Genomic DNA, 228,923 nt, shown 5'->3' with positions numbered 1-228,923 from the left:
ACCGACGGCCGTACGGGGCATCACAGGGAAGACCGGCAGGACCGCGAGTCGAGGACACGACCGTGGATCCATGGGGGCGCCGCACCGCTTCCGCCCAGGTCGCCACAGACCACGATCACGAGGAGCCGCCTGATGTCCGACTTCGTACCCGGGCTCGAAGGAGTCATCGCGTTCGAGACGGAGATCGCCGAACCCGACAAGGAGGGCGGCGCCCTCCGCTACCGCGGCGTCGACATCGAGGACCTGGTCGGGCACGTGTCCTTCGGGAACGTCTGGGGCCTGCTCGTCGACGGGGCCTTCAACCCGGGCCTGCCGCCCGCCGAGCCCTTCCCCATCCCCGTCCACTCCGGCGACGTCCGCGTCGACGTGCAGTCGGCCCTCGCCATGCTCGCGCCGGTCTGGGGACTCAAGCCCCTCCTGGACATCGACGCCGAGCAGGCCCGCGCCGACCTCGCCCGCGCCGCCGTCATGGCCCTGTCCTACGTCGCCCAGTCCGCCCGCGGCCAGGGGATGCCCATGGTGCCGCAGCGCGAGATCGACAAGGCCCAGTCGGTCGTCGAACGCTTCATGATCCGCTGGCGCGGCGAACCCGACCCCAAGCACGTCGCCGCCGTCGACGCCTACTGGACCTCCGCCGCCGAGCACGGCATGAACGCCTCCACCTTCACCGCCCGCGTCATCGCCTCCACCGGCGCCGACGTGTCGGCCGCGCTCTCCGGAGCCGTGGGCGCCATGTCCGGCCCGCTGCACGGCGGCGCCCCGTCCCGCGTCCTGCACATGATCGAGGAGATCGAGCGCACCGGCGACGCCGAGGCCTACGTCAGGAAGACCCTCGACGCGGGCGAACGCCTCATGGGATTCGGCCACCGCGTCTACCGCGCCGAGGACCCGCGCGCCCGCGTCCTGCGCCGCACCGCCCGCGAACTGGGCGCCCCGCGCTACGAGGTCGCCGAGGCCCTGGAGAAGGCCGCCCTCGCCGAACTCCACGCCCGCCGCCCCGACCGGATCCTGGCCACCAACGTCGAGTTCTGGGCGGCCATCATGCTGGACTTCGCCGAGGTCCCGGCCCCCATGTTCACCTCGATGTTCACCTGCGCCCGCACCGCCGGCTGGTCCGCGCACATCCTCGAGCAGAAGCGCACCGGCCGCCTGGTCCGCCCCTCCGCCCGCTACGTGGGCCCCGGCTCCCGCGACCCGCGCGAGATCGAGGGGTACACCGGCATCGCGGGCTGACCGCGAACCCCGCCCGGAGCGGGCAGGGCGAACGCAGACGACCCGCGAGTCTGGTTCCTCCAGTGGAGGAGCCGGCCGGACGTACCGGCGACTCGCGGGTCGGGTGACTGCTTGGGATTGGGCCGGCTGCACGCGTCTGTCACGCGATGGTCCGGCACCGCACTCCGTGTGGTGCCGGGCCGTCAGCCCGCAGCCACCTCACGCGTCCGGGTTTCATACATCTGCCGAACCACCTCCCTTCTCATGTACCGCACAGCCTAGGAACCGGTCCGCCACCGAGGCAATCGGTTTTTCGGTCCGATTCGCCGCCGATCACCCATGGACGCGTCTTCGCTGGTCACCTACGGTTTCGCTCATGACGAAACGACTGGGGGAGCCGTCGGTCAGGCGGACGATAGTCAGCGGTTCGACCTTCGAGGAGCGGATCGGGTACGCCCGGGCCGTCGTCGACGGCGACCAGGTGCACGTGTCGGGGACGACCGGGTTCGACTACACGGCGATGACCATCTCCGCCGACGTGGTGGAGCAGGCGGAGCAGTGCCTGCGCAACATCGGGGCGGCGCTCGCCGAGGCGGGGTGCACGTTCGCCGACGTGGTGCGGGTGCGGTACCTGCTGCCCGCGCGGGAGGACTTCGAGCCGTGCTGGCCCGTGCTGCGGGAGGCGTTCGGCCGGGTGCGGCCGGCCGCGACCATGATGGTGTGCGGGCTCGCGGACGAGCGGATGCGGATCGAGATCGAGGTGGACGCGCGCCGGGGCACGGTCACCGCCGGACCCGGCCGGGAGCTGCGGATCGAGCCGGTGGACGGGGACGCCATGGCGCGGGGGTGGCGGCACGTGCACAACGTGATCGTGCCGCCGGCCGCGCTGACGCTCGACGAGGTGCGCGAGCGCGTGGGCCGCAACCGGCTGGCGAACGCCTACCTCGGGGACGTGCTCGTCGGCTGCTCCACCGTGCGTCCGCCCCGCGGCGCGGACGGGGCGGCGACCGTGATCGCGCGGGTGCTGCCGGCCTACCGGGGCCGCGGGATCGGCACCGCGCTCTACGAGGCGGGGCTCGCGCACGCGCGCGTGCCGGGTGCCGGGGCGGTGGAGACCGTGGTGCTGGCGGCCAACGCCGACGGGTTGCGGTTCGCCGCGGCGCGTGGGTTCGTGGAGAAGGAGCGGTACGTGCTCGACGGCGAGCGCGACGAGTGGGTCGATCTGCGGCTCGCCGCCCCCGAGGCATGACTCCCGCCGTGCCCCGTCATGACGGGGGCGTATGCCGAGTTTCCGCAGTACAACGATTTCCGCGAACTTGCGGGAACCCGCTGTGTGCTGCATCACGTTCGAGTTGAATGAAGGCCAGTGAGCGAACCGACGTACCGTACGGCGGACGCAGCCTGCAGGGGGTCCAGGTGAGTGCTTCGCGGCGTAGTGGGACCACCGACGAGCTGGGTCCGGAGGAGCCGGAGCAGCCCGAGCGGGACGGCGCGGACCTGTTGGCCGCGCTCCTCGACGGGATGGACGCGGCCCTGTGCGCCTTCGACGCGGACGGGGTCGTCACGCACTGGAACCGCGAGGCGGAGCGGATCCTGGGCTGGAGCGCCGCCGAGGCCGTGGGCCGTCAGGGCTTCGCCGGATGGGCCGTGCGCAGCGCGGACGCCGGGGAGGTGGAGGACCGGCTGCTGTCCGCGATGCGGGCCCCGGGGCGCCAGGTGCACGAGTTCGCGCTGCTGACCAAGGACGGCGGCCGGGTGCTGGTGCGCACCCAGTCCGCCGCGGTCCGCGGTCCCGACGGGAAGCCCGCGGGCGTGTACTGCGCGTTCAGCGAGGTGCACGCCCAGATCGACCTGGAGCGGTCCATCGCGCTGAGCGAGGCCCTGCTGGAGGACGCGAGCTGGGGTGTCGTCCTGGTCGACGCGGACCTGCGGCCGGCCGTGGTCAACGCGCACGCGGCGCGCGCGCTGGGCGCCGGGCGCACGTCCGTCCTGGGGCGGCCGCTCGGCGACCTGCTCGCCCAGGGCGTCGAGGAGCTGGAGAACGCGCTCACCCACGTCCTCGCCGAGGGCGCCCCGCCCGCGCCCGCCGAGGTCTGGGTGAGCCTGCGCACCCCCGAGGGGGAGCGGCGCCGGTGCTGGCGCAGCGGGTTCGTACGGCTGGCGTCGCCGCTGGCGGAGGAGCCGGTGCCGCTGGGCGTCGGCTGGCTGTTCCAGGACGTCACCGAGTCGAAGCAGGGCGAGCAGGAGGCGGCGCTGCTGCGCTTCAGGGCCAACCAGCTGCACCGGGCGGCGCGTGCCGCGGCCGAGTGCGAGGACCCCGCGGAGGCGGCCACCGTCCATCTGGACTTCGCGCTGGCCGGGTTCGCCGACCACGCCCTGATCGACCGGGTCGTGGGCGGGGCCGAGGTGGACACCGACGTGGCCGAGCCGGTGCGGCTGGTCCGGGTCGCGGCCACGCCCTCCGGCGCCCCCGGGCCGAGCGTGCCCTCCGGGACGGCGGGGATGCCGGTGCGCTACGGCGAGACGCACCCCGCCGTGCAGTGCGTCGAGCGGGCGGGTTCCGTGCGGGCCAGCGCCGGTGTGCGCGCGGTGCCGGCCGAGCAGGTGCGGCAGTGGGCGGCGGACCGGCAGTGGCCGGCGGACACCGTGCACGGCCTGTGCGCGGTGCTGCGCAGCCGGGGCCGGACGCTGGGCGTCGTCACCTTCCTGCGGGGCGCGGGCCGCAGCGCGTTCGAGCGGTCCGACGCGGTGTACGCCGAGGACGTCGCGGTCCGGATCGCGACCGCCCTGGACCTGGCCGGCGCGGTGGGGAAGGGGTGACGGGAGCGCCCGGCGCCCCGGCCCGGCGCCGCGCTCAGCGCCGGTAGAAGATCCGGTCCCCGTACTGCTCCAGCACGCGCGCGTTCCACTCGTGGCCGCCGTCCACGTTGCCCGAGCGCAGCAGCGGGGGTTCGATGCCGCGTTCCGCGAGGGCGCCGGCCGCCGTGGCCGTCACGGCCTGCATGAGGCCGCTGGTGACGACGGTGGAGGCGGGCGCGAAGGGCGCCGGGACGGTGTCGAGGGTGAGTTCCGCGTCCCCGACGGCGATCTTGGAGTCGAGCACGATGTCGCAGTGGTCCTTGAGGAACGTGCCGGAGGCGTGCCGCGACGTCGTCTCCGAGGCGTACGCCACCGAGGTCACGCCGACGACCCGGACGCCGAGCGCGCGGGCGTTCATGGCCATCTCCACGGGCAGCGCGTTGCGCCCCGACAGGGAGATGATCACCAGGGCGTCGCCCTCGCGCAGCGGGGAGGAGTCCAGTACGGCGCTCGCGAGCCCGTCGACGCGTTCCAGCGCGGAGCCGAGCGTGGCGGGCATCACGTCGATCCCGACGACGCCGGGCACGACCAGCAGGTTCATCAGCGCGAGTCCGCCGGCGCGGTACACGACGTCCTGGGCGGCGAGGGAGGAGTGGCCGGCGCCGAAGGCGAAGAGCCGGCCGCCGTTCTGCACCGTGTCGGCGAGCAGCGTGCCGGCCGCCTCGATACTGTCCGCCTCCTCGTCGCGGACGCGCCGCAGGAGGTCGATCGCCGCGTCGAGGAACTGGCCGGCCGGCTTGCGGTCGCTCATGCGGAACCCCTTCGTGTGGCTGCGTCGCGGATCACGGTGCGGTCTGGACCAGCGCGGTGTCAATACGGCGTCGACGCGCCGGGGGCGGGCCGGGAGCGCGCCGGGGCCGGGCCGCGCGGGCGCGGCTTTTCGCGGCGAGGCACGGTTGTCGGTGGTATGCGTCAGAATTGGTGGCAGGGCCAGCGCACGCGCCGGTGGGCCGTAGCCTCCGGCAATCTCATCAAGGGGCACGTATGTCCGGACTGATCGACACCACGGAGATGTATCTCCGCACCATCCTCGAGCTGGAGGAGGAAGGTGTGGTCCCGATGCGCGCCCGGATCGCCGAGCGGCTCGACCAGAGCGGCCCGACGGTCAGCCAGACGGTGGCGCGGATGGAGCGCGACGGTCTGGTGTCCGTGGCCGCCGACCGGCATCTGGAGCTGACCGACGAGGGCAGGCGGCTGGCGACGCGCGTGATGCGCAAGCACCGGCTCGCGGAGTGCCTGCTCGTCGACGTGATCGGCCTGGAGTGGGAGCAGGTGCACGCCGAGGCGTGCCGCTGGGAGCACGTGATGAGCGAGGCCGTCGAGCGCCGTGTCCTGGAGCTGCTGCGGCACCCGACCGAGTCGCCGTACGGGAACCCGATCCCGGGCCTGGAGGAGCTGGGCGAGACCGACGGCGCCGACCCCTTCCTGGACGAGGGCATGGTGTCCCTCGCCGACCTGGACCCGGGGACGGAGGGCAAGACGGTCGTCGTGCGCCGTATCGGCGAGCCGATCCAGACGGACGCCCAGTTGATGTACACGCTCCGCCGGGCCGGCGTGCAGCCCGGGTCGGTGGTGAGCGTGACGGAGTCCGCGGGGGGCGTGCTGGTGGGCAGCGGCGGCGAGGCCGCCGAGCTGGAGGCCGACACCGCCTCCCACGTGTTCGTCGCCAAGCGCTGACGAGGGGGCGCCCGGAGCGTCGATCGCGCGCCGCGGGCAGCGGGTGCACGCCGGGCGCACGGATCCCGGCCATCGTGCGCCCCCGTGCGCCGAATCGCAGCGCCCGGAGGCTTCCCGTGCGAGGCTGTGGCGTGAGGCATATGACGTGAGGGGCTCTTGGCCGGGCTCCGACAGCGATGTCGGGCGGGCCGGAGAGGGGGAGGGGTATGCCGGAGACATGGAGAGGGCCCCGGCGCCGAGTGGCGCCGGGGCCTGTCCTCCCCTGTGCTGACCTGGAGCCCCGAGCTCTCAAGGTCAATCCCCTCGGACCGTTTTCCCCGAGCGGTCCGCCTCCCGTTGAAGATCTCCCCTGGGTGGCGGCGATCAATCCCTGAGTGATGTCACTCGAAGGAGGGGTGTTGTTCTCCGGGAGAGCAATTTCGAATGCCCTTTCGATATTCTGTGCAGGTCGAACGGCCGTGGGCACACGTCAGCCACGGCGGGGAACACGAACGGCAAGGAACGGCAGGCAGGACACGGTCCACAGGACCGGCCGACCCGGAGCGGGCGGGCTGGTCCGAGCGGAGCTTGGGGGTGCCAGGACCTATGGCGCGGCGCATCGACGTGACCGGCGCGGGCGGCGTACGCCTCGCCGCCTGGGAGTTCGGCGACCCTCCCAAGACCGACCGGCCGCACGGCACACCCCCGCCCCCGGCGGCGCCTCCCGTGCCCGGGGCGGGAGACCCGCCCGGCGTGCTGTTACTGCACGGCCTGATGGGCCGCGCCTCGCACTGGGCGCCCACGGCCCGCTGGCTCTCCGCCCGCCACCGGGCCGTCGCCCTCGACCAGCGCGGCCACGGCCGCAGCGACAAGCCTCCGCGGGCCTGCTACACCCGTGAGGCCTACGTCGAGGACGTCGAGGCCGCCCTGGAGCAGCTCGGCCTCGGCCCGGCCGTCCTGATCGGCCACGCCATGGGCGCGCTGACCGCCTGGCAGCTCGCCGCCAAACGCCCCGACCTGGTCCGCGGCCTGATCATCTGCGACATGCGGGCCTCCGCCCTCGGCGCCGCCTCCCAGCACACCTGGACCGAGTGGTTCCGCGCCTGGCCGGTCCCCTTCGCCACGCTCGCCGACGTCCGCAAGTGGTTCGGCGAGGACGACCCGTGGGTGGAGCGCCCGAACCCGGCCCGCGGCGAGTTCTACGCCGAGGTGATGGCCGAGTCCCCGGACGGCTGGCGGCCCGTCTTCGAACCCGAGCAGATGCTCAAGTCCCGCGAGACGTGGGTCTACGACGCCCACTGGGAGGAGCTGGCCCAGGTGCGCTGCCCCACCCTGGTCGTCCGCGGCCTCGACGGCGAGCTGGGCCGCGCCGAGGCCCAGGAGATGGTCCGCGTCCTGCCGGGCGGCCAGTACGCGGAGGTCGCCGACGCCGGCCACCTCGTCCACTACGACCAGCCGGAGGCCTGGCGGGCGGCCATCGAACCGTTCCTGAACGCCCTCGGCGACGCCTGACACCCGCGCCCCGTCGTCCTGCCCGCCCCGGCCCTTGGGGGGCCGCCTCGCCGTCCGGCCCCCCAAAGGGCCGGGCCGTCAGCCCTTGCTGACCGCCGTGAGGATCTCCGGCAGCCGGCCTGCCGTGCGCGGCGCGGCCAGCCGCAGGCCGGCCGACGTCAGGGCCGCGCCGTACACCGCCCCCACGGGCAGCAGCAGCCAGCCCAGGTCCCCGGCGCCGCCGACGTGCAGCCAGACCGTCAGCCCGATCACGGGGGCGCACAGCAGGGCCGCGACCACCATGCCGCCGAAGAGGGAGATCCAGGCCAGCCCGGCCTGCCCGGGGGCCACGTTCTTGTACCCGTCCTGCGGGACGGAGTACGGGAAGCGGGCCGACGTCCACGCGCCGCTCGCCAGCATCGCGCCGAGCAGTGCGAAGGACAGGCCGAGCGCCTCGGGCAGGGTCCGCCAGTCGTCGAGCATCGCGGTGGTCAGCACCGTCACGACGGTCGCGTACGGCAGCGTGATCAGCAGCAGCGCCAGCGCGCGGGCGCGCAGCTCGACGTAGGCGTCCCTGGTCGAGGAGATGGTCATGGCGACCATCCAGAACGCGGACGTGTCCTGCCCGAACTGGTTGTACATCTGGATGCCGAGCATCCCGGCGGCGAAGCACGCGAAGTAGACCGAACCGGTGCCCTGCCAGGCGTTGAACACCGGCACGATCAGGCCCACGGCCAGCGAGGTCACCCACGCCGCCTTCGTCTTCGGGTCGCGCCACACGTAGCGCAGGGAACGCTCCATGGTGGTGCCGGTACGGCCCGCGGGCAGCCACCGGGCGAGCCCCGCCGAGCCGCGCTCGCGCACCGGCCGGGTGTCGCTCTGGAGCGTGGAACCGTCGGGCGCGGTCATCAGCCGCGTCAGATGCCCCGCCCACACCCGCAGCAGCAGCACCAGCGCCGCCGCGGTCAGCGCCAGCTGGGCGAGCGCGACACCGTACGACCCGTCGCTCGCCGCGTCCATCGCACCGATCGCCGACGCGGGCGGCACCCAGCGCACCACGTCGGCCACCGGGTCCAGCTCGCCGAGCCCCGACGAGCCCAGCCGCTGCGCGCCGAAGTTGACGAGCTGCGCGCCGACCGCGACGACCAGCCCGCTGAGCACCGCCAGATCGCGCCCCTTGCGGCTGGTCAGCAGCCGTACGTTGGCGGCGGCGACGGCGCGCGCGAGGGTCACGCACACCAGCAGCGCGAGGACCGCCCCGACGACCCCGACGGCGTACGCCGCACCGCCGTGCGCGACCGCCACCACGGAACCGGCGAACATGCACAGCGTGAACAGCGGTCCGATGCCCACCAGCGAGGACGTGAGCAGGGCCCGCACCAGGGGGCCGGGCCGCAGCGGCAGCATCACCAGCCGGGTCGGGTCGAGCGTCTCGTCGCCGCCCGGGAAGAACAGCGGCATCACCGCCCAGCCCAGCGCGAGCACCGCGGCGAGCAGCACGACCAGGGAGTCGACGTGCGCGTACCCGCGCAGCGCGACCAGACCGGCCAGCTGGAGCGCGGCGAAGAGCAGCACGACGACGGCCGAGACGATGTAGGCGGCCCGCCGCCCGCCGGACTGCCGCAGCCCGTTGCGCAGGAGCGACAGTTTCAGCCGCACGAAGACCGACGTGAGGGACGGGACGGACCCCGCGCCGCTCCGCGGCGCCGCAACCGGGGCGGCCGGTGTGGTCCGCGCGCTCATCGGGACCCGCCGCCCAGCCAGTCCAGGTCGGACCCGGCGTCCCGGCCCCCGGCGCCGACGAGTTCGAGGAACGCCTCCTGCAACGAGGCCGCCCCGCCGCGCACCTCGGCGAGCGTGCCGGTGGCACGGATGCGCCCGGCGGCCATGACGGCCACCCAGTCGCACAGCGACTCCACCAGCTCCATCACGTGGGAGGAGAAGACGACCGTGGCGCCGGAGGCGGTGTAGCGCTCCAGCACACCGCGGACGGTCTGCGCGGAGACCGGGTCGACGCCCTCGAACGGCTCGTCCAGGAACAGCACTTCCGGGTTGTGCAGCAGCGCGGCGGCGAGCCCGATCTTCTTCCGCATGCCGGTCGAGTAGTCGACGACCAGCTTGTGCTGGGCGCCGGAGAGGTCGAGCACGTCCAGCAGCTGGGTGGCGCGCTGGTCGACCTCGTCGCCGGGCAGCCCGCGCAGCCGGCCCGTGTACCCGAGCAGCTCCCGCCCGGACAGCCGCTCGAACAGCCGCAGTCCCTCGGGCAGCACCCCGATCCTGGCCTTCACCTCGACCGGATCGCGCCACACGTCGTGCCCGACGACCTCGACCGTCCCCTGGTCCGGCCGTAGCAGCCCGGTGACCATGGAGAGGGTGGTGGTCTTCCCGGCCCCGTTCGGCCCGACGAGCCCGATGAACTTGCCCGCCGGCAACTCCAGATCGATCCCACCGACGGCAACCTGCTGCCCGAACCGCTTCCAGAGCCCCTGAACCCGCACGGCGCCACTACTCACCAACATCTCCCTCCGTCGGCTTCGCACCCTACGGGGGAGCAGCAGGCGTCCCTAACGGTCCCGCCCGCACGCGTACGTCAGCGGCGAGATCAACTCCTCCACGTCCGGCAGCCACCGGTTCGCGGCCGTCGGCCGGCAGGCCCACTGGACGGCGCCCCACGTCCCGAGCCGCGTGGGCGGCGCCGCCACGTACGCCCCCTCCCCGAGCACGCCCAGATCGAGGACGTGGGGCGACCACCCCAACCGCCGGACGAGATCGGGCACCTTGACCGCGGCACCCGGGAGGACGAAGAACCGCATGCGCCGGTCGGGCGTCAGGGTCACCGGCCCCAGCGCCAGCTCCATCCGCCGCATCCGGGCCAGCGCGAGGAACCCCGCGGTCTCGGGCACGTCGATCGCGTCGAACGTCCGGCCCGTGGGCAACAGGACCGACGCCGTCGGCTGCTTCTGCCACATCCGCCGGGCGACGGTCGCGCTGCCCGTCGCCTGTGCCGCCCAGTCCCCGCGCGCCGGGTGCGCGCCGGGGGCGGCGCACGCCGGGTCCTCGCAGGAGCAGCGCTGCCCCCCGTCGGCGGGCACCAGCCAGGTGCCGGGGAACACGTCCCAGTGGCGCTCCTCGGCGTAGCGTACGGCGGTCTCCAGCAGCGATGTGCCGCGCTGCTGCGGGATCTGAGCGGCTTCGGTGCCCCGGATGGTCTCTTCCACGTGGGACTCAACTCCCGTGTTCACGGCGGGTTACGGGGGTGGTGCGCGCGGGAGAGGTGCATCGATGCCGCATTCGGGGCGCATGGGTGCATACCCGGGGGCGCGCAGGAGGATTCAGCGCGGGAGCTGGGTAGCCACGTCTGGGGCCGGCCCCGGCCGTCCTCTCAGCAATCCTCGCAAGTCTCGCTCTTCACGCAAGCATCGCAAGTCTCGCATTGTCGGCACATCGACTGGGCATTGATCTTCACGGCCGGATCCGCTTCGTCCCGCGATCCGCCGGGACAGCATCGAGACCGCAAGAGACCGCATGGGGGTTACGCCATGGCCGCAAGGCCTCTCGTCGCGCGGCAGCCGAACGAACGACTGCAGGCGCTCATTCAGGAAGCGGGCTGCTCGAACGCGGGCCTCGCCCGCCGGGTCAACGTGTGCGGGGTCGAGCACGGTCTCGACCTCCGGTACGACAAGACCTCGGTGGCCCGCTGGCTGCGCGGACAGCAACCGCGGGGCCGGGCACCGGCGATCATCGCCGAGGCGCTCGGCCGCAAGCTCGGCCGCACGGTCACGATCGACGAGATCGGCATGGCCAACGGCAAGAACCTCGCGTCGGGCGTCGGCCTCCAGTTCTCGCCGACGGTACTGGGGGCCATCGAGCAGGTCTGCGAGCTGTGGCGCAGTGACGTGGGGCGCAGGGACTTCCTGTCCGGTTCGTCCGTCGCCGCCTCCGCGCTGGTCGAACCCAGCCGGGACTGGCTGATCTCCGCCCCGGACTCGCAGGTGTCGCGCTCGGCGGGGCCGCGGGTGGGCCAGTCCGACGTGGCGGCCGTGCGCGCGATGACCCAGGCGCTGGTGGACCTCGACCACCAGTACGGCAGCGGGCACGTGCGCCCGGTCCTCGTGCACTACCTGAACAGCGTCGTCTCGGGGCTGCTCGCGGGCTCCTACCGGGAGGCGGTCGGCCGGGAACTGTTCGCCGCGGTCGCCCGGTTGACCGAACTGGCCGGATACATGGCCGTCGACACCGGCCAACCGGGCCTCGCCCAGCGGTACTACATCCAGTCGCTGCGCCTCGCGCAGGCGGCCGGTGACCGCGGGTACGGCGGGTACGTGCTGGCCGCGTCCATGAGCCACCTCGCCGCACAGCTCGGGAACCCGCGTGAGATCGCCCAGTTGGCGCGGGCGGCGCAGGAGGGCGCACGCGGGCGGGTGACGCCGCGCGCGGAGGCGATGTTCCACGCGGCCGAGGCCCGCGGCCACGCGCTCCTCGGCGACGTACGGGCGGCCCACGAGGCGGCCGGGCGGGCGGTCGGCGCGATGGAGGCGGCCGATCCGGCCGCCGGGGACGACCCGGTGTGGATCGCGCACTTCGACGGGGCCTACCTCGCCGACGAGTTGGCGCACTGCCACCGGGACCTCGGGCAGGCCGACGCGGCCGCGCGGTACGCGCGACAGGCACTCGACGGGCACCCGGAGTCGCGGGCGCGCAGGCGGGCCATCGGCCATGTGCTCCTGGCCACGGCGCAGGTGCAGCAGCGCGAGATCGAGCAGGCCTGCTCCACGGCGACGCGGGCCGTGGAACTCCTGCGGACGCTGCGCTCGAACCGGGGCGCCGAGTACCTGGACGACTTCCAGGCCCGGCTCGAGCCGTACCGGGAGGAGGCGGTGGTCAGGGAGTTCGGTGCCCGGCTCGACCTCCAGGCCGCGGCGTGAGACGGACGGGTCGCGGACGCCGAACACGCGTGAACACGCCTGGTGCGACGGCGCGGTGAGCGGGAGGGAACATCAACAGCGTGCCGCGGCCCGGTTTTGTTACTGCCGTCACAGGGAAGGAGTCGACGCCCCATGCGGCGTGGCAGTCGGCTCCGGGGACCCGGTAGCGTGAGCCGACGATTCCGAAGGTCCCCCATTCGTAGGAGTCCCGGTGACGCAGAGTGGACAGGGCGAGGAGCCCTCGGCGCGGCAAGCGCGCGAAGGCATCGTGCTGCCCTCGGACGGTGGCGAGCCCTTGCTGCCCGGCCTGGCCGGCGGCCCGGTCGCCCCGCAGGCCGGTGGCCCCGCGCCCGCGTCGGCGCCGCCCGGCGCGCAGGCCTGGGACCGCCCCTGGGGCCCCGAGCAGCAGCAGAGCCCGCCCCCGGCCAGGGCTGGCCCGCGTCGCCCGACGCCCAGCCGTGGGGGCCGCGGAGACCGCCCGGCCGGCCGTCCCGCCGTCCGCGCCGCACGCCTGGCCGCCCGCGCAGGGTGACCCGGTCCAGACCCAGGTCCCCGGCGCCCTGCCGCCCCCAGCCGGCCCCGGCCCGCTGCCGCCGGAGGACGCGCGGCCACCGTCGTACGGGGCGCCCGCCGACGACCGGGCCTACGGTGCGCAGCCGCCGTACGGGCAGCACCAGAACCAGTACGAACAGCACCAGCAGCAGCCCCATCAGCAGTACCCGCAGCAGCACTCCAACCAGCAGCACCAGCAGTACCAGCAGCATCAGCACGGCGGGGCCGCCGTGCCGCTGCCGCCCACCGCCGACGGCGCCACCCAGTACCTGCCGCCGGTCGGGACCGCCGCGGACGAGGGCGCCACCCAGTACATACCGCACATACCGCCCGCGGGGCCGGGAGCGCTGCCCCCGGAGAGACCCGCGCAGCCGCACGCCGCCGAGTCGACGCAGTACCTCGGCCAGGCGCCGCAGCCGCAGTACCCCGCGCAGCACGCGCACCCGCCCGCGCCCCCGGCGCCCCACCCCGACGCCGAGGCCACGCAGTACATCGCGCCCGTGCCCGGCGGCCCCGCCCCGTTCGGTGCCGCGCCCGGCGGCGACGAGGGCCGTCAGCCGCCCGCCGAGTTCGACAACCTCTTCCGCGGCGCCCCCGGCGCCGACGGCCCGGCCTCGGCCACCCAGCAGATGCCCCGCTTCGAGGAGCCGCAGCCCCCGCACGCCGCCGACCAGCACATGTACGCACCGCAGGGACCCGGCGCAGGCGGCGGTGCCGGTGGCGGCAGGCGGCGCGGCGGCGACGGCGACGGACGGGGCGGCCGGGGCGGGCGTACCGGCTCGCGCCTGCCGGTCCTGGCGGCCGTGGGCGTCGGCATCGCCGTCGTCGGGGTGGGCGCCGGCGCGATGATGTCCGGCGGGGGAGGCGACGAGGACAAGGGCGGCAACCAGACGGTGTCCGCCACGGCCCCCGTCTCCGAGTCCGCCTCGGCCCCCGCCTCGCCCTCCGTGGACTCGGTCCGCCAGCAGGCCGTCGAGCTGGACAAGCTGCTCGCCGAGAGCGGCACCGGCAGGTCCACGGTGATCAACGCCGTGGGCGACGTGAAGAAGTGCGACAACCTGCCCCAGGCGGCCAAGGACCTGCGCGAGGCCGCCAAGCAGCGCAGCGGGCTGGTCTCGAGCCTCTCGAAGCTGTCGGTGGACAAGCTGCCCCAGCACGCCGAGCTGACCGCCGCCCTCACCAAGGCGTGGCAGGCCTCGGCGGCGGCCGACAACCACTACGCGGCCTGGGCCGACAAGACGGCCGGCAAGAAGGGCTGCAAGAAGGGCCAGGCCGCCACCCAGCCCAAGGCGGCCAACCGGGAGAGCGGCACGGCCAGCAAGGAGAAGGCCAAGGCCGCCGGGCTCTGGAACGCCATCGCCAAGCAGTACGGCCTGACCGAGCGCCAGCCCACCCAGCTGTGACGGCCTGACCGAGCGCCGGTCCACCCAGCTGTGACGGCCTGACCGAGCGCCGGTCCACCCAGCTGTGACGGCCTGACCGAGCGCCGGTCCACCCGGCCGTGGCGGCCGGTCCGAGCGCCGGTCCACCCGGCCGTGAGGGCCGGGCGTGGCCCGTTCAGGCCACGTCCGCGTCCTGCAGGGTGCGAGTGGTGTCCACGGCGCCCTCGCGGGCCGAGACCAGGCGCCCCTCCCGCACGACCTGGAGGGTGACGTCCGCGTTGACCAGGCGGGGGAAGCCGACCGAGGCCAGCTTGTCCGCGAACGTCCACCTCAGGGGCGGCGTGAGCCCGCCCGTGTCGATCTCCAGGCCGCCGTCGAGGGCGCGTCGGACGGTGCCGGCGCTCACCTCGCCGTCGCCGAGCGACCCGACGACGGCCTGGAGGACCGTGTACGCGATCCAGGTCGTCTGCACGCCGGCGTCCGCGGCGTCGACGTCGTTGTCGCCGAACGCCTGCTCCTTGACCACCTTCTTCATCCCGGCCCAGGCCGAGTCGCTCACCGCCGGGTACCAGCCGGTGACGTACGCCCCCTCGTAGGGGCCGGACGCCCCGCCGCTCGCGTTGACCGTGGTCTGGTCGACGCTGCCGAGCACGGTCGCGGTCCGCACGTCGGGGTGGTCCTCGCGGGCCCGCCGGAAGGAGTCCATGAAGGTGCCGGTGCGGTCCCCGAGGACGGGCACCACGCACCCCGGTTCCGCCGGGTCGGCGCTCGCCCGCCGCAGCGCCCGCCCGGCCTGGCCGTCGTACTCGGTGGCGTCCTCCGCCGCCCGCTGGTCGCGGGCCGGCTCGTGCCCGCCCGAGATCAGCCCCGAGTCCAGCAGTGCGGGCAGCTGGTCGCCCGCGATCGTGTCCGGCCGCACCAGGGCGACCGGCCCGCAGGAGTCGGCGAGCGCGCCGCCCAGGCCCGCCAGCAGCGCCGGCTGGCCCCCGTTGACCGGGTAGGACAGCGGACTGGTGAACTCCGCGTTGGTGATGCCGTAGCCGCCGATGTACGGGATGCCGGCCCCCTCCAGCACCGGCATGAAGGAGTCGGCGTACTGGCTGTAGGAGCCCACGACGGCGACCGCGCCCTCCTTGACGGCACGGCGGGCGCACTTCGCGGCGGTCACGGCGTCGTTGTGGTCGTTGCAGGTCAGGACGTTCAGCTCGCGCCCGCCGAGACCGCCCTGGGCGTTGATCCAGCGGGCGTAGGCCCGGGCGAGCGCGGGCATGCCGGGTTTGTTGGTCGCGCCGGTGTCCTGCGGCGCCCAGGTCATGACGGTGATCGGGCCGTCCCCGGAACCCCCCGCGGTACCGGGGACGACCCCGCAGCCGGCGGCGAGCGACGCGCACGCCACCAGCGCGCCCGCGGACAGGGCGCCGGAGCGGGTGGCCCGGGAACGGCCGCGGAGGCCGCCGGGGAGAGTGCTGCGGATGGGTCGCCTGCCGGTCATGTCCCCGCACGATTCCCTCACCCGGCCAACCCGGGCGTGACCCGCGGTCAACACGTGGTGACGCCGAGGTGAACAGCGGGCGCCGGCCGGGCCCGGGGGGAAGGAACGTAGGATCGACGACCGTGCAAGGTTCGGAGAACTCTTCCCGTCGCGGCCGTCGCTCCTCCACCATGGGCGGCATGCCACTCAACGACATGCCGTGGTGGCGCTGGCGCAGCCAGGTGCGCTCCGCGCTGCACATGCTCTCCTCCCCCGCCTTCCAGCGGGACGTCTGGCTGGCCGGCGTCGACGGCTACGGGGACGTCACCGACGCCGTGTACCGCCTGGTGGAGGACACCTGGCTGGACCACTGGTCGGCCGAGAAGTACGTGGGCACGGTCTTCCGCGACTCGCAGGAGGCGGCGCTCGTGGACACCGCCGTGCTGCGGGTCCTGCGGATCATGCACCAGGCGGGGCCGGACGCCCCGGTGACCGCGTACCTGGAGCACGCGGACTGGCCGGAGGCGGTGCGGGCGGCCCGCGACGCGCACGTACGGCTGGCCACCAGCGACGGCGAGGATCCGGAGGCGGAGCCGCGCACGCTGGAGGTGCTGCAGATCCTGACCCGGTCCGCCTGACGGGACGGCACTCGGGCCGGGGGGCCGGATATGGGAACCTGTGCTGCATGAACGAGCAGTCCTCCGCCGCCGTCCCGTCGGCCGGCGCCCCGGCCGACCAGTACGTCCTCACCCTGTCCTGCCCGGACAAGCAGGGCATCGTGCACGCCGTCTCCAGCTACCTGTTCATGACGGGCTGCAACATCGAGGACAGCCAGCAGTTCGGCGACCACGACACGGGACTGTTCTTCATGCGCGTCCACTTCTCGGCCGACGAGCCGGTGACGGTGGACAAGCTGCGCGCCAGCTTCACCGCGATCGGTGACGCCTTCCACATGGACTGGCGGATCAACCGGGCCGACGAGAAGACGCGCATCGTGCTGATGGTCAGCAAGTTCGGGCACTGCCTGAACGACCTCCTCTTCCGGGCCCGGACCGGCGCGCTGCCCGTGGAGATCGCGGCCGTGGTGTCCAACCACACGGACTTCGCGGAACTGGTGGGGTCGTACGACATCCCCTTCCACCACATCCCCGTGACGAGGGACACCAAGGCGGAGGCCGAGGCGCGGCTCCTGGAGATCGTGCGCGAGCAGGACGTGGAACTCGTCGTGCTGGCCCGCTACATGCAGGTCCTCTCCGACGACCTGTGCAAGCGGCTCAGCGGCCGGATCATCAACATCCACCACTCCTTCCTGCCGAGCTTCAAGGGCGCGAAGCCGTACCACCAGGCGCACGCGCGGGGCGTGAAGCTGATCGGCGCGACCGCGCACTACGTGACGGCCGACCTCGACGAGGGGCCGATCATCGAGCAGGAGGTCGAGCGGGTCGGCCACGACGTCACGCCGGACCAGTTGGTGGCGATCGGGCGGGACGTGGAGTGCCAGGCGCTGGCGCGGGCCGTGAAGTGGCACGCGGAGCGCAGGATTCTCCTGAACGGCCGCCGGACGGTGGTCTTCGCCTAGCGGGCTCGGAGGGCGCCGGTTCGCCGGCGGCTGCGGGTGGTGTGTGGTTGCCCGCGCGGTCACCGAGCACCCGCAGCCGCCGACGAAACCGCGACCCGCCCCTACATCCGGCTCAAGCCCGCCGCGGCGAACAGCACGTCCCGGATCGCCTCCCGGTCCCCGACCTGCCCCGCCGCCGCTTCCGCCGGAGGCACGTGGCCCGCGGCCAGGCGGCAGAACTCCACGCCGTCCAGGGCGACATGCGCCACCTCGTGATCGGCGGAGCCCACCGCACCCGGGGAGTCGAGCGGGATGAGCCACTCGCCGCCGCCGGAGCCCTCGATCTCCAGCCGCAGGCTGCGCCCCGGTTCACCCGCGGTGACCAGGTGCGGGCGTCCGCCGGGTGCGGCCAGACCGGCCCGGCGGCGGGCCGCCAGGGCGCCCGGCAGCAGCCGTGCCGCGAGGTCGATCATGCTGTTGAGATGCCGCGCGGAGGGCGGCGCGTACGGATAGTCCACCGCGTCGGCGATGTCCTCCGCGTGCACCCAGCACTCGAACGCCCGGTCCAGCATGGCGTCGCGCAGCGGCAGCTCGAAGTCGCCGTACGGGACCGGCATCCCGCCCGTCTCCCCGGTGAACGAGGCCGTGCGGACGATGCCGTGGCTCTGCGCCCGCCAGGGCGCCCGCACCGCCCGGGTCGGCGGGCGGTGCGAGGCCCGCCAGTACGCCTCCGTACGGGCGGCCGGTGCCCGGCTGGGCGTGGTGATGTCGCCCAGCGGGTCGGCGAGGCCCAGGGAGACCGCGACGGTCCCGTCGACCGTCAGCAGGTGCGCGATGACCCCGGCGACGGTGGTGCGGCGGCTCGCCTCGCTGTCCGCCTCGAACCAGCGCAGCCGGACCGGCGCGTGCCACTCGGCGTCCCCGAAGTCCTGGAGCAGCGCGTCCAGCCGCGCGGTCTCGGCGTCGTACGGGGCCGCCCACCGGGGCACCGGGATGCGGGGCGGGCGCCGCTCCAGGCATCCGTCCAGGACGCGGGTGCGCAGGGCGGGGTCCAGATCGAGGCTCTCCGGGCGCTGGAGCAGCGTGACGGCCTCGCGCAGGCGCAGCGCCTCCTCGGCGCAGGCGTCGCACTCCCCGAGGTGCTCCTCGACGGCCGCCGCCTCCTGCGCCGAGCAGGCGGCCAGCGCCCAGGCCCCGAGCAGCGACGTCAGCACCTGGTGCTCCAGCGCCACCGCGGCCACCTCGGGCAGGGTCCGTCCGCCGTCCTCGACGGAGGCACGGGGCAACGGTATGCGCGCCGCGCCGGGAGCCCCCGGCACACCGCCGCCGCCGCCGACGCCGGCGCCGGCGGATCCGGTGCCGGACCCGGCGGCGGCACCCGTGCCGTCGTCTTCCTCCCCGTTCTCCCCGTTCCCGTCGTTCTCGTCGTACGCCTTCATGCCGCACCCCCGTATCCGGGCGGTGCCCCGGGGGTGTGCGGGGAGGCGTCGCGGGCGGTGGCCAGGAGCTGGAGGCCCAGCCGGAGGCGGCGGCGGGCCTCGTCCTCGGTGACGCCGAGGTCGGCGGCGGTCTGGCGGTAGTCGCGGCGCTGGAAGTAGGCCAGCTCCAGGGCGGCGCGCAGCGGCGCCGGCATGGACTGGACGATGTAGTCGGCGCGGGCGGCGACCGAGGCGCGACGCACCTTGGTCTCCAGCTCCTCCGCGGTGCCCGGCCCGCCCCGGACGAGGGCCGCCGTCTCGGTGGCACGCAGTCGCTGCACGGCGAACCGGTGGGTGAGCGCGGCGACCCAGGTGCGCAGCGGGCCCTGCCGGGGGTCGTAGGTGTCGGGATGCTCCCAGACGTGCGCGAAGACATCCCGCGTGATGCGGTCGGCGGCCCGCTCGTCGTCGAGCACGCGGTGCGCCAGCCCGTGCACCAGCGAGGCGAACCGGTCGTACAGCTCGCCCAGGGCCGCGGCCTCGCCGCGTGCGAGCCGCTGCTGCATCTTGCGGTCCCAGCGCAGCGGCGCGTCCCTCTTCGCCATGCGGCCCCTCCACCCCCCGCTCCGTCCCTGCCCGTCCCGGCCGGTGTCCAGCCTGCGGCCGTCTCCTCCCCGAATGTAGTCGGCACGTCCGACAGCGCACGCCCCTTTGTGTCAATGCGCGCCCCCGACCGTCCGGAGGTGATATGTGCCTCCACTACCCTCTACCGTGCGACCGAATTCGATCGAGATGGATTCAGGTGGATCGAACAGGATTGAAACTGTCTGAATCAAGCCTCTTCTGATCGGTCTCCGTTTCCGCTCCGGAGTTTGCGGGAACGGCCGGTGGGCAGGCGCGCGCCCAAGAAGCGTAAGCACGGCTTCCGTATCGGGCGAACCAAGACGAATCAAGAGGAACCCCGAGCAGCAGAGACGTACCGACGGATGAAGGGCATGGTGGTGACGTTCAACGTGACCGGCGGCGAGCGGGGCCAGTGGGCCGTGCTCCAGGTGTCGGGCGAACTGGACCTGGTGTCGTCACCGGTGCTGCGGCAGCGCGTGCACGACGAGGTGGCCGAGGGGCGGCACAGCCTCGTCCTGGACCTCTCCGAGGTGCTGTTCTGCGATTCCAGCGGGGTCGGCGTACTCATCGCCTCCCGGCGGCTCATCCGCTCCTGCCAGGGCAGGCTGCGCCTGATACTGCCCGCGCAGGGCGCCGTCGACGGCTCCCACGTCAACCGCGTCCTCGGCGCGCTGGGAGTGCGCCGGCTCTTCGACTGCCACGCCGACCTCGCCTCGGCGACCGGCGACGAGCCGCGGCCCCTGTCCGCGTAGGCGGCGTCACGACGCGGCAACTCCGGCACGCGGCCGCGCGCGGCGACGTACGCTCCGGGCGGGACGTACCCGACACCGACGTGAGGCGGCCGGAGAGAGCCATGGTCAACAGCGAGTACGAGCGCAGGATCGCCGCGCGGTTCACCACCTTCGACCAGGACGGCAACGGTCACATCGACCGTTCCGACTTCAGCGGGGCGGCCAAGGCGCTGCTCGCCGAGTTCGGCGTCGCCGCCCGCTCCGACCGGGGGCAGGCCCTGTACGGCGGTGCGGAGGCGCTCTGGCAGGGCCTGGCGGGCATCGCCGACCGGGACGGCGACCAGCGCATCACCCGCGAGGAGTTCGTCACCGGCGCGGTCAAGCGGCTGCGGGACAAGCCGGAACGCTTCGCCGAGATCGCCCGGCCCTTCCTGCACGCCGCCCTGGACGTGGCCGCCACCGACGGTGACGGGACGGCCACGGTCGCGGACACCGTGCGGGCGCTGACCGCGTTCGGCGTGCCCGAGGAGCTGGCCCGTCCGGTCGCCGCCGCCCTCGACGCGGACGGCGACGGCAAGGTGGGGGAGGCGGAGATCGTCCCGGCCTTCGCCCGCTACTTCACCGTGCCCGAGTAGCGCCCCGACCGCCCGGCCCATGTCGCGGATCGTGGCGCAGTGGTGTCACGGAGCGTCGATACCGGGTCGTGTCCGCCGCGTGACCCGTCACGGCCCGGAGTCGGTGCCACACTCCGGTACCTTGTGGGGGATGCGAGTGGTCCTGAGCGCCAACCGTGCCGGAGTTGCCCCTGGGGCGGCTCCGGAACCGACGGTGGGCGCCTTGCCCCGCAGGGCACAACGCCCGTCGGCCGCCGCCTGTTCGACTGCTCGGAACGAGCGTCGCACAGTATGCCGCACGGGTACTCCTTCGCGCTGGAATATGCCCGAAGCGCTTGTTGACGTGACTGTCCGTCAACCATGCTGTCCCGTAAGGGATTCACGTTCCGTGATCCCTTCCCCGGTCGTTGCTCCGGCCCTGCTGGTAATGGCTACGATCGTGGCCCTCATGAGGCGCGAGCCTCGGTGTCCGCCGGTTCGGATGGTGTGAGCGGTGCAGGTGCTTCAAGTGCAGCTGGAGGTCCGTCCAGACCCCTCGGAAGTGGGGCGTGCCCGGCGCTGGGCGCGTTCGCGGCTCGCCGGGTCGGGGATACGGGCCGACGAACCACTCGCCGAGACGCTGGTCCTGCTCGTCTCCGAGCTGGTCACCAACGCCGTGGTGCACACCGGCCGTTCGGCCGTACTGCGGCTGGTGCTGCCGGGAGCGGCGAGCGCGGACGCGAAGGAGGCCACCGTCCGCCTCGAGGTCGACGACGCCAGCGACCGTGCCCCCGTGCCCCGTTGCCTGGACGGCGAGGCGACGGGCGGCCGGGGCCTCGCCCTCGTGGACGGCCTCGCCGACCGCTGGGGCTGGAGCCGGGAAGGCACCGGCAAGCGCATCTGGTGCGAACTGGACCGCTGTGCCGCGGGCGAGGACGCCGCCCCGGCCCGCGGGAGCGGCGGCGGCGCGGCGGCGTACGAGGGCTGGGCCTACGAAGCGGTGTGACCGCCGGTGCGCCGGGGCGTGCTTCCGTGCGCGTGGGCGGTGAAACGGGACGCAGGTGACGAAGCGCCCCTCGCCGGTTGACGGATCGTGACCGTTTCCTCACGCTTGTGGTCAACGATTCGCCGCGAGGGGACGACGAGGGCCCGGTGACGGGGCCCTCGGCGAGCGTGGGTCGTGTCGGCGGCGGTTCCCCCGGGGGCGACGGGAACCGGGCGGGAGCGCCGGAGTGGGCCGGTGGCGCGCGATGCCGTGCTCGGGGCGGACAGCGCCGCGCCGCCGGCCGACGAGTCCGGGGTCGGTCCCCGCTCATTCTCCACAGGCTGTGGACAACTCCGCGCGGAAGGTCCGCCGGTACCCGGTCGGCGTGACCCCGAGCGCCGCCTGCAGATGCTGCCGCATCGACTGGGCCGTGCCGAACCCCGCGTCGTGGGCCACCTGGTCCACGGACAGGGCGGTGGACTCCAGCAGGTGCCGGGCCCGCTCGACGCGCTGCCGGGTCAGCCACTGTCCCGGACTCACGCCGACCTCCTCGCGGAAGCGGCGGGTGAACGTCCGTACCGACATCGACTCCTGGGCGGCCATGTCCCGCAACTGGATCGGCTCGTGCAGGCGGCCGAGCGCCCAGGCGCGGGCGCCCGTCGTGGAGGACTGCTGCGGATCGGGCACCGGCCGCTCGATGTACTGCGCCTGCCCGCCGTCCCGGTGGGGCGGTACGACCGTGCGGCGGGCCACCTCGTTGGCCACGGCGGTGCCGTGGTCCCGGCGCACGATGTGCACGCACAGGTCGATCCCCGCCGCCACCCCGGCCGAGGTGAGCACGTCGCCGTCGTCGACGAACAGCACGTCGGCGTCCACCCGCACCTTCGGGAACAGCCGCTGGAAGTGCTCGGCGGAGGCCCAGTGCGTGGTCGCCGGCCGGCCGTCCAGGTATCCGGCGGCGGCCAGCACGAACCCGCCCGTGCAGATCGCGACGAGCCGGGTGCCCGGCCGCACACGGTCCAGCGCGGCGGCCAGCTCCCCGGTCAGCACGCCCTCCTCGTAGACCGGGCCCAGTTCGTAGGAGGCGGGGACCACGACCGTGTCGGCGGTGGCCAGCGCCTCGGGGCCGTTGCCGACCAGGATCGCGAAGTCGGCGTCGGTGTCGACCGGGCCAGGCGGCCGGACCGAGCAGGTGACCACCTCGTACAGCGGGCGCCTGTCCTCGTCGCGGGCGAGGCCGAAGATGCGCTGCGCGATGCCCAGTTCGAAGGGGAGCAGGCCGTCGAGGGCCAGGACGACGACGCGGTGCGGGCGGTCGGAGGTCATGGCCCGATCCTAGCGAACGATGTCCTACCGGCCACTCGATCGGCCGGGGTCCGCTGCCGAGACTCAATGACGTGACCCAGACAACCGACGCCGCCGCCTCCCCCGTGGGCCGGCCGGAGGACATCCGACCGAGCCGCCGCACCCGCGTCCACCGCGCCTGGTGGGTCGCCGCCGTCACCTTCGTGACGATCATCGGGGCCGCCGCCTTCCGCTCCCTGCCCGGCATCCTCATCGACCCGCTGCACCAGGAGTTCGGCTGGTCCCGCGGCACGATCGGCGCCGCCGTCTCCGTCAACCTCGCCCTCTACGGCCTGACCGCCCCCTTCGCCGCCGCGCTCATGGACCGCTTCGGCATCCGGCGGGTGGTCGCCGTGGCCCTGCTGGTGATCGCGGTCGGCTCCGGCCTGACCGTGTGGATGGACTCCGCCTGGCAGCTCATCCTCTGCTGGGGCCTGCTGGTCGGCCTCGGCTCCGGCTCGATGGCCCTGGCCTTCGCCGCCACCGTCACCAACCGCTGGTTCACCGAACGGCGCGGCCTGGTCACCGGCGTCCTCACCGCCGCCTCAGCCTCGGGCCAGCTGATCTTCCTGCCGCTGCTGTCCTGGATCGTCGAGACGTACGACTGGCGCCCGGCGGCCGTCACCGTCGCCCTCGCCGCCCTCGCCGTCGTCCCCTTCGTCTGGCTCCTCCTGCACGACCACCCGGCCGACGTCGGCCAGAAGCCGTACGGCGCCGAGGAGTTCGTGCCCAAGCCCGCCCCCGTGCCCGGCGCCGCCCGCCGCGCCCTGACGGTCCTTGCCTCCGCCGTCCGCACCGGCCCCTTCTGGCTGCTGGCCGGCACCTTCGCGATCTGCGGGGCCTCCACCAACGGCCTGATCCAGACCCACTTCGTGCCCGCCGCCCACGACCACGGCATGCCGATCACCGCCGCGGCCTCGCTGCTCGCCGTCATCGGGGTGTTCGACGTGGCCGGCACGATCGCCTCCGGCTGGTTCACCGACCGCTTCGAACCCCGCCGCCTGCTCGCCGTGTACTACGCGCTGCGCGGCGTCTCCCTCCTCTTCCTCCCCATGCTGCTCGCGCCGAGCGTCCATCCGCCGATGATCTTCTTCATCGTCTTCTACGGCCTCGACTGGGTCGCCACCGTCCCGCCCACCCTCGCCCTGTGCCGCGAGCACTACGGCGACGACAGCGCGATCGTCTTCGGCTGGGTCCTCGCCTCCCACCAGGTGGGCGCCGCCCTCGTCGCCTTCCTCGGCGGCCTCGCCCGCGACCGCTTCGGCTCGTACGACGTGGTCTGGGTCGCCTCCGGCGCCCTGTGCGCGGCGGCGGCGCTGATGGCACTGGTGATCCGGCGGCGGCCGGCTCCGGTGGCGGGGGCGGTTTGAGCGGGTCGTAGGGTGCGGGCATGGGGTGGGGGGAGACGGGGAATCCCGGTGGCCGGCGGCCCGTGCGGCCGAACGACGAATGGAACAGGGCGGCCGCGCTGTGCGCGGGACAGCTGCCGCTGGTGTGGCTGGCGTGGTGGCTCGCCCTGGAGGCGGGCGGGGACGACTACGGGTACCCGGGCGGCGCCTACCTGGGCATCTGCTGCGTGCCGGTGGTTCTGCCACTGCTCGGGCTCGTGCACGCGACCTTGCAGATCACACCCGCGGCGGCCCTGGCCGGCCTGCGGCCCGGCGCCCTCCGGGGCCCGGAGTGGGCCTGGCACCTGGGCGTCTCCGTACTGATCGGCGCCGGCTGGTCGGTGCTGGGACGCCTGCTGTGGGGGTGGCCGCTCGGCGACACCCTCCCGTGGTTCGCCGGGGTCGGTGTCCTGCCGGTGCTGGTCCTCGACCGCCTGCGCGGACGGCCGTGGAGAGGGCGGAGGGTCTGGCTCGGTTCGGCGGTCGCGAGCTTCGTCCTCTTCGTCGGGTGCGGCATACCGGCGGCGGCCCTGACCGACGACTACGAGCCCCCTCGGATGGCCGCCGGCCAGCTCGCCGGGGACTGGCACGGCGCGCACGGGAGCCTGCTGCGGCTGAACCCGGCCGGACGGGCCGAGCTGACCCGCCTGCCGGCCCGACGGGGTGCCGGCGAGGAGGGTGACTTCTCCGTGTGCGACGGGACCGGCACGTGGACGCTCGAACGGGACAACGAGTTCCTGAACACCGACCGCGACGCCGTCCTCCTGCGCCCCGACGGCGAGTGCGGCGGGGAAACGTACTGGACGGTCGGCGGCACCGAACAGGACCCGGAACTCTTCGTGCTGCTCGGCGACCCCGACTCCGGTGACCTGCGCGTCCTCACCCGGCGCTGAGGCTCAGCCCGGCAGGCGTGACACCCGCCCCGCCTCCCGTTTCGCCACCGCCCCGGCGATCCGGCCCGCGTCGATCGACAGCTCCCGCAGCATCCCGCTGATCGGATTGGTGAACCCGGTGAAGTACAGGCCGGGCGCACCGGCCGGGGCGCGGCCCCCGTGGGCGACCGGCCGGCCGGTGTCGTCGAGGACGCCGAGGTGGCCGACCAGGCCCTCCAGGCCCCGCCGGTACCCCGTGGCCGCGATCACCGCGTCGGGGGCGACGCGGGTGCCGTCGGCCAGGAGGACCTTGCCGTCCTCGAAGCCGTCCATCGCGGCGACGACCTCCACCCGGCCCGCGCGCACCGCGTCGATCAGGCCGACGTCCTGCACCGGGATGGCGCCCTGCGCGACCCGGCTGTAGAGCCCGGTGCCGGGACGCGGCAGCCCCTGGGCCGACAGGTCGGGCACGCTCATCCGGGCCACCGGCCGGGCCAGCCGGTCGACCAGCGCGACCGGCAGCCGCCGGCACAGGACGCCGGTGTACTGGGCGGGCCACCCGGCGGTCGAGCGGCGCACGATGTGCGGCGCCGTGCGCACCGAGAGCCGGACCCGGGCGGCCCCGCCCTCCACCAGGTCCACGGCGATCTCCGCACCCGTGTTGCCGACCCCGACCACCAGCACGTCCCGACCGGCGTACGGGGCCGGGACACGGTACTCGGCGGCGTGCCGGAACTCCCCGGTGTACGTGTCCCGGCCGGGCCACTCGGGCACCCGCGGGGTGTGGTTGTACCCGGTGGCGACCACCACCGCGGCGCCGGTCAGCTCCCGGCCCCCGGAGGCGTGCAGCAGCCAGCCCGCGCCGTCGGGAGCGCGCTCGACGCGGAAGACCTCGACCCCGGTGACGATCTCCAGCTGGTGGTGCTCGGCGTACTTCTCCAGGTAGCGCACCACGTCGTCGCGGGCCACCCACCGCCCGAAGCGGCGCGGCATCGGCAGGCCGGGCAGTGCCGACAGCCGGCGGGTGGTGTGCAGCCGCAGCCGGTCGTAGTGGCGCCGCCAGGAGGAACCGACGCCGTCGGCCCGCTCCAGGACCACGGCCCGCAGACCCCGGGCGCGCAGCGCGTGCGCGACGGCGAGACCGCCGGGACCGGCGCCTATGACGTACACGGGGCGGTCCGCGGGGTGTGCGGGCTGCTGCGGGTCAGCGGACGCTGTGGAGTCGGCCATGCGGCGAGCGTATGCGCGCACCCGCTTGATGGGTCTCGGTCAAGACCGGAATCGGTTGCGGATCGGTCACGGACCGCCGCCGTCGGATTGAATGGACGGATGGCCCACACACGTCTGCACACCCTCGACCCCGCCCTCTCCCGCACCGAACCGCGCGGCCACGGCCTGCGCCTGGCCGCCTGGGACGCCGGTTCGGACGCCGACGCGCAAGCGTGGCTGCGCGGCCACCTGGACCCCGACTTCCAGCGCTGGAACACGCCGCTCAAGCTCTGGACCGACCTCGCCGGGGCCCGCGAGTCGCTGCGCGCACGGGCGCGCGACGCGGCGGACGGCAGGTCGGCGTCGTTCCGGATCACGGACGACGAGAGCGGTACGACGCTGGGCGGAATCAGCGTCAACGAGATCAGCAGGCAGATGAGGGTGGCCCGGGTCGGCTACTGGGTGCTGGCCGAGGCCCGCGGCCGCGGCGTCGCCACCCGGGCCCTGCTCCTCGCCTCCCGCTGGGCCTACGCCGAACTCGGCCTGCACCGCCTGGAACTCGGCCACGCCGTCGGGCACGACGCCTCCTGCCGGGTCGCCGAGCGGAGCGGCTACGTGGCCGAGGGCACCCTGCGCGAGGCGATGTTCGAGGCGGGTCGGCACGACGCGTTCCGGGACGTGCACCTGCACGCGCGTCTGGCGACGGACGAGGAACCGACGGCGCCCGGCGCGAGCTGAGCGCCGGACGCCGGTGCGCGGTGGCTGCCCGCCGCGCGGTGAGCGCCGCTCACGGCCACAGCAGCCGCCGGTCCCAACCGCCGTCCTCCGCACGCCGGTAGGACAGCCGTACGTGGCGCCGGCGGGCGTCCCCCTGGAAGAACTCGACCTCGTCGGGGCGCAGCCGGTACAGCGTCCAGCTCGGTACCGGCGCGTCCGGTTCCCGCCCGGCCCGCTCCCAGGCCGCCTGGGAGACGCGGGCCAGCTCCTCGGCCGACGCCAGCTCCTCGCTCTGCCGCCCGGTGAGGGCCGCGGCCAGGGCGCCCGCCGACCGCGCGTGCAGATCGGCCCGCGCCTGCTCGGCCGGGGCAGTGGAGACCGGGCCGCGTACCCGCACCTGGCGGCCCAGCGCCGGCCAGTAGAAGACGAGCGCGGCGTACGGGCGGGTGGCGAGGTGGCGGCCCTTGCGGCTGCCGGCGTGTGTGGCGAACGCCCAGCCGTCCGTGTCCGCGCCGTGCAGCATCACGATCCGCGCGTCGGGCAGGCCCTCGGCGTCCGCCGTGGCCAGCGACACCGTGTGCGGCTCGCGCTCCCCGGCCGCGACCGCCTCGGCGAACCACCGGGTGAACAGCTCCAGCGGGTCGCCGGGCGCGGTGGACGGGTCGAAGGGCGGCAGCTCGGTGACCGCGGCGTCCCACACCCGCAGCGACCTGAGCAGCTCGGGCAGGTCGCTCACACGGAGCCCAGGTCGGAGGAGAGCCAGCGCTCGGGGCGCATCCGGACGACGACCTGATCGCCGTGGCTCGCCTGGGAGAAGGCGACGTAGTCGTCGACCTTCTCGGCGGGGAGGTAGCGCGCGGACATCTCCCGCAGGTGCGCCTCGGTCGCGGTGAGCGTCCCGACGACCGGGCCCTCCACCGACACGTAGCGGACGGTGGGCTCCAGCCGGTCGACCATCAGGGAGAACCGGCCCGCCTCGCGGATCAGCTTGTTCTTGCGGCTGTCGAGTCCGGTCATGATCCACACCTCGCCGCCGGGCTCGTACTGGTACCAGATCGGCACGGTCAGCGGGGCACGGCCCGCCTGCGCGTCGACCGCCAGTGCGGCGATGTGCGGCTCGGCCAGGAACGTCTCACGCTCTGCGCGGGTCAGGGCCATCGAGGTCTCCTCCAGCTGGTGCGGGCACGGTCGGTTGGCACAACAGCGGGCGGGCGGGCGGCTGTTCCCCGTCCGCGGCCACCGCGGGGCTGGACTTCGAGGCGCTGGACGCCGTGTCGGTGCGGCCGGAGGGGCCGGGGCACGGTCGCCGAGTCCGAGCGGGGGCGGCCGACGGGGCGGGCGAAAGGTCCAAGGGGCAGGCGTACGAGCCGGAGGCACGGCGGGCAGGAGACGCGGCAAAGATGACAGGCTGCCGCGCGGCGTACTACTTCGAGGGCTTCTTCCCGGTGATGCCGAGATACGTCAACAGGGCGAGAGTGGGCTTGAGTTCAGCCTGTTTCACACCCCACGAGGAGAAACCCTTCTGGTGCGAAGCGGCGGCCGCGAGCATGACGACCAGTGACCCGGCGACGGCCGCGGGGTTCACGTCCTTGTCGACCCGGCCCTTGGCCTGAAGATCGGCCACGGAATCCGCGAGGGAGGAATTCACCGAATTCAGGATCTTCATGCGGATCTTGGAGAACCGTTTGTCGCCCTCCGCCGCGCCGAGATCCACGACTCGGAGAATCGCGTCGTTCTTCCTCCAGAACTCCAGGAATCCGTCGACGAGTTCCTGAGCCGTCTGCCAGCCGGCCTTGCCGACCCAGGAGCGGTCCGCCGTCAGTTCGGCCAGCGAGGAACTCTCGGCGGCCATACGCTCGGCGATCTCCAGAACGGCGCCCTCGACGTCCGGGAAGTACTGGTAGAAGGTCGCGGGCGACGTGCCCGCCTTGCGGGCGACATCGATGACTTTGACATCGCGATAGGGGGAGGAGCTGAGCATTTCACTGAGGCAGTCGAGCAGTTTCTGCCTGGTCGCCTGCCCACGTCGACCGGCCACGCGGCCGTCGACGGTACGCACTTGTCCTGTCATGCCGGTCAGCTTACCGACGGGTGATCCGAGCGCGATTCGGCCGACTGCAAATGGGGTGCGGGAGCGGAGAGGGACTGGTGTGCCTGGTCTGCGCGGTGCGGGCGTCGCGGTTACTTTGACGGCATGGCCGAAAACGGGGCATCCGAGAAGAGGGCGTCAGCCCGTCCGTCCGACCACCGGGAGGGTGTTCCCTGCTGGGTGGACGCACAGCTCTCCGACGTGGAGGCGGGCAAGCGTTTCTACGGCGAGCTGTTCGGCTGGACCTTCGAGGAGGAGTCGCCCGCGGGGAACGCGCAGGGCGCGGGGGACGCGGGGCGGTCCGTGCGGGCGTGCCTGGACGGCGAGCCCGTCGCCGCGCTGGTCCGCAAGACGGACGGCCGGATGCCCACCGTGTGGTCCGTGTACTTCCACACCCCCGACGCCGCCGCCCTGGCCGGGCGGATCCGGGCGGGCGGCGGCCAGGTCGTCACCCCGCCCCACCCGGTCGGCGACCTGGGCACCGCGGCCCTCGCCGCGGACCCCCAGGGCGCGGTCTTCGGGCTCTGGCAGCCGGGCCGCCGCACCGGCTTCGGACGCCGCCACGAGCCCGGCGCCTTCGCCTGGGCCGAGCTGTACACCCGGGACACCGAGGCCGCCAACGCCTTCTACGGCGACCTGTTCCACGACGCGCTCTTCGGCCCGGATGCCTCTCCCGACTTCGGCCGCGCCCCGGTCTCCGACGTCTTCCCCGCCGAGATGCCGCCGCACTTCCTCGTCCACTTCCTCGTCGAGGACGCCGAGGCCGCGCTCGGGGCGGTGACCGCGCTCGGCGGCCGGGTGCGGGTGCCGCCCTTCGAGACGTCGTACGGGAGGGCGGCCGTCGTCTCGGACGGCCAGGGGGCGTCGTTCGCACTCCTGCAGCGCTGAGCGGGATGCGCAGGGCCGGGCGCGGGCGTAGGCTCTGAGCTTTGCCCGTAATCAGGCAGGACACCCCGATTGTCGCCAGGTTCGCCACCAGCGCTCCGGACAGGAAGAATCGGGGTGCGTGGCGCCACGGACGTGCGGTGGTGAGACGCTGCACTTCGGTCGCGTACATATGTGGGTGGCGCGGCTCGTACGGGGAGGTGGCAGGCAAGTGGTGGATCAGCTGACACAGCACGATCCGCGGCGCATCGGGCCGTTCGAGGTGCTGGGCCGGCTCGGCGCCGGCGGCATGGGGCTGGTCTATCTCGCGCGCTCGGCGTCCGGGCGGCGCGTGGCGATCAAGACGGTGCGCACCGAGCTGGCGGAGGACCAGCTGTTCCGCGTCCGCTTCACCCGAGAGGTGGAGGCCGCCCGCGCGGTCTCGGGCTTCTACACGGCCGCCGTGGTCGACGCCGACCCGCGCGCCGCCGTGCCGTGGCTGGCCACGGCCTACGTGCCCGCTCCCTCCCTCGAGGAGATAGTGAACGAGTGCGGCCCCATGCCGGCCCAGGCGGTGCGCTGGCTGGCCGCGGGCGTCGCCGAGGCGCTCCAGTCGATCCACGGCGCCGGACTGGTCCACCGCGACCTGAAGCCCTCCAACGTCCTCGTCGTCGAGGACGGCCCCCGGGTGATCGACTTCGGCATCGCGTCCGGCGTCTCGAACACCCGCCTGACCATGACGAACGTCGCCGTCGGCACCCCCGCCTACATGTCCCCGGAGCAGGCGAAGGACTCCCGCAGCGTCACCGGCGCCAGTGACGTGTTCTCGCTCGGCTCCATGCTGGTCTTCGCCGCCACCGGCCACCCGCCCTTCCACGGGGCCAACCCGGTCGAGACGGTCTTCATGCTGCTGCGCGAGGGCCCCGACCTGGAAGGCCTCCCCGACGAGCTGCGCCCGCTCATCGAGTCCTGCATGCAGATGGAGGCCACCGGCCGCCCCAACCCCGCCGACCTCCAGTCCCAGCTCGCCCCGCACCTCTTCGGCTCCGGCTCCGACGACAGCGGTACGGCCTCCGCGTGGCTGCCCGAACGGGCCGTGGGCCTGATCGAGGGACGCCGGGGCGGACGCCCCGCGATCAAGCCCGCCACGACGGCGGGCGGCCGCGGCCCGGGCCCGGCCGGCGGCCGCCCCGCCGTCCCCGCGCCCCCGCTGCCGCCCCCGCCCTCGCACGACCCCGTCGTCCCGGCGCCGCCCGCGCACGGACCGGCGGTACCCGTGCCCGACGGCGGTCCGGTCCGGCTGGCCGGCGCGGCCGTGCCCATCGGTCCCGGCCCGCGCGTCGCCGACATGCGCGCCGCCGCCGTCGCCGCGCCCCCGCCGGAGTCGGCCCTCGCCGCGTCCTGGTCCCGCCCGCGCCCCGGCGTCAACGGCGCCGACCCCGCCGTACCGGCCGCGCCGCCCGTGCCGCCCCCGTCCCCGGAGGCCTCGCCGGCCGGCTGGCGCCCCTGGCGGTTCCGGATGTCCAACGACGTCTGGGGCACCCCCCGCGTCGCCGGGGAACTCGTCTACGTCACCTCCTTCGAGGTGCACGCCCTGGACGTGGCCACCGGACGGCGCCGCTTCAAGACCCGGGACGTCGCCTGGTCGATGGCGGTCGCGGACGGCCGCGTCCACGCCTCCGACGGCCCCACCCTCTTCGCCCTGGACGCCCGCGAGGGCGCCGACCTCTGGCGCGTCCAGACGGACGCCTGGGTGTACTCCCTCCAGGCCGAGCGGGGCACGGTCCTCACCGCCACCCGCGGCGGCGGCGTCCAGGGCTGGGAGGCCTCGACCGGCCAGAAGCTGTGGGAGGTCACCGGCGCCCAGACCGACTTCGAGTCCCCCGAGGCCGGCGCCGCGCTCCACGACGGCACCGCGTACGTCTGGCAGGACGCCCGGCTGCGCGCCCTGGACGCCCGTACCGGCGACGAGAGGTGGTCGTACCCGATCGGCGACGCGGCCTCCTGCGGCGGCGTCCCGGTCCGCCTCGGCCAGGCCCCCGACGGCTACGTGTACGTCGCGGCCGGCACCCGGGTCCTCGCCCTGGAGGTCGCCTCCGGCCACGTCCGCTGGCACTTCGAGGCCCCGGCCGTCTTCCTCGCCCCGCCCACCTTCGTGCCGGGCCCGGCGGTGACCGGCGGCGGGGTCTACCTCGCCGACTACCTCGGCACCGTCTACGCCCTCGACGCCACCGACGGCCGCGACCGCTGGCGCATCGCGACCGAGGCCCGCTCCTCGACCGACCCGGTCCTGGTCGCCGCCGGCCACGTCCACGTGGGCAGCGGCAAGGGCCTCTACACCCTGGACGCGGTCACCGGCACCCCCAAGTGGCGCTTCCAGGCGGGCGGCGACATCGTGGGCGCCCCCGCGGTCGCCGAGGGCCGCATCCACTTCGGCTCGACGGACCACCTGCTCTACACCCTGAAGGCCGACGACGGCCGCCTGCGCTGGAAGCTCGCCACCGGCGGCGAGATCACCGGCTCCCCGGTCGTCCGCGACGGCATCGTGTACGCGTGCAGCAAGGACCGCTGCGTATACGCGCTGGACGCGGAGAAGGGCACGGGGACGGCACGTACGACGTGAGGGCGCTCACGGGGCGACGGCCCCGTACGGCGTGAGCGGCCGTGGCCGACCGGTGACGTGTCCGTGACATGCACCCCCTAGCGTGATCGCCATGACGACACGGGGGCGGGCACTCAGGTACACGGCGATCTCGGCACTGGTGGTCCTCAGCCTGACCGGCTTCTCGACCGGCCGCCACGGTCACGGGGGCGACGGTGGGGGCGGCTGCAGCAGTTCGGGCCAGGACCACGACGGCTCGTCGTCCTCGTCGGGCGGCGGCGCCTACAAGGACGACGACGACACGTACAGCGGCAGCGGCGGCGGCAGCAGCGGCGACGACTACGACGACGACACCTACGACGACGCGAGCGGCGGTGGCGGCGGTGACGAGGCCGAGGCAGCGGCCCTGACCCTGGTCGCCTGCGCCAAGGAGTCGGAGCCGTACGCCACGGTCGAGGTCACCAACCCGAACGCCGTCGAGTACACGTTCCCCGTCACGGTGCTCTTCAAGGACGCGGCCGGCACGACGCTCGGCGAGGGCAGCGAGGAGGTCACCGTCCCCGCGGAGGGGGTGGGCGCGGTCCGCGTCCCCTTCGACGGCTCCGACGCCCCCGACCACTGCGAACTGGACCACACGGTGACCGCGCCGCTGCCCGCCTCCTAGGGCGCGCGGCGGCACCGGCACCGACGGAGGGGGACAAGGGAATGGACCCGAACGACCCGGCAGCCCCTACCGCGGCCGCCCTGCGCCTGCGGCGGGCGGTCGCCCGGACCGGGGACGCCACGCGGGGACGCGCCCCCACCGGCCACCGCCCGGAGGACGCCGACGACCTCCGGGGCACCTTCGCCACCGACGGGGCACTGGGCTTCGACCCCTTCCCCCTCCTCCGGGCGCTCCACGACGCCCGCTCGCACGCCGTGGTCGTCGGCCAGGTCGCCGGCATCATGCACGGCTCCACGGAACTGACCGGAGACCTCGACCTGCTCTGGGACGGCACCCCCGGCGAGGCCCGCGCCCTGCGCGAGGCGCTCGCCCGGTCCGGCTGCGCCGAACCACCCGACCTCGACCGCTCCCAGGTCGCCTACCGGGTGCCCGGCGCCGACGGCGACCTGTGCACCCCGGCCCTCCCCTGGGGCGCCATGGACGTCGCGCCCTGCCTGACCCGGGCGGACACCACGCGCGACCCGGCCGGCTTCACCGTCCGCTACGTCGCGCTCGACGACCTGATCCGCATGCGCCGCGCCCTCGGCCGTCCGAAGGACCTCCGCCGCGCGGACGAGCTCGCGCGACTCGGTGGGCGGGTCTGAGACCGTCCCCCCTCACGCCGTACGACACACGGCGGCCGCGGCGGCTCCCCTCCGCGCCGCCGCGGCCGATCCCCGTGCGGGAAAGGGTCTACTTGCCGTCGCCGTCCAGGTCCAGGGCGGGCGGGGCCGGCATGGGGTTCTCCATGGTCCTGACGTCGGGCTTGGCCGGTCCGCTGGGCATCGGGTTCTCCAGCGTCCTGACGGCCCCGTCCTTCGGCGGCGCGGGCATGGGGTTCTCGAGCGTCGTGAAGGTCTCGTCGGAGGCCGCCTCGCCCGTGGCCGTCGCTTCCGTGTCCTGCTGGTTCTCGCTCATGGGCTTGGTCCCTCCGGTGTAACGACATGTGGCGAACGCCCGCCCGGTAGCTCCCCCGTAGGCCGCCGGGCGGGCGTCGGAGCCGCACCATAACCGGTCGGCTCCCGTCAGACCGTCTGCCCCCCGACGCGACGGTGTGACGGGTACGACCATGCCGGGGGGCGATAAACGAATGCTGAACGCCCGTCGTACGCGGCCGACTCACGCGGCCGAAGCGGGCCTGAGCAGGGCCCTCGCCTCGCTCGCCTCCTCGGCGCCCTCCTGCTCGTACAGCCGCAGGGCCTTGCTCCAGCAGGCCCTGGCCCGGTCCGTCTGCTCCAGCCCGGACAGGGCCCGGCCCAGCAGGGTCAGGACGTTGCCCTGCATGCGGTCACCCCCGATGCAGCCCAGCGCGAGGGCCTGTTCGGCGTGCTGCGCCGCCTGCGCGGGACGCTGGGCGGCGAGGTGGACCTCGGCGATGCGGTAGTTCGTCGTGCCCTCCCACAGCCGCTGCCGGTGCGCGGTGAAGATCGTCAATGCCTCGGAGAAGTGCCCGAGCGCCTCCGTGTGCCGGTCGGCCCGGTTGAGGGCGATGCCCAGCGCGTAGTGGCTGTTGGCCAGACGCACGGTCCTGCCGAACTCGGCGTGCGCGTCCAGCCCCCGCCGCGCGAAGTCCACGGCCTGGGCGACGTCGCCGGCTCCCAGGTGGGCCCGCGAGAGGTTGCACAGGGCCGTCGCCTCGGGCGGACGGTTGCACAGGGCGCGGAATCCCTCGATGGCCCGCTCGAAGAACGGCTTGCTGTCGGTGTGCCGTCCCTGGTGCAGGCAGATGAGCCCCAGGCTGTTGGCGACCCAGCTCACCGCGGCGCCGTCGTCGACGGACTCCGCGAGCCGCATGGCCAGCCGCGACTCCACCTCCGCCTGCGGGATGCGGCCGGTCACCAGCAGGACGTCGGTGAGCACCGTCCGTGCCCGTCCCTCGGCCAGGGTGTCGCCGGCCGTGCGCGTCGCCTCGCACATCCCCCTGGCCGTCGCCTCGTACTGGTGGGAGTCGGCCCCGGACTCCGTGAGGTCCTTGGCCGCCCACAGCAGGTCCACCGCACGCCGCAGCCTGCCCGTCCCCACGGACTGCCGCACGCACGCCAGCAGCGGCCCAGCCTCGGTGTACAGCCAGTCCAGGGCCGCCGACCCCTCGGTGAACGTCAGGCCCGGGTACTCCGTCGGCTCCAGGCCGTCCACCAGCCGGTCCCCGGGCCGCTCGATCGCGTACACCCCCGCGGCCGTCGCCAGGTAGAAGTCCAGCAGCCGCGACAGCGCCGCCGCCCGCTCGCCGGGCGGCTGCTCGTCCCGCTCCGCGCACGCACGCGCGTAGAGGCGGACCAGGTCGTGGAGGCGGTAGCGGCCCGGCGCCGCCGATTCGAGCAACGACGTGTCCACCAGGGACTCCAGGAGGTCCTCCGTGTCCTGCGCCGGGAGGTCCAGGACCGCCGCCGCGGCCGCGAGGGAGATGTCCGGGCCGTCCGCCAGACCCAGCAGCCGGAAGGCGCGGGCCTGGGCCGGTTCCAGCTGGCCGTAGCCCAGTTCGAAGGTGGCCTCGACCGCCAGGTCACCGGCCTGCAGCTCGTCCAGACGGCGTCGCTCGTCCGCCAGCTTCGCCGCCAGCACGGAGACGGTCCACGTACGGCGGGCCGCCAGCCGGGACGCGGCGACGCGGATCGCCAGCGGCAGGAAACCGCACGCGCCGACCACGTCGAGCGCCGCCTTCCGCTCCGATGCCACCCGCTCCTCGCCCACGATCCTCGTGAAGAGGACCAGCGCCTCCTCGGGCGACATCACGTCCAGGTCGACCAGGTGCGCCCCGGCCAGGTCCACCATCCGCACCCGGGCCGTCACCAGCGCGGCGCAGCCCTCCGTGCCGGGCAGCAGCGGCCGCACCTGGGCGGCGTCGCGGGCGTTGTCCAGCAGGACGAGGACACGGCGGCCGTCCAGGACGGAGCGGTACAGGGCGGCCCGCTCCTCCAGCGAGTCGGGGACGGCCGAGTCGGCGGTGCCCAGGGCCCGCAGGAAGGAGCCCAGCACCGTCTCCGGCTCCGCGGGCCGCGCGCCGGCACCCTGGAGGTCGACGTACAGCTGCCCGTCCGGGAAGGCGGCCCGCGCCCGGTGGGCGACGTGCACCGCGAGGGTCGTCTTGCCGACGCCGCCGATGCCGGCCAGCGCCGACACCGCCATCACCCGGCCCGTCGTCGCGCCCCCGGACGCCGCGGACAGGACACCGCTCAGCTCGCGGACGAAGGACGCGCGACCGGTGAAGTCGGGCACCGTCGCCGGGAGTTGCGCCGGACGTACCGGGAGCGGCGCCGTGTCCGCGGCCGGTGCGGGAGGCTCCGCCAGGTGCGGATCGGCCCGGAGGATGCCCTGCTGGAGCTCCTGGAGGCCGGGGCGCGGGTCGACGCCCAGCTCGTCGGCGAGCAGGCGCCGCGTGTCCGCGTAGACCGCGAGGGCCTCCGCCTGGCGCCCGCTGCGGTACAGGGCCAGCATCAGCAGCTCCCGCAGGCGTTCGCGCAGGGGGTGGGCCGCCGTGAGCGCGGTCAGTTCCGAGACGGACTCGGCGTGGCAGCCCTGCTCGAGGTCCATGTCGAGGCGGGTCTCCAGGAGTTGCAGCCGCCATTCGCCCAGGCGGACGCGCTGCGTCTGGGCGTACGGGCCCGGTACGCCGGCCAGGACCTCGCCGTCCCACAGGGCCAGTGCCCGGCGCAGCAGGTCGCGGGCGTGGCCCAGGTCTCCGGAGCTCCTGGCCTTCTCGGCCTCGGCGGCCAGGTCCTGCGCCCTCGCCAGGTCCAACGCCCCCTCGGCCAGGCCCCGCACGGCGTACCCGCCCGACTCGCTGGCCAGCACGCCGGGGTCCAGGACCTTGCGCAGCCGGGACGCGTACGTCCGCACCGCCGCCAGCGCCTGCGACGGCGGCTCCTCGCCCCACAGGGCGTCGATCAGCTCGGCCGCCGTCGCCGTACGGCCCTCGCGGAGCAGCAGGGCGGCCAGCAGCGCGCGCTGCTGGGGTGAGCCGGTGGCCAGCGTCTCCTCGCCGCGCCAGGCACGCACCGGTCCGAGCACACCGAAGCGGAGCGCGGCCGGCCCGTCCGGTTCCGCCGGGGATCCGGGGCGCCGCTGCTCCGGAACCCGCGGTACACCGTCCATGCCGTCCCCCTAGACATCCTGAGCAACCAGGCCAGTTTGCCTTGTTCATGCCGACCGCGTCAGCCGTGGGAGACGCCGATCACAGGTTCCTCACCTGCTCCCTTGCCCCCGCAGCTCCACCCGTACCGTCAGCAGTCCCGTCCGGACGCCCATCGCCCGCACCACGAGGCCGTTGTAGCGGGGGAGGCGGCGCAGGCGGGCGAGCGGGTCGTCGTCGGGCAGGAGGTGGGCCGTTCCCGGGTACCAGCGGCCCCGCAGGCGCACCCGTACGCGCGGATCGGCCCGGATGTTGCGGACGTACTGGGACCGTTCCCCGAACTCCGACACCAGCCAGAAGGAGTCCCCGGTCCGGCGTCCGCCCACCGGGGTGCGGCGGGGGAGGCCGGAGACGCGGCCGGTGGTCTCCAGCAGGGTCTGCCCCGGAAGCCGGCGCACGACCGCGTTGAGCCGGCGCTGGAAGGCCGTCACGGCCCGGTACTTGCTCTCGGCCTTCTCGGCGGAGGACGACATCGTTCGTTCACGCTCCCGTCTCGTGTGCCTCCATGTTCTCCGGAAATCCTCTGGGGGAAGGTGTGGACGGGGCCGAGAGACGGGCGGTGCGGGCGTGCGGGTCGTGACCTGGAACCTGTGGTGGCGGTTCGGCCCGTGGGCCGAGAGGCGCGAGGCGATCCTCGCCGTGCTGCGGGAGTTGCGGCCCGATGTCGTCGGCCTCCAGGAGGTGTGGGCCGTCGACGGAGGGGAGAACCTCGCCGAGTGGCTGGCCCGCGGCCTGGGTCTGCACGCGGCCTGGTGGCCCTCGCCCGCCCCCGGGCGGTGGCAGCGGCGGATCGGGGACGACACGGTGGGCGTCGGCACCGCGGTGCTCAGCCGCCGGCCCGTGGTGGAGCGGGCGGTGCTGCGGCTGCCCGCCCCCGCGGAACTGGACGACGGGCGGCTGGCGGCGTACGCCCGGCTGGACGTGCCCGGGCACCGGGTGCCCTTCTTCACCGTCCACCTGACCTCGGGCGGTCGCGCCCGTGCCGTGCGCCGCGAGCAGGCCGCCGCCCTCGCCGCCTTCGTCGCCCGGCACCGGCACGGCACCGCCCACCCGCCCGTCGTCACCGGTGACTTCAACGCCCGCCCCGGGGCGCCGGAGGTCCGCCTGCTGCGGGCGGCGGGGCTGCGCGACGCCTGGGAGCACGCCGAGCCGGGGGCGCCGTCCGGCACCTGGGACACCGCCAACCCGTACGTGGCCCACGCGGACGGCGAGCCGAGCGTACGGATCGACTACGTCCACGTGGGCCCGCCGGGACCCGGCGGACTCGGCCGGGTCCTGGCGGTCCGGCGGTCCGGCGACGGTCCCGTGGACGGGGTCTGGCCCTCCGACCACGCGGCGGTCGTCGTCGACCTCGCCGACGCCGGGACGCCCCCCGCCCCGGCTACCGGCCCAGGAACACCGGATTGGTGAACGCCGCGAGCGCCCCCGGCAGCGGGCCCGCCGCCGCCTCGTGCCGCACCTCCGCCCGCACGTACGCCGCGTACGAGGCCGTCGTGCGCCACTGCGCGGTGCCGGTGCCCGACTCCGGCAGCGGGTCGCCGGTGAACAGCACCCCCTGGTCCGTGACGAACCGGACCGTGCAGCGCGGGGCGCCCGACACCTCCAGGCGGACGGTGACCGGGGTGTCGCCGTCCACGCGCAGCCGCTCGCCGATACCGGCGTGTTCGCCCCGGCCGCCGGACGCGCCGAAGGACAGCGACACCTTCGACGACTCGGCGACGTACGACCGCCCGGCGCGAATGCCCTCCTGGATCGCCTCGCGGGTCAGGTCGTCGGCGAGGACGACGGTCTGCGGGCGGCCGATCACGTCGGGGGAGCGGTGGGAGTCGCTGCTGCCCATCGCCGGGAGCCAGCCCCGGCCGCCCGCCCCGCCCCCGTCGCGCACGGCGGCGACCAGCATGCCGTCCCAGTCGGCCAGTGCGACCTCGTCGTCGGGCGTGTAGGCGCCGTTCCACACCTCGACGGCGTCCGCCTCCCCGAACCCGAACTTCCAGTTGCAGCCGATGCAGGTGGCGTGCGGGTGGGCCGGCACGACCAGGCCGCCCGCGCGGCGGATCTGCCGGGCGAAACGGCCGAAGCGGTTGTCGCGGGCCCGGTAGCGCCAGTCCACGAACGTGCCGGGGTCGGTGCCGAGGGCGACGACGTGGCCGTTGCGGGTCGTCACCTCCTCGCCGAGCAGGATCAGCAGGTCGTCCCCGGCCAGTTCGGCCCAGTGCGGGTGCGCGGAGTGCGTGTTGTGCTCGGAGGAGTTGATGAAGTCCAGGCCCGCCGCCCGCGCCAGCCCGGCGATCTCGGCGAGGGTGTAGCGGCCGTCGGAGTACTCGGAGTGCAGGTGGCAGTCGCCCCGGTACCAGGCCCGGCCCCGCCCCCCGGCCCGCTCGGGCGGGTACACCGGCCGCGGCGTCCGACCCGGCTCGCCGTAGGTCAGCGTGATCGTGATCTCGTACGCCAGGCCCCGCGGGGCCACCGTGTACGGGCCGAGCGCGATGTGCCAGGTGCCCGCCCGCACCGGCCCCGGCACGTACCCGGGCGTGGCCTCGTCCGCGCGGACGAAGAACTCCGTGCGGGCCCCGCCCGACCAGCCGCGGAAGCCCCGGCCGCCCAGGCCGGTGCCGCGCTCGTCGAAGAGGCCGATGTCGAGGGCGTTGCCCTGGGTGCCGGCCGGGACGGCGGGGCGGTCGTAGGTGTAGGCGACGCGGATCTCGCGCACCCCCCGGGGGACTTCGACCGGGACGTACACGAAGTCGGGGGCGCCGGGCGGCAGGGTGCCGCGTACGGTTCTGGTCCGCTGTTCCCGGGGGGCCGCCGAGGCGAAGCTCACGCTCCCCAACGTAAGCGCGGCGGCGGCTCCCGTCACGAACACCGCGCGTCTGCCGATCCCGGCGTGGTCGTGCTCGTGGTCGTCCTCGCACATGCTGCTGCTCCCCAGGTGTCGTCGATGACAGGGCACGGGTGGTGCAGGGGTTGGTGCGTGCAACCCTCGTATTGAGCCGTGAACCGCGGGACAAGGGAAGGGGGGAGACGGATGGAGGACCGGAAACCGTGCGGTGGGTCACCGGGACGGGCCGCCCGTGCTGATCACGCCGCTCGTATCCTCGAAGGATGACGACTTCCGCGACCTCCGGAACCGGACCCGCCGACCCCACCGGCCCCACCGAGAACTCCATGCGTCGCGCCCTCAAACGCGCCCGGGACGGCGTCGCCCTGGACGTGTCCGAGGCGGCCGTGCTGCTCCAGGCGCGCGGCGAGCACCTCGACGCGCTCACCGCGTCCGCCGCCCGGGTCCGGGACGCGGGCCTGGAGGCGGCCGGGCGCCCCGGCGTCATCACGTACTCGAAGAGCGTCTTCGTGCCGCTGACCCGGCTGTGCCGGGACAAGTGCCACTACTGCACCTTCGTCACCGTCCCCGGCAAGCTGCGCCGGGCGGGCCACGGCATGTTCCTGTCGCCGGACGAGGTCCTCGACATCGCGCGCAAGGGCGCCGCCCTCGGCTGCAAGGAAGCCCTCATCACCCTCGGCGACAAGCCCGAGGACCGCTGGCCGGAGGCCAGGGAGTGGCTCGACGCGCACGGCTACGACGACACGATCGCCTACGTCCGCGCGATCTCGATCCGCATCCTGGAGGAGACGGGCCTCCTCCCGCACCTCAACCCGGGCGTCCTGTCCTGGACGGACTTCCAGCGGCTCAAGCCCGTCGCGCCGTCCATGGGCATGATGCTGGAGACCACCGCGACCCGCCTGTGGTCCGAGCCCGGCGGCCCCCACCACGGCTCCCCGGACAAGGAGCCGGCCGTCCGGCTGCGCGTCCTGGAGGACGCCGGCCGCTCCTCCGTCCCCTTCACCTCCGGCATCCTCCTCGGCATCGGCGAGACCTACGAGGAGCGCGCGGAGTCCCTCTTCGCCCTGCGGAAGGTCTCCCGCGCCTACCACGGCGTCCAGGAGCTGATCATCCAGAACTTCCGCGCCAAGCCCGACACGGCGATGCGCGGCATGCCGGACGCGGAGCTGGACGAACTGGTCGCCGCGGTCGCCGTCGCCCGGCACATCATGGGCCCGTCCGCCTGCCTCCAGGCCCCGCCGAACCTGGTGGACTCGGAGTACGAGCGGCTGATCGGCGCGGGCATCGACGACTGGGGCGGCGTCTCCCCGCTCACCATCGACCACGTCAACCCCGAGCGGCCCTGGCCGCAGATCGACGAACTCGCCGCGAAGTCCCGGGCGGCCGGCTTCGAGCTGCGTGAACGCCTCTGCGTGTACCCGGAGTTCGTCCAGCGCGGCGAGCCCTGGCTCGACCCCCGCCTGCGCCCGCACGTGGCGGCGCTCGCCGACCCGGCGACGGGCCTGGCGCGCGCGGACGCGACGGTCGAGGGCCACCCGTGGCAGGAACCCGACGAGGCGTTCACCGCCACCGGCCGCACCGACCTGCACGCCACCATCGACACCGAGGGCCGCACCTCGGACCGGCGCGACGACTTCGACGAGGTGTACGGCGACTGGGGCGCCCTGCGCGAGGCCGCCGCCCCCGGCATGGCCCCCGAGCGCATCGACACCGACGTGCGCGCCGCGCTGGCCACGGCGGCCGACGACCCGACGCGGCTCACGGACGACGAGGCCCTCGCCCTGCTGCACGCCGACGGCCCCGCGCTGGACGCCCTGTGCGAGATCGCCGACGACGTCCGCAGGTCGGTGGTCGGCGACGACGTCACGTACATCGTCACCCGCAACATCAACTTCACCAACGTCTGCTACACCGGCTGCCGTTTCTGCGCCTTCGCCCAGCGCCGCACGGACGCCGACGCCTACACGCTCTCCCTCGACCAGGTCGCCGACCGCGCCCAGCAGGCGTGGGAGGTGGGCGCCGTCGAGGTCTGCATGCAGGGCGGCATCCACCCCGACCTGCCCGGCACGGCGTACTTCGACATCGCGAAGGCGGTGAAGGCCCGCGTCCCCGGCATGCACGTGCACGCCTTCTCGCCGATGGAGGTCGTCAACGGCGCGACCCGCACCGGCATGTCGATCCGCGAGTGGCTGAGCGCCGCCAAGGAGGCGGGCCTGGATTCGATCCCGGGCACGGCGGCGGAGATCCTCGACGACGAGGTCCGCTGGATCCTCACCAAGGGCAAACTCCCGACGGCCACCTGGATCGAGGTGATCGAGACGGCCCACGAACTGGGCATCCGCTCCTCGTCCACCATGATGTACGGCCACGTCGACCAGCCCCGGCACTGGCTGGGCCACCTGCGTACCCTCGCCGGGATCCAGCAGCGCACGGGCGGCTTCACGGAGTTCGTGACGCTCCCGTTCATCCACACCAACGCCCCGGTGTACCTGGCGGGCATCGCCCGTCCGGGCCCCACCCTCCGGGACAACCGCGCGGTCACGGCGATGGCCCGCCTCCTCCTGCACCCGCACATCCCCAACATCCAGACGAGCTGGGTGAAGCTGGGCACGGAGGGTGCGGCCCAGATGCTCCGCTCCGGCGCCAACGACCTCGGCGGCACCCTCATGGAGGAGACGATCTCCCGCATGGCGGGCTCGTCCTACGGCTCCTACAAGTCCGTCGAGGACCTCGTCGCCGTCGCCGACGCGGCCGGCCGCCCGGCGAAGCCCCGGACGACGCTGTACGGCCCGGTGCCCGAGGAGCGACAGCGGGCGGCCGCCGCCTCCGACGGGCACCTGCCGGAGCTGCTGCCGGTGCTGGACTGAGTGACGGGTGGGGCGGCACCGATGCCGCCCCGCCGTCGCTCAGCCGCAGGCGGCGGGCCCGTCGGAGACCGAGGTCAGGTAGCGGGCCTGTTCGGCTTCGGTGAGACGGCGGTGCACCCGATGGCACAAGCTCTTGATCCAGGCGTCGGCCGAGGTGTCCCAGGAGAGCAGCGCGCCCTTCTCGGTGACGGACCACAGCGACGATCCGTCGGGGGAGAACGCCAGCGAACTGTGCGGACCGGCGCCCGAGATACCGGCGATCGTGTGCGGGGCCGGCAGCCGCGTGCTGCCCAGCCGCTCACCGGTCCGGGCGTCCCACAGCCAGACCGTTCCGTCCCCGGCCAGCGTCGCGACCCAGCGTCCGGTGGGGTCCGCGACCACGCCGAACCCGGCTGCCCCGTCCGAGCGCCACCGCAGCTTGCCCGTGGTGCTGTCCCATCGTTGCAGGGTGGTGCCGCCGACGACGGCGTAGAGCGCGCTGTTCCTCTCGGACAGGGCGAGGGCGTCCACGGACGAGGAGCCGGTCGTCAACCGGTGTCTCCGGTGGCCGGAGGGCAGCTCGTGGATGTCGATCCGGCCGTCCTGGGTCGAGACCGCCGCGAGCCGGCCCTGTTCGCCGAATGCCCGCTGGTACTCGACTTGCTCGTACCGCGCCCGCTCGGCCGCCGTCAGATTCGGCTTCCGTGCCGCTACCGCTGTGGACCGTTCCCCCGTGGCGGGGTCGAGGAGCAGCACGGAGCCGTCGGACGGCATCACGGCGACCTTGCCGTCTGCCGCCGCCACGAGACGGACCGCGCCCGTGGTGTCCCTCTGCGGGTCGGAGTCGTCTTCACGCACCCGGACCGAGTGCTTCCGTACCAGTGCCCCGGAGTCGGCCACCGACCACGTCTCCACGACCTTCTCCGTGGCCGTGTAGATCAGCTGTCCGCTTCGGCCGAACACGATGGCGTCGTAGAGTTCGTCGGCCCCCTGCCCGTACACGAGTGAGTCGGCCTTGCTGCCGGGTGTCCAGGACTCCAGAGTGGTGCTGTCGTCCTGCGGGTCGTGACTCCACACCAGCGTGCCGTCCGGGCCCACGGCCAGCGGCGGGTGCGAGGGGACGATCGTTGCGTCCGGAACGGCGATACCGGGAGAGTGAGCAGTGGGGCCCGGGTCGTTCAGCTCCCACAGGGCGACGGTGTCCCCGTTCGCCGAGGCGAGGCGGTCGCCGTCCCCCGGGGAGAAGGTGAGGACCGACGGAGCCTCGATGCCGGTGAGTGTCTCCAGCGCCTCCGGCCGGTCACCGGTGGCCGCGGTCGACACCAGCAGTCCGTCACTCGTCCCCACCGCGGCCCTGCCGCCGTCCGAGACCGCCAGGACGTCGGCTTCGTTGACGATCACGCCCGGAGGGGCCGGGCATTCGCCGTCCTCGTCCTCGGGCCCGCTCCCGCCCGTCTCGGCACGGAGCATGTTCCCGGGCGAGTCGAGGTACACGCCCCCGTACTTCACGAAGCCGAAACAGCTGCCGTTCGGCGAAGCCGCGTGCCGGTAGTTGTTGAAGGGGTAGATGGTGCGGTCGGAAGAGGCGAGTTCGACCGTCTTCCCGCCGTCACCGCCGTACAACTTCCAGCCGACGGGGTGGGAAACGAACAGTTTGGTCCCCTCGTCCAGAAAGGACAGGTTCATGACACTGCCGACGTCGGTCTGGACGCTGTCGACCGGCTTGTCGCTCGTGGTGTCGTAGAACCGGAGGGTCCCGGCGTCGTCGACGGTCGCCAGCACGTGGGACTGGAAGCTGAACATCATGGCCTGTACGGCGTCGCCGCCACCGGACAGGCGGCGCAGCCCGTCCTCCGCGTCCTTGGCGTCCAAGTCCTGGACGAGAGTCTCCCCCGACTCGCTGGACACGGCCAGCAGGCGGTCGTCGTCGCTGAACGTCAGACCCGTGACCTCGCCGGAGGCGTCGAGCGTGCGCACTTTGCGGGTCCCGTCGGCCGTCCACACGTCGACCGAGCCCCGCGCGGAGCCGACCGCCACGTACCGGGGCGAGTTGCTGAGGGCCAGCGCCGTCACGCGGTCGTCGGCACGGACGAAGCGGGTGAGCCGGGGGCTGGCCGCGCTCACCCGGTACAGCGCCGACACCGTCTCCGGCGTCTCCTGCACCCGGTACGCCTGCACCGCGAGCAGTGAGGCCAGTTCCAGGTCGTCGTCGCTCAGGTTGAGGGCCGTCGCCGCCAGTTGGCGGGCCGTGGCGATGCGGGCCTGTTCCTGGGCCGTGTTGCGCTGGACGAAGGCGAACACCGCGGTGGCGGTGGCCAGTACGGCCAGCGCGGTCATGCCCGCCAGCATGCCCCGCCGGAAGCGGCGGAGCCGGCCCCGCTGGGTCACGTCCTCCCCGAACAGTTCGTCCTTCGGCCGGCCGTGCAGCGGCGCCGCGAGGTCCGCGACGGCCTCGCGGAAGCGCGGGTCGCGGAGGTCTCCGGCGTGGTCGGCGTCCATCCACCGCAGGTCCACCCAGCGCGGTTCGGCGGTGAAGTGGCCGCGCAGGGCCGGATGGAGGCAGGTGGAGCGCGCGAAGTCGAAGTCCCCGGCCGCCTCGTCCCAGTGGATCTCCCCGCCCGTGACCACCAGCAGCAGCTTCTCCGGACGCGGGCCCCGCCGCCACCAGTCGATCTCCTTGCCCACCCACTTCGACGCCCCCGCCTGCGGCGACGCGAGGAGCAGCAGGTACTCGGAGTCGCCGAGCGCCTGCTCCACGGTGCTCCACAGGTTGTGCTCCATCGACATGGCGGCGTTGTCGAGGAACACCCGCAGCGCCCGCATCCGGTTCCAGGGCCTGGCGAACGTGTGCAGCGCCTGTCTCAGGAGCCGGGCCCGACGCGTGTCGGGTGTGTGACTGTACGAGATGAACGCGGCATAGCGCATGGATGGACCCCCGTCCCGGCGTGCGGCAGTGACTGGCTCATGCCCCTTGGCCAACGGCCTGACACGCTGTCAAAAGTGACGCAAGAATACTCACTTGAGTGGCCGGAGTCGCGAGAGTGGGGGCGCGGATGAGTGACGGGTCGCACGGCCTGGGGGACGACGACCTTCCGGTGGTGTTCCGGTCCTCGGACTCCGCTTCGCTGGGCGGGCAGCGGAACTACATCCGGGGTACGAAGATCCGGCTGGCGCTGGCCGTCGCCGCGGCGCTGTGCGGCGCCCTCGACCAGCGAGCGGCGGTCGTCGGGCTCGTGGCGGTCTTCGTGCTGACCATCTGCGTCGAGGTCTGGCTGCTGACGGAGCGCCCCGAGCAGTCCTGGTACGACGGCCGCGCGCTCGCCGAGTCCACGAAGACCCTGGCCTGGCGCTTCGCGGTGGGAGGGACGCCCTTCCCCGCGGACCTGCCCGAGGCCGGGGCGCACCGCAGGTTCCAGCTGCGCCTGGGGGAGCTGCTGCGGGAGGCGCCCGTCTCCAGTCTCTCGCCGCTGGGGTCGATCGCGGTCACCGACGCCATGACGGACCTGCGCGCCCGGCCCTTCGCCGAGCGCAAGGAGGCGTATCTGCGCCACCGGATCGAGGACCAGCAGGCGTGGTACTCGGCGAAGGCGGCGTCGAACGTCCGCAACGCCCGGCGCTGGCGCCTGGTGCTCATCGCCGTCGAGGGACTCGGCCTGACGGCGGCGGTCCTGCGCCTCCTCGACCTGTTCACCTTCGACCTGGCCGGCATCCTCGCCGCCGTGCTGGGCGCCGGCTCGGCGTGGCTCGCGGTGCGGCAGTACGAGACGCTCGGCCGGGCCTACACCTTCGCCGCCACCGAGCTGAGCGTGATCCACGAACGCCTGGTCCACGCCGACGAGGAGACCTGGGCGGACGAGGTGTCCGACGCCGAGGAGGCGATCAGCCGCGAGCACACGATGTGGCGGGCCTCCCGGGGAACGGGCTGACGGCGCGGCCGGCGGCCCGGGGCACGAGACCGGCCGCAGTAAGATGATCGGACCCCCGGTGTGTCGGGGTTCTCGTAGCTGAGGAGATGCGTGCCCGTGCCTGCCCGAGTTCCCTCCTGGGCCTGGGTCTCCGGTCTGACCGTGGGCGCGATCGCGGCGGTGACCGTCCTGGCCGCGCAGGCGGAGCAGGGCCCCCAGCCCACCGCCGCGGCGACGAAACCGAGGCCGTCGGCGTCGGCCCCCGCGGACGCGCGCCCCGAACCGAAGAAGACCGCGCCGGCCCCGGTGCCGGACGGATCGGGCACCGGGCGGCGCGTCGTCTACTCGGTCGGACAGGACCGGGTGTGGCTGGTCGACGCCAGCGACGCCACCCGGCGGTCCTTCGCGGTGTGGCCGGGGACGGTCGATCCCGACCCCGGCAAGTACAGCGTCGGCACCCGCCGTCAGGACCCGACGACGGGCTCCGACGGCGTACGGGTCGAGCAGATCATGTACTTCACCCAGGAGGACGGCGTCTGGGTCGCCTTCTCCAACGCCGTGGACGGCTCCTCGCCGCCCCCGGCCGCCGCCGGCGCCAGGACGGGCGGCATACGGCTGCCCAAGGCCGACGGCGACGCGCTCTGGGAGTTCGGCACGTCCGGCACCACGGTCACCGTGGTCGCGTAACCTCCGCCCGGTCGGACGGCAGGTGCGCCACGATCAGCACGACGCCGCTGAACAGGAGCACCCGCGTCGCCGCGTCCAGCCCGTTCCAGTCCTCCGACTGCCACATCGCGAACCACTCCCCGCCGATCGCGAGGAACCCGGCGCCGAAGAGCAGCATCAGCATGAGGGTGCCGTACGTGGTGAAGCGCCGTGCCAGGGTGTGGTCCCTGCGTATCCACAGCCAGGTCGCGCAGATCAGCACCAGCGCGGCGACGGTCTCCCAGACGATGATCGCCACGTAGGCGGTGTCCTGGAGCCCCTTGCTCGTGATCGCCCGCCACATCAGGTCGTCGTCCTTGAACGTCGTGTCCATCGCCAGGACGTGATGCACGTACTGCTGGTTGTTGTCGAAGTCGGTGATGTTCCCGAGGGCCACGAGGGCGATGTAGAGGGCGAGGACCGCGGTGAGCACGGTGGAGGCGAGTAACAGGGTGTTGCGTGGGAAATTGACCATGGCAGCACTATCCCCAAGCCGGGAACCGGGCGAGTGGGTAGGGTCCCGAACGTGATCTCTTCGAAGCGTTCCGCCGACCAACTTCCGGGCGATCCGCGCCGGTTGAACCTGGAGTACCGGACGTGGCACTTCGTCGGCTCGGAGGGGGACGAGAACGGCTTCGACGCATGGGACGTGTCCGTCCGGTCGAGCCGGTACCTGGACCGGCCGGAGGGGTCCGCGACGCAGACCGTCCGGCACGAGATCGGCTCGATGCGGCTCTTCCGCCTGCGGATGGACGAGAGGTTCAGCCCCTTCCCGTTCTCCGACGCGGAGGGCTACGACGTCGGCCTGTCCCACCTGGTCCTCGGCGTCTACGACCTGGGCCGGGGCGGCTACCGTCAGGAGTTCCGGGACGCCGTGACGGACTGCGACGGCGACCTGCTCGTCCTCTTCGACATGCGGCTGGACCCCGCCTGGCGGGGCTTCGGCCTCGGGCCGGTCCTCGCGGCCGAGGCCGTCTGGACCCTGGCCGACGGCTGTAGCGCCGTCATCACGGCCACCCACCCCACGGAGCTCCCGGACGCCCCCATGGGCGAGGCCGCGTTCGGGCGGGCCGGTGAGAAGATCGCGGCACTGTGGGAGAGCGTCGGATTCCGGCGCCGTGCGGGCTCGCTCGGGCACCTCCTGGACCCCAGGACCGACGAGGCGCGGGACCTGAGGAACGAGCGGCGCAGGGACCTCGACGCGCTCGCCGACGCGTGGCGCGGGTCGCTCCGCTGCTGAGCCGTTACGCCCGCCTGCCGGTGAACGCCAGGAACGAGGTCCAGGACGCGTCGGTGAAGGAGAGGCGGGCGGCCTCACGGACGCCCGGGGCGACCGGGTCCCGTGTCTCCCCGATCCGGCTGCCGAGGAGGAGGAAGGCGGACGCGGACTGCGCATCGTGGCCGCGTACGCGGACCGCTGGGGCGTCGACACGGGACCGGCCCCCCGCGAAGACCGTCTGGGCCGAACTGTCACCGGGGCGTGGCCGGATGTGACCACGCCGGGCAGCGGGGTATCTGCGTAAAAGCGTGAACACTCGACGGCAAAGTGTCCTCCACGGGCTCATTTGAGCGGTCCGAGGACAGAACAAGCCGAAGTGTTCACGCTTTTTCGTACCCCACCCCACCCCACCCCGCCGCCGGGGCACGGGGTGCGGGGTGCGGGGGCTACCGGCAGACGGCCGTGTCGACCAGGTCGAAGACGTGCTGGTGCGCCGCCATCATGCCCGCGGGTTCGGCGGCCACCGAACTGGACAGGGCCGTCGCCGCCACGGTGGCCGCGCGGCCGTCCCGGGTGGCGCCGCCGTAGGACTCGTAGCCGTGGATGGAGCCGCCGTGGCCCCACAGCTCGACGCCGCAGGACAGGGGGGTGCGGAAGAGGCCCAGGCCGTATCCGGTGCCGGGCGTGGGGGCGCCCTCGGTCACCGGGACCGTGGTCTTCATCTCCTTCAGTTCGGCGGCCGCCACCACCTTGCCGCCGAGCAGGGCGGAGAAGAACCGGTTCAGGTCGCGCGGGGTGGTGACGAGCTGTCCGGCCGCCCAGGCCTGGGACGGGTCGAGGCGGGTGATGTCCTCCAGCGGGGCGCCGGGGGTGGCGGCGGCGTAGCCCTTGGGGTGGGCGCCCCGGATGCCGCGCTCGCCGACGCTCGGCCAGTAGGTGTCCTTCAGACCGAGGGGGCGGATGATCCGGTCGGTGATCTCCTCGCCGAAGGGGCGGCCCGTGACCTTCTCGACGAGCAGGCCCGCCAGGACGTAGTTGGTGTTGCTGTACTGCCACTTCGCGCCGGGTTCGAACGCCGCCCTCTGGCTCAGGGCGAGGTCGATCAGGTCACGCGGGTTGTAGTAGGTGTCGCGGACCTCGAACGGGTCCAGGCCCAGCGTCTGGACGTAGTCCGGCAGGCCGCTGGTGTGCTGGAGCAGGTTCCGCACGGTGATCCGGCCGCCGTCGATGCCGTCGCCGCGCACCAGGCCCGGCAGGTACGTCTCGATCGGCTCGTCCAGCTTCACCTTGCCCTCGCCGACCAGCTGGAGCACGACCGCCGCGGTGAGTGCCTTGGTGTTGCTGCCCGCCCTGACCTGGCCGTTGACCGGCACGGACGCGCCGGTCGCCAGGTCGCCGGTGCCCGCCGTGTAGTCGCGTACGCGTCCGTCGCGCCCCTGGACGGCGGCCAGCGCGGCGGGGAAACCGTCCTCGCGCACCAGGTCCTTCGCGCCCTCGCGCACGGCGTCGCGGTGACCGGCGTGGTGCGGAGTGCCGTAGGCCGTGGAGCCGCTCACGGCGAGGCCGCCGCCCAGGACCGCCAGTGCGGCGACCACCGACAGCACACGCCCGCGCTGCTTCTTCGGCTTGTTCCGGACGGGGGAGGTGTGGAGACGAGCGGACACGCGCTTTCCTTCCAACGGGGCTGTTCTGGCGACTCCTTGATCCTGTCGCGGCCCGGACGTCCGCTCGATGGGGCCAGGCGGCGGAAACGGGGTGTACCTGTGACCACCCCCGACCGTGAGGGTTTCCACACAGTTCCGGCCCGTTCCAGCCCTGAACCGACCGCATTCGTTCGCATACAGTGCTGGACGTCGTACGTACGGACAGTGGTGTGGACAGTGCCGAGGGAGGTCCGGGTGGGCGTGACGACCGGTGCCGTCTGGGGGCGTGCCGAGCAGCAGGACTTCCGCAGCCGGGTGCGCGGGACGCTGCTCGGCGCGGCCGTCGGGGACGCGTTCGGGGCACCCGTCGACGGTCTCGGCCTGGACGGGATACGGGAGGCGCACGGCGCGGAGGGCCTGGCCGACCTGGCCCCCGCGTACGGCCGGCGCGGTGCCGTCACCCACCTGACGCAGCTCACCCTGTTCTCCGTGGACGGGCTGATCCGCGCCCAGGTCCGGCGGGACACCGGCGCCTGGCACCCGCCGACCGACCTGCACCGGGCGTACCTGCGCTGGGCCGCCACCCAGCGCGACTGGGGGCCCGACCTGCGACGCAAGGACGACGGCTGGCTGGCCCACGAGGAGTGGCTGTACGTCCGCCGGGACGCGCCGCGCGCGCTGCTGCTCGGCCTCGGCGACGAGACGATGGGCACCCCCGAGGCGCCCAAGAACCCCGCCGAGCGCGGTGCCGAGGCCGCCGCCCGCTCGGCGCCCTTCGGGCTCCTGGTCGGCTGGGAGCCGCAACTGGTCGCCCAACTCGCCGTGGAATGCGCGGCGCAGACCCACGGCCACCCCACGGGCTACCTGGCGGCGGGCGCGTACGCCGTGATCGTGCACGGGCTGGCGCGCGGGGAGAGCCTCGACGCGGCCGTGCAGCGGGGACTCGCCCTGTTCGCCGCACGGCCCGGACACCAGCCGGTCTCGGACGCCCTGCAGCACGCGCTCGGGGCCGTACGCCAAGGGCTGCCGACCCCGGCACGGGTGACCGAGCTGATCGGCGAGGGCACGGCGGAGGGTTTGGTGGCGGCCTCGGTGTACTGCGCCCTCGTCGGGGAGGACGTACGGCACGGGCTGCGGCTCGCCGTCAACCACGGCGGCCCCTCGGCCGCGACCGGCGCCCTGACGGGCGCACTGCTGGGCGCCCTGCACGGCGAGACGGCGCTGCCCCCCGCCTGGCTGGCCGAACTGGAGGGCCGTCCGACCGTGCTGGAGCTGGCCGACGACTTCGCGATGGAGATGACCCAGGGCCCCGCCCTGCACGGCCCGGCGGGCTCGTCCCCCGGGTGGCTGACGCGGTACCCGCGAGCGTAGGGGCCCCGTTTCGCCCCGTGCTCGTTTTCGGCAGGCGCCGACCCGCGGGACGCGGCTAGCGTGCACGCCATGGACATCAGCATCCACACCACGGTTCTCCCGCACGACGACCCGGACGCCTCCCTGGCCTTCTACCGCGACCTCCTCGGCTTCGAGGTCCGCAAGGACGTCGGGAACGGCAAGATGCGCTGGATCACGGTCGGGCCCGTCGGCCGGCCGGACCTCTCGCTGCTCCTCTCGCCGCCCGCCGTGGACCCCGGCATCACCGACGCCGAACGCCGCACCATCGCCGAGATGATGGCCAAGGGCACCTACGGGTGGATCCTCCTGGCGACCAAGGACCTCGACGGCACCTTCGAGCGGGTGCGCGCGGGGAACGCCGAGATCGTCCAGGAGCCGACCGAGCAGCCGTACGGCATCCGCGACTGCGCCTTCCGGGACCCGGCGGGCAACCAGATCCGCATCCAGGAACTGCGCTGAGCACGGTACGGGGACGGCACGGCGCGGTGCCCCCGCCGCACCGTGCCGTCCCCGTACCGCCGTGACACCACCCGGTCAGTCGCCCACCCGGCTGCGCCCCACCGCGTCGTCCACACCGCCCGCGGGCGTCGGGATCGCCGCCGCCGCGCCGGAGACGTCTCCGTCGCCGTCCGTGTTGACGCGCTCGATGATCGCCAGCCGCTCCGGGGTGTCCTCCGGCTTCAGGTAGCCGATCAGGATGTACAGGACCAGCGAGACCGCCAGCGGGACGGAGACCTGGTACTCCAGCGGCACCCCGCCCTCCACGCTCCAGTTGATCGGGTAGTTGACCAGCCAGAACGCGACCAGGCCCAGTCCCCAGCTGGTGAGCGCGGCCGTCGGTCCCGAGCGGCGGAAGGGCCGCAGCAGACCGAGCATCATCGGGATCGCGATCGGGCCCATCAGTCCGGCGACCCACTTGATCACGACGGTGATGATGTCCTTGAACGTCGGCGAGTCGACCTGCGTCGCCACCGCCATCGAGAGCCCGAGGAAGATCACCGTGGTCAGCCGGGCCGCCAGCAGCCCGGACCGCTGACCCCAGCCGCGCGCCCGCTTCGACAGCACCGGCGCCACGTCACGGGTGAAGACCGCGGCGATGGCGTTGGCGTCCGAGGAGCACATGGCCATGGTGTGCGAGAAGAAGCCGACGATCACCAGGCCCAGCAGCCCGTGCGGCAGCAGCTGCTCGGTCATCAGCGCGTAGGAGTCGGAGCCGTCCGCCTTCTGGGACTCCACCAGCAGCGGCGACATCCACATCGGGAAGAACAGCACCACCGGCCAGACCAGCCACAGCACCGCCGACAGCCGCGCCCCGCGGGCCGCCTCGCGGGCGTCGCGCGTGGCCATGTAGCGCTGGGCCTGGTTGAGCATGCCGCCGTTGTACTCGAAGAGCTTGATGAAGAGGAAGGCCAGCAGGAACACCGTTCCGTAGGGGCCGACCAGCGGTTTGCCGTGCCCCTGGAGGGCGGGTTCGTCCCAGACGCCGAAGAAGCCGCCGTGGTCGCCGAGTTTCATGACCACGGCCACGAACATCGAGACGCCGGCCAGCAGCTGGATGACGAACTGGCCCAGCTCCGTCAGCGCGTCCGCCCACAGGCCGCCGATCGTGCAGTAGATGCCCGTGATGACGCCGGTGATCAGGATGCCCTGGTTGAGGGACATGCCGGTGAAGACCGACAGGAGCGTGGCGATGGCCGCCCACTTCGCGGCCACGTCCACGATCTTCAACAGCATGCCGGACCAGGCCAGCGCCTGCTGCGTGGGCAGGTTGTACCGGCTCTTCAGGTACTCCAGCGGCGAGGCCACGTGCAGCCGTGAGCGCAGCCGGTTGATGCGCGGCGCGAACAGCCTGGAGCCGATGGCGACGCCGAGCGCGATGGGGAACGACCACGTCACGAAGGAGGTGACGCCGTAGGTGTAGGCGATGCCGGCGTAGCCGGTGAACATCACCGCGCTGTAGCCGGACATGTGGTGCGAGATGCCGGACAGCCACCAGGGCATCTTGCCGCCGGCCGTGAAGAAGTCGCTGACGTCGTCCACGCGTTTGTGCGACCAGACGCCGATCGCCACCATGACCGCGAAGTAGCCGATGAGCACGGACCAGTCGAGACCGTTCATGTGCCCCCTTCCGGGGTCCGCCTTGTGAACTCCGCTCAGCTGGTTGGCACTTCGCAGGAGCGGGGTAGGGGCGAGGCAGGCAGCGAAGTGCCCGCTCATCGTGGTTGCGTCGACGCGGGCACGACAAGGAAGGGGGAGGTCAAGAGGAAGTAAAAATGTTCTGCTTACTGACCTCTGTTCATCTACATGAACGAGTGTGCGGGGGTGGCCGTCGGGCTACCTCAGCTCCTCCGGGCACGGCGTGCCCCGCTTCAGCCCGTACGGTGCGGCCAGCCGGTACGTGCCCTCCCTGGGCGCCACCAGCCAGGTCCACTTGTCGCCCTCGGCGGTCTCCTCCGTCTCCGTCACGCAGCCGTTGACGTTGTCGTACGTCTTCGGCGTGCCCTCCGGGGCGTTCTCGGAGGCCTCCGTCTCCTGGGGCGCCTCGAGCTTGTTGCCCTCGGCGTCGACGAGGCTCAGCCACGGCGAGTACGGCACCCGGACCAGGATCCGGCCCGGCTCCTTCACGTCGATCGTCCACTCGCCCTGTTCGGCGCGCTGGACCTCCGCGTGGGGCTCCGCCAGCGGGGTCGGGTGGGTCACCTGGAACAGCTGCCAGTTGGCGTCGCCCCAGATCTGCTTCAGATACGGCAGCCCCCGCTGCACCAGCTCCCGCTCGCGCTCGCCCCCGTCGCCGTCCGGCTCGCCCTTGGGCAGCACGACGAAGTGCACGGCCCAGCGGCGCAGCCACTCGTGGTAGTTCGCCGAGTTGAGCGTGTCGTCGTAGAAGAGCGGGTTGCGCTCCATGTCGGCCTGGCGGTTCCAGCCGCGCGCCAGGTTCACGTACGGCGCGAGCGCGGACGCCTCCCGGTGCGAGCGGGCCGGTACGACCTCCACCCGGCCGCGCTCGGCGCCGACCTCCTGCAGTTCGTTGACCAGCGGCGCCAGCTCGCGCGCCCAGGAGGCGGCCGGCGTGGTGTGGATGATGTCGTCGGCGGACTTGAAGCCGATCCAGCCCACGAAGCCGACGATCGACACCACCAGCGCGTACCACTTGCGCGACTTCGGCACCGTGAACGGCAGCGCCGCCACCAGCGCGACCCCCGCGAACAGCATCGGCAGCCGGGTGATGTTGGAGCCGATCTGCGAACTGATCAGCCACACCAGCAGCACGGACAGGCCGTAGACCGCCGACGTGATCCGCACGGTCGTCCAGGTGCGCGGCACGAACGCGTACACCAGGCCCGCGTACAGCACCGGGAGCACCGCCGAGCCGAACGACATCGGCTGCGTCCCGGAGAACGGGAACAGCCACGCCGACAGCCCCACGACCGCGCTCGGCGCCAGACCGAGCGCCCACGCGCCCGGGCGGCGCTTCTGCAGGAACAGCGCCACCGCGACCAGGCCCACGAACAGGCCCGAGACCGGCGAGGCCATCGTGGACAGCGCGGCCAGCGGCGCCGCGCACAGACCCTTGGCCCAGCGCTCGTGCCGCCAGCGGTGCGGCCAGCAGAACACCGCGGCGACCGCGCCGAGCCCGAACATCATGCCGAGCCCGAACGTCACCCGCCCCGACGCCGCGTTGCCCAGCAGCGCGAACAGGCCCGCCAGCGACGCCCACAGCGGATTGCGGACCACCCGGCTCCGGATCAGGATCATCGTCAGCAGCCCGGCCGACAGCGTCCCCGCGATCATCATCGTCGTCCGGACGCCGAGCACCGACATCAGGTACGGCGAGACCACGCTGTAGGACACCGGATGCATGCCGCCGTACCAGGCGAGGTTGTACGCCGAGTCCGGGTGCCGGCCGACGAACTCGGCCCAGGCGTCCTGCGCCGCGAGGTCGCCGCCGCTGTTCGCGAACGTGAAGAACCAGACGATGTGGAGAACCCCGGCCAGGGCGGTCACGGACAGCACGGGGTGGCGCAGCATGCGCTCGCGCAGGGCGAGGAAGGCGGCCTTCACCGCCGGCGGCGCTTCCGGGCGCGGTCCGGCGGGGGCGGACCCACCGCCGTCGTCCGCCGGGTCATGACCGGCGCGTCCGCTCTCCGCGCCGGGCCCGTCGTCCCCGCGCGGTGCGGGTACGCGTGGGCGTGGGCCGGCTCCCGGGCCCGGATCGGCGTCGTCGGCGCGTGTCGGCTCCGCAGTGGCCACCTGAAGGCACTCCCCGTGTCCCGTCTTCTTCTTTGGGCCGAGTCCCGTTCCGGCGACCGGCGACTGCCCCGTTTCGTGACGCTAGCACGCACGCCCGCACGGTGGCTTCTCCGTTCCCCGGCGCCCGGGAACGCGGACGCCCCCGCGGCCGGGTGACCGCGGGGGCGCAGGGCGTGGGGGCGTCGCTTCGGCCCGGACGGGCCGGCGGTCAGCCCAGGCGGGTCAGCTTGTCCCCGAGGCCGGGCTCGGCGAGGTCGTCCCGCAGGGCCACCGGCACCTTCACCGCGCCGCTGGTGCCGCCGTCGCCGACCGTGAGGCTGCCGACCTTGGTGCCGGCCTTCGCGGTGTGCGGCACCTCGTCCGCGTCGAAGGTCAGCTTCACGGTCAGCCCGCCCCAGCCGACGGCCTTGACGTCCTGCGTGGCGACGACCGGGGTGCGGTTGCCGAGACCGTCGTCCACGTAGCCGACGACGGCCCCCTTCTTCACGATCGTCGACGACTGGAGGGTGTCCTGCGCGGCCCGGATCAGCTTGTCGCTGGAGTCCAGGGCGGCGGCGAGGATGCCCCCGCCGACGTCCGGCTGACGCACCACCGCCCCGATGACGGTCCGGGTCTCGCCGTCGATCTCCTTCTGCGCCGCGAAGACGAGGTTGCCGAGGGCGGCGGTGCTGGTGCCGGTCTTGATGCCCACCACGTCGTTGTGGCCGACCAGCTGGTTCCAGTTGGAGTGGTTCACGCCCTTGTAGTCGTCGTACGACATCATCGCGGAGACCTCGCGGAACGCGGGTTCCTTCATCGCCGCCTTGGCCAGCTTCACCTGGTCCACGGCCGTGCTCACCGTCGTGCTCTTGAGCCCCGACGGGTCGGTGTACGTGGTGTTGGTCATGCCGAGGTCCTTCGCGGCGGCGTTCATCTTCTCCGCGAACGCCTCCTCGGAGCCCGCGTCCCAGCGGGCCAGCAACCGCGCCACGTTGTTCGCGGACGCGATCAGGACGGCCTCCAGCGCCTCGCGCTGGGAGAACGAGTCGCCCGCGTAGACGCGGACGATCGACTCGTCGGCCGCGTCCGACTGGTCCTCCGCCTTCTGGTCGATCTTGATCTTCGGGCCCTCGGCGCCGCTCTTCAGCGGGTGGTCGCGCAGGATGACGTACGCGGTCATGACCTTGGCCACGCTCGCGATCGGCAGCGGCTTCTGTTCGCCGGACGAGCCGAACGTGCCGATGCCCTGCACGTCGAGCGCGGCCTGCCCGCTGGACGGCCACGGGATCTCCGGCTTGCCGCCGTCGAACGTGAAGCTGTCCTGCGCCGTCAGTTCGAGGGTCGGTGCGGGCAGCGGGCGCATGGACTGCGCGACGCCGAGGGCGATCAGCAGCAGCAGGACCAGCGGCGTCCAGATCTTGACCCGGCGCACCGTCGTCCGCAGCGGGGTCTCCGGGGGCGGCGGGGTGTTCGTCAGCTCCGCCAGCAGGTCCAGCGGCGGTTTCGGCGGCAGCGGCTGCTGGCTCGTCCGGTCGGGCCCGACGTGCGACCGGGCGGCGGTGACGCCGGTACGGGGGGCCTGCGGAGGCTTCGGGGCATCGGTCGCGGGCACCGCGGCCTGCGGGGGTTTGCGGCTCGACGCGTCGTCCGGGTGCCGCAGGGCCACGAACCTGCTGGTCCGCTCGGCGTCGCCCTCGGCCGGGGCGGTCGGGGCAGGGGCGTCGTCGCCCTTCCCCGCCTTCTTCGACGCGGCGGCGGCGTCGCCCAGCTTCAGCATGGTCGTCGGCTGATCGACGGCGGGCTTGTCGAGCCGCGGCGCCTTGAACACGGCGGTCGGCTGATCCACACCCCGCCCACCCTCGCCACCGACGGCGTCGCCGCCGTCCGACTCCGACTCGGCGCCCGACTCCGACTCCGGGACGGAGCCCGACTCCGGCTTGGCGCCCGAGCGCGGCCCCGGCTTCGGGTCCGAGCCCGGCTTCGGGGCATCCTCCGGCTTCGCGTCCGCGTCCGGCTTCGATGCCGAGTCCAGCTTCGGGCCGGGACCCGACTCCGGGTCGCCCTCAGCCTCCGGGCTTGCGCCCGGCACCGGGTCTCCCTCCGGGCGCGCGTCCAAGTCCGGGCCCGGCTTCGATTCCGGCTTCGGGGCGTCCTCGGCCTTCGAGCCCGAGCCCGACTCCGGGTCACCGTCCGGGCGCGCGTCCGAGTCGGGGCCCGGCTTCGATGCCGAGTCCGGCTTCGGGCCGGGACCCGACTTTGGGTCGCCCCCAGCCTCCGAGCCCGCGCCCGACTCCGGGGCGCCCGCAGCCTTGGAACCCGCGCCCGACTCCGGGCCACCCTCCGGCTTGGCGTCCGACGCCGAGGCCGCGGCAGGAGTCCGTTCCACGTTCGCTTCCGCCTCCGTGTCGGAGGCCGCGTCCGCACCCGGGGCGGTGCCGTCGGAGGCCGCGCCAGCATCCGCGTCCGCCCGCGAACCCGGCTCCGCGGCGGAGGCAGCCTTCTCGCGCCCCTCGGCGTCCTGTGAGGGGCGCTCCTCGCCCTCCGGACGTCCAGGGGCGTCGGAGGCCGCGCCCGCCTCCTGGGAGCCGTCGGCGTCCCCGAGTCGCGCGTCGGCGGCGGCACGCTCGTCCGCGGTGGCCACCCAGGCCGCCACGGCATCCCGCAGCCGACCGTCGCCCGCGGCGGCCGGCTCCGCGCCGTCACCCTCCGACGTACCGGTCCGCTCCGACGTACCGCCCTCCTCGGCCTCGGCCTCGGTCTCCGCGTCCACGTCCGTGGCCGCTTCCGCTTCCGCCGAGGTTTCCGCCTCCGTCTCGCGGACCGACAGCACACGGGTCGCCGTGTCGACGCCGCCACGGGAACCGGACCCGGCCCCCGCGGAGCGCTCCGCGTCCTCCCGCGCCACCGTCAGCCGCGGATCACGCGGCTCGCTCGTCCCGGTCCGGGCTTCGGGAACCGGACCCGCACTCCCCGACGTCGGTTCTTCCGACGACTCGCGCTGCTTCGACCTGTCGGGGGACTCGCCCGCCACCGATGCCTCCTCCATGCGCCGCACGACCTGTGCGCGCTACCGAACCCGTACCGAAACCATGTACCAGTGTCCTGTGTACGGGTGGAACCCACGCGGTAGACGAGAACGACATACCTACTGGTTCCACTACGAAGCGGTCACGCACCCTCGACAGACCAATGTGAGAGGGGTCACCCTGTCTGTCATCCACGCGGGGAGGCATGGATGGGCAGGAGCCGCAGAACACTTCCGGAGGAGCTTCTGCTGCTGGCGTTGGACCCGACCACGGGTACCACCGCACAGCCGCAGTCGCTCGACCTCGGTCTGGCCGGAGCACAGCTGGTGGAGCTGGCGCTGGCCGGACGGATAGCCCCAGACGGGGATCGTATCGCCGTGGTGGCCCCACGGCCGACAGGAGATCCAACACTGGACTGCGCGTTGGAGTTGCTGCGAAGGCGTGGCGCTCCCGTACGGGCGGTCAACTGGATTGGCGGGCCCCGCCTGGGGCTGCGCCAGACCTACCTCTCGCATCTGGAGCGATGCGGCATGGTGCATGCCGTGGAGGGCCAGATGTGCGGGGTGCTGCCGACGACTCGCTACCAGGCGACGGACACGGCGATCAGCAGGGAGATCAAGGCCCGGCTCGACTCGGCGATCCGCACCGGCGTACCGCCGGACCCGCGGACCGCGGCGCTCGCCGCGCTGGCCCACGCGGTCGGTCTCGGCAAGCACCTCTACCCGGGCAACGAAGGACGCTCGTCGCGGTCCCGGCTGCGGGACCTCATCAGGCACGACCCCATGGGCGGACTGGTGGCGCACGCGGTGATGGACGTCCAGAACGGAGCTGCGGCCCAGCCACGCCGCAGTCCGGCCCCGGCCGGCCGCCAGGCCCCGGGACCGGGAGTCAGGCCCGCCCCGGAACCCGCCCGCGGTGTTCCGGCGCAACCGCACCACGGATCCATGGCGCGAGCGGTGGCCCATTAGCCCGACGAGTCCACCGCGGCACCACAGCACCACCACACCCAGCACCACCACACCCAGCACCACCACACCCAGCACCACCACACCCAGCACCACCACACCCAGTACCGCAGCACCCGGCACCACAGCACCGCCGCACCGCCAGTCCCCAAGCCCGGTCACGGGAGCCGCAGGTCCGCGCGGGGCGGCGGAACCGACCGTACGTCCGGCCCACCCGGACTGAGGAAAGGTTCCGCCGCCCCGCGCGGCCGCATGCGGGGGTGGCGCCCCGAACTGGCGTGTACGCGGCGCATATCGACCGTTTCCCAGCGGTAGAAAGCACCTTGGTGGCAGTCTGCTCAGCAGCAGATACACAAAGTGGCAAGTATGAGTCACCCAGCCGGAGGTGCACGTCCCGTGGCGTCGAGTGTCAATCCCACCGTTAGGCGGCGTCGGCTGGGCCAGGAGCTGCGCCGGCTCCGTGAGCAGAAGGGCATGACGGCCGAGGAGGTGGCGGAGCGGCTGCTGGTGTCGCAGTCGAAGATCAGCCGCCTGGAGAACGGCCGCCGCAGCATCAGCCAGCGCGACGTCCGCGACCTGTGCGGGGTGTACGAGGTCGAGGACCAACGGGTCGTCGACTCACTCATGCAGATGGCGAAGGACTCGCGCCAGCAGGGCTGGTGGCACGCCTTCGGCGACATCCCGTACAGCGTCTACATCGGTCTGGAGACCGACGCGGAGTCGCTGCGCACCTACGAACCCCAGATCATCACCGGCCTGTTGCAGACCCGCCCCTACGCCGAGGCCCTGATCCAGGGCGCGTTGCCGGAGACGTCGGTCGCCGACGTCGAGAAGCGGGTGCAGGTCCGCATACGACGGCAGGAGCGCATCTCCGCCGAGAACAACCCGCTGCGCCTGTGGGTGGTCCTCGACGAGGCCAGCCTGCGCCGGGTGGTGGGCGGCAAGCAGGTGATGCGGGAGCAGTTGGAGCACGTCGCCGAGATGTCGCAGCTGCCGCACATCACCGTGCAGGTGCTGCCGTTCGACGTCGGAGCGCACCCCGGCATCAACGGGCAGTACTCCATCCTGGAGTTCGCCGACGCGGCCGACTCCAGCGTGGTGTACATCGAGGGCGTGACCAGCGACCTCTACCTGGAGAAGGCGCCGGACGTGCAGAAGTACACGGTGATGTACGAGCACCTGCGGGCCCAGGCCCTGAACGTGGAGCAGTCGCGGCAGCGCATCGAGGACGTGGCGAAGGAGTACGCACGCTGAGCGGTGCGGGATGGTACACCCCCGCACCGGTGTACGGGAAGACTCACCTGGGATATGCCATCCGGTCGGGTGAATGACTCCTCCGCTCAGGGAGGCCAGCGAGTAGCGTCGATCACGCCAAAGATCACACGTCATTGGCGTGAACCACACTCAGCGACTCGCCATCGGAGCAGACATGGCAATTCTTCAGGGCGCCCAGGCATCGTGGACCAAGTCCTCCTACTCCGGAGGAAACGGCGCGTGCGTCGAGGTCAGGTCACCGGTCGTGGCGGCACTCGCCGTCCGTGACTCCAAGGTGACCGGCGGCCCGGTCCTGGCGTTCCCCGCCGACGCGTGGAACGCCTTCGTGACCTCGGTCAAGGAGTAAGACCTCCGCGCCTCGTCCGCCGTTACCGCCGACGGAGCCCTCTCGACCAGTTCGCCGACCTTGCCGAGAGGGCTCCCGACGGTCTCACCCCGACGGCCTCACCCGCGCGGTCTCACCCGGTGTTCTCACTCCACCGGGAACGCCACGTCGCACACCGGGTCCTCGGGGCCCGCCGCCTCCCAGTCGGCGAAGTACACCTCGCGGCACGGGCCCGCCACCGTCAGACCCCGTGCGGCGATCCACTCCTCCACCGCCTCGAAGGCGGCCAGGATCTGCGGATGCGCCACCTGCGCCTTGGTGATCCGGGTGTACGCCAGACGCCGGGCCGGCTCCACCCGCACCCGCGTCTGCCAGGTCCGTCCCCGCTCCTCGCTCCACCGCCGCGCCGCCGCCGCGTCGGCGACCGGCACGCACGACTCCGCCGGACCGTCGCTCTCCATCGACACCTCCGCGTGGTAGACCACGAACGGCGCCGCCGTCACACCACCGCAGTCCCCGGCCGCCTCCTCGAGCCGCCCCAGCGAAGCACCGATCCACGGCGACAACTCGTCCGCCAGCGTGTGCCGGGTCTCGCTGAGCACCACCCGCTCGGGCACGTCCACCGTCTCGACCACGAACTTCTCGTACACCTCTGAGCCCCTTCCCGACAATCGTCCACGGAGGTACTCGGCGAGCGTGCGCTGCCCGGCCACCCGGGTCTCCACCGCCGACCAGTAGGCGTCGAGCAGCCCGGCGGCCCGGTCCCCGTCCGCGTGGACCACCTCCGCGACCCGCGCCAGCGGCATGTCCAACTGGCGCAGCAGGGCCACGAGCCGGGCCTGTTCGGTCTGCCCGGCACGGTAGTAGCGGTAGCCGCTGACCTCGTCCACCCGGGCGGGCACCAACAGGCCCAACCGGTCGTACAGCCGCAGCGCCTTGGCCGACAGCCGAGCCCGCGCGGCGAACGCCCCGATGGTCAGCGACGCGTCGTCGCGAGCGTCGCCCACGCCGTCGTCTCCGCCGCCGTCCACATAGTCGTCCACGTAGTCGTCCACGTAGTCGTCCACGCCGCCATCCTCCGTCACCGGGCGGCTGTTCCGCCCGGTGACGAGGACGCTCGGGCTTCCCCCAGGGGCAAGGTCAAGGCCGGCGGGTCAGCCCGCCAGCCGGGCCTCCACCGCCGCCACGACCTCGGCCGCCTCCGGCTCGGTCTGCGGGGAGAACCGGGCGGCGACCTTGCCGTCCCGCCCGATCAGGAACTTCTCGAAGTTCCAGCGGATGTCCCCGCTGTGCCCCTCGGCGTCGGCGAAGCCGGTCAGCCGCTCGTACAGCGGGTGCCGCCCCTCCCCGTTGACCTCGACCTTCTCGGTCATCGGGAAGGTGACCCCGTACGTCGCCGAGCAGAACTCGGCGATCTCGTCGGCGCTGCCCGGCTCCTGCCCCATGAACTGGTTGCAGGGCACGCCGAGCACGGTGAGGCCCTGCTCCGCGTACCGCTCGTGGAGCCGCTCCAGGCCGGTGTACTGCGGGGTCAGTCCGCACTTGGAGGCCACGTTCACCACCAGCACGACCCGGCCGGCGTACTGGGAGAGAGCCGCCGCCCCGCCCTGGAGGGCGCCGATCTCGACGTCGAGGGGCAGGCTGTCGTCGTTCCGCGTGTTCGCTGAGGTCGTCATGGAACGGATGCTAGCCCGGCCCCCTCCCGCGGCCCGCCTCGACGAGGACCTCCCCGGCCGCCGTCCGCGAGTACAGCACCGACCTGCCCGCCCGGCGCCGCTCCACCAGACCCGCGTCGAGCAGCACCCGCAGATGCCGGCCGACCGAGCCGAGGCCCTGCCCGGTCACACCGACCAGCTGGCTGGTGCTCATGGGCGTCCCCAGCAGCGTCAGCACGCCCGCGCGGGCCGGACCGAGCAGCGCGCCGAGGGCGGCGGGCACCCGCCGGGCCCCGCCGTCCACGAGGGCGCCGGTGCACGGGTAGACCACCGCGTACCGCTCCGGCTCCTCCCACGCCACCCAGCCGTGCCGCTGCGCGGTGATCGGCACGAGGACCAGCTCGGCACCGGACAGGTCGCGGGGCGGGTACGGGTTGAGGTTGATCTGGAGCCGGCTGCCGCCCAGCCATCGGGTGCCCGGCCGCAGCGTGTCCAGCACCGCCGCCCAGCCGCCACGGCTCACCCGGGCGATCCGCGCGACGACGTCCGCCTCCAGGATCCGGCGGCGCCGCTCCCAGTCCGGCCGTACCGCATCGGTCCAGACGTCCGACAGCAGCGCGGCGGCCCGCTCGGGCAGGTCGTCCCGGTCCAGGACGGCGGGAAGCGTGCCCCCGAGGGAGACGGCCAGGTCCGCGCGCGCCTCCTCCGGGCGGGTCGCCCGGACCCGCGCGAGACCCTCCTCGAAGCTGTGGCCCTCGGTCGGCGCGGGGGTGAGGAAGTCGGCGTTCCACTCCCGGCCGAGGCCCGAGGCGACGAGCAGCGCGGCCACCGGGTCGGCCGCCACGCGGCGCAGATGGGCGGGGCGGTGGGTGTCGAGCCAGGCCCGTTCACCGGGGTGCCCGGCCACCCCGAAGTGCAGCATCTTCAGGCAGGCCAGGGTCTCGTCGAGCGGCGAGACGACGAAGCGGCTGCGGACCAGGGTGTCCGCGTCGATCTCCCACCAGCCCATCCGGCCCCTCCCCACCCCGACCACGTTTCGCCCGCACGCGAAACAGTAACGGCCGGGCCGCGTGCCGCCCCAGAATCCGCGCATGCCGGACACCCCCCGCAAGACCTACGCGGCCCTCTTCCGCACACCCGAGTTCACCCCCCTCTTCCTCTCCTCCTCCGCCAACGTCGCCGCGCAGACGGTGAGCGGCCTCGCCCTCGGCACGCTGGTGTTCCGGGCGACGGACTCCCCGCTGCTGTCCGCGCTGAGCATGTTCGGCCCGGCGCTCGCCCAGGTGCTGGGCGCCACCCTCTTCCTCTCCGGCGCCGACCGGCTGCCGCCGCGTACGACACTGGCCGGCCTCTCGCTGGCCTTCGCCGCCGCCACCGCGGCCCTCGCACTGCCCGGCCTGCCGGTCTGGGCAATGCTCGCCATCGTCCTGGTGGAGGGTCTGATCGCCTCCCTCGGCGGCGGGGTCCGCTGGGGGCTGCTGACCGAGATCCTCACCAAGGACGGCTACCTGTCCGGGCGTTCGCTCTTCAACATGATGAACGGCGTCATGCAGATCGCCGGATACGCGGTCGGCGGCGTCCTGGTGACCGTGCTCGACCCGCGGCTGTGCCTGCTGCTCGCGGCCGCCCTGTTCGGCACGTCGGCCGCGCTCGCCCTGCGCCTGACCCGGCGCCCGCCGCGAGCCTCCGGCCGCCCCTCCGTCGCCGCCACCTGGAGCGCCAACGCCCGCCTGTGGTCCGCCCGTCCGCGCCGCCACGTCTACCTGGCCCTGTGGATCCCCAACGGCCTCGTCGTCGGCTGCGAGTCGCTGTACGTCTCCTACGAACCGCGCGCCGCGGGCACGCTGTTCGCCTGCGCGGCCCTGGGCATGCTGGCCGGGGACGTGACGATCGGCCGACTGCTCCCGGCCCGGCTGCGCCCCCGGCTCGGCATCCCGCTCCTGGTGCTGCTGGCCGCGCCGTACCTCGTCCTCTTCCTGCGGCCGCCGCTGCCGCTGACGGCCGTACTGGTCGCCCTGGCCTCCGTGGGGTTCGGATCGAGCCTGGTGCAGCAGGAGCGGCTGGTCGCGCTGACCCCCGACGACCTGTCCGGGCACGCCCTCGGACTGCACTCCGCCGGGATGCTCACCATGCAGGGCGTCGCCGCCACCCTGGCCGGCACGGTGGCCCAGCTCACCTCACCGGCGACCGCGATGACCGTGATGGCCGTCGCGTCGCTCGCGGTGACGCTCACCCTGACCGCGGCGAGCCGCCGGGGCGCGACCGACGGGGGACTGTGGCCGACCCGGGCGGTACGGACCGCGTGACGCAGGCCTCGATTGGGTTAAGCCCCGCTGGGGAACTCCTGTGCGCTCGGCCCTTTGCATACTCTGAGGAGCTGGGGGAGGGGCGCCTGAGGACAAGGAGAGGGCGACTCCTGAGCGCAGCCACACCGGAGTAGCCATGACCGTGAAGAAGTCGCCGCCCGCGTCCAGGACGCTGTCCTGGATGCCCGTCGCGGCCATGGCCGTGGTCGCCGTCGTGGATCTCACCATGGGGCCCGGGGTGGGGCTGCTGCCCCTGGTGTCGCTCGGCCCGGCGTTCGGCGGACTGGTCGGCGGCTGGCGGCGCACCGCGGTGATCGGACTGGCCGCGCTGCTGCTCTGCGTGGGCCTCGGGATGTACAACGGGCTCTTCGACCGGCCCCGCGGCTACACCGCCATGCTGTCGGTGGCCGGTGTGACCGGCGTCGGCATCGCGGCGGCCGTGATGCGCTCGCGCCGCGAGGCCGAACTCGCCAGCGTCCGCTCGATCGCGGAGGTGGCCCAGCGCGTTCTGCTGCGCCCCGTACCGCTGACCGCGGGACCGCTGCACGCGGCCGTCTCGTACACCTCGGCGCTGGCGGAGGCCCGGATCGGCGGCGACCTCTACGAGGTGGTGGCCTCGCCCCACGGCGTCCGGGTGATCGTCGGCGACGTCCAGGGCAAGGGCCTGGCGGCGGTGGAGACCGCGGCCCGGGTCCTCGGCACCTTCCGGGAGGCGGCGTACGACGAGAAGGACCTGGTCAAGCTCGGCGAGCGGCTGGAGCGCAGCGTCGCCAGGGAGCTGGAGGACGAGAAGTTCGTGACCGCGATCCTCGCCGAGATCGGCCACGACCAGCAGGTCGTCCTCCTCAACTACGGCCACCCCGCGCCCATGCTGGTCCACGGCGACGGCACCGCCGACTTCCCCGAGCCGCCCGCCTACGCCCTCCCCCTGGGCCTGGCCGCACACGGCGGCCCCGGCCCGGACCCCTTCACGGTGCCCTTCCTCCCGGGAGACCAACTGCTCCTCTACACCGACGGCGTCACGGAGGCCCGCGACGTGCGGGGCGACTTCTACCCGCTCGCCGAGCGCGCCCACCTCCTCGGGGACCCCGACGCCCACCGCGCCCTGGACGCCCTGCGCGAGGACCTCGTACGGCACGCGGCGGGACCCCACCACGACGACGCGGCGATGCTGCTGCTGCGCTACCAGGGCTGATCGCAAGCGCCGGGGCCGCCACTTCCCCGCGCCGCGGCCCCCGGGCGGCGGCTGGGCGGACGATGTGGACTCGGCGCCGGACGGGGCCGGTTCGCACGCAGCGGCCTCGTGCGGCCCGGCCCGGTCCGGTCACCGGCGGTCGTGGGGACGGGAGTTGAGGCGGGCGGCCTGCCGGGTCAGGTGGTCGCGCTCGGCGAGGTCGGGCGCCTTGCGGGCCGCCTCGGCGTACAGCCGCGCCGCCGTGTCCAGGTCGCCGTCCCGCTCGTGCAGGTACGCCGACACGGCGGCGTAACGGGGCAGCGCGTCGTCCAGCACGGCGAGCGCCGCCAGCCCGGCCCGCGGACCGTCGGCCTCCCCGACGGCGACCGCGCGGTTGAGCCGGACGACGGGGTTGCCGGTCAGGCGCACGAGCTCGTCGTACCACTCGACGATCTGCACCCAGTCGGTCTCCCCGGCGGTGGGCGCGTCGGCGTGCAGGGCGGCGATGGCGGCCTGGGCCTGGAACTCGCCCAGCCGGTCCCGGGCGAGCGCCGCCTGCAGAATCCCCACCCCCTCGGCGATCGTCGAGGTGTCCCACCGGCCGCGGTCCTGCTCGGCGAGCGGCACCAGACTGCCGTCGGCCGCGGTCCGCGCGGCACGCCGCGCGTGGTGGAGCAGCATCAGCGCCAGCAGCCCCGCCGCCTCGGGATGGTCGACGCGGGCCGCGAGCTGCCGGGTGAGCCGGATGGCCTCGGCGGCGAGGTCGACGTCGCCGGAGTAGCCCTCGTTGAAGACGAGATACAGGACCCGCAGCACGGTGGCGACATCGCCGGGCCGGTCGAACCGGACGCCGGACACCGTGCGCTTGGCCCGGCTGATCCGCTGGGCCATGGTCGCCTCGGGCACCAGGTAGGCCCGCGCGATCTGCCGGGTGGTCAGCCCGCCGACGGCGCGCAGCGTGAGCGCGACGGCCGAGGACGGCGTCAGGGAGGGGTGGGCGCACAGGAAGTAGAGCTGGAGCGTGTCGTCCACCTCCGGGGCCGGGCCGGGCGCCGGCTCCTCCTCGACGCGGTCCTCCCGCCGCCGACGGGCGGTGTCGGCGCGGGTCGCGTCGAGGAACCGCCGCCAGGCCACCGTGACCAGCCAGCCCTTCGGATCCCGCGGCGGGTCGGCCGGCCACCCGCGGACCGCCTCGACCAGCGCCTCCTGGACCGCGTCCTCGGCCGCCGCGAAGTCGGCTCCGCGGCGGACGAGGACGGTCAGCACACCGGGCGTGAGGCTCCTGATCAGGGCCTCGTCCATCGTCGGGGTCACTCCGTGACGGTCGGGGGCGCGGTCAGGAACGGACGCAGCTCCAGCCACTCGTGGATCGGCTTCCCGCCCGCGCCCGGGGCGGCGGACAGCTCCCCGGCCAGTTCGACGGCGCGCTCGTAACCGTCGACGTCGATCACCATCCAGCCGGCGATGAGGTCCTTCGTCTCGGCGAACGGCCCGTCGGTGACCGGCGGCTTCCCCTCGCCGTCGTACCGCACGAAGGTCCCCTCGGGCGCGAGCGCCTGCCCGTCGACGAACTCACCGGACTTCTCGAGCCGGTCCGCGAAGTCCTGCATGTACCGCATGTGCGCCGAGATCTCGTCCGGCGTCCACTGGTCCATCGGCACGTCGTTGACCGATGCCGGAGCGCCTCGGTAGTGCTTGAGCAGCAGGTACTTGGCCATGATGCGTCGTCTCCTCGGTGCTGGTGCGGCCCATTGTGGCCGCCCTCACCCCTGGGACGGAGCGGGACGCGCGTTCTCGACACGGTGGCGCGGGTCAGGACGGAATTTCTTCCGGAACCCCGGAGATCTCCCTCAGCACACCCTCCACACCGTGCAGGAAGGTCTCGGACACCAGCTCCGGATCGAAGAGGCACCCGGCCGCCATCGCCCCGTCCCGGAGCATGACGAGATGCCGCCCGGCGGCAGCGGCGGAGCCGGCGGGTACGTCGCCCTCACCGGTCCCGTCCTCGCCCCCGACCCCCGCCGCAGCGGCCAGCAGCTCCGTGACGGTGTCCAGGAACCACTGCCGGTGGGCCAGTACGGCCCGGTGGACCGGGTGGGCGGGGTCGGGATACTCGGCCACGGCGTTGAGGAAGGCGCAGCCGCGGAAACCGGGGGACCGGATCCCGTCGACGATCGACCGCGCGACGGCCCGGACCTGCCCGGCAGCCGACGCACTGCCGGCCCTGGCGGCGGCCACCTGCGCCCGGATCCCCTGATCGGCCCCGTCGAGGTAGGCGAGGATGAGATCTTCCTTGCCCGCGAAGTGCCGGTACAGCGTGGCTCGCGTGACCTGCGCCTGCGCGGTGATCCGGTCGATGCCGACGGAGTGGATCCCCTCCGCGTAGAAGATCTCGGTGGCGGTACCGAGCAGCCGCGCTCGCGCCTCGGAGGTGTTGCGGGCTACAGCGCTCGGAGTCATGCGTACACCGTACCAAGGCGATGAGGGAGAACGTTCGGTCTTGACAGGGGCGACGGGAAGCCCTTTGACTGCGACATGAGACCGAACGTTCTCCCTCACGTCCTCACAGCCCCGCACCCTTACTCATCGAGAGGCCCCCCGTGGACACCGTCGTCGCCGCGGCTCCGCCCGCCAGCGTCCCCGTCACCCTGCGCAAGCTCTACTTCGTCCGCTTCGCGTTCGCCGCCGTATGGGCCGCGTCGCTCTTCGCCACCGCCGACACGCTCGGCCCCCTCAGCACGACGCTCCTGCTGGTCTACCCCCTGTTCGACGTGGCGGCCGCGATCGTCGACGTCCGCTCGTCGCGGGCGAACGGCGGCCCGGCCCCGGCCCTGTACGCCAACATCGCGATCAGCTCCCTGACGGTCGCCGCCCTCGCGGTCGCGGCCACGTCCGGCATACCGGCCGTCCTGCGGGTGTGGGGGGCGTGGGCGGTCACCGCGGGAATCGTCCAGCTCGTCGCGGGCGCCGTCCGACGGCAGCTGGGCGGCCAGTGGCCGATGATCGTCAGCGGTGCCGTCTCGACGCTCGCCGGCCTCTCCTTCGCCACCCAGGCGGGCGCCGACGATCCCTCGCTGGGAAGCCTCGCGGGGTACGCCTTCCTCGGGGGCGTCTTCTTCCTCGTCTCCGCCCTCCGCCTGACCCGCCCGGGGCGTCGCCCGGCCTGAACCCGCCCGCTCGTCGGGGGGCGGCGAGGAGCGGCCGGTGCCGGGACGGCCCGGAGGTGTGACTCCGGTCCGCAGGTGACTCCGGTCGGTCCGGAGGTGTGGCTCCGTACCCTTCGAGCACTCGTGGCGGTACCGGGGGAGTCGCAGAGCGACGGAAGGGACCGGCCGTGTCACACCACCAGCCCGACCCGCCGAACGGGCCCACCTCGCCGAACGGGCCCAGTCCGCCGAACCGGCCCAGCTCGCCGAACTGGCCCACCTCGCCGAACCGGCCCAGCCCTCCGAAGCCGCCCGACGGCACCGCGGACATCCGGTTCATCGGCAACGCCACCCTGCTGATCCGCTACGGAGACCTGACGCTCCTGACCGACCCGAACTTCCTCCACCGCGGACAGCGGGCCCACCTCGGCTACGGGCTGGTCTCGCGCCGCGTGACGGAACCGGCCCTCGACGTCACGGAACTGCCGCACGAGGACCTGGACGCCGTAGTCCTCTCCCACCTCCACGGCGACCACTTCGACCGGGTCGCCCGCCGCGGCCTGGACCACGGCCTGCCGCTCCTCACCACCCCGCACGGCGCGCGCCTCCTGAAGGGCCTGTACGGCTTCCGCCGCGCCACCGGCCTGCGCACCTGGCAGCGCTACACCCTCTACCACGGCGACTCCACGGTCCGCGTCACCTCACTCCCCGGCCGCCACGCGCCCGGCCCCGCCCGGTTCCTGCTGCCACCGGTGATGGGCAGCCTGCTGGAGTTCGGCGACCGCTCGGGCGAGACCCGGCTGGTCCTCTACCTCTCCGGCGACACCCTGATGTACGACGGCCTGCGCGAGATCGCCGCACGGTACCCGGACATCCACCTGGCGGTCCTGCACCTCGGCGGCACGACCCTGCCCGGCGGCCTCGTGGTCACCATGGACGCCGAGCAGGGCGCCGACCTGCTGGACCTGCTGCGCCCACGCAGGGCGCTGCCCGTGCACTACGACGACTACACCGTCTTCCGTTCCCCACTGGAGGACTTCCTCGCGGAAGCCGGCCGCCGAGGCCACGACACCCGCCTGGTGCGGTGCGCCCCTGGCGAGCACGTGATCGTCGGCGCGGAGACCACCGCCTGACCTGTTCTGCCGCACGGGGGACAGCCCGGACGCTTCGTGCAGGGCACGCAGCCAGATGGACCGGCTGCTGCGGAGGCGTCCTGGTCGTCAGTGGCCAACGGAGCTGAAGCACGCAGGTGTCAACGGCCCCGGACCGTGATCGGTCTGGGGTCTATCGGCGGGCCCGCAGCAGTTCGATGACGCAGTTTGATCACATACCCCCTTGCGGACAGACTGCGCTTCATGGGACCAGTAGGCACAGCCGTCGGCGCGCAGACCAAGAAGCTGCCATGAGCGCCGAGCTGCCCTTCTTCCGGTATCACCCGGACCCCCTGGCAAGCGGGTCCATTCGCGCGTCCGCCGAGTCGTGCGCCTGCTGCGGCCGCAGCACGGGCTGGATCTACACAGCAACCTTCTACTCCGCCCACGAGGTCAGCGGACGTTTCTGCCCCTGGTGCATCGCAGACGGGAGCGCGGCCGATCGTTTCGCGGGTGAATTCACCGACTCCTACGGGCTCGACGGCGTGAGCGACGACGTGTCGCACGAGGTCACCCGCCGCACCCCCGGGTTCCATGCTTGGCAGGATCCGCATTGGCTCGTGCACTGCCACGACGCGGGCGCCTTCGTGGGCGAAGTCGGGTACACCGAGTTGGCGGAGCATCCCGAAGCCCTGGACCAGTTGCGTACAGACCTCCGCATCGATGGCCACCATGACGAAGGCCGGCTTGAGCGCCTCTTGACCCACCTCGGCGAGGGGATGACCGTCATGCTCTTCCGTTGCACCGTCTGCGGTGACCACCTTGCCTACGCCGACGCGTCCTGAAGATCGTCTGCCACCGCGAGTCTGCGACCCCCGCTTTAGGAGTTTCCCCGGACGGGGCTGTGACCTGCGGAAACGTCGAGCTCAGGGCGTCTGGCCTGGGAAATCACCACCCGGTAGTTCTCACCGGCTCGCGGAGTTTCCCGTCCTCATGTGTGCTGAATCCGTGCGTATCGTCTCTCGCGCTGGGATCAGTCCTGGCAACCGGCTGGCGATTTCAGCGCACTGAACCGTGGAGGGTGCAGTACAGGAACTCGGGCATGTGTGTGATCAACAGATGGTGGCCGCCGGTTGTGCCCGAGGCGGTCGGGGCCAGGCCCCGAGGGGGAGCGAGTGATCACGAACCGGGAGGTAAGGGGCTTAATGCTCTCTCAGGCGATCACATGCCCAACAACGTGACGAAGCCGTGCGCAGGGCGACAGTCATGCCAGCCGGTGAATGATGTCGGAAAGCCGTATGCGGGAGAACCGCACGTATGGTTCGAATGGTTCGAAGCGGCGGGAACTGGATAGGGAGCGGCAGCCACCGCGCCAGTCCCCGATGCTAAGAGGCTCGGTTTTGGGCAAGCGCCGGGTTCTGGGTGGGGGTGTCGGTCGGGGCCCGGACGTCCTTCCCGGCGTTCTCCGACGCGCCGAACCAGGCCACCGCGACCGCGCCCGAGACCGCCAGGACGAAGCCGGTCACCGCCAGCCAGGCGAAGCCGGGGCGTGATGCGTCCCCCAGCCACCAGACGCCGATCATGCCGGGCAGCACGGTCTCGCCGACCACCAGCGCCGCCGTCGCCCCGTTCACCGAGCCGATCTGCAGCGCGACGGTGTGCAGGTACATACCGCCGATTCCGGCGACCAGAATGGCGTACAGGGCCGGGTCGGTGAGCAGCGTGGCCAGGTCGAACGGATCGATCCCGTTCAGCACTCGCACGCCCACGCCCAGCGCCCCGAAGCCGAGACCGGAGAGCAGACCGGCCAGGATCGCGGCCCGGGCGCCGAGCAGCCGGACCAGTACTGTGCCGCCCGCCATCAGCAACAGTGAGATCGTGAGGAGCCACCAGTGGGTGGTGATCGGCGTGTTCCCGCTGCCCTCAGAGCCCGCCGCGCTCGCGAGCAGCACCAGCGCCGAGCAGACGACTGCGATCGAGATCCACTCCGCCCGGGTCAGCCGGACGCCGAGCAGCTTGACGCTCAGGACGGCCGTGATGACGAGGTTGGCGCTGATGACCGTCTGGGAGAGGAACAGAGGCAGCAGGCGGGCAGCGAGCGCGCCGAGTCCGAAGCCGACGAAGTCCAGGACCGTGCCGACGATGAATTCCCAGGTCATCGCGGCCTGGGCAGTGGAGGAGAGACTGGGGCCGCCATGCGCGGTGACCTGTCCGGTGGTATGCCCGGCGGAGGCCGCCTCGCGGCGGGCCGACCTGCGGGAGCCGACGGCCTGGAGGACGGAGCCCGTGCCGTAACAGATCGAGGCCGCAACGGCGGTCAGGAGTCCTATGAGCACCGAGCGCTCCGTTCAAGGGGGTGGTTCCTGGCTGTTCTCCCTGTCAGACGAGGGATCGACCGCCCGCGTTGTGTGAACCGGGTCTGCGTCGAGATGGACGTGAAGAAGGCCGCCGGTATCCCGCAGGGGACGCGCGATCAAGCGGAGATGCCCGCTGCGTGTTCCGTCGCAGCAGGCCACGGGCTGCGACCGCCAGCAGCGGAGACACCACCACTGCGGCCAAACAGAACCATCGGCTGGTGCCGCCCTCGAACGCCGGATCCGTTGGATGCGGACTCTCCGAACGGGCTTGAGGTTGGTGCTCGCCATGCTGATGGCCAATGCCACGGCTACGACGAACAGCGCGCCCACCCGAGAGAGGTAAACGCGCTGGTCAGACACTGTGCCCCCGGCAGGATTCGAACCTGCGACACCCGCTTTAGGAGAGCGGTGCTCTATCCCCTGAGCTACGAAGGCGGGGCGTGCCGCCGGTGTGGCGGTGCCAACAGGTTAGCGGATCGGGGGCCGGGGTGGAGGCGGAGGTGGGGTGGGTCAGGTCGGGGGGATGTGGAGGAAGCGGCCTGCCACGCGTAGGTCGGCCTCGATGGCGGTTGCCGTTCGGGAGAGCTCGGGCAGGATGTCCGTCTCGCAGGCCTGTGTGGTGCGGCGGGCCGCGTGCATGGAGACGTTGAGGGCTGCCACCGCCCGGCCCGTGCGGTCGCGTACCGGGACCGCGATGGAGCGCAGGCCGGCCTCCAGTTCCTCGTCGACCAGGGCGTAGCCCCGCGCCCGGGCCTCGGGGTGGGCGAGCAGGACGCGGCCCAGTGCCGTCGCCCGGGCGGGGAGGCGGGCGCCGACGGTGATGCGGGCGCTCAGGACGCGGCCGGTGGACGCTCGGGCCGTGTACTGGATCTCGTCGCCCGATTCCGAGAGGACGGCCAGGGACGTCGACTCGTGGACGCGGTCGGCGAGGGCGGTCAGGTGGGGCTGGGCGATGTCGGGGAGGGAGGTGCGGGAGAGGGGTGGGAAGCCGAGGGACAGGACCCGGGGGGTGAGGGTGAAGGTGTGGTCGGGGGCGGGGGCCACCAGGCCCGCGTGCGCGAACGTGATGAGGGCCCGGCGTGCGGTCGCGCGGGCCAGGCCCGTCGTCCTGGCGACCTGCGCCAGGGTCAGCGTCGCGCGGCCTTCGCCGAAGGCGGTCAGTACGGTCAGGCCGCGGGCGAGGGACTCCACGAACTCCCGGCCCAGTTCTTGTTTGGAGGCGCCCGTCCAGGTGGCCAGGCCCGCGCGGGGCGGCCCCGGTTCCGGCGGCGGGGCGGTGCGCAGGTCCTCCTCCATCGCCGCGACCGCCGTGCGCAGGCGGGGGAGCAGGGCCGCCCGCAGGTCCGGTGCGGTGTGGCGGCTGGTGTGGCTCACCACGCTGGCCACGCACGCCACCCGGCCGGTGCCGGGATCCCGTACCGGGACCGACAGCGCGACCAGCCCCGGTTCGATCAACTGGTCGTCCAGGGCCCAGCCGTCGCCCGCCGCCTTCGCCGTACGCCGGCCGAAGTCCTCGTCGTGGGGGCCGTGTTCGCGGGGCGGTACGGCGGGGAAGGCGTGGTCCTTCGGGTCCGCGGTCCGGCGCTCGTGCCAGCGGTGCCAGTCGGACTCCGTCCACTCGGTGGCGAACAGGGGGCCGGGGGCGGTGCGTTCGGCCGGGAGCAGGTCGCCGATGCGGAAGCTCAGGGACATCGCCCGGCGGCGCGTCGCCTGGTGGATGAAGCGGATGCCGTCGCGGTCGCCGACCGCCAGCGACACCGACTCGTCCAGTTCGTCGGCCAGGGCGTCGGCGCGGGAGGAGAGCAGGGCGGGGAGGCGGAGGGCGGCGAGGTAGGCGTTGCCGAGGTCCATCAGGCGGGGGGCGAGGGTCACGTCGCGGCCGTCCAGGCGGACGTATTCCATGCGGGCGAGGGTCGCCGTGAGGCGGTCGACCGTGGAGCGGGCCAGGCCGGTGGCCTTCTCCAGGCCGCTGAGGCTGAGGGTGCCGCCGTCCGCCTCGGTCAGCCCGCGGAGTACGGCGATGCCGCGCAGCAGCGGGGCGACCGCCTCGGCCGGTACGCCCGAGTCCGGCCCGTCGGTGGGCCTGGCGCGCGCTCCGTCGGGGGCCCGCTCGGGGGCGGCGTCGCGAGTGGTTCGGGCGGGCATGGACTCTCCGGTACGGCGGTCACGGCAGGTCGCCGCCTACGGTAGCCCCCGCCACCGTGATCACCCCGGTCGCGTCACGCCGCTCGTGCCGGTCGGCCCGGTCGTCCCGCTCGCGCCAGACGTCCCGCTCGCCCCGGTCGTCCCGCTCGTCCCGCTCGTCCGGAACCTACCCCTACCTCCGCCCCTGCCCCCGCCCTCGTACTCCGGCCCCCGACGTCATTTACGGGTGACCCGCACCCGGACGTCGCCCTTCGCGTCCGTCTCCGACACCTTGACCGTGATGCCCCGGCGCGGGTCCTTGAAGGTCTCGCCGGCGGTGAAGGTGGCGTCGGAGAGTTCGGCGTGGACGTTCGGGCTGCGGGTGCAGCCGCCGCTGTCGCGCTCGGAGTCGTAGACCCGGACGGGGCCCATCCCGGTGTCCACGTCCGCGTCGACCTTGTAGATCAGTACGCCGGGCCGGCACACGGTCTGGTCGTTGCCCTCACGGGTGCGCAGTTCGAACGCGTAGCCGGTCCTGCCGTCCAGTGGGAGGACGACCAGCTTGTCGCCGCCCTTGCGGGCCAGCGGCGTCAGCGTGTACTCCGTCGTCCCCGGCGCGGACGCGCAGTGCACCTGGGACGGCTCGAGCCAGCCCAGCTTCCACTTGTGCCAGCCCAGGAGGTCGTTGTTGGCGCCCCAGTCCTCGCTCATGATGTCCCAGTGGCCGACGGCGCCGCCGCCTTCCTGGGTGTAGAGGTCCGGCAGGCCGAAGACGTGGCCGTTCTCGTGGGGGAGGACCCGGTAGCCGGTCTTGTCGTAGGAGCCGGAGCCGTCGTCCTGGCGGGAGTAGACGAAGGAGGCGTTGGCCACCGGGACGCCGTCGGCGACGGGGGCGTCCTGGTTGCCGGCGAAGGTCACCGACAGGACGGTGTCCAGGGCGGAGGGGCCCGCGTTCGGGGTGACCAGGACGTTCAGGAGGTCGTACGCGCGGAAGTCCACCTTCGCGTCGGCGGCCGCGACCAGGTCCTGGATCAGTTTGCGGTAGCCGGGTTCGAAGGGGGCGCCGCGCTCTATGCCGTACTCGGCGAAGGACTTGGGCATGCGGAGCCAGTCGCGGATCGGGGTCTCGGGCCGGTAGTCGAGGCGGCCGTAGCTGCTGGCGGCGAACCACTGCTTCGTCTGCGGGAAGAACTCGGCGTACCGGTCGAGCGCCTTGCCCTCGCCGGGCGCGTCGGAGAAGTCGATCATCAGGTTGAGGGCGCGGACGGTGCCGGTCGAGCGGGCGTAGCCGGTGGAGGTCGGCACGCCCTCGGACATCTGGATCTCGGAGCCGCCACTGATCATGCAGGGGCCGTGCGCGGAGGAGCGGGAGAGGGCGGCGGGGCCGGGGCCCGCGGTCGAGGTGCCGGGTGCCAGCCGGCCGGTGCCGGCCGAGGTGCTGAGCGCGAGGGTCAGGACGCTGACGGTTCCGATCGCGGCCAGGCGGCGCGGGCGTATGCGCCGGCTCGGCGGCTGCGCCTGCCCCTGCGGCTGCATGCGGACCTCCCGGACCACGGCAGCCGCCCGACCCGGCTGCACCCTTGCGATTCACCCTGTGCCGAGGGGTGGTCGGGCGCGCGCTGGAGGGGCCGATCGTGGGTTTCTCGCCGGTAGCCGCCGACCGGGGGACCGGCCCGGGACGGGATGTGACTCAGGTCACCGGAAAGTTCTTCGGGAGCGGGAAATAACCGGGGACGCCTTCCCCGTTTAGACCTGTGTCCGAGCGAAGCGGGGATTGACTCCCCGGATCGTGAACCCAGTCGTCACATCCGACACGGACGTCGCCACACAGCATCACCGACAAGCATCACCGACAGGCGTCACCGACACCTCACCGACACCAAGGAGTGCGCCGTGCAGACCGCGACCGCGACCCCCGAGCTGCGCAAGGCGGCCCGGCCCCGTGCCGATGCCCTGCGCAACCGGGAGCGGATCGTCACCGCCGCCCGGGAGATGTTCGTCGAGCACGGTCCGGATGTGCCGCTCGACGAGGTCGCCCGCAGGGCGGGCGTCGGCAACGCCACGGTGTACCGCAACTTCCCCGACCGCGACGCCCTCGTCCGCGAGGTCGTCTGCTCGGTCATGGACCGCACGGCACAGGCGGCCGAACTGGCCCTCGCGGAGACCGGTGACGCGTTCGAGGCGCTGGAGCGCTTCGTGCACGCCTCCGTCGACGAGCGGATCAGCGCCCTGTGCCCCATGGCGTCCAGCTCCTTCAACCAGCACCACCCCGATCTGGAAGCGGCGCGCGAACGGGTCGAGCGGCTCGTCGCCGAGGTCATGGACCGGGCGAAGGCGGCCGGTCAGCTCCGCGGTGACGTGGGCGTGGGCGATGTGATGATCGCCGCGGCCCAGCTCAGCCGGCCTCCGGCCGGTACGGGGTGTCTGAGCGCCGACCGGTTCGTCCATCGCCATCTGCAGCTGTTCCTGGACGGGCTGCGGGCACCTGCCCGCACCGCCCTGCCGGGCACGGAAGTGACCCTGGAGGACCTGCGCCGGCCCTGCGACCAGTAGCCCCGCCACCGACACTCCGTCACCGACACCTACGCCAACGACATCTGCACCACTGACGTCTCCACCACTGACATCTGCACCACCGGCATCTCCACCACCGGCGGGCCGCACACCATCAGCGGGCCGCACCCCGGCAGTGGCTGAACGCCGGCGACACCGGTAGTCGCGCGCCGGCGGCTGCGCCGTCAGCGGCCGCACGCCGGTAGCTCCGCGACTCCCGACCGTCTGTACAGAAAGGACGGCGGCCCCACGGCCGTCGCCCCGAGCCCAGTCGTCCCTTTACTCACCTTTTTCCGTCACGAAGTCCCGAAGTGGGTACCCCCATGTCTCAATCAGCCGTCAAGGCCTCCGGCGTCTCCGACGCCCCGGACGCCGGCCGCTGGAAAGCGCTCGTCTTCATCGCGCTCGCCCAGCTGATGGTCGTCCTCGACGCCACCATCGTGAACATCGCCCTGCCCTCCGCGCAGCAGGACCTCGGCATCTCCGACGGCAACCGGCAGTGGGTCGTCACGGCCTACGCCCTCGCCTTCGGCGGTCTGCTGCTGTTCGGCGGCCGGATAGCCGACCTGTGGGGCCGCAAGCGCACCTTCGTCCTCGGTCTGACCGGTTTCGCCGTCGCCTCCGCGCTGGGCGGTGCGGCCACCAACGAGGCGATGATGTTCGGCTCCCGCGCCCTCCAGGGCGTCTTCGGCGCGCTGCTCGCGCCCGCCGCGCTCTCCCTGCTCGCGGTGATGTTCACGGACGCCAGGGAGCGTGCCAAGGCCTTCGGCATCTACGGTGCGATCGCCGGTGGCGGTGGCGCCGTGGGTCTGATCCTCGGCGGTTTCCTCACCGAGTACCTGAACTGGCGCTGGACGTTCTTCGTCAACATCCCGTTCGCGGTCGTCGCCGCGGCCGGTGCGTACCTCGTCATCCGTGAGCCCGGCGGCGGCCGCAACCGCTCGCCGCTCGACATCCCCGGCGTGATCCTGTCCACCCTGGGCCTGGTCGCGCTGGTCTACGGCTTCACCCGCGCCGAGTCCGAGGGCTGGAGCGACGCGATGACCGTCGGCATGTTCGTCGGCGCGGCCGTGCTGCTGCTGTCGTTCGTGCTGGTCGAGTCCCGGGTGAAGGCCCCGCTGCTGCCGCTGCGCGTGATCACCGAGCGCAACCGGGGCGGGATCTACCTCTCGCTGGGCCTGGCCGTCATCGCGATGTTCGGCCTGTTCCTCTTCCTCACCTACTACCTGCAGATCGTGCAGGGCTACTCGCCGGTGAAGACCGGCTTCGCCTTCCTGCCGATGATCGCGGGCATGATCACGGGCTCCACCCAGATCGGCGCCCGGCTGATGACCCGGGTCGCGCCCCGGCTGCTGATGGGCCCCGGTTTCCTGGTGGCCGCCGTCGGCATGCTGTTCCTGACCCGGCTGGAGCTCGACACCTCCTACGCCTCGGTGCTGCTGCCCGGCATGCTGCTGCTCGGTCTCGGCATGGGTACGGCGTTCATGCCGGCCATGTCCATGGCCACCATGGGGGTGGAGCCGCGGGACGCCGGTGTCGCCTCGGCGATGGTCAACACCTCGCAGCAGGTGGGCGGCGCGATCGGTACGGCGCTGCTGAACACGATCGCCGCCTCGGCCACCACGTCGTACATCGCCGACCACATCGGCGGCGCGGGCTCCCGGTCCCAGCAGCAGCTGGTCCAGCTGGAGGGCCAGGTGCAGGGCTACACCAGCGCGATCTGGGTCGCCGTCGGCATCCTGGTCGTGGCGGCCGCGATCGCCCTGACCTTCGTCAACGCCGGGCGTCCGGGCGGCAGTGCCGTCGCCGGTTCCGGTGCGGGCGACGCGGCCGAGGACGAGCTGCCGGTGCCGGTCGTCGCCCACTGACACCGGTCCCGCCACCCGCTCGGGCCCCTGTTCCACCCGTGCGTACGGGGAGGGGACGCCCCGTACGCACGGTTCCCCCGGACCTGCCCCGGCCGCGCGCTCAGCGCAGCCAGGGCAGGTCCGCACCCGCTTCGCTCGGCTGAAGTCCCTCGGCGACGATCCTCATGATCGCGCCGAGGGACTTCTGCTGTTCCGGGGTGAGCCGGTCGAAGACGGCCTGGCGTACGGCGTTCACGTGACCCGGCGCGGTGCGGCGCAGCACGTCGTACCCCTCGTCCGTGAGGATGGCGAACTGGCCGCGCTTGTCGGAGGGGCAGTCCTCGCGGCGGACCCAGCCGTTCTTCTCCAGTCGGGCGACCGCGTGCGAGAGCCGGGAACGGGTGATCTTCGCGTACTTGGCCAGCTCCGTCATCCGCAGCCGCCGCCGCGGCGACTCGGCCAGCTTGACCAGCAGGCCGTAGTAGACGTGCGGCATGCCCGCGTCGCGCTGGAGCTGCCGGTCGAGGTGATCCTCCAGGAGGGTGGCGGCCTCGATGTAGGAGCGCCAGACGAGCTGCTCCTCGGGGTCGAGCCAACGGGGTTCGTCGTTCATGCGTCCCACTCTACGAGGCGACTTCTTGAATGTTAAACAAAATGGGCGTAGATTGACGGCAAGTAAAGATTGAGAGTTCAAGTATTGGAGTAGCCATGGCCGCCGCCGTCCAGGAGCGCATGCCCGCCCTCTACCTCAGCCACGGCGCCCCGCCGCTCGCCGACGACCCCGTCTGGCCCGGCGAACTCGCCGCCTGGTCCGCCGCCCTGCCCCGCCCCAGGGCGATCCTCGTCGTCTCCGCCCACTGGGAGGAGGCTCCGCTCGCCCTCGGCGCCACCCGGACCGTCCCCCTGGTCTACGACTTCTGGGGCTTCCCGGAGCACTACTACCAGGTGCGCTACGAGGCCCCGGGCGCCCCCGCGCTCGCCGAGTCCGTACGCAAGCTGCTGCGCGCCCCCGGCACGCCCGTGCAGGACGTCCCCGACCGCGGCCTCGACCACGGCGCCTACGTGCCGCTGGTCGAGATGTACCCGGACGCCGACATCCCGGTCCTCCAGGTCTCCATGCCGACCCTCGACCCGGCGCGGCTCATGGACATCGGCCGCAGGCTCGCGCCGCTGCGCGACGAGGGCGTGCTGATCATCGGCTCCGGCTTCTTCACCCACAACCTGGCCGCGCTGCGCCAGGGCGGCATCCCCTCCTGGTCCGCGGAGTTCGACGACTGGGGCCGCGGCGCGCTGGAGGGCGGGGACGTGGACGGGCTGCTCGACTTCGCCCGCAAATCCCCGGCGGGGCGGCTCGCCCATCCGCGCACCGAGCACTTCGCGCCCCTGTTCGTGACGATGGGCGCGGCGGACGCGGCCGGTGAGCTGGACCTGCGGCGGTCCGTGATCGAGGGATTCTGGATGGGGCTGGCCAAGCGGTCGGTGCAGTTCGGCTGACCACCGGGGACGTCACCCCCGGCGGGGGCCGGAGCCGCCGGGGACGTCACCCCTCGGCGGGGTCGGGGCGGCCCCGGGGCGGTCACAGCGGCTTCTCGTACCAGGCCACGTCCCAGTACCGGCCGAACTTGCGGCCCACCTCGCGGTACGTGCCGACGTGCCGGAAGCCGAAGCGCGCGTGCAGCCGGGCGGACGCCTCGTTGGGCTGCGCCACGGCCGCGTAGGCCCGGTGCAGGTCCTCCTCGGCCAGGGCGTCGAAGAGGGCCGTGTAGAGGAGCGAGCCGACACCGCGGCCGCCCGCCCCCGGGGCGACGTAGACGGTGGTCTCCACCGAGGTCCCGTAGGCGGGCTTCGCGCGATAAGGGCTGGATGTGGCGTAGCCCAGAATCTCCTGTGAGTCCGCGTCCGTGGCAACCCTCAGCCGGTACGGGCCGTCTTCAGGGTGGGAGAGCAGCCAAGGGCGGCGCTCTTCCGGGGTGAACGGCTCGGTGTCGAACGTGACGGGCGTCTCACGTACGTAGTGGTTGTAGAGGTCGGTGAGGGCCCCCAGGTCGTCCGTGGTTCCCGGTCTGACCTGGACCTCGACGGATTCCGGCCGCATCGCCCCTCCCTCTGTGGCGGCACAGGGTACTGCATGATCAGAAAAATCGAGGGGCGGGTTGGGAATTCTGTCCGGATTCCAGTCGTTGTTTCCATCGGATGCAGGGCACCCGAGGAGAGTCCCGAGAGGGACCGGAGACAACCCACGGGGCGCCCGAACTCCACAGGACCACCCGCTGAACCACCATCGCAAGGGAGCACGCATGGCAACCCGTGCCGTCGCCCGTCGTAAGTCCGCCACCGGCGAGACCTCCGGCGCGGCAACCAGCGTCCGCGCCAACGGCGGAGAGCTCGCCGACCGCGATCTGGTCGGCATGTACCTGGACGAGATCGCCCGGACACCGCTGCTCGACGCCGCCAAGGAGGTCGAGCTGTCCCAGACCATCGAGGCCGGTGTGTTCGCGCGGCAGGTCCTCGAAGGCGGCGAGGAGACCGCGGCCGACGCCAGCCGCGAGGAGCTCCAGGCGCTGATCGACGAGAGCGAGCGGGCGAAGGACGTCTTCATCCGCTCCAACCTCCGTCTGGTCGTCGCCGTCGCCCGCCGCTACCCGCGCAGCGGTCTGCCGCTCCTCGACCTGATCCAGGAGGGCAACGCCGGCCTGGTCCGCGCGGTCGAGAAGTTCGACTACCGCAAGGGCTTCAAGTTCTCGACGTACGCGACCTGGTGGATCCGTCAGGCCATCACCCGCTCGATCGCCGACCAGTCCCGCACCATCCGGCTCCCCGTCCACCTGGTGGAGGAGCTGGGCCGGATCCGGCGCGTGCAGCGCGAGTTCAACCGCGAGCACGGCCGCGAGCCGGAGCCCGCCGAGATCGCGGCGGAGCTGGGCTCGACGCCGGAGCGCGTCACCGACGTGCTCGACTGGGCCCGCGACCCGGTCTCGCTGAACATGTCGGTGGACGACGAGGGCGAGACCCAGTTCGGCGACCTGCTGGAGGACACCTCGGCCGTGTCCCCCGAGCAGTCGGTGCTGACCCTGCTGCGCAGCGAGGAGCTGGACGACCTCATCGGCCGCCTCGACCCGCGCACCGCCTCCATCATCAAGATGCGGTACGGCATCGACGACGGCCGCGAGCGCACCCTGACCGAGGTCGGCAAGGAGCACGGCCTCACCCGCGAGCGCATCCGCCAGATCGAGAAGCACGCGCTGCTGGAGCTGAAGAAGCTGGCCCGTGACACCGGCTTCGAGGCGGCGGCGTAGCGTACCGACGGGGCCGGCCGACACCGACGGTGCCGATCGGCCGCCCGGCCCGGGGAAGCCGTTCCGGGCGGGGCGGCGAGCCGGACACCGCGTGACGCGGGGGCGTGACGTGGCGCGTGGGGCGTACGCCGGTGACCGGGCCCCGCGCGAACATGGCCGTACAACGCTGCTTCAACCCGCGGGGCGCCGGGAACAAGAACCTCGGGCCCAGCTTGCGCGGGCCTCGACCGCCGGTGCACGACCGGCCCGGCCCACCGCCCCCTCGGACCACGTCCCGACGCACTCCCCCCGGCGCCGGGACCTTCCAGGCCGGGTTGCGGCGCCTCTCCCCCCGGGGCGCCGCAGCCCGGCTCCTTCCACGCCGGGAGCACGGCCACCGTGCCCAAGCAGAGCGGGGTGGCGGGGCACCCCGAACCTGAACCCCGGGGTGGCCCGCCGAATGGCAGATTCTGCCACAGCGGCATAGCCTGCCGAAGTGAGCAGCACGATCCCCGCGTTCCCCGCCTCCGCCCCCGAACCGGGGCCGGTCTCCCTGACCGAGCGGCGCAAGGCCGAGACCCGGATGGAGATCGCCCGGGCCGCGGCCCGCCTCTTCGTCGGCCAGGGCCTGCGGGCCACCCGGGCCGAGGACATCGCCAGGGCCGCCGGGGTCGCCCCGCGCACCTTCTACCGCTACTTCGCCGCCAAGGAAGAGGCGGTCGCCCCGCTCTACGCCCTGGGCGCCGAGCGCTGGGTACGGGCGGTGCGCGAGGCCCCGGCCGAGCTGGCCCCGCCCGACGCCCTGGAACACGCCGTGCGGCACACGCTGACCCCGGGCGCCGGTGTCTCGGCGCCGTCCTGGGAGTGGGCCCGCACCCTCATCCACCTGGCCGGGAGCAGCCCGGCGCTGCGCAAGGTGTGGGCCGAGGTCTGCCACTCCACGGAGCGTGGACTGGTCGAGGCGCTGGCCGCACGGATGGCCGGCGGCGACGACAACGTTGCCGCGCGACTGGCCGCCTCTCCCCGGCTGCACTTCGCGGCCGCCGTGGCGGGTGCGGCCGTGCGCGTCGCGGCCGAGCACTGGGCGTCGTCCTCCCAGGGGGCGCGCAGTCCCCTGGAGCAGGCGCTGCTGAACCTGGCGGCGCTGCGCGGGTTCGCCTGGGAGGACGCCCCCGCCTGACGGGGTGCGCTCAGTCGCCTCCCGCCGCCCGTCCCAGCCGCGCACCCAGTTCCCGTACGCACTCCACCAGTTCCGCCGGTTCCCTGACCCGGAACTCCAGCCCGCTCGTCGCCAGCCGGGCCGCCGTCCACTCCACCGGACCGGACACGGTCGCCCGCACCACGCACGAGGTGCAGCCGTCCACCGGCTCGGGCGTTCCCATCCAGTACGGCAGCAGCGGCGCGACGGCCTCGGCCGGTGCGTGGAAGACGACCACGATCTCGTAGGAGTCGTTGCGGCGCCGCATGGAGCGCCGCAGGTACTCGGCCGCGTCGCCGGTCGGCAGCTCGCGGGGCGCGAACCGGGCACCCGTGGCGAAGGGCTCGCTCACCCGGTCGACCCGGAAGGTCCGCCAGTCGGCCCGGTCGAGGTCGTAGGCGACCAGGTACCAGCGCCGCCCCGTCGACACCAGCCGGTACGGCTCCGTCACGCGCCGTGTCTCGGTGCCGTCCGCCGCGCGGTAGGCGAACCGCAGCCGCTCGTGCCCGGCCACCGTGGACGCCATCACGGTCAGCGTCTCGGGCGCGATGCTCGGCCCGTCCCCGCTGGTCAGCGGCGTGGTCGCGGACTGGAGCGTGGCGACGCGGTGCCGCAGCCGCGAGGGCAGCACCTGTTCCAGCTTGGCCAGGGCCCGCACCGACGCCTCGTCCAGGCCCGCGACCGCGTGCCCGGCGCCCGCCCGCAGCCCGACCGCGATGGCCACCGCCTCCTCGTCGTCGAGGACGAGCGGCGGCATCGCCTTGCCGGCGACCAGTCGGTAGCCGCCGTCGGAGCCCATCGTGGCCTGGACCGGATAACCCAGTTCGCGCAGGCGGTCGATGTCCCGCCGGACCGTGCGACGGGAGACCCCGAGCCGGCCGGCCAGTTCACCGCCGGGCCATTCGCGGGGCGTCTGGAGGAGCGAGAGCAGCGTCAGCAGCCGTGCCGGGGTGTCCGTCGTCATGCGTGCGAGGATGCCGCAGATCTAGGACATCATTCGACCTACTGCCCCCATAGGTTCCTTCCCATGACCTCCACGCACACCCCGGACCCGGCTCCCGCCCCGCACGTCCCGCCCGCCGCCACCACCGCCACCGTCACCGCCCCGGCCGACGCGGGCGGTGCGGGCGACCGCCGCCGCTGGTTCGCGCTCGCGATCGTGATGACCGCCGCGTTCATGGACCTGGTAGACGTCACCATCGTCAACATCGCCATCCCCTCGATCCAGAAGGACGAGGGTGCCTCCTTCAGCCAGATCCAGTGGATCACCGCCGGTTACGCCCTCGCCTTCGCGGCCGGCCTGATCACCGGCGGGCGGCTCGGCGACATCCACGGCCGCAAGCGGGTCTTCCTCCTCGGCATCGGCGGCTTCACCCTGGCCTCGGCGCTGTGCGGCCTCGCGGCCAACCCGGAGATGCTGGTCGCCTCCCGCATCCTCCAGGGCGGCATGGCGGCGCTGATGGTGCCGCAGGTGCTGTCGATCGTGCACGCCACCTTCCCGGCGCACGAACGCGGCAAGGTCTTCGGGCTGTTCGGCGCGATCGTCGGACTCGGCGCCGTGTCCGGCCCGCTGCTGGGCGCCCTGCTCACCGAGTGGAACCTCTTCGGGCTCGAATGGCGGCCCATCTTCCTCATCAACCTGCCGGTCGGCATCGCGGGCCTCGTCCTCGGCAGCCGCTTCATCACGGAGTCCAGGGCGCCGCGCGCGCTCCGGCTCGACCTGGTCGGGGTCGCGCTGGTCACCCTCGGCCTGCTGATGCTGGTCTACCCGCTCACCCGGGGCGAGGAGCTGGGCTGGCCGCTGTGGGGGTACCTGTCGATGGCAGGTTCGCTGGTCGTCCTCGCGGTCCTGGTGGCCTACGAGCGGCGCAAGAGCGCGCGGGACGGATCGCCGCTGGTGGAGCTGTCGCTGTTCAGGGTGAAGAGCTTCGCGGCCGGGATCGCCGTGCAGACCGTCTTCGGGGTCGCGCTCGGCATCTTCTTCCTGGTGTGGACGCTGTACATGCAGTTCGGGCTGGGCTGGAGCCCGCTGCGGGCCGGCCTGACCGGCGTGCCGTTCTCGATCGCCGTGTCCGCGGCCGCCGGGGTGTCGGTGCAGAAGCTGGTTCCGCGCTTCGGGCGCAAGGTGCTCCAGGCGGGCGCGCTGGTGATGGCGGCCGGAGTGCTCCTCTACATCTGGGAGTCCGGCCGCTACGGGCTCGCGATCACGTCCTGGCAGATGGCGCTGCCGCTGGTCGTGATGGGCCTCGGGATGGGCCTGATCGTCGCGCCGCTGACCGACGCGGTGCTCTCCCAGGTGCCGCGCGAGCACGCCGGGTCGGCGTCGGGGCTCATCAACACGGTGCAGCAGATGGGCAACGCGCTCGGGCTCGGGCTGGTGTCGGTGGTCTTCTTCGGCACCATGAGCGACCGGCTCACCCCCGCCCGCATCGGCCCGGCCTACGTGGACGCCTTCCAGAACGCGCTGGGGTGGGTGGCCGCGGTACTGGCCGTCATCTTCCTGCTGATGTTCGCGCTGCCCGGGCGGCCGGCCCAGCACGTGGAAGGGGACCCGGCGGAGGACCGGACGGGGGAGAAGGAGCCCGCGCTGGCCTGAGACCGCGGTCACGGGCCCGCGGAAGCGGGACAGGGGAGGGCGGGCCCGGCGCGGAGGCGCCGGGCCCGCCCTTCTCCCTACCCATGCCCGTTCATGCCTGGTTGTGTCTGAGTGTTTCCGATCCCTGTTTACATTTCGGACAACCGGGCGTAGCCTCCGAGCGAAACAACAGGTTCGGGCATGGGTCGGAGGTGAACGGTCATGTACGCACCGGAGCGGCAGCAGGAGATCCTCCGGCTGGCCCGGGACGGCGGCCGGGTGGACGTGGTGTCGCTGGCCGAGGAGTTCCAGGTGACGGCGGAGACCATCCGCCGCGACCTCAAGGCGCTCGACCGCGCCGGTCTGCTCCGCCGGGTGCACGGCGGCGCGATCCCCGCCGGGCGGCTCGACTTCGAACCGGACCTCGCCGAGCGCGAGTCCACGGCCGCCGACGAGAAGGACCGCATCGCCCGGGCGGCCCTCGCGGAACTCCCCGTCGAGGGCACGGTGATCCTCGACGCGGGCTCCACGGTCGCCCGGATGGCCGCGGCGATCCCGCCCGAGGCATCCCTGACCGTGGTCACCCACAGCCTCCCCATCGCCGCCCGTCTCGCCGACCACCCCGGCATCCAGCTCCACATCGTCGGAGGGCGCGTGCGGCACCGTACACGCGCCGCCGTGGACGCCTGGGCGCTGCGCGCGTACGGCGAGATCCGCGCCGACGTGGCCGTGGTGGCGGCCAACGGGTTCTCCGTGGAGCACGGTCTGACCACCCCCGACCTCGCCGAGGCCGCCGTCAAACGGGCCGCGCTGAGCGCCGCCCGGCGCGTGGTGCTGCTCGCCGACTCCTCCAAGTACGCCCAGGAGCACTTCGCCCGCTTCGGCGCCCTCGGCGACGTTGACCTCCTGATCACCGACAACGGGCTGAGCCCCGAGGACGCGGGCGACATCGAGCGCGCCGGCACGGAAGTGGTACGCGCATGATCCTCACCGTCACCCCCAACCCGTCGCTGGACCGCACCTACGAGGTGCCCTCCCTCGACCGCGGCGAGGTCGTCCGCGCCACCGGCGAACGGGTCGACCCCGGCGGCAAGGGCGTGAACGTCTCGCGCGCGGTGACCGCAGCCGGGCAGCGCACCGTCGCGGTGCTGCCGCTGGGCGGGGCACCGGGCGCCCTCGTCGCCGCCCTGCTCGACGCCCAGGGCATCGAGGTCGCGCCGGTCCCGATCGCCGGGCCCACCCGCTCCAACATCGCGCTCGCCGAGGCCGACGGCGTCCTGACGAAGATCAACGCACCGGGTCCCGAACTCTCCCCGGCCGAACGCGAACTGCTCCTGGAGACCGTACGGCGCCAGTCGCCCGGCGCGGACTGGATCGCCTGCTGCGGCAGCCTGCCCCGCGGACTCGCCCCGTCCTGGTACGCCGACCTGGTCGCCCGCGCACACGCCGCCGGGGTCCGCATCGCCCTGGACACCTCGGGGCCGGCCCTGCTGCGGGCGCTGCGCGAGCGTCCCGACGTGGTCAAGCCGAACGCCGGGGAACTCGCCGAGGCCGTCGGCCGTCCGCTGGCCACGGTCGGCGACGCCGTGAAGGCCGCCGAGGAACTGCGGGAGCTGGGCGCCCGCGCCGTGCTCGCCAGCCTGGGCGCCGACGGGCAACTGCTCGTGGACGACGCGGGCACCTGGTTCGGCACCGCCCGCGTGGACGCCGTGCGCAGCAACGTCGGCGCGGGCGACTCCTCGCTCGCCGGTTTCCTCGTCGCCGGCGGTGCCGGTCCCGGCGCCCTCGCCTCCGCCGTCGCGCACGGCGCCGCCGCCGTCCAGCTGCCGGGCAGCGTGATGCCGACGCCGCACGACCTGGACCCGGCCGCCGTGACCGTCACGACGGAGGTTCCGGTGGACCGCGTACTGAGGGAACCGGCGCCATGACCCCCGGCCCCGCAGTCCCCGGCCCCGCAGTCCCCGGCCCCGCAGTCCCCGGCCTCCCCGTCGGCCCCGCTCACGGCCTTCTCGCAGGGGTCGCTCACGGCCCCTTCCCCGGGGCCGTCCCCAGCCCCCACCGCAGTGCCCCCGTCCCCCTCCCCGCCCCCGCCCCTCACCCCACGGTCCGGGCGATACGCGAGCTAAGGAGCCCGCGATGAGCGACATGATCACCGCGGACCTGGTCGACCTCGACCTGTCCGCCGACACCAAGGAAGCGGCGGCGCGCGCCCTCGCGGAGCGGATGGCGGCCCTGGGCCGGGTGACCGACCTGGACGGCTTCCTCGCCGACGTCGCCGCCCGCGAGGCGCAGATGCCGACCGGACTCGACGGCGGCATCGGCATCCCGCACTGCCGCAGCGAGCACGTCACCGAGCCGACGCTCGCCTTCGGGCGCAGCCCGGCCGGTATCGACTTCGGGGCGACGGACGGCCCGGCCGACCTCGTCTTCCTGATCGCCGCTCCGGCGGGCGCCGACGACGCCCACCTGACGATCCTCTCCTCGCTGGCCCGGCAGCTGATGAACGCCGAGTTCACCGCCGCGCTGCGCTCGGTGGACGACGCGGCCGCCGCCGCCGCGCTGATCCGCGGGGAGGAGCCCACCGCGGCCGAGGAGACCGCCGGGGGCACCGCGGAGGGCACCACCGAGCGCTCCGCCGAGGACACCAGGGACACCGGGACGGTCTCGGCGGCGGCCTCCGCCGAGACCGCCCCGGGCAGCACCGGCGAGGACGCCGACGGGCCCGCGCGCCCCTTCCGGATCGTCGCCGTCACCTCCTGCCCCACCGGCATCGCGCACACCTACATGGCCGCCGAGTCGCTGGAGAACGCCGGCCGCGAGGCGGGCGTCGACCTCGTCGTCGAGACCCAGGGCTCGGCCGGATTCACCCGGCTCGACCCGGCGGTGATCGCGGCGGCGGACGGTGTGATCCTCGCCCACGACGTCGCCGTACGCGAGAAGGACCGCTTCGCCGGGAAGCCCACCGTCGACACCGGCGTCAAGGCGGCCATCAACCGGCCCGCCGAGCTGATCGGCGAGGTCCGCGGCAAGGCGGCCCGCGGCGAGGTCACCTCCGCCTCCCCGGGAGCGACGCCCGTCGAGCGCGGCGGGCGGACCGGCGAGGGCTACGGCGCCAAGCTCCGCAAGTGGCTGATGTCCGGCGTCAGTTACATGGTCCCCTTCGTCGCCGCGGGCGGACTGCTCATCGCCCTGGGCTTCGCGATCGGCGGCTACGAGATCAACAAGGCGCCCTCCGTCATGGACCACTTCGTGTGGACCCAGGCGGACAGCTGGGGCGCGCTGCTGTTCCAGATCGGCGGCGTCGCCTTCGCCTTCCTCGTCCCGGTGCTCGCCGGCTACATCGCCTACGGCATGGCCGACCGGCCCGGCCTGGTCCCCGGCTTCGTCGGCGGCTCGATCGCCCTCACCATCAACGCCGGCTTCCTCGGCGGCCTGGCGGCCGGTCTGATCTCCGGCGCGGTGGTGCTGGCGATCCAGCGCGTACCGATACCGAAGGCGCTGCGCGGCATCATGCCGGTGGTGGTGATCCCGCTGATCTCGGCGGCGGTCGTCGGCTTCCTGATGTTCGTCGTGATCGGCAAGCCCATCGCCTCCGCGCAGTCGGGCATGACCGACTGGCTGAACGGCCTGTCCGGCGCCAACGCGATCCTGCTCGGCGCGCTGCTCGGCCTGATGATGTGCTTCGACCTCGGCGGCCCGGTCAACAAGGTCGCCTACACCTTCGCCACCGCGGGCATCGCGGTCGCCAGTCCCAGCGACTCGGCCATGAAGATCATGGCGGCGGTGATGGCGGCCGGCATGGTCCCACCGCTGGCGATGGCCCTGGCCACCACCGTGCGCGGCCGGCTCTTCAACGCCGCCGAGCGCGAGAACGGCAAGGCCGCCTGGGTCCTGGGCGCCTCCTTCATCTCCGAGGGCGCCATCCCGTTCGCCGCGGCCGACCCGCTGCGCGTCATCCCGGCCTCGATGGCGGGCGGCGCGGTCACCGGCGCCCTCTCGATGGCCTTCGGCGCGACGCTGCGCGCCCCGCACGGCGGCATCTTCGTGGTCCCGCTGATCGGCAACCCGCTGCTCTACCTGGTCGCCATCGCGGCCGGCGTCTGCGTCAGCACCGCCCTGGTGATCGCCCTCAAGGGCCTGCGCAAGCCGGTGCCGGGAGCGCGGGCCCAGGAACCCGGCGGCGACGCGGGCCCCTCGGCCCCGACACCGGGGGAGAAGCAGCCGGTGGTCGCGTAGCGGCAAGGAGCGTCGAACGCCGTGACGTACGGGCCGGGTCCCTTCCGCGAGGGGGCCCGGCCCACCGCCGTACGGCGAATCCGCCGCCCTGCCACGCCGTCCGTCCCACGGTGCCGAGCCTCACGGATGCCGCGCCCCACGGTGTCCCGCCTGAACGGGCGTCCGGCCTGAACGGGCGTCTCGCCTGAACGGGCGTCCGGCCTGAACGGGCGTCCCGCCTACGGGGAGACCTGCGCCGCGCGTCGGTCCATCGCCCGGCGGGCCGTGTCCTCGCTGTCGTACACCTCGCACATGTGCCGCCCGTCCGGCGTGGCCGTGTGCTCGACCTCCCACAGGGAGACCTCCGCGCCGTCGTGCAGCAGGAAGGCGTGCTCGTAGAGCGAGAAGCCGATCCGGGCGCCGCCCGCGCGGCCGGGGCCGCCGAATGCCTGGGTGATCTGATGCGCGGACGCCGTCGCCAGCAGCTCGGCGAGGTCCGCGCCCGGCCGGTCCGTGTTCTCCGCGCGGCGCAGCAGCCGGCGGGCGTGGTCCGCCGAGGCGTCGGGGACGTAGGAGTGGCGCGGAGCGGGGACGGGTGAGAGCCGCACCTGGACCTGCACCGGGGCCGTCGGCTGCCGGAGCTCGAAGTCGGGGGTGTCGGGCGGCAGCGCCAGCCGGGAGGTGGCCGTGCGCAGCTCCTCCTCGTCCACGTAGACCTCGTGCTGCGGCTCGCCGCCCGGCGCGGTGTTGTGGACCAGCTCCCAGAGCGTGAGCGTCGAGCCGTCGGCGAGCAGCCAGGTGTGCCGGTACGTCTCGCGGTGCAGCCCCGCGCTGTGGTGCGCGGAGTGCAGTGAACCGTCGTGCGCCAGCGCGCAGTCCAGTCGCCCCATCGTCTCGTCGGGCAGCTCGAACGAGTTCAGAGCGCGACCGAGCAGGCGCATCAGGTACTCCTCCGGAGACTCGGGCGACTCGGGTGGTTCGTACGCTGCCGTCTCGTACGGAACGCTCAAGGTTTCTCCCGGCGTTGCTGCATGTCACCTAGTGGGTGCATACCGTAGCCCCTCGGTCGGACATCATGTCCGGGAACCGAGAAAACGTACGCACGAAAAACGCGCGGGCCGCGCGAGAAGTTCCCGCGCGGCCCTACGAACCGTCAAAAAACGCTGCTCAGAGCCCGGTCGGACGGAACAGTCCGCTCAGGCCGCCCCGCCGGCGATCCACTCGCTCCACGGCATGTTCCAGCCGTTGAGGCCGTTGTCCGGCGCGATCGTGTCGTCCGGGGAGTTCTTGACGACGACGACGTCGCCGATGAGCGAGTGGTCGTAGAACCACTTGCCCGGGGTGTCGCCCTGCCCGCCCTGGGAGTCGCGCAGTCCGACGCAGCCGTGACTGGTCCCCTGGGCGCCGAACGGCGGATTGCCCGGGTTGTACCAGTAGTTGCCGTGGATGAAGGTGCCGGACTGGCTCAGCCGCATCGCGTGGGGCACGTCCGGGATGTCGTACTCGCCGCCGAACCCGACCGTCGAACCGTCCATGTGCGTCTGCTCGGACTTCTCCGAGATCACCATCTGCCCGTTGTACGTCGGGTTCGAGGCGCTGCCCGCAGAGATCGGGACCGACTTGAGCGTCTCGCCGTCGCGCACGACCGTCATGGTCTGCGTGTTCACGTCCACCGTGGAGACCTGCGCGCGTCCCACGGTGAAGGTGACGTTCTTCTTCTGGACGCCGAAGACACCGTTCGCGCCCTCCACCCCGTCCAGGTCGATCTTCATCGTGACCTTGGAACCGGCCTTCCAGTACTCCTGGGGCCGGAAGTCGAGCCGCTGCGCGCCGAACCAGTGCCCGACCACCTCCTGACCGCTGCTGGAGGTGACCGTGATGTGCGACTGCACGCTCTTGCGGTCGGAGATCGCCTTGTCGAACGTGAACGACACCGGCATCCCCACCCCGACCGTGCTGCCGCCGTCCGGGGTGTACGTGCTGACGAAGCTGTTGGCCGTCGAGACGGTCGTGAAGACCGAGTCGGCCGCGGCCGGGCGGCCCTCTCCGTCCTGCGCCCGGGCGGTGATCCGGTACTTCGTGCCCCGCTCCAGCTGCTCCTTCGGCTTCCAGCTGCCACCGTCGCCGGACACCGCGCCCGGCACGGCGGCGCCCGTCTCCGCCACGGTCATCTTCACGTCGGTCAACCTGCCGTCGCTGACCTTCACGCCGGTCGAGTTGATCGAGGCGCCGGTCGACCCGTCCTTGGCCGAGATGACCAGCTTCGCCACCGAGGTCTTGGCGGAGCCCGACCCGCCCCCGCCGTCGTTCTTGTCGTCGGCGCTGGCGCTCCCCCCGCAGGCGGTGAGGGTGAGGGCGCCGACCACCAGGGCGGCACAGGCCCCCAGTACGCGCCGCGTGGCTATGTCCGGCGTTGTCACGGGCTGCTCCAGGTTCGGGTGTGGTGCGGTAGTCGCTTCAGCCGTGTAGAGGGGGCCGGCGGCCGGCCGGGTTCCCACCGGCCGCCCGGAACGCCGACACGTGACAAAACCCGGACAATCGCAACGCGCTCGGTTCAACCGGCCCCGGACGGACGCCAGTAGACCCCTCCTCACCGCTGCCCGTGCGGCTCCCGACCCGCTCCCCGCGGCTCCCCGTACAGCTCCCCGTACGACGGCCAGGATCCTGCCGGGGCCTGCACCGGCTCGGCGGCCCGGACCGCTCGCACGATCGCGCGTGTCACCACGTCCGCGCCCGCCGCCAGCACCTCGTTCAGCGCGAGCGGCTGCCCGGCGTCGAGCGGACGCTCCCCGGTCGCCAGCGCGAACACCGTGTCCCCGTCGCTGAGCAGGTGCACCGGCCGTACGGCACGCGCGATGCCGTCGTGCGCGGTGCCGGCCAGCTTCTGCGCCTGCGCCTTGGACAGGTCCGCGTCGGTGGCGACCACGGCGAGCGTGGTGTTCAGCGGCGGCGGCGCGTTCCTCGCCGCGACCTCGGCCAGCCGCCGCCCCGCGGCCGCGTGGACGTCCGGCGCCGGGTACTGGACCCGCCCGCCCCGGAACAGCTCCCCGTACAGCACCCCCGTCTCCGGATCCGTCACCGACCCCGCCGCGTTGGCCACCACCAGAGCGGCCACCGTGATCCCCGAGTCCAGCACGGTGCTCGCGGTGCCGACCCCGCCCTTCAGCGTGCCGACCACGGCTCCCGTGCCCGCCCCGACGCACCCCTCGGCCACCCCGGCGCCCGGCGTGCTCACGTGGGCCGCCTCGGCCGCCGCGTATCCGGTGGCCGCGTCCGGCCTGGCCCGGAAGTCGCCGCCGCGCCCCAGGTCGAAGACGCAGGCCGCGGGCACCACCGGCACCACGTGCGCCGGGTCCGGACCGACCCGCACCCCGCGTCCCCGCTCCTCCAGCCAGGCCATCACCCCCGACGCCGCGTCGAGCCCGTAGGCGCTGCCACCGGTCAGCACCACCGCGTGGACCTTCTGCACCAGGTTGCGCGGATCGAGGGCGTCGGTCTCCTTGGTGCCCGGTCCACCGCCGCGCACATCCACACCGGCGACCGCCCCGCCCTCCGGCGCGAGCACCACCGTCGTCCCCGTGAGCCACCCGTCCCCGGCCCGCGTCGCATGCCCCACCCGCAGACCGGCGACGTCCGTCAATGCGTCAACTGTCATACGGCCAGTCTCGTCCAGCCCCCCGCAGGGCAGGGGGACCGGCGGCCACGGGCCGGGACGCGGTGGTCACGGGGTGCGGTGGTCACGGCGGCGAGGCGGCGAGGCGGGGGCCTGCCGCGTCTCAGGCGGCCGGTGCCGCCGCCTGCCGCTCCCTCCCGGTGCGCCGGGCGGTCAGCGTCACCCCGGCCGCCACGGCCAGGGACAGCACGATCCCCGCCGCGAGCACCGCCCCGCCGCCGAGGAAGGTGCAGCCGAGCACCAGAAGTGCCGCGGTCGGCAGCACGAGCTGCTCGGCGGCGCCCACCTTGAAGTGCCGCGCGTGCAGCGCCCACACCGTGAGCAGGAACACCGCCGTCGGCACGGTCACCGCTGCGGACGCCGCCGGCGTCGAGATGTGCGCCTTGCCCACGGTCTGTTCCACCGCCACCTCCAGCCCCGCCCCGATCGCCGCCGCCGAGGCGAACACCAGGTAGTGGCCGTAGCCCCACAGGAAGGACTGTCTGCTGGAGCGCAGATAGCTGTGGACGGGTACCACGAAGTAGATCCACCAGGCGGCGAAGACGATCAGCAGCCCGCCGGCCCCGATCGGCAGCACCTTGCCCAGGGCGTCGTGTTCGTCGATGCCCGACTTCACCGCCACCGTGGCCGCGGCGACGGTCTCGCCGAGCACGATGATCGTGAGCAGCCCGTATCGCTCCGAGATGTGGTGCGGGTGCCAGGACGAGGGGTGCCCGCGCTCGGCGAACGCCGGCACGCACAGCTCCAGCACCACCATGACCAGGAACAGCCAACCCCGGCCGCCCTCCGGCAGGAACAACAGACCCAGCCAGCCGGCCTGGCAGAGCAGCACGCCACCGGAGTACCTCCGGGCCATCGTGCTCTCCGGTGGCGCGGCGGACCGGCTCGCCCTGAGCCACTGCGCCGACATGGCGGCCCGCATGATGACGTAGCCGATGACGACGGGCGTCCAGTCGTGGTCGTCGAAGGCCCGGGAGACCCCGGCCGCCAGGACCAGCACACCGGCGATCTGGACCAGTGTGACGACCCGGTAGAGCACGTCGTCGTTGTCGTACGCCGAGGCGAACCAGGTGAAGTTCATCCAGGCCCACCAGATGGCGAAGAAGACCATCGCGTAGTTGAGGACGCCTTCGCCCGCGTGGCCGTCGGCGACCGAGTGCACCAGCTGGCCGCCCGCCTGGGCGATGGCGACGACGAAGCACAGGTCGAACAGGAGCTCCAGCGGAGTGGCGACGCGGTGCGGCTCGTGCCGGTGGCGGGACTTCAGCCTGCGCACCGGGGGAGGGCCGTCGGGCGGGCCGGTGGGGGCACTCGTGGGGGAGGGACTGGACGTCATGGCTCCCAGCACAGCAGAGACGGTGCGGACGCGCCCGCGTATCGCGCCGTCCGCCGTGGCGAGCCGGACGGACGGGACCTGGTCCACGGGCCGCGCCGTACCCTGGAAGCATGAGTACCGCCCCCGAACCCGAGCCCCGCGCGCCCAAGCAGGCGCTGGTCTTCGACGACCCGCTGGACCAGCAGACCTCGGACGACACCGACCGGGGCTGGGGTGAGCGGCCCGAGGGCGACAGCGCGGCCGACCTGAAGCGCTTCCTCGACGAGAAGCCGCCCCACCACCTGTGAGCCGTGGGGGTCACCGCCCCCGTCACGGGCGCCCGCGCTAGGAGCGGTCCTGGCCCGAACCGCGCTGGGCGATCAGTGTGTCGCGGATCTCCTTGAGCACCTCCAGCTCGGAGACCTCGATGATCTCCTCGGTGCTTTCCTTCGCCTTGCGGCGGGCCTCCTGCCGGGCCAGGTACTTCGACATGGGCAGCACCATCAGGAAGTAGACGACGGCGGCGGTGATCAGGAACGTGAGGGTCGCGCCCAGCACGTGGCCCCACTCGATCCGTACGCCCGTCGCGCTGTCGCCGGTCCCGGTGCACGGGCCCTTCAGGCACGAGCTGTAACTGTCCAGGCTCTGCGTCCCGAACGCCCCGACCAGGGGGTTGATGATGCCCTCCACCACCGAGTTGACGATCTTGGTGAAGGCGGCGCCGATGACGACCGCCACCGCCAGGTCGATGACGTTTCCGCGCATCAGGAAGGCCTTGAAGCCCTGCCAGACGCTCGGCTCGCTCTTCTCGCTCACGGTGGGAGCACTCCTTGCTTGAACAGATGTAGGAACCAAACGCTCCGCAACCTACGACAGCGTTGGGCCATCCTGTCCAATCCGTTCCCACGAACGAGCGACTTGACGGGGTCAGCACAGGGTCACCGCCAGCCGGGATGTGGTAGCCGCGCCGACCAGACGGTGGGCGGTGGCGCGCGGCACCGAGACGACGACCAGGGCCCCGGCCTCCGCCGCACCCTCCACGGGCTCCGGCACCTTCGTCACCCGCGCACCGCGCGCGACCACGGACGCGTCGCCCGCACCACCGTCCCCGGTCGCGACCACGTCGACCCGGTCGCCCGGCCCGAGCAGCCGCACCGTGGCCGCGTCGGCGATCCGCACCGGCGCCGTCACGAGCCGGGTGCCGTGCCGCTCGCGCACCGGCTCGGCCACCGGATGCCCGCGGGCCCGCCGCGTGTCCTGCCCGCCGGTGCCCGGATACGGGCCCGCCGCCACCAGCGCGGCGGCCGTGACGGCGAGCCCGGCGGCCAGAGCACGCCGCCGGTGCCGCACGAGCCGGTGAAGCCCGTGCCGCCCGCCCCGCACCCGCACCGGGGCGAAGTGCGGCACCTCACAGGTGGGCGGCGCGTCGGTGCCGGGCGGGAGCGATGACGGGACCGGGGACGAGGAAGGGGAGGGCAGGGCGGGACGGAGCACGGTGACCACCACCTGTGACGAGGGATCGGCTTGCGCTCCCACGATGAGGCTTTTCGCCGAGGCCCGCGGAGACCGGTGGACCACCGAAGGGTTGTGGACAACTCCCTCACCGGAACGATGCGTTCCGGCCCCGCGGCCCCGCGGCCCCGCGGCCCCGCGGCTCCCGGTCCAGCTCCAGCTCCCGTCCCAGGGCCGCCAGGGATCCGCCGCCCGTCCCAGGGCCCGCTACGGCAGTGCGATCCCCGGATCCATCCCGCCCAGCGCCGCCCCGCACGGGCAGTCCCGCTCCCCGGTCGCCGGCAGTGCGCCCACCGCGTCGAACAGGACGCCCCGCAGGCGGTCCACGTTCGCCGCGAACACCCGCAGCACCTCCTCGTGGGAGACGCCCTCGCCGCTCTCCGCACCCGCGTCGAGGTCGGTCACGAGGGTCAGGGAGGTGTAGCAGAGCTCCAGTTCACGGGCGAGTGTCGCCTCCGGGTGGCCGGTCATGCCCACCACCGACCAGCCCTGGGCGCGGTGCCACAGGGACTCGGCCCGGGTTCCGAAACGGGGGCCCTCGACCACGACCAGGGTGCCGCCGTCCACCGGTTCCCAGTCCCGTCCCCGGGCCGCCTTCAGGGCGGCGGCCCGTCCGGTGGGGCAGTACGGGTCGGCCAGCGACACGTGCACCACGTTGGGCACCGTGCCGTCGGCCGTCGGCAGTCCGTCGAAGTAGGTCGACGGGCGGGACTTCGTACGGTCGACGAACTGGTCCGGCACCAGCAGCGTGCCCGGTCCGTACTCGGGGCGCAGGCCGCCGACCGCGCACGGGCCGAAGACCTGGCGGGCGCCCACCGAACGCAGCGCCCACAGGTTGGCGCGGTAGTTGATCCGGTGCGGCGGCAGATGGTGGCCGCGGCCGTGCCGGGGGAGGAAGGCGACCCGGCGGCCGGCGACCTCGCCGACGAAGAGGGAGTCGCTGGGCGGTCCGTACGGGGTGTCGACCCGGACCTCGGTCACGTCGTCGAGGAACGAGTAGAAACCGGAGCCGCCGATCACGCCGATCTCGGCCCGCGCGTGCTCCGCCGGCGTGTTCCCGCCCGGCGCGTCCTCGGCCTTCACCTTGTTCGCCATGCCCGCACCCTAGCCGCCCCGCGCGACGCCGAAGACCCCGTCGTCGGACGACGACAGGGTCCCGTAAGAAGTGGGTCCTACGCGGCGGTGGCGGGCCTTACGCGGCGGTGGTGCCGGCGGAGGAGCTGCCCGAGCCCGAGGACGACTTCGAGCCCGAGGACGACTTCGAGCCGGAGGACGACTTCGAGTCCGAGGAGGACGAAGACGACGAGTCCGAGCCCGAGGACGACGACTTCGAGGAGGACGAGCCCGACGACGACGCCGGCGAGCTGCTCGACGAGCTGCCGCGGCTGTCGTTGCGGTAGAAGCCGGAGCCCTTGAAGACGATGCCGACCGCCGAGAACACCTTCTTCAGGCGGCCCTGGCAGTTCGGGCACTCGGTGAGGGCGTCGTCGGTGAACTTCTGCACCGCCTCGAGGCCCTCGCCGCACTCGGTGCACTGGTACTGGTACGTCGGCACTGTCTTCCTCCTGGCACTCTCACTCGATGAGTGCTAACGACGGTCCATAGTGACGTATTCCGAGGGATCAGTCCACTGTGGCGGGCGCGCGGTGACCGACACCACGTGCGACCGTACGGCCGTGGGGCCGGGTCGTCAGCCGCGAGCGCAGCGTCAGCAGGACCGCCAGCGCGAGCACCGTGCCGCCCATCGGGACCAGGAATCCGGCGCCGTCCCAGTACCGGTCCTCCAGCTGCCCGGCGACGGTCACGGCCGCCGCCTGGCCCAGCGCGACGGCGCCGGTCAGCCAGGTGAAGGCCTCGGTGCGGGCGCCCGCCGGGACCAGGCCCTCGACCAGCGTGTAACCGGTGACGATGGCGGGCGCGACGCACATGCCGACGAGCAGGCCGAGGCCGGCCAGCACGAGGACCGAGTGCGCGGCCCACAGCCCGGAGGCGGTCAGCGCGAGGGCGGTGTAGCCGACCAGGAGGCGCCGCTGCGGGGCCACCTTCCAGGCGATGGCGCCGCAGGCCAGGCCGGAGATCATGTTGCCCGCGGCGAAGACGCCGTACAGGACGCCGTTCAGGCCGGGTTCGCCGATCGACTCGGTGAACGCCGCCAGCGACACCTGCATGCCGCCGAAGACGGCACCGATGCCGAGGAAGGCGACGATCAGGACCCGCACGCCGGGGATCCGCAGCGCGGAGACGTGCTCCACGCGCGCGTGCTCGCCGTCGGCGCCGCCGGAGCCACCGACCACGGGCTGGGTGCTCTTCTGCGCGGCGAACAGCAGGCCGCCCACCAGGGTGAGCGCGGCCTCCGTGACCAGGCCCGCGGCGGGGTCGACGGACGTGCACAGGGCGGTCGCCACCAGGGGACCGAGGACGAAGGTCAGCTCGTCGGTGACGGACTCGAAGGCGGCCGCCGTGCTCATCAGGGGGGAGTCCTTGAGCCGCGCGGCCCAGCGGGCCCGGACCATGGGCCCGACCTGCGGCACCGAGGCGCCGGTGGGCACGGCCGCCAGGAACAGCGCCCACAGGGGCGCGTCCGCGAGCGCGAGGCCGGTCAGCGTCAGGCCGGACGCCGTGTGCACGAGGACCCCGGGCAGCAGCACGGCGCGCTGTCCGTAGCGGTCGGCGAGCCGTCCGCCGTAGGGGGCGAACAGCGCCATGGAGACACCGGTGACGGCCGCGACGGCGCCCGCGACGCCGTAGGAGCCGGTGGTGTGCTGCACCAGCAGCACGATGGAGAGCGTCAGCATGGCGAACGGCTGGCGTGCCGCGAAGCCGGGGAGGAGGAACGTCCAGGCGCCGCGGGTGCGCAGCAGCTGCCCGTATCCCGGACGGGTGACCGTGGATGCCACGGCCCGTGCCTTTCTGCCGCCTGGTAGCGCGGTCCCGTTCTGTGGTGGTCGTCGTGCGGGAGCGCCGAGAGCTGTCCACTCGCGCGGACTGCGGTAGATGCCGGAGCCCGCGTGGATGAGGGGGCGATCCGGCCGCCATACGGTCGCGCCAGCTCTGCTTCAGACAGAGGTGGTTCGATCAGGTGCGGCCTTCATCGTACAGGGGCGTGAGGGGCGCGGCCTGTGAAAGGGAGCACCCCTCACGCGCTCACCTGTGATGGCCGCGGGCGCCCTCGGTGCCCGCGGTGCCCAGCCAGCCGGCCAGCTTGCCTCCGTGGCCGACCGCGCGCAGCCGCGCCTCGGCGGCGTCCCGGACGGGGTCGGTGGCGACCACGAGCAGTTCGTCCCCGCGTCGCAGTCCCGTCGAGGGCAGCGGTACGAAGGACGTCCCGTCGCGGACGACCAGGGTGACGGCGGACCCGGTCGGCAGCCGCAGCTCGCTGACCTCCACCCCGTGCATCCGGGAGCCCTCGGGGATCGTCACGGACAGCAGGTGCCCGCGAAGCCGCTCCAGGGGCGCCGACTCGATGCCGAGGTCGGCGGCCTCGTCCCCCTTGCCCAGGCGCAGCACGCGGGCCATCCAGGGCAGCGTCGGCCCCTGGACCAGGGTGTAGACGACGACCAGTACGAAGACGATGTTGAAGATGCGGCGGCTGCCCGTGACGCCCTCCACCATGGGGATCGTCGCCAGGATGATGGGCACCGCCCCGCGCAGCCCGGCCCACGACATCAGGGCCTGTTCCTGCCACGGCACCCGGAAGGGCACCAGGCACAGCACGACGCTCAGCGGTCGCGCCACCATGGTGAGGACCAGGCCGATGACCAGGGCGGGCAGGATGTCGTCGCCCAGTTCGTGCGGGGTGACCAGCAGGCCGAGCAGGACGAACATGCCGATCTGGGCGAGCCAGCCGAGTCCGTCGGCGAACCCCCGGGTGGCGGGCCAGTGCGGCAGTCGTGCGTTGCCCATGACCATCGAGGCGAGGTAGACGGCCAGGAAGCCGCTGCCGTGGGCCATCGCGCCGGCCGCGTAGGCGGCGATGGCGATGGAGAGCACGGCGATGGGGTAGAGGCCGGAGGCGGGCAGCGCCACGTGCCTCAGCCCCCACGATCCCAGCCAGCCGACCGCGAGTCCGATGGCGGCGCCGATGGCCAGTTCCAGGGCGATCTCGCCGAGCAGCACGTACCAGTGCTCGATGGGGCCGGCCGTGGAGAAGGCGACCACGAGGATGACCACGGGGGCGTCGTTGAAGCCGGACTCGGCCTCCAGCGTGCCCGTTATCCGCTTGGGCAGCGGGATCCGGCGCAGCACGGAGAAGACGGCCGCGGCGTCCGTGGAGGAGACCACGGCCCCGACGATCAGTGCCTGCCGCCACTCCAGCCCGGTCAGGTAGTGGGCGCCCGCCGCGGTCACGCCGACGCTCACCGCGACTCCGGCCAGCGCGAGTGCGGAGGCGGCCGGGAGGGCCGGTTTCGCCTCCTTCCACTTCGTGCCGAGTCCGCCCTCGGCCAGGATCACGACGAGGGCGGCGTACCCGATGACCTGGACGAGTTCGGCGTTGTCGAACTTGATGTCGCCGATGCCGTCCTGGCCCATGGCGACGCCGATGGCCAGGTAGACGAGCAGGCTGGGGAGCCCGCTGCGCGAGGAGATCCGGACCGCCGCCACGGCGATGAGCAGGACGAGCGAGCAGACGAGCAGGAGCTGGTTGAGGTGGTGGACAGTCAGCGGCCGTTCCCTTCCCTGGCGCACAGCACGGATCACAGCGCGGGCGAGGCGAGGCGAGGCCGGACGAGGCGCCTCGCGTCGCGTTGCGTCGCGGAGTGCGCATCGCACTCCCATGGCACACGAATCCGTCGGACTTTGCGGGCAACTACTTCGTTACCTTACCTAACTCTTGACGCTTTCTTGACGCTCGGCTTGGCAAGATCGAACGCTCGTGCGTCCCCGTACCCGACTCCGGGTCAAGGGACAGCCGGGCCTGCGCCTACAGTTGCTCCAGCGCTCGGCGCTCAGCGCTCGGCCTCAGTACGAAGCACAGCCCGCCCCTGCCGCTCGTGTTAGGACAGCAAGGACAGCGATGCCCCCCACCACCACCGCCTCCACGGGTCAGCAGTCCGGCACGTCCGGCCGGAAGAAGGGGCGCAAGGGTCGCAAGGGCCGCCTGCTCGTCGTCGTGCTGGTCCTGGCCGTCATCGGCGGTCTCGCCTACGGCGGGTACTGGTCGGTCAGCACCGTCCGCGCGTCCTTCCCGCAGACCAAGGGCTCGATCACGCTCGACGGCCTGTCGGGTCCGGTCGACGTCAAGCGCGACGGGTACGGCATCCCGCAGGTCTACGCCTCCTCGGAGGAGGACCTGTTCATGGCGCAGGGCTACGTCCAGGCGCAGGACCGGTTCTACGAGATGGACGTGCGCCGGCACATGACCGCCGGGCGCCTGTCGGAGATGTTCGGCAAGAGCCAGATCGACAACGACGAGTTCCTGCGCACCCTGGGCTGGCACCGGGTGGCGAAGAAGGAGTACGACGAGAAGCTGTCGGACTCCACGAAGAAGTACCTCCAGGCGTACGCCAAGGGCGTCAACGCCTACCTGAAGGGCAAGGACGGCGCGGACATCTCCCTGGAGTACGCCGCCCTCGGCTTCACCAACGACTACAAGCCCCAGGAGTGGACCCCGGTCGACTCGGTGGCCTGGCTCAAGGCGATGGCCTGGGACCTGCGCGGCAACATGCAGGACGAGGTGGACCGCGCCCTGATGACCAGCCGCCTCGGCCCCAAGCAGGTCGCCGACCTGTACCCGGCGTACCCGTACGACCGGAACAAGGCGATCGTGCAGGAGGGCGAGTACGACGAGGCCACCGAGACGTTCGACGGCGGCGGCGCGTCCGGCGGTGACGGAGAAGGCGACAGCGACAGCGACGGCTCCGGTACGGGCACCGGCACCGGCACCGGGACGGGCAGCGGCAGCGGCAGCGCGCTGCAGGGTCAGCTCGCGAGCCTCCAGGACGTCCTGGACGACGTCCCCACCGCCGTCGGTGTGAACGGCAACGGCATCGGCTCCAACTCCTGGGTGGTGTCCGGCAAGCACACCATCACCGGCAAGCCGCTGCTGGCCAACGACCCGCACCTGTCGCCGTCCCTGCCGTCCGTCTGGTACCAGATGGGCCTGCACTGCCGCACCGTCTCCGCGAAGTGCCAGTACGACGTCGCGGGTTACACCTTCGCGGGCATGCCCGGCGTGGTCATCGGCCACAACCAGGAGATCGCCTGGGGCCTGACCAACTCCGGCGCCGACGTCACCGACCTGTACCTGGAGAAGATCACCGGCGAGGGCTACCAGTACGACGGCAAGGTGGTCCCCTTCGAGGCGCGCGAGGAGACCATCAAGGTCGCCGGCGGCGACTCCAAGAAGATCGTCGTCCGCGAGACCAACAACGGTCCGCTGCTCTCCGACCGCGACGACGAACTGGTGAAGACCGGCAAGAAGGCCACCGTCGAGACCGCCGCCCCCGACCGCGGCGACGGCTACGGAGTGGCCCTGCGCTGGACCGCGCTCGAGGCGGGCACCACCATGGACGCCGTCTTCGCGATCGACCGGGCGCAGAACTGGGACGACTTCCGCGAGGCCGCCGCACTCTTCGACGTGCCCTCGCAGAACCTGGTCTACGCCGACGACGAGCACATCGGCTACACGCTGCCCGGCCGGATCCCGGTGCGCGCCAAGGGCCACGACGGCTCGGTCCCGGTGCCGGGCTGGGACCCGAAGTTCCGCTGGAGCGGCGAGTACATCGACCAGGACGAGCTGCCCTACGAGTACGACCCCGAGCGCGGCTACATCGTGACCGCCAACCAGGCCGTCGTCGACGAGGACGCGTACCCGTACACGCTCACCACCGACTGGGGCTACGGCACCCGCAGTCAGCGCATCACCTCCCTGATCGAGCAGAAGATCAAGGACGGCGGCAAGATCTCCACGGACGACATGCGCCAGATGCAGCTGGACAACAGCAGCGAGATGGCCAAGCTGCTCGTGCCCCAGCTGCTGAAGATCGACGTCGACGACAAGGACGTCCGCGAGGCGCAGAAGCTGCTGGAGGGCTGGGACTACACCCAGGACGCCGACTCGGCGGCCGCCGCCTACTTCAACGCCGTCTGGCGCAACATCCTCAAGCTCGCCTTCGGCAACAAGCTCCCCAAGGAGCTGCGGGTCAAGGGCCAGTGCCTGTGGGTCGACCCGGTCAACACCACCGGCCCCGCGGACGAGACGAACAAGGTCTACGAGTGCGGCCAGCGGGAGGCCGACCAGGCGCAGCCGGACGGCGGCGACCGCTGGTTCGAGGTGGTCCGCACCCTGATGCAGGACCCGAAGAGCGACTGGTGGACGACGCCCGCCAACGGAACCCGCAAGGGCGCCGACCGCAACCGCGACGACCTGTTCAAGCGCGCCATGGTCGACGCCCGCTGGGAGCTGACCGCCAAGCTCGGCAAGGACATCGACACCTGGAGCTGGGGCCGGCTGCACCGCCTGTTCCTGAAGAACCAGACCCTGGGCACCGAGGGCCCCGGCTTCCTGAAGTACGCCCTCAACCGCGGCCCCTGGAAGCTCAGCGGCGGCGAGGCCGCGGTCAACGCCTCCGGCTGGAACGCGGCCGGCGGCTACGGGGTGATCTGGGTGCCCTCCATGCGGATGGTGGTCAACCTCGGCGACCTCGACAAGTCCCGCTGGATCAACCTCACCGGCGCCTCCGGACACGCCTACAGCGCCCACTACACCGACCAGACCGACAAGTGGGCCGACGGCGAGCTGCTGACGTGGTCCTTCTCGAAGAAGGCGGTCGACGAGAACACGAGCGACACGCTGGTGCTCAAGCCCTAGCCGGCGCCCGCATCCGCATCCGCACCCGTTGACGGGAATGGCCTCCACGCGCGCGTGGAGGCCATTCCCGTCAACGGAACCTGCGCACCCCCGACGGCGTCACCACCGCGTCCACCGGCCGGTCGTGCGGCTCCGCGGGGACGTGCGCGACGACCTCCCGGTCGTACAGCAGCACCAGCAGCGCGGGACGCGCGCCCGCGCGCTCCAGACGCGCGAGCACCCGGTCGTACGATCCGCCGCCGCGGCCCAGCCGCAGTCCGCGCGCGTCCACCGCCACCCCCGGCAGCAGCACGACGCCGGCCCGCGTCACCGCGTCCGGCCCCAGACGCTCACCCGCGGGCTCGAACAGCTCCATCCGCCCGCCGTGCCGCACGCGCGCGAGGGAGCCCTCTCCGGCGTACTCGCCCCAGTCGAGGTCGTTGTCCGGCCGCAGTGCGGGCAGCAGCACGCGCACCCCCCGCGCGCGCAGCGCGTCGAGGAGCGCGAAGGTACCCGGCTCGGCGCCCACGGAGACATACGCCGCCACGGTGTGCGCCCCCGCCACCTCCGGCAGTCCGAGCGCCCGCCCGGCCAGCGCGTCCGCGGCTTCCCGCACGTCATCCGCTGTCAGTCTGTTCCGCGCGTCGAGGAAATCCCGTCGCAAGGCACGCTTGCCGGGGCCGTCCGCAGGGCCGATGTGAGGCAATGGTCACTCCCGTACCGCTCTGATGTGCTCATATGAGCACTGTGGCTCAGGCGCCACAGATTCTCCCCATAGGCACCGGATATGGTGGCGCGCATGACTCAGTCCCACCCCAGGATCAGCAAGGCTGTCATCCCCGCGGCCGGGCTCGGAACCCGGTTCCTGCCGGCCACCAAAGCCACTCCCAAGGAGATGCTGCCGGTCGTCGACAAGCCGGCGATCCAGTACGTGGTCGAAGAGGCCGTCACCGCCGGCCTCGGCGACGTCCTCATGGTCACCGGCCGCAACAAGCGCCCCCTCGAGGACCACTTCGACCGCAACTACGAACTGGAGTCGGCCCTCCAGAAGAAGGGCGACGCGAGCCGGCTGGCCAAGGTCCAGGAGTCCAGCGACCTCGCGATGATCCACTACGTCCGCCAGGGCGACCCCAAGGGCCTCGGCCACGCCGTGCTGTGCGCCGCCCCGCACGTGGGCGACGAGCCCTTCGCGGTCCTGCTCGGCGACGACCTGATCGACCCGCGCGACCCCCTGCTCCAGCGCATGATCGAGGTCCAGGAGCAGTACGGCGGCAGTGTGATCGCCCTCATGGAGGTCGCGCCGGAGCAGATCCACCTCTACGGTTGCGCGGCCGTGGAGACCACCGAGGACAGCGACGTCGTCAAGATCGACGGTCTGGTCGAGAAGCCGGACGCGGCCGACGCCCCGTCCAACTACGCCATCATCGGCCGCTACGTCCTCGACCCGCACATCTTCGACATACTCCGCAAGACCGAGCCCGGCCGCGGCGGCGAGATCCAGCTGACCGACGCGCTCCAGCAGCTCGCCGAGGACGAGTCCGTGGGCGGCCCGGTGCACGGCGTCGTCTTCAAGGGCCGCCGCTATGACACCGGCGACCGCGGCGACTACCTGCGTGCCATTGTCCGACTCGCATGCGAACGTGAAGACCTGGGACCGGACTTCCGGACCTGGCTCCGCAGTTACGTAGCCGAGGAGATGTAAGGACGTTGAGCAGCAGCGCGCACCGTGACACCGGCCCCGACCACGCCACCGCGGGCTCCGGCCCGGACCGGCTGTGGTCGGTGCAGGACCACATGGACGACGTCCTCGCGACCGTCCGCCCCCTGGACCCGATCGAGCTGAACCTGCTCGACGCCCAGGGCTGCGTCCTGGTCGACGACATCACGGTGCCGTTGTCCCTGCCGCCGTTCGACAACAGCTCCATGGACGGGTACGCGGTGCGGGTCACCGACGTCGCCGGCGCGAGCGAGGAGTTCCCCGCCGTCCTGGAGGTCGTCGGCGACGTCGCCGCGGGCCAGGCCGACCCGATCACCGTCGGACCCGGCCAGGCCGCACGCATCATGACCGGTGCCCCGCTCCCGCCCGGCGCGGAGGCCGTCGTCCCCGTCGAGTGGACCGACGGCGGGCTCGGCGAGGGCCCGGTGTCGGGCATGCGCGCCCGCAGCCTGGCCCCGGAGGGCGCCGAGGGCCGCGTGCACGTGTACCGGCCCGCCGAGGCACGCGCGCACGTACGCGCCAAGGGCAGCGACGTCCGCTCCGGCGACCGCGCCCTGGCGGCCGGCACCGTACTCGGCCCGCCGCAGATCGGCCTGCTCGCCGCGATCGGCCGCGGCACGGTCCGGGTACGCCCGCGCCCGCGCGTGGTGGTGCTCTCCACCGGCAGCGAACTCGTCCAGCCCGACGAGCAGCTGGCGTCCGGTCAGATCTACGACTCCAACAGCTTCGCGCTCACCGCGGCCGCCCGCGACGCGGGCGCCATCGCCTACCGCGTGGGCGCCGTCGCCGACGACGCCGAGACCCTGCGGTCCACCATCGAGGACCAACTGGTGCGCGCCGACCTGATGGTCACCACCGGCGGGGTCAGCGTCGGGGCGTACGACGTGGTCAAGGAGGCGCTGGCGCACGTCGGCGACGAGGACGAGCCCGGCGGCGGCGTCGACTTCCGCAAGCTCGCCATGCAGCCGGGCAAACCCCAGGGGTTCGGCTCCGTCGGCCCCGACCACACGCCGCTGCTCGCCCTGCCCGGCAACCCGGTGTCGTCGTACGTCTCCTTCGAGTTGTTCGTGCGCCCCGCGATCCGCACGCTCATGGGGCTGCCCGACGTCCACCGCCCGACGGCCACCGCGTCCCTGACCGCGGACAAGGCACTGACCTCGCCGAAGGGCCGACGCCAGTTCCTGCGGGGCAGCTACGCCGACGGCGTCGTGGCCCCGGTCGGCGGCTCGGGCTCCCACCTGGTGGCCGCCCTCGCGCACGCGAACGCGCTGATCGTGGTCCCCGAGGACACCGAATCCGTCGAGCCCGGCGCCGACGTCGAGGTGGTCCTGCTCGGCTGAGCCCGCCCGGTTGGCGGTACCGTGTCGCGCACGACAGGCCCACCCGCCGCACCGCGCCGGGCCCGAACCGGGAGCGCCACACGAGCATGAGTACGCAGGACCGACCGCCCAGGAGCGGACAGGACCCGCAGGACCGGCTGACGCACATCGACGAGGCGGGCGCCGCCCGGATGGTCGACGTGTCCGGCAAGGACGTGACCGCCCGCACCGCACGCGCCAGTGGACGCGTCCTCGTCGCGCCCCGCGTGGTCGAGCTGCTGCGCGGCGAGGGCGTCCCCAAGGGCGACGCCCTGGCCACGGCGCGGATCGCGGGCATCATGGGCGCCAAACGCACGCCGGACCTGATCCCGTTGTGTCACCCGTTGTCGGTCTCCGGTGTGAAACTGGACCTGTCGGTCACGGACGACGCCGTGGAGATCACCGCCACGGTGCGGACGACGGATCGCACGGGCGTCGAGATGGAGGCGCTCACCGCGGTCTCCGTCGCCGCGCTCACCGTGATCGACATGGTCAAGGCGGTCGACAAGGGAGCGGTCATCACGGACGTGCGGGTGGAGCAGAAGACGGGCGGCAAGTCCGGCGACTGGAACCGGTCATGACGCTGGACGCCGGCGCGGGAGGAGCCCTCCTCGGGCCGTACGCCGCCCTGGTCGTCACGGCGTCCAACCGGGCCGCCGCCGGTGTCTACGAGGACAAGGGCGGACCCCTGATCGCCGAGGGGCTGCGCCGCTTCGGCTTCGACGTCGACGGCCCCCGGGTCGTCCCCGACGGCGACCCCGTGGAGGCCGCCCTGCGCGCGGGCGCCGACGCGGGCTACGACGTGATCGTCACCACCGGCGGTACCGGCATCTCGCCCACCGACCGCACCCCGGAGGCCACCAGGGCCGTGATCGACTACGAGGTCCCGGGCATCGCGGAGGCGGTCCGGGCGTACGGCCGGGACAAGGTGCCGACCGCGGTGCTCTCCAGGGGGCTGGCCGGGGTGGCGAAGGGCACGCTGATCGTCAACCTGCCGGGCTCCTCCGGCGGGGTCAAGGACGGCCTCGCCGTGCTGGAGCCGCTGCTGAGGCACGCCGTGGACCAACTGCGCGGAGGCGACCACCCCAGACCCGCCGAGGCGGGGGGTGCGAGCTGAACACCCCCTCCTGGCCCGCCCGACTGGTGGACGGCGGGATCGTCCTCAGGCCGATAAAGCTGCGTGACCAGCGGGCCTGGCGCGAGGTCAACCGGCGCAACCGCGACTGGCTGCGCCCGTGGGAGGCCACCATCCCGCCGCCCGGGCCGGGCGGCCCGATCACGCACCGGCCGACCTACCGGCAGATGGTGCGGCACCTGAGGGCCGAGGCCCACGCGGGCCGGATGCTGCCGTTCGTCATCGAGTACCAGGGGCGGCTGGTCGGCCAGTTGACGGTGGCCGGCATCACCTGGGGCTCCATGTGCTCCGGGCACGTCGGCTACTGGGTGGACGAGGCGGTGGCGGGCCGCGGCGTGATGCCCACGGCCGTGGCGATGGCCGTGGACCACTGTTTCCGCACCGTGGGACTCCATCGCGTCGAGGTCTGCATTCGCCCCGAGAACGCGCCGAGCCGCAGGGTCGTGGAGAAACTCGGATTCCGTGAGGAAGGTCTCAGGCCGCGTTATCTGCACATCGACGGAGCCTGGCGCGACCATCTCGTCTTCGCGCTCACCGCGGAAGAGGTTCCCGACGGTCTGCTGCGGCGCTGGCACCGGTCACGGGACCGGTCCGCCCCGAACGCCGGCAACGCCGGTAATTGAATAAACGTTCGAAAATGATCGGGTTGCGTACAGCCGTGACCATCCCGACCGTCCCGAAACCGGATTATTTCCCGGTCCTGACGGTCAGTTGATCGGATCGATCACAAGAAAAGTTCGAAATATCAGCCAGATCGTGCGACACACCGGCTCAATTGGCGGATGGCCTCAAGCAAACCCCTCTACCGTGTGAGGCGTGAGCAGCAGCGGCCTCATCTACGCAGTCATCGTCGGGGCCTGGGCCGCCTACTTGGTGCCGATGTGGCTCCGTAGGCAGGACGAGCTGAACGAGGCCCGTCCGACGGAACGCTTCAGCACCGCCATCCGGCTGCTGTCCGGACGGGCGGGCATGGAGCGCCGGTACGCCAAGGACCTGCGGTCGCGCCCCGCCGACGAGGCGGAGCCCGACGCCGACGCCCCGGACGCCGCCACCGACTCGGTGGACGTCCGGGCCTTCGCCGTGTCCCGAACCCGACGGCACACCCGGCCGGCCGCCCCGCAGCGCACCGCGGAGCGGCCCGAGACGGCACGTCCTCAGCCGGGCGGGCCCGGGCACGACCCGAGACCCGGACAGTCTCCGGAGCCCGGCCACTCGGCCGGCTCCGGCGCGGCGCAGGCGCAGGCACCGGCACCGGCGCGGAGGCGGGTGCCGCAGGCCCGGCGCGCGCCCCTCTCCCCGGCGGCCGCGGCCCGGGCCCGGCGCACCAAGGTGCTCGCGCGCCGTCGGCGTACGACCGTGATGCTGTTCCTGGCCTTCACGCTCGGTTCGGTCGTCGCGGCGGTCGGCGGGTTGGCGTTCCTGTGGGCGCCCGGGGTGCCCGCGGTGCTGCTCAGCGTCTACATCGCCCACCTGCGGGTGCAGGAGCGCCGCCGGTTCGCCTTCCAGATGGACCGCCGCCAGGCCGAGGTCGCCGCGCAGCGGCTGCGCGACCGCGACCCCCGCCCGCGCCGCCGCACACCCGCCGCGCCCGGCGGACCCGTGGGCGACCTCGACGCCGAGGAACCGGACGACGGGCCCGAGGCGGAGCCCGACGCCGGAATGTCGGCGCTCGCCGCGGACCGGCGGGCGCTGGTCGAGCAGACCGACCACGCCGAGTGGGTCGACCAGCAGCGTGAACGCCGTGGGCACCCGCAGGGCGACAGCTGGGACCCGGTACCGGTGCCCCTGCCCACCTACGTGACCGCGCCGGTCGCCCCCCGGGCCACGCCCGACGTGGACCTCGCGGCACCGGACGCGTGGAGCTCGGCACGCTCCAGCGCCGTCGCCCCCGACCAGGAGGACGCGGCCCGGGCCCCCGGCCCGGACCGGGACCGTCCGGCCGCCCACACCGAGGAGCGTGCGGAGGCCCCCGGTCGCAGCGGCGCCCGCCGTGCCGCCTCGGCCCGCCGCGCCAGGGAGCGGGGGCGCACGCCGCTCTTCGACCAGTACGAGGACGGCGACCGCCCCCGCGCGGCCAACGAGTAGCCGGGCCCGGGGCCGCCTGGTCGCGGCCCCGGAACTGATTTTTGAGCACGCTGGTCGGGGTGCTAGAGTTTCACTCGTTGCAAGGGCCTGTGGCGCAGTCTGGTAGCGCACCTCGTTCGCATCGAGGGGGTCTGGGGTTCAAATCCCCACAGGTCCACGCACATGGGCGAAGGTCCCGTCCGATCATCACGATCGGACGGGACCTTCGTCGTTTCCCGTCGCCGCGCCGCCCGGTCCGGCGGGACCACCGGCGGCACCGGGCCGCGACCGGCGGCCAGTCGCCCCAGGGCGGCGAGGGCGGCGAGGGTGGGCACCGCCGCCTGACGCCCCCTAGGAGGTCCGGAGCGGCTTCGCGTAGCAGAGGCTGTCCTCGTGGAAGCGGTAGTAGCCGAACTTCCCGCAGGGCTCGTAGCCGCTGGAGGTGTACAGGGCCACGGCCTCCGGCTGCTTGGTGCCGGTCTCCAGCACCATCCGGGTCCGGCCCGCCGCACGGGCGTCGTCCTCCAGGGCGGCCAGGATGCGGCGGGCCAGCCCGCGACCGCGGACCTGTTCTATGACGAACATCCGCTTCAGCTCGGCGTCCCCGTCGAGGTTTCCCTCGTCGTTGGCGTCCTGGCTGCGCCAGCCGCCCGAGGCGACCGGGACGTCGTTCTCGTCGTACGCGATCAGGTACTGGCCGTTCGGCGGCGCGAAGTCCGACGGGTCCAGGTGCGTGGCGTCGCCGCCGTCGCCGTAGCGGACGTCGTACTCGGCCTGGACCTCGTCGTTGAGCTTCACGGCGTCGGGGTGGTCGAAGGGGACCCGGCGAATGTTCATACTACCTACCGTATATCGATGCGGGGTCCGGGATCGGGGCACCGTCCAGTGTGCCGGTATCGTGCCGGGATGTTCACCGTGACCTCCGTCAACGTCAACGGCCTGCGCGCCGCCGCGAAGAAGGGCTTCGTGGAGTGGCTCGCCGGCACCTCCGCCGACGTGCTGTGCCTCCAGGAGGTGCGGGCCGAGCCCCAGCAGCTCCCCGAGCACGTCCGCACCCCCGAGGGCTGGCACGTCACGCACGCCCCCGCCGCCGCCAAGGGCCGGGCCGGCGTCTCCCTCTGCACGCGCCGTGAGCCCGACGCCGTCCGCGTCGGCTTCGGCTCGACGGAGTTCGACACCAGTGGCCGCTACGTCGAGGCCGACCTGCCCGGTGTGACGGTCGCCTCCCTCTACCTCCCCTCCGGAGAGGTCGGCACCGAGCGCCAGGACGAGAAGGTCCGCTTCATGGGCGAGTTCCTCGCCTACCTCAAGGAGCTGCGCGAGCGTGCCGCCGCCGAGGGGCGGGAGGTCGTCGTCTGCGGCGACTGGAACATCGCCCACCGCGAGGCCGACCTGAAGAACTGGCGTGCCAACAAGAAGAACTCCGGCTTCCTGCCGGAGGAGCGGGAGTGGCTCGGCCGCGTCCTCGATCCGGCCGAGGGCGGGTACGTGGACGTCGTGCGGGCCCTGCACCCGGACGTGGAGGGGCCGTACTCGTGGTGGTCCTACCGGGGGCGGGCCTTCGACAACGACAGTGGATGGAGGATCGACCTCCACGCCGCCACTCCCGGCCTGGCCGCCAGGGCGCTCAAGGGCCACGTCGAGCGGGCCGCCACGCACGCCGAGCGCTGGTCCGACCACGCGCCGGTCACGGTGGTCTACGACCGCTGAGCGGCCTCGGGCCCGGCTACTCCGTCCGCCTGCGCATCCGCCGGTCCAGCGCCAGCGACAGTTCCGCCTCCACCACGCTGCGGGCCAGCGGGCGCAGGCGGTCGAGTTCCCGCTCGGGGGCGTGGCGCAGGATCAGGTCGGCGAAGAGCTCGGCGAGGGCGTCGGCGTGTTCGCGGACGCGGGCGCCGGCCCCGAGGACCTCGCCGAGGGGTATGCCCTCGCGGACCAGGGCGGAGGAGACCTCCAGCAGGCGGTGGCTGATGTGGACGAGTTCGTCGCCGTCGGTGCCGAGGTAGCCCAGCTCCATCGCGGCGGCCAGGTTCTCGGCGCTGACCTCGCCCTCGAAGCGGGCGGCGAGTTCCTCGGGGGTGAGGCGGACCGGGGTCTCCTCGGTGGGCTCGCCGAGGCCGAGCAGGTCGCCGACGTCGCGGCCGTGGTCGAAGGCGTCGGCCAGTTCCGCGATGCCGTTCAGGGTGTGGCCGCGGTCGAGCAGCGCCGCGATGGTGCGCAGGCGGGCCAGGTGGTGGTCGTCGTACCAGGCGATGCGGCCCGCGCGGCGGGGCGGCGGGATCAGCTTGCGTTCGCGGTAGAAGCGCAGGGTGCGCACCGTGATGCCGGCCAGCCCGGCCAGTTCCTCCATGCGGTATTCACGCTTCTCGGTCACGTGCACGACCCTATGGCGTACCGGCGGTAACTTTCCTCCGTCCAACCCCTACCCATGAGTACGGAGCTGCTCTACGCTCCCATTGCGCCAGTATTCACTGGCAGTGTTCCAGACGGGTTCCAGACGGTCCAGGCAAGCGTGGAGGCTCCGGGATGGCCGAGCACGAGCAGGTTCACGAACACGTACGGGTGGCGGTGATCGGGTCCGGCTTCGGCGGCCTGGGGGCCGCCGTGCGGCTGCGGCGCGAAGGGATCACCGACTTCGTCGTACTGGAGCGGTCCGGCAGTGTCGGCGGCACCTGGCGGGACAACAGCTACCCCGGCTGTGCCTGCGACGTGCCGTCCCACCTGTACTCCTTCTCCTTCGCGCCCAACCCCGAGTGGCCGCGCACCTTCTCCGGGCAGGAGCACATCCGCGCCTACCTGGAGCACGTCACCGAGACCTTCGGGCTGCGCCCCCACCTCCGCTTCGACTCGGAGGTGAAGCGGATGGCGTGGGACACCGAGCGGCTGCGGTGGGAGATCGAGACCGTGCGCGGCACCCTCACCGCCGACGTCGTCGTCTCCGCGACCGGACCGCTCTCCGACCCCAAGGTCCCGGACATCCCCGGGCTCGACACCTTCCCCGGCAAGGTCTTCCACTCCGCCCGCTGGGACCACGACTACGACCTCACCGGCAAGCGCGTCGCCATGATCGGCACCGGCGCCTCCGCCATCCAGATCGTGCCGTCGATCCAGCCGAAGGCGGGCCGGCTCACCCTCTTCCAGCGCACCCCGGCCTGGGTGATGCCCCGCATGGACCGGGCCATCAGCAGGGCCGAACGCGCGCTGCACCGGGCGGTGCCCGCCACCACCAAGCTGCGCCGCGGCGTGCTGTGGGGCATCCGGGAACTCCAGGTGCAGGCGTTCACCAAGCACCCCGACGAGCTGGGCTTCGTCGAACGGATCGCCAAGCGGAACATGGGCGCCGCCGTCAAGGACCCGGCCCTGCGCGCCAAGCTCACCCCCGACTACCGCATCGGCTGCAAGCGCATCCTGCTGTCGAGCACCTACTACCCGGCGCTCGCCCGGCCCAACGTGGACGTGGTCGCGAGCGGCCTCGGCGAGGTGCGCGGCTCCACGCTGGTCGCCGCCGACGGCACCGAGGCCGAGGCGGACGTGATCATCTTCGGCACCGGCTTCCACGTCACCGACATGCCGATCGCGGAGCGGGTCGTGGGCGCGGACGGGCGGACCCTGGCCGAGACCTGGAAGGGCGGCATGGAGGCGCTGCGCGGCGGCACGGCGGCCGGCTTCCCCAACTTCATGACGGTCATCGGACCCAACACCGGCCTCGGCAACTCGTCCATGATCCTGATGATCGAGTCCCAGCTGAACTACCTGGCGGACTACCTGCGGCAGTTGAACGTCCTCGGCGGCCGCACCGCCCTCGACCCGCGCCCCGCCGCCGTACGCAACTGGAACCACCGGGTGCAGGAGCGGATGAAGCGCACGGTGTGGAACACCGGCGGCTGCACCAGCTGGTACCTCGACGCGAGCGGCCGCAACACCACCGTCTGGCCCGGCACCACCGCCGAGTTCCGGCGCGCGACACGGCGCGTGGACCTCGCCGAGTACGAGGTGCTGCGCCCGTCCCCCGCGAAGGCCGCCGCGACGGCCACCGACGCGGACGCCGAGGTGAGCGCGTGACCCGCCTGACGCACGTCGCCGACGGGCCCTACGCCCCGCCCGTGCCCGCCCACGAGCTGACGGTCACCGCCGCCGACGGCGCCCGCGTCCACGTCGAGGTGCACGGCCCGGAGAACGCGCCCGCGGTCGTCCTCTCGCACGGCTGGTGCTGCTCCATCGCGTTCTGGGCGGCGCAGATCCGGGAACTGGCCGCCGACCACCGGGTCATCGCCTACGACCAGCGCGGCCACGGCCGCAGCCCCGCCAACCCGGCGTACGGCACCGAGCCGCTCGCCGACGACCTCGAAGCCGTCCTTACGGCCACGCTGGCGCCGGGCGAGCGGGCCGTGGTCGCCGGGCACTCCATGGGCGGGATGACGCTGATGGCCGCGGCGACCCGGCCGGCGGTGCGCGAGCACGTGGCGGCCGCGCTGCTGTGCAGTACGGGCAGTGCGCGGCTGGTGGCGTCCGCGACCGTGGTGCCGATGCGGGAGGGCCGGGCGCGCACCTGGCTGACCCGGCGGATCCTCGGCTCCCGGGCACCGCTCGGGCCGGTCACTCCACTCGCCCGCAGGATCCTCAAGTACGGGACGATGGGCCCCGGTTCGGCGGCGCACGCCGTCGAGGCCTGCGCCCGGATCGTGCACGCCTGCCCGCGCCGGGTCCGGTACGGCTGGTCGAACGTGCTCGACCTCCTCGACCTCGACCACGGCGTACGGGAGCTGCGGATGCCGGTGGAGGTCGTCGTCGGTACGGCGGACCGGCTGACGCCGCCCGTCCACGCCCGCGCGCTGGCCGCCGCGCTGCCCGACTGCGTGGGCGTGACGGAGCTTCCCGGTCTCGGCCACATGACGCCGGTCGAGGCGCCGGAGCTGGTCACCGGGAAGATACGGGCCCTCGCCGCCGCCCACCTACCGAGCGCACGCATACCGAGGGCACGCGGTGAGCGTGCCGAACACGCCGAGGAGAGCGCATGAGCAGGGTGAGCCTGGAAGGACGCGTCGCCGTCGTCACCGGAGCCGCGCGGGGCGTCGGGGAGCTGATGGCCCGCAAACTGTCCGCACGCGGAGTGAAGGTGGCGCTGGTCGGTCTGGAGCCCGACGAACTCAAGCAGGTCTCCGCCCGGTTGCACAGCGACAGCGAGCACTGGCACGCCGACGTCACCGACCACGAGGCGATGGCCCGGGTGGCGGCGGAGGTGCAGGAGCGCTTCGGGAAGATCGACATCGTCGTCGCCAACGCGGGCGTCGCCATCGGCGGCCCCTTCGTCGACTCCGACCCCGACTCCTGGCGCCGGGTGATCGAGGTCAACCTGATCGGCTCGGCCGTGACCGCCCGCGCCTTCCTGCCCGCACTGCTGGAGAGCCGCGGCTACCTGCTCCAGATCGCGTCGCTGGCCGCGCTCACCCCCGCCCCGATGATGACCGCCTACTGCGCCTCCAAGTCCGGCGTGGAGGCATACGCGCACAGCCTGCGCGGCGAGGTGGGGCACCGGGGCGTGAAGGTCGGCGTCGGGTATCTGTCGTGGACCGACACCGACATGGTGCGCGGCGCCGACCAGGACGACGTGATGCGGGAGTTGCGGCAGCGGCTGCCCTGGCCGTCGAACAAGACCTACCCGCTGGGCCCCGCCGTCGACCGGCTGGTGGAGGGCGTCGAGCGCCGCTCCGCGCACGTCTACGGACAGTGGTGGCTGCGCGGCATGCAGGGCGTGCGCGGCTACCTGCCGGCGGCCATCGGCACCGTCGGGCAGCGCGAGATGCGGCGCTTCGGGGACCGGCTGAACGGCCTGCGGACCGGCCTGGTCGGCGCCGGTGGAGCGGCCGACGAACAGGGGCGGAGCAGGGTCGCTACGGTCCGTAAGTGATCGACATGCGCACGGTCACGGCTCATGTGAATCTGATCGAGCGCCCGGCCGATCCGGTCGGGCCCGATCACCAGGAGTGAACCCACATGGGTATGAAGGACCAGTTCCAGGACAAGGCCGAGCGCATGCAGCAGCAGGGCAAGCAGCGGGCCGAGCAGGGCAAGGACCAGCTCCAGAACCGTGACCGCCGTCGTGACGAGGACGAGATGGACCCGTCCTCGCGCCGCCGGGAGTCGGAGCACCAGGACCCGTCCTCGCGCCGCCGCGACGAGGACGAGCGCTTCCAGGACAGCTTCGACGCCTGACGCGCCGCCGCTGAAGTGAGAGGGCGCCCCCCGTCGTTCGGGTGGGCGCCCTTTCCCGTGCCACCGGAGGCGGTGCGGGGTTGCCTACTCCCGCGGCGGCAGCGGCGGACGCGACCGGTCCGGTACGGCGTCGTAACCGGGCGGTGTGGCGGGCGGGTCGGTCTCCAGCAGCTCCAACGCGAGCCGGACCGCCTCGTCGAGGACCGGGTAGCGGCCCTCGGCCCAGTCCAGCGGGGTGCGCAGCGCCTCGACGTCGGGGGCGACACCGTAGTTCTCCACGGACCAGCCGTAGGCGTCGAACCAGGCCGCGTTCATCGGCACCGTGATCACCGAGCCGTCGCCGAGTTGGTGCTGGCCGGTCATGCCGACCACGCCGCCCCAGGTGCGCTGCCCGACCACCGGGCCGAGCCGCAGCAGTTTGAACGCGGCCGTGATCATGTCGCCGTCGGAGGACGTCGCCTCGTCGGCGACCGCGACGACCGGCCCGCGCGGGGCGTTGGAGGTGTACGACACCGGCTGGGCGTCCCGCGTCAGGTCCCAGCCCAGGATGGTCCGGGTCAGCTTCTCGATGACCAGCTCGCTGATGTGCCCGCCCGCGTTGCCGCGCACGTCCACGATGAGCCCGGGCCGGGACACCTCCATGCGCAGGTCCCGGTTGAACTGCGCCCAGCCGGATCCGCCCATGTCGGGAATGTGCAGGTAGCCGCACCGGCCGCCGCTCAACTCGCGTACCACCGCGCGGCGTTTGGCCACCCAGTCCTGGTAGCGCAGGGGGCGTTCGTCGACGAGCGGTACCACGGCGACCCGGCGGGAGGGGCCCCGGCAGCCCTCGGCGGGGGAGAAGGTCAGCTCCACCGTCGTACCGCCCGCGCCCGCGAGGAGCGGGGACGGGCCGAGGGCCGGGTCCACCGGGCGGCCGTCGACGTGCGTGAGCACGGCCCCGTCGCGGATGCCCGTGCCGGCCAGCGGGGAGCGGGCCCTGGAGTCGGAGGAGTCGCCCGGCAGGATGCGCCCGGCCACCCACCGCCCGTCCCGGCAGACGAGGTTGGCGCCGAGCAGGCCCTGCCGGCGCTGGTAGTGCGCCGGGCCCTCGTTGCGCCGGGCGGCGGCCACGTAGGCGTGCGAGGTGCCCAGCTCGCCGAGCACCTCGCGCAGCAGGTCGGCGAACTCGTCGGGGGAGGCGACCCGTTCGAGCAGCGGGCGGTACTGGTCCAGCACCGCGTCCCAGTCGATGCCGCACATCCCCGGGTCCCAGAAGTAGGCGCGGATCAGGCGGCCCGCCTCGTCATAAGCCTGGCGCCACTCGGCGGCCGGGTCGACCTCGTGCAGGATGCGGCGCAGGTCGATCCAGGTGGTCGAGTCGCCGTCGCCCACCTCGGCCGCCGGTACGGCGCGCAGGTCGCCCTCGTCGAGCACCACCAGGCGGTTGCCGTCGCCGCTGACCCGGAACCAGTCCAGGTGGTCGACCAGTTCGGACTTCTTCGCCTTGGCCAGGTTGAAGTGCTCCAGCGTGGGCCGCTCGCTCGGGTCGGCGGGGTTGGCGAAGGTCTCGCCGAGCGCGCCCGAGATCGGCCAGCGCAGCCAGACCAGGCCGCCGCCCGCGACCGGCTCCAGTGCCGAGTACTTGGAGGCGGTGACCGGGAACGGCGTCACCCGGCTCTCCAGGCCCTCGACCTCGACGGTCACCGCGCCGCCCTCGCCGGGCTCGTCCTCCAGCGGGTCCAGGCCCCCGGCCGCGGGGCGGCCCTCGGGGTTCAGCGCGAAGGGGGAGGGCGTCGCCGAGGACAGCGGCACCAGGTAGGGGCGGCAGCCGAGCGGAAAGGACAGGTCGCCGGTGTGCACGTCGTACACCGGGTCGAAGCCGCGCCAGGACAGGAAGGCGAGGTAGCGGCCGTCCCGGGTGAAGACCGGGTTCTCGTCCTCGAAGCGGCCGTTGGTGACGTCGACGACGAGGGTGCCCTCCGGGCCGTCGACGCGGGCCATCCTGATCTGCCGCAGGGTGCGTCCGATGCCCGGGTGCGACCAGGTGAGCCAGGCGCCGTCGGGGGAGAAGGCGAGGTCGCGCACGGGGCCGTTGACGGAGCGGACCAGCTCGGTGACCCGGCCTCCGGCGGTCGCGGGGCTGCCGGGGTCGCCCGGCACCACGGTGCCTCCGGCGGCGGCGCCCGTGCCGGTGTCACCGGACGTGGGGTCGCCGTCCGCCCCGGCCGCCGACCCCGCCGTGACCTCTTCGCCCGCCTCCGCCGCGTACCCGGCGTCCACCGCGTCCACCGCGTCCAGGGCCGGCGCGACCTCCGGGTCCGGCTCCGTGACGTCGACGATCAGCAGGCGGCCGTCGTGCGCGGCGACGGCGAGGCGCTCGCCCGCCGGGTCCGAGACCAGCTCCAGGACCCGGCCGAGGCGTCCCGAGGCGAGCCGCCGGGCCGGGCGGCCGCCGGTCGCCCGGGGCAGGTAGGAGATCTCGACGGCGTCCTCGCCCTCCGCGTCCGTCACGTACGCGATCCGCCCGCTCTCCCCGAGCATCTCCGGCAACCGCACCCGTACCCCCGGGGTGTCGGCGATGGTGCGCGCCGGGCCGTCCCGGTGGGTGAGCCAGTACAGGCTGCCGCGCACGACGACGGCGCTCGCCCGGCCCGTCTCGTCCACGGAGACGCCGCCCACGTGCTGCGCGGCCGGCACCTGGTACGTACGCCGTCCCGCGCGCGGACCGCTCAGCCGCACGTCGAGCCGGCGCGGCACCGAGCCCGCCGCGAGGTCCTCGACGAGCCACAGGTCGCCCGCGCACTGGTACACCACCCGCGTGCCGTCGCTCGACGCGTTGCGGGCGTAGAACGCGTCGTGGTCGGTGTGCCGGCGCAGGCCGGAGCCGTCGTGGGTGCAGGAGTAGAGGTTGCCGACGCCCTCGTGGTCGGAGAGGAAGGCGATCCGGCCGCCGACGAACATCGGGGCGGCCAGGTGCCCGCCGAGGTCGGGCAGCAGCCGCTCGCCGTGCAGCCAGAGCCGCCCCGTGGCGCCGCCCCGGTAGCGCTTCCACGCGGCGGGCTCGTGCGGCGGGGTGCCGGTCAGGAGGAGGATCCTGCGCTCCCCGTCGAGGTCGGCGGCCTGGATGTCGGTGACCGGGCCCCAGGGCAGCTTGCGTCCGGGGTCGCCGTCCGGGGTGACCTTGTAGGCCCAGGTCAGATGGGAGAAGGGCTCGCCGTGCGAGGCGACGGCGAGGACGGCCGTGGTGCCGTCGGGGTCCGGGGGCGACCAGCCGCAGACCCGGGTGTCGAAGCCGCCCCAGTGGGTGAGCTGCCGCCCGGGACCGCCGTCCACCGGCACCAGGTGGACCTCCGGCACGAGACTGCGCCAGCTGGTGTACGCGATGTGCCGGCCGTCGGGGGAGAAGCGCGGGTGGCCGGCCTTGGTGCGGTCGACGGTGAGCCGCCAGGCCCGGCCCGGACCGTCGAGGGACGCGAGCCAGAGGTCGTCCTCGGCCACGAAGCACAACCGGTCGCCACTGAGGTGCGGAAGGCGCAGATAACTCACCCGCCCCATGCTTTTCCGCGCACCGGGTACCGGCAACTTATGGGGAGCTGACAACCGTGACCCAGAACACGAACGAAACCGTTTCGTTTCGCTAGTCGGTGGGATACATTCGTCATGTACGAAACGGTGTCGTTCTGACGGACGCCGGAGAGAGCGGAGAGGAGTGAGCGAGATGACCGAGGTCGCCACCGCGCGCCGGAGTCGGATCACTCCCGAGCGCGAGGCCGAACTCTACGAGGCCGTGCTCGACCTGCTCCGGGAAGTCGGCTACGACGCCCTCACCATGGACGCCGTGGCTGCCCGCACCCGGTCCAGCAAGGCGACGCTCTACCGCCAGTGGGGCGGCAAGCCGGAGCTGGTCGTGAAGGCGGTCAGGCACAACAAGCCGGGTTCGATCAGTGACATCGACACCGGATCGCTCCGCGGCGACCTGCACGCCCTGCTGGTCCGCGAGGACGACTGCACCATGGAGCAGAATTCCGCGCTGATGCGCGGCCTGGCCATGGCGCTGCACCAGAACCCGGACCTGCGCCAAGCCTTCCGGGAACAGCTCATCGAACCGGAGATGGCGGAAGGCCAGAAGGTCCTGCACCGCGCCATCGACCGCGGTGAGATCAGACCGGACTGTCCGGCGCTGGACTTCGTCGTCCACATGCTGATCGGCGGATTCGCCACGCGCACGCTGCTGGACGACCAGCCGCCGACGCAGGCATTCCTCGCCTCCTACCTCGACGCCGTGGTCCTCCCCGCACTCGGCGTCTCCACCCCCTGACACGTCCCTGCACCCCCAGTGACACCTGAGCCCCACCTGACGTAACCGCTCACGTCGTCGGGCTGATCACCCCTGCCCTGAAGACCCACGACCTGACCGGGAGTACGCCCCCGTGGCCACGTTCCTCTACAAACTCGGCCGGCTCGCCTTTCGCCGACGGCATTTCGTCGCCCTGATATGGGTGGCCCTGCTGACGCTCGCGGGCGTCGGCGCGGCCAGTGCCCCGCCCGCCGGCAACTCCTCCTTCTCCATCCCCGGAACGGAGGCCCAGAAGGCCTTCGACCTGCTGGAACAGCGCTTCCCCGGAGCCGCCGCCGACGGGGCGACCGCACGCGTCGTCTTCAAGGCACCGTCCGGCGAGAAGATGACGGACGCCGACAACAAGGCGACCGTCGAGAAGACCGTCGGCGACCTCGCGGACGGTTCCGAGGTCGCCTCGGTCGCCGACCCCTACAAGGGCGACGCCGTCAGCGAGGACGGCACGATCGCCTACGCGTCGGTGAAGTACGACGCCTCCGGCATGGAGCTGGAGGAGACCACCAAGGACGCCCTGGAGGACGCCGCCCAGCAGGCGCGCGACGCCGGACTGACCGTCGAGGTCGGCGGTGACGCCCTCCAGGCCGTCCCGGAGACCGGCGCCACCGAGGTCATCGGCATCGCGGTCGCCGCCGTCGTCCTGGTCATCACCTTCGGTTCCCTGGTGTCGGCCGGACTGCCCCTGCTCACCGCCCTGATCGGCGTCGGCATCGGCGTCTCCTCGATCACCGCGCTGGCGAGCGCGCTGGAACTGGGCTCGACCACCTCGATCCTGGCCATGATGATCGGCCTCGCGGTCGGCATCGACTACGCCCTGTTCATCGTCTCCCGCTACCGCGCCGAACTCGCCGAGGGACGAGAGCGCGAGGAGGCCGCCGGACGGGCCGTCGGCACCGCGGGTTCCGCCGTCGTCTTCGCGGGCCTCACGGTCGTCATCGCCCTGGTGGGCCTCGCGGTCGTCAACATCCCGATGCTCACCAAGATGGGCATCGCCGCCGCCGGCACCGTCGCCATCGCGGTCCTGATCGCCCTGACGATGATCCCCGCGCTGCTCGGCTACGCCGGCCGCCGGGTCAAGCCCGCCGGTGCCAAGGGCAGGCTGCTGGGCCGCGCCCGCAAGAGCGGGCCGAAGCCGCAGGAGCCGGGCGCCCGGCCCAAGGACAACCTCGGCACCCGCTGGGCCCGCTTCGTCGTCCGCCGCCCCCTCGCCGTCCTCCTCCTGGGCGTCATCGGCCTCGGCGCCGCCGCCGTCCCCGCCACCTCACTGGAACTGGGCCTGCCCGACGACGGCTCCCAGCCGACGTCCACGACCCAGCGCCGCGCCTACGACCTGCTCTCCGAGGGCTTCGGCCCCGGCTTCAACGGCCCGCTGATGGTCGTGGTGGACGCGAAGGGCAGCGACGCCCCCAAGGACGCCTTCACCGACGTCGAGAAGCAGATCAAGGACCTCGACGGCGTCGTCGCGGTGACCCCGCCCGCGCCCAACAAGGGCGGCGACACCGCGACGATCACCGTGATCCCGGACTCCAAGCCGTCCTCCGTGCAGACCGAGGACCTGGTGCACGCCATCCGGGACGCGGGCGGCGACGTCAAGGCGGACACCGGCGCGGAGACGCTGGTCACCGGCTCGACGGCGATGAACATCGACGTCAGCGAGAAGCTCAACGACGCGCTGGTGCCGTACCTGGTCCTGGTCGTCGGCCTGGCCTTCCTCCTGCTCATCGTGGTCTTCCGCTCGATCCTGGTCCCGCTGAAGGCGGCCCTCGGGTTCCTGCTCTCCGTCATGGCGGCCCTCGGCGCGGTCGTCGCGGTCTTCCAGTGGGGCTGGCTGTCCGGCCTGATGGGCGTCGAGGAGACCGGTCCGGTCATGTCGATGATGCCGATCTTCATGGTCGGCGTGGTCTTCGGCCTCGCCATGGACTACGAGGTCTTCCTGGTCACCCGCATGCGGGAGGCCTTCGTCCACGGCGAGAAGGCCCACCAGGCCGTCGTCACCGGCTTCAAGCACGGCGCCCGGGTCGTCACGGCCGCGGCGGTGATCATGATGGCGGTCTTCGCGGGCTTCATCGGCTCCAGCGAGTCCATGGTCAAGATGATCGGCTTCGGTCTCGCCATCGCCGTCTTCTTCGACGCGTTCGTCGTCCGCATGGCCATCGTCCCGGCGGTCCTCGCCCTGCTCGGCAAGCGGGCCTGGTGGCTGCCGAAGTGGCTGGACCGCGCACTGCCCAACGTGGACGTCGAGGGCGAGGGACTGCGCACGGCCGGGGACGGCAAGGGCGGTTCCGGCCCGGACGAGGACAGGGAGCTGGTCCGCGCCTGACCTGCCGCCCCGGCCGCTGAGCGGAGGGCGGCACCGACCAGCCGGTGAGGGTTCCGTGGGGACGGGGCTGCCCTCACCGGCTTCTCCCTGTTCAGGGGCTCCGCAACCCGGTCGCCCGGGGCCCGCGCGGACCGCTACCGTGCCGTCCATGACGACGACCGACGACGCCTCCCAGCCCTCCGCCGCCCACCCCCGGTTCGCCGCCGCCCTGAGCGAACTCGGCCTCGGTGACCTGGCCGGACAGGCCCGGCGCTTCCCGGAGGCCACCCGCACCGCCACCGAGGCCGCCGCCGCCGTCGGGTGCGAGCTGAGCCAGATCTGCAAGTCGCTCATCTTCGCCGCCGACGGCGTGCCCGTCCTGGTCCTCATGGACGGCGCCTCCCGCGTCGACCTGGACCGGGTCCGCGAGGAACTCGGCGCGGGGAAGGTCACCCGGGCCAAGGCCGACGTCGTACGGGAGACCACCGGATACGCGATCGGCGGGGTGCCGCCCTTCGGGCACCGCAGCAGGACCCGGGTCCTCGCCGACCGGTCGCTGCTCGCCCACGAGGTCGTGTGGGCCGCCGCCGGCACCCCGTACGCCGTCTTCCCGATGGGTCCCGAGGACCTCGTCGCCACCGCCGGCGCCACCCTCGTGGACGTGCGCGAGCGCTCCGAGTGACCCCGCTGGTCACCGCCGCCGTCCTGCTCGCGGCGGTCACCCACGCCAGCTGGAACGCCATCGCCCACGGCATCACCGACAAGCTCACCGGGTTCGCGCTGATCTCCGGCGGCGGGCTGCTCATCGGGCTCGCGCTGCTGCCGTTCACGGCGTTCCCGGCGGCCGGGGCGTGGCCGTACCTGCTGGTCTCCGCCGCCATCCACATCGCCTACTACGCCCTGCTGATGCGGTCCTTCCGGCTGGGCGACTTCGGCCAGGCCTACCCGATCGCCCGCGGCAGCGCCCCGCTGCTGGTCACCGTCCTCGCCGCCGTCTTCGCCCACGAGGTGCCGGACGGCTGGGCGGCCGGCGGCATCCTGGTCTCCTGCGCGGGACTGACCGGCGTCGCCCTGTGGGGGCTGCGCGGGCGCCGGCCCGACTGGGCGGCCATCGGCGCCGCCCTGGCGACCGGCGTGACCATCGCCGCGTACACGGTCGTCGACGGCCTCGGCGTACGCGCCTCCGGATCCTCCCTCGGCTACATCGCCTGGCTGATGGCCGTACAGGGGACGGTCCTGCCCCTCTGCTTCCTGTACCGGCACCGCGCCGGATCCTGGACGCTGCTGCGGCCCCACGCCCGTCTCGGACTGCTCGGCGCGGCACTGTCCGTCGCCGCGTACGCCCTGGTCCTCTGGGCGCAGACCCGCGCCGAACTCGCGCCCATCGCCGCCCTGCGCGAGTCGTCCATCCTGGTCGGCGCCGCCATAGGGGCCGTCTTCTTCAAGGAACGGTTCGGCGCACCCAGGATCGCGGCGGCGGGCCTCCTGGTGGTCGGGATCGGGCTGATGCTGCACACGGGGTGATGCGTACCGCGGTGGTCGGGCGCACCCTGGAAGGGAATGTTCCGGAGGTGATCGTCATGACGCACACCACAGTGGGATGGCATGTCGAGCTGGAGTTCACGGAGGACGACCAGCACACGCGGGCGGTCGCGATGGTGCGGCTGCCCGACGGCAGCGAGGTCCGCGCGCACGGCCAGGCCAGCCGCCACCGGGTCGACTCCCGGCAGCCACGGGTCGGCGAGGAGGTCGCGGGGGCCCGCGCGTTGAACGAGCTGGCGATGCGGCTGCTCACCAAGGCCCACGACGAGATCGACGCGGCGTCGGGGAGGACCTCACACCCCATCCACGTCTGACACGTCTCAGCCGGTACGGGCCGCCGACGCGCGCACCGCCCGTACCAGCGCCTGCGCCCGCGGGTCCGCCGTCACGCTCCTGCGGAAGCCGTTGGTGACATAGCCGAAGGCGATCCCGGCCTCCGGGTCGGCGAAGCCGAGGGAGCCGCCGCGGCCCGGGTGGCCGAAGGAACCGGGCGACAGGAACGGCGACGCGCTGCCGTGCAGCATGTACCCGAGGCCGAACCGGGTGGCCACGACCAGGACCCGGTCGGGACCGGCGGACTCCTCGGCGCGGGCCAGCTCCATGGTCGCCGCGTCGAAGAGCCGCATGCCGCGCGTCACGCCGTCGACCTCGCCGATCAGCGCCGCGTAGAAGCGGGCCAGGGCGTCGGCCGTCGCGATGCCGTTGGCTGCGGGAAGGGCGGCGGCCCGGTACGCCGGGTCGTTCTGGTCGGGGAACGGGGTGATCGCGGCGAAGGTGCGGCGGGTGAGGGAGTCCGGGTCCGCGTACGCCTCGGTGACCGCACGCTTGGGGCGCAGCCGCGGGCCCTGCCCGGGTGCCGACGGATCGGGCTCCTCCAGGCGCCCGACGCGACCGGCCCGGCCGGCCGCCTCCTCGGCCGCGGGCAGCCCCACCCACAGGTCCAGGCCCAGCGGCCTCGCGATCTCGTCGGCGATCCACTGCCCGGCGCCCCGCCCGCCGCTCACCCGGCGGACCAGCTCGTCGAGCAGCCAGCCGTACGTCAGCGCGTGGTAGCCGTGGTCGGTGCCCGGCTCCCACACGGGCGCCTGGGCGGCGACGGCCGCGGCGCCCCGCGCCGGGTCGAGGGCCTCCTCGGGGGTGAGCGGACGGTCCAGGACCGGCAGCCCGGCCCGGTGGTTCAGCACGTGCCGGACCAGCACCCGCTCCTTGCCGTGCGCCTTGAACTCCGGCCAGTACTCGCCGACCGGCGCGTCCAGGTCCAGCTCCCCGCGCCGGTGCAGCAGCAGCGGTACGGCCGCGGCGACGCCCTTGGTCGCCGAGCGGACCACCTGGGCGGTGCCCCGGCGCCACGGCTCGGCGCCGTCCGCGTCGTCGACGTCCCTGGTCCCGCCCCACAGGTCGACGACCTTGCGCCCGTCCCGGTAGACGGCGACGGCCGCACCCCGGTCGCCGCGCACGGTGAAATTCCGTACGAACGCGTCCCTCACCGGCTCGAAGCCCTCGGCCACCGTGCCGTGCACGTCCACGCTCACCTCTGTACGCCCCTTCCGGCCCCTCGCGACAGTCGATGCAACCGCCACCGGCCGCCCACCATTCCTCACCCGCTCGCCGACACCGACCGCGGGTCGAAACCGAAGGGCAGCTCCAGGCGGTGGGCGCGCATCAGGGCGTCGTCCGACAGCAGCCGTGCCGTCGGACCGTCCGCCGCGATCACGCCGTCGCTGAGGATCAGCGCGCGGGGGCACAGCTCCAGGGCGTAGGGCAGGTCGTGGGTGACCATCAGGACCGTGACGTCCAGGGCGCGCAGGATGTCGGCGAGTTCGCGGCGGGAGGCCGGGTCCAGGTTGGAGGAGGGCTCGTCCAGGACCAGGATCTCCGGCTCCATCGCGAGCACGGTCGCCACCGCCACCCGGCGCCGCTGGCCGAAGGAGAGGTGGTGCGGGGGGCGGTCCTTGAACTCCGCCATGCCGACGAGCGTGAGCGCCCGGTCCACGCAGGCCTCCAGCTCCGCCCCCTTCACCCCGGCCGCCGCCGGTCCGAACGCCACGTCCTCGCGCACGGTCGGCATGAAGAGCTGGTCGTCGGGGTCCTGGAAGACGATGCCGACCCGGCGTCTGATCTCCGCCATGTGCGCCTTGCCGACCGGCAGTCCGGCGACCGTGACGGTACCGGTGCCGCCGGTCAGGATGCCGTTGAGGTGGAGGACGAGGGTGGTCTTGCCCGCGCCGTTCGGCCCGAGCAGCGCGACCCGCTCGCCGCGGGCGACGGAGAAGTCCACGCCGAACAGCGCCTGGTGCCCGTCGGGGTAGGCGAAGGCGAGTCCGGAGACGTCGAGGGAGGCCGGGGTGGCTGTCATAGCGTCCATCCCAGCAGACACACGACCAGCGCCGCACACGGGAGGGCCAGCGCGGACGACCACTGCGCCCGGCCCGCGGTCACCTCGTCGATCACCGGCATCGAACCGGCGTACCCGCGGCTGACCATGGCCAGGTGGACGCGTTCGCCGCGCTCGTAGGTGCGGATGAACAGCGCCCCCGCCGACTTGGCGAGCACGCCCCAGTGCCGTACGCCCTTCGCCTCGAAGCCCCGGGACTCCCGGGCGATCCGCATCCGCCGCATCTCGTCCGCGATCACGTCGCCGTAGCGGATCATGAACGACGCGATCTGGACCAGCAGCGGCGGCAGCCTCAGGCGCTGCAGGCCCAGCAGCAGCGCGCGCAGTTCGGTCGTGGACGCCAGGAGCACGGAGGCGGCGACGCCCACGGTGCCCTTGGCCAGGACGTTCCAGGCGCCCCACAGGCCGCTGACGCTCAGGGACATGCCGAGGACGTCGACCCGCTCGCCCTCCGCCACGAACGGCATGAGCACCGCGAACGCGACGAACGGCACCTCGATCAGCAGCCGCTTGAGCAGGAGGCCCGCCGGGACGCGCGCCGCGTAGGCCACCGCCGCGAGCAGCAGCGCGTACAGGCCGAAGGCCCACATCGCCTCGCGCGGCGTCGACACCACGACGACCACGAAGGCGAGCGTCGCGGCGAGTTTGGTGTGCGGCGGCAGGCCGTGCACGGGGGAGTGGCCGTGCCGGTAGAGCCGATGGGCGTGGCCGGCGCCCACGTCAGAGGGTCGTTTCCGTGCTGGTCGGCGACGCGTCGTCGGTGCGGCGTCTGCGCACCGCCCAGAAGACGGCGCTGCCCGCGACGACGGTGACGCCGACGCCGATCACTCCGGCGAGGCCGCCGGAGACGCGGGGGTCGGTGATGTCCTCGACGCCGTAGTCGGCGAGCGGGGAGTCGGCGTTCGCGTGCTCCTTCGCCTTCTCGTCGATGCCCTTGTCGGTGGCGACCTTCTCCAGGCCGTCGGGGTCGGCCGAGGCGTAGAAGCTGACGAAGCCCGCGAGGACCAGGGAGGCGACGAGGCCGGTGATCCAGACCTTGCGGTGCGAGCGGGCGGCGACGGGCGCGGGGGAGGCCGTGGTGCCGGAAGCGTCGGGGGCGTCGACCAGTTCGCCGTTCACCCGCAGCTTGAGCTTCTGCCGCAGCCCGCGCGCCCCGTACACCAGGTCGGGGCGTACGGCGATGACCGCGCCGACGGTCAGCGCGGTGATCGCCGCCTCGCCGATGCCGATCAGCACGTGCACGCCGATCATCGCGGTGGCGACCTTGCCGATGGAGACGTCGGTGGTGCCGCCGATCCAGTACAGCAGCGTGAAGGCGAGGGCGGCGGCCGGGACGGAGACCAGCGCGGCGACGAAGGAGGCGACGGTGACCGAGCGGCGGGTGCGCGGCAGGACCTTCACCAGGCCCCGGAAGAGGGCGTAGGCGACGACCGTGGTGACGATCGCCATGTCGGTGATGTTGACGCCGAGCGCGGTCAGACCGCCGTCGGCGAAGAGGATGCCCTGCATGAGCAGGACGACGGAGACACACAGGACCCCGGTGAAGGGCCCCACGAGGATGGCGGCCAGGGCACCGCCCAGCAGATGCCCGCTGGTCCCGGCCGCGACCGGGAAGTTCAGCATCTGCACCGCGAAGACGAACGCCGCGACCAGACCCGCCAGGGGCGCGGTCCGCTCTCCCCCACTCTCGGCTGCGCTCGAGCGGGAGGTGCCCCCCAGCTCACGGCGCGCGCCGCGCAGGCTGACCGCGATGGCGCCGGCGGCGACGACTCCGGCCACGGCGGAGGTCGGGGCGTTGATGAATCCGTCAGGTACATGCACGGTTCGATGATAGAGACCAGTTGCAACTCGTTCGCAAGAGCGAGGTAAAGGCTGAGAGGTATACGCCGATCTCACATGTGGTATTCGCCTCGCGGGGCGTGAGCCGGGAAATATGGGACATTGGAGTGGGGGTGGACGCAGCGGTTCCGCGAAGGTGGCAGAGCGTAAGGGGCGATCCGATGTCCGTAGTCGAGCAGTACGCGCGGGCCCACATCCTGACGGACGCGGACCTCCCCGACCAGGACGGCGGCGGAGCGATACCCGTCGTCCTGCGCTACGACCCCGACCACGACCCGCGGTCGGTGTGTGTCGCCCTCCCCGGACCGGGCGGTGGCGCGGACTCCCGCTCCCGGTCCCGCGAGTGGACCTTCTCGCGGGAGCTGCTGGAACAGGGGCTGCGCGCGCCCGCCGGAAGCGGCGAGGTGCGGGTGTGGCCGTGCGGGCGGGTGCAGGCCGTCGTCGAGTTCCACTCCCCGCAGGGCTGCTCGGTGGTCCAGTTCGAGACCAAGGCGCTCATCCGCTTCCTGCGCCGCACCTACCGGGCGGCCGCACAGCCGGTGGCCCACTGAGCCACCGGCCGCCCGTACGGGAGGGTCAGCCGGCCGCCTTCAGCAGCGCCGCGACGATCGGGCCCGCGGTGTCTCCGCCGTGCCCGCCCTGCTGCACCACGCCCGCCGCGGCCAGGTCGCCCCGGTAGGCCGTGAACCAGCCGTTGGGCTTCTCCTGGCCGTCGACCTCCGCCGAGCCGGTCTTGGCGCCGACGTCACCGCTCACCCCGGCCATCGCCTCCGCGGCGGTGCCGTACGCCGCCGTGTAGGACATCAGCTCGCGCAGCGCACCGAGCGTCTCGCCGGACATCGTGCGGGAGGCCGTGGCCAGCGCCCGCCCGTCGACCGACGGGGCGACCAGGTACGGCTGGTGGAAGCTGCCCGACCTCACGGTCGCCGACACGGACGCCATGTTCAGCGGGTTCATCCGCACGCCGCCCTGGCCGATGAGGGAGGCGCCCATCTGCGCCTTGCTCTGCACCGGAACCCGGCCGTCGAAGGTGGGCACGCCGACCGTCCAGTTGTTCATCGACAGGCCGAACACCTGCTTCGCCTGCCTGGTCAGGTCGTCGTCCTTCAGCTTCGGGGCCTGGCTGATGAAGGCGGTGTTGCAGGAGCGGGCGAAACTCGCCTTGAAGGTGCCGTCCTTGATCTCGAACTCGTCGTCGTTCTGGAACTTCCAGCCGCCGTAGCTGAAGTACTTCGGGCACGGGTGCTTCTCGTTCACGGACGCCAGGTCCTTCTCGAGCAGCATCGAGGCGGTGACGACCTTCATGGTGGAGCCGGGGGCGAGTGAGCCGAGGAAGGCCGTGTTGAAGCCGTGCCCGCCGTTGGCGACCGCGAGGACCTCGCCCGTGGAGGCGCGCAGCAGTACCACCGACGCCCCCTTCCTGCCGTCCACCTGCTTCTCGGCGGCGGCCTGGAGGGCGGGGTCGAGCGTGGTCCTCAGCGTGCCGGGCGTGCCCTTGCTCAGCTCCAGCAGCGTCTTGTCGGCGACTTCGCCGGCGCCGGACTCCTTGGAACCCTTGCCGTCCTTGCCGTCACCGGCCGACTCGCCGCGCACCGCGCGCAGTTCGACGCCGGGGGTGCCGCCGGACTTCTTGCCGTACTTGTCGCGCAGCCCGTCCAGAACGGTGCCGAGGGACGGGTACTTCGCGGCGGTGATCTCCCCGCCGTTCCGGTCCAGCGCCTTGACCGGCGGATCCCCGGCCTTCCCGGTGACCAGCTTGTCCCCGTCCCGCAACTCCGGGTGCACGACGGCGGCGTGCCAGTCGACGCGGGGCTCGCCGTCGCCGTCCCGGCGGACGACGGTCAGCGCGCTGTCGTACGCCAGCGGCGCGGTCGCCTTCTCGTAGGCGACGGTGGCCTTGACGGAGAAGGGGACCTTCTCCCCGGCCGGGGTGCCCGCGGTGAAGGTGGCGTCCTGGACGCGGGCGTCCTTGGTGTAGCCGGTGAGCAGGGCCTTCGCGGCCTCGGCGTCGTCGGTCGCGGCGGCGGCACCGGCCACGTCGCCCTGCTGCCAGGCGGTCAGGAACCGCTGGGCGGTGGAGGTGACCTCGGCCGCCGTCAGCGGGCCCGACTTCACCTTCTCCGCGGCCGCCGCGGACTTCGTGCGCGCGTTGTCGTCGCCGGTCTCGCCGCCGCCGTACATCGCGTAGGCACCGAACCCGGCACCGGCCACGACCACCGCGGCCACGCTGCCGATCACGGCGGGTCTCGTCCTGCGCCGCTCGGCGGCGGCCCTTCTGCTGCCCACGGTGTCCCGTTCCTCGGTGCCTTCCAGTGCCGGACGCGGTGCGCGACGGCGACCGCAACGGCGACCACAGTAAGGGCATCCGCGGCCGCCGGTCTGCGTCAGCCGCCGACTCGTAGCACGTCTGCGACGATCGGGCCGGCCGCGTCGCCGCCGTGGCCGCCCCCCTCGACCATGGACGCCGCCGCGATGTCGTTGCGGAAGCCGGTGAACCAACTGTCGGAGACCGCCTCCCCGTCGACCTCGGCCGAGCCGGTCTTGGCGCCGATGTCGCCGCCGAGTCCGGACATGGGGGCCGTGGCGGTGCCCTGGGTGGCGGTGAGCCGCATCATCTGCTTGAGCTGGGTGACGGTGCCCTGCGGCAGCCCCTTGGCGGTGGCGGGCTCCCGGCCGTCCAGGTCGAAGGGGACCAGGTAGGGCTGGCGGAACTCGCCGGTGACGGCGGTCGCGGTCACCGAGGCCATGTTCAGCGGGTTCATCTGGACCTGGCCCTGCCCGATCGCGTTGGCCGCGCGGTCCGGACCGCCGGAGGCGGGGACACGGCCGTCGAAGGAGACGATGCCGGTCTGCCAGTTGTCCTGCCCGAGCCCGAAGCGCTCCTCGGCCTCCTGGGTCAGCGAGGAGTCGGTGAGCGGCTTCTCGTCGATGAGCTTGATGAAGCCGGTGTTGCAGGAGCGCATGAAGGTGTTGGCCAGGGTGGCGCCCGGGTCGGGCTTCATGCCGGTGAGGTTCTTGAAGGTCTGGCTCTGCCAGGTCGCCGTGTCCGGGCAGGGGGCCGGGCCGCTCATCGAGGTCACGCCGTTGTCGATGAGCATGGCCGCGGTGATGATCTTCATGGTGGAGCCGGGGGCGACCCGCCCCTGGAAGGCGGCGTTGAATCCGTCCCGGCGGTTGTTCGCCACGGCCAGCACTTCACCGGTGCTGGGCTTCACGGCGACCACGGAGGACTCGCCGTAGCGCTTCACCGCCTTCTCGGCCGCCGCCTGCACGCTCGCGCTGAGCGTCGTCCTCAGCTTCCCGGGCTCGCCCTCGGTCAGCGTGAGCAGCGGGGTGTCGGGCGCGTTCGCGACCGTGTGCCGGACCGCCAGCTCGACGCCGGGGGTGCCGCCCGCCGTGGAGCCGTACCGTTCCCGCAGCGTGGCGAGGACCGGCCCGAGGGAGGGGTACTTCTCCTTCGTGAGGACGGCACCGTCCCGCCCCACGGCCTGGATCTGCGGGGTCGCCGACTCCTCGGTGACCAGGGTGTCCCCGGCCTTCAGGTCCGGGTGGACGACGGACGGCGCCCAGTCCACCAGCGCGCGCCCGCTGGTCTCCCCGCGGACCACGGTGAGCGTGCTCTTGTAGCTGAGCGGCTTGGTCGTCCCCTCGTACGACACCTTCGCCTTCACGGTGAACGGCACGGAGGTGCCGGTCGCCGTGCCCGGCGTGATCTCGACGCCGGTGATGTGCGCGTCATCGCCGTAGGCGGTCAGCAGCGTCGTGGCGACGGAGGCGTTGTTCGTGTAGCCCGCGGCGGTCGTCGCGTCGCCCTTCTCCCAGGCCGTGAAGAACTTCTCGCTGGTCTCCGCGACCTCGTCCTTGTCCGGCGGCCCGCTCTTGGCCTCCGACCCGGAGGACCCGCCGCCCCCGTCCAGCGCCGACACCACGTTGTAGGCGCCGTACCCGGCACCGCCCACCATCACGGCGAACACCCCGCCTATGACGGCGACCTTCACCCCCCTGCCCATCGGCAGTCCCCTCCCCGTCAGACCTTCCGCCCGCCTTCTTGAACGCGTTCAGAAGTAGTTGTACGTGCACTCTATGCGCAGGGGGTGACAGGCGGTACGACTGTTTCCGATTGGTGGCCTAAAGGAGACCGGGGGGTGCGATGCGGAGACCACCTCGACGCGACCGAACTACTGGCCTTTCAAGCCCGTGACGAACGACGTGAATGCGTCGGCGCTCACGGTGAGGCCATGATGACCTGAAGCTTTCGAGTCGCGTATGTTCACGTGTGCGGCGTCGTGGGCTACTTCGACGCATTCGTTGTTCGCTGCGCTGTAACTGCTCTTGTGCCAGCGTGCCGTTATGAGGTAGGGCGTGGGCTGCCTCTCGTTCACGGAGTGAACTCCCGTCGGGCTGCGGCCAGCAGGTCGAGGCTGGTCGAGGTGTCGGCTGCTTGCGATCGCAGGTAGTCAAACATGATTTTGTAGTTGTGGACATCGGTGGGTTCGTCGAGATACAGACCCCGTCTGTGCAGTTCCAGGTAGACCACGTTCATGCTGCTCAGCGGATCGCGTTCGTCGTCGCGGCCCAAGAGCAGGAAGTGGCCCCCTGAGCCGGCTGCATGCGCGCCCGCCGAGAATCGAAGAATCTGGATGTCCACGTTGGGGCGGTCCGCCATGGCGATCAGATGGTCGATCTGCTCACTCATCACAGCCGCGCCGCCGACATGCCGCCTGAGGACGGCATCGTCGAGTACCACCCACAGGTGAAGCGCCGGACTGCGCTCCAGAATCGCCTGCCGCCTGATGCGCGCGTCCACTTTGCTCGCGATCACCTGGGCCTCGGTGCGCACTCCCTGAGCCTCGTGCAGGGCCAGCGCGTAGCGCGGAGTCTGCAACAGCCCTGGTACCAGCGCGTTGGCGAAGACGTGCTCGTACTCGGCAACATCCTCGAAGGACATCAGCGGGTCCATGACTTCGGGTACGGCCGGATGCTCCATCCACCAGCCGTTCTCCTGATTGCGGACCAAGTCGACCAGGGTCTCGAGTTCATCCGCCGTGGCACCGCAGGAGTCTGCAATCGCCTTCACCGTGGGGATCCTGAGCCTGGCCCGGTCCTGCCAGGTCTCGTATCGATTGACCGTCCCGACGGAGACCCCCGCACGCTTCGCCACTTCGGACTGCGTCAGTTGGGCGCCGGTGCGGAGCGCCTTGAGCCCACGGGCGATCTGCATCCGTCCTGCGGGACCCGCTGATCCCCGCGAGGTCGCCATCTCGTCTCCTACTCGGTCTTCGACATCTCCGCTCCCCTGTAGGAGAGCGCGGTCAGGGAGAGCGTACGTAGCCCGCGAGCGGCTGGTGCTGACCTCTTCAAGTTCACCCTGTCGAGGGATCATTGGGTGATTGAGTGTCGACCATTGAATTTCAATGGCATCGTCCTTGGCAAGCGCAACGAGTGCCGCCAGGGGCGGCCCCATGAGCGGCACTCCTTGTGTGCGCATCAGCTCTTACCGGCTCAACCCCTTCAGGGAGTCACCGTGCGACGACTGATCTCACAACTCGCCGACTGGCTGAGCTCGTTTCGCAGGCCCCCCGCCTGGCAACAGCCGCCTGTGCTCCACAGGCCGTCCTCGGCGTACGAGCACGCACCGCAGCCGTCATGGCCTGCCCACACCGTTCGCTGCTGGAACGAGCCCATCGACGGCACCGGCACACGCCTGGTCCGCCCCTACCTCACTGCCTACGAACGCGACGAGAAGGCCCGAATCCAGCGGCTGCGTCGCGACATCCTGTGGTGCGCCACGTACGGCGTCGACCTGGACTCTCGTGACATCCACGCCTACCCGGCGGCGACATCGTGAGCGGCGGGACGGGCAGCGTACGGATCCTGCCGTGCTCCGACACTCAAGGCCGTACCGCCCTGCTCCTCACGGACGGAAACGGGCCGGTCTCCCGGCTCGCCGACCGTATGGAAGCGGTGCAACTCGGCTTGGGCGAACGGCTGCTCGGCCGAGTACGGGAAACGCTGAAGGAGCAGCCGTCGGAGGACGGAGAACTCCACCTCCTGACCGACCAGTTGGCGGACGCACTCTCGGACGCCCTGCTCATCGCCGAGTCCCGGGGCTTACGCCTCAGGGAAGCGGGCCCGTGCCCGGTGCACGAAACCCCACCGGCACTCCGCGCGTACGGCATGCTCACGCTCCCCGGCAGGGACCTCGCCTCCGCCCGTACCGCACGGCACTACGTCCGTGACACGTGCCGGTCGTGGAGTCTGCCGGCGGGCACGACGGACGATCTCGTGGCCATCACGGGCGAACTGGTGGCCAACGCCCTGGAGCACACGGACAGTCCGACTGTGGCGATCACTTGCGCCCTCACCACTGGCACCGCCACGGTGGGCGTGACCGACGACGGTCGCAGTGGCGGTACGCCGGTGGCCTCCCCGTCGGCGGGTGGATCCGAGGCGGAGTGCGAGGGCGGGCGAGGCCTGCTGATCACCGACGCGCTGGCCACCCGTTGGGGAACACGACGAAGCGGCGGAGGGCTGACGGTCTGGGCCGAGGTCGCCATCGAGGCCACGTCGTAGCGGTGTCCTCCGCAGCCGGGTGACAGGATCCTGCTCAGGTCCTCCTTCAGGGCGTGCCGTCTCACCCGCGAGGCGGACACGGTCCGCCGCAGCGGACGAAGCGCGGCCAGCAGGTCCAGGGCCAGCATGGACGCCATGACGACAGCGACCGCTCCTCTCCCCGCCCTCGGACCGGCCCCCGCCCCCGCGCCCGTCTGGGCTCGCCGCGCCGCCCACGCCGTCGCGCTGTGCGCCGTCCCGTCCGGCCTGTGGCGCATCGCCATGGCGGCCGGTGTCCCCGTGGGCTACAGCGAGCAGGTGCTGCGCGACGTCTACGACATCCCGGGCTGGGGCATCGCCTACGTCGTCGGTCTCTCCGTCCTCGCCGAACTGGCCGCGCTCTTCCCGCTGCTGCTCGTCAGCGACCGGTGGCGGCCGCTGCGCCCCGGGGTCCTCGCCCCGCTGGCGTGGACCGCCTCGGGTGTCCTGGTCCTGGTGGCACTGTGGCAACTCGTGGTCGCCTTCACCGCCGAAAGCCAGACGTACCTGTCGAGCGGCACGGCACAGACCGTCTGGGCACTCGCCTTTGCCCCGCTGTTCGCCATCCCCGCGCTGATGAGTGCGGTTACCTGGTCCTACGCGAAGCGGCATCGGTCGCGTGGACACGAGGGGTGACGCGAGTCCCGCCATGTCCTCGCGACGTGACCGCACGGCGGGACCCACATGTCCCCGCCGGTCCGCCGGAAACGCCGTGGGGCGACGGCGGACTTCAGAGGCCAGTAGTCGCGGCCATGCCCTCCGTCGCCACCTGGCGCAGCGCACGGTCCGTGATCCAGCTGTTCTTTCCGCCGGTCAGACGCGCCACGGCGCGGCCCACCCATTCTGTGTCGCCGAGGAGAGGGAAGCTGTCCTCGGCGATGAGCTGCCGCAGCAGACTCTCCAGCCGGAGGGCGTCCACCACACGGTAGGGGCGCTCGTGCTGGTCGAAGCGGAGCTGCTGCTGGTCCTTGTACAGGTGGCAGCGTCAGGTGCATTCGGCCGCCGGCCCGCCGGGCGATCATCCCCTTTAGAGGCCATCTCATTTGGTGTCGAGGGCACCTGAAACAAGCAGGGCAAGTTTGTGCAAGCGCTGGTAGTACTGATGGCCTGATGGGTCGCTGATCTGCGGAATCACTCGGCCCAGGTTTTCGACACAGGTTTGGAGGATGCGCCTACGTTGGGGATCGAGGGTGCCGCCGTTGTTGATCCACGTGGAGGCGCATCCTGCGGTGTCCGCATCGAGCAGCACCATGTCAATGTCTTCGACCTCGACGCCTCGTAGGTTGGCGGGGAACTCGGCATCGTGGTGTTCCTGCCAGAGAAGGGCTGCGTTCTGGATCTGCTCGGATCTGATCATCTGGCCATACTCCTGCATGAGGCATTGTCTGCGGCGTGTGTTCAGGAGCTCATGCGGCGGTAGCAGATGAGGGTGCAGGCGATGCTCGTGAAGGCGAGGGAGTGCTCGGCCTTGCGCTCATAACGGCGGTGGAGTCGTCGGCAGCCGGCGAGTCATGCCATGGTCCGTTCGATGGTCAAAACGGTGTCGCCCAAGTCCCGGTGAGGTCTCGACGCCCTTGCGTGCGATGCGGGGTCGGATGCCGCGCTGGGGCAGCCATTTCCGCAGCTGGCGATAGTCTTAGCCCTTGTCGGCGTGGAGCTTGCTGGGCTTACGTCGACGAGGACCTCGGCGGGACCGGATGGGCGGTATGCCCTTCACGAGCAGGACCAGGGCCTGGCTGTCGTGCACGTTGGCGCCGGAGACATGGGGGCACGGTGTGCCGCCGTGCCTCCATGACGGATCTGCCCAGCTAGACCCACGTATCCAGCCACATCCGCGATCTCCACTCCTCCATCGGGATCGCCGTGCCCGTGTACAGGGGCCAGAAGTAGATGAAGTTCCACGCGATGAGGAGCACCAGGACGCCCGCTCCCGTCGCGCCCGCGACGCGGCGGGTGTCCGTGCAGCCCGGGCGGCCGATGATCGCCCCGAGGAGCATCGCCACCGCGAGGCAGAGGAACGGGACGAAGACGACGGCGTAGAAGATGAAGATCGTGCGCTCCTGGTACAGGAACCAGGGGAGGTAGCCGGCCGCGACGCCGCAGGCGATGGCGCCCGCGCGCCAGTCGCGGCGGAAGAACCAGCGCCACAGGACGTACAGCAGGGCGAAGCAGCCCACCCACCAGAGGAGAGGGGTGCCCAGCGCCAGTACCTCGCGGGCGCACTTCTCGCCCGCGTCGACCGGGCAGCCGTCCGAGCCCGCCGACGGGGACTCGTAGAAGTAGGAGACCGGGCGGCCCAGGACGATCCAGCTCCACGGGTTGGACTGGTACGTGTGCGGCGAAGTGAGGTGGGTGTGGAATTCGAGGACCTGGGTCTCGTAGTGCCACAGGCTGCGCCACCAGTCGGGGAAGAGCCACGACCAGGAGCTGTTCGCGCCGTCCTTCACCGCCCAGTCGCGGTAGTAGCCGCCGGTGCCGTCCGAGGGGGAGAGGATCCAGCCCAGCCAGGACAGGACGTACGTCGCCAGCGCCACCGGGACCGTCGAGAGGAAGGCCCAGCCCAGGTCGTACCGCAGCACCGCGAGGTAGGGGCGGCGGGCGCCCGCGACGCGGCGGGAGCCGACGTCCCACAGGACGGCCATCACACAGAAGGCCGCCATGATGTAGAGGCCGTTCCACTTGGTGGCCGCCGCCAGTCCCAGCATCAGGCCCGCCGCCAGACGCCAGGGGCGCCACCCGAGGCGCAGGGTCCCCGCCACGTGCGCGTCCGGGCGGGCGCGGCCGTCCTCGTCCACCGGGAGCGCGGCGGCGAGCCGGGCCCGCGCTCTGTCGCGGTCGACGACCAGGCAGCCGAACGCGGCCAGCACGAAGAACATCAGCACGCTGTCCAGCAGCGCGGTGCGGCTCATCACGAAGTGCAGGCCGTCCAGGGCCATCAGCGCGCCCGCCAGGCACCCCAGGAACGTGGAGCGGAACAGCCGGCGGCCGATCCGGCACAGCAGCAGCACCGACAGCGTGCCGAGCAGCGCCGTCATGAAGCGCCAGCCGAACGGGTCGAAGCCGAACATCTGCTCGCCCAGGCCGATGACGTACTTGCCGACCGGCGGGTGCACGACGTACGCCGCGTCGGCCGGGATCGGGACGTCGCCGCCCGAGTTCAGGATCAGGTCGTTGGCGTTCTTGTCCCAGTTGACCTCGAAACCGCGGTGGATCAGCGCCCACGCGTCCTTGGCGTAGTACGTCTCGTCGAATATCACCGCCTTCGGGCTGCCCAGGTTCCAGAACCGCAGTACGCCCGCGAGCAGCGCCACCAGCAGCGGCCCGCCCCACGCCGACCAGCGCGGGATCCGGTCGGTGAGCGGCTTCGACAGGCCCAGGAAGGCCCACAGGCGCGGGCTCGGGCTCGCGTACGGCGGCACCAGCCGGTCGCGGACGTCACCGGCCGCGGGCCCCGCCGTGTAGCCGAAGCGGCGCAGCCGCTGCTGCCAGGCGGGCCGCTCGTCGTGCGGGGCCTGGCCCTGCCGGGTGTCCGTGGAGGACGCGGTACTGGTCACCGCGCCATCGTAGGGAACCGCGCTGTGCACGTCCCGCGCATGGGCCCCACCGGTCCGGATACGTCCCCCTCGGGGGACGCCTGGGAGGATGGGTGCGTGACTGGAACCCTTGTACTGGCGGGCACCCCCATCGGCGACGTCCAGGACGCCCCGCCCCGGCTCGCCGCCGAACTGGCCGGTGCGGACGTCGTCGCCGCCGAGGACACCCGGCGGCTGCGCCGGCTCGCCCAGGCGCTCGGCGTCGCACCCGCGGGGCGTGTCGTGTCGTACTTCGAGGGCAACGAGTCCGCCCGTACGCCCGAGCTGGTGGAGGAGCTGGTCGGCGGCGCCCGGGTGCTGCTCGTCACCGACGCCGGGATGCCCTCGGTGTCCGACCCCGGCTACCGGCTGGTCGCCGCCGCCGTCGAGCGCGGCGTCCGCGTCACCGCCGTCCCCGGGCCCTCCGCCGTGCTCACCGCGCTCGCCCTGTCCGGGCTGCCCGTCGACCGGTTCTGCTTCGAGGGCTTCCTGCCCCGCAAGGCCGGCGAGCGCCTGACCCGGCTGCGCGAGGTCGCCGGGGAGCGCCGGACACTCGTGTACTTCGAGTCCACGCACCGCGTCGAGGACACCCTCGCCGCGATGGCAGAGGTCTTCGGCGCCGACCGGCGGGCCGCCGTGTGCCGGGAGCTGACCAAGACCTACGAGGAGGTCAGGCGCGGTGGCCTCGGCGAACTGGCCGAGTGGGCCGCCGACGGGGTGCGCGGCGAGATCACCGTCGTCGTCGAGGGGGCGCCGGACAAGGGACCCGAGGAGGTCGGCGCCGAGGAGCTGGTGCGCAGGGTACGGGCACGCGAGGAGGCGGGCGAGCGGCGCAAGGAAGCCATCGCCGCGGTGGCCGCCCAGGTGGGCGTGCCCAAGCGGGAGGTGTTCGACGCGGTGGTCGCGGCCAAGAACGCGGGGGCCTGACGGCCGGCCGCACCCGCTCCCCGGCCCGCCGCCTCCCGGCCGCGCCTCTCCCTTGACCCGCTCCTGACCTGTCCTTTGTCCCCCGCCGGGCCTCGCGGGCCTTGGGCCAAGGGCACCCCAAATCGACTCAAATACTCGGCCGCACCCGGTGCTTTCCCGCCCGTGGAGGAGTCCACTGGAGGAAGGAGCCGAACGAACCGAAGGAGCCGGGATGAGCATGAGCGAGAGCGGCGCGCGTACCGGAACGCGTGCCGGCGCCACCGCCGTCGTCCACGAGTCGTACTCCTTCGCCTGCATGCGCTGCGGGCACGGCTGGGAGCAGTCGTTCGAGATCGAGCACTACCGGGACGCCGACGGGACCGAGTGCGTGCGCTACGTGGCGGACGGCCGCGTCGTGCCCTCCCCACTGACCCGGCCGACGTGTCCCACCTGCGACAACCACGTCGTCCGGATCATGCGCCCGGGGCGGGTCGCCTCCGTGCGCGGGGCCTCGCACGGCGTCCACCGGGTGCCGCCCGCCGGGCCCCTGGAGGTGCCGCAGGTGCCCGAGGAGCCGGGGCCGGGAGCGCCGGGGCTCGACGCCGGGCACCGGCACTGGCACCTGTCCGACCTGCTGCACGCGCTGCACCTCCACCGCAGGGCGAGCTGACCCCTCGGGGACGCGCCGGACCCGGGACCGGCTTTCGTAGGATCGGGGCATGTCTTCGAACGCCTCGGGCCGGTCCGACAAGAACGACGCGCCCCCGCTCCCCGAGCCCCTCCGGGTGCCGGTCGCCGACTCGCACACCCACCTCGACATGCAGTCCGGCACGGTGGACGAGGCGCTCGCCAAGGCCGCGTCGGTCGGCGTCACGACCGTCGTCCAGGTCGGCTGCGACCTCGCGGGTTCCCGGTGGGCCGCCGAGACCGCCGCCGCGTACGAGGCCGTCCACGCCACCGTCGCCCTGCATCCCAACGAGGCGCCGCGCATCGTGCACGGCGACCCCGACGGGTGGTCGAGGCAGGGGGCACGGCAGCCCGGCGGCGACGCGGCGCTCGACGACGCCCTCGCGGAGATCGACCGGCTCGCGGCACTCCCGCAGGTCAAGGGCGTCGGAGAGACCGGCCTCGACCACTTCCGCACCGGCCCCGAGGGCATGGCGGCACAGGAGCGGTCCTTCCGCGCCCACATCGAGATCGCCAAGCGGCACGGCAAGACCCTCGTCATCCACGACCGCGAGGCCCACGCCGACGTCCTGCGCGTCCTCAAGGAGGAGGGCGCCCCCGAGCGCACCGTCTTCCACTGCTACTCCGGCGACGCCGAGATGGCCGAGATCTGCGCGGGCGCCGGGTACTACATGTCCTTCGCGGGCAACGTTACCTTCAAGAACGCCCAGAACCTGCGCGACGCCCTCGCCGTGGCCCCGCCCGAGCTGGTGCTGGTGGAGACCGACGCGCCGTTTTTGACCCCGGCGCCCCACCGGGGCCGGCCGAACGCGCCCTACCTCGTGCCGGTCACGGTGCGCGCCATGGCGGACGTACGGGGCGTCGACGAGGACACCCTGGCGAGCGCCCTCGCCGCGAACACGGCCCGCGCCTTCGGCTACTGACACGCTGCGTAGCCGCGTCGCTTGGGAGAGTGACGGGCACTCCGCTAGGTTCTGGGGGCCCGATCCGGACCCCTGGAGCGTGTCGGCGTGAGCACAACGCAGTTCGAGCCCTCGGCGGCGTACGGATACGCCGCCCCGTACGACGTGCACAGCGCGCCCACCCTGCCGTACGGCGACACGTACGGCGTCTCGTACGGCGACACGTACCGGCCCGCACCGCCCGTCCACGAGCCGACCGTGCCCGCCCTGCCCCGGCAGGGCCCCGCATCGCAGGCGCCGCCGGTCAGCGCGCCGGGTGACGGACGGGCGGCCGGGCGCCGGCGCCGGACGCGGGGCGCGGGGCGCGGGGACGCCCCGCTGCGCCGACTGCTCCCGCGGGCGCTGGTCGTGGCCTTCCTCGCGGGCGGCACCACCGCCTTCGTCGTCAAGGACAAGGCCGTCGAGCTGACCGTCGACGGCACCCCGCGCACGCTGCACACCTTCGCCGACGACGTCACCGAACTGCTCGCCGAGGAAGGCGTCCAGGTCGGCGCCCACGACGTGGTCGCACCCGCCCCCGGCACCCCGCTGACCACCGGCGAGGACATCACCGTCCACTACGGGCGCCCCCTGCTGCTCACCCTCGACGGCCACCGGCGCCAGGTCTGGACGACCGCCGAGACCGTGGAGGGGGCGCTGCGGCAGCTCGGCGTGCGGACGCAGGGCGCCCACCTGTCCACCGAGGGCTCCCGGCGCATCGGCCGCGAGGGCCTGGCGCTGGTCGTGCGCACCGAGCGGGTGGTGACCGTCATGGCGGACGGCCGGGCCCGCACGGTCCGCACCAACGCCGCGACCGTGGGCGAGGCCGTCGAGGAGGCCGGCGTCACCCTGCACGGCGAGGACACCACCTCCGTCCCCGCGACCGGCTTCCCGCGCGACGGACAGACCGTCACCGTCCTGCGGATCACCGGCTCCCAGGAGGTCCGCGAGGACCCGATCCCCTTCGACGTACGACGGACCGAGGACGCCTCCCTCTACCGGGGCACGGAGGAGGTCCAGCAGGCCGGCCGGCCCGGACTGCGACGCACCACCTACGCCCTGCGCACCGTCAACGGCGTCCGGCAGAAGCCGCGCCGCCTGCGCAGCGAGGTGGTGCGCGAGCCCAGCCCGCGGCTCGTACGCGTCGGCACCCGCCCGCGGCCCGTCTCCGTCCAGGGCACCGACCACCTGAACTGGCAGGCCCTGGCCGCCTGCGAGTCCGGCGGCCGCCCGGACGCGGTCGACCCGTCGGGGACGTACGGCGGGCTCTACCAGTTCGACACCGCCACCTGGCACGCCCTCGGCGGCGAGGGCCGCCCCCAGGACGCCTCGGCCGCGGAGCAGACGTACCGGGCGCAGAAGCTGTACGTACGCGGCGGCGCCGACGCCTGGCCGCACTGCGGCGCCCGGCTGCGGGGATGAGGCCGTCCCGCCCCCGGCTACCCTTGCCGGGTGAGCAGCCCCACCCCCGACGCCCTCCTGGGCCCCGCCGACGTCCGTGAACTCGCGGCAGCCCTCGGCGTACGCCCCACCAAGCAGCGCGGCCAGAACTTCGTCATCGACGCGAACACGGTCCGCCGAATCGTCCGCACCGCCGAGGTACGCCCCGACGACGTGGTGGTCGAGGTGGGACCGGGCCTCGGCTCGCTCACCCTGGCCCTGCTCGAGGCCGCCGACCGGGTCACCGCCGTCGAGATCGACGACGTACTCGCCGGCGCCCTGCCCGCCACCGTCGCCGCCCGCATGCCCGAACGCGCCGACCGGTTCGCGCTCGTGCACTCCGACGCGATGCACGTGGGCGAACTCCCGGGCCCGGCCCCGACCGCGCTGGTCGCGAACCTCCCGTACAACGTGGCGGTGCCCGTCCTCCTCCACATGCTCGAAACCTTCCCGAGCATCGAGCGCACCCTCGTCATGGTGCAGGCCGAGGTCGCCGACCGGCTCGCCGCCGGCCCCGGCTCGAAGGTGTACGGCGTCCCGTCCGTGAAGGCCAACTGGTACGCGGAGGTCCGCCGCGCCGGTTCCATCGGCCGCAACGTCTTCTGGCCCGCCCCGAACGTCGACAGCGGCCTCGTGTCACTCGTCCGGCGGACCGAACCGGTCAGGACGACCGCGTCCAGGCGCGAGGTCTTCGCCGTCGTCGACGCCGCGTTCGCCCAGCGCCGCAAGACCCTGCGGGCCGCCCTCGCCGGGTGGGCCGGGTCGGCCGCGGCCGCCGAGGCCGCCCTCGTCGGCGCGGGCGTGTCGCCGCAGGCGCGCGGAGAGGCGCTGACCGTGGAAGAGTTCGCGCGTATCGCCGAGCGTCGTACCGCCCAGCACGAGGAGTGACGAGCAAGTGAGCGTGACGGTCCGCGTCCCCGCCAAGGTCAACGTCCAGCTCGCGGTCGGCGCCGCCCGCCCCGACGGCTTCCACGACCTGGCCAACGTCTTCCTCGCCGTCTCCCTGTACGACGAGGTCACCGCCACCCCGGCCACCGACGGGCTCCGCGTCACCTGCGAGGGGCCGGACGCCGACCAGGTCCCCCTGGACCGCACCAACCTCGCGGCCCGCGCGGCCGAGGCACTGGCCGCGCGGTACGGCCGCGAACCCGCCGTCCACCTCCACATCGCCAAGGACATCCCCGTCGCCGGGGGCATGGCGGGCGGCAGCGCGGACGGTGCCGGCGCGCTGCTCGCCTGCGACGCGCTGTGGGGCACCGGCGCCTCCCGCGAGGAGCTGCTGGAGATCTGCGCCGAGCTGGGCAGCGACGTGCCGTTCAGCCTGGTCGGCGGGGCGGCACTGGGCACGGGGCGGGGGGAGCGGCTGGCGGAACTGGAGGTGGGCGGCGACTTCCACTGGGTGTTCGCACTGGCCGCGCGGGGACTGTCGACACCGGCCGTCTTCCGCGAGTTCGACCGGCTCGGCGCGGACCTGGACATCCCGGAACCGGTCGCCGACCAGGCGGTGCTCGACGCCCTCGCGAAGGGCGACGCCACCGCGCTCGCCGTGGCGCTCACCAACGACCTCCAGCCCGCCGCGCTCTCCCTCTTCCCCGAACTGTCCGACACCCTCGCGGCGGGCCGGGCGGCGGGCGCGCTGGCGGCCCTGGTCTCGGGCTCGGGCCCGACGACGGCGTTCCTCGCGACCGACGCCAAGTCCGCGTCCGACATCGCGGGCGTGCTGCGGGCGTCGGGGACCTGCCGGGACGTGCGCACGGCGGTGGGGGCGGCGGCGGGTGCGACGGTGGTCTGAGGGGCTCGGCTCGTGATGAATGCCGGTCGGCGCGTAGGTGCCCGTGGTCGCGTCACCACGGAGAGTGGCGACCCCTGCCCGCGTCGCCCCACCCCCCGGAGGGCCTACGCTTGAAGGCTGATCGATCCCCCAGTCAGGAGAGAAATGGCCGTCAATCTGGTCAATGTCGAGAACGTCAGCAAGGTGTACGGCACCCGTGCACTCCTCGACGGCGTGTCCCTCGGCGTCTCCGAGGGGGACCGCATCGGCGTCGTCGGCCGCAACGGCGACGGCAAGACGACCATGATCCGGATGCTGGCCAGGCTGGAGGAGCCCGACACCGGCCGGGTCACCCACTCCGGGGGGCTGCGGCTCGGTGTGCTCACCCAGCACGACTCCCTCGACCCCGCCGCCACCGTCCGCCACGAGGTCATCGGCGACATGGCCGACCACGAGTGGGCGGGCAACGCCAAGATCAGGGACGTGCTGACGGGACTCTTCGGCGGGCTCGACATGCCGGGGTTCCCGCAGGGCCTGGACACCGTCATCGGGCCGCTCTCCGGTGGCGAGCGGCGCCGGATCGCGCTCGCCAAGCTGCTCATCGAGGACCAGGACCTCGTAGTCCTCGACGAGCCCACCAACCACCTCGACGTCGAGGGCATCGCCTGGCTCGCCCAGCACCTGCGCGAGCGGCGGTCCGCCCTCGTCTGCGTCACCCACGACCGGTGGTTCCTCGACCAGGTCTGCACCCGCATGTGGGACGTGCAGAAGGGCGACGTCTACGAGTACGAGGGCGGCTACTCCGACTACGTCTTCGCCCGCGCCGAGCGCGAGCGCATCGCCGCCACCGAGGAGACCAAGCGGCAGAACCTGGTCCGCAAGGAACTGGCCTGGCTGCGGCGCGGGGCGCCCGCACGCACGTCCAAGCCCCGCTTCCGCGTCGAGGCCGCCAACGAGCTGATCGCCGACGTGCCGCCGCCCCGGGACAGCGGCGAACTGATGAAGTTCGCCTCGTCCCGGCTCGGCAAGACCGTGTTCGACCTGGAGGACGTCACCGTCCAGGCCGGTCCCAAGGTGCTGCTCAAGCACGTCACCTGGCAGCTCGGCCCCGGCGACCGCATCGGCCTCGTCGGCGTCAACGGCGCCGGGAAGACCTCCCTGCTGCGCGCCATGACCGAGGCCGCCCGCAGCGACGGCGAGCAGCAGCCCGCCGGCGGGCAGGTGCGGGTCGGCAGGACCGTCAAGCTGGCCTACCTCTCCCAGGAGGTCGCCGAGCTGGACCCGGACTGGCGGGTCCTGGAGGCCGTGCAGCGTGTGCGCGAGCGCGTCGACCTCGGCAAGGGCCGCGAGATGACCGCCGGGCAGCTGTGCGAGACCTTCGGCTTCGGCAAGGAGAAGCAGTGGACGCCGGTCGGGGACCTGTCCGGCGGTGAGCGGCGGCGGCTCCAACTGCTGCGCCTCCTCATGGACGAGCCCAACGTCCTCTTCCTCGACGAGCCCACCAACGACCTCGACATCGAGACCCTGACCCAGCTGGAGGACGTCCTCGACGGCTGGCCCGGCTCGATGATCGTCATCTCCCACGACCGCTTCTTCGTCGAGCGCACCACCGACCGGGTCTTCGCCCTCCTCGGCGACGGCGCGCTGCGCATGCTGCCCCGCGGCATCGACGAGTACCTGGAGCGGCGGCAGCGCATGGAGGAGACCGCCGCGGCGAACGCCCCGGCCCCCGTGGCGAAGGCCGCCCAGGCGTCCGAGAAGAGCGCCGCCGACGTACGCGCCGCCAAGAAGGAGCTCCAGAAGATCGAACGGCAGCTGGACAAGGTCTCCCAGAAGGAGACCAAGCTGCACGCCCGGATCGCCGAGAACGCCACGGACTTCGCGAAGGTGGCCGAACTGGACGCCGAGCTGCGCGAACTCGTGGGGCAGCGCGACGAGCTGGAGCTGCGCTGGCTGGAACTGGCCGAGGACGCCTGAGCCCCTGCGCGCGGCGGGCGCAGGCGGTGTAAAGAGCACGTGAAGGGTCGTAACAGAGGCATCACGGGCCGGTTCTCCCTTGGGAACAGCGGCGGACGCGGCCCGGTGGGGGGTCGGTCGCGGGTGATAGAAAGGCGGTCCGAGGACTGTCCGAGGGCGGTCCCGGGCATCTCCAACCATCGCCTTCGACGACTCCGGGGCCAGCGCGTGACCCGGGGCGTGGCTAGAAATCAGTGAGTAAGCAATAAGGGGGAACGCGCTGATGAGCCAGCCGCCGAATCAGCCGCCGCAGCCGGGTGGCTTCGGAGCACCGCAGGACCCACCGCCCGGAGGTTTCGGGGCACCGCACAATCCACCGCCGGGAGGTTTCGGGGCGCCCACCCCGCCGCCCCCGCAGGGCCCGCCGCCACAGCAGCCGGGTTACGGATATCCGCAGCAGCCCGGCCCGCAGGGCCCGTACGCCCAGCCCGGACCATACAACTCCGGGCCCTACGCCCAGCCCCAGCAGCCGGGGCCGTACGGTCAGCAGCCCGGTTACGGGTATCCGCAGCAGCAGTACCCCGGTGGGCCCGGCGCCCCCGGCACCCCGCCGCCCGGCGGTTCCGGGTCCCGCAACCCCTTCAAGGGCAAGCCCGCCCTCGCCGTCGGCGCGGCGGTCGCGGCCCTGCTCGTCATCGGCGGCAGTGTGTGGGCCGTCACCGCCGGCGGTGGCGACGACCAGGACAAGAAGCCCGTCGCCGGCAAGAGCGACGACCCCAAACCCTCCGGCTCCCAGGGCGGCGCACCCGTCAACCCCGGTGACGGCAGCGGCGACGGCGGCGAGGACCCCGAGAACCTCAACGAGGGCCGCCAGGACGGCGAGGCCCAGGTGCTCTGGTACAAGGAGGCGCCCGACGCCCCCGGTTCCGGCGCCGACGCCAACGGCATGTGGGTCACCGGCAAGGCCGCGGTGAAGGCGGCGTACAAGCAGGTCTTCGCCTACAACGTGGCCGACGGCAAGCCCGCCTGGCAGCCGATCGCCTTCCCCGAGAAGATCTGCGCGGTCACCCCGCAGAAGACGGCCGCCGACAAGATCGTCGTCGCCTACATGAGCGGCTCCAGCGACCGCGCCAAGTGCAACAAGCTCCAGGAGATCGACCTCGCCACCGGCAAGAAGGGCTGGTCGCAGGAGGTCGCCGACGGCGAGCTGTTCGACTCCACGCTCTCCCTCGAACTCTCCCTCAGCGGCACCACGATGATCGTCGGCCGCTCCCAGTCCGGCACCGCCTACGACGTCACCAGCGGCAAGAAGCTGTACGAGAAGAAGAAGTACGGCGACGCCTGCTTCCCCGCCGGATTCGCGGGCAGCGCCAGCAAACTCGTCCAGGTCGCCTCCTGCGGCGCAGGCGGCAACAACGCGCACGACGAGATCCAGGGACTCGACCCGAAGACCGGCAAGGTCCTGTGGACCTACCCGTACGAGAAGGGCTGGCGGGTCGCCCGCGCCTACTCCGTCGACCCGCTCGTCGTCTACGCCACCAACGAGGACAAGAAGGTCTGGAACATCTCCAGCTTCACCTCCGCCGGCAAGGTCCTCGAACAGGTCGGCGTCGACGAGGAGTTCGCTCCCGAGTGCGGCTGGGCCATCCTCGAACGCGACCTCCAGGGCTGCACGGGCGTCGCGGTCGCCGCGGGCACCCTCTACCTGCCGACCGAGGCGACCAGCGGCGCCAACGAGATCGTCGCGATCGACCTCGCCTCCGGCAAGGAGAAGTGGCGCACCAAGTCCCCCGCCGACGAGCCGATGGTGCCGATGAAGGTCGAGGGCGACCAACTCGTCGCCTACGTCCAGCCGTCCTACGACGCGGGCGGCCAGGTCGTGTCCATCCCCACCGGGGGCAGCGACCACAAGCCGGCCAAGCTGCTGCAGAACCCGCAGGGCGTCGCGGACATCGAGAACAGCTTCTACTCCAAGGAGATCGACTGGGTGGACGGGCGGTTCTACATCTCCAGCACCCGTCTGACCGGAAACGACGAGTCGAAGGAGAAGTTGATGCTCGCCTACGGCAAGTGACCTCTTCCTCCGCCTCTCCGGCCGCCGTCGCGCGGCCCGATCCGTCCCCGCCGTCTCCGCTCCACGAGGTGCTCACGTCATGACCCAGCCGCCGCCCCCGCCACCCCACCAGCCACCGCAGGGGGGCGGCTTCGGGCCGTCCCAGCCCCAGCCGCCGCAGCCGCCCACGCCGCCCTCCGGACCCGGCCAGGCTCCCCAGCCCGGCTACGGCTACCCGCAGCAGCCCGGGGGTGCCCCGCAGACACCGCCGCCCGCGGCTCCGTCGACCCCGCCCGCGGGTCCGCCGCCGCAGCAGCCGGGGTACGGGTTCCCGCAGACGCCGCCGCAGCCGCAGCCCGGGTACGGGTTCCCGCAGACCCCGCCCCAGCCGCAGCCCGGGTACGGGTTCCCGCAGACCCCGCCCCAGCCGCAGCCCGGGTACGGCTACCCCGCCCAGCCCGGTCCGTACGGGCAGCCGACGCCGCCCGGGGCGCCGCAGCAGCCGGGGTACGGATACCAGCAGCCGACCATGCCCATGCAGCCCCAGGCCGCGGGGCCGGGCGGCGGCCGGAAGATCAACGCGCAGCTGGCGATCATCGTGGCGGCCGTCGTCGCGATCGCGCTGATCATCGGCGGTGGCGTCTGGTACGCCGGCTCCTCCGACGACGGCGGCAAGGACGACACCGCCACCTCCAGCGGCGGCAAGGGCGGCGGGGGCGGTACGGAGGAGAAGGGCGGCGACGGCGGCACCTCCGCCGGCGGCACCGAGAAGACACCCTCCGACCCCGCCTCCAAGGTGCTCTTCCAGGTCCCCATGCCCGCGGTGAGCAAGGACAACAGCACCGTCGTGGTCTCCGGCTCCTGGCTCACCGACAAGGTGTACGCCAAGAGCGGCATCGCCGAGGTCGTCGGCTACGACCCCGCCAAGGGCACCAAGAAGTGGACGATCAAGCTGGACGGCCCCGTCTGCGCGACCACCCGGCACGTCACCGACGACAACAAGACGGCCATCATCTACCAGCCCGCCATGCCGACCAAGGCGGAGCGCTCGCACGGCTGCAGCCAGATCGCGGTCCTCGACCTGGACGCCGGGAAGAAGATCTGGACGAAGACCGCCGGTGACCAGCCGATCTCCTTCGACAACATCACGATCAGCGCCGACACCGTCGCCGTCGGCAGCAGCGACGGCGGCGTCGCCTTCGCCGTCGCCGACGGCGCCACCCGCTGGTCCCCGAAGGCGACCGACACCTGCTACGACGCGGGCTACGGCGGCGGCGAGAAGCTCGTCGCGGTCCGCAAGTGCGGCACGTACAAGGCACGGGAACTGCACATCCAGACCATCGACCCGACGAACGGGAAGGTGATCTCCGAGTACAAGATGGCCAAGGGCATCGAGTACGCGGGCATCGTGTCCACGAACCCGCTCGTCGTCTCCGCCGACATCGGCGACTCCGCCGGGGACGGCAGCGGCATCTCCGACTTCTTCTCCATCGACAACAAGACCGGCAAACTCCTGACCCGCATCTCGGCGCCGGGCGAGCAGTTCGCGGCCAGCTGCGACAACATCACCAAGACCGAGGAGTGCTCGGGGCTCGCGGTCGGCGACAACCGGCTCTACATTCCGACCGAGGAACACGAGAGCGGCGGCAAGACCTCCACCCGGGTCAACGAGGTCGTGGCCTTCGACCTGACCACCGGCAAGCAGACCGGGCAGCGCGCCGACTCCGGCGACGACTACACGATCACCCCGCTGCGCATGGACGGCGGCAACGTGATCGCCTACAAGCGTCCGCCGTACGACAAGGGCGGCCAGATCGTCAGCATCGACGGCGGGTCGTTCAAGCAGACCACGCTGCTGGAGAACCCGGCGACCGAGGCCGTGCGGGACGTGGAGTCCAGCATGTCGCCGGAGTACGCCGAACTGATCTACTCCCAGGGGCACCTGTACATGTCCCAGGTGTACGCCAGTGAACTGACCTCCTCCGACGAGAAGGAGTACCTGGCGATCGGGTTCGGTGCCGGCGGCTGACGCCGTCCACCGTCCCGTGGGTGTCCGTCGCGGCCCCGCCCCCACCCGGGGGCGGGGCCGTTTCGCGGGGGATTTCGGTGCTCCGGGGCGGTTCTCGCCGGTAGGGGCAGCGCGAGGTCGGGCAACCGTGTAGCTTCCGGGGACATGCCGGGGGCATGCCGGGGACTGGGTGACTGGGGGGTTGCTCCATGGGAGTACGGCTCATGGTGGTCGACGATCACCGACTGCTGGCCGAGGCGCTGGCGTCGGCGCTGAAGCTGCGGGGGCACCGGGTGCTGGCCGCGGCGGCGCCGGCCGCGGGGGCGGCGGACCTGGTGATCAGCCGGGCGCCGGAGGTGTGCCTGCTGGGCACGGCGACACCGGCCGAGCCGGGGATCTTCGATCCGGTGGTGCGGGTGAAGCGGGAGCGTCCGCAGGTGGCCGTGCTGGTGCTCGGGCCGGTGCCGAGCCCTCGGGGGATCGCTGCCGCGTTCGCGGCGGGGGCGTCGGGGTACGTCCGGCACGACGAGCGCATAGAGGGCGTGGAGCGGGCCATCATGAAGGCGCGGGCCGGTGAGGCGGCGGTGGCGCCGGCACTGCTCCAGGGGGCCTTCGGTGAGCTGCTGAACCCGGCGGCGCAGCCCGACGACGAGGGGCAGCGGCTGTTGCGGATGCTCACGCCGCGGGAGGTGGAGGTGCTGGTGCGGGTCGCGGACGGGGAGGACACGCGGCTGATCGCGGCCGGCATGGGGATCGCTCCGTCCACGGCCCGTACCCACGTGCAGCGCGTCCTGATGAAACTGGGGGTGGGCTCCCGGCTGGAGGCGGCGGCGCTGGCGGCGCGGACGGGGCTGCTGGACCGGGCGGGGGCCTCCGGCGGTTGAGCGGGGTGCCTGCGGCGGGCTGTGCTTGGTCGGTGGGGTGCGGGTGCCTGCGGCGCCTGTGCGGCTTCGGTGGGGTGCGGGTGGTGCCTGCGGCGCCTGTGCGGGTGGGGTGCGGGTGGTGCCTGCGGCGCCTGGTGCGGGTTCGGTGGGGGTGCGGGTAGCGCGGTGCGGCCGGTGGGGGGTCGGGGCCGGGACGGGGGTGTCCGTCCTCGGAACGGCGCGGAATCGGTCGCTTGAAGAGGCTCGTGGCGTTGACGCGCCAACCGCTGCGGGCGGACACCCCCCGACCCGTCCCCTTCCCGCCGTACGCGGCTGACCCTCGCCCCTCTCCGGTGCCGCTTTCCGCCGTACGCGGCTTTCCGCCGCCGTGCCGCCCCAGCTGCGGGCAGTCGTGCTGCTGGGGCGGGACGGGGGCCGGGGCTACTCCTTCCCGGGCTCCTCCAGTGACGGTGTCGGTGGAGCGGTGGGGCGGAGCTTCAGCCAGGCCAGGAAGAAGAGGCCCAGGATCAGCATCCCCAGCCCGGTCCACAGGTTGATGTTCACACCCTGGGCCTTGTCGATGTCGTCGTCGGACGCGGCGAATCCCGCGATCGTCACGATGACGCCGTAGACGGCGAAGAGGCCGCCGATGATCCGTCGGATGTCGAACAGCCGCGCGGCCGTGACGGACTTGGTCTCCAGCTCGGAGACCTCGTCGTGGACGTTCTTTTCGGAGTGGGAATCAGACATGTTCTCTCCATCCTCCCGCGGTCAGAACGAGAACGGGATGTAGCAGGCGGCGGCGAGGACGACCGCGCCCCAGCCCAGCAGGGCCGGCTTGCGGTACCACGCGTCGTCGCCCTCGGCGGGCGCCTCGGACATGCCGGGGGAGGTGGTGCCGTAGACCAGGCCCTGGAGTTCGCTGACCGGCTTGGGCCGGGTGAACAGGGAAACGGCGACCATGACGACCGCACCGGCGACGAAGCCCGCGATCGCGGAGACGAAGTTGGCGCCCTGGTCGGAGGGGATGTCGATGATGCCCTGCTTGTAGATGACGAAGTAGTTCACCATCGCGGCGGTCGTGCCCGCGATCAGGCCCCAGAAGCCGGACTTCATCGACGCGCGCTTCCAGAACATGCCGATGATGAAGACCACGAACATCGGGACGTTGAAGAAGGAGAAGAGCGTCTGGAGGTAGCTCATGATGTTGGAGAAGGAAGAGGCCAGGAACGCCGTGCCGATGGAGGCCAGGACGCCGATCACCGTGATCAGGCGGCCGAAGCGGACGTAGTAGCCGTCCTCGCGGTCCTTCACCACGTACTTCTGCCAGACGTCGGTCGTGAAGACGGTGTTGAAGGAGGAGATGTTGGCCGCCATGCCCGCCATGAAGGCGGCCAGCAGACCCGTCACCGCGATGCCGAGGACGCCGTTGGGCAGCAGTTGCTGCATCAGGTACGGGATCGCGTCGTTGTACTGGAGGTCCGAGCCGGGGGTGCCGATCTTCGGGACCAGGACCGCGGCGACCAGGCCCGGGATCATGACGACGAAGACGATGAAGATCTTCGGGAAGGCCGCGATCAGGGGCGTGCGCTGGGCCGCCGAGAGGTTCTTCGCCGACAGGGCGCGCTGCACCTCGGCGAAGTTCGTCGTCCAGTAGCCGAAGGAGAGGACGAAGCCGAGGCCCAGGACGATGGTCAGCCAGTTGGCGCCCAGCGGGTTGTCGCTGCCGATGCCCGTGCCGCCCCACGCCGTCATGAAGTCGGAGCCGTGGGACTGGGAGAGGGAGTCGGACAGGCCGTCCCAGCCGCCGACCTTCTTCAGGCCGAGGATGGTGATCGGGATGAGGCCCGCCAGGATCACGAAGAACTGGAGGACCTCGTTGTAGATGGCCGAGGACAGGCCGCCCAGGGTGATGTACGCCAGGACGAAGAAGCCGGCGACCACGATGGCCACCCACTCCGGCCAGCCGAGCAGCGCCTCGACGACGATCGCGAGGGCGTAGAGGTTCACGCCGGCGATCAGGATGGCGGCGATGGCGAACAGGGCCGAACTCAGAAGGTGGGAGGCCTTGTCGAAGCGCAGGAGGAGGAACTCCGGGACCGAGCGGACCTTCGAGCCGTAGTAGAACGGCATCATCACCAGGCCCAGGAAGACCATCGCCGGGATGGCGCCGATCCAGTACCAGTGGGTCGTGTAGACGCCGTACTGGGCGCTGTTGGCGGCCATGCCGAGGATCTCGGTGGCGCCCAGGTTGGCCGCGACGAAGGCGAGGCCGGTGACCCAGGCGGGCAGCGAGCGGCCGGACAGGAAGAAGTCCAGGCTGGTCTTGACGGAGCGGCGGGCGGCGAAGCCGATTCCCAGGACGACCAGGAAGTAGATCCCGAGGATCGTGTAGTCGAGCCAGTTGGTGGGGAGTCGAAGCTCTGCGGCTAGGTATGTGGGGTTTGTGGGGGTCTGCATTAAGCACTCGCTTCGTTCGCGAACTGATCCGGAGCGGAACCTACGCCTCCGCGTTCATGAATTGAACCGTTGTGGTGATGAAGTTTGTTTGATCGTGATGAAGCGCGTGGGTGGTGGGTTGTGATGTGTTATGTTTGATTGTGTTGGGTGAGTGGCGTGGCGTCAGGGATGGGTGCAGAGGAGTGCGGCAGTGAAGAAGACCTCGACCCGGCTGGCCGACGGCCGCGAGCTGGTCTACTACGACCTGCGTGACGACACCGTGCGCGACGCCGTGGACCGCCGTCCGCTGGAGCGGACCGTCACCACGTCCGAGGTGCGTCGCGACCCGCTGCTCGGCGACTCCGTCGCCGTCGCCTCGCACCGGCAGGGGCGCACCTACCATCCGCCGGCCGACCAGTGCCCGCTGTGCCCGTCGGACGGGGAGCGGCTGAGCGAGATCCCGGACTCGGCCTATGACGTCGTGGTCTTCGAGAACCGTTTCCCCTCGCTGGCCGGCGACTCCGGCCGCTGCGAGGTCGTCTGCTTCACCTCCGACCACGACGCCTCCTTCGCCGGCCTGAGCGAGGAGCAGGCCCGGCTCGTGCTCGACGCCTGGACGGACCGCACCTCCGAGCTGTCCCATCTGCCCTCCGTTGAACAGGTGTTCTGCTTCGAGAACCGGGGTGCCGAGATCGGAGTGACGCTGGGTCACCCGCACGGGCAGATCTACGCCTACCCCTTCACCACCCCCCGCACCGCCCTGATGCTGCGGTCACTGGCCGCCCACAAGGACGCGACCGGCGGGGAGAACCTGTTCGACGCCGTCCTGGCGGAGGAGCTGGCGGGTGAGCGCGTCGTCCTGGAGGGCGAGCACTGGGCCGCCTTCGTGCCGTACGCCGCGCACTGGCCGTACGAGGTGCACCTCTACCCGAAGCGGCGGGTGCCCGACCTGCTCGGCCTCGACGAGGCGGCGCGCACGGAATTCCCCGAGGTGTACCTGGAACTGCTGAGGCGCTTCGACCGGATCTTCGGCGAGGGCGAGCCGCCGACGCCCTACATCGCGGCCTGGCACCAGGCGCCGTTCGGGCAGCTCGACGAGTTCGACGGTGTGACCCGTGACGACTTCGCCCTCCACCTGGAACTTTTCACTATCCGCCGTACGTCCGGCAAGCTGAAGTTCCTTGCGGGCTCCGAGTCCGGCATGAACGTGTTCATCAACGACGTGCCGCCGGAGCGCGCGGCCGAGCGACTGCGAGAGGTAGCGAGTTGATGAGCGGGAAGTACCTGGTGACCGGTGGGGCCGGATACGTAGGCAGTGTCGTGGCCCAGCATCTGCTGGAGGCCGGGCACGAGGTCGTCGTCCTCGACAACCTCTCGACGGGATTCCGCGAGGGCGTGCCGGCCGACGCCACGTTCGTCGAGGGCGACATCCGCGACGCCGCCAAGTGGCTGGACGGCTCGTTCGACGGCGTGCTGCACTTCGCCGCCTTCTCGCAGGTCGGCGAGTCGGTCGTCAAGCCCGAGAAGTACTGGGACAACAACGTCGGCGGGACCATGGCCCTGCTGGAGGCCATGCGGGGCGCGGGCGTGCGGCGGCTCGTCTTCTCCTCCACCGCCGCCACCTACGGCGAGCCGGAGCAGGTCCCGATCGTCGAGACCGCGCCGACGAAGCCCACCAACCCGTACGGCGCCTCCAAGCTGGCCGTCGACCACATGATCACCGGCGAGGCGGCGGCCCACGGCCTGGGCGCGGTCTCGCTGCGCTACTTCAACGTCGCGGGCGCGTACGGCGCCTGCGGCGAGCGCCACGACCCCGAGTCGCACCTGATCCCGCTGGTCCTCCAGGTGGCGCAGGGCAGCCGCGAGGCGATCTCCGTCTTCGGCGACGACTACCCGACGCCCGACGGCACCTGCGTCCGCGACTACATCCACGTCGCCGACCTGGCCGAGGCCCACCTGCTGGCCGTGGCGGCCGCCGCCCCGGGCGAGCACCTCATCTGCAACCTGGGCAACGGCAACGGCTTCTCCGTCCGCGAGGTCGTCGAGACCGTGCGGCGGGTGACGGGCCACCCGATCCCCGAGGTGGTGGCCCCGCGCCGGGGCGGCGACCCGGCGGTCCTGGTCGCGTCGGCGGACACCGCCCGCGAGAAGCTGGGCTGGAACCCGTCCCGCGCGGACCTCGCGGGCATCGTGTCGGACGCGTGGGAGTTCGCGCGGCGGCGCGCGGGCCAGTAGACAACGCAGTCACCGGAAGGGCGAGGGGTCAGGGCATGGGCGAGGCTGTCGCGGAAACCGTCGGCGAGCGGTTCCGGGAGCTGTACGGGGCGGACGCGGAAGGAGTGTGGGCGGCGCCGGGCCGGGTGAACCTCATCGGGGAGCACACCGACTACAACGACGGCTTCGTCATGCCGTTCGCCCTGCCGCACCAGGCCGTCGCGGCCGTCTCCCGGCGCGACGACGGCATCCTGCGCCTGCACTCGGCGGACGTCGCGGCCGGCCCGGTCGAGCTGCGCGTCGCCGACCTCGCCCCCGGCTCCGACACGTCCTGGACCGCGTACCCCTCGGGCGTCGTCTGGGCGCTGCGCGAGGCGGGGCACGAGCTGACCGGCGCCGACGTGCACCTGGCCTCCACGGTCCCCTCGGGCGCGGGCCTGTCGTCCTCCGCGGCCCTGGAGGTCGTGGTGGCACTGGCGCTGAACGACCTGTACTCCCTGGGGCTGCGCGGTTGGCAACTGGCCCGCTTGTGCCAGCGCGCGGAGAACGTCTACGTCGGCGCCCCCGTCGGCATCATGGACCAGACGGCGTCCGCCTGCTGCGAGGCGGGCCACGCCCTGTTCCTCGACACCCGCGACCTCTCCCAGCGGCAGATCCCCCTCGACCTCGCCGCCGAGGGGATGCGCCTGCTGGTCGTCGACACCCGGGTCAAGCACTCCCACAGCGAGGGCGAGTACGGCAAGCGCCGCGCGGGCTGCGAGAAGGGCGCCGCGCTGCTGGGCGTCGACGCGCTGCGCGACGTGCCGTACGCCGGGCTGGACGCGGCGCTGGAGCGGCTGGGCGACGAGGAGGAGGTGCGCCGCCTGGTCCGGCACGTGGTGACCGAGGACGAGCGCGTCGAGCGGGTGGTGTCGCTGCTGGAGTCCGGCGACACCCGGGCCACCGGCCCTGTCCTGGTCGAGGGCCACGCCTCGCTGCGCGACGACTTCCGCATCTCCTGCCCCGAGCTGGACCTGGTCGTCGACACGGCCCTGGACTCCGGCGCCCTCGGCGCCCGGATGACCGGCGGCGGCTTCGGCGGCTCGGCGATCGTCCTGGTGGAGGCGGGTGACGTGGACGCCGTCACCAAGGCGGTCGAGGACGCCTTCGCCGCGGCGGGCCTCAAGACCCCGCGGGTGTTCGAAGCGGTGCCCTCGGCGGGGGCGCGGCGCCTGGTCTGAGCAGGTCAGCCGAGCCGCTTCACCAGCGTGTACTCCGTGATCCCCGGCGGGTAGTCGGGGATCACGCACACGACGTCGTAGCCGCGCCTCGTGTAGAAGCCCGGGGCCTGGAACTCCCAGGTCTCCACCCGGGCGGCGGCGCAGCCGCGTTCGGTGCGGGCGGTGCGTTCCGCCTCGTCGAGGAGGGCCGAGCCCAGGCCCGCGCCCCGGTGGCCGCCGGCCACCCACAGGTACGTCACGTGCAGCCAGGTCGCCCAGGTGTGACCGACCAGGCCGCCCGCCAGGCCGCCCGCCTCGTCCAGCACCCACACGTGCAGCGGGAATTCGCGTTCGTGAGGGGTTCCGCGCAGGGAACGCAGGACGGAGGAGGCCGCCGTGTTCGTCTCCCGCAGGCGGGTGCGCAGCAGATCGCGCCGTTCCTTGTCGACTTCTGTCACAAGACGAAACATGCGGCTCACCATAAACGCGCCGGAGCGTCAGTTCTGCAAATAGCCTTCCGCTGCAGGCGCCCACCCGTACTCTGATGAGCAGCACCGGTGGGGGCCGGTGCCGTTCAGGGGGCGAGACCGCCGGGCACAACAGCACAGCTGGATGCGGGGCCCTGGGCGTCGTACCCGTGCCGGTGCCGTCATCCGAGGACGGACAGACGATGGGTGTCCCCTGCTCCACGCGGAGCTCGGGGGAGGGGGTTTCGTGGTTCGTGTCCGAGTCCTGGTCGTCGACGACCATCGCATCTTCGCCGAGTCGCTCGCGGCCGCCCTGGCCGCCGAGCCCGACGTCGACGTCTCCGCGGCCGGCAGCGGTCCGGCCGCACTGCGCTGCCTGGAGCGGGCCGCGTCCGAGGGACGCCGGTTCGACGTGCTGCTCGTCGACGCCGACCTCGGCGGCCACGTGCCCGGCGTCCGGCCCGCCGCACCCGTACGGGACGGCAGTGAGGACGGGCTGGTCGACGGGATCTCCCTGGTCGCCGGGGTGCGGTCGGGGCAGCCGGGCGTACGGGTCGTCGTCCTCGCCGAGAAGGACGACCCCGGGCGGGCGGCCCTCGCCCTGGGGGCCGGAGCCTCCGGGTGGGTGGCCAAGGACTGCTCGCTGTCCCGGCTGCTCAGCGTCATCCGGGGCGTCCTGCGCGACGAGACGCATCTGCCGCCCGCCCTGCTCACCGGCGTCCTGCGCGAGCTGACCGCCGCCCGCAAGCACCGCACCGAGAGCGAGCTGCTGGTGGAGTCGCTGACCCCGCGCGAGCGCGAGGTGCTGCGCTGCATGGTCGCCGGGCTCGGGCGCAAGGCGGTCGCCGAGCGGCTGTACCTGTCCCCGCACACGGTGCGCACCCACATGCAGAACGTGCTGGGCAAGCTGGGCGTCCACTCCACGCTGGCCGCGGTCGCGCTGGCGCGCAGGGCCGGGGTGGGGCCGGCCGACCTGGGATCTTCCGGGCGGATCGGGCCGCAGGAGAGCAACAGCGCCTGAGGACACCGACGTGCGTCCGGCCCCGCGCCCGGTGTGCGGGGCCCGGCCGGGAGTGCCTCGGTGGAGTGCCTCAGCCGGGGATGTTGTCGAACGGTGCGGTCAGCTGGCGCAGCAGTGCCGCCAGTTCGCTGCGCTGGGCGCGGGAGAGCTCGCCCAGGATGGCGCGCTCCTGGGCCAGCAGGCCCGCCAGCGACTGGTCGGCGCGGTCCTGGCCCTCGTCCGTGAGCCGGACCAGGACACCCCGCCGGTCGCTGGGGTCGGGCAGGCGTTCCACCAGGCCCTTCTTCGCCAGCCGGTCGATCCGGTTGGTCATCGTGCCGGACGTGACCAGGGTCTGGGTGAGGAGCTGCCCCGGCGAGAGCTGGTACGGGGTGCCCGCGCGGCGCAACGCCGTCAGCACGTCGAACTCCCACGGCTCCAGCTGGTGTTCGGAGAAGGCCAGCCGACGCGCGCGGTCCAGGTGCCGGGCCAGCCTGCTGACGCGGCTCAGCACCTCGAGCGGTTCCACGTCGAGGTCCGGGCGCTCCCGGCGCCACGCTGCGACCAGCCGATCGACCTCGTCCTCCATGACGATCAGTGTAGTGGTTGTGTCGACGTGAAGTCTCTTGATGTCGATTATCTTGACGTCGAGATACTTTCGGGGTGACGCTGGGTACCCCTCCCGCACGGACACCCTCTGGAGGCTCCATGCCCGCCACCGCCCCCACCTGGGACCCCGCCCAGTACCTGCGCCACGCCGGCCACCGCGCCCGCCCCTTCACCGACCTCCTCGCCCGGATCGAGGACCTCCCCGCCGACCGGCCCCGCATCGCCGACCTCGGCTGCGGGCCCGGCAACGTCACCGTCCTGCTCGCCGACCGCTGGCCCACCGCCCGCATCACCGGCTACGACAACTCGCCCCAGATGCTCGAACGGGCCCGGCGGCACACCGGCCCCACCCCCGGCGGCGGCCACCTCGACTTCGCCCCCGCCGACGCCCGCACCTGGACCCCCGACGAGCCCTGCGACCTCCTCGTCAGCAACGCCACCCTCCAGTGGGTCCCCGGCCACGTCGACCGCTTCCCCGACTGGATCGACCACCTCGCCCCCGGCGGCACCCTCGCCCTCCAGGTGCCCGGCAACTTCGACGCCCCCAGCCACCGCCTGATGCGCGAACTCGCCGACTCCCGGCGCTGGCGGGACCGCCTCGCCGGGGTCCTGCGCCACGACGACGCCGTCCTCACCCCCGAGGGCTACCTCGCCCACCTCACCGCCACCGGCTGCACCGCCGACGTCTGGGAGACGACATACGTCCACCTGCTGCCCGGCGACGACGCCGTCCTCGACTGGGTCAAGGGGACGGGACTGCGGCCCGTACTCGCCGCCCTCGACGACGACCCGGAGGCACGCGACGCGTTCGTCGCGGAGTACCGGGCCGTCCTGCGCGCCGCCTACCCCGCCAGGGAGCACGGCACCCCGTTCCCCTTCCGCCGCGTCTTCGCCGTCGCCCGCAAGCCCGCGGCACCGAGGACGGCGGACCGGTGATCACCGGCCTCGACCACGTGCAGCTCGCCGCGCCGCCCGGCTCCGAAGGGGCACTGCGCGCCTTCTACACCGGTGTACTCGGCATGACCGAGCTGCCCAAGCCGACCGCGCTCGCCGCCCGCGGCGGCTGCTGGTTCGCCGCCGGTCCCGTCCGGCTCCACCTGGGTGTCGAGACGACCGGCTTCCGCCCCGCCCGCAAGGCCCACCCAGGGCTGCGGGTCACCGGGATCGACGCCTGCGCCGCCCGCCTGGAGGCCCACGGCACCCCGGTCACCTGGGACCACGCCCTGCCCGGCCACCGCCGTTTCCACTGCGCCGACCCGGTCGGCAACCGCCTGGAGTTCCTGGAACCGGACGGACCCGCCCCGTGGCCGTGACCCCGGCCGGGCTCACACCACGCCGTCCGCGGCGAGCGCGTCGACGTCCTCCTCCGACAGCCCGAGACCGCCGAGTACGGCGCGCGTGTGCTCGCCCAGCGCCGGGACCGCCTCCATGCGGGGCGCGTCCCCGGTCGGGCCGGGCGGCGCCAGCGCCGGGACGGGGCCGACCGGGGTGGGCACCTCGTGCAGGCGTCCGCGCGCGGCCAGCTGAGGGTGGTCCCACACCTCGGCGAGCGTGTTCACCCGGGCGTTGGCCACCGGCACCGCGTCGAGCAGCGCGATCGCCTCCGCCGCGGTCAGCTCCGCGAACCGGGCCGCGACCAGCTCGCCCAGCGCCTCCCGGTGCGCGTCGCGGTCCGCGTTGGTCGCGTAGTGCGGATGCCCGGCCAGCTCCGGACGGCCCAGGAAGCCCGCGCAGAAGCCCCGCCACTCGCGCTCGTTCTGCACCGCCGTCATCACGACCTTCCCGTCGCGCGCCGTGAACGGCCCGTACGGACAGATCGTCGCGTGCGCCGCGCCCGCCCGCGGCGGCGGTTCGCCACCGTCGACGGCGTAGTACAGCGGGAAACCCAGCCACTCCACGGTGGCCTCCAGCATTGACACGTCCAGATGCGCGCCCCGGCCCGTCCGGCCGCGCTCCAGCAGCGCGCCGAGGATCGAGCTGTACGCGTACATCCCGGCGGCGATGTCCGACACCGGGATGCCCGCCTTGGCCATGCCGTCCGGCGTGCCCGTCACCGACAGCAGCCCCGCCTCCGACTGCACCAGCAGGTCGTACGCCTTGCGGTCCGCGTAGGGGCCCGGCGTGCCGTAGCCCGAGATGTCGCAGACGATCAGCCCCGGATGCGCCGCCCGCAGCTCCCGCGCGCCCAGCCCGGCCCGGGCCGCCGCCCCCGGCGCCAGGTTCTGCAGGAAGACGTCGGCGCCCGCGACCAGCCTGCGCAGCAGCTCCAGGCCCCGCGGATCCTTGAAGTCCAGGGTGACGGACTCCTTGTTGCGGTTGACCCACACGAAGTGCGAACTCAGACCCCGTACCCGGGAGTCGTACGCCCGCGCGAAGTCCCCCGCCCCCGGACGCTCCACCTTGATCACCCGCGCGCCGAGGTCGGCGAGCTGCCGGCTGGCGTAGGGAGCGGCGACCGCCTGCTCCAGCGAGACGACCGTGACTCCGCGCAGTGGCTGCATGTCTTCCGTTCCGGACGCCCTAGCTCTTGCGGTGCCCTATGAGCCGCGGCTTCGGCTCCAGACCGTCCAGGCCGTGCCACGCCAGGTTCACCAGGTGCGCCGCCACCTCCGCCTTCTTCGGCTTGCGCACGTCCAGCCACCACTGCCCCGTCAGCGCCACCATGCCCACCAGCGCCTGCGCGTACAGCGGGGCCAGCTTGGCGTCGAAGCCGCGGCTCTTGAACTCGCGGCCCAGGATGTCCTCCACCTGGGTGGCGATGTCCGAGATGAGGGACGCGAACGAGCCCGTCGACTGCGGGATCGGGGAGTCGCGGACCAGGATGCGGAAACCGTCCGTGTACTCCTCGATGTAGTCAAGGAGCGCGAACGCCGCCTGCTCGCACAGCTCCCGCGGATGGCCCGCGGTCAGCGAACCGGTCACCATGTCGAGCAGCCGCCGCATCTCGCGGTCCACGACCACCGCGTACAGCCCCTCCTTGCCGCCGAAGTGCTCGTACACCACCGGCTTGGACACCCCGGCCTTCGCCGCGATCTCCTCCACCGACGTGCCCTCGAAACCCTTCGCCGCGAACAGGGTGCGACCGATCTCCAGCAACTGCTGGCGGCGCTCGGCACCGGTCATCCGGGTGCGACGCGCTCGCCGCGGCTTCTCGTTGCCTGGGGTGCTGCTGGAGTCGGTCGCCACGGCGTCAATCATGCCGCCTTCGCCGTCTCCTTCCGGCGGCGGGCACCGTCCCGCTCCGTGTTCCGGCGCGAATCGATACGCGAGCGTGACGGCCAGCGCACGTCGTACGCCCACCCCAACTGCTCGAACCAGCGGATCAGCCGGGCGGAGGAGTCCAGCTGCCCGCGCATCACCCCGTGCCGCGCCGAGGTCGGGTCCGCATGGTGCAGGTTGTGCCAGGACTCGCCGCAGGACAGGACCGCCAGCCACCACACGTTGCCCGACCGGTCCCGCGACTTGAACGGGCGCTTGCCCACGGCGTGGCAGATCGAGTTGATCGACCAGGTCACGTGGTGCAGCAACGCCACCCGAACGAGCGAACCCCAGAAGAACCCGGTGAACGCCCCCCACCAGGACATCGTGACCAGCCCGCCGATCAGCGCGGGCAGCGCCAGCGACACCACGGTCCACAGCAGGAACTGGCGGGAGACCGCCCGCAGCGCCGGGTCCTTGATCAGGTCCGGCGCGTACTTCTCCTGCGACGTCTGCTCCTCGTCGAACATCCACGCGATGTGGGCCCACCACAGGCCCTTCAACAGCGCCGGCATCGTCTCGCCGTACCGCCACGGCGAATGCGGGTCGCCCTCGTCGTCGGAGAACCTGTGGTGCTTGCGGTGGTCGGCCACCCAGCGCACCAGCGGCCCCTCGACCGCCATCGAGCCCGCGATCGCCAACGCGATCTTCAACGGCCGCCTCGCCTTGAAGGAACCGTGGGTGAAGTGGCGGTGGAAACCGATCGTGATGCCGTGGCAGCCCAGGAAGTAGAAGAACACCAGCAACCCCAGGTCCAGCCAGCTCACGCCCCAGCCCCACGCCAGCGGCACCGCCGCCACCAGCGCGAGGAACGGAAGGACGATGAACAGCAGCAGCGCCATCTGCTCGATGGACCGCTTCTGCTCACCACCCAGCGTGGCGGAGGACGCCGCGGAGCCGTCGGGCGGCCGCGGAGCGTCTGGGATCACATCGGAACTCGTGGTCATGCGCGTCCCCTGTGGGGTCGAGGGTGGGGTCGGGGGTGTGGCCGGTCGCCCGGCGCCGGGATTCGGGAACCATGCACCGATTCCTACGGTTCCGTAACCTACGGCGACGTAAGTATGGCAGTGCGTGGCCGCGCGGCAAGAGCCCCAGAGCCTGCGCGTCCCCGCCGACACCTATCCTGGGAGTCGGTCGGACAGCGCGGTCCGCTCTGATTACTTCCCGGACGTCCGGCCCGGTAAGCGGCACCCGCCGCGCGAGACGGCCGTCCGGGTTCCCTCCAGACGAGCTTCAACACTGCAAGGAGCCGCACCTGTGAGCAGTGCCGACGACCAGACCACCACGACGACCAGCAGCGAACTGCGTGCCGACATCCGCCGACTGGGTGACCTCCTCGGGGAGACCCTCGTCCGGCAGGAGGGCCCCGAGCTGCTGGACCTCGTCGAGAAGGTACGCCGACTCACCCGCGAGGACGGCGAGGCCGCCGCCGAACTGCTGCGCGGCACCGAACTGGAGACCGCCGCCAAGCTCGTCCGCGCCTTCTCCACCTACTTCCACCTCGCCAACGTCACCGAGCAGGTCCACCGCGGCCGTGAACTCGGCGCCAAGCGCGCCGCCGAGGGCGGACTCCTCGCCCGTACCGCCGACCGGCTGAAGGACGCCGACCCCGAGCACCTGCGCGAGACCGTCCGCAACCTCAACGTGCGCCCCGTCTTCACCGCGCACCCCACCGAGGCCGCCCGCCGCTCCGTCCTCAACAAGCTGCGCCGCATCGCGGCCCTCCTCGACACCCCCGTCAACGAGTCCGACCAGCGCCGCCTGGACACCCGCCTCGCCGAGAACATCGACCTCGTCTGGCAGACCGACGAACTGCGCGTCGTACGCCCCGAGCCCGCCGACGAGGCCCGCAACGCCATCTACTACCTCGACGAGCTGCACCTGGGCGCCGTCGGCGACGTCCTGGAGGACCTGACGGCGGAGCTGGAGCGGGCCGGCGTCAAGCTCCCCGACGACACCCGCCCCCTCACCTTCGGCACCTGGATCGGCGGCGACCGCGACGGCAACCCCAACGTCACCCCGCAGGTGACCTGGGACGTCCTCATCCTCCAGCACGAACACGGCATCAACGACGCCCTGGAGATGATCGACGAGCTGCGCGGCTTCCTCTCCAACTCCATCCGCTACGCCGGCGCGACCGAGGAACTGCTCGCCTCCCTCCAGACCGACCTCGACCTGCTGCCCGAGATCAGCCCCCGCTACAAGCGCCTCAACGCCGAGGAGCCCTACCGGCTCAAGGCCACCTGCATCCGGCAGAAGCTGGAGAACACCAAGCAGCGCCTCGCCAAGGGCACCGCCCACGAGAGCGGCCGCGACTACCTCGGCACCGCCGAACTCATCGACGACCTGCGCATCGTCCAGACCTCCCTGCGCGAACACCGCGGCAGCCTCTTCGCCGACGGCCGCCTCGCCCGCACCATCCGCACCCTCGCCGCCTTCGGCCTCCAACTCGCCACCATGGACGTCCGCGAACACGCCGACGCCCACCACCACGCCCTCGGCCAGCTCTTCGACCGGCTCGGCGAGGAATCCTGGCGCTACGCCGACATGCCCCGCGAGTACCGCACCAAGCTCCTCGCCAAGGAACTGCGCTCGCGCCGGCCCCTCGCCCCGACCCCGGCCCCCGTCGACGCCCCCGGCGAGAAGACCCTCGGCGTCTTCCAGACCGTCCGCCGCGCCCTGGAGGTCTTCGGCCCCGAGGTCATCGAGTCCTACATCATCTCCATGTGCCAGGGCGCCGACGACGTCTTCGCCGCCGCCGTACTGGCCCGCGAGGCCGGACTCATCGACCTGCACGCCGGCTGGGCCAAGATCGGCATCGTGCCGCTCCTGGAGACCACCGACGAGCTGAAGGCCGCCGACACCATCCTCGAGGACCTCCTCGCCGACCCCTCCTACCGGCGCCTGGTCGCCCTGCGCGGCGACGTCCAGGAGGTCATGCTCGGCTACTCCGACTCCTCCAAGTTCGGCGGCATCACCACCAGCCAGTGGGAGATCCACCGCGCCCAGCGCCGCCTGCGCGACGTCGCCCACCGCTACGGCGTACGCCTGCGCCTCTTCCACGGCCGCGGCGGCACCGTCGGCCGCGGCGGCGGCCCCACCCACGACGCCATCCTCGCCCAGCCCTGGGGCACCCTGGAGGGCGAGATCAAGGTCACCGAACAGGGCGAGGTCATCTCCGACAAGTACCTCATCCCGGCCCTCGCCCGGGAGAACCTGGAACTGACCGTCGCGGCCACCCTCCAGGCCTCCGCCCTGCACACCGCGCCCCGCCAGTCCGACGAGGCCCTCGCCCGCTGGGACGCCGCCATGGACGTCGTCTCCGACGCCGCCCACACGTCCTACCGCAAGCTGGTCGAGGACCCCGACCTGCCCACGTACTTCCTCGCCTCCACACCGGTCGACCAGCTCGCCGACCTGCACCTCGGCTCGCGGCCCTCCCGCCGCCCCGGCTCCGGCGTCTCGCTCGACGGACTGCGCGCCATCCCCTGGGTGTTCGGCTGGACCCAGTCCCGGCAGATCGTCCCCGGCTGGTACGGCGTCGGCTCCGGCCTCAAGGCCCTGCGCGAGGCAGGCCTGGACACGGTCCTGGACGAGATGCACCAGCAGTGGCACTTCTTCCGCAACTTCATCTCCAACGTCGAGATGACCCTCGCCAAGACCGACCTGCGCATCGCCCAGCACTACGTCGACACCCTCGTCCCCGACGAACTCAAGCACGTCTTCGACACCATCAAGGCCGAGCACGAACTCACCGTCGCCGAAGTGCTGCGCGTCACCGGCGAGAGCGAACTCCTGGACGCCGACCCGGTCCTCAAGCAGACCTTCACCATCCGCGACGCCTACCTCGACCCCATCTCCTACCTCCAGGTCGCCCTCCTCGGCCGCCAGCGCGAGGCCGCCGCCGCAGGCGAGGAAGCCGACCCGCTCCTCGCCCGCGCGCTGCTCCTCACCGTCAACGGCGTGGCCGCCGGCCTGCGCAACACGGGCTGACACCCCGCCCCAGCCGAAAAACACCGGTGCCCCCGAGCTCGTACAGAGCCCGGGGGCACCCCACGTCGTACGACGGACAACCCGCCGAAGCCTCACACCGCGAAGAACGCCGCCGTCAACAGAGCGACCCCCGCCCCCGCCATCCCCCAGGCGACCCGCGTCCGCCGCAGCCCGCCCGCCACCACCACCGACGCGAGCAGCAGCGCACCACCCATCGGCACCCACGCGAACAGCACCCCGGCCGGACCCGAGCGCACCACCTCGTCACCGCCCGGCTTCACCACCACCGCGTACGTCCGCCCCTTCGACACGGCGACGGAATCCTCGATCACGACCCGCCCCCGCGCCTGCGACCCCGCCGACACCGGCGCATACGGGCCACTGCACGAACCGTCGGCACAACGCGTCACCTCGACCGTGCCCCGCTCCCGGCCCTTGGTCAGCACCACGTGCTGCGCCGTGCCCCAGGACGCCCACACCCCCGCGATCAGGATCAGCACGGCGACCGACCCCATCGCCGCGACCCGCCCCAACCGCAGCACCGCGGACGACACCTGACGAGGACGGGCGGCGGCGACAGAGGCAGGCATGGCCGGGATCATTGGCCATATCCGTGCGCTCGGTCAACTCGCCCGCGAACCATCACCGGACAAGTCAGGAGTTGTACGCGCTCTGCGCCCGCTCCAACCCCTCGATCACCAACGCCTCCACCGCGTCCGCCGCCCGGTCCACGAAGTAGTCCAACTCCTTGCGCTCCGTCGACGAGAAATCCCGCAGCACGAAATCCGCCACCGGCATCCGCCCCGGCGGCCGACCGATCCCGAACCGCACCCGGTGGTACTCCGGACCCAGCGACTTCGTGATCGACTTCAGCCCGTTGTGCCCGTTGTCCCCGCCCCCCAGCTTCAACCGCAGCACCCCGTAGTCGATGTCCAACTCGTCGTGCACCGCCACGATGTTGCCCACCGGAACCTTGTAGAAGTCCCGCAGCGCCGTCACCGGCCCGCCCGACACGTTCATGAACGACATCGGCTTCGCCAGGATCACCCGCCGGTTCGCCGGCCCCGGCGGACCGATCCGCCCCTCCACCACCTGCGCCTGCGCCTTGCCGTGCCGCTTGAACCGCGCCCCGATCCGCTCCGCCAGCAGATCCGCCACCATGAAACCGACGTTGTGCCGGTTCGCGGCGTACTCGCCGCCCGGATTGCCGAGCCCGGCCACCAGCCAGGGAGCGCTCGCGTCCGTCGTCACGTCCATGTCTCCTCGCCTACCCGTCCACACATACACGTCGGCCGCTGCCCCGCACGGGAACAGCGGCCGACCAAACGATGACCGTAGACGAGGATCAGGCCTCGGCGGCCGCCTCGCCCTCGCCCTCGGCCGGGGCCTCCTCGGCCTGCGCCGACACGACCTGGAGCACCACGGTGTCGTCCTCGACGTCCAGCTTCACACCGGACGGCAGCTCGATGTCCTTGGCGAGGACCGAGGCACCCGCCTCCAGACCCGCCACCGACACGGTGACCTGCTGCGGGATGTGCGTGGCCTCGGCCTCGACCGGCAGCGCGTCCAGGATGTACTCCAGCAGGAAGCCGCCCGGAGCCAGCTCGCCCTCGGCCTGCACCGGGATCTCGACCGACACGGTCTCGCCGCGCTTCACCAGCTGCAGGTCGACGTGCTCCAGGAAGCCCTTGATCGGGTCACGCTGGACCGACTTCGGGATCGCCAGCTCGTTGGTCTTGCCGTCGATGTCCAGCGCGATCAGCACGTTCGACGTACGCAGCGCCATCAGCAGCTCGTGACCCGGCAGCGTCAGGTGCAGCGGGTCCGAACCGTGGCCGTACAGGACGCCGGGGACCTTGTCGTCACGGCGGATGCGACGGGCGGCACCCTTGCCGAACTCGGTGCGCGTCTCGACGGTGAGCTTTACCTCGGGCATGATCACTCCTCGTAATAAACAGAACGGACGTGGTCACCCGGCCACGAACGGCCTGCTACGAAGAGCGCGTCGATAACGGACCACCACACCCGCGAACACGGGTACGGCCTCCCTCGCCGAGCAACTTCAGCAGTCTACTCGGAGAGGGAGGCCGCACCCAAAACGATCAAACAGGCCGGGACGACACCGTGCAGAACGGTTACCGCACCGACCGCACGACGCTCACTGCTCGTCGAACAGGCTCGTCACCGAACCGTCCTCGAACACCTCACGCACCGCACGCGCGATCGTCGGCGCGATCGACAGCACCGTGATCTTGTCCAGCTCCAGCTCGTTCGGCGTCGGCAACGTGTCCGTGAACACGAACTCGCTCACCTTCGAGTTCTTCAACCGGTCCGCCGCCGGACCCGACAGCACACCGTGCGTCGCCGTCACGATGACATCCTCCGCACCGTGCGCGAACAACGCGTCCGCCGCCGCACAGATCGTGCCACCCGTGTCGATCATGTCGTCCACCAGGACGCAGATACGCCCCTCCACGTCACCCACGACCTCGTGCACCGTGACCTGGTTCGCCACGTCCTTGTCACGCCGCTTGTGCACGATCGCCAACGGCGCACCCAGACGGTCGCACCAACGGTCCGCCACCCGCACCCGGCCCGCGTCCGGAGAGACCACCGTCAGCTTCGCCCGGTCCACCTTCGCGCCCACGTAGTCCGCGAGCAGCGGCAGCGCGAACAGGTGGTCCACCGGACCGTCGAAGAACCCCTGGATCTGATCCGTGTGCAGGTCCACCGTCAGAATCCGGTCCGCACCCGCCGTCTTCATCAGGTCCGCCACCAGACGCGCCGAAATCGGTTCACGCCCACGGTGCTTCTTGTCCTGACGGGCGTAACCGTAGAACGGCACGATGACCGTGATGGAGCGCGCCGACGCACGCTTCAACGCGTCGATCATGATCAACTGCTCCATGATCCACTTGTTGATCGGAGCCGTGTGGCTCTGGATCAGGAAACAGTCCGCACCGCGCGCCGACTCCTGATAACGCACATAGATCTCGCCGTTGGCGAAGTCGAAGGCCTTCGTCGGGACGACCCCGACACCCAGCTGATGGGCGACCTCCTCGGCAAGCTCGGGGTGTGCGCGGCCGGAGAAGAGCATCATCTTCTTCTCGCCGGTCGTCTTGATCCCGGTCACAGCACTTTCTCCTCAGAGGTTCGCAGCTGAGCGACATGGGCGCTCACCCGACTGGCCGCGGGGGCGTCTCAGCTGGTGGGGTGCGGATGTGCACTTATCACGGTACGCCGTGTTCGACGCGCCGGTTTCCGGTCAGTCTTCGGAGCCTGTCTCCCGGGAGACCGCCTCGGCCGCCTTCGCCGCCGCGCTCCCCGGACGCTTCCGGGCCACCCAACCCTCGATATTCCGCTGCTGGCCACGGGCCACGGCCAGCGAACCGGGCGGCACATCCTTCGTGATCACCGAGCCGGCGGCGGTGTAGGCACCGTCCCCGACCGTGACAGGAGCCACAAACATGTTGTCCGAACCCGTACGGCAGTGCGAGCCGATCGTCGTGTGGTGCTTGTCCTGGCCGTCGTAGTTCACGAACACACTCGCGGCACCGATGTTCGTGAACTCACCGATCGTCGCGTCCCCCATGTACGAGAGGTGCGGGACCTTCGTCCCCTCGCCGATCGACGCGTTCTTCGCCTCCACGAACGTACCGATCTTCGACTTGAGCCCCAGCCGCGTCCCCGGCCGCAGATACGCGTACGGACCGACCGACGCCTGCGGACCGACGTGAGCGCTGACGGACACGGTGTTGTCCACCCGCGCCCCCGCGTCGACCCGGGTGTCCGTGAGGCGGGAGTTGGGCCCGACCTCGCAGCCCTCACCGAGATGCGTGGAACCGTGCAGCTGCGTACCCGGGTGCACGACGGCGTCCCGCTCGAACGTCACCGTCGAGTCGACCCACGTCGTCGCCGGATCGACGACCGTCACGCCGGCCAGCATCGCCTCGGTCAGCAGCCGGTCGTTCAGGATCCGACGCGCCTCGGCGAGCTGCACCCGGTTGTTGATCCCCGCGATCTCCCGGTGATCCCCGGCCACCGACGCACCGACCCGGTGCCCCGCCTCACGCAGGATCCCCAACACGTCCGTGAGGTACTCCTCACCCTGACTGTTGTCCGTCCGCACCTTGCCCAACGCGTCCGCGAGCAGCCGGCCGTCGAAGGCGAACACACCCGAGTTGATCTCCCGGATCGCCCGCTGCGACTCCGACGCGTCCTTGTGCTCCACGATCGCCGTCACGGCACCCGAGGCCCCGTCCCGCACGATCCGCCCGTACCCCGTCGCGTCCGGCACCTCGGCCGTCAGCACCGTCACGGCGTTCCCGTCGGCGGTGTGCGTGGCCGCGAGCGCCCTGAGCGTCCCGCCGGTGAGGAGCGGGGTGTCACCGCAGACGACCACGACGACCCCGTCCACGGCACCACCCAGCGGCTCCAGACCGATCCGCACGGCGTGCCCGGTGCCGTTCTGCTGCTCCTGGACGGCGGTGCGCACGTCGGGGGCGACCTCGGCGAGGTGCGCGGTGACCTTCTCGCGGGCGTGCCCGACGACGGCGACCAGGTTCTCGGGGTCCAGCTCACCGGCGGCGGCGAGCACGTGCCCGACGAGGGAGCGGCCGCACAGCTCGTGCAGGACCTTGGGTGTGGCCGACTTCATACGGGTGCCCTCACCCGCTGCGAGAACGACGACGGCTGCCGGGCGAATGGCGCTCACGGGATGCCCTTCGGCTTTGAGGGGGTGGGGGTGGACATCCGCAGGATACCGGGGTGGTTTGTGGGGGACATGAGTGCGGGCCCTGACGGCGGCCGATGTGCCGGTCAGGGCCCGAACCCAGGCGTTGTGCGCTCTAGCTCCCCCGCAAGGATTCGAACCTTGTCCTGCTGGCACCAAAAACCAGTGTGCTGCCAGTTACACCACGGGGGACAGCGCATCAGACCTTACCGGAGCCGCGTCTGAGCGGAAGCCACAATGCCGCTCCACCAACCTTCGATGCGGTTGTACAGATCAGCGCCCTTGGCGACTCCCACGACCAAGCATCCGTGATAGCTGTCGCCGGTGTTCTTCCGGACGGTCTTGGGGTTGTGCCGCTTGAGGGTGGGCTTAGCGAATGCCGAGACAGCGATTCCAGCAATGCCCGCCCAGTGCTCGTGGGCCGCCGTGATGTCCGCCGACTCGTGGATGAGGATCCGGTAGGTGAGACGGTCGTGACTCACGCCAAGCAGGTCGAGCCAGGCCAGGTAGACCTCGATCACCCCAGGGTCGCTGTTCACGAAGATGACCCGCTCCCGTCGGTCATAGGGTTTGCTCTTGGAGCCCTCGGCCCAGTAGAGCGCCACGCCAGTCAGGAACAGCTCCCTGTCGCCGAGGCTGCTGGCTTCTTGCTTGGCCGCGGCCCGAACTCTCTCGCGCTCCGCGTCCTGGGCCTCGCGCAGGCGCGTGAGGCCGGCGTTCATGAGGGCCCTTTGTTCTTCCGCGGTGTATCGAGGTTCGGGTTTCGGAAGGTCACGCACCCACAGCGACACCGAGCTCCTGGAGCAGCCCAGCTCCGCCTCGATCTGGTCGTACGTCCAGCCCTGGAGTCGGAGCTCGCGCGCCTTGGCCTTGACGTCGTCCTTCGCGTTCGGGCGCTTCGTCCACTCAGGGGGCGGCTCGCCCTTCACCAGTTGGTTGAGGATGTCGTTGTTGAAGACCTGCAACTCGTCGCGGATCTGCCGAAGGCTGTAGCCGGCCCGCCGCAGCGCCACCGCCCGTTCTCGCAACCCTTCGAAGTCCGCGTACTTGTTCTGTGAACGTTCCATGGGCATACCGTCCGGCCGGAATCCTCGCTTCCGGTGGTGAACGGTCCGGGGTTCACCAGTTCGAGGGATATCGCGTCCTATCGTTTGTCGAAAGTCACCGGAAAAGGGGCGGTCGGCGCCCGTAGGCTGGGGGCATGACCACGACGGGGGAAGACCACGTACCGGCCCGGGGTGGGCCTTGGTGGTGGGACAGGCGGCGCGGCGCGGTGCTCGATGTGAGCCTCGGCGTCGTGTCCGCGTTGGAGTGCGCCGCGGAGGGGGTTCCGTTCGCGCGGGACGCGGGGATCCCGCTCGCGGTGGGGGTCCTGTTCGGGCTGCTGACCGGTTCGGTGCTGGTGGTGCGGCGGAGGTGGCCGGTCGCGGTGGTGCTGGTGGCGCTCGCCGTCACGCCGGCCGAGATGGGTTTCCTGCTGGGTGTCGTCGGCCTGTACACGCTGGCGGCGTCGGAGTTGCCGCGGCGGATCATCGGGGCCCTGGCGGGGATGTCGTTCCTGGGGACGTTGATCGTGACGTTCGTGCGGTTGCGGCAGGACATGGGCCGGGACGGGGTGGACCTGGGGGACTGGTTCTTCCCGTTCGCGTCGATCGGGTCGTCCCTGGGGCTGACGGCGCCGCCCCTGCTGCTGGGCCTGTACGTGGGGCAGCGGCGGCGGTTGATGGAGAGTCTGCGGGAGCGGGCGGACAGCCTGGAGCGCGAGCTGCAGTTGCTCGCGGAGCGGGCGGAGGAGCGTGCCCAGTGGGCGCGGGGTGAGGAGCGGACCCGTATCGCGCGGGAGATGCACGACGTGGTCGCGCACCGGGTGAGTCTGATGGTGGTGCACGCGGCCGCGTTGCAGGCGGTGGCCCGGAAGGACCCGGAGAAGGCGGTGAAGAACGCGGCCCTGGTGGGGGACATGGGTCGGCAGGCGCTGACGGAGTTGCGGGAGATGCTCGGGGTGCTGCGCAGTGGTGGGGACGGTGCGCGTGCGGAGCGGGCGTCGGTGCCGTTGGCGGCGGTGGGGGTGGCCGCGGCGGCTGCGGCGTCGCGGGCGGCGGAGGGCGGGGGGTCGTCGCCGGACGGTCCGTGCCTGTCGGAGCTGGACGAGTTGATCGGGCAGTCGGAGGCGGCCGGGATGGTCGTGGATCTGTCGGTGGAGGGTGAGGAGCGGCTGTACGCGGCGGAGGTGGAGTCGACGGCGTTCCGGGTGGTGCAGGAGGCGCTGACGAACGTGCACAAGCACGCGGCGGGCGCGAAGACGTATGTGCGGCTGGCGCATCGGGTCTCGGAGATCGCGATGCAGGTGGAGAACGAGCCGCCGCCGGAGTTGTCGGCGGAGTCGGCGCGGTTGCCGTCCGGTGGCAACGGGCTGGTGGGGATGAAGGAGCGGGTGGCCGCTCTGGGGGGTGTGTTCGTGTCGGGTCCGACGGACGCGGGGGGTTTCCGGGTGTCGGCGGTGATTCCGGCGGCGTCGTAGGTGTGCGGCGGGGTCAGCCTGCGGTGAGGCGGGTGGGCCTGGTGCCGGCGACGAGGGTGGCGAGGGCGGTGTCGATGTCGGGGCCGAGGTACCAGTCGCCGGTGTGGTCGAGGGCGTAGACGCGGCCTTCGGCGTCGATGGCGACGAGGGACTGGTGGTCGGTCTCGGTGCCGAGCGGGCAGGTGGGGGTGGAGAGTGCGCGGCCGAGGTCGCCGAGGGTGCGCGCCATGTGGAGCCCGTGCAGGGGGTCCAGGTGCAGGGTGGTGGGGGCGATCTGGCGGCCGGGTCCGGTGGGGGCGATGTGGAGGCCGCCGAATTCGGCCCAGGCTTCGACGGCGGCGGGGAAGACGGTGTGGCGGTGTCCTGCGGGTGAGGTGTGTCCGCGCAGGGTGTCGGCCCAGATCTCGGCCTGCTTGATGTCCCAGCGTCCGGGTTGCCAGCCGGCGTCGCGCAGTGCGGCGTCGACGGGGACGGGGAAGCGGGTCGTGGAGGTGCGGTCGGCTTGCATCTGCCCTTGGTTCGTTTCGGTCGGCTCGGTCGGCTCGGTCTGCTGGGCCTGCTCGTCGGCGGGGGGCGCCCGGTGGACGTCAGTCCTCGCGTGTGGTGGGGGTGGGGTCGACGATGCGGACGCCGAAGTGGGCGCTGAGGGCGGTGCAGGCGCGGCAGGGTGGGGCGAAGGCGCCGTGGAGGGGGTCGCCGTCCTCGCGGATGCGGCGGGTGGTGAGTTTGGCGTGTTTGAGTGCTTTGCGGGCTTCGCCGTTGGTCATGGGTTTTCGTGCGGCGCGTTTGCTGCGGGTGGCGTCGGCGGTGGCGAGGTGCCGTGAGATGAGGATGGTTTCGGCGCAGCGGCCGGTGTAGCGGTCGCGTTGGCCGCTGGTGAGGGTGTCGAGGAAGTCCTGGACGAGGTGGTGCAGGGCGGGTGGGGTGTCGGCGCGTGTGGCGGTGCCGGTGAGGGTGGTGCCGCGTACGGAGAGGGCGGCGGCGACGGTCGGGAGTATGCCGTCGCGGCGGTGCCGGAGGGTGGGGGCGCGGTGGGCGTCGGTGCTGCTCCAGCCGATGCGCGGGTCGCCGCCGCGGGGGTCGCCGCCGCGGGGGTCGTCGGACCGCCCGGTGGCGGGTCCCGTTTGTGTCGCACTCATGATCGTTCCCCTCCTGTGCATCCCCCCGGAGGTCACAGAGTGCCAAATCTCGTGGCTGCTGCGGAAGCTGGGGCGTGGCGACACGCCCGGGTATGGGCGGTGTGTCACGGAAGGGTGACGGCTGGTCACGGAAGTGGAGGTGCGGGGGTCGGGTGCGGGGTCCGGTGCCGGTGACCCCTTGCGTCGTACCGCATAGGCTGTCGGCACCGTGATTGCGTGCGGTGGCCGGACAGTGCAAGACACAGCAGACAGCAGACAGACGCCGCAGGGGGCAACCGCCATGACGACAGGTCGGCTCGGGCAAGCGGCCGCGCCGCCGAACGCGGCCTATGCCGGGCAGGTCGTGCATTTCCCGGATCCGGTGCGGGCGGCCCGTCACCCGAGAGGGGTACGGGTGGACGAGGGTGGTTACCCCGTCTTCTCGCCGTACGCCCGTGCGGTCGCGGAGATCGCGGATCCGCCGGAGGGGTTCGGGGTCGACGAGTTGCGGCTGACGGACTACGTGTCGGCGAACGCGGCGTTGTCGGCGTCGGGGCACGAGTTGTGGGACACGGTGCCGGCGGTGGCGACGCCGCACGGCTGGACGTGGCACCACGTGGCCGGGTCGCGGCGGATGGAGCTGGTCCCGGTCGAGGTGAAGGCGCTGCTGCGGCATCACGGTGGGATCGCGACGGCGGCGGTGGACCAGGCCAAGCGTGGGACGCGGCCGTTGCAGGAGACGCGTCCGGCGCACTTCGGTCTGCCCAAGTCGGGTGTGGCGGTCACGGAGCAGCAGGTGCAGGGGGTCGAGGAGGATCTCGGGTACCGGTTGCCGGGGGCGTACCGGTCGTTCCTGAAGGCGGCGGGTGGTTGTGCGCCGGTGGGTACGGCGTTGGACGCGGAGTTGGGGCTGCTGGTGGACCAGCCGTTCTTCACGGTGCGTGAGGAGGCGGCGGTCAATGATCTGGTGTACGTCAACAAGTGCCTGCGGGACCATCTGACCAAGGACTTTCTGGGTGTCGCGTTCGTCCAGGGTGGTCTGCTCGCCGTGAAGGTGAAGGGCGAGCGGATCGGTTCGGTGTGGTTCTGCGCCTATGACGATGTGCGGGACGTGGACCCGTCGTTGCCTCCGGCGGATCGGGTGGAGCGTCTGCTGCTGCCCTGTGGTGCGGATTTCGACGCGTTCCTGTCGCGGCTGGCGGGGTCGCCGCCCGAGCTGGAGACGGTGGCGAACCTGATGGTGGACGGCGGTTTCGCGCGTGCGGTGCCTGTGACGGCCGCGGCTTCTGCTGCTTCGGTGTCTTCGGCGGGGGAGTGAGCTGACGATGGTGACGTTCGCGCAGGCGCAGGAGCGCGCGGAGGAGTGGGTCAACGGCGAGCTGCCGGCGTATCAGCACCGCGAGGTGCGGGTGCGGGAGTTCGGCCTGGGGTTCGTGATGTGGGCCGAGGACCGTGCGGACGGTCCGCGTTCGGACGGTGGCGGGCAGCGGCTGGTGGTCGCCCGGGACAGTGGTGAGGCGACGCTGTGGCCCTCGTTGCCGGTGGGCGAGGTGATCCGCCGGTACGAGGAGGAGTACGGCCGTCCGGACGAGGCGGAGGTGCCGGCCGCGGTGCCCGCGGCGCGGGTGGATCTGAACCAGACGTCGTTCCTGTTGAGTCCGCCGGAGTGGTTGCAGGAGGCGGCGGACAGGATCGGCATCCCGGACCGTCGGCGGGAGGACCGGGAGGACCGGGAGGACCGGGAGGACCGGGAGGACCGGGAGGGCCGGGAGGGTCGCGGTGAGGCCGGGGGTGCCGGGGACGCCGGTGGCGTCGGGACCGGGGCTTCTGCTTCTGCCTCCGCTCCTGCCCCTGTCGCTGCCTCCGGGAGCGGTGCGGGGTGGCCGGCCGCCGGTGAGAGCGCCGGTGGCTCCGGGGCGGGCGCGGGTGCGTCCGGTGCGCCGAGTGCGCCTGCCGGGGCGACGCCCTGGGCGGGGACGGACACCAACGCGGACGCCGGTGAGGACCGCTCCGTACCGTTGCCGCAGACCGTGTTCGCGCCGCCGTTGAGCGGTGCCGACGACGACACGCCGCCGCCTTCGGCGACGTCGGACGCCAAGACGGCGCTGATGTCGGGCGGCAGCGGACTTCCGGCTACGGCGCTCTCGCCGGCCGTGGGCGATCCGGACGCGCGGTCCGTGCCCGGCGGGCCCGGGGTGCCGCAGACGCCGCCCGCGTCCGCCGCTCCGGGGACGCCGCCGCCCCCGGCGCAGCCGTCCGACGGTCCCGTGGCGCCCGCCACGCCGCCCCGGCCGCTCGCGCCGAACGCCGGGGACATCGCCGACGCCGCGACCAGCAAGGCGGCGCCTCCGCCGCGTCGTGGCGGTGCGACCACGCCGCCTCCGCCGGGCGCCCCGGGTGTGCCGGGCGCGCGTCCGGGGAGTGCGCCCGCGCCGTCGGGGCCTGCGGCGCCGGGTGCGCCGGACGCGTCGGCGGGGGTTACGTGCCGACGCAGTTGGTGCCGCCGCTGGGTCCGGAGGGGTCGGGCGGGCCGGGTACGCCGTCTCCGTCCGGCGCCGGGCCGCAGCCTCCGGCCGGTCCGGGCACGCAGCCTCCGGCCGGTCCGGGCACGCCGCCTCCGTCCGGCGCCGGGCCGCAGCCTCCGGCCGGTCCGGGGGCGCCGGGTACGCCGCCTCCGCCTCCGCCGGGTGCTCCGGGTGCTCCGGGTGGGACGCCGCCGGGTGGGGTGCATCATGCGGCGACGATGCTGGCCGACCCGGGCCGCACGGGCGGCGGGGCTCCGCAGCCGCCGGGCCCGCCCGGTCCGCCCAGTCCTCCCGGGCCTCCTGGTGCCCCCGCTGCGCCGGGTGCTCCCGGGGTGCCGCCGGGGGCGTCGTCCGGGCCGGGTGCGCCGCCGCCTCCTCCGGCCGCTCCCGGGGTCCCGGGTGCTTCCGGGCCGCAGGGTTCCGCGGGGGGTGCGGGCGGTGCCGTGCACCACGCGCAGACCGTGCTGGCCGCTCCCTCGGTGGGCGGTTCCGCCGGTATCGGTGCGCCTCCGCCGCCCCCGGGCGCTCCGGGTGTTCCGGGTGCCGCACAGCCCGTGCCGTCCGGTGCGGTGCCGCCCGGCGGGCAGCCCGTGCCCGGTCAGCCTCCGGCGTACGGCTATCCGCCCCAGCCCACTGGTCAGCCGACCGTCGGACCGGGCTACCAGGCCGTGCTGCGCTACCGCGCCCAGGACGGCTCCGAGCAGCAGCTGATCCGGCGTTCCGCGCCGGGTACGCCGCACCCGGAGTGGCAGATGTTCCACGAGTTGCGGGCCATGAACGTGCCGTCGGACCAGGTGCTCGAGCTGCACACCGAGTTGGAGTCGTGCGAGCTGCCGGGTGCGTACTGCGCGCGGATGATCCGGGAGCAGTGGCCGCAGGCGCGGATCACCTCGATCGCGCCGTACGGCCTGGACCACGCGAGCCGGCAGCAGGGCATGCAGCAACTGCTGGCGCACCAGGGCGAGTTGCATCAGGTGGCCGACGGTCCGGCGCGTCCGGCGCCGGTGCGTGCTCCGCTGCCGCAGGTGCAGCCGGCGCCGCCGGTTCCGCCGGAGGCCATCGGGCAGGAGCTGGGCGGCGCGTTCGGTCCGGGGGTCTTCCGGTTCGAGCAGGCCGCGGTGTCCCGGCAGGGCGTGCCGCCGATCGTGGCGCACACGCTGGTGGCCGCGGGGCTGCCGATGGACATGGGGCCCTTCTTCTGGGCGCAGGCCCAGCCGGGGCGTCCGGTGCCGACGCTGGCGGAGCTGGCGGCCGAGCGCGGTGTGCAGCCGGCCTCGGACGCGGGGTCGTACCTGGTCGTGGGCAGTGACTTCGGCCGGGCGATCTGTGTGCAGTACGGCACGGCGGCCATCGTGGCGGTGCCGGTGGAGGCGGGTCCGGGCGGTGCGTCCGTGCCGCCGCAGTTCGTGAACACCGGGCTGCCGGAGTTCGCGCGCTGCCTGGCGCTGCTGGGGCGGATGTGGCGGCTCAGGTTCGGTCTGAACCAGGAGCAGGCGGGCCGCTGGACGGTGGACTTCCAGGCGCAGTTGGCGGCGCTGGACCCGGCGGCGCTCGGCTCGCCGGAGAGCTGGTGGTCGGTGCTGCTGGAGCAGATGTGGGACGGGCTGCTGTGAGGCGCCCGCGCCGCTGACGTACCCGAGGGGCGGGGTCCGGTCGACGTGTGTGTCGGCCGGGCCCCGCCCTTTGTGTGCGGTGTGTCGCGTTATGAGGGCCCGCGCCCGATCCATAAAGTCGGGTAAGTCCATTTAGTGCGGCGTCGGTGCGGCATTGATGCGGCATCAGTGCGGCAGGTTCACCACAGGGGTGTGATGACCATGAGCGGCGCGTCCGCGTCTCCCCACGGCTTCGCGACCGTACGCGGGCGCGAGCGCGGCTACCGTCCCGAGCAGGTGGAGGAGTACGCCGAGGCCCTGTCCGCGGAGCGTGACGCGGCCTGGGAACGGGCCGCCCGGCTCACCGTGCTGGCCAGGGAGATGGAGGAGGACCTGGGGGACCTGGAGGAGGTGGTCGCCCAGCTCACCGCGCAGGACTACGAGGCGCTGGGAGAGCGCGCCCGCTGCCTGTTCCGACTCGGCCGGGAGGAGGCCGGGGCCGTGCGTGAGCGGGCGCGCGGTGCCGGGCAGGAGAGGGCCGAGGACGCGCGGGCGTACGCGGCCGGTGTGCTGGAGGCGGCCCGGGAGTACGCCGACGCCGTACGGGCCGAGGCCGACGAGCGGGCCCGGCAGCGGCTGCTAGGGGCGCGCGCGGAGGCCGACGAGGTGCGGGTCGGGGCGCGGCGCGAGGTGAAGGCGGGGCGGGCCGAGGCGCTGTCCGCGCTGCGCGAGACGCGTCGGCGCACCGACGCGATGCTCGCCGATCAGGAGCGGGAGCACGCCGAACGGCTGGCCGCCGTCGAGCGGGCCGAGGAGGAGGGCGCGCGGGCGCTGGATGCCGGTCACGCGGAGTCGGTGGCGCGTGCCGAGCAGGCGGTGCGGGAGGCGGAGCGGGACCTGGCCGACGCCCGGGAGGCGGCCGGGCGGCGGCAGGAGGAGGCCCGCACCCGGGCGGCCGAGGTGGTCGCCGGGGCCCGGGCGCGGCAGGAGGGGATCGCCCGCGAGACCGAACGAGTGCTGCGCGAGCACGGGGAGCGCTGGGACGAGGTCCAGGCCCACATGGCCTCCGTGCGCAGCAACCTCAGTTCGCTGACGGGGCGTGCGGTGGAGTAGGAGTGCGGTAGGAGCGGGGTGGCGGCGGGGGAGTCGGCGGGGCGGTGGGTGGAGGGTGGGTGCACCCTCGGGAGGAGGACGTACCCCTAGGAGCACTCCACCTCAGGGTGGGCTGCCCCTAGGGGTACCTCCGTACTACGGCTCGGGGAGGGTTCGTACCGACGGAGGACGAGACGGACCCCCTGTCGTCCTTAGTCTGGCTTTACGCCGCTGGGGGGCGGTGAACCGGACCCGCGGGGGTGGGGTTTTCCTCAGTAGAAGACTGCGCTGAACACCAGCGCGGTCGACCCCCGCTTCCGGAGAGACTCTTCGAGGCAGCGGCACGGCGCCCGCACGGCGGCCCTCACACACGACGACCGCGGCACCGGCAGCTCACTCGATGACCGACATAGGAGACTTGACATGACATCGGCCGTAAGTATTCCCACGCACGGGAGCACTGGAGGGCGTACGGCCGTTGCCGCGCGAGCACGGCAGGTCGTGAAGGCGTACGGTTCGGGCGAGACCCGGGTGGTCGCCCTCGACCACGTGGACGTGGACATCGCCCGGGGCAGGTTCACCGCGATCATGGGCCCGTCGGGGTCCGGCAAGTCCACGCTGATGCACTGCCTGGCCGGCCTGGACACCGTCACCAGCGGGCAGATATACCTCGACGAGACCGAGATCACCGGCCTGAAGGACAAGAGGCTCACCCAGCTGCGCCGGGACCGGATCGGTTTCATCTTCCAGGCGTTCAACCTGCTCCCGACGCTCAACGCGATCGAGAACATCACGCTGCCCATGGACATCGCCGGCCGCAAGTACGACCGCGCGTGGCTGGACCGGGTCGTGGAGACCGTGGGCCTGGCCGGGCGGCTCAAGCACCGGCCCACCCAGCTCTCCGGCGGCCAGCAGCAGCGCGTCGCGGTGGCGCGTGCCCTGGCTGCCCGGCCCGAGATCATCTTCGGTGACGAGCCGACCGGAAACCTCGACTCGCGCGCCGGTGCCGAAGTCCTCGGCTTCCTGCGCCAGTCGGTCACCGAACTGGGCCAGACCATCGTGATGGTCACCCACGACCCGGTGGCCGCCAGCTACGCGGACCGGGTGCTGTACCTCGCCGACGGCCGGATCGTGGACGAGATGCACCAGCCGACCGCGGAGGCCGTGCTCGACCGCATGAAGGACTTCGACGCCCGGGGGCGCACGTCATGACCGTCGTGAAGACCTCGATGCGCAACTTCCTCGCGCACAAGGGCCGCATGGCGCTCTCGGCGGTGGCGGTGCTGCTGTCGGTGGCGTTCGTGTGCGGCACCCTGGTGTTCACCGACACGATGAACACCACCTTCGACAAGCTCTTCGCCGTGACCTCCTCGGACGTGACGGTCGCCCCGAAGGACGCCGAGGCGGAGAACGCGCCGCAGAGCGGGGTGCCCGAGTCGCTGCCGGCGTCCACCCTGGAGAAGATCCGCTCGGCCGAGGGCGTGGAGTCGGCCGAGGGCGCGGTCGTCTCGATGAACGTGACCGTCGTCGACGCCGACAACGACAACGTCGGCGCCACCAGTGGCGCCCCGACCCTCGCCGGGAACTGGACCAAGAACGACCTGCGGTCCATGGAGATCACCTCCGGACACGCCCCGCGCGGCCCGACCGAGACGATGGTCGACTCCGACACCGCCGACAAGCACGACCTGAAGATCGGCGACGAGCTGCGCACCATCGCGCAGACCGGCGACTTCAAGGCGCGGATCGTCGGCATCGCCTCCTTCACCGTCACCAACCCCGGTGCCGCGGTCCTCTACTTCGACACCCCCACCGCGCAGCGCCAACTGCTCGGCGGCCCCGACCGGTTCAGCCAGGTCAACGTCACGGCAGCGTCCGGCGTCACCGACGCCCAGCTCAAGCAGAACGTGGCCGGGACCCTCGGCGCGGGCGCGTACAAGGTCCAGACGGCGAAGGAGGCGTCCGACGAAGGCCGCGCGGACGTCGGCGAGTTCATGGACGTCATCAAGTACGCCATGCTCGGCTTCGCCGGGATCGCGTTCCTGGTCGGCATCTTCCTGATCATCAACACCTTCTCCATGCTGGTCGCCCAGCGCACCCGGGAGATCGGCCTGATGCGGGCCATCGGCTCGTCCCGCCGGCAGGTCAACCGCTCGGTGCTGGTCGAGGCGCTCCTCCTCGGCATCGTCGGTTCCGTCCTCGGCGTCGCGGCCGGTGTCGGCATCGCCATCGGGCTGATGAAGCTGATGTCGGCGGCGGGCATGAACCTGTCCACCGACGACCTGACCATCAAGACCGCCACCCCCGTGATCGGCCTGGTCCTCGGGGTCGTGGTCACCGTCCTGGCCGCCTACCTGCCGGCCCGCCGCGCCGGCAAGGTCTCCCCGATGGCCGCCCTGCGTGACGCGGGCACACCGGCCGACGGCAAGGCCGGCTGGATCCGCGGCCTGATCGGCCTGGTCCTCACCGGCGCCGGCGCGGCCGCACTGCTCACGGCCGCCTCCGCCGACAAGGCGAGCGACGGTTCGCTGATGCTCGGCGCGGGCATCGTGTTCTCCCTCATCGGGTTCGTCGTCATCGGGCCGCTGCTGGCCGGGTTCGTGGTGCGGGTGATCAGCGCCGTGCTGCTGCGGGCCTTCGGTCCCGTGGGCCGCCTCGCCGAGCGCAACGCCCTGCGCAACCCGCGCCGCACCGGCGCCACCGGTGCCGCCCTGATGATCGGCCTCGCGCTGGTGGCCTGCCTGTCCGTCGTCGGCTCCTCCATGGTCGCCTCCGCCACCAGCGAGCTGGACAAGACGGTCGGCGCGGACTTCATCGTCCAGGGCAACCAGCGGATCGTGCCGCAGGCCGAGAAGGCCATGCAGGACACGCCCGGCCTGGAGCACGTCACCCGCTACAAGGTCCTCGACGCCACGCTGACCTCGCCCGACGGCAAGACGGACGACGACGGCGTCACGGCCGCCGACCCCACCTACGCCGAGGACGTGCGCCGCGCGACGACGGAGGGCAAGCTCTCCGCCGCCTACGGCACCGACGCCATGTCGGTCGGCTCGGACTACGCCGAGAAGCACGGCGTCCACGTCGGCGACACCGTCTCCGTCGCCTTCAAGGGCGGCGAGACCGCCAAGCTCCAGGTCGCCGCGATCACCAGCGACGACGTGGCCATCGACCAGGGCGCCCGGTACATCAGCATCGAGACGATGCGGAAGTACCTGCCCGCCGAGAACGTCCCGCCGAACACGATCATGTTCGCCAAGGCGAAGGACGGCCAGTCCGACCAGGCGTACACCGCGCTGAAGAAGTCGATGGACGCCTACCCGCAGTACCAGGTGGCCGACCAGACCGACTACAAGCAGGAGCTGAAGGACCAGATCGGCCAGCTGCTGAACATGGTCTACGGCCTGCTCGCCCTGGCGATCATCGTCGCCGTCCTCGGAGTGGTGAACACCCTGGCGCTGTCGGTGGTCGAGCGGACCCGCGAGATCGGCCTGATGCGGGCCATCGGCCTCTCCCGCCGCCAGCTGCGCCGCATGATCCGCATGGAGTCCGTGGTCATCGCCCTCTTCGGCGCTCTGCTCGGCCTCGGTCTGGGCCTGGGCTGGGGAGCCACCGCGCAGAAGCTGCTCGCCCTGGAGGGGCTGAACGTCCTGGACATCCCCTGGCCGACGATCATCGGCGTCTTCATCGGCTCGGCCTTCGTGGGCCTCTTCGCCGCCCTGGTCCCGGCCTTCCGGGCGGGCCGCATGAACGTCCTGAACGCCATCGCGACGGAGTAGCACCCGTCCCTACGGCCACCGCACACGGGGGTTGCGGGGGAGAGCCCGGCGCCGACGTCCCAGGGGGGCGGAGGCGCCGGGCTTCTTTTGTGGGAACTTCTCGCCCCACCGAGTCCGGCGCCGGGCGCGCACGGGCCTGGTACGGCCGCCGCGGCGCCGGCCACCACACATCCGGAGTCGTCCACAGCCCCCGACGCACCCGAGCGGACCGACGTACGCTGGAGACACCCCGGCCCGCAGCGCGCGTCGGGCCCGTCGTGTTGTACACCCCCGCACGGAAAGCGCCCCGAATGAGCCTGCACGGTCTGCTCGACGCCGTCGTCAAGGACACCGCCCTCGCGGAAGCGATCTCGGCGGCCGCAGACGGCAACCGCATGCACGTCGACCTGGTCGGTCCGCCCGCCGCCCGCCCCTTCGCGATCGCCGCCCTGGCCCGCGAGACGGGCCGCACCGTCCTGGCGGTGACGGCGACGGGACGCGAGGCGGAGGACCTGGCCGCGGCGCTGCGCTCACTGCTGCCGCCCGAGGGCGTCGTGGAGTATCCCTCGTGGGAGACCCTCCCGCACGAGCGGCTCAGCCCGCGCAGCGACACCGTCGGCCGCCGCCTGGCCGTCCTGCGGCGCCTGGCTCACCCCCGGCCCGACGACCCCGAGACCGGCCCGGTCTCCGTCGTCGTCGCCCCCGTACGCTCCGTGCTCCAGCCCCAGGTCAAGGGCCTGGGCGACCTGGAGCCGGTCGCCCTGCGCACCGGGCAGGGCGCCGACCTGGAGGAGATCGTCCAAGCCCTGGCGGCAGCGGCGTACGCCCGCGTGGAGCTGGTGGAGAAGCGCGGCGAGTTCGCCGTGCGCGGCGGCATCCTGGACGTGTTCCCGCCGACCGAGGAGCACCCGCTGCGCGTCGAGTTCTGGGGCGACGACGTCGAGGAGATCCGTTACTTCAAGGTCGCCGACCAGCGCTCCCTGGAGGTCGCCGAGCACGGGGTGTGGGCCCCGCCCTGCCGTGAGCTGCTGCTGACGGCGGATGTGCGCGAGCGGGCCGCCGCCCTCGCCGAGGACCACCCCGAGCTGGGCGAACTGCTCGGCAAGATCGCCGAGGGCATCGCCGTCGAGGGCATGGAGTCCCTCGCCCCGGTCCTCGTCGACGACATGGAACTGCTCCTCGACGTGCTGCCCAAGGGCTCGATGTCCCTGGTCTGCGACCCCGAGCGGGTCCGCACCCGGGCCGCCGACCTGGTGGCGACCTCGCAGGAGTTCCTCCAGGCGTCCTGGGCGGCCACCGCGGGCGGGGGCGAGGCGCCGATCGACGTGAACGCGGCCTCCCTGTGGTCCATCGCGGACGTCCGCGAGCGGGCCCGCGAGCTGGACATGATGTGGTGGTCGGTGTCGCCCTTCGCCGCCGACGACGCGTTCGAGGAGGCCGACACCCTCAAGCTCGGCATGCACGCCCCCGAGACCTACCGAGGCGACACCGCCAAGGCACTGGCCGACACCAAGGGCTGGCTCGCCGACGGCTGGCGCGCGGTCTACCTCACCGAGGGCCACGGCCCCGCCTCCCGCACCGTCGAGGTCCTCGGCGGCGAGGGCATCGCCGCCCGCCTCGACCAGGACCTCGGCACCCTCAGCCCCTCCGTCGTGCACGTCTCCTGCGGCTCGATCGACCACGGCTTCGTCGACCAGGCCCTCAAGCTGGCCGTGCTCACCGAGACCGACCTGACCGGGCAGAAGGCCGCCGGCCGCGAAGGCGCGCGGATGCCGGCCCGGCGCCGCAAGACCATCGACCCGCTCACCCTGGAGGCGGGCGACTACATCGTCCACGAACAGCACGGCGTCGGCCGCTACATCGAGATGGTGCAGCGCACCGTCCAGGGCGCCACCCGCGAGTACCTGGTCGTGGAGTACGCCCCCGCCAAGCGCGGGCAGCCCGGCGACCGGCTGTACATCCCCACCGACCAGCTGGAGCAGATCACCAAGTACGTCGGCGGCGAGGCCCCCACCCTGCACCGGCTCGGTGGCGCCGACTGGACCAAGACCAAGGCCCGCGCGAAGAAGGCGGTCAAGGAGATCGCCGCCGACCTGATCAAGCTCTACAGCGCGCGGATGGCGGCACCCGGTCACGCGTTCGGCGCCGACACCCCCTGGCAGCGCGAGCTGGAGGACGCCTTCCCCTACGCGGAGACCCCCGACCAGCTCACCACCATCGCCGAGGTCAAGGACGACATGGAGAAGACGGTCCCGATGGACCGCCTGATCTGCGGCGACGTCGGCTACGGCAAGACCGAGATCGCGGTCCGCGCCGCCTTCAAGGCCGTCCAGGACGGCAAGCAGGTCGCCGTACTCGTGCCGACGACGCTCCTGGTGCAGCAGCACTTCGGGACGTTCAGCGAGCGCTACGCCCAGTTCCCGGTCAGCGTCAAGGCGCTCTCCCGCTTCCAGACCGACACCGAGTCCAAGGCGACCCTGGAGGGCCTGCGCGAGGGCTCCGTGGACATCGTCATCGGCACCCACCGCCTCTTCTCCTCCGAGACCAGGTTCAAGGACCTGGGCCTGGTCATCGTCGACGAGGAGCAGCGCTTCGGCGTCGAGCACAAGGAGCAGCTGAAGAAGCTGCGCGCCAACGTCGACGTGCTGACCATGTCCGCGACCCCCATCCCGCGCACCCTGGAGATGGCGGTCACCGGCATCCGCGAGATGTCCACGATCACCACCCCGCCGGAGGAGCGCCACCCGGTGCTGACCTTCGTCGGCCCCTACGAGCACAAGCAGATCGGCGCCGCGATCCGCCGCGAGCTGCTGCGCGAGGGGCAGGTCTTCTACATCCACAACCGCGTCGAGTCCATCGACCGCGCGGCGGCCAGGCTCCGCGAGATCGTCCCCGAGGCGCGCATCGCCACCGCCCACGGCCAGATGTCGGAGCAGGCCCTGGAGCAGGTCGTCGTCGACTTCTGGGAGAAGCGGTACGACGTACTGGTGTCGACGACGATCGTCGAGTCCGGCATCGACATCTCCAACGCCAACACCCTCATCGTCGAACGCGGCGACAACTTCGGCCTCAGCCAGCTCCACCAGCTGCGCGGCCGCGTCGGCCGGGGCCGGGAGCGCGGCTACGCGTACTTCCTCTACCCGCCGGAGAAGCCCCTGACGGAGACCGCGCACGAGCGGCTCGCCACCATCGCCCAGCACACCGAGATGGGCGCGGGCATGTACGTGGCGATGAAGGACCTGGAGATCCGCGGCGCGGGCAACCTCCTCGGCGGCGAGCAGTCCGGCCACATCGCGGGCGTCGGCTTCGACCTGTACGTACGGATGGTCGGCGAGGCCGTCGCCGACTACCGGGCCTCCCTGGAGGGCGGTGTCGAGGAGGAGCCGCCGCTCGAGGTCAAGATCGAGCTGCCCGTGGACGCGCACGTCCCGCACGACTACGCCCCCGGCGAGCGGCTGCGCCTCCAGGCGTACCGGTCCATCGCCTCCGCGAACAGCGAGGAGGACGTCAAGGCCGTACGGGAGGAACTCGTCGACCGCTACGGCAAACTGCCGGAGCCGGTGGAGAACCTGCTGCTGGTCGCGGGGCTGCGTATGCTCGCGCGGGCGTGCGCCGTCGGCGAGATCGTGCTCCAAGGCAACAACATCCGCTTCGCGCCCGTGGAGTTGCGCGAGTCCCAGGAGCTGAGGCTCAAGCGGCTCTACCCCGGGAGCGTCATCAAGGCGGGCACGCACCAGGTGCTCGTACCGCGCCCGAAGACCGCGAAGGTGGGCGGCAAGCCGCTGGTCGGGCGGGAACTGCTCGGCTGGGTGGGCGAGTTCCTGACCTCGATCCTCGGGTCGTAGCCCTCGGCGACCGGCCGGGGACCGCAGCCCTGAGCGCGATCCCGGCCGCGTTTGCCCGTCGAAGAAGCCGTCCGCGGAACAGGTCCGCGGACGGCTTCGACGTGTGTGGGATGAGTGGTGGGGAGTGTGTGGCGGGAGAGAGCGTTCTCTGCGGTCGGTCCTATGGCTGGTCCGGCCGGTCGCCGCCCCGGTCGCGCCCGAAGCCGAGCTTGCCCTCGGCCTGCTGCTGTGCGGCGTCGACCTGCTTCTCGTACTTGCCGCCGGTCCTCTGGTTGACCTGGCGTTCGGCGGCGTCGGACATCTTCCGGGAACGGTCCTTGTCCTTGCCTGCCATGCTCTTCATCTTGTCGAGGAAGCCCATGCGGCGCTCCTTCCGAGACGTGACTCACCTCCGACCGTACGCCGGATATGCCCGCTGCGCCCACTGAGGCCCTCTATGGCCCGAACCTCTGCCTCGCTACCGTGGTCCTGAACAGCAAGGGGAGGGGCGCGCATGAGGCGGCACAGCAGGATCCGTACCGGGTGGGCCGCGGGTGCGGTCCTGACTCTGGCCCTGGTCACGGGGTGCGAGGGCATGGACGACGACGGGGCCTCCGCCGCGCGAGGCGGCGCCGAGGCCCCGGCCGCGGGCCACGCCGTCAGCCCGCTGGACAACCCGGACGGAACCGACCCGGGTCTCGCACCGCTCACCGGCGGCGCCCACGAGGCGAGCGCCCGCGAACTCATCGACGGTCTGAAGACCAAGGGCCGCGGCCCCAAGACGGGGTACGACCGGGACGAGTTCGGCTACGCCTGGATGGACACCGCCGACGGCGTCCCGTTCGCCCGCAACGGCTGTGACACGCGGAACGACCTGCTCAAACGCGACGGGCAGAAGGTGCGTTTCCGCTCCGGTTCCGACTGCGTGGTCGTCGCCATGACGCTGGACGACCCGTACACCGGGACGACCATCGACTGGCGCAAGCAGAAGGCGAGCGAGGTCCAGATCGACCACGTCGTGCCGCTGTCGTACAGCTGGCAGATGGGCTCCTCGCGGTGGCCCGAGAGCAAGCGCGAGCAACTGGCCAACGACCCGCTCAACCTGCTCCCCGTCGAGGGCCGCGCCAACTCCGCCAAGCGCGACTCCGGCCCGGCCTCCTGGCTGCCGCCCGACAAGTCGATCCGGTGCGCGTACGCCGTCCGGTTCGCCCAGGTCGCGGTCAAGTACGAGTTGGCGGTGACCGCACCGGACCGGGAGGCGATGCTGCGCCAGTGCGGCGGCTGAACCGGCGCCGACGCCGTACGCCGCCGCACGCGCCCCCGGTCGGTCGGTGCCGGGCGGCCGCTCAGCCGCCCAGTGCGTCCAGGTCGAGGACATCCCCGGTGGGCGCCTTGGCGGCGACCGGCTCGTCGTACGCGCTGAAGGTGATGGTGCCGGGGTCCTTCTCGGACTCGCTGTCGAAGCGCAGCAGGTACGGCTTGCCCTCGGTGGCGACGTACAGCGTGTTGCGGTCCGCGCCGTCCTTCTCGTGCAGGAGGAGCGCGGGCCTGCCGTCGACGTCGGTCCGCTCGCCGCGCGTCACGTCCTGCCCGGCGCCCTCCGCGTCGCCCAGCATGCCGTCCAGGTCGCAGAAGGCCGCCATGTCCTTCGCGTCCTGGCCGGTGGCGGCCATCCTGGTCCACCGCCCGGCCAGCATGTCCACGGCCGCGTCGGTCTCGGCCGCGGGCTCGCCCTCGCTCTGCGCCCGCAGGAACCGTTCGTCGTACTTCATGTACAGCGTGTCCCCGGTCTTGATCAGCTCGGCCTCGCCCTGTCCGTCCAGGCTCATCGTGCCGGCGCACTCGCCCTGCCGGTCCATGGCCATGTCGATCCGGATGGTGCCGCCGCTCTCGTCGTCGGAGACGTCGCCCGCGATCCGCAGCGAACGTGCGCCGGAGGTGGCCTCGACGGCCCGGTCGGCGATCTCCTTGCCGGTCAGCCCGGCGAACGGTTCCGCGGCGGCGGCCTTGGACGCGGACGCGGACGCGGAGGCAGGAGCGGAGGCGGAGGCGGAGGTTTTGGAGGTGCCGGCGTCGCCGTCCCCGTCCTGACCGGACTGACAGCCGGTGAGGCCGACGGTGGCCGCGGCGATGAGGAGAGCGGTGAGCGCGGTGCCGCGGTTGGAGCGACGCATGGTGGGATTCCCCAGGTTTCCGTGAACGATGAAGCGGTGGGTGGTGGGTGGTGGATGGTGGGTGGTTGGGTCGATCGTTCGATCGGCCGGTGGACGGGTCGGTGGACGGTCGGTGGTTCGGCGGCGCGGTCGGTCTAGCGGCTGATCGGCGCTCGCCGACCGGGGGTACTCGAAGGCCGCCCGGTGCCGCCCCGCCCGGCGGAGACCGGTGCGGCGGTGAGCCGTGGGCGTGGCGCCGGGCGGGAACCGAACACGACGGGGTGCGGAAGGGAACCGAAGTACCGGGGTGCGGGCCGGTGCTGACGGCGCCGTGGCTCAGAACTCGCCGTTGCCGAGGATCTCGCCCTCGGCGTCGTAGACGGTGACGAGACCGTTGTCGCTGTCCTTCCAGTCGGCGAACGCCGAGGCGATCAGCTTCGCCGAACCCGTGCCCTCGCCCATGATGCCACCGGTGAAGTCGGTGTAGACGTCGGCGGTGTCCAGGATGTCGTTCTGCTCCTCCGCACCCTGGACCTTGGTGACGTGGGAGACGGCCTGCTTCTCCGTGGCCGTGCCGTTCTTCTGCACGAAGGCCTTGAACCGGTCGGCCTGCGAGCCCTTCTCGGCCGCCTTGTCCTCGGCGGGCTTCGCCTCGGACGCACCGCCGGACTCGGCGCCGTCCGACGTCGCGCCGTCCGACTTCGCGCCGCCGGACTGCTCGCCCGAGGCGGCGGAGGTCCGGCTGTCGCTCTTGGCGTCGCCGTCCCCGCCGTCCGAGTTGGCCGACAGCGCGCCGATGACGGCGATCCCCACCACAGCACCCAGCGCGATCTTGGTCTTCATGCCCATGACGTCAGTCCTCTCCCCAAAGACAGCAGATCGGCGAAACGGAACGTCCAGGCCGTAAACCGTGGCGGCTCGGCATGGGGTGTTTCGCTGGGTCAATAAGACCAGAGCTTGTGAATCGAGTCAACACGGTTCACGTGGGAGTGGCTGTACACGACGTGAATCGGGGTTGGCGTGTGTTCGTCGGTAGGATCGACGCCACACACCAGGACGAGGGGGCTCGACCGTGCAGGACAACGGGACAGAGGTGACCGCCGCCGGTATCGCGCGGCTCGCCGGCGTCGGCCGGGCCGCCGTCAGCAACTGGCGCCGCCGGCACGCGGACTTCCCCAAGCCGGTCGGCGGCACCGAGACCAGCCCGTCCTTCTCCCTCGCCGACGTCGAGTCGTGGCTGCGCGCCCAGGGCAAGCTCGCCGAGGTCCCCCCGCGCGAACGCGTCTGGCAGCACCTGGCCGGCCACCCCGAGGGCCCGGTCACCGCCCTGGTGCACGCCGGCTGCGTCCTCCTGCTCATCCACGACCGCCCGACCCTCTGGCTGGAAGCGAGCGCGGGCTCCGACGAACGCCTCGCCGCCATGCTGCCCGCCGCCCTCGACCAGGTACTCGACGCCCGCCTCGGCACGGGCCCCGAGCGCACCGTCGCCACCCCGATCGGCCCCCGGCTGCTCCCCTCCGTCCCGCTCCTGCGCGGCACCGCCGAACTCGCCGCCGGGCCGGGCGCGCGCAAGACGTACGAGTTCCTGCTCGGCCGACACCTCGACGCCAACCCGCGGCACTACACGCTCACCCCGGATCCCCTCGCCGAGCTGATGGCCGAACTCGCGGGCCCCGCCCGCACGGTGTTCGACCCCGCCTGCGGCACCGGAACCCTGCTCCGCGCCGCCGCCACGACCCGCCCCGGGCAGGAGCTGTACGGCCAGGACAACGACCCCGCCCTGGCCGCCCTGGCCGCGCTGCGCCTCGCCCTGAGCACGGACGCCGCCGTGCGGGTCGCCGACGGCGACAGCCTGCGCGCCGACGTCCGGACCGGCCTGCGCGCCGACGCCGCGCTGTGCCACCCGCCGTTCAACGAACGCAACTGGGGCCACGACGAACTCGCCTACGACCCCCGCTGGGAGTACGGCTTCCCGGCCCGCACCGAGTCCGAACTGGCCTGGGTGCAGCACGCCCTGGCCCGCGTCCGGGACGGCGGCACCGTCGTCGTCCTCATGCCGCCCGCCGCGGCCTCCCGCCGCTCCGGCCGACGCATCCGCGCCGACCTGCTGCGCCGGGGCGCCCTGCGCGCCGTGATCGCCCTGCCGGTCGGCGCGGCACCCCCGTACAACATCCCCCTGCACCTGTGGATGCTGCGCCGGCCCGAGAAGGCGCCCGCGCAGCCCGAGGTACTGCTCGCGGACGCGGGGCAGTTCGCCGGGGAAGGCCGCGGCGGTCCGGACTGGCGGTCCGTGCGGGACGCCGTGCTCGACGCCTGGCGCGACTTCGACCGCACCGGCCGGCTCGACGAACGGCCGGGACTGGCCCGCTCCCTGCCCGTCATCGAACTCCTCGACGACGACGTCGACCTCGCCCCCGCCCGCCACCTGCCGCCCCCCACCGCCACCGGAGACACCGCACGGCTCACGGACGTGCGCGAGCGCCTGGACGAGACCCTGCGCCTGACCGCGGACCTCGCCCCCGCGGCCCCCGGCACCGGACGCGCCGCGCCCCGCCGGCCGCTCACCACCGTCGGCGAACTCGCCCGCGGCGGCGCCCTCGTGCTGCGCACCGGCACGAACGGCGGCCACGCGCGCGTGCCCCTGCTCACCGACCACGACGTACTCGCCGGCACCGGCCCCTCGGCCACCCTCCAGGAAAGCGACGAGGAACCCGTACTGACCGAACCCGGCGACGTCGTCGTGCCCGTCCTCGGCGGCGGATCCGTCGCGCGCGTGATCGACGACGCCACGGCCGGCGCCGCCCTGGGCCGCAACCTCGTACTCCTGCGCCCCGACCCCGCCGCCCTCGACCCCTGGTTCCTCGCCGGCTTCCTGCGCGGCACCGCCAACCACCGGCAGGCCAGCAGCTACGCCTCCACCGCCACCCGCCTCGACGTACGGCGCCTCCAGCTCCCCCGGCTCCCCCTCGACGCCCAGCGCGGCTACGGCGACCGCTTCCGCGCCCTCGACGAGTTCGAGCGGGCGCTGCGGCTCGCGGGCCGCCTGGGGGAGCAGTTGGTGCGGGGCATGTACGACGGGCTCACGGACGGCACGGTCGCTCCCGACTGACCGGCCCGCGCGGGCCGAGTGACCAGGACGACAACGGTTCGGTACAACCCGGGGCCGCTTGTCGGTGTCGGCCTATACGCTCGACTCCGCACCGGTCGTCGCCCGGTGCGCGTCCGTCTCGTCAGGTCTCCAGGAGAAGCCATGCTCGGCCCCGGCTACGCGCCGCCACCGCCGCCGCGCCGCCCCGCCACCGCGGTGCTGGTCCTGCTGCGCGTCTTCTTCGTGGCCCTACCCCTGCTGAGCCTCGGGTTCCTCGCCTGGATCTCCACCCTGTACGCGGCCATCGTGACCCGACGGCCGCGCGACTGGTGGGCCTTCGCGGCGTCCGCCGCCGTCCTGGTGGTCAGCTTCTGCTTCCTGGCCACCGACGACACCGACGACTTCAGCACCCCGGCCGGCACCACCGGCATGATCATCCTGCTGCTCAACGCCTGTGCCTGCGCCGGGTACTTCCTGTACGCGGACATCAGCCACCATCGGCGGCCGCCCGCCCCCGTCTTCCTGCCCCCGACGGCCGGCTACGGGCACCCGCAGCCCCCGTACCCCTACGCCCCGGCCGCCGTGCACCCGCCGGTCCCCCCGTACCAGGCCCCGCCGCCACAGCACCACCCCGCCCCGGCCCGCATCGACCAGGTCCGCGCCGAACTCGACGAGCTCAGCGACTACCTGCGCGGCCACGACGGCGGCAACCACGACGGCGGCAACCACGACGGCCGCGGCCAGGGCGGCCACCATCAGGGCGGCCACCACCAGGGCGGAAGGTGACCGTGGCGGCAGGACGCGTCGTCGCCGGCCGCTACGAGCTGTCCACGCTCATCGGCCAGGGCGGCATGGGCCAGGTCTGGACGGCCTACGACCGGCGCCTCGACCGGCGCGTGGCGGTGAAGCTGCTGCGCCCCGACAAGGTGGCCGGGCAGGAGGCCGACGAACTGCGCCGCCGCTTCGTGCGCGAGTGCCGGATCACCGCACAGGTCGACCACCCCGGCCTGGTCACGGTGCACGACGCGGGCAGCGAGGGCGAGGAGCTGTTCCTCGTCATGCAGTACGTCGACGGCGCCGACCTCTCCGACCACCTCGCCGAGCACGAGCCCTACCCGTGGCAGTGGGCGGTCGCGGTCGCCGCCCAGCTGTGCGCCGTACTGAGCGCCGTGCACGCCGTGCCGATCGTCCACCGCGACCTCAAACCGCGCAATGTGATGGTCAGACAGGACGGCACCGTCACCGTCCTCGACCTCGGCGTCGCCTCCGTGATGGACGCCGACACCACCCGCCTCACCCACACCGGCACCCCCATCGGCTCGCCCGCCTACATGGCACCCGAGCAGGCCATGGGCGGCGCCGTCGGCCCGTACACCGACCTGTACGCGCTCGGCGTGCTCCTGCACGAACTGCTCAGCGGCGACGTCCCGTTCGCGGGCTCCACGGCCCTCGGCGTGCTGCACCGGCACCTGTACGAGCCCCCGCTGCCCGTGCGCCGCATCCGCCCCGAGGTTCCGGAATCGCTCGAAACCCTGGTCCTGCGCCTGCTCGCCAAGGACCCGCAGCACCGCCCCGCCTCCGCCCAGGAGGTCTACGAGCACCTGGCGCTGCTCCTGCCCGCGCGCGGCGTGCCCACCGGCGGTCCCCTCGACCCCACCCGCCCCTTCGTACGCCCGCACGCCCCCTGGCCGGACCGCGCGCTCACCCCCGCGCCGCAGCCGGCCCCGGTGCCGCCCGCGGCCGAGGCGGGCAAGCCGGACGTCGCCCGCGCCGTCGACGACGTCAAGCGTCTGCTCGGCGAGGGCCGCATCACCCAGGCCGTCGACATCCTCGGCGCGATCCTGCCCACCGCCGCCGAACAGCACGGCGAACGCTCCCCGGTCGTGCGCACCCTGCGCAAGCAGTACGCGGCGACCCTCATGGACGACGGCCAGTACCGGCGCGCTCTGCCCGAACTGCGCCGCCTCGCCGACGAACGCGCCGCCGAGGCCGGTCAGGCCGACCCGCAGTCGCTGCGGCACCGCTACGACGCCGCCCAGTGCCTGGAACAGCTAGGCGAACCGGCCGCCGCCCTCGCCGAGTACCGCGTGCTGCTGCCGTACTACGAGAACCAGTACGTCGCCGGGGACCCCGACCTCGCCCACGACGTCCGCCGCCGCATGGGCCACCTGCTTCTCGCCCTCGGCGACCGCGCCGCCGCCCACGACACGCTGGCCCGGCTGCTGCACGACGTGGAGCACGTCCACGGCCCCGGCCACCCGCTCGCGGCCGAGATCCGGCGCACCCTCCAGTGGCTCGGCCAGATGCGCGGCTGACGACCGCCGGTGCGGGCGGGGGCGAGGCGGTGCCCGAAGTCCTGATGAATCGTTGGTCCAATGGGTTGGCCAGAGCCGGGCCACTGCCTAACATCGATCATCGCAAGACTTTGTGCACCGTCGCACAATCTCCAAACGGGAGGTTCCCTTGCACCGCCGCAGCCGCCGTCGCTCCGCGCTTCTCCTCACCGCCGCGATCGCCGCAGCGGCACCCCTGCTCACCGCCTGCGGCAACGACGCGCATCCGGGCGCCGCGGCCGTCGTCGGCGACCAGCGGATCACCGTCGCCCAACTTGAGAACCGCGTCGACGAGGTGCGCGAGGCCCAGCGCGCCGCCGTCCCGGACGACACCCAGTACCAGCAGGTCGTCGCCAGGACCGGCACCCTCACCCGCGACACCCTGCACGGCATGGTCCTCGACCGGGTCCTGCACCGCGCCGCCCAGGACGCCGGCGTGAGCGTCACCCGCAAGGAAGTGCAGGACATGCGGGGCGGTCTGGAGCAGCAGGCGGGCGGCCCCGAACAGCTGGAGACGGTCTGGCTCCAGCAGTACGGCGTCCCGCCCGAGCGTCTCGACGACAACCTCCGGGTCCAGCTGGAGGCCCAGAAGCTCGCCCAGAGCCTCGGCACCGACACCAGCCGGCCGGAGTTCTGGCAGGCCCTGTCCGACGCCTCCAAGAAGCTCGACGTCGACCTCAACCCGCGCTACGGCGCCTGGGACGTCGAGAAGAGCAGCCGCGTCGACACCGAGGCGCCGTGGCTGCGCGAGGTCGGGGCGGCGGGCGAGCAGCAGCCGGCGTAGCCGCTTCGGCGGGTCCGCCGACGGTCTCGCCGTCAGCGCTCTGGCGGTCCTTCTGGCGGTCCCTCTGGCGGTTCCTCCGCCGGTCCCTCGCTGGCCCCACATATGGTCATACCGCCCCTGTGGACAACTCGGGAGGCCGGTCGGCGGCGTGCGTTAGGTTCGAAGAGTGAACGCAACCACCGCCGACCCGACCGCCCCCGACCAGGGCCGCATCGTCCTGCTCACCACCAGCCACCGCGTCGCCCCCGGCCTGCTGTCCTGGCCCGCCTGGCAGGCGCTGCGCACCGCCGACCGCGTCCTGTGCGCCGACGGCGCCCACCCGCAGCTGCCGTACCTGCGCGAGGCGGGCATACGGGTCGACGAGGCGGCCCCGACCGCCGAGGAACTGGTCGACGCCTGCGCCGGCGGCCGCACGGCGGTGGTCGTCGCGACCGGCGACGGCGACCCCGCGCTCACCGACGGACTGGCCCGCCTCGCCGGCTCCGGCCGCGTCCCCATGCCCGACCTCGAACTGCTCCCCGCCTCCTACGACCTGCCGGGCGCCCGCCTCCTCGACCTCGTCCAGGTCATGGACCGCATCCGTCTCGAATGCCCCTGGTCGTCCCAGCGCACCCACAAGGGACTGGCCAAGTACGCCATCGAGGAGGCGTACGAACTCGTCGAGGCCATCGAGGACGGCGACCGCGAGGAACTGCGCGAGGAACTGGGCGACGTGCTCCTCCAGGTCGTCTTCCACGCCCGCATCGCGGAGGAGGACCCCGACGCCCCGTTCGACGTCGACGACGTGGCCGGCACCATCGTCGCCAAACTGATCCACCGCCACCCCCACGTCTTCGGCGACGAGACGGCCTCCACCCCCGAAGAGGTCCGAGAACACTGGCTGCGCACCAAGGCCGCAGAGAAGCGGCGCACCTCGGTCACCGAGGGCGTCCCCCTCGGCCAGCCCGGTCTCGCTCTCGCCGCCAAGCTCGCCTCCCGCGTCCGCACCGCGGGCCTGCCCGTCGCGCCGCCCTCCGGCGAGGGCATCGGCTACGAACTCCTGGCCCTCGCGACCCGCGCCGAGGCCGAGGGCACGGACCCGGAGGCGGCCCTGAGAGCGGCGGCCCGGGCCTACCGGGACGCGATCCGGGCGGTCGAGGGATGACCCGCCAGACGCCGCCTTCCGGCCACTCGCCCGTCTACGGCCACTCGCCCGCTGCGCCCCCGTCGCCCCCTGCGGGTCCGTCGCCCGCGGCCGACCCGCCCGTTACCACCGCCCCGTCTTCCACGCCCGTTCGGCCCTCCGCGGCCGCCGATTCCTCGCCTGCGCCCGATGCCTCGCCTGTGCCCGGCTTCTCGACCGCCGACGGCTCCTGGCCCGTTTCCGGCCATTCTCCCGGTGACGGTCCCTCGTCCGCCACCGACGGCCGTACGCCCGGCGGCGACTCCGGCCCAGTCCCCGAGCCCGCTCCTGGCCGAGCCCCCGAGCCTGCTCCTGGCCGAGCCCCCGAGCCTGCTCCTGGCCGAGCCCCCGAGCCTGCTCCTGGCCGAGCCCCCGAGCCTGCTCCTGGCCCAGTCCCCGAGCCCGCTTCTGGCCCAGTCCCCGAGCCCGCTCCCGGCCCAGCCCCTGAACCCGCCCTCGCCTCTGGCACCGCTCCCGCCCCCGAGCTGTTCACCTGGGAGTTCGCGAGCGACCCGTACCCCGCCTACGCCTGGCTGCGCGAGCACGCCCCCGTGCACCGCACCCGGCTGCCCAGCGGGGTGGAGGCCTGGCTGATCACCCGGTACGCCGATGCGAAGCAGGCCCTCGCCGACCCGCGGCTGTCCAAGAACCCGGCGCACCACCACGAACCCGCGCACGCCAAGGGCAAGACCGGCATTCCGGGGGAGCGGAAGGCCGAGCTGATGACCCACCTGCTGAACATCGACCCACCGGACCACACCAGGCTGCGACGACTGGTCAGCAAGGCGTTCACGCCACGCCGGGTGGCCGAGTTCGCGCCCCGCGTGCAGGAGTTGGCCGACGATCTCATCGACCGGTTCGCGGGCAACGGTTCCGCCGACCTGATCCACGACTTCGCCTTCCCCCTGCCCATCTACGCCATCTGCGACCTGCTCGGCGTGCCCCGGGAGGACCAGGACGACTTCCGGGACTGGGCGGGCATGATGATCCGTCACGGGGGCGGACCGCGGGGCGGTGTCGCGCGGTCCGTCAAGAAGATGCGCGGCTACCTCGCCGACCTCATCCACCGCAAGCGCGCCGCGCTGCCGCCCGAGCCCGGCCCCGGCGAGGACCTCATCTCCGGTCTGATCCGCGCCTCCGACCATGGCGAGCACCTCACTGAGAACGAGGCCGCCGCGATGGCCTTCATCCTGCTCTTCGCAGGGTTCGAGACCACGGTCAACCTCATCGGCAACGGCACGTATGCCCTGCTCACCCACCCTGAGCAGCGCGAGCGGCTGCAGTCGTCCCTCACCGCCGGCGAACGCGGCCTGCTGGAGACCGGTGTCGAGGAACTCCTGCGCTACGACGGCCCGGTGGAGCTGGCCACCTGGCGCTTCGCCACCCGCCCGCTGACCATCGGGGGGCAGGACGTCGCGGCGGGCGACCCCGTCCTCGTCGTCCTCGCCGCCGCCGACCGCGATCCGGAACGGTTCGCGGACCCGGACACCCTGGACCTCGCCCGTCGCGACAGCCAGCACCTCGGATACGGCCACGGCATCCACTACTGCCTCGGCGCACCGTTGGCCCGGCTGGAGGGACAGACGGCGCTCGCCACGCTCCTCACCCGGCTGCCGGACCTCCGTCTCGCCGCCGACCCGGCCGAACTCCGCTGGCGCGGTGGGCTCATCATGCGCGGTCTGCGCACCTTGCCCGTCTCGTTCACGCCGATCGCGCCATCGGATGAGAACAGTTCGTCGCCGACGCAAAAGTGACACGCGCTCAACTCTGTGATCTTCACGTGATCTGCGCGGCATGAACTTGTGACAAGCGATGATCTCCCTATACGTTCACGGATCAGCGTGGTGTCGAGCGTCATCCGCCGCGCGGTCCCCGTCGTCTTGTGAAAGGTCGTCGCATGCTCTCCGGGAACGGTCGTCACCGCCGCCCCCGCCAGGCTCCCGCCCTGGTCGTCGCCGCCGGAGTGACCGGCTCCGCCATCGCGATCCCGCTGCTCGGCGCCACGGGTGCCCACGCGGCCGACGGAGCGAACTGGGACCGGGTCGCCGAGTGCGAGACCGGCGGCTCCTGGAGCCAGAACGGCGGCAACGGGTACTACGGCGGCCTGCAACTGTCCCAGGAGGCCTGGGAGCAGTACGGCGGCCTGGACTACGCGCCCAGCGCCGACCAGGCCAGTCGCTCCCAGCAGATAAGAATCGCCGAGAAGATACACGCGGACCAGGGCATCGCCGCCTGGCCGACCTGCGGCCTCCTCGCGGGCCTGGGGAACGACTCGGGTGCCGCGGGCGGGGGCTCGGACGCGGCGGGTGACGGTGCGTCGCAGGAGTCGGACACCTCGGGGTCGACGGTAAAGCCCGAGTCGCCCGAGTCATCCGAATCGCCCGCCACGACCGGACCGTCCGGGTCCTCGGGCTCCGAGTCGCCCGGTTCCTCCGGCTCCTCCGGTCCGGGTCAGGCGTCGGAGTCGACTTCCGGCGAGCCCTCTTCGTCCCCTTCGTCCTCTTCTCCGTCTTCCTCCCCCTCGCCCTCCTCCACCACCGGCACCTCTTCTGACGCCCCGTCCGGCGACAGGGACCAATCCACCAAGTCGGACACATCAGTCGAATCCGGTACCCGTTCCAGTGCCGAACCGCAGGGCACCGAAGGCTCGTCCGGCTCGGGCCGGCACCGCGGCGACGACGCGGACGAGGGTGCGTCGAGGGACGGTCTCGCGGGCGAGGCGTCGGGGCGGCACGCCTCGCGCGACGGCGGTTCGCGGGAGGTCGAGGACGGCTCGTACATCGTCCGCTCCGGCGACAACCTCTGGGCCATCGCCGACTCCCTTGACCTCGACGGCGGATGGCGTGCGCTGTACGCCGACAACGAGCGGGTCGTCGGGGAGGATCCGGACCACATCCTCCCCGGTCAGACGCTCACGGTCACGGGCGAATCGGTCGAAAAGTAGGGGGAGTTCACGTCACGGTTAGAGACCGTATGTCCCTTTTGGATCTCGTGAGAGATAGGTCTCAGAAGCCGTGATCGTCTTTGAAAATCCGCGGAGCGCGTGTCTACGGTCATGACCGCTCGCCACCGCGGGCCCCGACAGCCGCAACGCCGAATCCTGCCAGCGGCCGTACGGGAACAGTCGTCGCGTCAAGCGCCGCAGGCAGGAGCGGGGGACCCAAGGTAAGCGCCGCACCGGGCAGTTGAACCGGAGCGGCTAGGGGTGAAGCCGAGTTCCGCGAGGAACCCGACCGGGCAACTCAACCGGCCCGAACCCGACAGCTCACCTCGCAGGCGTCGGTGAGGGGATCAACCATGCTGTTTTCCGGCAAGGGCAAGCACCGCCGCCCGTCCAAGGCCACCCGCGTCATCGCCGTCGCCGGCGTCACCGGTGCCGCCGTCGCCGCCCCGCTGATGGCGGCCGGCAACGCCTCCGCCGCCACCGCGTCCGAGTGGGACGCCGTCGCCCAGTGCGAGTCCGGCGGCAACTGGTCCATCAACACCGGCAACGGTTACTACGGCGGCCTGCAGTTCTCCGCCTCCACCTGGGCCGCGTACGGCGGCACGCAGTACGCCTCCACCGCCAACCAGGCGAGCAAGGCCCAGCAGATCCAGGTCGCCGAGAAGGTCCTCGCGGGCCAGGGCAAGGGTGCCTGGCCGGTCTGCGGCACCGGACTCTCGGGTGCCGCGTACACCGGTGGCGGCTCCCAGGACAGCGGCTCCGGCAGCTCCGAGAGCTCGCAGAGCCAGAGCGGCGGCTCCTCCGCCGAGCGCTCCACCGAGCAGAAGGCCTCCCGCTCCTCCGAGCGTCCCAAGGCCGAGAAGCAGGTCGAGAAGAAGGCGGAGAAGAAGACCGTCACCACCCCGACCGGCAAGAAGGTCGAGAAGGGTGACGGCGAGTACAAGGTCGTCAAGGGCGACACCCTCAGCTCGATCGCCGCGGAGCACGACGTCAAGGGCGGCTGGGCGAAGCTGTTCAAGCTGAACGGCGACATCGTCGACGACGCCGACCTGATCTACCCGGGCCAGCAGCTGCACCTCAAGTAGGAGGCGGCGGCCCCTCGACTCCCGCCCCGGTGCGTGTTCCCCCGTACGCACCGGGGCGGGATTTTTCGCGTCCCGCCCCCGCGGGGCGCTCGGCCGGTTTCCGGAAACGTCTTTGTTCCGTTCGGAAACAATTTACGCTCGGTTCTGTCCAGCGGGTGGGCGATCGGCTGGCCGATCGCCCCGGGCCGGTTAGGCTCGGTCCCGCAGAGCCGCCGCGGTCCTGCGGGACCCGCGCGTCACACCGAAGCGTCACATTGAAGAAGGAGATGCTCGTGCCGTCCATCGACGTCGTCGTAGCCCGGGAAATCCTGGACTCCCGAGGCAACCCCACGGTCGAGGTCGAGGTCGGCCTCGACGACGGCAGCACGGGTCGTGCCGCCGTTCCGTCCGGCGCCTCCACCGGTGCCTTCGAGGCCATCGAACTCCGTGACGGCGACCCGAGCCGTTACCTCGGCAAGGGTGTCGAGAAGGCCGTGCTGGCCGTCATCGAGCAGATCGGCCCGGAGCTCGTCGGCTACGACGCCACCGAGCAGCGCCTGATCGACCAGGCCATGTTCGACCTGGACGCCACGGACAACAAGGGCTCGCTCGGCGCCAACGCCATCCTCGGCGTCTCCCTCGCCGTCGCCCACGCCGCCTCCGAGGCCAGCGACCTGCCGCTCTTCCGCTACCTGGGCGGCCCCAACGCGCACCTGCTGCCGGTGCCGATGATGAACATCCTGAACGGCGGCTCGCACGCCGACTCCAACGTGGACATCCAGGAGTTCATGATCGCCCCGATCGGCGCGGAGTCCTTCTCCGAGGCCCTGCGCTGGGGCGCGGAGGTCTACCACACCCTCAAGAAGGTCCTGAAGAACAAGGGCCTGGCCACCGGCCTCGGCGACGAGGGCGGCTTCGCCCCGAACCTCGGCTCCAACCGCGAGGCCCTCGACCTCATCCTCGAGGCGATCAAGGAGGCCGGCTACACCCCCGGCGAGCAGATCGCCCTCGCGCTCGACGTCGCCGCGTCCGAGTTCTACAAGGACGGCTCCTACTCCTTCGAGGGCAAGGAGCGCACCGCCGCCGAGATGACCGAGTACTACGCCGAGCTGGTCGAGGCGTACCCGCTGGTCTCCATCGAGGACCCGCTGTTCGAGGACGACTGGGACGGCTGGAACACCATCACCGCGAAGCTCGGCGACAAGGTGCAGCTCGTCGGCGACGACCTGTTCGTCACCAACCCGGAGCGCCTGGCCCGCGGCATCGAGGAGAACTCGGCCAACGCCCTGCTGGTCAAGGTCAACCAGATCGGTTCGCTGACCGAGACCCTGGACGCCGTCGAGCTGGCCCAGCGCAACGGCTTCAAGTGCATGATGTCCCACCGCTCCGGCGAGACCGAGGACGTCACCATCGCCGACCTCGCCGTCGCCACCAACTGCGGCCAGATCAAGACCGGCGCCCCGGCCCGCTCCGAGCGCGTCGCCAAGTACAACCAGCTGCTGCGCATCGAGGAGATCCTCGACGACGCCGCGGTGTACGCGGGCCGCAGCGCGTTCCCCCGCTTCAAGGGCTGAGCGCCGCTCCTGAAGGCAGCGTCGTACGTACGTCCCCGTACGCGGTCCCGTACCGTGTGCGGGGACGTACGCACGTATGACGGACGACGCACGAAGGCTGAGGCGGGGCGACATGGCGGTGAAGGACCGGGACCGTTTCTCCACCGCGACCAGGATCCGGATCATCGGGGAGCAGACCGCGGCCCGGGTCTACCGCTCGCAGACCAAGCGCCAGGCCCGGCGCTCCCGGCTGACCGGCCGGGCCGCGCTCCTCGCGATGGTGCTCTGCTCGCTCGTCGTGGCCCTCGCCTACCCGATCCGGCAGTACGTCGCCCAGCGCGCCGACATCGCCGACCTCCGGCAGGAGCAGCGGGAGACGCGGCAGCGGGTCGAGGACCTGCGCGACCTCAAGGCGCGCTGGCAGGACGACGCCTACGCCGAGCAGCAGGTCCGGCTGCGGCTGCACTACGTGATGCCGGGGGAGACGGGGTTCGTCGTCGTCGACCCGGACGCGGCCGAGCAGGCCCGCGCCGAGGCCGGCGCCGCCGACCGCCCCTGGTACCGGAACGTCTGGGACGGGGTCGACAAGGCCGACGCCGCCGCCCACCGGCAGTGACTCAACAGGAAGACCAGCAGAAGACAGTCATGCAGACTCCCCCGCCGACCACCCCGCGCACCGAGCCGACCGACGCGGACGTGGCGGCCTTCAAGCAGCAGCTCGGACGGCCCCCGCGCGGCCTGCGCGCCATCGCGCACCGCTGCCCGTGCGGACAGCCGGACGTCGTGGAGACGGCACCCCGGCTGCCCGACGGCACGCCCTTCCCCACGCTGTACTACCTGACGTGCCCGAAGGCGGCCTCCGCCATCGGCACGCTGGAGGCGAACGGCGTGATGAAGGAGATGACCGAGCGCCTGGCCACCGACCCGGTGCTGGCCGCCGCCTACCGCGCCGCGCACGAGGACTACGTCCGGCGCCGCGACGAGATCGAGGAGCTGACCGGCTTCCCGAGCGCCGGCGGCATGCCCGACCGCGTGAAGTGCCTGCACGTGCTGGTCGCCCACTCGCTGGCGGCCGGGCCCGGCGTCAACCCGCTGGGCGACGAGGCGATCGCGATGCTGCCCGAGTGGTGGCGCAAGGGGCCGTGCGTGACGGTTCCCGAGACCGACGGGGAGGACGCCCAGTGACCCGCAGCCGTGTCGCCGCCGTCGACTGCGGAACCAACTCCATCCGGCTGCTGGTCGCCGACGTCGACCCGGCCACGGGCGAGCTGACCGACCTGGACCGCCGCATGACCATCGTGCGGCTCGGCCAGGGCGTCGACCGCACCGGCCGGCTGGCGCCCGAGGCACTGGAGCGGACCTTCGCCGCCTGCCGCGAGTACGCCGAGGTCATCAAGGAGCACGGCGCCGAGCGACTGCGCTTCGTGGCCACCTCCGCCTCCCGCGACGCGGAGAACCGGGATGACTTCGTGCGCGGGGTGCTGGACATCCTGGGCGTGGAGCCGGAGGTCATCACCGGGGACCAGGAGGCCGAGTTCTCCTTCACCGGCGCCACGAAGGAGCTGACCGGTCGCGCGGACCTCGAGACGCCCTACCTGGTCGTCGACATCGGCGGCGGCTCCACCGAGTTCGTCGTCGGCGACGACCACGTGCGCGCCGCCCGCTCCGTGGACGTCGGCTGCGTCCGGATGACCGAGCGGCACCTGGTGCGCGACGGCGCGGTCACCGACCCGCCCACCGGGACGCAGGTCGCGGCGATGCGGGCCGACATCGAGGCCGCCCTCGACCTCGCCGGGCGGACGGTGCCGCTGCGCGAGGCACGCACGCTGGTGGGGCTGGCCGGTTCGGTCACGACCGTCTCCGCGATCGCCCAGGAGCTGCCGGAGTACGACTCGGCCGCCATCCACCACTCCCGCGTCTCCCTCGACCGGGTCCGCGAGATCACCGACTGGCTGCTGCGCTCCACCCACGCCGAGCGCGCGGCGGTCCCCTCCCTGCACCCGGGCCGGGTCGACGTGATCGCGGCCGGGTCCCTCGTCCTGCTCTCGATCATGGAACGGACGGGCGCGGAGGAGGTCGTGGTGAGCGAACACGACATCCTCGACGGCATCGCGTGGTCCCTCGCGTAGGGGTGTCCGCGGCGGCCGTGCGGTAGTGGTCTGAGCAGGACGGACGACGATTGAGCGGGCATCGGGGGGCCTCTCGGGGCCCCTCGGTGACGTCCCGTCGGGAAAGTTCGTGAAGTTCTTCACAAGGAATTGGGTCCTGTCGGACGACGAAAGTGCGCTCGTTGACCCTTTTGGGGTTTCAACTGCCCTTTGAACGTGTTCAGGACGGTGTCGCGAGAGGGTTGCGCGGGGCCCCTGCGGGCGGGTGGTTCACGGTCTCGGCGGCGCGGAGGTGCAGCTCACGCGGCATTGACAACGGGACGCCCTGCACGCTGGTTCCTTCACTTGCCATGATCTCCGTCACTTTGGCGGCGGATGGTAGCACAGCCTCCACCGAACCTTGTGAAGGGGCGCACGAAGCACCCCCCTCAACCGGGTGGATACTCGATGCCATGAGCACCACGGAGCGTCCCAGGATCCTCGTAGTAGGCGGTGGGTACGTAGGCCTGTACGCAGCTCGACGCATCCAGAAGAAGATGCGTTACGGCGAGGCGACCGTCACCGTCGTCGACCCGCGGTCGTACATGACCTACCAGCCCTTCCTCCCCGAAGCCGCCGCCGGCAGCATCTCCCCGCGGCACGTCGTCGTCCCTCTGCGGCGCGTGCTTCCGAAGGCGGAGGTCCTCACCGGCCGGGTCACCACCATCGACCAGGACCGCAAGGTCGCCACCGTCGCGCCGCTGGTCGGCGAGGCGTACGAGCTGCCCTTCGACTACCTGGTCATCGCGATGGGCGCGGTCTCCCGCACCTTCCCGATCCCCGGCCTCGCCGAGCAGGGCATCGGCATGAAGGGCATCGAGGAGTCCATCGGCCTGCGCAACCACGTCCTGGAGCAGCTCGACAAGGCCGACTCCACCACCGACGAGGAGATCCGCCGCAAGGCGCTCACCTTCGTCTTCATCGGCGGCGGTTTCGCCGGCGCGGAGACCATCGGTGAGGTCGAGGACATGGCCCGGGACGCGGCCAAGTACTACAACAACGTCTCCCGCGAGGACATGCGCTTCGTCCTCGTGGACGCCGCCGACAAGATCCTCCCCGAGGTCGGCCCCAAGCTCGGCCAGTACGGCAAGGAGCACCTCGAGGGCCGCGGCGTCGAGGTCTACCTGTCCACCTCCATGGACTCCTGCGTCGACGGCCACGTGGTGCTGAAGAACGGTCTTGAGGTCGACTCCAACACCATCGTGTGGACGGCCGGCGTCAAGCCCAACCCGGCGCTCTCCCGCTTCGGTCTGCCGCTGGGCCCCCGCGGCCACGTCGACACCCAGGCGACCCTCCAGGTCCAGGGCACCGACTACATCTGGGCCGCGGGCGACAACGCCCAGGTGCCGGACCTGATCGGCCGCAAGGCGGGCAACGAGAACGCCTGGTGCCCGCCGAACGCCCAGCACGCGCTGCGCCAGGCCAAGGTCCTCGGCGACAACGTGATCTCCGGCATGCGGGGCTTCCCGCAGAAGGAGTACAGCCACGCCAACAAGGGCGCGGTGGCGGGCCTCGGCCTGCACAAGGGCGTCGCGATGATCGTCATGGGCAAGATGAAGATCAAGCTCAAGGGCCGTCTCGCCTGGTACATGCACCGCGGCTACCACGGCATGGCGATGCCGACCTGGAACCGCAAGATCCGCATCTTCGCGGACTGGACGCTCGGCATGTTCCTCAAGCGCGAGGTCGTCTCCCTCGGCGCGATGGAGACGCCGCGCGAGGAGTTCTACGAGGCCGCCAAGCCCGCCCCGAAGCCGGCCGCCGCGAAGGCCGCCGACACGAGCGGGAAGCCGGCCGAGAAGACCGAGGCCAAGGCCTCCTGACGCCCGGTCGCTCCCCGCAGTACGCGCAGCGGCAAGCCGTACGCGCAGCAGTAAGCAGTCCCTCGAAGGGGCCGTCCGCCATCCGTGGTGCGGGCGGCCCCTTCGCGCGGGCGTCGCGCCGCCCGCGCGACAAATCCGTTGGTGTGTACAGCTATTTTGCCGAGTCGTAACGCGCGCCGGGGACTGTACCGCGGGCTCCCAGGTGTTTACGTGGTGTTGGACATTCCGGGATCGCTCGTCACGGAGGCATGCCATGGCTGACGCCGCGCTGCGGCTGCAGAACCTCTTCGAACAGTTGCTGGGGGCACCTCTCCCGGTGCGCATCCGCGCCTGGGACGGTTCGCAGGCGGGTCCGCCGGGCGCACCGACCCTCGTCGTCCGCAACCGCAGGGCACTGCGCCGCCTGTTGTTCAAACCGGGTGAACTGGGCCTGGCCCGCGCCTGGGTGGCCGGGGACCTCGACATCGAGGGCGACCTCTACACCGCCCTCGACCTGATGGCCGGCCTCATCTGGGAGCGCGGCGACGACGCCCGCACCCTCGTCGAGGCGCTGCGCGACCCCGACGTACGCGCCGCGGTACGGGGCCTGGTGAAGCTCGCCGGACCGCCGCTGCCGCCCGCGCCGCCGCCCGAGGAGGTCCGCCGGGCCCGCGGCCACCTGCACACCAAGCGCAGCGACAGACGGGCCATCAGCCACCACTACGACGTCGGCAACGACTTCTACGAACTGGTCCTCGGCCCGTCCATGGTGTACTCCTGCGCCTACTGGCCGGCGCCCCCGGCCGAGGGCGGCACCCTGGAGGACGCCCAGCGCGACAAGCTCGAACTCGTCAGCCGCAAGCTCGGCCTGGCCCCCGGCCAGCGCCTCCTGGACGTCGGCTGCGGCTGGGGCTCCATGGCGATCCACGCGGCCCGCGAGCACGGCGTCCACGTCGTCGGCGTCACCCTGTCGCAGGAGCAGGCCGCGTACGCCCGCAAGCGCGTCGCCGACGAGGGCCTCACCGACCGGGTGGAGATCCGCGTCCAGGACTACCGGGACGTCGTCGACGGGCCGTACGACGCCATCTCCTCCATCGGCATGGCCGAGCACGTCGGAGCCGAGCGCTACCTGGAGTACGCCACCGACCTGCACCGGCTCCTCACACCGGGCGGTCGGCTGCTGAACCACCAGATCGCCCGACGGCCCCAGCGGGACGAGTCCGCCTACAGCGTCGACGAGTTCATCGACGCCTACGTCTTCCCCGACGGCGAACTGGCCCCCGTCGGCACCACCGTCACCCAGTTGGAGCGCGCCGGGTTCGAGGTGCGCGACGTGGAGTCGATCCGGGAGCACTACGCGCTCACGCTGCGCCGCTGGGTCGCCAACCTGGAGTCCGACTGGGCGACGGCCACCCGGCTGGTCAGCCCCGGCCGCGCCCGGGTCTGGCAGTTGTACATGGCCGCGTCCGCGCTCTCCTTCGAGCGCAACCGCATCGGCGTCAACCAGGTCCTCGCCGTTCGGACCCCCGGCTCCGGCGACTCCGGTCTGCCGCTGCGCGCCCGCGTGTGGAGCGCGCCCGGCCGAACCTGACCCCCCCACGACCCGAAGGGCCGGGCCCCCGTGCGGGGAGCCCGGCCCTTCGGTGTTCCGCGCCGCGGCGAGGTCACTCGGTCTTGATCGCGTTCAGCATGTTCAGCCGGGCGGCGTTGCGGGCCGGCCACAGGGCGGCGAGGACGCCCACCAGACCGGCCAGCACCACGAAGATCCCGATCCGGTCCCAGGGCAGGACCAGCGCGTACCCGGGGATCTCGGCGGCGACGGTCTCGCCGATCGCCCAGCCGAGGAACGTGCCGAGAGCGATGCCGACCACCGCGCCGAACACCGAGATGACGACGGCCTCCAGCCGCACCATCCGCTTCACCCGGCGCCGGTCCAGACCGATCGCGCGCAGCATGCCGATCTCCTGCTGCCGTTCGAAGACGGACATCGCGAGGGTGTTGACGACGCCCAGGACCGCGATGATCAGGGCCATCGCCAGCAGGCCGTACATGACGTTCAGCAGGGTGTTGATGGCGCCGCCGAACTCGTCGCGGATGTCCTGCCGGTCCATCACGGTGATCGCGGGATTGTCGCCGAGCGCGTCGACGAGGGCCTTCTCGTTCGCCGTGGACTGGCCGCCGTCGACCTTCACGAAGATCTGCCGGATGGACGGCTTCGCCTCGTGCGGGGCCATGACCTTCCGGTCGACGAGGACGGGGGAGAGGAACTCGCTGTCCTTGTAGACGGCGCCGACCGTCAGCGTGGCCCTCTCGTCGTCGTCGAAGGTGACGGGGACGGTGTCGCCGGGCTTCCAGCCCCTGTTCTCGGCCGTCTTCTCGGCGACCGCGATCCGGCCCTGCGCGAGCGAGTCCGCGCTGCCGCTGACGACGTCGACGGTCAGGACCTTCTCGATGTCGCCGGGGGCGACCGCCGAGGCGGACACGAACTCGCCGTCGACCCGGAAGTAGGCGTCCTGCTGCGGCGACACCGCGGACACGCCGTCGGCCTTCTCCAGGGCCGTCAGCGCGGACCGGTCGAGGTCGTCCCCGTTGGCCATCGAGACCATGTAGTCGGCCCTGATGTTGTCCGTGGTCATCTTGTCGATGGCCGCGCCGACCGTGACGCCGAGCACCGACAGGGCGGTCACCAGCGTCAGTCCGATCGCCAGTGCCGAGGCGGTGGCACCGGTGCGGCGCGGGTTGCGGACCGCGTTCTGGCCGGCCAGCTTGCCCGCCACCCCGAAGGGGCCGACGAGCAGCGGACGGACGAGTGCGATCACGGGCCGGGACAGCAGCGGGATCAGGACGATCACGCCGATCAGCGCGAGGAACGCGCCCGCCCCGATGTACATCCGGCCGTCGTCGCCGCCGGCCGAGGCGCCCGCCACGATCCCCGCCGCACCGAGGGCGGTGACGGCCGCGCCGATGGAGTTGCGCACCACCAGCGACTTGGTGGTGGCCACCGCGTGGACGCTGTTCATGGCCGCCACCGGCGGGATCTTCGCGGCCCGGCGGCCGGGCAGCCAGGCGGCGAACACCGTGATCAGCACGCCCACCGCGAACGCCGCGACCACCGGCGTGGCGGACAGGACCAGCGGACCGGCCGGCATCTTCATGCCGAACGCGGCCATGCCGGAGCGCAGCCCGACGGCCAGACCGACGCCGAGGGCGAAGCCGACGGCCGAGGCCACCAGGCCCACCAGCGCGGCCTCGGCGAGCACCGAGCGGGTGACCTGCCTGCGGGACGCGCCGACGGCGCGCATCAGGGCGATCTCCTTGGTGCGCTGGGCGACCAGCATCGTGAAGGTGTTGGAGATCAGGAAGACGCCGACGAAGAGCGCGATGCCCGCGAAGCCGAGCAGGACCTGCTTGAGGTTGCCCATGCTCTGCTCGATCTGGTCGGCCTGCTCGTCCGCGAGCGCCTGCCCGGTCCGGGCCTCGGCGGTCTCCGGCAGCAGCGGCTCGACCGCCTTCAGGATCCGCGCGTCGTCCGCGCCGGGCGCGGCGGTGACGGTGGCCTCCTCGAAGTAGCCCGGCTGGAGGTACTGCTTCTGCGCGACGGCGGTGTCGAAGAGGACGAGGCTGCCGCCCGCGTTGACGGCGCCGTCCTCGGTGGTGAACACACCGCTGAGGGTGTACTCCTTCACCGGGCCGTTGGTCGCGACGCGCACCCGGTCGCCGACCTCGTACTCGCCCTTGCCGGCGGACTCCTCGTCCAGGGCGACCTGGTCGTCCCGCACCGGTCCGGAGCCGTCGGTGAACGTGTACGCGGTGTCTTTGCCGTCCTTGCCGGGCGCGAAGTTGGAGCCCTTGTTGGACCAGCCGACGCCGATGAGCTTCCCGTCGGGGTCGGCGACCCCGGCGAAGCCCTCGACGCGGCCGTACACCCCGGCGACGCCGTCCACGGCGGAGATCCGGTCGAGGACCTCGCCGGAGAGGCCGTACTCCTTGGGGTTGTCCGGGTCGGCGTACGAGGTGACGGCGACGGCGACGTCCTGGTAGCTCTTGGCCGACTGGTTGCGGAAGGCGTTGGAGAGGGTGTCGGCGAAGACCAGGGTGCCCGACACGAACGCCACGCCGAGCATCACGGCGAGCACGGTCATCAACAGCCTGGCCTTGTGCGCGAAGACGTTGCGCAAGGCGGTACGGAACATGGGGGGTCTTCTCTGTCCAGACGTACGAGGTACGGGGGTGGGCGTACGGGGTGGGGAGCGGACGGGGAGCGTCAGCTGGTGCGGCCCTTGGCGTCGAACCGCTTCATGCGGTCGAGCACCGAGTCGGCCGTCGGCCCGTACAGCTCGTCGACGATGCGTCCGTCCGCGAGGAAGACCACCCGGTCCGCGTAGGCGGCGGCCACCGGGTCGTGTGTCACCATCACCACGGTCTGGCCCAGTTCCCGCACCGAGTTGCGCAGGAAGCCCAGGACCTCGGCGCCGGAGCGCGAGTCGAGGTTGCCGGTCGGCTCGTCACCGAAGATGATCTCCGGCCGGGAGGCCAGCGCCCGCGCAACGGCGACCCGCTGCTGCTGACCGCCGGACAGCTGGGCCGGGCGGTGCCCGAGGCGTCCGGAGAGCCCCACCATCTGGATCACGGAGTCCAGCCACTGCTTGTCCGGCTTGCGGCCCGCGATGTCCATCGGGAGGGTGATGTTCTCCAGCGCGGTCAGCGTCGGCAGCAGGTTGAACGCCTGGAAGATGAAGCCGATCTTGTCCCGGCGCAACTTGGTGAGCTGCTTGTCCTTGAGCGAGCTCAGTTCGGTCTCGCCGATGCGCACGGAGCCGGACGAGAAGGTGTCCAGGCCCGCCACGCAGTGCATCAGCGTCGACTTGCCGGAGCCGGACGGGCCCATGATCGCGGTGAGCTCGGCCTGCCGGAAGTCGATGGAGACCCGGTCCAGGGCGACCACCTGGGTCTCGCCCTGGCCGTAGATCTTGGAAAGCTCCGTGGCGCGCGCGGCCACGAGGGTGGACCGGTCGGCGATGGGTGCGGTGGTCACGGGAAGGGCGCTCCTGTCGGTACGGCGTGTGCTCGGGGACGTCATCCATCGTCCCGGCCGGGCGGAGCCGTGTAGTCAGCCGCTGTTCCGGTTTACGGGGGCGACTTCGGTCGGACGGCCACGGGCCGGTGTCATACCTGCGGATGACGGACGGCCCCGAGGACGGGGCGGGCGAGAACAGGGCGGACGCCCTCGTCGAGACGGTGAAATCCCGTCATTCCGCGTACACGGCCGGTCGTCGCACGTAAGGCTGTTGGCATGTGCTGATGGCCTGACCCGGTACCTGATGCTCCCTCAGGCGCCAATAAAATAAGACAACATCGGCCGTCCCGCCCGCGGTTCGGCAGGTACGTCCCGATAGGCTCAGGGCACGCGAAGCGGAGCCCATGGCCGGCCCGGATGGTGGAATGCAGACACGGCGAGCTTAAACCTCGCTGCCCCTTCGAGGGCGTGCCGGTTCAAGTCCGGCTCCGGGCACCATCCCTGTTCCGGCGTACCCACAGAACCCGGGGCAAGAGCGCGGCGAGGCCGCCGGGCACCGTGGGGAACGGTGCCTCGGCGGCCGGGTGGCGTCGCGCCGGGATCACTTCGCCGCGGTCAGGACCTCGTAGAGGTCTTCCCACGACTTGGTGACGACGTCGGGACCGTAGGCGGCTGCCTTCTGCAGGGCCGCCCGGGACAGGGTGCGGCGCAGCCCCTCGTCCTCGATGAGGCGGATGATGCCCGCGGCCAGGGCCTTTACGTCCAGCTCGGGCACGAGCAGGCCGTCCACGCCGTCGGCGACGAGTTCCCGCGGGCCGACCGGGCAGTTGAAACTGACGACCGGCAGGCCGCAGTTCATGGCCTCCAGCAGCACCATGCCGAAGCCCTCGGACTTGGAACTCATCGCGAAGATGGAGCCCTTCGCGAGCTGCTCGTCGAGCTCGCGCGTCGGACCCATCAGGAAGACGTGGTTGTACAGGTGCCTGACGCGGACGGCCTTGCGCAGGGCCTCCAGCTCCGGGCCGTCGCCGTGGACGCGCAGCGTCCAGTCCGGGTGGGCCTCCACGACCAGGCCGAACGCCTCGATCAGCTTGTCGACGCCCTTGTTGCCGTCGAGCCGTCCGGCGCTGACGACCTGGGGCGCGGTGAGCCTGCTGCGCGGCACGTCCAGGGAGTGCAGCGCGTTCGGGATCCGCTCGACGCGGACGCCGGGGAACGCCTCGGCGTAGGCTTCGCGGTCCGCTTCGGTGAGGCAGACGAGCGCGTCCATCTTCACGTAGGCGGCGTCGATGGCCTTGCGCCACTCGCCCTTGTGCGTGGACAGACCCGCGTGCTCCTGCACGACCCGGACCAGTGACGGGTCCGTGTACTCGGCGATGATCAGGTTGATCGTGGGTCGGGTGCCGATCACGATCCGGTCGTCCAGACCGCGCAGGAAACGGATCATCGCGCTGATCCGGCGACGGCTGTCCGCGTTCTTGGACACACCTGCGGGGAAGCGGTCGTGCCAGGAGGTGTCCTCGGGGCCGTCGTACCGGTCCCAGTCCACGTACGTGCCGGAGCGGTTGTCCACGAGCGCCGTCACCCGTACCCGCGGGTCCAGCGGGAAGGGGGGCTCCTCGTGGTAGCGCAGCATGGTCGCGATCTCGACGTCGTGACCCCGCTCGACCATGGCGTTGGCCTGGTTGAACACGGTACGGACCGTGCCGCCGACGCCGAACGCGTTGTAGATCAGGTACGTCAGCTTCATGTGGCGCTCCGGTCGGAGTCGTCGCGTCGGGCGCAGCGGATGGAGAGTTCGTCGCCGTCGGTGTAGTACGGCAGCACGGCGACCCCCGCCTCGTACTGCTCGGGGAACTTCACGATCTGCTTCTTGCCCGGCATGTCGTCGAGGTGGCGGCCGACCCGGAGGGTCACCTTCTTGCCGCCCCGTGTCGCGAGGACGTGCAGGTCCCAGTGCTCGCTGGGCAGCGCGTCCCAGACCGCGAGGCGGCGCACCGGCACGACCGTCTCGAAGCGCGCCCCGTCGTGGACCACGGGGAAGTAGAGCTGACGCGGGGTGGGGGGCGAGGTGCGGGTCACGGTGCGCACGAGCCGGCCCTTGAACCGCTGGGCACCGGTCTCGACGGGAAGGTCGGGCCGTTCGCGAGAGGTGAGGCGCAACGTCCACGACTTGTCCACGGGGACGTCGTCCGACACTCCGCCAGTGACGACCGTCCCGAGGATGCGGATGTGACCGTCGCGCGGCCAGACCCGTCTGATCTCAGCGTGGGGCCGCTGCCCGGCACTGGCTTGCATGGCCACCTTCTCTTCTGTTCCTGTCATGGGCCTTCCCCTGGGGGAGGTGAGAGGTCAGGCAAAGCAGTGGCGCCGGTACGCCCCGTTCCGCCAGGCTCACCGAGGACGGCAGGACGGGAGTATTCGCACACACGGGCCATGGCTGTCAACACCCGGTGCCGGGCATCGGCACGCTCCTCACGGCACGCCGACGCCCCGACCGGGTGTTACGCGGCCCTGGACTGCTCGACCGCGGGCGACTGGGGGCTCGCCGCCTCGGCGGCCGCGGGCGACGGGGCCGGTGTCCGCTCGTCCAGCGGCAGGACCGGCAGCTTCTCCGCCGGCTCGCCCAGCATGATCTGCCGTATGACGCGCTCGGAGGCCCGGCCGTCGTCGTACTCGCAGAACTTGCGGCGGAAGGTGTCCCGCAGGGCGTCGGACCGCTCGTCCCGCCAGGCACCACTGACGAATATGTCGTGCAGTTCGTTCTGGGAGTGCGCGATGTGGCCGGGCGGCTCCTCCATGAGGTCGAAGTACACACCGCGGGAGATCTTGTACGCGTCCCAGTCGTTGGCGTAGATCACGATCGGCCGGTCGAGGTTGGCGTAGTCGAACATGATCGACGAGTAGTCCGCCAGCAGCACGTCCGCGGCGAGCTGCAGCTCCTCCGAGGAGGTGTGGGAGGTGACGTCGATGACCCGGGCCGAATCCTGCAGCGCCCGCAGTTCCGGGGTCTGCTCGTAGAAGTGGTGGCCCCGCATGAGGACCACATAACCGTCACCGAGGGCGTCGGCGAGGCGGGCGACGTCGAGCTGGGGAACGTAGCTCGTGGTGTAGTCCCGGTGGGTCGGGGCGTACAGAACGGCCGTCTTGCCGCGCGGGATGCCCAGCTCTTCCCGGATGCGACGGACGTCGTCGGCGGTCGAGTTGTAGAAGACGTCGTTGCGGGGGTAGCCGCTCTCCAGCGGTGCGAAGGAGCAGGGGAAGGCCCGCTCCCAGATCTCCGAGGAGAACCGGTTGGAGGAGATGCAGAAGTCCCAGCGGTCCGAACGCTCCAGGAGCTTCCTGAAGTTCGTGCCCTTGGCGGCGACCGGGTAGGGCAGCAGGTGGATGCCCATGGTCTTGAGCGGCGTACCGTGCTGCGTCTGCACGTGGACGGTACCGGGCCGCTTGATGAAGCGGTCCTCGAAGTTGACGTTGTTGAAGAAGTACTTGGCGCGCGCCATGACCTCCAGGTATCTGGGGGTCCCCGGTATCACGTAGTCGGTGCCCGGCGGGAGTTTCTTCACCTCGCCCGGCTTGGCGACCACCACACCCTTGACGTGGGGGGCTATCTCCTTGGCCTTGGCGTGCAGAGCGGCCGGGTTGCACACGTAACCGCGGCCCCAGTAGGACGAGTAGACGGCCAGATTCTCGTCGACGGGCTGCTTGAGCGCGGTTTCGTAATGGCGGTCCATGCGCTTGCCGGCCGCCTTCTTCCGGGTGGCGCGGACCGTCTTGCGGACCTTGCGGCGGCCTTTGTTGGCCACCTTCAGCGTCTGGTAGACCGGGTAGGCGCCGCGTCCGATCAGCGCGTGCCGCAGGCCGGTGTGCCCCTCGGGCCGCACATAGCCCGCCGGCAGATAGCGCCGATAGTGGCGGTGGGCCAGAGCGAAGAATTCGGCACGCAGCTCGTCGGGCACCCGGTTGTTCTTGGCCAGGATGGCGATGAAATGGTCGATCATCTTGCTGAAGAGCTGGGCCCGCCACTCTTCGAGGGACGGGTCGCTGTCGATGAAGGCGAAGACCCGCTCGTACTGGTCGAAGATGTCGAAGTGCTTGCGGCTGACGGTGCGCAGGATGTTGCCCTGGCGGCGCTGGCGGTAGTGGACCACGACATGGTCCAGGGCGGCTATCCGGTCGGCCGACATCAGGACCGGGAAGGTCCAGGGAGTGTCTTCGTAGTATCCCGGCGGGAATTCGAAGCCGCGCTCCTCGATGAAGTCGCGCCGGTAGACCTTGTTCCAGACCACCATGAGCAGCGTGAGGAACTCCGGCCGCTGCTTCGCGGTGAAGACCTCCGGCCCCTCCGTGCGAAAGACGGAGGCCAGACTGTTGCGGGTCTCCCCGCCCCACCAGAAGGTGCGCGCGTAGTCGAAGATCAGGACGTCCGGGTCGGAGGTCTGCGCCAGCCGGTCCGCTATGAGCTGCAGCGAACCGGGGGTGAGCGTGTCGTCGCTGTCGAGGAAGAAGAGATAGTCGCCGCGCGCCATCTCCATCCCCGCGTTGCGTGCCCTGCCGAGGCCCACGTTCTCGGGCAGGTGCAGTGCCCGGACCCTCTCGTCGGCCTTGGCGTATTCGTCGACGATCTCACCGCAGCGGTCGGGCGAGCAGTCGTTGACGGCGATTACCTCGATGTCACCGAAGGACTGCTCGAGGATGGAGTCGAGGCACTCCGGCAAGAAGGACTGCACTTGGTAAATCGGCACGATCACGCTGATACGCGGCTTCGACACGCCCTGCTCTTCCAATCCTTCGACCGCACCGGAGCGTTGTCCGGTCCGGGTTCGGGTCCTGAGTCTTCTTTCGTCATCCTGGGGGGCCTGGAGGGACAGGCGCGTGGTTGACAGATGAGGCAGGATACACTGACGAACAGTTCATATGTTAGGCGCAGGTTCTGACGCCTCGTTTGGTGACCCCGCGCACATGTGACGTGAATCATGGCGTAGGGCCGAAGAGGGCCGACTTCTTCGCCGGCCGTCGCACCTGGGGCGTCGTCATCGCGGACGCCGTACCGGTGCCTCGGACTCGCCGATGTCCTTGTGCAGATGACCCATCACGTCACGCATCTCGCCGACCCCGGGGGACGAGGCCGCGGCCTGCTCGGTGGCGGTACGGAGCCATTCCGTGGTGGCCAGGGTGATCGGGCTGGGGCTCATTTGCTGGAGCATCCTCAGCAAGGTGCTGCTGCTGGCCCTCGTGTGGCGGCGGTCGGCTCCCCTGGCGAACCGCGTTCCGCTGATACCGGTCGGCACCGCTCTGCTCTGCCTGTTCCTCGCGGCGTTCCTCTTCGAATCCGCCGACTCCGCGGTCGTCGTCGCGGCTCGTGTCCTGATCGGGCTCGGCGCCATCTGCTTCTCGCTGTTCTCCATCGTCTCCATTCTGGAGAGCGGTACGGGTGGCAGCGCGGACAGTGAAGAACAGCCGCAGGGATCAGGGACGTGACCAGGGGCGGCACCGAATCCGTGAGAGGGAAGGACGGACCGCGTTCCCCGCCGGGCGGGACGCGGGTCCGCGATCAGTTGTGCTCCTCGTCGATGGTGACGGCGACGCCGTCCTCCACCTGGACGGCGACGGCGACGCTGCCCTTCTTGGCCGCGGCTTCGAGGTCTTCCTCGGTGCAGGGCGTGATGGTCTCCGCGTCGCCGCAGATCCAGCCGGCGCCGTTGATGACGGTGTCGGTGGCGGTGAAGAACGCACGCTCGTTACCGTCGCGGCTGAGGGAGTACTTGCCCGGGGCCATGTACCCGAGGGTGCCGGAGAAGAGCCCCGACTTCTCGCCCTCGCCCATGCCGCTGCCGCCGCCGGTGCCGCTGTCGGTGTGGTCCTCGATGATGCTGACAGCCACCCCGTCCTTGACGTCGACCGTCGCTCCGAACCCGTTCTTGGCCGCGGCTTCGAGCTCCTCCTCGGTGCACGGCGTGGCGGCCTGGCCGTCCGCGTCACCGCAGATCTTGCCCGCGCCCTCGATGTCGGTGTCCTCGGCGGTGAAGAACGCCTGCTCCGCGCCGTTCTCGTCCTTGACGGTGTACTTGCCGGGCGCGAGGTAGGAGACCGTGCCGACCCACTTGCCCGAGACCCCACCGCCGTTCGAGCCCTTCCCGCCCGACGGGGACTCGGTGCCGGAACCGGTGCCGCTCCCGCCGTCGTCGGACTTCCCCTTGGCGGCCGAGTCCGAGGCCGCGGACGCGTTCCCGGCCGGCTTGCCGGTGTCCTCCGTGTCCTCTCCCTGGCAGGCGGTCAGCAGCATCGTCGTGGCCACCAGGGCGGCGGCGGCGAGGACGGACTTGCGGCGGTGCGTGCGAAGCATGGCGGGACTCCCCCTGCTGGTGGTGACGGCGCCGGTCCGGACTGGTCGATCTGGACGGCCTCTGCCTTGTCGATCACCATCCTGAACGGTGCGGCGACCCCTCAGGAAGCGCGGTTACGGTGTCATGACACTCCTGTCGTGATCACGAGACGCCCTGTTACGACCGGCCTCCTTCGCCCTGTCCGCCGGTCCCTTCGCGGGACTCCGGTGTGGGATCGGGTCGCACCAGCGCGTCCGCCAGCGCGACCAGCCTGCGGTGCAGCTCCGCAGCGTGCGCCGGTGCCGGTGGCGTTACCGGTGGTGGTCCGGGAAGGGCCTCGCGCACGGCGGACGAGCCGGGCAGTCCCGCGGCCGCCGCACGGGCCAGGGCGTCCAGGTGGCGCCCGACGCGGACGGCTTCGTCCGGAGCGGGGGGCGCCGGGCCGGCGAGCACGGTCCAGGACAGCAGACGTCGCACCGCCAGGACGGCCGGCCACAGCCGGTCCGCGGTGCCGGTGGTGCGGACCTCCTCGGCGGGCACGGCGGCGTTCATGTCCCACAGTTCCGCCGTCCGCTGCCAGGCCGTTCCCTCGCACCCGGGCCGGACCTCCCCCGTCCGCAGACGCTCCCGCACGGCCGTCCCCGTCGCCTGCACGGCGCTCGCCACCGCCGCGCACACCCGGCGCCCGGGCACACCGGCCAGCACCAGCGTGGCGGCCAGCCCGAGCACGAGGCCGAGGGTCAGGTCGAGGAGCCGAAAGGCGGCCAGCCGGCCCAGGCCGTCCGGGACGACGGTGGCGACCAGCAGCAGGGCGACCGGGGTGCTCAGCATGGTGCGCACGAAGAGGGCGCCGGGGGGTGCGCCGCGGGAGACCGCGTGGGCGGCGGTGACCACGGTGACGGTCACCCAGGTGCCCGGCTGGTAGGAGTGGAAGGCCAGAGCCGTGACACCCACCCCGGTGAGGGTTCCGAGGAACCGGACCCGGGCGCGCTGGGCGGGCTGCCGGCCCGGGCCGCCCTGTAGCGCGGCGGCCGCCCCGACGGCCACCCACGCCGGGTGCAGAAGGGGAAGTACGGAGCCCAGTACGGTGCCGACCGCGACGGCGAGCCCGATGCGCAGGGCCACCGGGAGGTCGGGGGACGAGCGGGACAGCGGGCGGGACAGTTCCGTGCGCAGGGTCTCGCGGGGTGGCAGCGGCGCGGGCCACAGCGCGCGGGCCGCCCTCATCGGCTCCCGCCAGGTCCGGTGGCCGTCGGGGGAAGGCCCCGGGACGCGGCCCGCCGCGATGTCGGTCGCCGCGGTCCTCAGCCACGCGACCCGGTCGGGCGACACCGGGGCACCGCCCCGTTCGGTCGCGTTCTGCACCGTGTCGAGCAGGGCCTCGAGCCGGGTCATGAGGGCGTAGAGCGCCAACCGCCGGGGAGCGGGCTCCGGCGCGGTTCCCGCGCCGCGGCCCTTCCGGGCGTTGTCCAGCGCCACCCACGCACCGTGCGCGGCCACGTAGGCGCTCTGCCCGGCGGCGAGGAGAGCACCCCGCGCGTCCCGCGCGGTGCCACCGGCCCCGTTCCCGTTCCCGGACCCGGACCCCGTCCCGGCCCCGGAGCGTTGCCCGGCGTCGTGCTCGCGCTGTGCCTCCGCGAACCTCGCGACCGAACGGAAGGCGGCCGACACCGCCCGCTCCTCGGGCTCGTAGGGCCGCGACAGCCACCCCGACATGGTGGCCGCGCAGGACAGCACCGCCCCGAGGGCGAGGCAGCCGGCCCGTACCGCCGTGTCCGCCGGGGTGACCGGTGGGAGGAAGGCCGCGAGCGAGGCGACGAGGATGACGAAGTAGCTGCCCGGTCCGCTCACCCGCAGCGTGCGCACGAGCAGGGTGGCCGCGACGGCGACGACGGTGAGGACCCCCACCATGGCCCACACGTCTCCCGCGGCCGCGGAGCCCGCGACGAAGGCCACGAGGAAGGACGCCGAGAGGAGCACGAGCAGGGGCCCCCGCCGCGGGTAGGGCTCGCGGGCGCCGTACGCGTCCACGTAGCAGCCCATCGCCGCGAAGATCCCGTGGTGGATCCCGCCGACCGCCGTGACCGCGCCGAAGGAGAGCCCGAAGACCACCATCGACCGCGCCGCGCGCCGCCGGTCGAACGACGTCAGACCGCTGCGCCACCTGTGCGCCGTGCTCGCGACGGCCGCGCTCACCACAGGGCCTGGGCGACCGCCATGCCCGCGAACGACAGGCCGAGACCGAGCGCGACCGTCACGAACACGTAGCCGGCGGCTCCGGCCAGCCGCCGGGCGCTCGCCAGGGAGTGGACCTCGTTGGAGAACGTCGACCAGGTGGACAGGGCGCCGCAGAAGCCGGTCGACAGCAGCGCCTGGCCGGACTGGCCGAGTGCCCCCTCGGCGCCCGCCTGGACGAGGAAGCCCAGGAGCAGGGCGGCGGCCATGTTGGCGAGGAACGTGCCCCAGTGGAAGGAGGACCGCAGGTGCTCCTTCGTCGCCGCACCGATCAGATAACGGGCCGGAGCGCCGACCGCACCGCCCGCCAGGACCAGCAGCCACTCCATCAGGACCCACTTCCTTCCCCGGCCCCCGCGTGCCGGTCACGCACCAGGGCCAGCCGGGCCACGACCACACCCAGGACCACCGCCGTCAGACAACCCGCCACCGTCACCAGCAGGTTGGTCACGGCGTAGCCCGGCTGGTCGTTCTCGAACAGCCGGCGGGTGTCGTCGGTGTAGGAGGAGAACGTGGTGAAGCCGCCGAGGACGCCGGTGCCGAGCATGGGGTTCAACAGGCGCGGAGCGCCGGTGAAGCGCTCCTTGACCGCGATGGTGAGTACGCCCATCAGGAAGCACCCCACCACGTTGATCAGCAGGGTCGTCACCGGGAAGGACGCCTCACCCGTTCGCCACAGCAGCGCCGCGTCGCTGCCGTTGCGCCACAGGCGGGAGGCGCCGTAGCGCAGGAGGGCGCCCACCGCTCCGCCGACCGCCACCGCGGCGACCACGGGGGCCCGTGAGCCGACCGCGGAGTCCGGATGAGGGTGGAGGTGCATATCGCCAAAAAGGTGCATATCGTCACCTTAGCTGGCTCCCGATCATGCGGGCATCGTGCGGGAGGACAGCGACTCACCGATCAGCCGACGGCCCGTCAGAGGCCCTCAGCCCCCGCGAAGGAGTCAGCGTGGCCTCGCAGTCGATCGAGCACGGTGCCGGGTCGCCACCGCCGAAGTCGTCCGCGCACACGTGGAAGGAGACCGCCCTCGGCGCCCTGCGGGGCGTGGGGCAGGTGGACTTCCAGGCGAGCCTGTGGTGTTCGCTCGTCATCCTCGTCGCCCTCTGGGTGGCGGGCTGGGAGATCGGCCTGTTCGCCACCATCGGAGCGGTCGTCGCCACGCTGACGGCGCGGTTGCTGGCGGTCTCGCACGACTCGGTGACCCAGGGGCTGATGACCTACTGCGGTGTGCTGGGCGGCATCGCCATGGTGGTCTACCTCGGCAACCACCCCTCGACGTACGTCATGGCGGTGTGCGCGGCCGTGACGTGCACCCTGGTGACCGCCACCCTCGGAACCCTGCTCACGCCCTTCGGACTCAGGGCCTTCACCGGGCCGTTCTGCCTGGTCTCCCTGGTGATGGTGCTGGGCGCCCCCTCGTTCGAGCGCGTCTGGCACGGCACCCCCGAGTCCGCGGTCACCCCGGCCACCCCCAAGAGCCCCTACGTCAGCTGGACGGACCTGTGGCAGGGCTTCTTCTCCAACTTCTCGCAGATCTTCTTCGTCGAGACCTGGTACGTCGGCCTGATCATGCTGGCCGGCCTCTTCCTGGCCGGGTGGCGGGTGGGGCTGTTCGCCGTGCTGGGCAGCGTCGTGGGGATCCTCACCGCGTGGGCGCTCGGCGCTCCGGCCGCGCTGATCGGCGAGGGGATCTACGGCTACAACGCGGTCCTGACGAGCCTCGCGTTCGGCGTCGTCCTGCTGCGCGCCACCGCCTGGAACTTCGCCTACACGGTGCTGGCCGCCGCCGCCACCACCGCCCTGACGGCCTCGCTGTCGGTGCTGTTCGAGAAGTTCGGCAGCCACACCTTCACCTGGCCGTTCAACATCGCCACCTGGGCCCTGCTGGCGGCGGTGCCCTTCCTGTCCCGCATCACCCTGCTGGCCGACGACTCCTGAGGTCCCGGCCCGACCACGACCGCGTCACGCCCCCCCCGCGTCACCGAGGAAGGCAGTCCCATGAACCTGGCCCCCCGAGAGATCGACAAGCTGCTGGTGTACGTCGTCGCGGACCTGGCGCGCAAACGCCGGGAGCGCGGGCTGAAGCTCAACTTCAGCGAATCGGTGGCGCTCATCACCGAGGCCATCCTGGAAGCCGCCCGGGACGGCAAGACCGTCGCGGACTGCATGGAGCTGGGCCGGCAGGTGGTCGTCGAGGACCAGACCATGCCGGGTGTGCGGGAGATGCTGCCGCTGCTCCAGGTGGAGGCGACCTTCGACGACGGCAACAAGCTGGTCTCCTGCCACGACCCGGTCGGCGGCTGATCGTGCGCCGCGGCACGGTGGTCGCCGTCTGCGGCCACGAGAGCGACGGCGGGCATGCCGTACGGGACCTGCTGGGCCCTCAGGTGTCCTGCGTGTCCGGCGGCCGTGAACTGCTCCGCCGCGTCCGCGCGTCACGCGCCCGCGGCGAGGACGTCTGCGTGGTGCCGATGACGCTGGGGCGCGACCCGGAGCTGGTCGCCGACGCCGCCCGTACCCTGCTGGACCTGGCCCCCGAGGAGCGCGCGGGCACCGTGCTGGCCGAGCCGTTCGGGACCGCGGAACACCTGGTCGGGTGGCTCCGGGCGGCGGCCACACGGGTGCCGCGCGACCGGGCGCTCCTGATCACCGCGCCGTCCGGCGACCCCTTCGTCGACGCGGACCTCTTCCGGATCGCACGTCTGGTGCGGCAGTACGGCCGCCACCGCACCGTCGAGGTCGCTCTCACCGGTGGCGATCCGGACCCGGCCGAGGGCGTCCGGCGCTGCCGCGCCCTGGGCGCCCAGCGCGTCGTGCTGCTGCCGGCCGCCTGGGCGGTCCCGCGGGTGCCGGACACCGGGTACGGCGAGCCGGGCGGACCCCTCCTGACGGCGCCCGCGACGGCGGGGGTGCTCGACGCGCGCGTCGGTGACGCCTGGCACCGGTACGACCGGCACGGCGACGACGGCCTGCCCCGGGGCCTCACGGCGGCCCACGACCACGGCCACTCCCACAGCCACGGCCCGGGCGGCCACGGGCACGACCACGGCCCGGGCGGCCACGGGCACGACCACGGCCCGGGCGGCCACGGGCACAGCCACGACCACGCTCCGGTCGGCGGCGGTCACGTCCACGGGGCGCGCGGTGCCCCGGCCTCCGCTGCCGCCCCCGTCCATGCCGCCTCCTCCGCGTCCTCCGCCTCCTCCGCCTCCTCCGTTCTCCCATCCAGCAGGAGCCTTCGATGAAACTCCCTCCCCGCCACCAGTACGGCGACGAGCCGATCGAGATCAACGCCGGCCGGCGGACCCTCAAGGTCAGCGTCAGCAACACCGGCGACCGGGCGATCCAGGTCGGCTCGGACTACCACTTCTTCGAGGCGAACTCCGCCCTCGAGTTCGACCGCGAGGCCACGCTCGGCATGCACCTCAACATCGCCGCCGGCACCTCCGTCCGCTTCGAGCCCGGCGGCACCCGCGAGGTCGAGCTGTGCGCCTACGCGGGCACCGGCCGCCTCACCGGCTTCAGCGGGCTCCTCAACGGCAGCGTCAAGTCGCACCCCGCCCGGGTGGAAGCCGTGAGCCGGGCGCTGGAGCGCGGTTTCCGGAGCACCGGCGCCAAGGACAAGGACGGCGCCAAGAAGTCCAAGAAGAAGGGATCCAACTGACATGCCGACCCTGTCCCGCAAGCAGTACGCCGACCTGTTCGGCCCCACGGTGGGCGACCGGTTCCGGCTGGCCGACACCAACCTCGTCGTCGAGGTCGAGAAGGACGTCCGTGAGGGCTCCTACGGCGACGAGGTCGTCTACGGCGGTGGCAAGACCATGCGTGACGGCATGGCCGCCGACCCGCAGGCCACCGCGGCGCAGGGGGCCCTCGACCTCGTCATCACCAACGCCGTGGTCCTGGACGCGGTGCTCGGTGTGGTCAAGTGCGACATCGGCGTCAAGGACGGGTTCATCGCGGGCATCGGCAAGGCCGGCAACCCGCAGACCCAGGACGCCGTCGACCCCCGACTCGTCATCGGCCCCGGTACCGAGGTCGTCGCCGGTGAGCACCTGATCGCCACCGCCGGAGCGATGGACTCGCACGTGCACCTGATCTCGCCGCAGCAGTGCGAGCAGGCGCTCAGCAACGGCATCACCACCTTCTTCGGCGGCGGTACCGGGCCGACGGACGGGACCAACGGCACGACCTGCACGCCCGGCCCCTACAACCTCGCCCGCTTCCTGGAGGCGGCCGAGGACCTGCCGGTCAACCTCGGCATCATGGGCAAGGGCAACGGCAGCCTCCCCGCGGCCCTGGACGAGCAGATCGAGGCGGGCGCCGCCGCGCTCAAGGTGCACGAGGACTGGGGCTCGACCCCCGCCGTCATCGACAACGCGCTGGCGGTCGCCGACCGGCACGACGTCCAGGTCGCCATCCACACCGACACCCTCAACGAGGGCGGCTTCTTCGAGGACACCCGGTCCGCGATCGACGGCCGTACGATCCACACCTTCCACAGCGAGGGCGCGGGCGGCGGCCACGCCCCCGACATCCTGCGGGTCACCGGCGAGCCGAACGTCCTTCCCTCGTCGACCAACCCGACGCTGCCCTACACCAAGAACTCCGTGGACGAGCTGCTGGACATGGTGATGGTCTGCCACCACCTCAGCCACGACATCCCCGAGGACGTCTCCTTCGCCGACAGCCGGGTGCGGGCGGAGACCATCGCCGCCGAGACGGTCCTGCACGACCAGGGCATCATCAGCATGGTCTCGTCCGACTCCCAGGCCATGGGCCGCGTCGGCGAGTCCGTCACCCGCGCCTTCCAGATCGCCCACGTCTGCAAGGAGGCCTTCGGCCCGCTGCCGGAGGACTCCGCGCGCAACGACAACAACCGCGTCCTGCGCTACCTGGCCAAGGTCACCGTCAACCCGGCCATCGCCAGCGGCATCTCGGACTACGTGGGGACGCTGGAGGCGGGCAAGCTCGCGGACATCGTGCTGTGGCCCATGCACTCCTTCGGAGCCAAGCCCAAGATGGTCATCAAGGGCGGCGTCGTCTCCTGGGCGCAGATGGGCGACCCGAACGCCTCGCTGCCCACCCCCCAGCCCGTCTACTACCGGCCCATGTTCGGCCAGTACGGCAAGGCCATGCAGTCGACCCACGTCACCTTCATGTCACAGGCCGGCATCGCGGCCGGGGTGCCCGAGAAGCTCGGCCTCCAGCGGAGGGTCCTGCCGGTGCGCAAGACCCGCACGATCGGCAAGCACAACATGATCCGCAACGACGTGGTGCCCGACATCCAGGTGGACCCGGAGACGTACAAGGTCACGGTGAACGGCAAGGTCGCAACCATCGACCCGGCCCAGAAGCTGCCCCTCAACCAGCTGTTCTTCCTGGTCTGAGCCCGATGTACCGCGACGAGACGACGGAGACGGCCGAGGTGGCGGAGACGCCCGAGGCGGACGTGGTGTCCGAGGCGGCCCCCGCCACGGACCTGGGCCACCTCCTCGTCAGCCTCCAGCTGACGGACTCGGCGTTCCCCAGCGGGTTCTACACCCTGTCCCACGGCCTGGAGGGCTTCGCACAGCAGGGCGCGGTCGACCACGACTCCCTGGCCGCGCTGCTCCACGACGTCCTGCGGCACGGCGTCGGCCCGGCCGACGCCACCGCGCTCGCCCTGGCCCACCGGGCCGCCGCGGCCGACGACTGGGACGCGGTGGTCGCGACGGACCGCCGGCTGCACGCGACGAAGCTGGGCCGCGAGACGCGGCAGGCGGCGACCCGCACCGGGCGCCAGCTGCTCGACCTGGCCGCCGAGGTCTTCGGCGGCCCCGGTGTCGTCCGCTACCACCGCGCGGTGGTGGCGCGTCGGGCCCCGGGACCCAGGCCGTCGCCGCGGGGGTCGTGTACGCGGCGGCCGGGGTGCCCGTGCGGCAGGCCGTCGCCGCCGACCTGTTCGCGTTCTGCGCCAGCTTCGCCGGAGCGGCGCTGCGGCTGCGGCTGACCGACCACCGGCTGGCGCAGGTCCTGCTGCGGCGGACGGCCCCGGTGATCGAGGAGACCACCCGCGAGGCGCTGGCCCGCGGCCTCGGCGACCTCGGGGCCACCACCTTCGCGGCCGACGTCATGTCGGCCCGTCACGAGCGGGCGGAGGCCCGCCTGTTCGCCAGTTGAGGGCCGCCGGCCCTCGCGGAACCCCCGGAGAGGAAGAGAAGTGAAGGACAACGTGCTGCGTGTGGGGATCGGCGGGCCCGTCGGATCGGGCAAGACCGCTCTCATCGAGGCCCTCGTGCCGATCCTGATCGAGCGGGGCCGCCGGCCCGCCGTGATCACCAACGACATCTACACCCAGGAGGACGCCCAGCACATCCGCCGCACCCTCGCCGGGGTGCTGGAGGGCGACCGCGTGGTGGGCGTCGAGACGGGCGCCTGCCCGCACACCGCCGTCCGCGACGACCCGACGATGAACCTGGCGGCGGGCGCGGAGATGCTGGAACGCCACCCCGACGTCGACGTGCTCCTCTACGAGAGCGGCGGCGACAACCTGACCCTCACCTTCAGCCCGGCCCTGGTCGACGTGTTCGTCTTCGTCCTGGACACCGCCGAGGGCGAGAAGATGCCGCGCAAGCGGGGACCCGGCATCACCGACTCCGACCTGCTGGTCATCAACAAGATCGACATCGCCCAGTACGTGCGGACCGACCTCGGCGTCATGGAGTCCGACGCCCACAAGGTGCGCGGCGACGGACCCGTG

General features: G+C 72.4%; 196 protein-coding genes, 4 tRNA genes, 4 pseudogenes and 1 riboswitch (1 of these 205 running past the window's edge). Of the genes and pseudogenes, 114 read left to right on the top strand and 90 right to left on the bottom strand.

The window, feature by feature from the left end:
* The first annotated feature begins 132 nt into the window (after positions 1–132).
* The 3 genes from BJ961_RS33455 to BJ961_RS33445 all read left to right on the top strand — a co-directional run bounded on the left by BJ961_RS33455 (position 133) and on the right by BJ961_RS33445 (position 4,032).
* On the top strand, positions 133–1,233 hold the full coding sequence (locus BJ961_RS33455; protein ID WP_271416507.1) for a citrate synthase 2: 1,101 nt from the start codon (positions 133–135) through the stop codon (positions 1,231–1,233).
* Positions 1,234–1,588: 355 nt separating this feature from the next.
* Entirely contained in the window at positions 1,589–2,461 is an 873-nt protein-coding gene (locus BJ961_RS33450; protein WP_271416506.1) for a GNAT family N-acetyltransferase, read from the top strand.
* Positions 2,462–2,628: 167 nt separating this feature from the next.
* Entirely contained in the window at positions 2,629–4,032 is a 1,404-nt protein-coding gene (locus tag BJ961_RS33445; protein ID WP_381158869.1) for a PAS domain-containing protein, read from the top strand.
* Between the two features lie 34 nt (positions 4,033–4,066).
* Here BJ961_RS33445 and BJ961_RS33440 read toward each other — a convergent pair whose 3' ends face one another.
* A complete protein-coding gene (locus tag BJ961_RS33440) occupies positions 4,067–4,822 on the bottom strand; it encodes an SIS domain-containing protein (protein ID WP_271416504.1) in 756 nt (251 codons plus the stop codon).
* 233 nt (positions 4,823–5,055) lie between these two features.
* Between BJ961_RS33440 and BJ961_RS33435 the strand changes: the two genes are divergently transcribed.
* Together BJ961_RS33435 and BJ961_RS33430 are read left to right on the top strand one after the other, a co-directional pair.
* A complete protein-coding gene (locus BJ961_RS33435) occupies positions 5,056–5,748 on the top strand; it encodes a metal-dependent transcriptional regulator (RefSeq protein ID WP_271416503.1) in 693 nt (230 codons plus the stop codon).
* A 585-nt stretch (positions 5,749–6,333) separates the two neighbouring features.
* Positions 6,334–7,239, top strand: coding sequence for an alpha/beta fold hydrolase (locus BJ961_RS33430; RefSeq protein WP_271416502.1), 906 nt, complete (start codon positions 6,334–6,336; stop codon positions 7,237–7,239).
* A gap of 78 nt (positions 7,240–7,317) precedes the next feature.
* Here BJ961_RS33430 and BJ961_RS33425 read toward each other — a convergent pair whose 3' ends face one another.
* The 3 genes from BJ961_RS33425 to BJ961_RS33415 are packed head-to-tail and all read right to left on the bottom strand — an operon-like array spanning position 7,318 to position 10,436.
* A complete protein-coding gene (locus tag BJ961_RS33425) occupies positions 7,318–8,961 on the bottom strand; it encodes a transporter (protein ID WP_271416501.1) in 1,644 nt (547 codons plus the stop codon).
* Complete coding sequence (locus tag BJ961_RS33420; RefSeq protein ID WP_271416500.1) at positions 8,958–9,737, bottom strand: ABC transporter ATP-binding protein; 780 nt, start codon at positions 9,735–9,737, stop codon at positions 8,958–8,960. The genes BJ961_RS33425 and BJ961_RS33420 overlap by 4 nt, the downstream gene beginning before the upstream one ends.
* Positions 9,738–9,782: 45 nt before the next feature.
* Entirely contained in the window at positions 9,783–10,436 is a 654-nt protein-coding gene (locus tag BJ961_RS33415) for a bifunctional DNA primase/polymerase (protein WP_271416499.1), read from the bottom strand.
* A gap of 321 nt (positions 10,437–10,757) precedes the next feature.
* Between BJ961_RS33415 and BJ961_RS33410 the strand changes: the two genes are divergently transcribed.
* Both BJ961_RS33410 and BJ961_RS33405 read left to right on the top strand, forming a co-directional pair.
* Entirely contained in the window at positions 10,758–12,143 is a 1,386-nt protein-coding gene (locus tag BJ961_RS33410; RefSeq protein WP_271416498.1) for a tetratricopeptide repeat protein, read from the top strand.
* A gap of 268 nt (positions 12,144–12,411) precedes the next feature.
* Positions 12,412–14,098 (top strand): annotated as a pseudogene (locus BJ961_RS33405) (hypothetical protein).
* Positions 14,099–14,252: 154 nt separating this feature from the next.
* On the opposite strand, the gene BJ961_RS33400 reads toward BJ961_RS33405, so the two are convergent.
* Entirely contained in the window at positions 14,253–15,569 is a 1,317-nt protein-coding gene (locus BJ961_RS33400) for an ABC transporter substrate-binding protein (RefSeq protein WP_271416496.1), read from the bottom strand.
* Positions 15,570–15,739: 170 nt separating this feature from the next.
* On the opposite strand from BJ961_RS33400, the gene BJ961_RS33395 reads away from it, so the two are divergent.
* The gene (locus BJ961_RS33395; RefSeq protein ID WP_271416495.1) at positions 15,740–16,186 is read left to right on the top strand and encodes an SCO4402 family protein; all 447 of its coding nucleotides are present in this window, start codon (positions 15,740–15,742) and stop codon (positions 16,184–16,186) included.
* Positions 16,187–16,233: 47 nt separating this feature from the next.
* Complete coding sequence (purU, locus tag BJ961_RS33390) at positions 16,234–17,127, top strand: formyltetrahydrofolate deformylase (RefSeq protein WP_271416494.1); 894 nt, start codon at positions 16,234–16,236, stop codon at positions 17,125–17,127.
* A 101-nt stretch (positions 17,128–17,228) separates the two neighbouring features.
* Here purU and BJ961_RS33385 read toward each other — a convergent pair whose 3' ends face one another.
* Both BJ961_RS33385 and BJ961_RS33380 read right to left on the bottom strand, forming a co-directional pair.
* Complete coding sequence (locus BJ961_RS33385) at positions 17,229–18,545, bottom strand: zf-HC2 domain-containing protein (RefSeq protein WP_271416493.1); 1,317 nt, start codon at positions 18,543–18,545, stop codon at positions 17,229–17,231.
* Positions 18,542–19,129, bottom strand: coding sequence for a sigma-70 family RNA polymerase sigma factor (locus BJ961_RS33380; protein ID WP_271416492.1), 588 nt, complete (start codon positions 19,127–19,129; stop codon positions 18,542–18,544). Before BJ961_RS33380 ends, BJ961_RS33385 begins: the two co-directional genes overlap by 4 nt.
* Positions 19,130–19,519: 390 nt before the next feature.
* Here BJ961_RS33380 and BJ961_RS33375 point away from each other — a divergent pair, with 390 nt between their 5' ends.
* The 3 genes from BJ961_RS33375 to BJ961_RS33365 all read left to right on the top strand — a co-directional run bounded on the left by BJ961_RS33375 (position 19,520) and on the right by BJ961_RS33365 (position 21,478).
* On the top strand, positions 19,520–19,900 hold the full coding sequence (locus tag BJ961_RS33375; RefSeq protein ID WP_271416491.1) for an STAS domain-containing protein: 381 nt from the start codon (positions 19,520–19,522) through the stop codon (positions 19,898–19,900).
* 101 nt (positions 19,901–20,001) lie between these two features.
* Positions 20,002–20,514 (top strand): EF-hand domain-containing protein, encoded by a 513-nt coding sequence (locus tag BJ961_RS33370; protein ID WP_271416490.1) that lies wholly within the window; start codon positions 20,002–20,004, stop codon positions 20,512–20,514.
* Between the two features lie 487 nt (positions 20,515–21,001).
* On the top strand, positions 21,002–21,478 hold the full coding sequence (locus tag BJ961_RS33365; protein ID WP_271416489.1) for an ATP-binding protein: 477 nt from the start codon (positions 21,002–21,004) through the stop codon (positions 21,476–21,478).
* A 306-nt stretch (positions 21,479–21,784) separates the two neighbouring features.
* On the opposite strand, the gene BJ961_RS33360 is transcribed toward BJ961_RS33365, so the two are convergent.
* Positions 21,785–22,783 carry a GlxA family transcriptional regulator gene (locus tag BJ961_RS33360; RefSeq protein ID WP_271416488.1) on the bottom strand — a complete coding sequence of 333 codons (999 nt, stop codon included), beginning with the start codon at positions 22,781–22,783 and terminating at the stop codon, positions 21,785–21,787.
* Positions 22,784–22,854: 71 nt separating this feature from the next.
* Here BJ961_RS33360 and BJ961_RS33355 point away from each other — a divergent pair, with 71 nt between their 5' ends.
* Both BJ961_RS33355 and BJ961_RS33350 read left to right on the top strand, forming a co-directional pair.
* Positions 22,855–24,171, top strand: coding sequence for an MFS transporter (locus BJ961_RS33355; RefSeq protein ID WP_271416487.1), 1,317 nt, complete (start codon positions 22,855–22,857; stop codon positions 24,169–24,171).
* A gap of 62 nt (positions 24,172–24,233) precedes the next feature.
* A complete protein-coding gene (locus tag BJ961_RS33350; RefSeq protein WP_271416486.1) occupies positions 24,234–25,082 on the top strand; it encodes a hypothetical protein in 849 nt (282 codons plus the stop codon).
* A 3-nt stretch (positions 25,083–25,085) separates the two neighbouring features.
* On the opposite strand, the gene BJ961_RS33345 is transcribed toward BJ961_RS33350, so the two are convergent.
* Positions 25,086–26,291, bottom strand: coding sequence for a flavin-containing monooxygenase (locus BJ961_RS33345; protein ID WP_271416485.1), 1,206 nt, complete (start codon positions 26,289–26,291; stop codon positions 25,086–25,088).
* A gap of 99 nt (positions 26,292–26,390) precedes the next feature.
* On the opposite strand from BJ961_RS33345, the gene BJ961_RS33340 reads away from it, so the two are divergent.
* Positions 26,391–27,008, top strand: coding sequence for a GNAT family N-acetyltransferase (locus BJ961_RS33340; RefSeq protein WP_271416484.1), 618 nt, complete (start codon positions 26,391–26,393; stop codon positions 27,006–27,008).
* A gap of 49 nt (positions 27,009–27,057) precedes the next feature.
* On the opposite strand, the gene BJ961_RS33335 is transcribed toward BJ961_RS33340, so the two are convergent.
* The 3 genes from BJ961_RS33335 to BJ961_RS33325 all read right to left on the bottom strand — a co-directional run bounded on the left by BJ961_RS33335 (position 27,058) and on the right by BJ961_RS33325 (position 29,046).
* Positions 27,058–27,723 carry a pyridoxine/pyridoxamine 5'-phosphate oxidase gene (locus tag BJ961_RS33335; protein WP_271416483.1) on the bottom strand — a complete coding sequence of 222 codons (666 nt, stop codon included), beginning with the start codon at positions 27,721–27,723 and terminating at the stop codon, positions 27,058–27,060.
* Positions 27,720–28,145, bottom strand: coding sequence for a pyridoxamine 5'-phosphate oxidase family protein (locus BJ961_RS33330; protein WP_271416482.1), 426 nt, complete (start codon positions 28,143–28,145; stop codon positions 27,720–27,722). Before BJ961_RS33330 ends, BJ961_RS33335 begins: the two co-directional genes overlap by 4 nt.
* 265 nt (positions 28,146–28,410) lie before the next feature.
* Positions 28,411–29,046, bottom strand: a complete 636-nt coding sequence (locus BJ961_RS33325; protein ID WP_271417251.1) for a TetR family transcriptional regulator — start codon at positions 29,044–29,046, stop codon at positions 28,411–28,413.
* Positions 29,047–29,181: 135 nt separating this feature from the next.
* Between BJ961_RS33325 and BJ961_RS33320 the strand changes: the two genes are divergently transcribed.
* The 4 genes from BJ961_RS33320 to BJ961_RS33305 all read left to right on the top strand — a co-directional run bounded on the left by BJ961_RS33320 (position 29,182) and on the right by BJ961_RS33305 (position 33,850).
* Entirely contained in the window at positions 29,182–29,964 is a 783-nt protein-coding gene (locus tag BJ961_RS33320; protein WP_271416481.1) for a VOC family protein, read from the top strand.
* 208 nt (positions 29,965–30,172) lie between these two features.
* On the top strand, positions 30,173–32,563 hold the full coding sequence (locus BJ961_RS33315) for an outer membrane protein assembly factor BamB family protein (RefSeq protein WP_271416480.1): 2,391 nt from the start codon (positions 30,173–30,175) through the stop codon (positions 32,561–32,563).
* Between the two features lie 91 nt (positions 32,564–32,654).
* Positions 32,655–33,206: a hypothetical protein gene (locus tag BJ961_RS33310; protein WP_271416479.1), complete on the top strand. Its 552-nt coding sequence runs from the start codon at positions 32,655–32,657 to the stop codon at positions 33,204–33,206.
* 41 nt (positions 33,207–33,247) lie between these two features.
* Entirely contained in the window at positions 33,248–33,850 is a 603-nt protein-coding gene (locus tag BJ961_RS33305; protein WP_271416478.1) for a hypothetical protein, read from the top strand.
* A gap of 88 nt (positions 33,851–33,938) precedes the next feature.
* Here the strand turns inward: BJ961_RS33305 and BJ961_RS33300 are convergent, their stop codons facing one another.
* From BJ961_RS33300 to BJ961_RS33290, 3 genes are all read right to left on the bottom strand, one after another.
* Complete coding sequence (locus tag BJ961_RS33300) at positions 33,939–34,163, bottom strand: sigma-like protein (protein ID WP_271416477.1); 225 nt, start codon at positions 34,161–34,163, stop codon at positions 33,939–33,941.
* A gap of 201 nt (positions 34,164–34,364) precedes the next feature.
* Positions 34,365–37,337, bottom strand: coding sequence for an AfsR/SARP family transcriptional regulator (locus tag BJ961_RS33295; RefSeq protein ID WP_271416476.1), 2,973 nt, complete (start codon positions 37,335–37,337; stop codon positions 34,365–34,367).
* A 90-nt stretch (positions 37,338–37,427) separates the two neighbouring features.
* On the bottom strand, positions 37,428–37,847 hold the full coding sequence (locus BJ961_RS33290) for a nitroreductase/quinone reductase family protein (RefSeq protein ID WP_271416475.1): 420 nt from the start codon (positions 37,845–37,847) through the stop codon (positions 37,428–37,430).
* A gap of 94 nt (positions 37,848–37,941) precedes the next feature.
* Here BJ961_RS33290 and BJ961_RS33285 point away from each other — a divergent pair, with 94 nt between their 5' ends.
* Entirely contained in the window at positions 37,942–38,784 is an 843-nt protein-coding gene (locus BJ961_RS33285; protein WP_271416474.1) for an endonuclease/exonuclease/phosphatase family protein, read from the top strand.
* Here BJ961_RS33285 and BJ961_RS33280 read toward each other — a convergent pair.
* Positions 38,756–40,288, bottom strand: coding sequence for a CehA/McbA family metallohydrolase (locus tag BJ961_RS33280; RefSeq protein ID WP_271416473.1), 1,533 nt, complete (start codon positions 40,286–40,288; stop codon positions 38,756–38,758). The genes BJ961_RS33285 and BJ961_RS33280 overlap by 29 nt on opposite strands.
* A gap of 188 nt (positions 40,289–40,476) precedes the next feature.
* On the opposite strand from BJ961_RS33280, the gene BJ961_RS33275 reads away from it, so the two are divergent.
* Positions 40,477–43,080, top strand: coding sequence for a bifunctional FO biosynthesis protein CofGH (locus BJ961_RS33275; RefSeq protein ID WP_271416472.1), 2,604 nt, complete (start codon positions 40,477–40,479; stop codon positions 43,078–43,080).
* Positions 43,081–43,119: 39 nt separating this feature from the next.
* On the opposite strand, the gene BJ961_RS33270 is transcribed toward BJ961_RS33275, so the two are convergent.
* The gene (locus BJ961_RS33270) at positions 43,120–45,984 is read right to left on the bottom strand and encodes a toll/interleukin-1 receptor domain-containing protein (RefSeq protein ID WP_271416471.1); all 2,865 of its coding nucleotides are present in this window, start codon (positions 45,982–45,984) and stop codon (positions 43,120–43,122) included.
* Positions 45,985–46,112: 128 nt separating this feature from the next.
* On the opposite strand from BJ961_RS33270, the gene BJ961_RS33265 reads away from it, so the two are divergent.
* Both BJ961_RS33265 and BJ961_RS33260 read left to right on the top strand, forming a co-directional pair.
* Complete coding sequence (locus tag BJ961_RS33265; protein ID WP_271416470.1) at positions 46,113–46,985, top strand: DUF4231 domain-containing protein; 873 nt, start codon at positions 46,113–46,115, stop codon at positions 46,983–46,985.
* A 96-nt stretch (positions 46,986–47,081) separates the two neighbouring features.
* Positions 47,082–47,651, top strand: coding sequence for a hypothetical protein (locus BJ961_RS33260; protein ID WP_271416469.1), 570 nt, complete (start codon positions 47,082–47,084; stop codon positions 47,649–47,651).
* Here the strand turns inward: BJ961_RS33260 and BJ961_RS33255 are convergent.
* Positions 47,635–48,144 (bottom strand): DUF2165 domain-containing protein, encoded by a 510-nt coding sequence (locus tag BJ961_RS33255; protein WP_271416468.1) that lies wholly within the window; start codon positions 48,142–48,144, stop codon positions 47,635–47,637. The genes BJ961_RS33260 and BJ961_RS33255 overlap by 17 nt on opposite strands.
* A 51-nt stretch (positions 48,145–48,195) precedes the next feature.
* On the opposite strand from BJ961_RS33255, the gene BJ961_RS33250 reads away from it, so the two are divergent.
* On the top strand, positions 48,196–48,909 hold the full coding sequence (locus tag BJ961_RS33250) for a hypothetical protein (RefSeq protein ID WP_271416467.1): 714 nt from the start codon (positions 48,196–48,198) through the stop codon (positions 48,907–48,909).
* 425 nt (positions 48,910–49,334) lie between these two features.
* Here BJ961_RS33250 and BJ961_RS33240 read toward each other — a convergent pair whose 3' ends face one another.
* Complete coding sequence (locus BJ961_RS33240; RefSeq protein WP_271416466.1) at positions 49,335–50,552, bottom strand: serine hydrolase domain-containing protein; 1,218 nt, start codon at positions 50,550–50,552, stop codon at positions 49,335–49,337.
* A gap of 234 nt (positions 50,553–50,786) precedes the next feature.
* Here BJ961_RS33240 and BJ961_RS33235 point away from each other — a divergent pair, with 234 nt between their 5' ends.
* Both BJ961_RS33235 and BJ961_RS33230 read left to right on the top strand, forming a co-directional pair.
* Complete coding sequence (locus BJ961_RS33235; RefSeq protein ID WP_271416465.1) at positions 50,787–51,902, top strand: ADP-ribosylglycohydrolase family protein; 1,116 nt, start codon at positions 50,787–50,789, stop codon at positions 51,900–51,902.
* A 69-nt stretch (positions 51,903–51,971) separates the two neighbouring features.
* Entirely contained in the window at positions 51,972–52,382 is a 411-nt protein-coding gene (locus tag BJ961_RS33230) for a VOC family protein (RefSeq protein WP_271416464.1), read from the top strand.
* A 75-nt stretch (positions 52,383–52,457) separates the two neighbouring features.
* Here BJ961_RS33230 and BJ961_RS33225 read toward each other — a convergent pair whose 3' ends face one another.
* The 3 genes from BJ961_RS33225 to BJ961_RS33215 all read right to left on the bottom strand — a co-directional run bounded on the left by BJ961_RS33225 (position 52,458) and on the right by BJ961_RS33215 (position 59,199).
* Complete coding sequence (locus BJ961_RS33225; RefSeq protein WP_271416463.1) at positions 52,458–54,041, bottom strand: sodium:solute symporter family protein; 1,584 nt, start codon at positions 54,039–54,041, stop codon at positions 52,458–52,460.
* Between the two features lie 216 nt (positions 54,042–54,257).
* A complete protein-coding gene (locus BJ961_RS33220) occupies positions 54,258–56,174 on the bottom strand; it encodes an MFS transporter (protein WP_271416462.1) in 1,917 nt (638 codons plus the stop codon).
* 208 nt (positions 56,175–56,382) lie between these two features.
* Entirely contained in the window at positions 56,383–59,199 is a 2,817-nt protein-coding gene (locus tag BJ961_RS33215) for a D-alanyl-D-alanine carboxypeptidase (protein ID WP_271416461.1), read from the bottom strand.
* 189 nt (positions 59,200–59,388) lie between these two features.
* On the opposite strand from BJ961_RS33215, the gene BJ961_RS33210 reads away from it, so the two are divergent.
* The 3 genes from BJ961_RS33210 (at position 59,389) to BJ961_RS33200 (ending at position 61,765) form a co-directional block, all read left to right on the top strand.
* Entirely contained in the window at positions 59,389–60,147 is a 759-nt protein-coding gene (locus BJ961_RS33210) for a GOLPH3/VPS74 family protein (protein ID WP_271416460.1), read from the top strand.
* A gap of 393 nt (positions 60,148–60,540) precedes the next feature.
* Complete coding sequence (locus tag BJ961_RS33205; RefSeq protein WP_271416459.1) at positions 60,541–61,398, top strand: helix-turn-helix domain-containing protein; 858 nt, start codon at positions 60,541–60,543, stop codon at positions 61,396–61,398.
* Between the two features lie 175 nt (positions 61,399–61,573).
* Positions 61,574–61,765: a DUF397 domain-containing protein gene (locus BJ961_RS33200; protein WP_271416458.1), complete on the top strand. Its 192-nt coding sequence runs from the start codon at positions 61,574–61,576 to the stop codon at positions 61,763–61,765.
* Between the two features lie 125 nt (positions 61,766–61,890).
* Here BJ961_RS33200 and BJ961_RS33195 read toward each other — a convergent pair whose 3' ends face one another.
* The 3 genes from BJ961_RS33195 to BJ961_RS33185 all read right to left on the bottom strand — a co-directional run bounded on the left by BJ961_RS33195 (position 61,891) and on the right by BJ961_RS33185 (position 64,408).
* Positions 61,891–62,775, bottom strand: coding sequence for a MerR family transcriptional regulator (locus BJ961_RS33195; protein ID WP_381161250.1), 885 nt, complete (start codon positions 62,773–62,775; stop codon positions 61,891–61,893).
* Between the two features lie 123 nt (positions 62,776–62,898).
* On the bottom strand, positions 62,899–63,420 hold the full coding sequence (locus BJ961_RS33190; protein ID WP_271416457.1) for a glutathione peroxidase: 522 nt from the start codon (positions 63,418–63,420) through the stop codon (positions 62,899–62,901).
* A gap of 10 nt (positions 63,421–63,430) precedes the next feature.
* Positions 63,431–64,408, bottom strand: a complete 978-nt coding sequence (locus BJ961_RS33185) for an ArsR/SmtB family transcription factor (RefSeq protein ID WP_271416456.1) — start codon at positions 64,406–64,408, stop codon at positions 63,431–63,433.
* A gap of 82 nt (positions 64,409–64,490) precedes the next feature.
* Between BJ961_RS33185 and BJ961_RS33180 the strand changes: the two genes are divergently transcribed.
* Together BJ961_RS33180 and BJ961_RS33175 are read left to right on the top strand one after the other, a co-directional pair.
* Positions 64,491–65,705, top strand: a complete 1,215-nt coding sequence (locus BJ961_RS33180; RefSeq protein ID WP_271416455.1) for an MFS transporter — start codon at positions 64,491–64,493, stop codon at positions 65,703–65,705.
* 136 nt (positions 65,706–65,841) lie between these two features.
* Positions 65,842–66,900: a PP2C family protein-serine/threonine phosphatase gene (locus BJ961_RS33175; RefSeq protein WP_271416454.1), complete on the top strand. Its 1,059-nt coding sequence runs from the start codon at positions 65,842–65,844 to the stop codon at positions 66,898–66,900.
* Positions 66,901–67,029: 129 nt separating this feature from the next.
* On the opposite strand, the gene BJ961_RS33170 is transcribed toward BJ961_RS33175, so the two are convergent.
* The 3 genes from BJ961_RS33170 to BJ961_RS33160 all read right to left on the bottom strand — a co-directional run bounded on the left by BJ961_RS33170 (position 67,030) and on the right by BJ961_RS33160 (position 69,339).
* Entirely contained in the window at positions 67,030–68,181 is a 1,152-nt protein-coding gene (locus BJ961_RS33170; RefSeq protein ID WP_271417249.1) for an RNA polymerase sigma factor, read from the bottom strand.
* An 8-nt stretch (positions 68,182–68,189) separates the two neighbouring features.
* The gene (locus tag BJ961_RS33165; RefSeq protein ID WP_271416453.1) at positions 68,190–68,597 is read right to left on the bottom strand and encodes a YciI family protein; all 408 of its coding nucleotides are present in this window, start codon (positions 68,595–68,597) and stop codon (positions 68,190–68,192) included.
* Between the two features lie 94 nt (positions 68,598–68,691).
* Positions 68,692–69,339: a TetR/AcrR family transcriptional regulator gene (locus BJ961_RS33160; protein ID WP_271416452.1), complete on the bottom strand. Its 648-nt coding sequence runs from the start codon at positions 69,337–69,339 to the stop codon at positions 68,692–68,694.
* A 140-nt stretch (positions 69,340–69,479) separates the two neighbouring features.
* Here BJ961_RS33160 and BJ961_RS33155 point away from each other — a divergent pair, with 140 nt between their 5' ends.
* The 3 genes from BJ961_RS33155 (at position 69,480) to BJ961_RS33145 (ending at position 71,961) form a co-directional block, all read left to right on the top strand.
* Positions 69,480–70,046 (top strand): hypothetical protein, encoded by a 567-nt coding sequence (locus BJ961_RS33155; RefSeq protein WP_271416451.1) that lies wholly within the window; start codon positions 69,480–69,482, stop codon positions 70,044–70,046.
* A 308-nt stretch (positions 70,047–70,354) separates the two neighbouring features.
* Positions 70,355–71,158, top strand: a complete 804-nt coding sequence (locus tag BJ961_RS33150) for an MBL fold metallo-hydrolase (protein ID WP_271417248.1) — start codon at positions 70,355–70,357, stop codon at positions 71,156–71,158.
* A gap of 269 nt (positions 71,159–71,427) precedes the next feature.
* Positions 71,428–71,961 (top strand): CbrC family protein, encoded by a 534-nt coding sequence (locus tag BJ961_RS33145; protein ID WP_271416450.1) that lies wholly within the window; start codon positions 71,428–71,430, stop codon positions 71,959–71,961.
* A gap of 540 nt (positions 71,962–72,501) precedes the next feature.
* Here BJ961_RS33145 and BJ961_RS33140 read toward each other — a convergent pair.
* The 4 genes from BJ961_RS33140 to BJ961_RS33125 form a co-directional block, all read right to left on the bottom strand.
* The gene (locus tag BJ961_RS33140) at positions 72,502–73,452 is read right to left on the bottom strand and encodes a diguanylate cyclase family protein (protein ID WP_271416449.1); all 951 of its coding nucleotides are present in this window, start codon (positions 73,450–73,452) and stop codon (positions 72,502–72,504) included.
* A gap of 383 nt (positions 73,453–73,835) precedes the next feature.
* Positions 73,836–73,908, bottom strand: a tRNA-Arg gene (locus BJ961_RS33135).
* Positions 73,909–73,983: 75 nt separating this feature from the next.
* The gene (locus tag BJ961_RS33130) at positions 73,984–75,618 is read right to left on the bottom strand and encodes an IclR family transcriptional regulator domain-containing protein (protein ID WP_271416448.1); all 1,635 of its coding nucleotides are present in this window, start codon (positions 75,616–75,618) and stop codon (positions 73,984–73,986) included.
* A gap of 216 nt (positions 75,619–75,834) precedes the next feature.
* The gene (locus BJ961_RS33125) at positions 75,835–77,133 is read right to left on the bottom strand and encodes a M6 family metalloprotease domain-containing protein (RefSeq protein ID WP_271416447.1); all 1,299 of its coding nucleotides are present in this window, start codon (positions 77,131–77,133) and stop codon (positions 75,835–75,837) included.
* 357 nt (positions 77,134–77,490) lie between these two features.
* Between BJ961_RS33125 and BJ961_RS33120 the strand changes: the two genes are divergently transcribed.
* A complete protein-coding gene (locus BJ961_RS33120; protein ID WP_271416446.1) occupies positions 77,491–78,150 on the top strand; it encodes a TetR/AcrR family transcriptional regulator in 660 nt (219 codons plus the stop codon).
* Positions 78,151–78,473: 323 nt separating this feature from the next.
* Positions 78,474–80,018, top strand: a complete 1,545-nt coding sequence (locus BJ961_RS33115; protein WP_271416445.1) for an MFS transporter — start codon at positions 78,474–78,476, stop codon at positions 80,016–80,018.
* A gap of 100 nt (positions 80,019–80,118) precedes the next feature.
* Here the strand turns inward: BJ961_RS33115 and BJ961_RS33110 are convergent, their stop codons facing one another.
* Positions 80,119–80,610 carry a MarR family winged helix-turn-helix transcriptional regulator gene (locus BJ961_RS33110; RefSeq protein WP_271416444.1) on the bottom strand — a complete coding sequence of 164 codons (492 nt, stop codon included), beginning with the start codon at positions 80,608–80,610 and terminating at the stop codon, positions 80,119–80,121.
* Positions 80,611–80,705: 95 nt separating this feature from the next.
* Between BJ961_RS33110 and BJ961_RS33105 the strand changes: the two genes are divergently transcribed.
* Positions 80,706–81,491 (top strand): dioxygenase family protein, encoded by a 786-nt coding sequence (locus BJ961_RS33105; protein ID WP_271416443.1) that lies wholly within the window; start codon positions 80,706–80,708, stop codon positions 81,489–81,491.
* A gap of 82 nt (positions 81,492–81,573) precedes the next feature.
* Here the strand turns inward: BJ961_RS33105 and BJ961_RS33100 are convergent, their stop codons facing one another.
* Positions 81,574–82,092 carry a GNAT family N-acetyltransferase gene (locus BJ961_RS33100; RefSeq protein ID WP_271416442.1) on the bottom strand — a complete coding sequence of 173 codons (519 nt, stop codon included), beginning with the start codon at positions 82,090–82,092 and terminating at the stop codon, positions 81,574–81,576.
* Positions 82,093–82,294: 202 nt separating this feature from the next.
* On the opposite strand from BJ961_RS33100, the gene BJ961_RS33095 reads away from it, so the two are divergent.
* Positions 82,295–83,293: a sigma-70 family RNA polymerase sigma factor gene (locus BJ961_RS33095; protein ID WP_271416441.1), complete on the top strand. Its 999-nt coding sequence runs from the start codon at positions 82,295–82,297 to the stop codon at positions 83,291–83,293.
* Positions 83,294–83,768: 475 nt separating this feature from the next.
* Positions 83,769–84,452, top strand: coding sequence for a TetR/AcrR family transcriptional regulator (locus tag BJ961_RS33090; protein WP_271416440.1), 684 nt, complete (start codon positions 83,769–83,771; stop codon positions 84,450–84,452).
* Between the two features lie 10 nt (positions 84,453–84,462).
* Here BJ961_RS33090 and BJ961_RS33085 read toward each other — a convergent pair whose 3' ends face one another.
* Positions 84,463–85,434 carry a helix-turn-helix transcriptional regulator gene (locus BJ961_RS33085; protein ID WP_271416439.1) on the bottom strand — a complete coding sequence of 324 codons (972 nt, stop codon included), beginning with the start codon at positions 85,432–85,434 and terminating at the stop codon, positions 84,463–84,465.
* Between the two features lie 63 nt (positions 85,435–85,497).
* Here BJ961_RS33085 and BJ961_RS33080 point away from each other — a divergent pair, with 63 nt between their 5' ends.
* The 4 genes from BJ961_RS33080 (at position 85,498) to BJ961_RS33065 (ending at position 91,281) form a co-directional block, all read left to right on the top strand.
* Positions 85,498–87,066 (top strand): MFS transporter, encoded by a 1,569-nt coding sequence (locus BJ961_RS33080; protein ID WP_271416438.1) that lies wholly within the window; start codon positions 85,498–85,500, stop codon positions 87,064–87,066.
* Between the two features lie 201 nt (positions 87,067–87,267).
* Positions 87,268–88,029, top strand: a complete 762-nt coding sequence (locus tag BJ961_RS33075; RefSeq protein WP_271416437.1) for a DeoR/GlpR family DNA-binding transcription regulator — start codon at positions 87,268–87,270, stop codon at positions 88,027–88,029.
* Positions 88,026–88,973 (top strand): 1-phosphofructokinase, encoded by a 948-nt coding sequence (gene pfkB, locus BJ961_RS33070; RefSeq protein ID WP_271416436.1) that lies wholly within the window; start codon positions 88,026–88,028, stop codon positions 88,971–88,973. Before BJ961_RS33075 ends, pfkB begins: the two co-directional genes overlap by 4 nt.
* A 208-nt stretch (positions 88,974–89,181) precedes the next feature.
* Positions 89,182–91,281 (top strand): PTS fructose transporter subunit IIABC, encoded by a 2,100-nt coding sequence (locus BJ961_RS33065; protein WP_271416435.1) that lies wholly within the window; start codon positions 89,182–89,184, stop codon positions 91,279–91,281.
* Between the two features lie 218 nt (positions 91,282–91,499).
* On the opposite strand, the gene BJ961_RS33060 is transcribed toward BJ961_RS33065, so the two are convergent.
* The 4 genes from BJ961_RS33060 to BJ961_RS33045 all read right to left on the bottom strand — a co-directional run bounded on the left by BJ961_RS33060 (position 91,500) and on the right by BJ961_RS33045 (position 96,269).
* Entirely contained in the window at positions 91,500–92,270 is a 771-nt protein-coding gene (locus BJ961_RS33060) for a DUF6227 family protein (RefSeq protein WP_271416434.1), read from the bottom strand.
* Positions 92,271–92,456: 186 nt separating this feature from the next.
* Positions 92,457–93,680: a L,D-transpeptidase gene (locus tag BJ961_RS33055; protein WP_271416433.1), complete on the bottom strand. Its 1,224-nt coding sequence runs from the start codon at positions 93,678–93,680 to the stop codon at positions 92,457–92,459.
* Positions 93,681–93,850: 170 nt separating this feature from the next.
* The gene (locus BJ961_RS33050; RefSeq protein ID WP_271416432.1) at positions 93,851–94,915 is read right to left on the bottom strand and encodes a P1 family peptidase; all 1,065 of its coding nucleotides are present in this window, start codon (positions 94,913–94,915) and stop codon (positions 93,851–93,853) included.
* A gap of 121 nt (positions 94,916–95,036) precedes the next feature.
* Positions 95,037–96,269 carry a low temperature requirement protein A gene (locus BJ961_RS33045; RefSeq protein ID WP_271416431.1) on the bottom strand — a complete coding sequence of 411 codons (1,233 nt, stop codon included), beginning with the start codon at positions 96,267–96,269 and terminating at the stop codon, positions 95,037–95,039.
* A gap of 110 nt (positions 96,270–96,379) precedes the next feature.
* Here BJ961_RS33045 and BJ961_RS33040 point away from each other — a divergent pair, with 110 nt between their 5' ends.
* Positions 96,380–96,556 (top strand): hypothetical protein, encoded by a 177-nt coding sequence (locus BJ961_RS33040; RefSeq protein WP_271416430.1) that lies wholly within the window; start codon positions 96,380–96,382, stop codon positions 96,554–96,556.
* Between the two features lie 37 nt (positions 96,557–96,593).
* Here the strand turns inward: BJ961_RS33040 and mscL are convergent, their stop codons facing one another.
* The 6 genes from mscL to BJ961_RS33010 all read right to left on the bottom strand — a co-directional run bounded on the left by mscL (position 96,594) and on the right by BJ961_RS33010 (position 102,446).
* Entirely contained in the window at positions 96,594–97,064 is a 471-nt protein-coding gene (gene mscL / locus BJ961_RS33035; protein ID WP_271416429.1) for a large conductance mechanosensitive channel protein MscL, read from the bottom strand.
* Between the two features lie 111 nt (positions 97,065–97,175).
* Positions 97,176–97,655, bottom strand: a complete 480-nt coding sequence (locus tag BJ961_RS33030; RefSeq protein ID WP_271417247.1) for a hypothetical protein — start codon at positions 97,653–97,655, stop codon at positions 97,176–97,178.
* Between the two features lie 312 nt (positions 97,656–97,967).
* Entirely contained in the window at positions 97,968–98,855 is an 888-nt protein-coding gene (locus tag BJ961_RS33025; RefSeq protein ID WP_271416428.1) for an S-methyl-5'-thioadenosine phosphorylase, read from the bottom strand.
* A 97-nt stretch (positions 98,856–98,952) separates the two neighbouring features.
* The gene (locus tag BJ961_RS33020; RefSeq protein ID WP_271416427.1) at positions 98,953–99,315 is read right to left on the bottom strand and encodes an FmdB family zinc ribbon protein; all 363 of its coding nucleotides are present in this window, start codon (positions 99,313–99,315) and stop codon (positions 98,953–98,955) included.
* Positions 99,316–99,382: 67 nt separating this feature from the next.
* Positions 99,383–100,657, bottom strand: coding sequence for an MFS transporter (locus tag BJ961_RS33015; protein WP_271416426.1), 1,275 nt, complete (start codon positions 100,655–100,657; stop codon positions 99,383–99,385).
* Between the two features lie 247 nt (positions 100,658–100,904).
* Positions 100,905–102,446 (bottom strand): potassium/proton antiporter, encoded by a 1,542-nt coding sequence (locus tag BJ961_RS33010; RefSeq protein ID WP_381158933.1) that lies wholly within the window; start codon positions 102,444–102,446, stop codon positions 100,905–100,907.
* Positions 102,447–102,774: 328 nt separating this feature from the next.
* Here BJ961_RS33010 and BJ961_RS33005 point away from each other — a divergent pair, with 328 nt between their 5' ends.
* A complete protein-coding gene (locus tag BJ961_RS33005; RefSeq protein WP_271416425.1) occupies positions 102,775–105,570 on the top strand; it encodes a penicillin acylase family protein in 2,796 nt (931 codons plus the stop codon).
* A gap of 70 nt (positions 105,571–105,640) precedes the next feature.
* Here the strand turns inward: BJ961_RS33005 and BJ961_RS33000 are convergent, their stop codons facing one another.
* The gene (locus BJ961_RS33000; RefSeq protein WP_271416424.1) at positions 105,641–106,255 is read right to left on the bottom strand and encodes a 5-formyltetrahydrofolate cyclo-ligase; all 615 of its coding nucleotides are present in this window, start codon (positions 106,253–106,255) and stop codon (positions 105,641–105,643) included.
* Between the two features lie 93 nt (positions 106,256–106,348).
* Between BJ961_RS33000 and galU the strand changes: the two genes are divergently transcribed.
* The 7 genes from galU (at position 106,349) to BJ961_RS32965 (ending at position 112,001) form a co-directional block, all read left to right on the top strand.
* Positions 106,349–107,251, top strand: coding sequence for a UTP--glucose-1-phosphate uridylyltransferase GalU (gene galU / locus BJ961_RS32995; RefSeq protein ID WP_271416423.1), 903 nt, complete (start codon positions 106,349–106,351; stop codon positions 107,249–107,251).
* 5 nt (positions 107,252–107,256) lie between these two features.
* Entirely contained in the window at positions 107,257–108,606 is a 1,350-nt protein-coding gene (gene glp, locus BJ961_RS32990; protein ID WP_271416422.1) for a molybdotransferase-like divisome protein Glp, read from the top strand.
* An 86-nt stretch (positions 108,607–108,692) separates the two neighbouring features.
* Positions 108,693–109,205: a cyclic pyranopterin monophosphate synthase MoaC gene (gene moaC / locus BJ961_RS32985; RefSeq protein WP_271416421.1), complete on the top strand. Its 513-nt coding sequence runs from the start codon at positions 108,693–108,695 to the stop codon at positions 109,203–109,205.
* Positions 109,202–109,741 (top strand): MogA/MoaB family molybdenum cofactor biosynthesis protein, encoded by a 540-nt coding sequence (locus BJ961_RS32980; protein WP_271416420.1) that lies wholly within the window; start codon positions 109,202–109,204, stop codon positions 109,739–109,741. Before moaC ends, BJ961_RS32980 begins: the two co-directional genes overlap by 4 nt.
* A gap of 23 nt (positions 109,742–109,764) precedes the next feature.
* Entirely contained in the window at positions 109,765–110,382 is a 618-nt protein-coding gene (locus BJ961_RS32975; protein ID WP_381161255.1) for a GNAT family N-acetyltransferase, read from the top strand.
* A gap of 193 nt (positions 110,383–110,575) precedes the next feature.
* Positions 110,576–111,844: a divisome protein SepX/GlpR gene (sepX, locus tag BJ961_RS32970; RefSeq protein ID WP_271416419.1), complete on the top strand. Its 1,269-nt coding sequence runs from the start codon at positions 110,576–110,578 to the stop codon at positions 111,842–111,844.
* 83 nt (positions 111,845–111,927) lie between these two features.
* A tRNA-Ala gene (locus tag BJ961_RS32965) sits at positions 111,928–112,001 on the top strand.
* Between the two features lie 173 nt (positions 112,002–112,174).
* Here the strand turns inward: BJ961_RS32965 and BJ961_RS32960 are convergent.
* Positions 112,175–112,660: a GNAT family N-acetyltransferase gene (locus BJ961_RS32960; RefSeq protein ID WP_271416418.1), complete on the bottom strand. Its 486-nt coding sequence runs from the start codon at positions 112,658–112,660 to the stop codon at positions 112,175–112,177.
* 69 nt (positions 112,661–112,729) lie between these two features.
* Here BJ961_RS32960 and BJ961_RS32955 point away from each other — a divergent pair, with 69 nt between their 5' ends.
* Positions 112,730–113,533 carry an exodeoxyribonuclease III gene (locus tag BJ961_RS32955; protein WP_271416417.1) on the top strand — a complete coding sequence of 268 codons (804 nt, stop codon included), beginning with the start codon at positions 112,730–112,732 and terminating at the stop codon, positions 113,531–113,533.
* A gap of 16 nt (positions 113,534–113,549) precedes the next feature.
* Here the strand turns inward: BJ961_RS32955 and BJ961_RS32950 are convergent, their stop codons facing one another.
* On the bottom strand, positions 113,550–114,197 hold the full coding sequence (locus BJ961_RS32950; protein WP_271416416.1) for a MerR family transcriptional regulator: 648 nt from the start codon (positions 114,195–114,197) through the stop codon (positions 113,550–113,552).
* A 152-nt stretch (positions 114,198–114,349) separates the two neighbouring features.
* Here BJ961_RS32950 and BJ961_RS32945 point away from each other — a divergent pair, with 152 nt between their 5' ends.
* The 4 genes from BJ961_RS32945 (at position 114,350) to BJ961_RS32930 (ending at position 118,036) form a co-directional block, all read left to right on the top strand.
* On the top strand, positions 114,350–115,885 hold the full coding sequence (locus BJ961_RS32945) for a flavin-containing monooxygenase (RefSeq protein ID WP_271416415.1): 1,536 nt from the start codon (positions 114,350–114,352) through the stop codon (positions 115,883–115,885).
* Positions 115,882–116,841 (top strand): alpha/beta fold hydrolase, encoded by a 960-nt coding sequence (locus tag BJ961_RS32940; RefSeq protein WP_271416414.1) that lies wholly within the window; start codon positions 115,882–115,884, stop codon positions 116,839–116,841. Before BJ961_RS32945 ends, BJ961_RS32940 begins: the two co-directional genes overlap by 4 nt.
* Positions 116,838–117,731, top strand: a complete 894-nt coding sequence (locus tag BJ961_RS32935) for an SDR family oxidoreductase (RefSeq protein WP_271416413.1) — start codon at positions 116,838–116,840, stop codon at positions 117,729–117,731. Before BJ961_RS32940 ends, BJ961_RS32935 begins: the two co-directional genes overlap by 4 nt.
* An 86-nt stretch (positions 117,732–117,817) precedes the next feature.
* Entirely contained in the window at positions 117,818–118,036 is a 219-nt protein-coding gene (locus BJ961_RS32930) for a hypothetical protein (RefSeq protein ID WP_271416412.1), read from the top strand.
* Positions 118,037–118,120: 84 nt separating this feature from the next.
* On the opposite strand, the gene BJ961_RS32925 is transcribed toward BJ961_RS32930, so the two are convergent.
* Positions 118,121–121,573: a S41 family peptidase gene (locus tag BJ961_RS32925; RefSeq protein ID WP_271416411.1), complete on the bottom strand. Its 3,453-nt coding sequence runs from the start codon at positions 121,571–121,573 to the stop codon at positions 118,121–118,123.
* Between the two features lie 163 nt (positions 121,574–121,736).
* Here BJ961_RS32925 and BJ961_RS32920 point away from each other — a divergent pair, with 163 nt between their 5' ends.
* The 5 genes from BJ961_RS32920 to BJ961_RS32900 all read left to right on the top strand — a co-directional run bounded on the left by BJ961_RS32920 (position 121,737) and on the right by BJ961_RS32900 (position 126,527).
* The gene (locus BJ961_RS32920; protein ID WP_271416410.1) at positions 121,737–122,336 is read left to right on the top strand and encodes a TetR/AcrR family transcriptional regulator; all 600 of its coding nucleotides are present in this window, start codon (positions 121,737–121,739) and stop codon (positions 122,334–122,336) included.
* A 112-nt stretch (positions 122,337–122,448) separates the two neighbouring features.
* Positions 122,449–124,692, top strand: coding sequence for an MMPL family transporter (locus tag BJ961_RS32915; RefSeq protein ID WP_271416409.1), 2,244 nt, complete (start codon positions 122,449–122,451; stop codon positions 124,690–124,692).
* A 148-nt stretch (positions 124,693–124,840) separates the two neighbouring features.
* Positions 124,841–125,353 carry a YbaK/EbsC family protein gene (locus tag BJ961_RS32910; RefSeq protein ID WP_271416408.1) on the top strand — a complete coding sequence of 171 codons (513 nt, stop codon included), beginning with the start codon at positions 124,841–124,843 and terminating at the stop codon, positions 125,351–125,353.
* Complete coding sequence (locus BJ961_RS32905; protein WP_271416407.1) at positions 125,350–126,195, top strand: DMT family transporter; 846 nt, start codon at positions 125,350–125,352, stop codon at positions 126,193–126,195. The genes BJ961_RS32910 and BJ961_RS32905 overlap by 4 nt, the downstream gene beginning before the upstream one ends.
* 56 nt (positions 126,196–126,251) lie before the next feature.
* On the top strand, positions 126,252–126,527 hold the full coding sequence (locus tag BJ961_RS32900) for a DUF1876 domain-containing protein (RefSeq protein WP_271416406.1): 276 nt from the start codon (positions 126,252–126,254) through the stop codon (positions 126,525–126,527).
* 6 nt (positions 126,528–126,533) lie between these two features.
* On the opposite strand, the gene BJ961_RS32895 is transcribed toward BJ961_RS32900, so the two are convergent.
* The 4 genes from BJ961_RS32895 to BJ961_RS32880 form a co-directional block, all read right to left on the bottom strand.
* Entirely contained in the window at positions 126,534–127,739 is a 1,206-nt protein-coding gene (locus BJ961_RS32895; RefSeq protein ID WP_271417244.1) for a serine hydrolase domain-containing protein, read from the bottom strand.
* Positions 127,740–127,810: 71 nt separating this feature from the next.
* Positions 127,811–128,569 (bottom strand): energy-coupling factor ABC transporter ATP-binding protein, encoded by a 759-nt coding sequence (locus tag BJ961_RS32890; protein ID WP_271416405.1) that lies wholly within the window; start codon positions 128,567–128,569, stop codon positions 127,811–127,813.
* On the bottom strand, positions 128,566–129,327 hold the full coding sequence (gene cbiQ / locus BJ961_RS32885) for a cobalt ECF transporter T component CbiQ (RefSeq protein WP_271416404.1): 762 nt from the start codon (positions 129,325–129,327) through the stop codon (positions 128,566–128,568). The genes BJ961_RS32890 and cbiQ overlap by 4 nt, the downstream gene beginning before the upstream one ends.
* Position 129,328: 1 nt before the next feature.
* Positions 129,329–130,429 carry an energy-coupling factor ABC transporter permease gene (locus BJ961_RS32880; RefSeq protein ID WP_271416403.1) on the bottom strand — a complete coding sequence of 367 codons (1,101 nt, stop codon included), beginning with the start codon at positions 130,427–130,429 and terminating at the stop codon, positions 129,329–129,331.
* A gap of 179 nt (positions 130,430–130,608) precedes the next feature.
* Here BJ961_RS32880 and BJ961_RS32875 point away from each other — a divergent pair, with 179 nt between their 5' ends.
* Entirely contained in the window at positions 130,609–130,998 is a 390-nt protein-coding gene (locus BJ961_RS32875) for an SsgA family sporulation/cell division regulator (RefSeq protein WP_271416402.1), read from the top strand.
* 25 nt (positions 130,999–131,023) lie between these two features.
* On the opposite strand, the gene BJ961_RS32870 is transcribed toward BJ961_RS32875, so the two are convergent.
* The 4 genes from BJ961_RS32870 to BJ961_RS32855 form a co-directional block, all read right to left on the bottom strand.
* Positions 131,024–132,733, bottom strand: coding sequence for a penicillin-binding transpeptidase domain-containing protein (locus BJ961_RS32870; RefSeq protein WP_271416401.1), 1,710 nt, complete (start codon positions 132,731–132,733; stop codon positions 131,024–131,026).
* A gap of 98 nt (positions 132,734–132,831) precedes the next feature.
* The gene (locus BJ961_RS32865; protein WP_271416400.1) at positions 132,832–134,457 is read right to left on the bottom strand and encodes a penicillin-binding transpeptidase domain-containing protein; all 1,626 of its coding nucleotides are present in this window, start codon (positions 134,455–134,457) and stop codon (positions 132,832–132,834) included.
* A gap of 168 nt (positions 134,458–134,625) precedes the next feature.
* Positions 134,626–134,829, bottom strand: coding sequence for a DUF397 domain-containing protein (locus tag BJ961_RS32860; RefSeq protein ID WP_328657803.1), 204 nt, complete (start codon positions 134,827–134,829; stop codon positions 134,626–134,628).
* Positions 134,826–135,668, bottom strand: coding sequence for a helix-turn-helix domain-containing protein (locus tag BJ961_RS32855; RefSeq protein ID WP_271416399.1), 843 nt, complete (start codon positions 135,666–135,668; stop codon positions 134,826–134,828). Before BJ961_RS32855 ends, BJ961_RS32860 begins: the two co-directional genes overlap by 4 nt.
* A gap of 303 nt (positions 135,669–135,971) precedes the next feature.
* Here BJ961_RS32855 and BJ961_RS32850 point away from each other — a divergent pair, with 303 nt between their 5' ends.
* From BJ961_RS32850 to BJ961_RS32840, 3 genes are all read left to right on the top strand, one after another.
* Positions 135,972–136,295 (top strand): hypothetical protein, encoded by a 324-nt coding sequence (locus BJ961_RS32850; protein WP_271416398.1) that lies wholly within the window; start codon positions 135,972–135,974, stop codon positions 136,293–136,295.
* Between the two features lie 116 nt (positions 136,296–136,411).
* Positions 136,412–137,020 (top strand): ATP-binding protein, encoded by a 609-nt coding sequence (locus tag BJ961_RS32845; RefSeq protein ID WP_271416397.1) that lies wholly within the window; start codon positions 136,412–136,414, stop codon positions 137,018–137,020.
* Positions 137,021–137,146: 126 nt separating this feature from the next.
* Positions 137,147–137,674 (top strand): hypothetical protein, encoded by a 528-nt coding sequence (locus tag BJ961_RS32840; protein WP_333782096.1) that lies wholly within the window; start codon positions 137,147–137,149, stop codon positions 137,672–137,674.
* Positions 137,675–137,768: 94 nt separating this feature from the next.
* Here the strand turns inward: BJ961_RS32840 and BJ961_RS36090 are convergent, their stop codons facing one another.
* From BJ961_RS36090 to BJ961_RS32820, 4 genes and pseudogenes are all read right to left on the bottom strand, one after another.
* Entirely contained in the window at positions 137,769–137,957 is a 189-nt protein-coding gene (locus BJ961_RS36090) for a hypothetical protein (protein WP_328657798.1), read from the bottom strand.
* A gap of 120 nt (positions 137,958–138,077) precedes the next feature.
* Positions 138,078–138,395, bottom strand: coding sequence for a hypothetical protein (locus BJ961_RS32830; RefSeq protein WP_271416395.1), 318 nt, complete (start codon positions 138,393–138,395; stop codon positions 138,078–138,080).
* Positions 138,396–138,436: 41 nt separating this feature from the next.
* A pseudogene (locus tag BJ961_RS32825) lies at positions 138,437–138,800 on the bottom strand (transposase); the annotation flags it as partial.
* A 46-nt stretch (positions 138,801–138,846) separates the two neighbouring features.
* Positions 138,847–140,592: a dolichyl-phosphate-mannose--protein mannosyltransferase gene (locus BJ961_RS32820; protein ID WP_271416394.1), complete on the bottom strand. Its 1,746-nt coding sequence runs from the start codon at positions 140,590–140,592 to the stop codon at positions 138,847–138,849.
* A 96-nt stretch (positions 140,593–140,688) separates the two neighbouring features.
* On the opposite strand from BJ961_RS32820, the gene rsmI reads away from it, so the two are divergent.
* The 10 genes from rsmI (at position 140,689) to BJ961_RS32770 (ending at position 153,256) form a co-directional block, all read left to right on the top strand.
* A complete protein-coding gene (gene rsmI, locus BJ961_RS32815; RefSeq protein ID WP_271416393.1) occupies positions 140,689–141,537 on the top strand; it encodes a 16S rRNA (cytidine(1402)-2'-O)-methyltransferase in 849 nt (282 codons plus the stop codon).
* A 211-nt stretch (positions 141,538–141,748) separates the two neighbouring features.
* Complete coding sequence (locus BJ961_RS32810; protein ID WP_271416392.1) at positions 141,749–142,186, top strand: hypothetical protein; 438 nt, start codon at positions 141,749–141,751, stop codon at positions 142,184–142,186.
* 49 nt (positions 142,187–142,235) lie between these two features.
* Complete coding sequence (locus BJ961_RS32805) at positions 142,236–143,126, top strand: TatD family hydrolase (protein ID WP_271416391.1); 891 nt, start codon at positions 142,236–142,238, stop codon at positions 143,124–143,126.
* A gap of 87 nt (positions 143,127–143,213) precedes the next feature.
* Positions 143,214–144,566 carry a resuscitation-promoting factor gene (locus tag BJ961_RS32800; protein WP_271416390.1) on the top strand — a complete coding sequence of 451 codons (1,353 nt, stop codon included), beginning with the start codon at positions 143,214–143,216 and terminating at the stop codon, positions 144,564–144,566.
* A 30-nt stretch (positions 144,567–144,596) separates the two neighbouring features.
* A complete protein-coding gene (gene rsmA / locus BJ961_RS32795) occupies positions 144,597–145,472 on the top strand; it encodes a 16S rRNA (adenine(1518)-N(6)/adenine(1519)-N(6))-dimethyltransferase RsmA (RefSeq protein ID WP_271416389.1) in 876 nt (291 codons plus the stop codon).
* Between the two features lie 7 nt (positions 145,473–145,479).
* The gene (locus BJ961_RS32790) at positions 145,480–146,376 is read left to right on the top strand and encodes a 4-(cytidine 5'-diphospho)-2-C-methyl-D-erythritol kinase (protein ID WP_271416388.1); all 897 of its coding nucleotides are present in this window, start codon (positions 145,480–145,482) and stop codon (positions 146,374–146,376) included.
* 144 nt (positions 146,377–146,520) lie between these two features.
* Positions 146,521–148,332, top strand: coding sequence for an ABC-F family ATP-binding cassette domain-containing protein (locus BJ961_RS32785; protein WP_271416387.1), 1,812 nt, complete (start codon positions 146,521–146,523; stop codon positions 148,330–148,332).
* 262 nt (positions 148,333–148,594) lie between these two features.
* The gene (locus BJ961_RS32780; protein WP_271416386.1) at positions 148,595–150,385 is read left to right on the top strand and encodes an outer membrane protein assembly factor BamB family protein; all 1,791 of its coding nucleotides are present in this window, start codon (positions 148,595–148,597) and stop codon (positions 150,383–150,385) included.
* A 79-nt stretch (positions 150,386–150,464) separates the two neighbouring features.
* Positions 150,465–152,393: an outer membrane protein assembly factor BamB family protein gene (locus BJ961_RS32775; RefSeq protein ID WP_271416385.1), complete on the top strand. Its 1,929-nt coding sequence runs from the start codon at positions 150,465–150,467 to the stop codon at positions 152,391–152,393.
* A gap of 188 nt (positions 152,394–152,581) precedes the next feature.
* Positions 152,582–153,256, top strand: coding sequence for a helix-turn-helix transcriptional regulator (locus BJ961_RS32770; protein WP_271416384.1), 675 nt, complete (start codon positions 152,582–152,584; stop codon positions 153,254–153,256).
* Between the two features lie 420 nt (positions 153,257–153,676).
* Here the strand turns inward: BJ961_RS32770 and BJ961_RS32765 are convergent, their stop codons facing one another.
* The gene (locus BJ961_RS32765; RefSeq protein ID WP_271416383.1) at positions 153,677–153,985 is read right to left on the bottom strand and encodes a hypothetical protein; all 309 of its coding nucleotides are present in this window, start codon (positions 153,983–153,985) and stop codon (positions 153,677–153,679) included.
* A 21-nt stretch (positions 153,986–154,006) separates the two neighbouring features.
* Positions 154,007–155,695, bottom strand: a complete 1,689-nt coding sequence (locus BJ961_RS32760; RefSeq protein ID WP_271416382.1) for a sodium:solute symporter family protein — start codon at positions 155,693–155,695, stop codon at positions 154,007–154,009.
* Between the two features lie 190 nt (positions 155,696–155,885).
* On the opposite strand from BJ961_RS32760, the gene galT reads away from it, so the two are divergent.
* The 3 genes from galT to galK are packed head-to-tail and all read left to right on the top strand — an operon-like array spanning position 155,886 to position 159,108.
* Positions 155,886–156,944, top strand: coding sequence for a galactose-1-phosphate uridylyltransferase (gene galT / locus BJ961_RS32755; RefSeq protein ID WP_271416381.1), 1,059 nt, complete (start codon positions 155,886–155,888; stop codon positions 156,942–156,944).
* On the top strand, positions 156,944–157,909 hold the full coding sequence (gene galE, locus BJ961_RS32750) for a UDP-glucose 4-epimerase GalE (RefSeq protein ID WP_271416380.1): 966 nt from the start codon (positions 156,944–156,946) through the stop codon (positions 157,907–157,909). Before galT ends, galE begins: the two co-directional genes overlap by 1 nt.
* 35 nt (positions 157,910–157,944) lie before the next feature.
* Positions 157,945–159,108, top strand: a complete 1,164-nt coding sequence (gene galK, locus BJ961_RS32745) for a galactokinase (protein WP_271416379.1) — start codon at positions 157,945–157,947, stop codon at positions 159,106–159,108.
* A gap of 5 nt (positions 159,109–159,113) precedes the next feature.
* Here the strand turns inward: galK and BJ961_RS32740 are convergent, their stop codons facing one another.
* Positions 159,114–159,569, bottom strand: a complete 456-nt coding sequence (locus BJ961_RS32740) for a GNAT family N-acetyltransferase (protein ID WP_271416378.1) — start codon at positions 159,567–159,569, stop codon at positions 159,114–159,116.
* Between the two features lie 232 nt (positions 159,570–159,801).
* Here BJ961_RS32740 and BJ961_RS32735 point away from each other — a divergent pair, with 232 nt between their 5' ends.
* Complete coding sequence (locus BJ961_RS32735) at positions 159,802–160,575, top strand: response regulator transcription factor (protein ID WP_271416377.1); 774 nt, start codon at positions 159,802–159,804, stop codon at positions 160,573–160,575.
* A 70-nt stretch (positions 160,576–160,645) separates the two neighbouring features.
* On the opposite strand, the gene tamR is transcribed toward BJ961_RS32735, so the two are convergent.
* The gene (tamR, locus tag BJ961_RS32730; protein ID WP_271416376.1) at positions 160,646–161,143 is read right to left on the bottom strand and encodes a MarR family transcriptional regulator TamR; all 498 of its coding nucleotides are present in this window, start codon (positions 161,141–161,143) and stop codon (positions 160,646–160,648) included.
* Positions 161,144–161,262: 119 nt separating this feature from the next.
* Here tamR and BJ961_RS32725 point away from each other — a divergent pair, with 119 nt between their 5' ends.
* Together BJ961_RS32725 and BJ961_RS32720 are read left to right on the top strand one after the other, a co-directional pair.
* Positions 161,263–162,099 (top strand): trans-aconitate 2-methyltransferase, encoded by an 837-nt coding sequence (locus BJ961_RS32725; protein WP_271416375.1) that lies wholly within the window; start codon positions 161,263–161,265, stop codon positions 162,097–162,099.
* Entirely contained in the window at positions 162,096–162,476 is a 381-nt protein-coding gene (locus BJ961_RS32720) for a VOC family protein (protein WP_271416374.1), read from the top strand. The genes BJ961_RS32725 and BJ961_RS32720 overlap by 4 nt, the downstream gene beginning before the upstream one ends.
* 12 nt (positions 162,477–162,488) lie before the next feature.
* On the opposite strand, the gene BJ961_RS32715 is transcribed toward BJ961_RS32720, so the two are convergent.
* From BJ961_RS32715 to BJ961_RS32705, 3 genes are read right to left on the bottom strand one after another with little or no spacing between them, the layout of a single operon-like run.
* Positions 162,489–163,664 (bottom strand): CaiB/BaiF CoA transferase family protein, encoded by a 1,176-nt coding sequence (locus BJ961_RS32715; protein ID WP_271416373.1) that lies wholly within the window; start codon positions 163,662–163,664, stop codon positions 162,489–162,491.
* A 19-nt stretch (positions 163,665–163,683) separates the two neighbouring features.
* The gene (locus BJ961_RS32710) at positions 163,684–164,361 is read right to left on the bottom strand and encodes a TetR/AcrR family transcriptional regulator (RefSeq protein ID WP_271416372.1); all 678 of its coding nucleotides are present in this window, start codon (positions 164,359–164,361) and stop codon (positions 163,684–163,686) included.
* Positions 164,358–165,368: an acyl-CoA desaturase gene (locus BJ961_RS32705; protein ID WP_271416371.1), complete on the bottom strand. Its 1,011-nt coding sequence runs from the start codon at positions 165,366–165,368 to the stop codon at positions 164,358–164,360. Before BJ961_RS32705 ends, BJ961_RS32710 begins: the two co-directional genes overlap by 4 nt.
* Before the next feature lie 310 nt (positions 165,369–165,678).
* Between BJ961_RS32705 and ppc the strand changes: the two genes are divergently transcribed.
* Positions 165,679–168,414: a phosphoenolpyruvate carboxylase gene (gene ppc, locus BJ961_RS32700; protein ID WP_271416370.1), complete on the top strand. Its 2,736-nt coding sequence runs from the start codon at positions 165,679–165,681 to the stop codon at positions 168,412–168,414.
* A 92-nt stretch (positions 168,415–168,506) separates the two neighbouring features.
* Here ppc and BJ961_RS32695 read toward each other — a convergent pair whose 3' ends face one another.
* From BJ961_RS32695 to BJ961_RS32665, 7 genes are all read right to left on the bottom strand, one after another.
* Positions 168,507–169,016 carry a hypothetical protein gene (locus tag BJ961_RS32695; RefSeq protein ID WP_271416369.1) on the bottom strand — a complete coding sequence of 170 codons (510 nt, stop codon included), beginning with the start codon at positions 169,014–169,016 and terminating at the stop codon, positions 168,507–168,509.
* 52 nt (positions 169,017–169,068) lie between these two features.
* Complete coding sequence (gene pth / locus BJ961_RS32690) at positions 169,069–169,671, bottom strand: aminoacyl-tRNA hydrolase (RefSeq protein WP_271416368.1); 603 nt, start codon at positions 169,669–169,671, stop codon at positions 169,069–169,071.
* Between the two features lie 88 nt (positions 169,672–169,759).
* Positions 169,760–170,350, bottom strand: coding sequence for a 50S ribosomal protein L25/general stress protein Ctc (locus tag BJ961_RS32685; RefSeq protein WP_271416367.1), 591 nt, complete (start codon positions 170,348–170,350; stop codon positions 169,760–169,762).
* 222 nt (positions 170,351–170,572) lie between these two features.
* Entirely contained in the window at positions 170,573–171,547 is a 975-nt protein-coding gene (locus BJ961_RS32680; protein WP_271416366.1) for a ribose-phosphate diphosphokinase, read from the bottom strand.
* Positions 171,548–171,679: 132 nt separating this feature from the next.
* Positions 171,680–173,128, bottom strand: a complete 1,449-nt coding sequence (gene glmU / locus BJ961_RS32675) for a bifunctional UDP-N-acetylglucosamine diphosphorylase/glucosamine-1-phosphate N-acetyltransferase GlmU (protein ID WP_271416365.1) — start codon at positions 173,126–173,128, stop codon at positions 171,680–171,682.
* A gap of 137 nt (positions 173,129–173,265) precedes the next feature.
* A tRNA-Gln gene (locus BJ961_RS32670) sits at positions 173,266–173,338 on the bottom strand.
* 14 nt (positions 173,339–173,352) lie between these two features.
* The gene (locus BJ961_RS32665; RefSeq protein WP_271416364.1) at positions 173,353–174,213 is read right to left on the bottom strand and encodes a hypothetical protein; all 861 of its coding nucleotides are present in this window, start codon (positions 174,211–174,213) and stop codon (positions 173,353–173,355) included.
* A gap of 134 nt (positions 174,214–174,347) precedes the next feature.
* Between BJ961_RS32665 and BJ961_RS32660 the strand changes: the two genes are divergently transcribed.
* Positions 174,348–175,667: a sensor histidine kinase gene (locus tag BJ961_RS32660; RefSeq protein ID WP_271416363.1), complete on the top strand. Its 1,320-nt coding sequence runs from the start codon at positions 174,348–174,350 to the stop codon at positions 175,665–175,667.
* Positions 175,668–175,680: 13 nt separating this feature from the next.
* Here the strand turns inward: BJ961_RS32660 and BJ961_RS32655 are convergent, their stop codons facing one another.
* Entirely contained in the window at positions 175,681–176,175 is a 495-nt protein-coding gene (locus tag BJ961_RS32655; protein WP_271416362.1) for an SUKH-3 domain-containing protein, read from the bottom strand.
* Positions 176,176–176,254: 79 nt separating this feature from the next.
* Entirely contained in the window at positions 176,255–176,806 is a 552-nt protein-coding gene (locus BJ961_RS32650) for a YwqJ-related putative deaminase (RefSeq protein WP_271416361.1), read from the bottom strand.
* Positions 176,807–177,086: 280 nt separating this feature from the next.
* Here BJ961_RS32650 and BJ961_RS32645 point away from each other — a divergent pair, with 280 nt between their 5' ends.
* The 6 genes and pseudogenes from BJ961_RS32645 to mfd all read left to right on the top strand — a co-directional run bounded on the left by BJ961_RS32645 (position 177,087) and on the right by mfd (position 189,594).
* Positions 177,087–178,103 (top strand): SMI1/KNR4 family protein, encoded by a 1,017-nt coding sequence (locus tag BJ961_RS32645; RefSeq protein WP_271416360.1) that lies wholly within the window; start codon positions 177,087–177,089, stop codon positions 178,101–178,103.
* 7 nt (positions 178,104–178,110) lie between these two features.
* Positions 178,111–180,923: pseudogene (locus tag BJ961_RS32635) on the top strand (SUKH-4 family immunity protein).
* Positions 180,924–181,124: 201 nt separating this feature from the next.
* A complete protein-coding gene (locus tag BJ961_RS32630) occupies positions 181,125–182,015 on the top strand; it encodes a cellulose-binding protein (RefSeq protein ID WP_271416358.1) in 891 nt (296 codons plus the stop codon).
* A 402-nt stretch (positions 182,016–182,417) separates the two neighbouring features.
* Positions 182,418–183,206 (top strand): ABC transporter ATP-binding protein, encoded by a 789-nt coding sequence (locus BJ961_RS32625; protein WP_271416357.1) that lies wholly within the window; start codon positions 182,418–182,420, stop codon positions 183,204–183,206.
* Complete coding sequence (locus tag BJ961_RS32620) at positions 183,203–185,770, top strand: ABC transporter permease (protein ID WP_271416356.1); 2,568 nt, start codon at positions 183,203–183,205, stop codon at positions 185,768–185,770. Before BJ961_RS32625 ends, BJ961_RS32620 begins: the two co-directional genes overlap by 4 nt.
* A 290-nt stretch (positions 185,771–186,060) precedes the next feature.
* Positions 186,061–189,594 (top strand): transcription-repair coupling factor, encoded by a 3,534-nt coding sequence (gene mfd / locus BJ961_RS32615; RefSeq protein WP_271416355.1) that lies wholly within the window; start codon positions 186,061–186,063, stop codon positions 189,592–189,594.
* A 160-nt stretch (positions 189,595–189,754) separates the two neighbouring features.
* Here the strand turns inward: mfd and BJ961_RS32610 are convergent, their stop codons facing one another.
* Entirely contained in the window at positions 189,755–189,955 is a 201-nt protein-coding gene (locus BJ961_RS32610; protein ID WP_271416354.1) for an antitoxin, read from the bottom strand.
* Positions 189,956–190,087: 132 nt separating this feature from the next.
* Here BJ961_RS32610 and BJ961_RS32605 point away from each other — a divergent pair, with 132 nt between their 5' ends.
* Positions 190,088–190,858, top strand: coding sequence for an HNH endonuclease family protein (locus BJ961_RS32605; protein ID WP_271416353.1), 771 nt, complete (start codon positions 190,088–190,090; stop codon positions 190,856–190,858).
* A 61-nt stretch (positions 190,859–190,919) separates the two neighbouring features.
* Here BJ961_RS32605 and BJ961_RS32600 read toward each other — a convergent pair whose 3' ends face one another.
* Positions 190,920–191,747, bottom strand: coding sequence for a hypothetical protein (locus BJ961_RS32600; RefSeq protein WP_271416352.1), 828 nt, complete (start codon positions 191,745–191,747; stop codon positions 190,920–190,922).
* 315 nt (positions 191,748–192,062) lie between these two features.
* On the bottom strand, positions 192,063–192,575 hold the full coding sequence (locus BJ961_RS32595; RefSeq protein WP_271416351.1) for a hypothetical protein: 513 nt from the start codon (positions 192,573–192,575) through the stop codon (positions 192,063–192,065).
* Between the two features lie 223 nt (positions 192,576–192,798).
* Between BJ961_RS32595 and BJ961_RS32590 the strand changes: the two genes are divergently transcribed.
* From BJ961_RS32590 to BJ961_RS32525, 14 genes are all read left to right on the top strand, one after another.
* Positions 192,799–194,835 (top strand): HsdM family class I SAM-dependent methyltransferase, encoded by a 2,037-nt coding sequence (locus BJ961_RS32590; RefSeq protein ID WP_271416350.1) that lies wholly within the window; start codon positions 192,799–192,801, stop codon positions 194,833–194,835.
* Between the two features lie 141 nt (positions 194,836–194,976).
* Complete coding sequence (locus BJ961_RS32585) at positions 194,977–195,600, top strand: hypothetical protein (protein WP_271416349.1); 624 nt, start codon at positions 194,977–194,979, stop codon at positions 195,598–195,600.
* A 38-nt stretch (positions 195,601–195,638) separates the two neighbouring features.
* Positions 195,639–197,129, top strand: coding sequence for a serine/threonine protein kinase PkaE (gene pkaE / locus BJ961_RS32580; protein ID WP_271417242.1), 1,491 nt, complete (start codon positions 195,639–195,641; stop codon positions 197,127–197,129).
* A 148-nt stretch (positions 197,130–197,277) separates the two neighbouring features.
* Positions 197,278–197,931 carry a SurA N-terminal domain-containing protein gene (locus BJ961_RS32575; RefSeq protein ID WP_271416348.1) on the top strand — a complete coding sequence of 218 codons (654 nt, stop codon included), beginning with the start codon at positions 197,278–197,280 and terminating at the stop codon, positions 197,929–197,931.
* A gap of 166 nt (positions 197,932–198,097) precedes the next feature.
* Entirely contained in the window at positions 198,098–199,075 is a 978-nt protein-coding gene (locus BJ961_RS32570) for a nucleoside triphosphate pyrophosphohydrolase (RefSeq protein ID WP_271416347.1), read from the top strand.
* Positions 199,076–199,578: 503 nt separating this feature from the next.
* On the top strand, positions 199,579–200,847 hold the full coding sequence (locus tag BJ961_RS32565) for a cytochrome P450 family protein (protein WP_271417241.1): 1,269 nt from the start codon (positions 199,579–199,581) through the stop codon (positions 200,845–200,847).
* A gap of 143 nt (positions 200,848–200,990) precedes the next feature.
* Positions 200,991–202,037, top strand: coding sequence for a LysM peptidoglycan-binding domain-containing protein (locus BJ961_RS32560; RefSeq protein WP_271416346.1), 1,047 nt, complete (start codon positions 200,991–200,993; stop codon positions 202,035–202,037).
* A gap of 183 nt (positions 202,038–202,220) precedes the next feature.
* A riboswitch (cyclic di-AMP (ydaO/yuaA leader) is annotated at positions 202,221–202,387 on the top strand.
* Positions 202,388–202,390: 3 nt separating this feature from the next.
* Positions 202,391–203,122, top strand: a complete 732-nt coding sequence (locus tag BJ961_RS32555) for a LysM peptidoglycan-binding domain-containing protein (protein ID WP_271416345.1) — start codon at positions 202,391–202,393, stop codon at positions 203,120–203,122.
* 272 nt (positions 203,123–203,394) lie between these two features.
* Positions 203,395–204,675 (top strand): phosphopyruvate hydratase, encoded by a 1,281-nt coding sequence (gene eno / locus BJ961_RS32550; RefSeq protein ID WP_109035008.1) that lies wholly within the window; start codon positions 203,395–203,397, stop codon positions 204,673–204,675.
* 112 nt (positions 204,676–204,787) lie between these two features.
* Entirely contained in the window at positions 204,788–205,270 is a 483-nt protein-coding gene (gene divIC / locus BJ961_RS32545; RefSeq protein ID WP_271417240.1) for a cell division protein DivIC, read from the top strand.
* Between the two features lie 29 nt (positions 205,271–205,299).
* Positions 205,300–205,839 carry a DUF501 domain-containing protein gene (locus BJ961_RS32540; RefSeq protein WP_271416344.1) on the top strand — a complete coding sequence of 180 codons (540 nt, stop codon included), beginning with the start codon at positions 205,300–205,302 and terminating at the stop codon, positions 205,837–205,839.
* The gene (locus BJ961_RS32535; protein ID WP_271416343.1) at positions 205,836–206,783 is read left to right on the top strand and encodes a Ppx/GppA phosphatase family protein; all 948 of its coding nucleotides are present in this window, start codon (positions 205,836–205,838) and stop codon (positions 206,781–206,783) included. Before BJ961_RS32540 ends, BJ961_RS32535 begins: the two co-directional genes overlap by 4 nt.
* Before the next feature lie 431 nt (positions 206,784–207,214).
* The gene (locus BJ961_RS32530; protein WP_271416342.1) at positions 207,215–208,624 is read left to right on the top strand and encodes an NAD(P)/FAD-dependent oxidoreductase; all 1,410 of its coding nucleotides are present in this window, start codon (positions 207,215–207,217) and stop codon (positions 208,622–208,624) included.
* Positions 208,625–208,877: 253 nt separating this feature from the next.
* Positions 208,878–210,194, top strand: coding sequence for an SAM-dependent methyltransferase (locus BJ961_RS32525; protein WP_271416341.1), 1,317 nt, complete (start codon positions 208,878–208,880; stop codon positions 210,192–210,194).
* A 73-nt stretch (positions 210,195–210,267) separates the two neighbouring features.
* Here the strand turns inward: BJ961_RS32525 and BJ961_RS32520 are convergent, their stop codons facing one another.
* On the bottom strand, positions 210,268–212,796 hold the full coding sequence (locus tag BJ961_RS32520) for an ABC transporter permease (protein WP_271416340.1): 2,529 nt from the start codon (positions 212,794–212,796) through the stop codon (positions 210,268–210,270).
* Positions 212,797–212,867: 71 nt separating this feature from the next.
* Entirely contained in the window at positions 212,868–213,638 is a 771-nt protein-coding gene (locus tag BJ961_RS32515; protein ID WP_271416339.1) for an ABC transporter ATP-binding protein, read from the bottom strand.
* A 393-nt stretch (positions 213,639–214,031) separates the two neighbouring features.
* On the opposite strand from BJ961_RS32515, the gene BJ961_RS32510 reads away from it, so the two are divergent.
* Positions 214,032–214,118, top strand: a tRNA-Leu gene (locus BJ961_RS32510).
* A gap of 103 nt (positions 214,119–214,221) precedes the next feature.
* Here BJ961_RS32510 and BJ961_RS32505 read toward each other — a convergent pair.
* From BJ961_RS32505 to BJ961_RS32490, 4 genes are all read right to left on the bottom strand, one after another.
* Positions 214,222–215,370 carry a glycosyltransferase family 4 protein gene (locus tag BJ961_RS32505; RefSeq protein ID WP_271416338.1) on the bottom strand — a complete coding sequence of 383 codons (1,149 nt, stop codon included), beginning with the start codon at positions 215,368–215,370 and terminating at the stop codon, positions 214,222–214,224.
* Positions 215,367–215,945 (bottom strand): hypothetical protein, encoded by a 579-nt coding sequence (locus BJ961_RS32500; RefSeq protein ID WP_271416337.1) that lies wholly within the window; start codon positions 215,943–215,945, stop codon positions 215,367–215,369. Before BJ961_RS32500 ends, BJ961_RS32505 begins: the two co-directional genes overlap by 4 nt.
* Before the next feature lie 179 nt (positions 215,946–216,124).
* Positions 216,125–218,392 (bottom strand): bifunctional glycosyltransferase/CDP-glycerol:glycerophosphate glycerophosphotransferase, encoded by a 2,268-nt coding sequence (locus tag BJ961_RS32495; protein ID WP_271416336.1) that lies wholly within the window; start codon positions 218,390–218,392, stop codon positions 216,125–216,127.
* Positions 218,393–218,653: 261 nt separating this feature from the next.
* Positions 218,654–218,815, bottom strand: coding sequence for a hypothetical protein (locus tag BJ961_RS32490; protein ID WP_271416335.1), 162 nt, complete (start codon positions 218,813–218,815; stop codon positions 218,654–218,656).
* A 22-nt stretch (positions 218,816–218,837) separates the two neighbouring features.
* Here BJ961_RS32490 and BJ961_RS32485 point away from each other — a divergent pair, with 22 nt between their 5' ends.
* Complete coding sequence (locus BJ961_RS32485) at positions 218,838–219,101, top strand: DUF2776 family protein (RefSeq protein WP_271416334.1); 264 nt, start codon at positions 218,838–218,840, stop codon at positions 219,099–219,101.
* Positions 219,102–219,174: 73 nt separating this feature from the next.
* Here BJ961_RS32485 and BJ961_RS32480 read toward each other — a convergent pair whose 3' ends face one another.
* The 4 genes from BJ961_RS32480 to crcB all read right to left on the bottom strand — a co-directional run bounded on the left by BJ961_RS32480 (position 219,175) and on the right by crcB (position 223,001).
* Complete coding sequence (locus tag BJ961_RS32480) at positions 219,175–219,966, bottom strand: hypothetical protein (protein WP_271416333.1); 792 nt, start codon at positions 219,964–219,966, stop codon at positions 219,175–219,177.
* Positions 219,967–220,123: 157 nt separating this feature from the next.
* The gene (locus BJ961_RS32475) at positions 220,124–222,142 is read right to left on the bottom strand and encodes an FUSC family protein (protein WP_271416332.1); all 2,019 of its coding nucleotides are present in this window, start codon (positions 222,140–222,142) and stop codon (positions 220,124–220,126) included.
* Positions 222,139–222,513, bottom strand: coding sequence for a fluoride efflux transporter FluC (locus tag BJ961_RS32470; protein WP_271417239.1), 375 nt, complete (start codon positions 222,511–222,513; stop codon positions 222,139–222,141). The genes BJ961_RS32475 and BJ961_RS32470 overlap by 4 nt, the downstream gene beginning before the upstream one ends.
* A complete protein-coding gene (gene crcB, locus BJ961_RS32465) occupies positions 222,510–223,001 on the bottom strand; it encodes a fluoride efflux transporter CrcB (RefSeq protein WP_271416331.1) in 492 nt (163 codons plus the stop codon). The genes BJ961_RS32470 and crcB overlap by 4 nt, the downstream gene beginning before the upstream one ends.
* A gap of 128 nt (positions 223,002–223,129) precedes the next feature.
* On the opposite strand from crcB, the gene BJ961_RS32460 reads away from it, so the two are divergent.
* From BJ961_RS32460 to ureG, 7 genes and pseudogenes are all read left to right on the top strand, one after another.
* Complete coding sequence (locus BJ961_RS32460; RefSeq protein WP_271416330.1) at positions 223,130–224,119, top strand: urea transporter; 990 nt, start codon at positions 223,130–223,132, stop codon at positions 224,117–224,119.
* Between the two features lie 60 nt (positions 224,120–224,179).
* Positions 224,180–224,485, top strand: coding sequence for an urease subunit gamma (locus BJ961_RS32455; RefSeq protein ID WP_271416329.1), 306 nt, complete (start codon positions 224,180–224,182; stop codon positions 224,483–224,485).
* A gap of 2 nt (positions 224,486–224,487) precedes the next feature.
* Positions 224,488–225,426, top strand: coding sequence for a sirohydrochlorin chelatase (locus BJ961_RS32450; RefSeq protein WP_271416328.1), 939 nt, complete (start codon positions 224,488–224,490; stop codon positions 225,424–225,426).
* Complete coding sequence (locus tag BJ961_RS32445; protein ID WP_271416327.1) at positions 225,423–225,845, top strand: urease subunit beta; 423 nt, start codon at positions 225,423–225,425, stop codon at positions 225,843–225,845. Before BJ961_RS32450 ends, BJ961_RS32445 begins: the two co-directional genes overlap by 4 nt.
* Position 225,846: 1 nt before the next feature.
* Positions 225,847–227,571 (top strand): urease subunit alpha, encoded by a 1,725-nt coding sequence (gene ureC, locus BJ961_RS32440; RefSeq protein WP_271416326.1) that lies wholly within the window; start codon positions 225,847–225,849, stop codon positions 227,569–227,571.
* 5 nt (positions 227,572–227,576) lie between these two features.
* Positions 227,577–228,343: pseudogene (locus BJ961_RS32435) on the top strand (urease accessory protein UreF).
* A 40-nt stretch (positions 228,344–228,383) separates the two neighbouring features.
* Positions 228,384–228,923: the 5' portion of an urease accessory protein UreG gene (ureG, locus tag BJ961_RS32430; protein WP_271416325.1), read on the top strand. It continues 81 nt past the right edge of the window; 540 of the gene's 621 nt are visible here — the first part of the coding sequence; its start codon is at positions 228,384–228,386; its stop codon lies off the right edge, out of view.

Origin of the sequence: Streptomyces lienomycini, assembly GCF_027947595.1 — a bacterium.
GTDB classification, from domain to species: Bacteria; Actinomycetota; Actinomycetes; order Streptomycetales; family Streptomycetaceae; genus Streptomyces; species Streptomyces lienomycini.
Note: the sequence above shows the minus strand (reverse complement) of the source record. Positions and strands in the feature narration are given on the sequence as shown.

What these genes read in the sequence shown, in the direction of transcription:
- BJ961_RS33455 (WP_271416507.1), top strand. Translation starts at nt 133, where the DNA reads ATGTCCGACTTCGTACCCGGGCTCGAAGGAGTCATCGCGTTCGAGACG.
- BJ961_RS33450 (WP_271416506.1), top strand. Translation starts at nt 1,589, where the DNA reads ATGACGAAACGACTGGGGGAGCCGTCGGTCAGGCGGACGATAGTCAGC.
- BJ961_RS33440 (WP_271416504.1), bottom strand. Translation starts at nt 4,822, where the DNA reads ATGAGCGACCGCAAGCCGGCCGGCCAGTTCCTCGACGCGGCGATCGAC.
- BJ961_RS33435 (WP_271416503.1), top strand. Translation starts at nt 5,056, where the DNA reads ATGTCCGGACTGATCGACACCACGGAGATGTATCTCCGCACCATCCTC.
- BJ961_RS33430 (WP_271416502.1), top strand. Translation starts at nt 6,334, where the DNA reads ATGGCGCGGCGCATCGACGTGACCGGCGCGGGCGGCGTACGCCTCGCC.
- BJ961_RS33425 (WP_271416501.1), bottom strand. Translation starts at nt 8,961, where the DNA reads ATGAGCGCGCGGACCACACCGGCCGCCCCGGTTGCGGCGCCGCGGAGC.
- BJ961_RS33420 (WP_271416500.1), bottom strand. Translation starts at nt 9,737, where the DNA reads ATGTTGGTGAGTAGTGGCGCCGTGCGGGTTCAGGGGCTCTGGAAGCGG.
- BJ961_RS33410 (WP_271416498.1), top strand. Translation starts at nt 10,758, where the DNA reads ATGGCCGCAAGGCCTCTCGTCGCGCGGCAGCCGAACGAACGACTGCAG.
- BJ961_RS33400 (WP_271416496.1), bottom strand. Translation starts at nt 15,569, where the DNA reads ATGACCGGCAGGCGACCCATCCGCAGCACTCTCCCCGGCGGCCTCCGC.
- BJ961_RS33395 (WP_271416495.1), top strand. Translation starts at nt 15,740, where the DNA reads ATGGGCGGCATGCCACTCAACGACATGCCGTGGTGGCGCTGGCGCAGC.
- purU (WP_271416494.1), top strand. Translation starts at nt 16,234, where the DNA reads ATGAACGAGCAGTCCTCCGCCGCCGTCCCGTCGGCCGGCGCCCCGGCC.
- BJ961_RS33385 (WP_271416493.1), bottom strand. Translation starts at nt 18,545, where the DNA reads ATGAAGGCGTACGACGAGAACGACGGGAACGGGGAGAACGGGGAGGAA.
- BJ961_RS33380 (WP_271416492.1), bottom strand. Translation starts at nt 19,129, where the DNA reads ATGGCGAAGAGGGACGCGCCGCTGCGCTGGGACCGCAAGATGCAGCAG.
- BJ961_RS33375 (WP_271416491.1), top strand. Translation starts at nt 19,520, where the DNA reads ATGGTGGTGACGTTCAACGTGACCGGCGGCGAGCGGGGCCAGTGGGCC.
- BJ961_RS33370 (WP_271416490.1), top strand. Translation starts at nt 20,002, where the DNA reads ATGGTCAACAGCGAGTACGAGCGCAGGATCGCCGCGCGGTTCACCACC.
- BJ961_RS33360 (WP_271416488.1), bottom strand. Translation starts at nt 22,783, where the DNA reads ATGACCTCCGACCGCCCGCACCGCGTCGTCGTCCTGGCCCTCGACGGC.
- BJ961_RS33345 (WP_271416485.1), bottom strand. Translation starts at nt 26,291, where the DNA reads ATGGCCGACTCCACAGCGTCCGCTGACCCGCAGCAGCCCGCACACCCC.
- BJ961_RS33340 (WP_271416484.1), top strand. Translation starts at nt 26,391, where the DNA reads ATGGCCCACACACGTCTGCACACCCTCGACCCCGCCCTCTCCCGCACC.
- BJ961_RS33330 (WP_271416482.1), bottom strand. Translation starts at nt 28,145, where the DNA reads ATGGCCCTGACCCGCGCAGAGCGTGAGACGTTCCTGGCCGAGCCGCAC.
- BJ961_RS33320 (WP_271416481.1), top strand. Translation starts at nt 29,182, where the DNA reads ATGGCCGAAAACGGGGCATCCGAGAAGAGGGCGTCAGCCCGTCCGTCC.
- BJ961_RS33310 (WP_271416479.1), top strand. Translation starts at nt 32,655, where the DNA reads ATGACGACACGGGGGCGGGCACTCAGGTACACGGCGATCTCGGCACTG.
- BJ961_RS33305 (WP_271416478.1), top strand. Translation starts at nt 33,248, where the DNA reads ATGGACCCGAACGACCCGGCAGCCCCTACCGCGGCCGCCCTGCGCCTG.
- BJ961_RS33300 (WP_271416477.1), bottom strand. Translation starts at nt 34,163, where the DNA reads ATGAGCGAGAACCAGCAGGACACGGAAGCGACGGCCACGGGCGAGGCG.
- BJ961_RS33295 (WP_271416476.1), bottom strand. Translation starts at nt 37,337, where the DNA reads ATGGACGGTGTACCGCGGGTTCCGGAGCAGCGGCGCCCCGGATCCCCG.
- BJ961_RS33290 (WP_271416475.1), bottom strand. Translation starts at nt 37,847, where the DNA reads ATGTCGTCCTCCGCCGAGAAGGCCGAGAGCAAGTACCGGGCCGTGACG.
- BJ961_RS33280 (WP_271416473.1), bottom strand. Translation starts at nt 40,288, where the DNA reads ATGTGCGAGGACGACCACGAGCACGACCACGCCGGGATCGGCAGACGC.
- BJ961_RS33275 (WP_271416472.1), top strand. Translation starts at nt 40,477, where the DNA reads ATGACGACTTCCGCGACCTCCGGAACCGGACCCGCCGACCCCACCGGC.
- BJ961_RS33270 (WP_271416471.1), bottom strand. Translation starts at nt 45,984, where the DNA reads ATGCGCTATGCCGCGTTCATCTCGTACAGTCACACACCCGACACGCGT.
- BJ961_RS33265 (WP_271416470.1), top strand. Translation starts at nt 46,113, where the DNA reads ATGAGTGACGGGTCGCACGGCCTGGGGGACGACGACCTTCCGGTGGTG.
- BJ961_RS33255 (WP_271416468.1), bottom strand. Translation starts at nt 48,144, where the DNA reads ATGGTCAATTTCCCACGCAACACCCTGTTACTCGCCTCCACCGTGCTC.
- BJ961_RS33230 (WP_271416464.1), top strand. Translation starts at nt 51,972, where the DNA reads ATGGACATCAGCATCCACACCACGGTTCTCCCGCACGACGACCCGGAC.
- BJ961_RS33225 (WP_271416463.1), bottom strand. Translation starts at nt 54,041, where the DNA reads ATGAACGGTCTCGACTGGTCCGTGCTCATCGGCTACTTCGCGGTCATG.
- BJ961_RS33215 (WP_271416461.1), bottom strand. Translation starts at nt 59,199, where the DNA reads ATGGAGGAGGCATCGGTGGCGGGCGAGTCCCCCGACAGGTCGAAGCAG.
- BJ961_RS33210 (WP_271416460.1), top strand. Translation starts at nt 59,389, where the DNA reads ATGGGCAGGAGCCGCAGAACACTTCCGGAGGAGCTTCTGCTGCTGGCG.
- BJ961_RS33200 (WP_271416458.1), top strand. Translation starts at nt 61,574, where the DNA reads ATGGCAATTCTTCAGGGCGCCCAGGCATCGTGGACCAAGTCCTCCTAC.
- BJ961_RS33190 (WP_271416457.1), bottom strand. Translation starts at nt 63,420, where the DNA reads ATGACGACCTCAGCGAACACGCGGAACGACGACAGCCTGCCCCTCGAC.
- BJ961_RS33185 (WP_271416456.1), bottom strand. Translation starts at nt 64,408, where the DNA reads ATGGGCTGGTGGGAGATCGACGCGGACACCCTGGTCCGCAGCCGCTTC.
- BJ961_RS33180 (WP_271416455.1), top strand. Translation starts at nt 64,491, where the DNA reads ATGCCGGACACCCCCCGCAAGACCTACGCGGCCCTCTTCCGCACACCC.
- BJ961_RS33175 (WP_271416454.1), top strand. Translation starts at nt 65,842, where the DNA reads ATGACCGTGAAGAAGTCGCCGCCCGCGTCCAGGACGCTGTCCTGGATG.
- BJ961_RS33170 (WP_271417249.1), bottom strand. Translation starts at nt 68,181, where the DNA reads ATGGACGAGGCCCTGATCAGGAGCCTCACGCCCGGTGTGCTGACCGTC.
- BJ961_RS33165 (WP_271416453.1), bottom strand. Translation starts at nt 68,597, where the DNA reads ATGGCCAAGTACCTGCTGCTCAAGCACTACCGAGGCGCTCCGGCATCG.
- BJ961_RS33160 (WP_271416452.1), bottom strand. Translation starts at nt 69,339, where the DNA reads ATGACTCCGAGCGCTGTAGCCCGCAACACCTCCGAGGCGCGAGCGCGG.
- BJ961_RS33145 (WP_271416450.1), top strand. Translation starts at nt 71,428, where the DNA reads ATGAGCGCCGAGCTGCCCTTCTTCCGGTATCACCCGGACCCCCTGGCA.
- BJ961_RS33130 (WP_271416448.1), bottom strand. Translation starts at nt 75,618, where the DNA reads ATGCCCGCCCGAACCACTCGCGACGCCGCCCCCGAGCGGGCCCCCGAC.
- BJ961_RS33125 (WP_271416447.1), bottom strand. Translation starts at nt 77,133, where the DNA reads ATGCAGCCGCAGGGGCAGGCGCAGCCGCCGAGCCGGCGCATACGCCCG.
- BJ961_RS33115 (WP_271416445.1), top strand. Translation starts at nt 78,474, where the DNA reads ATGTCTCAATCAGCCGTCAAGGCCTCCGGCGTCTCCGACGCCCCGGAC.
- BJ961_RS33110 (WP_271416444.1), bottom strand. Translation starts at nt 80,610, where the DNA reads ATGAACGACGAACCCCGTTGGCTCGACCCCGAGGAGCAGCTCGTCTGG.
- BJ961_RS33105 (WP_271416443.1), top strand. Translation starts at nt 80,706, where the DNA reads ATGGCCGCCGCCGTCCAGGAGCGCATGCCCGCCCTCTACCTCAGCCAC.
- BJ961_RS33100 (WP_271416442.1), bottom strand. Translation starts at nt 82,092, where the DNA reads ATGCGGCCGGAATCCGTCGAGGTCCAGGTCAGACCGGGAACCACGGAC.
- BJ961_RS33095 (WP_271416441.1), top strand. Translation starts at nt 82,295, where the DNA reads ATGGCAACCCGTGCCGTCGCCCGTCGTAAGTCCGCCACCGGCGAGACC.
- BJ961_RS33085 (WP_271416439.1), bottom strand. Translation starts at nt 85,434, where the DNA reads ATGACGACGGACACCCCGGCACGGCTGCTGACGCTGCTCTCGCTCCTC.
- BJ961_RS33080 (WP_271416438.1), top strand. Translation starts at nt 85,498, where the DNA reads ATGACCTCCACGCACACCCCGGACCCGGCTCCCGCCCCGCACGTCCCG.
- BJ961_RS33075 (WP_271416437.1), top strand. Translation starts at nt 87,268, where the DNA reads ATGTACGCACCGGAGCGGCAGCAGGAGATCCTCCGGCTGGCCCGGGAC.
- pfkB (WP_271416436.1), top strand. Translation starts at nt 88,026, where the DNA reads ATGATCCTCACCGTCACCCCCAACCCGTCGCTGGACCGCACCTACGAG.
- BJ961_RS33065 (WP_271416435.1), top strand. Translation starts at nt 89,182, where the DNA reads ATGAGCGACATGATCACCGCGGACCTGGTCGACCTCGACCTGTCCGCC.
- BJ961_RS33050 (WP_271416432.1), bottom strand. Translation starts at nt 94,915, where the DNA reads ATGACAGTTGACGCATTGACGGACGTCGCCGGTCTGCGGGTGGGGCAT.
- BJ961_RS33045 (WP_271416431.1), bottom strand. Translation starts at nt 96,269, where the DNA reads ATGACGTCCAGTCCCTCCCCCACGAGTGCCCCCACCGGCCCGCCCGAC.
- BJ961_RS33040 (WP_271416430.1), top strand. Translation starts at nt 96,380, where the DNA reads ATGAGTACCGCCCCCGAACCCGAGCCCCGCGCGCCCAAGCAGGCGCTG.
- BJ961_RS33025 (WP_271416428.1), bottom strand. Translation starts at nt 98,855, where the DNA reads ATGGCGAACAAGGTGAAGGCCGAGGACGCGCCGGGCGGGAACACGCCG.
- BJ961_RS33005 (WP_271416425.1), top strand. Translation starts at nt 102,775, where the DNA reads ATGCCCCCCACCACCACCGCCTCCACGGGTCAGCAGTCCGGCACGTCC.
- galU (WP_271416423.1), top strand. Translation starts at nt 106,349, where the DNA reads ATGACTCAGTCCCACCCCAGGATCAGCAAGGCTGTCATCCCCGCGGCC.
- moaC (WP_271416421.1), top strand. Translation starts at nt 108,693, where the DNA reads ATGAGTACGCAGGACCGACCGCCCAGGAGCGGACAGGACCCGCAGGAC.
- BJ961_RS32980 (WP_271416420.1), top strand. Translation starts at nt 109,202, where the DNA reads ATGACGCTGGACGCCGGCGCGGGAGGAGCCCTCCTCGGGCCGTACGCC.
- BJ961_RS32960 (WP_271416418.1), bottom strand. Translation starts at nt 112,660, where the DNA reads ATGAACATTCGCCGGGTCCCCTTCGACCACCCCGACGCCGTGAAGCTC.
- BJ961_RS32955 (WP_271416417.1), top strand. Translation starts at nt 112,730, where the DNA reads ATGTTCACCGTGACCTCCGTCAACGTCAACGGCCTGCGCGCCGCCGCG.
- BJ961_RS32945 (WP_271416415.1), top strand. Translation starts at nt 114,350, where the DNA reads ATGGCCGAGCACGAGCAGGTTCACGAACACGTACGGGTGGCGGTGATC.
- BJ961_RS32935 (WP_271416413.1), top strand. Translation starts at nt 116,838, where the DNA reads ATGAGCAGGGTGAGCCTGGAAGGACGCGTCGCCGTCGTCACCGGAGCC.
- BJ961_RS32930 (WP_271416412.1), top strand. Translation starts at nt 117,818, where the DNA reads ATGGGTATGAAGGACCAGTTCCAGGACAAGGCCGAGCGCATGCAGCAG.
- BJ961_RS32925 (WP_271416411.1), bottom strand. Translation starts at nt 121,573, where the DNA reads ATGGGGCGGGTGAGTTATCTGCGCCTTCCGCACCTCAGTGGCGACCGG.
- BJ961_RS32920 (WP_271416410.1), top strand. Translation starts at nt 121,737, where the DNA reads ATGACCGAGGTCGCCACCGCGCGCCGGAGTCGGATCACTCCCGAGCGC.
- BJ961_RS32910 (WP_271416408.1), top strand. Translation starts at nt 124,841, where the DNA reads ATGACGACGACCGACGACGCCTCCCAGCCCTCCGCCGCCCACCCCCGG.
- BJ961_RS32900 (WP_271416406.1), top strand. Translation starts at nt 126,252, where the DNA reads ATGACGCACACCACAGTGGGATGGCATGTCGAGCTGGAGTTCACGGAG.
- BJ961_RS32890 (WP_271416405.1), bottom strand. Translation starts at nt 128,569, where the DNA reads ATGACAGCCACCCCGGCCTCCCTCGACGTCTCCGGACTCGCCTTCGCC.
- BJ961_RS32875 (WP_271416402.1), top strand. Translation starts at nt 130,609, where the DNA reads ATGTCCGTAGTCGAGCAGTACGCGCGGGCCCACATCCTGACGGACGCG.
- BJ961_RS32865 (WP_271416400.1), bottom strand. Translation starts at nt 134,457, where the DNA reads ATGGGCAGGGGGGTGAAGGTCGCCGTCATAGGCGGGGTGTTCGCCGTG.
- BJ961_RS32855 (WP_271416399.1), bottom strand. Translation starts at nt 135,668, where the DNA reads ATGCAGATCGCCCGTGGGCTCAAGGCGCTCCGCACCGGCGCCCAACTG.
- BJ961_RS32840 (WP_333782096.1), top strand. Translation starts at nt 137,147, where the DNA reads ATGGACGCCATGACGACAGCGACCGCTCCTCTCCCCGCCCTCGGACCG.
- BJ961_RS32830 (WP_271416395.1), bottom strand. Translation starts at nt 138,395, where the DNA reads ATGATCAGATCCGAGCAGATCCAGAACGCAGCCCTTCTCTGGCAGGAA.
- BJ961_RS32810 (WP_271416392.1), top strand. Translation starts at nt 141,749, where the DNA reads ATGAGCATGAGCGAGAGCGGCGCGCGTACCGGAACGCGTGCCGGCGCC.
- BJ961_RS32805 (WP_271416391.1), top strand. Translation starts at nt 142,236, where the DNA reads ATGTCTTCGAACGCCTCGGGCCGGTCCGACAAGAACGACGCGCCCCCG.
- BJ961_RS32785 (WP_271416387.1), top strand. Translation starts at nt 146,521, where the DNA reads ATGGCCGTCAATCTGGTCAATGTCGAGAACGTCAGCAAGGTGTACGGC.
- BJ961_RS32780 (WP_271416386.1), top strand. Translation starts at nt 148,595, where the DNA reads ATGAGCCAGCCGCCGAATCAGCCGCCGCAGCCGGGTGGCTTCGGAGCA.
- BJ961_RS32775 (WP_271416385.1), top strand. Translation starts at nt 150,465, where the DNA reads ATGACCCAGCCGCCGCCCCCGCCACCCCACCAGCCACCGCAGGGGGGC.
- BJ961_RS32770 (WP_271416384.1), top strand. Translation starts at nt 152,582, where the DNA reads ATGGGAGTACGGCTCATGGTGGTCGACGATCACCGACTGCTGGCCGAG.
- BJ961_RS32765 (WP_271416383.1), bottom strand. Translation starts at nt 153,985, where the DNA reads ATGTCTGATTCCCACTCCGAAAAGAACGTCCACGACGAGGTCTCCGAG.
- BJ961_RS32760 (WP_271416382.1), bottom strand. Translation starts at nt 155,695, where the DNA reads ATGCAGACCCCCACAAACCCCACATACCTAGCCGCAGAGCTTCGACTC.
- galE (WP_271416380.1), top strand. Translation starts at nt 156,944, where the DNA reads ATGAGCGGGAAGTACCTGGTGACCGGTGGGGCCGGATACGTAGGCAGT.
- galK (WP_271416379.1), top strand. Translation starts at nt 157,945, where the DNA reads ATGGGCGAGGCTGTCGCGGAAACCGTCGGCGAGCGGTTCCGGGAGCTG.
- BJ961_RS32740 (WP_271416378.1), bottom strand. Translation starts at nt 159,569, where the DNA reads ATGGTGAGCCGCATGTTTCGTCTTGTGACAGAAGTCGACAAGGAACGG.
- tamR (WP_271416376.1), bottom strand. Translation starts at nt 161,143, where the DNA reads ATGGAGGACGAGGTCGATCGGCTGGTCGCAGCGTGGCGCCGGGAGCGC.
- BJ961_RS32725 (WP_271416375.1), top strand. Translation starts at nt 161,263, where the DNA reads ATGCCCGCCACCGCCCCCACCTGGGACCCCGCCCAGTACCTGCGCCAC.
- BJ961_RS32715 (WP_271416373.1), bottom strand. Translation starts at nt 163,664, where the DNA reads ATGCAGCCACTGCGCGGAGTCACGGTCGTCTCGCTGGAGCAGGCGGTC.
- BJ961_RS32710 (WP_271416372.1), bottom strand. Translation starts at nt 164,361, where the DNA reads ATGATTGACGCCGTGGCGACCGACTCCAGCAGCACCCCAGGCAACGAG.
- BJ961_RS32705 (WP_271416371.1), bottom strand. Translation starts at nt 165,368, where the DNA reads ATGACCACGAGTTCCGATGTGATCCCAGACGCTCCGCGGCCGCCCGAC.
- BJ961_RS32695 (WP_271416369.1), bottom strand. Translation starts at nt 169,016, where the DNA reads ATGATCCCGGCCATGCCTGCCTCTGTCGCCGCCGCCCGTCCTCGTCAG.
- pth (WP_271416368.1), bottom strand. Translation starts at nt 169,671, where the DNA reads ATGGACGTGACGACGGACGCGAGCGCTCCCTGGCTGGTGGCCGGGCTC.
- BJ961_RS32685 (WP_271416367.1), bottom strand. Translation starts at nt 170,350, where the DNA reads ATGCCCGAGGTAAAGCTCACCGTCGAGACGCGCACCGAGTTCGGCAAG.
- BJ961_RS32665 (WP_271416364.1), bottom strand. Translation starts at nt 174,213, where the DNA reads ATGGAACGTTCACAGAACAAGTACGCGGACTTCGAAGGGTTGCGAGAA.
- BJ961_RS32660 (WP_271416363.1), top strand. Translation starts at nt 174,348, where the DNA reads ATGACCACGACGGGGGAAGACCACGTACCGGCCCGGGGTGGGCCTTGG.
- BJ961_RS32655 (WP_271416362.1), bottom strand. Translation starts at nt 176,175, where the DNA reads ATGCAAGCCGACCGCACCTCCACGACCCGCTTCCCCGTCCCCGTCGAC.
- BJ961_RS32650 (WP_271416361.1), bottom strand. Translation starts at nt 176,806, where the DNA reads ATGAGTGCGACACAAACGGGACCCGCCACCGGGCGGTCCGACGACCCC.
- BJ961_RS32645 (WP_271416360.1), top strand. Translation starts at nt 177,087, where the DNA reads ATGACGACAGGTCGGCTCGGGCAAGCGGCCGCGCCGCCGAACGCGGCC.
- BJ961_RS32630 (WP_271416358.1), top strand. Translation starts at nt 181,125, where the DNA reads ATGAGCGGCGCGTCCGCGTCTCCCCACGGCTTCGCGACCGTACGCGGG.
- BJ961_RS32625 (WP_271416357.1), top strand. Translation starts at nt 182,418, where the DNA reads ATGACATCGGCCGTAAGTATTCCCACGCACGGGAGCACTGGAGGGCGT.
- BJ961_RS32620 (WP_271416356.1), top strand. Translation starts at nt 183,203, where the DNA reads ATGACCGTCGTGAAGACCTCGATGCGCAACTTCCTCGCGCACAAGGGC.
- mfd (WP_271416355.1), top strand. Translation starts at nt 186,061, where the DNA reads ATGAGCCTGCACGGTCTGCTCGACGCCGTCGTCAAGGACACCGCCCTC.
- BJ961_RS32610 (WP_271416354.1), bottom strand. Translation starts at nt 189,955, where the DNA reads ATGGGCTTCCTCGACAAGATGAAGAGCATGGCAGGCAAGGACAAGGAC.
- BJ961_RS32605 (WP_271416353.1), top strand. Translation starts at nt 190,088, where the DNA reads ATGAGGCGGCACAGCAGGATCCGTACCGGGTGGGCCGCGGGTGCGGTC.
- BJ961_RS32600 (WP_271416352.1), bottom strand. Translation starts at nt 191,747, where the DNA reads ATGCGTCGCTCCAACCGCGGCACCGCGCTCACCGCTCTCCTCATCGCC.
- BJ961_RS32595 (WP_271416351.1), bottom strand. Translation starts at nt 192,575, where the DNA reads ATGGGCATGAAGACCAAGATCGCGCTGGGTGCTGTGGTGGGGATCGCC.
- BJ961_RS32585 (WP_271416349.1), top strand. Translation starts at nt 194,977, where the DNA reads ATGCTCGGCCCCGGCTACGCGCCGCCACCGCCGCCGCGCCGCCCCGCC.
- BJ961_RS32560 (WP_271416346.1), top strand. Translation starts at nt 200,991, where the DNA reads ATGCTCTCCGGGAACGGTCGTCACCGCCGCCCCCGCCAGGCTCCCGCC.
- BJ961_RS32555 (WP_271416345.1), top strand. Translation starts at nt 202,391, where the DNA reads ATGCTGTTTTCCGGCAAGGGCAAGCACCGCCGCCCGTCCAAGGCCACC.
- divIC (WP_271417240.1), top strand. Translation starts at nt 204,788, where the DNA reads ATGGCGGTGAAGGACCGGGACCGTTTCTCCACCGCGACCAGGATCCGG.
- BJ961_RS32540 (WP_271416344.1), top strand. Translation starts at nt 205,300, where the DNA reads ATGCAGACTCCCCCGCCGACCACCCCGCGCACCGAGCCGACCGACGCG.
- BJ961_RS32530 (WP_271416342.1), top strand. Translation starts at nt 207,215, where the DNA reads ATGAGCACCACGGAGCGTCCCAGGATCCTCGTAGTAGGCGGTGGGTAC.
- BJ961_RS32525 (WP_271416341.1), top strand. Translation starts at nt 208,878, where the DNA reads ATGGCTGACGCCGCGCTGCGGCTGCAGAACCTCTTCGAACAGTTGCTG.
- BJ961_RS32520 (WP_271416340.1), bottom strand. Translation starts at nt 212,796, where the DNA reads ATGTTCCGTACCGCCTTGCGCAACGTCTTCGCGCACAAGGCCAGGCTG.
- BJ961_RS32505 (WP_271416338.1), bottom strand. Translation starts at nt 215,370, where the DNA reads ATGAAGCTGACGTACCTGATCTACAACGCGTTCGGCGTCGGCGGCACG.
- BJ961_RS32500 (WP_271416337.1), bottom strand. Translation starts at nt 215,945, where the DNA reads ATGACAGGAACAGAAGAGAAGGTGGCCATGCAAGCCAGTGCCGGGCAG.
- BJ961_RS32490 (WP_271416335.1), bottom strand. Translation starts at nt 218,815, where the DNA reads ATGAGCCCCAGCCCGATCACCCTGGCCACCACGGAATGGCTCCGTACC.
- BJ961_RS32480 (WP_271416333.1), bottom strand. Translation starts at nt 219,966, where the DNA reads ATGCTTCGCACGCACCGCCGCAAGTCCGTCCTCGCCGCCGCCGCCCTG.
- crcB (WP_271416331.1), bottom strand. Translation starts at nt 223,001, where the DNA reads ATGCACCTCCACCCTCATCCGGACTCCGCGGTCGGCTCACGGGCCCCC.
- BJ961_RS32455 (WP_271416329.1), top strand. Translation starts at nt 224,180, where the DNA reads ATGAACCTGGCCCCCCGAGAGATCGACAAGCTGCTGGTGTACGTCGTC.
- BJ961_RS32445 (WP_271416327.1), top strand. Translation starts at nt 225,423, where the DNA reads ATGAAACTCCCTCCCCGCCACCAGTACGGCGACGAGCCGATCGAGATC.
- ureC (WP_271416326.1), top strand. Translation starts at nt 225,847, where the DNA reads ATGCCGACCCTGTCCCGCAAGCAGTACGCCGACCTGTTCGGCCCCACG.